Source organism: Arthrobacter sp. Y3223065 (assembly GCF_059090885.1).
The window spans coordinates 282,355-505,513 of the sequence record NZ_JBNHGC010000002.1 but is presented as its reverse complement, the minus strand read 5'-3'; the positions used below and the strand labels follow the sequence as shown (position 1 = coordinate 505,513).

Here is a 223,159-nt window from a genome sequence, read left to right as displayed (position 1 = left end):
ATCTGTTCGGTGAACAGCGCTTCGGCGTACGCGGTGTCGGCGGACAGGGACACGCCGATCAATGAACCGGTCTCGAAGCCCCCGGCACCCCCCGCTTCCGGCCCCCCTCCCGTCTCTTCACCGGTCCGGGTACAGGACGTCAGCAGGAGCGCCGCCGTGACGGCCACCGCCGCCGGCAGTTTCAGTCGTCCAGCTAAAGATCCCATGTCGTGTACCTCCGTCGTTTCCGCCGTCCGACCGGATGGAAGAGTTCCCGAGGAAGGAGCCGGTGTGCCCCGCCATGGTTTCAGCCTAGGTCGCAGCCGCGGATTGTGATAGACGGTTCCGGCCGGGCCCGCGGGCGCGGGCGGGATCGTCCTAGAGGTGCACGCTGGTGACCGGCATCGACGAATCCGGGGCGAATTCGAGGCCGGAGGGCCTGCCGCCGGCCATCACCACCTGGGCGCCGAGCGCCGCGACCATCGCCCCGTTGTCCGTGCACAGGGACACCGGCGGCACCCGCAGGGAGATGCCGTGCTGCGCGCAGCGTTCCTCGGTCAGCGCCCGCAGCCGCGAGTTCGCCGCAACGCCGCCGCCGAGCAGCAGGTTGGTGATGCCGTTTTCGGTGCAGGCCAGCATCGCCTTGGCGGTGATGACGTCCGCCGCCGCTTCCTGGAAGGACGCGGCGATGTCGGCCACCGGCAGGGGCTCCCCCGCGGCTTCGAACTGCTCCACGCACCGGGCCACGGCCGTCTTCAGCCCGGAGAAGGACCAGTCGTAGCGGTGCGGGCCGGGGGCCTCGGCCGAGCCCATGTATTTGGGCTGGCTCAGTCCGCGGGGGAACCGGATGCGCTTCGGGTCGCCCTCCCGCGCCAGTTTGTCGATCGCCGGGCCGCCGGGGTAGCCCAGGCCCAGGATGCGGGCCACCTTGTCGTAGGCTTCGCCCGCCGCGTCGTCGATGGTGGCGCCGAGCAGTTCCACGTCGTCGGTCAGGGAGCGCACGCGCAGGATTTCCGTGTGTCCGCCGGAGACCAGCAGCGCGCCCAGGTTCTCCGGCAGCGCTCCCCCGTCCAGCACGCCGACGCCCACATGGGCGACCAGGTGGTTGATGGCGTACAGCGGCTTGCCGGTGGCCAGCGCCAGGGCCTTGGCCGCGCACACGCCGACCATCAGGGCGCCGGCCAGCCCGGGGCCGGAGGTCACGGCGAGCGCGTCCACTTCCCCGAGGGTGACGCCGGCCGTGTCCAGCGCCTGTTCCAGCGTCGGGATGAAGGCATCGAGGTGGGCGCGCGAGGCGATTTCGGGGATCACTCCGCCGAAGCGCACGTGTTCCTCCATCGAGGAGGACACGGTGTTGGCCAGGAGCGTATCCCCGCGGACGATGCCCACGCCGGTTTCGTCGCAGGAGGACTCGATGCCCACCACCAGCGGTTCGGTGCGGTTCATCGGGTGTCCTCCGTCGTCTCGGGTTCCTGGTCTGTCCGGCCGGTCCTGGCGCCGCCGTCGCTGCCGGTGCGGGCATCCGGGGTATCGGCGCCGCGGCCGGCCTTTGGGGCATCGGTGCCGGGAGCACCGGCCCAGTCCTTGAGGCGCAGCCGCATGATCAGGGCGTCAACGCCGCCCCGGTAGTAGCGCGGCCGCACATGGATTTGCTCGAAGCCGAACCAGCGGTAGAGCCGCTGTGCCCGGGGGTTGTCCGCGCGGACTTCGAGCAGGACGTCGTCGGCCCGCTGTCGCCGTGCCTGGTCGATCAGCAGGGTCAGCAGCGTGGTGCCTATGCCTTGCCCCTCGCGCTCGGGGACCACCGCAATGGTCTGCACGTCGGCGATGGGCCGCACGCACATCAGCCCGGCATAGCCGATCACGTCGCCGAGCGCGTCCTCGGCCACGTAGTAGCTGCGGGTGTCCTGCGCCAGTTCCTCGTAGAACATTTCCGTCGGCCACGCATCGTCCGGGAACAGCTTCCGTTCCAGCGCATCCACAACCGGCACGTCGGCCTCGGTCATCGGCCGGATGCCGCCCGCCGGCCGTGGCGTGCGGGCGGTCACAGCGCGCGCTTCCGCGGTCCGGGAACCTTGGCGTCGGACTCGCGCAGGTACAGCGGCGTGGTGTCCGGCAGGGAAAGTCCCTTGTCCAGCCGGGCGACGGCGGTGCGGCCCAGCGCTTCGGCGGTGGGCTGGGTGCCGCTGTACTCGGTGACGGCCAGCAGTTGCTCCGGGTACAGCCCGGCGCCCATGCCGTAGGCCGGCAGGCGGGGAACGTCCGAGGGCGCGCCGACATGCGGGCCGTCGAGCAGGTCGTGAATGCCGCCGGTACTGCGGTAGCGCGCCCAGTACACTTCCTTGCGCCGGGCGTCGGTGGCCACCACGAATTCGTCCACGCCTGCGCGCCACGCGTCCGGTGCGGCGTCCACGGCGATGGCATCCAGGCTCATCGCCCCGTGCAGCGGCTTGCCCCAGGCGAAGGCCAGTGCCCGTGCGGTGGCGATGCCGGAGCGCAGGCCGGTGAACGGTCCCGGGCCCACGCCCACCACCAAGGCGTCGATGTCGGCGCCGGTGACGTCCGCCGTCGTCATGATCTTGCTGATCCCGAGGGCCAACACCTCGGCGTGGGTGCGCGTGTCCTCGGTGGCGAAGGCGGCCAGGGTCTCTCCTTGTCCGGCCAGCAATGCGGCGCTGGCGATGGCGGAGGTATCAATGGAGAGGATCAGCACGGATCAATTTTACTTGAGGTACGCGGGGTGTCTTTCGTGCGCACCGGGGACGGGTCGGGCCGCGGCCAGGCCCATCCCGCGGCCGCGGCGGGCTGGGCGTGGCGCCGCAGACCGGCCGGTCACGCCGGCGGTGTGCCGGCGATGTTGACCAACCAGTGGATACCGAACTTGTCCGTGCACATGCCGAAGGTGTCGCCCCAGGGCGCTTTTTGCAGCGGCTCGGTGACGTCGGCCCCGTCGATCAGCTTGTCCCAGTAGCCGCGCAGTTCGGCCTCGTTGTCGCCGCTGAGCGAGAGGGAGTGGCTGGACCCGGGGGTGAACTCCATGGTGGCGGGGGTGTCCGCGGCCATGAGTACCAGCCCGCGCTCGGTGGACAGTTGCGAGTGCATGATCTTGTCGATCTCCGCCGGGTCGTCGCTGGCCTGGAAGTCGCCGAAGGTGTTCAGCGTCAGTTCCCCGCCGAACACCGACTGGTAGAACGTCATGGCTTCCTTGGCCTGGTCGCGGAATCCCAGGTACGGGTTCAGCTTGGTCTCCATGGCGGGCCTCCTCGTGGTCTGATGACGCCATCGATTATGGACCTGCGCCGGGAGGCAGTGAAGACCGCGGGCTCCCGCACCGCCCGCGCCCCGCAAAATTGGCCCGCCGCGGCGCCCGGCCCGGCTGCGCGCCAAGCCGGACAGCGCTTCCGACCGGCGCGGCGGGGAGGACTTCCCCTGCGGCTCAGGCAAACATGAAGGCGGCCCAGCGCGGCCCGTAGGCGGCCATGCGGATCAGCCGCGGCTCGCCGTCGTCGGGCTCTTCAAAATCCAGCACGACGCCGGCACTCCGCTGCGCTCCCGCGGCACCCTCCGCGGTGCCCGGCCCGGCTGTGTCGCCCGGCGCCGCACCGTGCGGCCCGCCCGGCGCGGCGCCCCCGGCGGGCCGGTTCGCCAGGTCTGCCCCGGTGGCCCGGACCAGCGAGATGTCCAGCCAGCTGTCGGAGAGGTGCTCCACCCGGCCGCGGCCCCACTCCACCACGGTCACGGCCTGATCCATGGTGTTCTCCAGGTCGATGTCGTCGATCTCGCCGTCGGACTCCAGCCGGTAGGCATCCACGTGGACCAGGTCCGGTCCGCCGTTCATGCTGGGGTGGCTCCGGACGAGCACGAAGGTGGGGGAAATGATGCCGGGTCGGACACCGAGTCCTTCCCCCAGCCCTTGGGTGAAGGTGGTTTTTCCCGCGCCCAACCCGCCGCTGAGCACCACCAGGTCGCCGGCGCGCAGGATCCTGCCCAGCCGGGCGGCCAGCGCCTGCGTTTCCTCGGCCGAGCCCACCTGGAACTCGCGTTCCCACACCGGGGAGGCCGGTTGCTGCTGCGTCATGGAAGGTGCTCCCCCTGTCCGGTCGGCGTCGTCCGTCATGCCAGCACGGCGCCGGGATCCCCGGCGCTGTCGGTGTTCCGGTCGTCGATCGCCGCCAGCGCTGCCCGGACCTGGGCCGCCGCCGCTGCCTGCTCGGCCGCGGACGGCGTGAGTGCGGGTGCCTCGGATGCCGGGGCGTCCTCCTCGCCGCTGTCCGGGGCGTCGGCGGTTCCGGTGTAGTAGCGCGGGACGCGCTGACTGACGCGGGTGACAATCTCGTAGTTGATGGTGCCGGCTCCCGCCGCCCAGTCCTGGGCGTCCGGGACGTCCCGGCCCGGGCCGAAAAGGATCACTTCCTCGCCCACGAGGTCTTCGGCGTCGTTGGTCCTCAGGTCCACCACGAACTGGTCCATGGCCACCCGGCCCACCACGTCATAGCGGCGGCCGCCGATGGACACCTGGACGTTGGCGGCGCTGCGCGGGATGCCGTCCGCGTAGCCCAGCGGCACCAGCACCAGGGTGGTCGGCCCGGAGGTCAGATAGTTCAGCCCGTAGGAGACGCCCTGGCCGCTGGGCACCTGTTTGCAGTTGGCCACCCGCGCGCGCAACGTCATGGCCGGAGCCAGCCCGAGTTCCTCCGGGGTCTGCCCTTCGAAGGGCGAGAGCCCGTAGATGCCCAGGCCCACGCGGACCATGTCGAAGTGCGCGTCCGGGCGGCTGAGCGTACCGGGCGTGTTGGCCAGATGGCGGACCTCCAGGTCAAGCCCGGCGTTCTCGGCCACCGCTACGGCCTCGCGGAAGCGGTCCACCTGCTCGTCGGTCTCCGGCCGGTGCGGTTCGTCGGCGACCGCCAGGTGGGAGAAGACGCCGGCCACCCGCAACAGCCCCTGCTCCTGGTATTCCACGGCCCGGTTGACCAGGTCCTCCCAGAGCGCCGGCGGGCAGCCGTTGCGGCCCAGCCCGGTATCGATCTTCAGGTGCACGCGTGCCGGCCGTTCCAGCTGCCGGGCGGCCTTGACCACCGGCTCCAGCTCCCAGCCGGAAACGCCGACGTCGATCCCCGCCTCGATGCCTGCGGCGAAGTCCGTGTCCGGGGTGTGCAGCCAGGCCAGGATGGGCGCATCGATGCCCGCTTCACGCAGGGCCAGTCCCTCCGTGAAGTGGGCGACGCCCAGCCAGGATGCACCGGCTTCCAGGGCGGCCCGGGCCACCGGGACCGCTCCGTGGCCGTAGGCGTCCGCCTTGACCACGGCCATCACGCGGGCCGGCGCCGCGACCTCGCGCAGGTGCCGCACGTTGGCGCGGATGGCGGCCAGGTTGATCACGGCTTGGCGGTCATAGGGCAGAGGTGACGTTGTAGAGCTCACGGATCCATTCTCCCATCCGAAGCATGCTTCGGGCTGAAGGCCTTCGCCACGGAGCGAAATGCACCGGATCGAACGCACCGGCCACGATTCTCGGGCCGGGGCCGCCGGTTCAGCCGCCAGGGCCTGTGGTTGGCCCTTGCTGGCACAATACAAGCAAGGGCCGCGTCCCGGGCTCCGGGCGGCCGATCGTTATCCAAAGTCAATCGTTCGGGGGAAGCAGTGGCAACACTTGCCATATTGGGCGGCGGCGGGTTTCGGGTGCCGCTGGTCTACCGCGCGCTCGCCAACGGATCCGCGGCCGGCCTGGTGGACCGGCTGGTGCTCCACGATGTAGACCCAGGCCGGCAGCAGGCGATCGTCCGGGTGCTGGAAGATGCGCCCCTGCCCGGGGGCGGCCGCCCGCCGAAGATCGAGTCCGCCCGTGACCTGGATGGTGCGCTGGCCGGCGCCGACGTCGTCTTCTCGGCCATCCGTCCCGGCGGCACGCTGGGCAGGACGCTGGACGAACGCGTGGCAACCCGGCTGAACCTGCTGGGCCAGGAGACCACCGGCGCTGCCGGGATAGCCTCCGGCCTGCGCGCCGTCCCCGCCGCACGGCACATCGCCCGGCGGATGCGCGAGCTCAGCCCCGGCGCGTGGCTGATCAACTTCACCAATCCCGCCGGGCTGGTCACCGAAGCCATGCTGCCGCTGCTGGGCCATCGGGTGGTCGGGATTTGCGACACGCCCATGGGGCTGGTCCGGCGTGCGGCGAAGGCCGCGGGTGCCACGTTGGACCGCGGCTCGTTGGCCGGCGTGGACTATGTGGGCCTCAACCATCTGGGTTGGCTGCGCGGACTGGAGCACCAGGGCCGGGACCGGCTTCCCGGCTTGCTCGACGACCCGGGGCTGCTCCAGTCGTTCGAAGAGGGCCGGATTTTCGGCACGCGGGAGCTGCAGGTGCTCGGCGCCATTCCGAATGCCTACCTGTTTTATTACTACTTCCGCCGGGAGGCCACCCTGGCGTTGGCCGGCGCCGCCCAGACCCGCGGCGAGTCCATCCACGAATTGCAGCAGGAGCTGTACGCGCGCCTGCAGGCTTCCGGGACCCCGTACGCGGACTGGGAGGACGCACTGCGGCGCCGCGAGGAGAACTATTTGTCCGAAGCCCGTGAGATCGGCGTCTCGCGCGATGAACATGATGCGGCGGCCGGCGGCTACGAACACGTGGCCCTGGACGTGATGCGCGCCCTGCTCTCCGGCGAGCGCACCGAGCTGATCCTCAACGTCCGCAACGCCGGCACCATCCCGCAGCTGCCGGACGACGCCGTGGTCGAGGTGCCCTCGGTGGTCGATGCGGACGGCGCCCGCCCCCTGCCGGTGAAGCCGCTGACCCTGCATCAGGCCGGACTGATGACACAGATCAAGGCCGTGGAGCAGGAGGTCATCCGGGGCGGGCAGGGTGACCGCGCGGCGGCCCTCCGGGCCTTCATGATCCACCCGCTGATAACGTCCGGCCACGTGGCCCACCGCCTGCTCGAGGCCTACGAACAGGCCCACGGATACCGCTGGAGCTGAAAGGGGTTTGAAGCATGCCCACCGAGGACGACGTGCGCCGCCTCTGCCTGGACCTGCCCGGTGTTACCGAGCGGCCAAGCTGGGGCCAGCCCGCCTGGTTCGCCAAGTCGCTGATGGCCCGGATCTGGGAGCCGGGCGTGCTGACCGTCAAGTCCGATGAGCGGGAAGCCTTGGCCGCAACTGCCCCGGACGTTTTCTTCTGGACCCCGCACCACGAGCGTTCGCCGCTGCTGGTGCTGATGCGCCTGGAGAAAGTCGAGCCCGGCTATCTCGCAGAATTGCTCGACGAATCGTTCCGGCTCGCCGGAGGCCGGCACCGTCGCTGACCGGCCCAGTCAGCCCGGCGCTGACCGTCGCTGCCGCCCTCCGGCAAGGACCAGGCGCGCCCGGGGCTTAGCGCACTCCGGCGGGCTGCGCCTCGGCCTGCTTGGGCCGGCGGGTGTGCTGCGCCAGCTTGGCGCCTTCCACATCCACGTCCGGGAGGATCCTGTCCAGCCACGTCGGCATCCACCAGGCGGCCTTGCCGAACAGGTGCATCGCCGCCGGGATCAGCGTCATCCGCACCACGAACGCGTCCAGCAGCACACCCAGGGCCAGCGCGAAGCCGATCGGCCGGACCATGGTCAGGTGGGAGAAGATGAACCCGGCGAACACGGAGACCATGATGATCGCCGCGGCCGTGACCACTTTGGCGCCGTGGTTGAAGCCGCTGACCACGGCAGCCCTGGCGTCCTCGCCGTGCGCGTAGGATTCGCGCATGCCAGTCGGCTAAATTGGTGGAGGGTGCCCCTCCCCCGAGAACACCCCTGCCGACGCCAACTAGTCTCCTAGGACCTTCATGTCTCCGCGCACCCTGTTCCGCACCGTCGCTTTCGCCGAAGCCGTGACGTGGACGCTGCTGTTGCTGGCCTTGCTCCTGCGGGCGCTGGTGCCGGAAGCACGCCTGGCGGTCAGTATCGCGGGCGGCCTGCACGGCTTTGTCTTCCTCTGCTACGTCGTCAGCACCTGCTTCACGTGGGTGAACCAACGGTGGTCTGCAGGCCGCGGCATCCTGGCCGTAGTCTCGGCCGCCATCCCGTACGCGACGATTCCCGTGGAGAAGTCGATGGACCGCCACGGCCTGCTCGGCGATGTATGGCGGCTGGGCGCCGGCGGTGAAGCGCCGCACGGTTTCCTCGAGAAGCTGCAGGCGGCCGTGCTCGCCCGCCCGGTGGCGGCCATCGCGGTCGTCGTAGTCGCCGTTGCCGCCGTCTTCGGCTTGCTGCTCTACATGGGTCCGCCGGATACCTGGTTCGCCTAGAACCGGACCGCGACCGGAGCACATCAGCGAGGAGCCGCCAGCGCCGTTTTGGGGCGGGCGGCTCCTCGTTGCCGTTTAAGTGATGCGGTGGCTCAGGACGGTGGGGAGGACGGGAGTTCCCGTCCTCCCCACCGTTGGGGTAACCCCTGCGGGATACCTCTACCTTTAGGGGTTATCTCCTAGTGGTGACCGTTGTCGTTGTCGTCGCACCGGAACTTGACGCGGTCGCTCGACACCCAGCCATCAGCCTTGCTGTAGCTCACAGCTTTGTAGGTCTTGCCGCACTTCAGGTCGTCGCCGTAAATCCTGAAGTCGCCGTCATGGGTTCGGACGTAGAAATGATCCACGACCTTATGCTTGGAGACGTTGATGATCCAGACATGGACGCGTTTCGCCTCGTAGTCCTCGCCCCTTACCCGGTAATCGCCGTCATCATAAATGCGCAGCGTCAGAGTAGCGTCGCCGTCGCCGTGGTCGCCTTTGTCTTCGTGGGAATGCGAAGCAGGCACCGCCACGCTGCCGGCACCTGCCGGTGCCGCTACGCCGATTGACGCGAGAAGTCCCAGGAGTACGCCGGTCACCATCAACCACACGCGCAGTCTTGCTGAAGTTTTCATTACTGAGAGTGCTTCCGTGCTTTTCCGGGAGGCCAGGAACGCGGAAGGCGCGTCCGCCTGTCATCGATGAGCGGCCTGGCGGGCCCCCCGGCTTCCTATCGCCGCTGCCGCTCACTGGTGCCGGAAAAAAAGACGGGACTGCCTCCGGCCCAACAGAAGTTATTTGAGGTTGCCATCCCTCGGGAGGATCCTGCCTCCGGTGCCCCGCACCGTGCCCCAGGGTGCGGTTGGCACTTCTACAGCGTAGTGGAAACAGGTATCTCCGGGTACCCCGTCACGCGGTTTTTCCGCGCTGGATCCTCGGCCGGCCGGACCGTTTACTCATCGCCGCCGACCAGCCGCCCCCTAGCCCTTCGGCTTCCAGATGTTGATGTCGGAGTCCACCGCGAACCGGTTGATCGCGTCGGCTTCCTCGGTCGTGAAGTCCAGTTTGGCCACGGCGGCGAGGCTGTCCTCCAGCTGCTGCACGCTCGAGGCCCCGATCAAGGCCGAGGCGACGGGAGCGCCCTTGGCTTGCCGGCGAAGCACCCAGGCGATGGCCAGCTGCGCCAATGACTGGCCGCGGTCGGCCGCCAGTTGGTTCAGGCCGCGGACGCGGTCCAGATTCTCGTCGGAGAGCATCTGCGGGAACAGCGACTTGTCCTGCGCGGCGCGGGAGTCTTTGGGGACACCGTTCAGGTAGCGGTCCGTGAGCAAGCCTTGGGCCAGCGGCGAGAACGCGATGCAACCCATGCCTTCGTCCGCCAGGACTTCCAGCAGATTCGGGCTGCCGCCTTCCACCCAGCGGTTGAGCATGGAGTACGACGGCTGGTGGATCAGCAGCGGGGTCCCCAGCGCGCGCATGATCCGTGCGGCTTCCCGGGTCTGCTCGGCCGTGTAGGAAGAGATGCCCGCGTACATGGCCTTGCCGGAGCGGACGGCTTGGTCGAGCGCCCCCATCGTCTCTTCAAGGGGGGTGTTCGGATCGGGCCGGTGGCTATAGAAGATGTCCACGTAGTCCAGGCCCATCCGCTTCAGCGAGGCGTCCAGGCTGGAGAGGAGGTATTTGCGCGAACCCCACTCGCCGTACGGGCCAGGCCACATCAGGTAGCCGGCCTTGGTGGAGATCACCAGTTCGTCACGGTAGGGCAGGAAATCCTTGCGCATGTGCCGGCCGAAATTGGTTTCGGCGCTGCCCTCCGGCGGGCCGTAGTTGTTGGCCACATCGAAGTGCGTCACCCCGAGGTCGAAGGCCCGGCGCAGGATGGCGCCCTGCACTTCGAACGGCTTGTCGTCGCCGAAGTTGTGCCAGAGGCCCAGCGAGACGGCAGGCAGCTTCAGTCCGCTGCGGCCCACCCGGCGGTAGGGGATGTTCTGGTACCGGTTCTCGTCAGCCTCATACGCCATCCCTTCATCATGCCATCGTGCGGCTACCGGTTCCGACCGGCGATGATCCTGCCCACAACCGCGGGCAGGACGGCGCTGACATCTGAGGCCGCCAAGGGTGCGCCCGGTGACGACGACGGCGAGGCCCGCCTTCCGGCGCGTCCGCCACTGCTCTCCGTCCCCCGCGGCTGCAGCGGCGCCCCGCTGTCCCGCCCTGCAGTGCCCTGCCCCGAGGCCTCCGTCGCGGCGAGCCCGTGCAGGCAGGCGCCCATGGCAGCCACCACCGCACCGTGCTCGGCCGCGGCGAACCCGGCCGCGTCCAGGTCTTCGGTCCGGATGGTCGCGGCGAGCGCGCCGAGGATCCCGGCCAGCGTGTCGCCCGACCCTGCCGTGGCAAGCCAAACCGGCCCGTCGTCCTGGCTGAACAGGGCGCCGTCCGGTGCGGCGATCACCGTCACGGACCCCTTGAGCAGCACGGTGGCCCCGGTGAGCCCGGCGGCCAGGGCGGCGAACTCTGCGGGTGCCGCTTCGATATGCTCCCGGTCGGTCTCCACCCCCTGGGCTTCGAGGATGCGCACCAGTTCGCCGGCGTGCGGCGTCAGGACCACCCGGGGCCCCGGCTCCGCGGGCAGCACGTCGAAGGCACCGGCATCGGCAATTACCGGCAGCCCGGAAGCCAGGGCATCCCCGGCCCGCCGGCGCTGGTCCGCGTCGCCGTCGGTTCCCGGACCCACCAGCCACGCCTGGACATGGGAATCGGCGACGGCATCCTGCGAGCAGACTGCTTCGGGGGTCAGCGCGTTGATCTGGCGGCAAACCTCGGTCGGGCCGAGATAGCGGATCATGCCCACACCGGTGGCGGCCGCCGCCCGGGTCGCGAGCAGCGCCGCCCCGGGATAGGACGCAGATCCGGCGGCGACGCCGAGCACCCCGCGGGTGTACTTGTGGTCCGTGCGGCGCGGTACGGGCCACAGTCCGGCCAGATCCCGCGCCTGGAGCCGCCGCAGCCGCGGTGCCGGAAGCAGCTGCCCGATACCGATATCCACCGTTTGGACCCGGCCGGAGAGCGCCGCGGCGGGATCCAGCAACAGGCCGGTCTTGGCGCCGCCGAAGGTGACCGTGAGGTCCGCCGGGAGCACGGGTTGGTGCACCTCGCCGGTCTCGGCGTTGACGCCACTGGGCAGGTCGCACGCCACGACGCGCGGGCGGCGACGGTGGCCCTGCCCGGATTCGAGGACCGCCTGGACCAGCTCCCGGGCAAGTCCCCGCAGCGCCCCGGACGCGCCGGTGCCCAGAATCCCATCGACCAGCACGTCTGCGGCGGAACAGGTCTCGACTGCCTCGCGGATTGCCGGCGTCGCCTCGCGCAGCTCCGGACCCTCGGAACCCTCCGGAACCTGACGGACCGGGTCCCCGTCGGCTCCTTCCGCCGCCAGCCGCAGCACCGATCCTCCTGCCTGCTCGAAGGCGGCCAACGCCCCCGCGTGCACCCGCTCCGAGGTGAGCACCGCCGTCGCCATGGCGCCGCGGCGGGCCACCGAAGCCGCGGCGAAGAGGGCGTCGCCGCCGTTGTTGCCGCTGCCGGCCAGCACCACCAGCCGGGCACCATAGACCCCGCCCCGGGCGCGCTTGAGTTCCCGGATGACGGCGGCCGCCAGCCCGGCCGCGGCGCGGGCCATCAGCAGCGGTCCTTGCCCGGCGTCCAGCAGCGGCCGTTCGGCGGCGCGGATGTCCTCCGGAGACCAGGCTCGGATCATGCCATCCTCCCGGTTCAGCGGGCGGGGCCGCTGCGGACTATGGCGGCCGAGTGTGCCGGCAGCACCAGCCGACCGGATGCAGCGGCGTCCCCGGACGCAGTCCCGGCTGTGCCGGCGTTGCCCCCGGCGGCGAGCTTGGCGCCGTCGTCGGTCGCCAGGACCAGGGTGCCCGTCCCGGCTGGGAGCCGCCGTGGCTCGGCGGAGAAGTTGCAGCAGATCGCGAAGGAGCCCCGACGCAGGATCAGCCAGCCTTCCTCCGCGTCTGACTCTACCGACGCGGACGCGAAGTCCGGTTCCGTCAGCTCAGGATGCTGCTTTCGGAGGGCGATCAGCCGGGTGTAGAGCTCGAGGAGCCGGGCATGGTCACCCGTTTGCGGCTCGGCCCAGTCCAGCTTGGAGTTGCGGAACGTCGCCGGGTCCTGCGGATCGGGCACTGCCTCCGGGTCCCAGCCCATCCGCTCGAACTCTTTGAGCCTGCCGGCAGAGGTCGCCTCGCCGAGCTCCGGTTCGGGATGGGAGGTGAAGAATTGCCACGGCGTGGACGCCGCGAACTCCTCGCCCATGAAGACCATCGGCGTAAACGGAGACATCAGGTTCAGCACGGCGGCCAGCGCCAGCTGCCCGTAGCCGAGGGTGCCGGTGAGCCGGTCTCCGGCGGCGCGGTTGCCGATCTGGTCGTGGTTCTGGGTGCAGACCACCAGTTGCCGGGCCGTCACCCGGTCCTTGTTGATGGGCCGGCCGTGGTGCCGTTCCCGGAACGAGGAGTAGCTGCCGTCGTGGAAGAAACCGTCCCGCAGCACCTTTTCCAGCGCTCCCAGGCCGGCAAAGTCGGCGTAGTAGCCGCTGGTTTCGCCGGTGAGGTTCACGTGCACGGCGTGGTGGAAGTCGTCGCTCCACTGGCCGGCCAGGCCGTAGCCGTTTACCTCCCGGGACTCGATCAGCCGCGGATTGTTGAGGTCGGACTCGGCGATCAGGAACAACGGCTTATCCAGCCGGGCGGCGCATTCGTCCGTCGCCTTCGCGATCTCCTCGAGGATGTGCACGGCGCGTTCGTCCCGCAGCGCATGCACCGCATCCAGGCGCAAGCCGTCCACATGGTAGTCGCGGAACCACATCAGCACGTTGTCGGTGATGAAGCGGCGGACCTCATCCGAACCGGGTCCGTCCAGGTTCACGGAGTCGCCCCAGGTGTTGGCGCTGCCGCTGCTCAAATACGGTCCGAACCGCGGCAGGTAGTTTCCGCTGGGACCCAGGTGGTTGTACACTACGTCCTGGATGACGCCGATGCCGTTGGCGTGCGCGGCATCCACAAACCGCTGGTAGGCGGCCGGCCCGCCGTAACTTTCCTGCACGGCGTACCAGAGCACCCCGTCGTAGCCCCAGTTGTGCGTGCCGTTGAACGCGTTGACCGGCAGCAGTTCCACATAATCCACCCCGAGCCCGGCCAGGTAGTCGAGCTTGGCCGCGGCGGAATCCAACGTGCCCTCGGAGGTGAACGTGCCGATGTGCAGTTCGTAGATCACCCCGCCGAGCCCGGGTGAAACCCAGTCCTGGTCCTGCCAGGGGTGGGCCCCGGCGTCGAAGGTCCGGGACATGCCGTGGACCCCGTCCGGCTGGCGGCGCGACCGGGGATCCGGCAGCACCGAGTCCCCGCCGTCCAGCAGATAGCCGTAGTCGGTGTCCCCCTCGGGTACGGCGGCGGGGTCGGCCAGACGCCACCAGCCGGCGTCGTCCGGCCCCTGCATCGGCAGCCGTGCGGCGCCGGCCTGCAGTTCCAGCCTGCCGGCACGGGGTGCCCACACCGCGAAGTCCCGGCTCATGACGACTCCTCCTGTTCGCGCACCAGCAGCGCCACCGGCAGTTCCGCCAGCAACCCGGCCACCGGCAGGACGCCGTCGCAGGCGTGGCTCCGCCCGCTCAGCACATCGCGGTATTCTCCGGCGGGAAGGACGACGGCGGTGTCCCGCCACCCGCCGTCGCGCTGCAGCCGCACCGGCAGCCTGGTGGCCAGCGTGATGGCGCCGCCGCGGTCGAAGCCGAACGCGTGGTCGGCGGCGGGGCCTTGTACCGGAATGGCCTCGTAGCCGGTGAACAGCTCCGGCCGGTCGCGGCGCAACCGGAGGGCCCGGGCGACCACCAGCATCTTGGCCGCCGCGCCTTCGTCCACCGGCGGCGTCCCGTCCCGTTCCAGGTTGTCCAGCGCCTGGAGCCGGGCGTTGAAGTCCACCGGCCGGCGGTTGTCCGGGTCCACGAGCGAATGGTCCCAGAACTCGGTTCCCTGGTAGACATCGGGCACTCCGGGCATGGTCAGCTGGATGAGCTTGGCCGAGAGCGAGTTGCTCCAGCCGAACGGCTTGGTCTTCTCCGCCAGCCCGACCAGCAGCCGGTTCACCTCCGGGTCGTCGAAGGCCGCGTCCACGGCGGCATGGAGTTGTTTTTCGAAGTCGGGGTCCGGGTCGATCCACGAGGTGCTGTTGCCCGCTTCCCGGGCGGCCTTCTCCGCGTACGCATGGGCACGTTCCCGGCTGAACGGCCAGGCCCCCAGCGCTGCCTGCCAGAGCAGGTCCGCGAACGGCAGGTCCCCGAAGGGTGCCAGCCGGTTGAGCTCCGCCAGCCAATCCGGCCACTGGTCCGCCAGTTCGGCGAGCACCGAGATGCGGGCCCGGGTGTCCTCGCTGCGCTTCGTGTCGTGGGTGGACAGGGTGGTCATGGCGAGCGGCAGGTCCTGCTGCCGGCGGATCAACCGGGTGTGGAGCTCGAACGGCTCCACCGCGAAGATCGACGGGTCCGCCCCCACCTCGTTCAGGGACGTCAGGCGCGTATAGCGGTAGAACGCGGTGTCTTCCACTCCCTTGGCCATCACCATGCCGGAGGTCTGCTGGAACCGCACCGCGAGTTTGGTCAGCACCCCCTGCGGATGCAGCAGCGGCAGCAGGATGGTGACGGCTTCGGCCAGGTCCGGGCGGCGGACCTGGGCGGCGATCCCGGCTTCCTCCAGGTACTGCGCGCCGACCGGCAGGTAGCTCCGGTACACCGGGAAGCAGCTGAGCAGTTCGGCGATCGCATCCGCCGCCGTCTCGAAGTCCAGGCCGGCGCCGGCCGGAACCAGCCGGGCCAGGCGCAGCACCTCGGAGCGCAGGATACCGTCGGCGATGCCCCGCTTGGTGCCGTGGATCATGTGCTGGTACGGCTGGACGGGGGCCGCGTCGGTGAGGCGTTCCCGCCCGTCGGGATCGACCAGCAGCCGGTCCACGTCCGCCAGCGCGTCGTACCCGGTGGTACCCGCGCAGGCCCAGTCGGCCGGCAGCTCCTCCCCCGGCTCCAGGATCTTCTCCACCAGGACGTAGGCGCCGCCGGTCAGCTCCTGCAGCCGCTGGAGATAGCCCTTCGGATCCGCCAGCCCGTCCGGATGGTCCACGCGCAGCCCGTCGACCAGGCCTTCGTCAAACCAGCGCTTGATCTCGGCGTGGGATTCATCGAAGACCCACGGCACCTCCACCCGGACTCCGGCCAGGGAGTTGACGCCGAAGAACCGGCGGTAATTAAGTTCGGCGTCGGCCCGCCGCCAGTTCACCAACTGGTAGTGCTGGCGCTCATGGACTTCGCGGGCAGTAGCGCCGTCGTCGCCCGTCCCCTCGGCCAGGGGGAAGCGGTGGTCGTAGTAGCGCAGCTCCCCGCCGGCCAGTTCCAACGCCTCGAGCTCCGCGTCGCCGTCGCCCAGCACGGGAAGCCGGAGCTTGCCGCCGCCGGCGTCCCAGTCGATGTCGAACGCTTCGGCATAGGGCGACCCGCGGCCCTCGGCCAGCAGTGACCACCACCAGCGGTTGTTGGCCGCCGTGGCCACCCCCATGTGGTTCGGGACGATGTCGACCAGGACGCCCATCCCGGCCTTGCGTGCGGCGGCAGAAAGGGTCCGCAGCCCGTCGATCCCGCCCCGGGCAGGATCCACCGCGCCGAAGTCGACCACATCGTAGCCGTGATCGGAACCCGGCTCCGCGGTCAGTAGCGGCGACAAGTACACCCAGTCGATGCCGAGCCGGTGCAGGTAGGGCAGCAGCCCGGCGGCGTCATACAGCGTGAACGATTCCCTGATCTGCAGCCGGTAGGTCGACGCCGGGGCCCTCATCCTTTCGCCTGCCCCTGCTCGCCCCCGGCGACCTGCTGCCCGGGTTCCCCGGGCGGCTCGGGCCGGGCCTGCCCGGACCCGGCCGTCCGATCCGCCTCGGCCATCGCCGCAACGGAGGCTGCGACCGAGTGGTCTGGCTCTTCTTCCGGCGCCCTGTGGGCCTTGAGGACCACCGTCGACTTGGCGGCGACCGGAACCTTCGTTCCGGCCTTCAGCGGGCCGGGCAGGTGTTCGCCGCCGGCCGTGTCGATGATGATGTCCCAGGCGGCCGAATATTCCCCCGGCGGCAACACGAACGGCACCTCGTCGTCGGCGGCGTTGAAGTACACCAGGAAATGCTCATCGGTGATCCGTTGCCCGCGGTCGTCGCGCCCGCGGATGCCCTGGCCGTTGAGGAAGACGCCGATGCAGCGGCCGAGGGCCTCGTCCCAGTCCTCGGGCTCCATCGGTGTTCCCTCAGTGGTGAGCCAGACAACGTCGCTCAACGGCTCGCCCTGGCCCCGGCGGACCGGCTTTCCGTCGAAGAACAACCGCCGCCGGAAGGTCGGGTGCTCGGCCCGCAACCGGTTGATGGTGGCGACGAACTCGAGCAGCGGCTGGTCCATGTTGTTCCAGTCCACCCAGGACAGCTCCGAGTCCTGGCAGTACACGTTGTTGTTGCCCTGCTGGGTGCGTCCCAGCTCATCCCCGTGCGCGATCATCGGCACGCCCTGGCTCAGCAGCAGGGTAGCCAGGAAGTTCCGCTGCTGGCGGGCGCGCAGGGTGAGGACCGCCGGGTCATCGGAGGGCCCCTCTACTCCGCAGTTCCACGAGCGGTTGTGCGATTCGCCGTCGTTATTGTCTTCGCCGTTGGCCTCGTTGTGTTTCTCGTTGTAGGACACCAGGTCCCGCAACGTGAACCCGTCATGGGCGGTGACGAAGTTGATGGAGGCAACCGGGCGCCGCCCCGTGGCCTCGTACAGGTCCGAGGAGCCGGTGATGCGCGAGGCAAATTCGCCCAGAGTGGAGGGTTCGCCCCGCCAAAAATCGCGGACGGTGTCCCGGTACAGGCCGTTCCACTCGGTCCACAGCGGCGGGAAGTTGCCCACCTGGTAGCCGCCAGGACCGATGTCCCAGGGTTCGGCAATGAGTTTGGTTTGGGAAACGATCGGATCCTGCTGCACCATTTCGAAGAAGGTCGACAGCCGGTCCACGTCGTAGAACTCGCGGGCCAGGGTGGAGGCCAGGTCGAAACGGAATCCGTCCACGTGCATCTCGGACGCCCAATAGCGCAGCGAGTCCATCAGCAGCTGCAGCGAATGGGGATGGCGCACGTTCAGCGAATTTCCCGTGCCGGTGTAGTCCATGTAGTACTGCTGCTGGTCCTCGACCAGCCGGTAGTAGGCGGCGTTGTCGAGTCCGCGGAAGGACAGCGTCGGGCCCAGGTGGTTGCCCTCGGCCGTGTGGTTGTAGACGACGTCGAGGATCACCTCGATGCCGGCCAGATGCAGTTCCCGGACCATCGCCTTGAACTCCTGCACCTGCTGGCCGGTATCGCCGGAGGAACAATACGTGTTCTGCGGGGCGAAGAAGCCGATGGTGTTGTAGCCCCAGTAGTTGGAGAGCCCCTTCTCCTGGAGCGTGCTGTCGTTGACGAACTGGTGGACCGGCATCAGCTCGATGGCGGTGACGCCCAGCTTCTGCAGATGCTCGATGACCGCCGGATGCGCGATGCCGGCGTAGGTGCCGCGCTGTTCTTCCGGGATTTCCGGGTGCAGCTGGGTCAGGCCCTTCACGTGCGCTTCGTAAATCACCGAGCGGTGGTAGGGCGTGCGCGGCTTGCGGTCGCCGTCCCAATCGAAGAACGGGTTGACGACGACGCCGAGCATCATGTGCGCCGCCGAGTCCTCGTCGTTGCGGGAATCCTCGTCCCCGAAGTTGTAGCCGAACAGTGGCTGGGCCCAGTCGATCTGGCCGCTGACGGCCTTCGCGTAGGGGTCCAGCAGCAGCTTGTTCACATTGCAGCGCTGCCCCTGGCCCGGGTCGTTAGGCCCGTCCACGCGGAAGCCGTACTTCTGGCCCGGCTGGACTTGCGGAAGGTAGCAGTGCCATACGTAGCCGTCGACGTCCTTGAGCTCGATCCTCGTCTCGGCACCGTCGTCGTCGAACAGGCACAGGAATACGGCCTCCGCTGCTTCGCTGAACACGGCGAAATTGGTGCCGTTGCCGTCATACGTGGCACCCAACGGATAGGCGTCTCCCGGCCAAACTTCCATGTGCAAACTCCTGATGATCGGTTGTGGTCCCTGATCCCTTCATACCTCATGGTCCGGACAATGGATATCCACGGTTGTCCGGCTGACGGGCAAATCGAGGCTGCGCGGCAGGCGGTTCCAGCCATCGGCCCGGTGCTCGTTGCGTTGGACACACGGGCGGTGGTCAACCCTCAACGCCAACCCCGCCCCGGCGGCATCGCCGCGGCTGCCCAATGGTTTCAACCACTGTCGGAGGGACCAACGCGGGCGTATTGTTGAGCTACCATCAGGTTCTCGTGAGGCAGGGCTGGCCATGACTGGCAGCGATTCCGGTTCCAGAGGCGTTGTCTCCCGGCGCCAATTCACGACGGCGACGGCCCTCACCATGCTCGGCGCGGCAGGCCTGTTGGGCGGCAGCCTATCCCGCGCCGCAACCGCCCCCGGTCCCGACGGTCCGCTCGCACTAAGCCTCGCGGCGGCGGTCATCAACAGGGTCTACCGCATCACCGCCCGTGAACGGCCGCGGGTCACGGACGCGCCCAAGCACGAGTTCCGGGGCTTCTGGCTCTCCACCGTGCTGAACATCGACTGGCCCTCGCGCCCCGGCCTGGCGGCGGACGTTCAGCAGGCCGAACTGCGCAACTGGCTGGACCTTGCCCGCAGCCGAAACCTGAACGCCGTGCTGTTGCAGGTCCGTCCCGCAGCAGACGTCTTTTGGCCGTCGACCGCGGGAGAGCCCTGGTCCCGGTATCTGACCGGCACCCAAGGACGGAATCCCGGTTACGATCCGCTGGCCTACGCGGTCAGCCAGGCGCATGCCCGCAACCTGCACCTGCACGCGTGGTTCAACCCGTTCCGCGTGTCCATGACGGGGGACCTGGCGGACCTGATCTCCTGGCATCCGGCGCGGAAGAACCCGAGTTGGACCTTCGCCTACGGTGGCCGGCGCTATTACAACCCCGGCATCCCCGCCGTCCGCAGCTACATCATCAAGGTGATCACCGAGGTGGTGGCCAAGTACGACGTCGACGGCATCCACCTCGACGACTATTTCTATCCCTACCCGGTCGCGGGGCAAAGCATCCCGGACTCCGCCGCCTACAATGCCTACCGGTTGGCCGGCGAGAGCGTGGCGAACTTCCGGCGGCGCAGCGTCAATACTTTCGTCCGCGACCTCAGTGCCGCGATTTATGCGGCCAAGCCGCGGATGCTGTTCGGCATCAGCCCGTTTGGGATCTGGCGCAACCGATCGACCGATAGTTTGGGCTCCGCTACCTCCGGCCTGCAGAGCTACGACGCCACGTTCGCCGACTCCCGGCTCTGGGTGAAGCAAGGCTGGCTGGACTACGTGGTCCCGCAGCTGTACTGGCACCAAGGCAATGCGGCTGCGGACTACAACACGCTGGTGAATTGGTGGGCGGCACAGGTGAACGGCACCGTCTGCAAGCTCTACATCGGGGAGGCGGCCTACAAAGTGGGCGACCCCGCCCAGGGGGCCGACTGGCAGGACCCCCGCGAGCTGTACAACCACACGGCGAAGTGCCGGGCAACGCCGGGGGTGAGGGGCCAGGTCTACTTCTCCGCCAAGTCCGTCCGGGCCAATCGGCTGGGCAGCATCGGCCTCGTCAAGGACAAGTTCTACCGGCGCGTGGCGATGACCCCGGTGATGTCCCATCTGGGCTCCCAGCGTCCCTACGCGCCGCTGATCACCGGCGCCCGGTGGAACGGATCCGGCGTCGAGCTCATTTGGCGGGGTGCAACGAGCGGGACGCTGCCCCGGCACTATGCCATCTACCGCTGGGAGTCCACGGGCGCCGAGGCGGCGTTCATTCCCTCGCAGGCGGGAGCCCTCCGGCGCGTGCACCGCCGCCGCGGCAATCCCGAGAGCTTCGTGGACACGGGCGCCGTTCGCGGACGCACGTATTGGTACGTTGTGGTCGGCATGAGCGATCTCATGGTCGAATCGGCGGCGGCATCCGCCATCTTCATACGAGCCTGATGCTCGGTACGAAGCGATGACGCCTGCCTCCCCATCAGATCGCGAAAAGGACCTTGTCCTGCTGGAAACTCTTGCCGGCCGGTTTTCGGATGACCCGCTGGTCGAAAGCGGCACGATGTTCCGCAGTCCAGGACTGCGGGTGGGTGGAAAGATCTTCGCGTTCCTCGGTCATGACGACCGCCTGATCGTGAAGGTTCCGCGGCAGCGGGCGGAAGAGTTTGTTGCTTCCGGAGCGGCGGAACCGGTCACGATGGGAAAGAGGACCATGAAGGAATGGGTCGCTTTCCCTGCCGTGGCCAACAATTCGGCGGCCACCGAGCGGCTGTGGCTCAGCGTCGTCGACGAGGCGTATGCGTACGTCAAGAGCCTGGGCGGCAACTGACGGCCGGGCACCGTTACTGCATCGCACGCTTTTCCTGGAATGAGCCCGGATCCGGTCCGTCCAACGACGACGACGAACGCGGTGGCGCAGTGAACCGGGACGACCACCCGACCTTCCGCTGATGGGGAAGGTCGGAAACAATGGGCGGACGCTCCCCCGCCGTGCCGAATAGCCCAGGAGTCATCGTGGCAAAGCTGCTGTATTCCGCAATCATGTCTCTCGACGGCTACATTGCCGACCAGGACGGCAACTTCGACTGGAGCGTTCCCGACGAGGAGGTGCACTCCTTCGTCAATGACCTGGAACGACGCGTAGGCACCTATCTCTTCGGGCGCCGCATGTACGAGGTCATGGTCGTCTGGGAAACCGTGCCCACGGGCCCGGAGGTCCCGCCCTTGGAACGGGACTTCGCCGAGTCATGGCTGGGAAAGGACAAGGTGGTCTACTCCCGGACGCTACAAACGACTTCAAGCAGCCGGACACGGATCGAACGGGACTTCGATCCGGAGGCCGTGCGGCGCATGAAGGCCTCGGCATCGGCGGACCTGAGCATCAGCGGGCCCGACCTCGCCAGCCACGCTTTCACGGCAGGCCTGGTGGATGAATGCCTGTTTTTCGTCTCGCCGGTCGTGGTGGGCGGCGGGAAGCGCTTTCTGGCCGAAGACCTGAAAGTGGGCCTCGAACTGCTGGACGAGCATCGCTTCGGCAACGGCGTCGTGTACCTGCACTATCGGGTGGTAGGTTAGCCCGCCCCACAACGGGTGTCCGCCAACTGGCCGCTACTTCTCGGCGACCGCCATGGCTGTTGCCAGATCGCCGTCGTGGCTCATGGACAGGTGCCAGAACTTCACGCCCTTGGCCGCCGAGGCGGCGGCCACCGTGCCGGTAAATTCCGGATACGGGTCTCCGCCGGCGTCGACGCAGATGGTGCAGTCCTGCCAGTTCATGCCGGACGGGGCCCCCAGTGCCTTGGCGATCGCTTCCTTGGCAGCGAAGCGGGCGGCCAGGGACCGGGTGTTGAGTTCCCGCTCGGCCGGCGTGAACAGTCGCTCGAGCAAAGCCGGGGTGCGCTGCAGCTGACGGCGGAACCTGGAAACTTCCACCACGTCCACGCCGATGCCCACGATCATTTTTCGGCTCCCGCCCGAACGGACCACGGCGAGCGGGCACACCGCGGTGCCAGCACCGGCTCCCCCGTGGAGATCAGGGTGCACCGCACGGGCGGCACCGACAGCAGCCGGACGCGCCGCCGCAGCGCCGCCCGGCGGGCGCGGACGCGACGCTTTGGAACCGAGCAGTCCCCGATCCTGTTGTACGGAGATCGGGGCGCTGCAAAGAGTAAGCGGGTGGACATGCCTGCCAAATGCCTGTTACTCGACGGTGACGCTCTTGGCCAGGTTGCGCGGCTGGTCCACGTCGTAGCCCTTGGCCGTCGCCAGCGCGCAGGCGAAGATCTGCAGCGGGACCGTGGTCAGCAGCGGAGCCAGGAGCGTCGGCGTCTCGGGAACGTAGAAGACAAATTCCGCGAAGTCCTTGACGGCGTCGTCGCCTTTCTCGGCGATGACAATGGTCTTGGCGCCGCGGGCGCGGATCTCCTGGATGTTCGAGACGACCTTGGCGTGCAGCGAGTTGCGGCCGCGCGGGGAAGGCACCACCACGAAGACCGGCTGGCCTTCCTCGATCAGGGCGATCGGGCCGTGCTTGAGCTCGCCTGCGGCGAAGCCTTCGGCGTGGATGTAGGCCAGCTCCTTCAGCTTCAGCGCGCCCTCCATGGCCACGGGGAAGCCAACATGCCGGCCCAGGAACAGGACCGACTTGGTCTCGGCCATCCGCACGGCCAGGTCCTTGATGTCCTGGGCGTTGTCCAGCACGCTCTGGATCTTCGCCGGGATCTTGCCCAGGTCGGCCAGGATGTCCTTGATCTCGCCCTGGAACTTGTTGCCGCGCAGCTGAGCCAGGTAGAGGCCCAGCAGGTAGGCGGCGGTGATCTGCGCCAGGAAGGCCTTCGTCGATGCGACGGCGATCTCGGGTCCGGCGTGTGTGTAGAGCACGGCGTCGGCCTCGCGCGGAATGGTGGAACCGTTGGTGTTGCAGATGGCCAGAACCTTGGCGCCCTGCTCCTTGGCGTACCGGACGGCCATCAGGGTGTCCATGGTCTCGCCGGACTGGGAAATTGCCACGATCAGGGTGTTGGCATCCACGATCGGATCCCGGTAACGGAACTCGTGCGAGAGTTCGACCTCCACCGGAATACGGCACCAGTGCTCGATCGCGTACTTCGCCACCTGGCCGGCGTAGGCCGACGTTCCGCAGGCCAGCACAATGATCTTGTTGGCGGTCTTGAGCAGCTCCGGGTCGATCCGCAGCTCATCCAAAGTCAACCGGCCGTGCAGGTCCGAACGGCCCAGCAGGGTCTGGCCGACCGCCTCGGGCTGGTCATTGATTTCCTTCTCCATGAAGGACGGGTAGCCACCCTTCTCCGCGGCGGCGGCATCCCAGTTCACCTCGAATTCGGTGCCCTTGGCGGGATTGCCGAAGAAGTCGGTGATCTCGAAGGAGTCCGGGGTAATGGTGACGATCTGGTCCTGCTCCAGCTCCACGGCGCGGCGGGTGAAGTCGATGAAGCCGGACACGTCGGAGCCCAGGAAGTTCTCGCCCTCGCCCAGTCCGACGACGAGCGGCGAGTTACGGCGCGCGGCGACGACGACGTCGGGCTGGTCCTGGTGGATGGCCAGCAGGGTGAAGGCGCCCTCCAGCCGCTGGCAGGCGAGCTGCATGGCTCTGGACAGGGTGGCGGTGGCGGGATCCTCCGCGACCAGGGAACGGTAGAGGTCCCCGAGCAGCACGGCGGCCACTTCGGTGTCCGTTTCCGAGCGAAGTGTGTAGCCCTTGGCCAGCATGGAGGCACGGATCTCGGCGAAGTTCTCGATGATGCCGTTGTGAATCACGGCGAGCTTGTCGTCATCGGCCAGGTGCGGGTGCGCGTTTTCGTCGGTGGGTCCTCCGTGCGTGGCCCAGCGGGTGTGGCCGATGCCGGTCAGCGACTCGGGCAGCGGGTCGGACTCGAGCTCGCCCAGCAGATTGCTTAGCTTGCCCGACTTCTTCCGCGCCTCGATACCGTCGCTGGAGATGACTGCCACTCCCGCGGAATCGTAACCGCGGTATTCCAGGCGGCGAAGGCCCTCGAGAACGACGTCCAGGGCGCTGTGATCAGCAACGCTGACTCCGGCCCCGCCGTCGCGGCGGCCAACATAACCTACGATTCCACACATGGGGTTAAGGGTACCTGCCCGCGGGACCGTCACAGACAGCGCGTTCCAAACGCCATCCCGGCGGCGCCTGCGGCGGGGGGACGCGGGCACTCCGGCGCGCCGCAGTGATGCGCCTTTTGGGATTTGATTCCCGCAGCAGGCACAATTCATAGGTGACTGATGCGACACCGAAGACGACGGCGTCCAACGGTGAGAGTAACTTCACACCATTCGTTGAGCTGGACCGGCAGACCTGGTCCAGGCTGTCCAACGAGATTGAACAGCCCCTGGACCAGGACGATATCGAGCGCCTCCGGGGACTGGGTGATGCCCTGAACCTGGACGAGGTCCGCGAGGTCTACCTGCCGCTCTCCCGGCTGCTCAACCTGTATGTGGGCGCCGCCGGCGAGCTGCACAAGGCCACCACCACGTTCCTGGGCGAGACCAGCCGACGCACACCCTTCGTGATCGGCGTGGCCGGATCGGTCGCCGTCGGCAAGTCCACCACTGCCCGCGTGCTGCGCGAGATGCTGCGCCGCTGGCCGGACACCCCGAACGTGGAGCTGGTCACCACCGACGGTTTCCTCTACCCCAACGCGGAACTGGCCCGGCGCGGGCTGATGGAGCGCAAGGGCTTCCCCGAGTCCTACGACCAGCGCGCGCTGCTGCGCTTTGTGTCCGAGGTGAAGTCCGGAGCCGAGGAAGTGCATGCCCCTTGGTACTCGCACCTGACCTACGACATCGTGCCGGACAAGGAAGTGGTGGTCCACCGCCCGGATGTGTTGATCGTGGAGGGGCTGAACGTCCTGGCTCCGGCGCGCCCGCGGGCGGACGGACGCACCGGGCTGGCGCTCAGCGATTTCTTTGACTTCTCCATTTATGTGGATGCCAAGACCTCCTATATTGAGCAGTGGTACGTCAACCGCTTCCACAAACTGCGGCGGACGTCCTTCACGGATCCGGAATCCTATTTCCACCGCTACGCCTCGCTCACGGACGACGAGGCGACCGAGACGGCGCTGGGGATCTGGCGCCGGATCAATGAACCGAACCTGAGGGAGAACGTGTTGCCGACACGCGGGCGGGCGCAACTGGTGCTCACCAAGGATGCGGACCACTCGATCCGCAGAATGCTGCTGCGGAAAACCTGACATGGCCGCCTTAAGGGCTCCGGTGCTTGCAGCCGGCGTTGCCGCCGTGCTGGCCCTGCTCACCGGTTGCGCCCCGGCGGGCGAAACCGCGCCCCCTCCCGCCGCTTCCGCCGGGACGACGACGGCCGCACCGGTCCCGTCCGAGGGCACCACGTCCCTGCCGGTCCCCGAACAGAGCCCGAAGGTTCCCCGGAAGGACGGCGACGCCGCCGGCGGCGGGAAGAAGGACGGCGGAAGCAAGGGCGGGGCCCAGGGTGGCGGGAAGAGAAACGGCGGCGCGCCCGGCGCCGGGGAGGACCACAGCGACCCGGCGAGCATCGCCGTCGTCGTCAACAAGGCGCGGCCGCTCAATCCGCTGGACTACTACCCCGCGGACCTGCGCCAGCCGGCGGTGAGCGTGGGTACCGGCGGGGAATCCGCGCTGCTGCGGGACGCCGTGGCGACCGCCACCGAGGACATGTTCAACGCCGCCGCTGCCGACGGCGCGTCCATGATCATGGTCAGCGGTTTCCGGTCCTACGCCACGCAGGTGAGCACCTACAACCACTGGGTGCGTCAACACGGCAGCGAGATTGCCGCGGACATGATCTCGGCGCGGCCCGGTTATTCGGAGCACCAGACCGGGCTGTCCCTGGACATCGGCGACGCCACCGGGGTCTGCAACCTGCAGCAGTGCTTCGCCGACACGGCAGCGGGCAGCTGGGTGGCCAACAACGCCGCGCGCTTCGGGTTCATCATCCGCTACCCGCCCGGCGCCGAGGCCGTGACCGGTTATTCGCCGGAGCCCTGGCACCTGCGCTACGTGGGAAAGAAAGTGGCTGCGGAGATGGCCGAACGGGGCATCGAGACGCTCGAAGAGTACTTCGGATTGCCCGGTGCCGCCCGCTATTCGTGAGCGGTGACGAAGCAACTCCACCTTGCGGCGGCCTGGGTGCACGACCCCGAGGCGCTACATTTGGCCACATGATAAACGGATTCAAAGAGTTCATGATGAAGGGCAACGTCATTGACCTTGCCGTGGCCGTGATCATCGGCGGAGCCTTCGGGAGCGTGGTCAATGCCTTGGTCAAGAGCGTGCTGATGCCGTTCATCGCCGGGCTGGTCGGTTCGCCGAACTTCGACAGCTTCCTGCTGTGGAACTTCAACGGCAACAACGTCGCATTCGGCGTCCTGCTGACCGCCATCGTGAACTTCCTGCTCATCGCCTCCGCGATCTACTTCGTCATCGTGGCACCGATGAACCACATGATCGAGCGGCGCAACCGCCGCCTGGGGATCAACAAGGAAGAAGAGGCCGTCGACCCGCAGGTCGCGCTGCTCACCGAAATTCGGGACGCCCTGCAGGCGCGCAACCAGGCGTAAAAACGGCCTCCGAAGGCCTGCCGCTATGGCGCGCCGGGCCGTTCCCGCGGCGCCGAGGGAAGAGCCTGACGTTTCGGCCCGCTCGGCGTACGCTATGAGGATCACCACCGGGAGCCTGCTGGAGGGAACTCCCGACACCCTCGCGCAAGAATCAGGTGAACCTCCATGCGACCTCATGTCCCCCTTTCCTTGGCGGCAAGATGTGCCGCCGCCCTGCTGACCGCCGTCGCCCTAATGCTGACGGGGCTGCCGGCTTCCGCCGGCCACGTTGCCTTCGACAGCCACGGTTCGTCGTCTGAGTGCACGGACCGAATCATCGACCTGCCGGACGCGACGTCCGCGGAGGGCATCGCCGCCGGGCGGGGCAGCACCTTCTACGCCGGCGATCTGCTGGCGGGCGACATCTTCCGTGGCGACATACGGCGGGGCACCGCCGAGAAGTTCATTGACGCACCGGACGGGCGGTTCGCCGTCGGCATGGCCACCGACACGCGGCGGAACCTGCTCTTCGTGGCCGGCGGACCTACCGGCATGGCCTATGTCTACAACACCCGGACCGGAGAACCGGTGGCCGAGTTCCAACTGAACGACCCCGCCAGTTCCTTCATCAACGATGTAACCCTTGGCCGGGGCGGCGCGTGGTTTACGAACTCACGTGAAGGCGAGCTGTACTTCGTGCCGATCGGCCACCGCGGGCAGCTGGGCAGCCCACGGACGCTGCAACTCAGCGGTCCTGCCGCGGAAACCCCGGACGCGTTCAACCTGAACGGCATCGTGGCGGCCGACCACGGGCGGAAGCTGATCGTGGCCCACTCGGCGAATGCGGCGCTGTACACCGTGAACCCGAGGACCGGTGCCAGCGAGATGATCTCCGGCGTCAGCGTCCCCAACGTCGACGGGTTGGTGCTGAAAGGCCGCTGGCTTTGGGCGGTCCAAAACATGGACAACCAGATCAGCGTGATCAAGCTGGACCGCCGGTTAAACTCCGGGGAGGTCCGGTCCGTGATCACCAGTGACGCCTTCCAAACCCCGACCACCGCCGCGCTGTTCGGCCATCGACTTGCCGTCGTGAACGCGAAGTTCGACACCGGAAACCCGCCGACGGCCGACAGCTACGAGGTTGTGGTGGTGAAGGCCCGGCGCTGAGAGCTACCCTGCCGGCTCGGTTGCAGCGGCCGTCTCCAACGACAGGTGCGCCTTCACGGTCCGGGCCAGTTCCTCGGCGGTAGCCTGGGCGGTCTCCATGTCCGCGGCTTCGACCATCACGCGGACGACGGGCTCGGTGCCGGACGGGCGCAGCAGCACCCGGCCGGTCCCACCCAGCGCGGCGGACGCGGCCGCCACGGCCTGCTGGAGCGGCTGGTTGGTTTCGACCCCCGACTTGTCCACGTCCTTGACGTTGATCAGGACCTGGGGAAGCCGGACCATCCGCTGCGACAGCTGCGAGAGGGGCTTGCCGGACTTGGCCACCTGGGCGGCCAGCTGCAGCCCGGTCAGGACGCCGTCGCCGGTGGTGGCGTAGTCCGAGAAGATGACGTGGCCCGACTGCTCGCCGCCCAGCGAGTAGCCGTGGGCCCGCATGCATTCCAGCACGTACCGGTCGCCCACGGCGGTTTCCTGGATGCGGATGCCGGCGTCCTGCAGGGCAAGCTTCATGCCGAGGTTGCTCATGACCGTGGCGACCAGGACATCGTCCTTGAGCCGGCCGGCTTCACGCAGGGCCAGCGCCAGGATGGTCATGATCTGGTCGCCGTCCACGACTTCGCCGCGCTCGTCCACGGCCAGGCAGCGGTCGGCGTCGCCGTCGTGGGCAATGCCCAGGTCGGCGCCGTGCTCGACGACGGCGGCCTGCAGCTTCTCCAGGTGGGTGGAACCCACGCCGTCGTTGATGTTCAGCCCGTCCGGCTCGGCCCCCATCACCACAATGTCCGCCCCGGCGGCGCGGAACACCTCCGGAGAGCAGCCGCTGGCTGCACCGTGCGCGCAGTCGAGAACGACTTTCAGGCCCTCCAGGCGGACCGGCAGGGTCTGCAGCAGGTGCAGGATGTAGCGGTCTTCCGCGTCCGCGAAACGCTGGATGCGTCCGATCTCCGCGCCCGTGGGCCGGACGCGCGGCTGCGCCATCTCCTGCTCGATCGCGTCCTCGACCTCGTCCGGCAGCTTGTGCCCGCCGCGGGCGAAGAACTTGATGCCGTTATCCGGTGCGGGATTGTGCGAGGCGGAAATCATCACGCCAAAGTCCGCAGCCAGGTCCCCCACCAGGTAGGCGGCCGCAGGGGTGGGCAGTACCCCGGCGTCGTAGACATCGACACCCGCACTGGCGAGGCCGGCCTCCACGGCGGCGCTGATGAACTCGCCGCTGGCGCGCGGGTCGCGGGCGATCACCGCCGTCGGGCGCTTGCCGTCTTCAACTTGCCGGTGGCCAAGGACCACTGCGGCGGCCTGCGCGACCTCGAGCGCGAGCTCTGCAGTGATCAATCCGTTGGCCAGTCCGCGGACTCCGTCGGTACCAAATAATCTAGACATCGCGACCCATTTTACGGCAGGGTGCCAAGGAGTCGGTCCACCTCCGGCCGGCCGCCGCGTGGAAAGCCGTGTTTTAGTGGCTGACCCTGCCCCGGGGCGGGTCTCCGCAGGCGGAGGCGGGGGCGGTCTCCTCAAACGGAAGCGGAGGCGGGAGGGGCGCCGGGGACAACGGCCGCCGACGGCCTTCCACCCCCGAGGCACGTCCCCTTGGTACAGCCGCTAGGCGCGCGCCTCCCGGGCCACGTCCCCCGGGTACGGCCGCTTAAACGCACGCGAGGCCCCGCAGCCATGCTGCGGGGCCTCGCGGTGGAAGCCAAAGCTTCGGAAGCGGTTTAGCGCTTCGAGTACTGCGGCGCCTTGCGGGCCTTCTTGAGACCGGCCTTCTTGCGCTCGATGATGCGCGCGTCGCGGGTGAGGAAACCGGCCTTCTTCAGGGTCGGGCGGTTGTTCTCGCGGTCGATCTCGTTCAGCGCACGGGCAACGCCCAGGCGCAGCGCACCGGCCTGGCCGGAGGGGCCGCCGCCGTGGATGCGGGCGATGACGTCGTATGCGCCTTCCAGATCCAGGATCTTGAACGGATCGTTCACTTCCTGCTGGTGCAGCTTGTTCGGGAAGTAGTTCGCCAGCTCACGGCCGTTGATGGTCCAGTTGCCGGCACCCGGAACCAGACGCACGCGGGCGATAGCCTGCTTGCGGCGACCCACGGCGCCTCCGCCTACGGTGAGGGCGGGGCGTTCCTTCTTGGCGGTCTCGGTGACCTCGGATGATTCCGAGGTGTAGCTGGTGAGGGTTTCGCCCTCAGCAGCAGTGTTCAGCTCTTCAGCCACGATGCTCCTTGAATTAAGTTTCTAGTGGTGGCCGGCGCTACTGGGCGACCTGGGTGATTTCGAAGGTCTTCGGCTGCTGGGCAGCGTGCGGGTGCTCGGCGCCCGTGTAGACCTTCAGCTTGGACAGCTGCTGGGCAGCCAGGGAGTTCTTCGGCAGCATGCCCCTGATGGCCTTCTCAACTGCACGAACCGGGTTCTTCTCCAGCAGTTCGGCGTAGTTGACGGAGGACAGGCCACCCGGGAAACCGGAGTGGCGGTAGGCACGCTTCTGTTCGAGCTTGGCGCCGGTCAGGGCGACCTTCTCAGCGTTGATGATGATGACGAAATCGCCCATGTCCATGTGAGGAGCAAAGGTCGGCTTGTGCTTTCCGCGCAGCAGTGTTGCGGTCTGGCTGGCAAGACGACCCAGGACGACGTCGGTGGCGTCAATGACGTGCCACTGGCGGTTGATATCGCCGGGCTTCGGAGTGTACGTACGCACGGTTTTTGCCTTCGTTTGGTGTTCTAAGGTAGCGGCGCATTCTTCACAGAACACACGCGCAAAGTTGGTGATGCGCTACCGGAACTTCAGGTGAGGACTGAAATGTAACCAGTGGCCCAGAAAGTCTCGGCTATCTCCGTGGACCAGGTTGGCCCTGCAACTGGGCCGCCACACGGACATAGCGTATCGAGGTTGGACACGCACAACGACTACCAAGTTTATCCTGCCGCGACGGGTTAGGTCAAAAAGACCCACAACAGCACGACGACGCCGGTGCCTGGCCCGGGCGCCTGAGGCCCGCGGGTGACGTGCTTTAGCTGCCGTCGCCGCCGGGGCCGCTGCTGCCGGGGAGGCTCAGGCCCAGCAGGGCCTTGATGCGCGCCTCGGCCTCCGGGCCGCTTTGCGCGGCAGCCACGTTGGCTTCGCTGACCGCCTGGACCACTTCATCGCGCTGGATCTTCACGCCGCGCGGGGCCTCAATGCCCAAGCGGACGCCGTCGCGGCGGGCATCCAGCACGGTGATGACAATGTCGTCACCGATCAGGATCCGCTCTCCGGGTTTTCGCGTCAGCACCAGCACGCGTCAACTCTATCGCAGCTGAACTTGGCGCCGGGGCAGGCCGCGCAACCGGCCGCGGGCGTCAGAGCCAGGCGGTCTCGGACGGCTCGCCGTCCACCCACCCCACCGGCACCCCCAGTGTGTTGACCGTCTTCGGCGAGCTGGTGTGCCTCGTCCCGGTGACCGCCAGGCCGTCGGGAACGACGACCCGCTGCACGGCCTGCACCCAGCGGTCGGTGTCCTCGGCCTTTCGTCCGGCGTCCACCGCCAGCCAGATCTGGTCGGCTCCCAGCGCCGGCAGGAGCGCGAGCAGCTCCAAAGACGGCGTGAGCGCCTGGCCCAGGCCAAAGGCCACGAAGACGCTCTGTCCCCGCTCCACGCCTCGGGCACGGGCACCTATCGCGCTGTTGCGGTCCTGCACCGGCCGCCGGACATCGGCAGCATGCGCACCGGCCATCTTCACCATGTTCCCGCCGCCGGAGATCCAATCGGCAGCCTCGGACGGCGCACCGTTGACCGCTGGCGCCGCGGCGGCCATGGAGGTGGCAGCCTCCAAAGCGACATCCCCCTGGCCGATCACCAGCACCAGGTCCCCCGGGCCGTAGAGCGGGACCGGGATGGCCGGCTTGCCGGCCGGGCCCGCGCCCGCAAGCCGCTGTGCCTCCTGCGGCGGCGCCTGCCCATCCTCTGTGACTGTGCCGACGACGACGCCGGTGCCTCCCCCGGCATCCGTCTGGCCTTCGGTGCCGGCTGAGCGATACGGGTCGGCGGTACCAGCCTGCTCCGCCCGCCCGGCCTGCCCGGCCTGGTCCCGCTCAAGAGCCTCGGTTGCAGCGGCTGCTGCCGCCGCGCGCCGTCCCGTTCCGGCCGGCCGGGTCCCGGATCCCGCGGCCTCCAGGGAACTGTCGGCCCGGGAGGCCGCGGGCATGGCCCCAGCTGCCGGAGCCGCGACCGGCGCCGCTGCGGCTGCCGTGGATGGGTCTTCCGTGACTGTGGCCTCCGTGGCTGGGGCCTCCGTGACGGGGGCTTCGATGGCCGCTGCACGGGCCTCCGGTCCCCGCGCGGCTGCGCGGCGGGAATCTGCGCCTGCGTCCTCAGGGGATTTCGGGTCGGTCCGTCTCCGTCCCGAGCCGGGCCCTGCCGCGGCGGTTCCGAAGCCCTCCGCCTGCCCGGCGGCCTCCGGCAGCGGTTCCTCCAGCCGGGCGCCCTGGGGTAGCCGGGTGGGCCGCGCCGTGTTGAAGGTCAGGTTGTCCATGATGACCGCGAACTGGTCGGTATGCGTGGAGACGTGCAGTTCGGGCGCCTTGCCGTGCAGCCTTGATTCGGTGCGCTCGGCATCGGCCAGCAGCGCGGCGATTCCGGCGCGGGCCTGCTGGTCCAGGGCGTGCTGGCCGCGCACGGTCGAGGCCGGCAGTTCCACGGTGACTTCGTAGTGCTCGCGGGCGAAGAAGCCGCGGATGCCGCCGACCGTGACCTTTTCGGCCGCGACGATCTTCGCGTCGGGCCCATGGTCGGCCAGGACCTTGGCCTTGAGTTCCTGGAGGGAAGCGCCTTTAAGCTGCAGCCGTCTGGCCGACACGTACTACCCCCACGGTCTCGATCTTCACGTTGGCGGAGGTGACCTCCTGGTAGGACAGTACCGGAAGTCCCCCGGCCTGCGCCGAGACGAGCCGCCGGATGGCCGGGCGCAGCGCGGGCGCGCACACCAGCACGGCGGTGAGGCCGTTGGCTTCCACCTTCTCCAGCGCGTTCCGAAGCGAGGCCAGCACGGCTTCGGTCCGCTCGACCGAGAGCAGGATCTGCGTACCGTGTTCGGACGGGCGCATGCCCTCCAGCATGGACTGCTCCAGCGTGGGATCGATCATGATCACGCGCAGCAACTGCCCGTCCAGGTACTGCGCGGTCAAGGCCGGGCCCAGCGCCTGCCGGGCGGCCTCGATCAGCCCCTCCGGGTCGGTGGACGACTTGGCCTTCAGGGCCAGCGCCTCGTAGATGCGCGGCAGGTCGTTGATCGGGATCTGCTCCGCCAACAGCCCCTGCAGCACGCGCTGCACCTCGGCCAGCGACAGCAGGGACGGTGTGAGTTCGTCGACGGCGGACGGGTTCACGGCCTTCACGCCCTCGGTCAGCACGCGCACGTCCTCACGGGTCAGCAGCCGCGCGGCGTTGGCGGAGATCAGCGAGGACAGGTGGGTGACCAGCACGGAGACCCGGTCGATCACGGTCGCTCCGGCCATCTCGGCGCTGTGCCGCATCTCCGCCGGGACCCATTTGCCGGCCAGCCCGAACACCGGCTCCACCGTGGCGATACCCGGCAGCGATTCCAGGTTGTCCCCCAGCGCCAGGACCTTGCCCGCCGGTGCGTCGCCGCGGCCGGCCTCCACGCCGGCAATCCGGATCACGTACGTGGACATCGGCAGGTCGATGCTGTCGCGGGTGCGCACCGGCGGCACCACCACGCCCAGCTCCATGGCAATCTTCCGGCGCAGCGCGCGCACCCGGGCCAGCAGGTCGTCGGAGGCGCCGGAGACCAAATCCACCAGGTCCGGGGCCAGCTGGATCTCCAGCGCGTGCACCCGCATCTGTTCGATCAGGTCTTCGGTAGTCTCCGAAGCGGGAGCCGCCTGAGAGGCTTCGGCGGCGGCGGCGGCGTCGTCGTCCTTGGCTTTGGCCGCCTCCGTTGCCTTGAGCCGCTGCGCCATGAAGATCAGGAACGCGCCCACGAGGATGAACGGGATCTTGGGCATGCCCGGGATCAGGGCCAGCAGAACGGCCGCGCCGCCGGCAATCATCAGCGCGTTGCGGGACTGGGTCAGCTGGTCGGAGGCGTCGGAGCCCATTTCGGAGTCGGCGTTGGACCGGGTGACGATCATGCCGGTGGACACGGCCATCAGCAGGGCCGGGATCTGCGTGACCAGGCCGTCGCCGATGGTCAGCAGGGTGTAGGTGCTGACCGCGTCGCCGATCTCCATGCCGCGCTGCAGCATGCCGATGGCGATGCCGCCGACGACGTTGATGATGATAATGATGATGCCGGCGATTGCGTCGCCCTTGACGAACTTGGACGCGCCGTCCATCGCGCCGTAGAAGTCGGCTTCGGCGGACACCGCGGCGCGGCGTTCGCGGGCCTGCGCGTCGGTGATCAGGCCGGCGTTCAGGTCGGCGTCGATCGCCATCTGCTTGCCGGGCATCGCATCCAGCGTGAAGCGCGCGCCCACCTCGGCCACGCGCTCGGCGCCCTTGGTGACCACCACGAACTGGATGACCACCAGGATCAGGAACACCACCGCGCCGATGATGATCGAGCCGCCCACGGCCACGTGGCCGAAGGCCTCGATCACCTGCCCGGCGTAGCCGTCGCCCAGCACCAGCCGGGTGGACGCCACGTTCAGGCCCAGCCGGAACAGCGTGGCCACCAGCAGCAGCGACGGGAACACGGAGAAGTCCAGCGGCTTCTTCACGAACATGGTGGTCAGCAGGATCACCAGCGCCAGCAGGATGTTCACGATGATCAGCACATCCAGCAGTCCCGCCGGAATCGGCACCACCAGCAGCAGGATGATGCCCACCACCCCGATCGGGACGGCGAGCTTGGAGAGGTTGCGGTTCATCAGTCACCTCCGGGTGACGGTAGGGACAAGGCTCGGCGGCCCTGCCGGGTTGACGCGTGGGCGGCGGCATGGGCGGCGGCGTCGGCATCGGTCATGGCTGACTCCGCCATGGTGTGGACGCCGACGGCGGTGCCGCGGGCCTTCAGGCTCATGACGAAGGCCAGCACGCGGGCCACGGCGTTGTAGAGCTCCATGGGGATTTCCTGGCCGATTTCGCAGGCGGCGTGCAACGCCCGGGCCAGCGGGACATCGCGCACCACCGGCACGCGGGTGGTTTCGGCTTCCTCGCGGATGCGGGCGGCAATGTTGCCCGCCCCCTTGGCCACCACGCGCGGCGCCGACTTTCCCGGTTCGTACTTCAGCGCCACCGCGTAGTGGATCGGGTTGACCAGCACGACGTCGGAGCCTCCCACCGCGGCGATCATGCGGTTCCGGCTCATCGCCAACTGCCGCGAGCGCCGCTGCGACTTGATCAGCGGATCGCCCTCGGAGTTCTTGTTCTCGTCGCGGACTTCCTTCTTGGTCATCCGGGTTTTCTTGCGGTTGCGCCGGATCACCACCATCACGTCCAGCACGGCCAGCATCAGGCCGGCGATGATCGCGGTCTGCAGCAGCCCGGCGGTGCCGCCGCCCGCAGCCTCGAGCAGCGAGGCGACCGAGAGCCCGCCGGCGGTCATCAGCACCGGGACCAGCCCCTGGATCACAAAGTACAGGGCCAGTCCCACCACCACGGTCTTCAACAGCGCCTTGGCACCCTGCCAGAGCGCCTGCATGCCGAACACCTTCTTGAGCCCGTTGACCAGGTTGAACTGCTGGGTCTCCGGTTTGAACTTCTTCCAGTGGATGCCGCCCTGCAGCGCCGCACCCGCGATGACCACGGCGACCACGGCCAGGAACATCGGCGTGAGCGTGTACATGATGGTGCCCAGCCCGTCCTCGAGCGCCTTGACCACCAGCCCCGGGTCTGGCGACTGGATCATCCGGGCGACGGTGAACATCTGGTCCGTGCCGGCCTGGGAGGCCCGGTCGATGGTCATCGGCAGCATCACCGCGGCCGCGCCCACGCCCAGCCAGGCGGTGAGGTCCTGGGACTTGGAGAGCTGGCCCTTCTGGCGGACGTCCTTCATCCGCTTGGGCGTGGCTTGCTCTGTCCGTTCCTCGGACGTTTCCTGCGACATCTATCCCACCCCCGTCAGCGCCGTCACGGCCTGCCCGGCGAGCGAGGAGACAATCCGCGGCAGCGCCACGAACACCACGCCGGCCAAGGTCAGGGTGAGGAAGATCTTTAACGGGAAGCCCAGCGCAAACGCGTTCAGCGCCGGGGCCACCCGCGTGAGCAGGCCCAGGCCGGCGTCGGCCAGGAACAGCACCACCAGCAGGGGTCCGGCAATCTGCACCGCCGCCAGGAACATCTGCGTCACGCCGGTGATGATCAGCTGCACGGGCTCGGCCAGGTCGACTCCCCCGCCCAGCGGCAGCGCGGTGAAACTTCGCGCGAGCCCGCCAATGATCAACTGGTAGCCGTCGGAGGCGAACAGCAGCGCCAGCGCGGCCATCTGGAACAGCCGGGTGAACTGGGCGCCGTTGACCATGGACTGCGGGTCGAACGCCTGCGCCATGGAGAAGCCGCCGAACAGGTCGATCAGCGTGCCCGCCGACTGCACCGCGGAGAACACCACCAACACGAGGAACCCCAGCAGCGCGCCCACCAGGATCTCCAGCACGAGCGCGCCGAAGAACCCTGCCGTGCTCATCGGCTCGTACCCGTTGGCCACCCGCGGGGACACCGCCAGGGCCAGTCCGACGCCGAGCATCGCCTTGATGCGGGCCGGGATGGCTCCGTAGGAGAACGGCGGGGCAATCAGCAGGAAAGCCACCATGCGGACACCTGCCAGCATGGTGGCCTCGATCCACGCCTGGTCGAGCGGGATGTTCATTATCCGCCGCCGAGCAGGCTGGGGATTTTCTCGAACATTTCCTGGGTGAAGGAGACCATCTCGGAAATCATCCAGTGTCCGCAGATCAGCAGCGCAACGGCCACCGCCACGGCCTTGGGCACGAAGGACAGCGTGATTTCCTGGATCTGCGTCATGGACTGCACCAGGGAGACTGCGAAGCCCACCACCAGCGCGGTGACCAGCACCGGGGCGGAGAGTTTGGCGGCGACCAGCAGGCCCTGCAGGCCGATGTCGAGGACGGCGTTTGTATCCACGGCTAGGTACCGTAACTTCCGACCAGGGCGGTGATGATCAAGCCCCAGCCATCCACCAGCACGAACAGCAGGATCTTGAACGGCAGCGAAATCATCACCGGCGGGAGCATCATCATGCCCATGGACATCAGCGCCGAGGCCACCACCAGGTCGATCACCAGGAACGGCACGAAGATGACAAACCCGATGATGAACGCGGCGCGCAACTCGGAAATCATGAACGCCGGGATCAGGGTCTGCAGCGGCACGGCCTCCGGATTCTCCGGGTTGGGCAGGTCGGCGGCGCGCATCATCAGCGCCAGGTCTTCCTCGCGCGTGTGCGCCAGCATGAAGTTCTGCAGCGGAGCGACCGCGGCACCCACCGCGTCCGTGAAGTTCGTGGTCCCTTCCATGTACGGCTGCACGCCCAGCTCGTTCACCTGGGTCAGCACCGGCCACATGACGAACAGCGACAGGAACAGTGCCAGCCCGGCCAGCACCTGGTTCGGCGGGATGGAGGGCAGGGACAGCGCGTTCCGGGTCATCGCCAGCACCACGAAGATCTTGGTGAAGGACGTCATCATCAGCAGCAGCGCGGGAGCCACCGACAGCAGCGTGATGCCCAGCAGCGTGATGACGGCGGACGACGGCGTCCCGTTGGGCCCGTTGATTTCCACCGAGAACCCGCCGTCGCCGTCCGGCGACCCCGGTTCGACGGGAGCCAGCGGGTCCACGGGGGGAACCGGGGCGACCGGCGACGCGAAGGCGGAAGGCGCGCTCAGGATGGCCGCGGCGACGGCAAAGACCACTGCCAGCAATAAGGCCAGCAATGCTGCGGTGGCCAGACGCGGCCAGCGGCCCGCCGTCAAGGCCATAATGCCGGTGCTTCTCAACGCGAACGGACCTGCTTCAGGGCTTCGGCGGTCTGCTTCCAGGTCGACGGAGAAAGGATGGAGCCGGCCAGCGGGGAATCCGGCGCCTGCTCCTGCCAGCCGGCCGAACGCGACGCCCGGCGGCCGGTGCGGACAGAACGCCGTCCGCCGTCGATCGGATACAGTCCGGCCTGCCGGATGGGAATGACGTCGTTGTCGTGGTTCGACTCGTCGAACTCCTGCCCGGTGACCGGGTGCTCTTCAATCGCTTTGTCGACGAGCGGCTCGGGCATGGGCGCGGCGGCACGACGGGCCGCGCGGCGCGGGAAGCCGGAGTCGCCGTCGGAGGAAACCGCCGTCCGGGGGGCGGCGGTGGCATCGAACGAGCCGGAGGGGGCCGTAGCCTCCGCAGCGGCCTGGCCGTGACCCGATGGGCGACCGGTGGCAAGCTCCAGCAGCCGGGAGAAACTGTCAGCCGCGGTCTGTGGAGCGCGGTGGGCGGGCTCGGCCGCCTCTTCGACCGGCGCCTCGCGGCTGTCCAGCACGTGCACGGCCTGATCCGTCACGCCCAGCACGAAGCGCTGGCCGTCGGCGTCCACCACCACCACGGCGGCCTTGGGCCCGATGGTCTGGCGTTCCACCACGCGCACCAGCTTGCGGGCGCCGGTGCGGGCGCCGCGGCTGAAGCGGCGCTGCAGCACCCAGAGCAGCCCCAGCACCACGGCCAGCGAGAGCGCTACCCGCACAGCGAGGACCACTGTCTCCATTTAGAGGAGTCCTTCGGGCACGTCGAGGATCTTGGTGATGCGCACGGCGTAGTCCTGGTCGACGACCACGACCTCGCCGTGGGCGATCAGGCGGCCGTTGAGCAGCACGTCGGCGGGGGCGCCGGCGGAGCGGTCCAGTTCGATCACGCCGCCCGGTTCCAGGTTCAGCACATCGCGCACGGACATCCGCGTGCGGCCGATCTCCACCGTCAGCGCCATTTCCACGTTGTTGATGCGGCCCAGCTTGGCCAACACCGAGTCGTCCGCGCCGTGCCCGGCCGGGTTACCGCGCAGCCGGATGGCGAACCAGCCGCCGGCCTCGCCGTCGCCGCCGGTCAGCTTGAACACCGCGGCTTCCGGATCGGAGAACAGCGCCGCGGCGTTGCCGACGCGTGCCTCACCCAGCACACCGGCGCCGAGCACGGCGGTGGCCGCTTCCAGCGCCGGGCGCAGCAGGTCGGCGGCGGAGACCAACCGGGAATCCGTGCCCGCGGCGGCGGCCAGCGCGGCCTGGTCGGCCACCACCAAAGCGACGTCGGCCGAGGTACCGCCCACAAAGGATCCGACGACGGCGGAGGCTACCTGCCCGGGCAGCGGCCCGCCTTCGTCCTGGCGCACCGCATAGAGCGGCGTGTTGGTGGGCAGCAGCCCCAGGAGCGCGTCGGCGGCAGCAGCCTGAAGGGTCTGGGTCTGTGTCATCGGGCGTTCTCCTCGGTTGTAACAATGACTCCGGCCAGGCGGTTGCCGTTGGCGCCCACGGCGGCATGCGCCAGGCGTTCGCCGTTGACGGCAACATCCAGCGGGCGGTGTTGCGGGTGCGGCAGCGGCAGCAGGTCGCCTATGGCCAAGTCGAGGACCTGGCCGGGACGGACGCGCATGGGGGCGAACTGCAGGGCCACGTCCACCGGTATCTGCACCAGCTGGGTCTCCAGCAGCTTCCGTGCGTTGGCCGGGCTGCTCATGGCGAACGAATCACGCAGCTGGGTCAGCAGCACCTCGGCCGGGATCGCTACCGTGGCGGGCGCGGACATGTCGCCGACCCGGATTTCGAAGGTGGCAACGATCATCAGGTCGTTGGTGGCCGCCGCCTGCGCGAACTGCGAGTTGTAATGGATCTGGTCCAGGCTGATGGGCGTGGTGAGCAGGGAACCCAGCGAGTAGCGCAGGTCCTCCAGCGCGTCCTCCATTAGGCGGCTGACCAGGGCCTGTTCAATTTGCGTGAACTTGCGGTCCGGATAGTCGTGGCTGCCGTTGCCGCCCAGCATGTGGTCGACCCACGTCATCGCAGCCTTGGTCGGGAACTGGATCACGGCCTTGCCGGTGATGTCGTCGAGGGCACAGAGGACCATCGCGGTACTGGCCGGCAATGAGGCCGCGTACTCGTCGTAGGTTTGCATCTGGACCTGCTCCGACGTGACTGTGCAGATCACGCGGACCTTGGCGGTCAGCTGAGTGCCCCACTGTCGGGCGAATGTTTCGAAGGCCAACTCCAGCACGCGGGAATGCTCCCGCGCCAGAGTGGTGGGCCGCCGGAAATCGTAGACTTCGACGGCTCTGGCCGGCTTTTCGGGCGCGCTTGAGTGCGCATGTTCCTGGACCGTCACAGCAGGCACTATCGGCAGCGTAATTCGGGATGTTAGGAGTTCGGATAATGCAGGTGAGCCGGTCGCGGCGGCACGTCCGACGTCGGCCGCCCGGTGCCAGAGCCGAGCCCTCAGCGGTCGGAGGAGGTCGCGCCGGGCGCCGGCGCGTAGGTGGCGTCCGGCCCCGGGCCGCCGCTGTGGCCACCGCCGGTGACCACGTCCCTCCCTGAGCTTCCGCCCGGTTCTCCTGCCACGCGCTCGGCAGGTTTGTCCTCAGCGGCTTCAGACTCAGCCGACTCGGCTTCGGCCTTTTCAGCTGCTTCAGCTTCGGCGGCCTTCTTGGCCAATTCCGCCCGTTCCGCGGCGGCCTCTTTGGCAGCGCCGGCAGGATCCTTCATGACTTCGGGAATCAGGTTGCGGATGGCTTCGGGCTGGCCGGAGAGCACCACAATGTCCACGCGGCGGTTCATGGCGAGATCCTCATCGCTCCCGCTGCTGGTCAGCGGCCTGGATTCGCCAAACCCGACGGCGGAGATGCGGTTTGAAACCACGCCGCTGTCTTCCACCAGATGGCGCAGCACGTTCACGGCACGCTCCGAGGAGAGCTCCCAGTCCAGTGCGTTCGGGTCCAGGTGGCGCACCTGCGCCGTGTGGCCTTCCACCTTCAGTTCGTAGCCGACCGGCCTCAGCACAGGACCCACCACGTTCAGGATCCTGATGGTCTGCCGGGTGAGCACCGGTGAGTCCGGCTCGAAGAACGTCTCGCTGCCTATCAGGCGAACGGTCAGGCCGCGTTCGTCAAGCTGGAAGCGGACCGCTTTATCCAGGCCTTCTTCCTGCAGCCCCTTGGTGATCTTCTCCTGGATGTTGCGCAGGTCGTTGACTTCCTTGATGGCCACGTCGAGATCGGTTTTCAGTTCACCCTCGGTGTCCTCTTCGGCGTCGCCGCTGGTAAACCCCTGGCCCTCCTGATCAACGAGTTCCGGCGGGACCACTACCCCTTCCGCCGTATCAACAGCCTGGGTGCGTTCCACGCCGAAACCGGTGGCCAACGAGTTGGCCAACTTTTCGAACTTCGCCGCATCCACGGTGGACATGGCGAAAAGCACGATGAACATACACATCAGCACGGTGACCATGTCCATGTAGGAGGCCATCCACCGCTCGTCCGGGTGCTCGTCTTCTTCCGCGCCTAGCGGCCGGCGCGGGCGCCGCGACTTCATGCTGCCTTGACCGCAGGCTTGTCGTCGGACTTGCCGGATTTGCCTTCCTTGCCCGGCTTCCCCGCGCCCATCTCATGCTCCGGAACCATGGCACGCAGTCGTTCGCCCAACAGCCGAGGCTGGCTGCCAGCCTGGACCGCCAGCATGCCTTCCATTAGCAGGGTCATGCGTTCGGTTTCCAGGTCGGACAAGCGCCTCAGCTTGCCGCCGATCGGCAGCCAAATGAAGTTGGCGGAGAGCAGTCCCCACAGCGTTGCAACGAACGCCGTCGCAATCATCGGTCCCAAGGTATCCGGGGTGGAGAGGTTTTCCAGCACGTGTGTCAGCGATACAACAGTGCCGATGATGCCGATGGTCGGGGCGTAGCCGCCCATGCCCATGAAAAACTTGGAGGATTGACGATCGGTGCGCGCCTTGGTGCTGATCTCGTCTTCGAGGAGGATCCGCAGTTCCTCGCCGTCGGTGCCGTCGGCGATGTTCTGCAGCGCCCGCTGCATGAACGGGTCCTTTTCCTCGGTCGCCTCTGCATCCAGTGCCAGCAGGCCCTCGCTGCGCGCCTTTTCGGCCAGTTCCACCACTCGGTCAATGACCACCTGCGGCTTCGCGACCTTGCCGGTGAAAGCCCTGGGCAGCGCTTTGAAGGCGTGCAGGCCGTCCCTGAGGGTGGTGCTGGCCAGGCCCACGGCGATAGTGGCACCGAAGACCAGGATCATGGGGGCCGGGATGAGGAGCGCCGAGACGTGGGCGCCCTCGAGGGTGATCATGGCGTAGAGCGAGCCGAAGGCCAGCAGGAGGCCGATAAGTGTTGCGGGATCCATTTACGTATTCCTAGGGCGCAGCGGCACAGTGTTGCCGGAGTCCGCGGAGTCGTCTCCGGGGGCCGGCGCGGCGGGTGGCACGAGGCCGAGCTGGGGGTGACCGTGCTGGTGGACTGAAGGCGGCAGCTCACGGGCCAGGTGCAGCACGTATGCGCGGTAGCTGGCGATCATCTCGATGACCTGGCTCATCGTCTCGGTGACGATGTACTTGGCGCCGTCGACCATCACCAAGGTGGTGTCCGGGTTGGCATGGACGCGCTCAATCAGGTCAGGGTTGACCGCAAACTGGCTGTCGTTCAGCCGCGTTACTACGATCATTGGCCCCGTCCCAGGTTTCTCGAGGGCTCCGGTGAGCCGCTACCTACTACCTTCGGCCGCGCGCGCCCCGCGGTTAGCTGCTCAGGCCCCTTGTCGCATGCGTTCCCGGTCACGGCCGGCTGGGCTGGGGGCCTGCTTCCCTTTTCTCTTGCAGCAGGACACGCGCCCAGTGGCGGTAATTGGGAGCCACGCTTGCTGTTGGGCGGTGATTGATCCCGCATCAAGCTTGGACAGCTGTGCCCCGCGCGTCCGCCCGCGCCGGATTGGTCATGGTGCGCCTTGGAGTGGTTGGGGTGGGACGTGGAGTGGTTGGGGTGGGACGTGGGTTTGCCAGTAGGAGTTGCGCAGCGGTTTGCGGCGGGGGTCGATGTAGTCCGGCGGGGTGAACCAGGGGATGCCGTCGACGACGTTGATTTCCCAGTTGCCTTGCTCGATCAGGTCGTGGTGGAGCAGGCAGAGGCACACCCCGTTATCGACAGTGGTGCGGCCGCCGGCCCACCACGGGATGATGTGGTGCGCTCCGGTCCAGAACGCGGGCATGCTGCACCCCGGGAAGGCACACCCCTTGTCCCGGGCGACCAGGGCCCGGCGGATGGCCCGGTTGAAGAACCGTTGCGACCTGCCCAGGTCCAGGATTTCGCCCTCGGATCCGAGGACGGCCGGGATGATCTCGGCGTCGCACGGCGCACCGTGGTGGCCGAGACTGGTCCGGTGAAGACCGCGCTGCCGCCGCCGGAGAGCAGCCCGGCCAGCTGGTCATACCCGGTGGTGACGATCACCTGTGTCCGGGCCCGCCCGAGTCCGGAAGCCTGCCGGTGTTCAACGCGATCCGGCAGGCCCCGACCAGGCCGGCCAGCAGCTTCTGCGCCCGGGTGGCATCGTCCATCGCCTCCACCACGGCCGGATCCACTGCCCCACGGCCATCAGCCCCTGCCGACCCAGCCCCTACAGCCGGAATCATTTCCGGGTCGGCAGCGCATGTGGCGGCTGCGGCGTTTGCCACGCCGGTCCCGGCCGCACCAGCATGATCCGTGCCTGCCGCTGTGCTGCGTGCGTCGGTGTTTCCCGCGCTGCCAGTGCCGGGGCCGGGGCCGGCGGACCCTGCCGTGCCACCTCCACTTCCGCCGTTGGCGGCGGTTTCGATGGCGTCGGGGCGGATCCGCGGGTTCGCGGCGCTGTTCATCACGGTGGCGGAACTCCACGAGCTTCGAAACGTCCTCCACCGCCGCTACGGTATTGGCAAGATCCCGGGTGGACAGGGAAGCAGACTCGACGGGAAAGCAGTCAGCGACATCCTGCAGCAGGACACACGCCTGGGCCAGGGATGTTCCCATCTCCCCGGTGCGGTCCAACGGTGCAAGAGCCATACCACAATTTTATTCGTACACACATTCGATAGCCATCGGAACGGGTAATTGTGTAGGAATAGTCCCACGCGACTAAACCAACTCGTGAACCGAGGTTTGAAACCACTGGCAATGAAAAAGCGGCCGCCTGCGTACGTTCCAGGCGGCCGCTGCAGTTGCCCGCGAACGATCGGGTAGCTGCACTTCGGTGGTGGTTATAACCCTTCGGTTTACCCCTTCTGTCGGAAACCGGGGGTGTCTCCTACACTTTTCGCTGCTGAGGCTGTCTCCTCCCCGCGCGGAGGTCGTATCGGCGAAGCGCTCCAAACTGTCTCCTAGTTGAGTCGGATTAAGTCCTCTTTTGTTGGGATCGTCAGCCCCGGACCTCCCGTTAGGATTTCCCAGCGTCCTGCATGCCGTCACCTCACGACCAGAGGTTTCGAGCACAAGCCCTAAAGCAGCTTCGTCGGGTGCAATGCTCTCCTATCTCCAGTAATTATCTTGGGTCTGCTTGGGCGGGCAGGGAACGGTACCGTACGAGCAGAATACGCAGCAGTCGCTGTCCATAGGGCGGACTCGTCCGTTGCACTTCGGGCATACCCAAAAGAACTGGCACGCATCTGTGGGCATGCCTGCTGAGGTTTCCTCCTTGCACAGCGGGCATTTAAGAATAGATGTCGACTCGACATTCATGACTTCAGTCTTGCATCTGGTACCACAACGCGGATGTCGGCCCGGGGGTCCGGGACGAACACGACTAGTTCGCCCGCTTTCCGTGCCCCGAACGCAAGCGCAAGAAGGGGCCGGGATAAGCAGGGACGACGGACTGAAGGCGTCCCCCAGCTTCCAACGCCGAGCACCGATCAGGGCAATGGCACCTCCGTGGGCCGAGGCGATAACGATCGTGCGGAGCGCTCCGTCGCCCCAGAAATACGGCAGGCTGAGCGCGCCGGCCAGCAGCGGTTCGCCGAGGCCGACCGCCACTATCCGGAAGAGGATCGTCCGGAATGGGCGTACAGTGCCGGGTATGACACAGATCGGAACGGATTGGCGGGTGGTCGACGGCGTTGCCACGGCATGGTTCAACGCGCCTTCAATGATCGAGGGAGCTGCGCTGGCCGCGCGCATCGTGGAGTTGTCGCCCGGGATAATGATCGACCTACGCCCGACGGGCATGCGCGTGCGCCTAGAATCAGACGGTCACGCCGAGGCAGTGTCAGCGGTCGCGCGGGATCTCGGCCTGGCGGCGAACCCTGCCGCCCTACAGCACCTAAGCGTCGTATTCGAATCCGCAAACCCGTCTGGTGTGAGGCGGTTCTGGCAGCACGTGCTCGGCTACGCGCCCGCGGAGGACGGCGGTTTGGCCGATCCGTTGCGGCGCGACCCCGCGATACGGATCCGACAGTCGAGCGAGCCACGGCCGTTGCGAAACCGCATCCACCTCGACGTGGTGCGGCCTGCCGAGGCGGTCGAGCAGGCGAGTCCTGGGGAGGCATCGGGACCGTTCGGGGTCTGTCACACCGACCCAGACGGCAACGAAGTCGACCTGGTACCGGGCGCGGCGCTCGGCGAGAGGAACGGGACAGCCGACTGGCAGGCGGTGTTCAGCGCGATGGCGTGCTACCGCACCACCTCGCCGACCCAGCAGCGTGACCTGGCCGCAGCAGCAGCAGCGCTGGCCGAAGACACTGGCTTCCCGCTGCTGATCGACCTCCGCCCGGGGCTCGTAATCATCGACAGCGGGAAGGACCAGTGGGAAGACACTACCCACGGCCTCGAACTCGACTTCACCGACCTCGCCGAAAACCTCCAGACCGCTGCACGCGAACTCGGTGCCACTGCGGATCCGGGGCTACCCCGCTTCGCTCAGCTCTTCCTCGACGCCGCCGACGTCGCCGCCGTCCGCGCATTCTGGGTTGCCGCACTCGGATACACCCCTGACCAGCGAGTCGGAGCCAGCGACATCCACGATCCGCAGCGGCTGAACCCGTTGCTGGTGTTCCAAGAGCTCGACCCTTCCGAAACGGAGCGGCGCCGGCAGCGCAACCGCATCCACTTCGAGCTCGCTGTGCCGTCGGACCTTGCGCAGACGCGCTTTGCCACGACGATCGCAGCAGGTGGCAGGCTCCTTGACGAGTCGGAGGATCGCTGGCGGGTCGCCGACCCCGAAGGCAACGAGATGGTGATCGTCAGTGGTGTATGAGCTCGCGTTACTCCGATTGATCGAGTCCGACCTGCCGCCCATTCTTGGCAGCGACCTGGGAAAGTTCCGGCTAGGCGGACGTAGATCGTCCGCATGACGTGCTAATGATCGGAGACATGGTGACAAGTGGCTACACGATTCAGCCGTTGACCGCTTACACGTGGAACGCGTTCGCCGACTTGGTGGAGCGGCACAACGGGATCTTCAGTGGGTGCTGGTGCATCTACTTTCACCCCGGCTGTGCCGAGCGGGGGCAGAGCTACGAGGGTAACCGCGCGCTGAAGAAACGGCTGATCGAGACCGGACAGGCTCATGCGGCGCTGGTGATGGTTGGCGATGAGGCGATCGCGTGGGCAGAGTACGGCACTCCGGATGAGCTGCCGACCATCCATCACCGCAAGCAGTACCTCGCCGAGGCCGACGTCATTCCCGACTACCGCATCACATGCATCTTCGTTGACAAGCGTCACCGCGGACAGGGCTACGCCAAGATGGCTCTGGCCGGTGCACTCGATCTGATTGCAGCCCAGGGTGGCGGTGTGGTCGAGGGATACCCACACGAGATCGGTGAGAACAGGATGAACAACTCCTTCGTCTACAACGGCACACGCACGATGTACGAGCAAGCCGGCTTCGAATTCGTCCGCTCCAAAGGGATAAAGAACACCGTCATGCGCCGCACCATCCAGCCTGCCTAAACATGCTTCAGCTGGGCGGCGCGCAGCACTGAATTCCAAGCCACTGAGTTCGCGCCGGTTTCGGAACCCCCTGCACGGCGTGAGCGCCGCCTGTTGCCCAGTCCAGACGGCATCAGCCTGGACTACACCACGACGGATCCATGAGCGTCAGTTCAACTGGTGAAGCGTCCCGGTTGAAACGAGCGTCTTTGCCGTACCTTCAGGGGTGGGTCAGAAGGCAAGCCGCTAGCAGGCTAGGGAGACTCCGGCTTGCCGTCCCACTCCACAGCGGGGGCGAACGCATCGAACGGGCCGGTGTTTGCGGAACGTACAGCCTCGACCATGGCTGTGAAGTTTGCGATCGCACTGGTGACTTTGTCTCGCGACTTGAGGCCCTGATCTGTGGCATCTGATGGTTGCCCCGTGAAAAGTTGCCTCCTGCTTAGAGACCATAGTCGTCGAGTGATCGGTCAAGGCATTTGACGCAAATACGCTGACGTCATCGACGCCGAGACGCAGTTCCGCAACGAAAAGTAGTAGCGCATTAGGGTCGTGGGCGTGGAGGTCTTCGCGAGAGTTGTAGGCAGCGAAAGCTGGTCTTGCAGCCCCCAATTCCATCGACAACACGCTAATCGTGGCTTGGTCCCCCTGTGTAGTCATGCTTCCCGGTATGCCGGAGATGTGAGTGTGCTCGTCTCATCGCGGGTCGGCGTGGTGGCCCGGAACCTTTGGCTCTTGTGCCCCCGGTACGGGCATGTACCTCAGCCAGCCAGGACGTGGGGTCAGGTTCGACCAATCCGTCCACGGTGAGCACTGGCGAGCGGACCGGGAGTATGTCCAGTGGGGGCACCCCCAGCTCGTGCTCGATAATGGAGGCGTCCCACGCGCCGCCTTGCACGATCCTCGATCGCGGCATACGTTTCCCTTTCACCCCGCCAGTAAGTCTCGGGATGAGTGTAATGCTGTAATACAAAGGGAGACACCCCTGTTCCGGACTTAGGTCCGAAGCAGGGGTGTACCTGGGTTCATTTAGGAGACAGGGTCTAGCTTCCGGACCCTTAGCGCTTCAGGTTGGTCAGTTCCTGCAGCACCTCGTCGGAGGTGGTGATGATGCGGGCATTGGCCTGGAAGCCGCGCTGCGCGACGATCAAGTTGGTGAATTCCTGCGACAGGTCCACGTTGGACATTTCCAGCGAGCCGCCGGAGAGCGTACCAAGTCCGCCTGTTCCGGCAGTTCCCAGCTCAACCTGGCCGGAGTTGGCAGTTGCACGGTACGACGACGAACCCGCCTTTTCGAGGCCTCCCGGGTTGGTGAAGTTGGCCAGTGCAACTCGGCCAACGACAGCCTGGTCACCGTTACTAAAGGATCCCATGAGTGTGCCATTCGGGCTCATGGTGAAGGATTCAAGGGTTCCGGCCGCACGACCGTTCTGACTGTCGAAGCCAACGGTAGTCATGCCTGCGTAACCGCTGAGACCCGTCAGATTAACGTTGATGCCGTCAACCGCCATGGGGCCGCTTGGCGTCAGGACGCCGTTCCCGTTGAGCGCAAGCGATGCACCGACAGTCCCGCTGCCGGTCTTGGAGACATCCCAGCCGTTTGCTGTGCGAGTGAAAGTCAGGGAGAGGCTGGCCTTGGTGCCATCCGCCGTAAAGACCTCAACATCGCGGACAAGGGCATCAGCAGTTTTTGCATCAGAAGGAAGATTGCCGGCCAAGACTGCCTCGGAAGTGGCACGGGCCTTTGAAATGGCGTCAGGAGAAAGATCGATGGCGCCAATGGGTCCGCCGACGGGCATGTTTCCGTCGGCATCGGCCATCCAGCCCTGCAGGATGGCCCCGTCCGGGGAGACGAGGCGCCCCATGGAATCGAGTTCGAAGGCGCCGGCGCGGGTGTAAAGCTGTTCGCCGCCCTTGGTGGTGACGAAGAAGCCGTCACCGGAGATCATCATGTCGGTGGCCTTGCCCGTGGCCTGCGAGGAGCCCTGGGTGAAGTTGGTGGAGATGCCGGCCACCTGCACGCCGAGTCCCACCTGTGCCGGGTTGGTGCCGCCGGCCTGGGCCTGCGGGCCGCCTGCGCCCTGGGTCATCTGGGACAGGGTGTCCTGGAACTGGACGGAGGAGGCCTTGAAGCCGGTGGTGTTGACGTTGGCGATGTTGTTGCCGGTGACATCAAGCATGGTCTGGTGGGAGCGGAGTCCGGAAATTCCGGAGTAGAGCGAGCGGAGCATGTTCAGCGCCTTTCGGATCGTGGAACGGACGAGTAATTCAGTGATTGGGAAATTTCGGTGGCGGCACAAGCCGGCTTAGGGGGCAGCATCTCAGGCGGCGGCACCCCCGGTGGTACCGGCGGCGCTGACCGCGGCGTTGGCGCCCGGCGCATCGGTGCCGCTGGCGCCCGAGGAGGCACCGGCGTCGTTAGTGGCTTCACCAGATCCCGACTCCCCCGGCGCGCCGGCGGCGGTGATCCCGGCGACCAGATCCAGCGAGATCTCCCGGCCGTCGACGATCACCTGCGGGACCGGCCCGGCATAGGACACAGAGGTGGCGGTGCCGGTGACCAGGGATCCGTCCGCGCCGTAGTAGCTGACCTCGCGGCCCACCAGCGCCGCGGCGACGCCGCGCATCTGCAGGGAGAAGTTCTCCTCGCTCGTGGTGGTCATGGTGGCGATGCTTTCCATCATGGCCAGCTGCGTGGACTGGGAGATCATCTGGTTGGTATCCATCGGCGAGCTGGGGTCCTGGTTCTGCAGCTGGGTGACCAGCAGGTGCATGAACATCTCGCCGTCCATGGTCTGTTTCGGCGCTCGGACCGGCGGGGTGGTGTACGTCGGGGCGACTGAGCCAACGGGTGGGATGGAGTCGGTGGGCATGGTTCTCCTTGTCTCAGGCCAGCACGTCGAGGTTGGTCGAAATCCCGTAGGGACGTCTCAGGGCGGATGGGTCGGTGGTGTCCGGGGCCGCGTCGGCGGCGGTTCCGGTGGTTGCGCCGGGGCGGCCTTCCTGTCCCTGCGGGCCGCCGGAGGGCCGGCCGTCGGGGCCGAACTGCATGCCCGGGCGCGCATCGTTCGGGCGGTTCTGGTTGGACAGGTCCAGGTTGGCGTTCAGGCCGGTGGCGGCAAGATCGCGCTTCAGGTCCGCCATGACGGCGCGCAAGGCGTCGCGGCCGGCGTCGTTCGGCGCGAAGAGCTCCACGCGGACGCCCTCCCCCGTCACGTGGGCGCGGACGGTGACAGGGCCCAAGTTGTCCGGCGTCACGCTGATGGTCATCACGTGCTCGCCGGGCTTGGCCTGCGCGAGCGTAAAGAGCGGGCGGGCCACCTGGGCGGTGAACGGCAACTGCTGGTGCGTTGGGACGGGAGCAGCGGCTGTGGCGGGAGCGGCGGCCGCCGGCTGGGACGCCGGGACCGGCTGTGCGGCGACCGGCACCTGGATGCCCGGCTGCAACTGTTCGGTCTCGCCGCGCACCGCGCTGGCCGTGGCTGTGGCGGCCGGCGCCGTTGGGGCTCCGCCTTGGGCCGGAGTGCCCGGCGCGGGTTGTCCGGGAAGTACGACGCCGGTGGGCGGCTTCGTGGGGACGGTTGCCTGGGCTGCGGGCTGGGTGGGAACCGGTTGCGCGACCGGGCCAGCCGCCTGGTTCTGCACTGCGTCGCCTGGCCCGGCCGCCGGCGCGACGCCGGCTCCGGTCGAGGGGGTGGCCGCGGCGGCTGCCCCTGTTCCGGCGGCCTGTCCGAGTGCACCCGCTGCGGTTGCGGCAGAGTTCGCCAGTGCAGATGCCGGATTTCCTGCGCCCTGTTCGGCCACGTTCTCTCCGTGAACAGCGCTCACGGCGGACGGGGCATCAGCCAAGGTTGCGGTTGCTCCAGCGCGGGGAGCGGCCAGGCCAACCGGGCTGTGGGCCCCGGCGGATGCTCCGGCGCCGCCTGCGGGACCGGCGACCGAGGCGGGCCAGCCGCCGGCAATGCCGATCGTGCCGGTGCCGCTGGTCGAGCCAATGCCGGTGCCAATCGAAGTGCCCGCTCCGGCGGCCTGCTGGCTTCCGGTCGCGGCGCCACCTGGCACCGGGGACCGGCCAGCCTCGCCATTTTCTTCGGCGATCGCAGTTCCGGCGCTGGTCGCATCTCCGGCGGTGAGGCCCTGGCCGGCAGCGAGCGGCCAGGATGCCGGGGCACCGCCGAGACCAGCAACTGCCGCTGCCGGATCAGTCGCTGCAGCGTCGCGGGAAGGACCGGCTGCGGACTCGGCCGCGCCGGTGCCCGGCTGCGATGCTGCACCCCGGGCGGTTTCGGTCGGGGCGGTTCCGGCCGCCCCGGCGGCGCCCGCGTGAGTCGTCGTGCCCCCGGCGGAGGGAGCGCCGTCGTGCTTGGAGCGCTTGGCGGAAGCAACGGAACCTTGCTGCAGCGCATCCTGCATTGCGGCATCGAAACCGGGAGAGGAGGACCGCGGGGCGGACGGCCCGCCGGAACGGGCGGAGGCCGCCGGGGCGATGGGCTGGGAGTTCACGGGCAGGCTCATGCGGTGCGGCCCTTCGCCATGGCCGCCTGGGCGGTGGCCAGCAGGTCGGTCAACTGTCCGGCACCGTTGGAGCCCTGGCCGCCGGTGAGCGAGGCCAGTCCGGTGTTGCCGGTCTGGCCGGAGAGCATGGCGGTGATCGCGCCGGACGTGCCGTTCTGCCCGGTGAGCATCGAGGTCAGCCCGGTGGACGTGGAGAGCTGCGCGGCGGCGATCAGGTCGGTCAGCGCGGTCTGCTGGTCTGCGCTCAACCCGGCGGGGCCGGCAGCCAAGCCGGAACCGGCGCCGGCAGGCTGGACAGATGACTCCTCGGGCAGGATGCGGCGGATGGTGGTGAGGTTGGAATCGTTCTCCCAGGCGTCGCGGACCTTGATGGTGTCGCCGGGCTGCGGGGCGTCGATGGCCTTGCCGTTGCCCAGGTAGATGGAGACGTGGCCGCCGTCGAACGAGAAGAGCAGGTCGCCGGGCTTGGCGTCGGCCATGGAAGCCACCGGAGTGCCTTCCTTCATCTGGTCCCAGGTGACGCGCGGCAGGTCGATGCCGATGTCCCGGAAGGCGTGCTGCACGAAGGACGAGCAGTCGAGGCCGACGGACGCGTCGTTGCCGCCCCAGACGTAGGGCAGGCCCACGTACTTCTCCGTGGCCTTGATCAGCTCGGCAGCGGTCCCGGTCGCGGCGGCGGTTCCGCCCGCGGCGCCGGCAGCGGGGGTCTGGGCTGCTGCCGTCAGCGCGTCGGCAAACGCGCTTGCCGTGGTGCCGCCCGTGCTGCTGCCCGCGGTCGCACGGGACGCGGCCTCCGCGGCGACGGGAGGCTGGGCGAGCTGGGTCAGCGTGGACTGGATCTGCTGGATCCGCCCGAGGGTATCCGTCATGCTCATCGTCCGTCGCCGCCTCGGGCGCCGGTGGACAGCTCGTCCAGCACCAGCTGCTCGCGCCGCAGTTCTTCGAACGCCTCGGCCGCGAGGTGCCGGGTCTCGAGCTTCTCCAGGCCCACGGACTGCTTGCGCACGGCGAGGAACTCCTGCTGCGCCTGCTGCGCCTCGTTCTGCCGGGCCCGGTCCAGGTTTTCCAGATCGGCCAGCATGCTGCGCGAGGCGGAGCGGGCGGCGGCCACGGCGTGCAGGGTGGCCGCATCGGAAACTTCGCTCATGATCTCGCCCAGCTCGTCGCGGGCCGCCACCACCCGGGCGCCGGACTCGCGGGCACGGTGATTCGCGGCGGCGAGGTTGCCCGCGGCCTGGTCCTGCTGTAGCTGGCGCAGCCGCAGCAGCCCGGCCAGGGGGAAGGATCGTGCCATCTCTACATACCTCCAAGGGTGCGGGCCAGGCGGTTCAGTTGCTCCCACGACTGCGCGGCAGGCGTCTGGTCATCCATCCGCTGCTGCAGGAACAGGTTGATGTCGTCTTCGTGCTGCACGGCCGCGTCCACCAGCGGGTTGGAGCCGGGCTGGTAGGCGCCCACGTCCAGCAGGTCCTGCGCGGCCTTGCGGGCCGCCAGCACCTTGCGCACTGCGCCCGCGGCGCGGGAGTTCTCCGGGCTGTTGACCTTGGATGCCACGCGGGAGATCGAGCCGAGCGGGTCCACGGACGGGTAGTGCCCGGAGACGGCCAGCTTGCGGTCCAGCACCACGTGCCCGTCCAGGATGGAGCGGGCGGAGTCGGCGATCGGTTCGTTGTGGTCGTCGCCGTCCACCAGCACGGTGTACATCCCGGTCACGGAACCGGTTTCGGCGGTGCCGGCGCGTTCCAGCAGCCGGGCCAGCAGGGAGAAGGTCGACGGCGGATAGCCTCGGGTGGCCGGCGGCTCGCCGACGGAGAGGCCGATCTCGCGCTGGGCCATCGCCACGCGGGTCAGCGAGTCCATCATCAGCATCACGTCCGCCCCGCGGTCGCGGAACGATTCGGCAATCCGGGTGGCGGTGAACGCGGCGCGCAGCCGCATCAACGCCGGTTCGTCGGAGGTGGAGACCACCACGATGGACCGGGCCAACCCGGCCTCGCCGAGGTCGTCTTCGAGGAATTCGCGGACTTCACGCCCGCGCTCCCCGACCAGCGCGATCACGGAGACCTCGGCGTCGGTGCCGCGGGCGATCATGGACAGCAGCGAGGACTTGCCCACGCCGGAGCCGGCAAACAGGCCCATGCGCTGGCCCTTGCCCACGGTGGTGAGCGTGTCCAGCACGCGCACGCCCAGCTGCAGGGGCGTGTCGATCCGCGCGCGGTGCATGGCGGACGGGGTGTCGTTGTCCAGCGGGACCAGCGAGTCGAAAACCAGCGGCCCCTTGCCGTCGATCGGCCGGCCCATCCCGTCCAGCACCCGGCCGAACAGCCCGTTGCCGGTGGGCACCAGCACCGGGGCTCCCTTGGCCTTGGCCGGGGTGCCGGTATTGATCCCGGTGAGGCGGCCCAGCGGCATGCAGCGGATGCTGTCCCGGCCGGTGGCCACGACCTCGGCCTCCACGCCCTGGCCGTCGCCGATGAGCACCAGGTCACCGATGGCGCAATCCAGCCCAATGATTTCGACGCCGAGGCCCACCACCGAGGACACCATCCCGTAGCGCTGGGGCCGGGCTGCTGCCAGCGCGTCGGCGAACCGGTCGGCGCGGGGGCGCCAGGCGACGGCGGTCACTGCCGGGCCTCCAGCAGCGCAGCCTTGGCGCGGGCCAGCGCGGTGCCGATTCGCGCGTCCAGGAAGCCGTCGGCAAACTCGGTGACGGCGTCCCCCGGCGCGAGTGACGGATCGGGGCTGAAGCCCACGCCGGCCTGCTCGCGCATTTCCGGCGCGAGCATGGTCAGGTCGGTCGGGTTCATCCGGACGGTGTGCACGCGGGAGGCATCCACCCCGGCCATTGCCCGGGTGAGGGCCGAACGGGCGGAGGCTGCGCCGTCGGACAATTCATGGCCCAGGATGGCTTCCGCCAGTTCCATGGCCGCGGCGGCCAACGTGTCCTGCGCGGCGGCCAGCACGGGTGCCGCGCGTTCTTCCAGCGCACGGGTGGCCGCGCCCAGCGCGGCCACTGCCTGCTGCACGCGGGCGCGGGCGTCCGCCATCGCGGCGGCGTGGTCCTGCTCCATCGCCAGCTGGCGTTCGCGCATCAGCTGAGCGCCTTCGCGCATGCCGGCGGTGTAGCCGGCGGCGTGGCCGCGGACCTTGGCTTGTTCGAGCGCCTTTTCCTGCGAGTCGTCGCTGCGCAGTTCCGTGTAGCGCAGTTTGGCGAAGGCCCCGGCACCGGTGCCCAGCTCGGGGAAACTCATCCTGGAGAACGCGGCGTCAGTAGACATATTCGTCCTCCTCCGCAGCGCGCTGCACCGTGATGATGCCGCTGGCCTCGAGCTCGCGGATCGAGCGGACGATGTCCGCCCGTGCCTCTTCGATCTGCGACATGCGCAGCGGTCCGGTGGCTTTGATCTCGTCGTCGAGGATGTCGCGGTTGCGTTCGGAAACGTTCTTGCGGATCAGCTCGGTGACCGGTTCGCTGGCGCCCTTCATGGCCACCGCGAGCACCGCGATCTCGATGCCGCGCAGCACCTGCTGCACGTCGCGCGGTTCCAGCTTGGTGATGTCTTCGAAGGTGAGCATCCGGGAGCGGACTTCCTCCGCCAGCTCCGGATCGCGTTCCTCCAGGGCCTCCAGCAGCGCGCGTTCGGTGGCAACGTCCGCGCGGTTGATGATGTCCACCAGCGGCCCGACGCCGCCCACCACTTCCACCTGCTGGCGGGGTACGACGGCGCCGGCCCTCACCTTGAGCGTGTCCGCCACAATCGAGACGGCTTCGGGGGTGGCGGTTCCCATGGTGGCGATGCACTGCGCCACCTCCGGCCGCACCGAATCCTCCAGCCCGGCGATCACCGTGGATGCCAGCTCCGGGCGCACATGCGCCAGCACCAGCGCGATGGTCTGCGGGATTTCACCGTTCAGCAGCGTGATCAGCTGGGTGGGGTCGGCGTCATCCAGGAACTCGAAGGGTTTCCCGGCCATGGACGTGGCCAGCCGGTCGAGCACGCCCGCGGCCTTTTCCGCGCCGAAGGAGGCGGCCAGCAATCCGGCGGCGAACTCCTTGCCGCCGCGGGGCCGGCGCCGGCCCTTGACCGTCATGTCGTGGAATTCCTTGAACGCTTCCTCGGCAGCCTCGGGGTCCACCCTGCCCATGCTCACGAGCTCGGCGGTGATCAGTTCGGCCTCGGCCTCGCTGAAGCGCCTCATGACCTCGGCGGCCCGGGCCTGTTCCATCTGCATCAGCACCACCGCCACCTTCTGGGTGCCGGTCAACGTGGTCAGTAACTCGCTCATGCGTTCTGCTTGTCATCCATCAGGGAGCGCAGGAAGTCAGCGGTCTTGTCCGGTTCCTGGGCGGCCAGGGCGTCGATTTCTGCCCGCTTGCGGTTCATTTCCTTCTGCTCGTCGGACAGCTCCGGCGGGCCGGCGAGCTCAAGCGCGGTGGTGTTCGGGCCGGTGACCACGGGGATCGGTTCCGGCACGATGATGGGCTTCGCCGCAAGCTGCAGGTCCTGGGGGGCCTCGATTTCGGGCTGGAAATCCTGCAGCTCGCCCAGGTCCACCGGCTCGCGGTTCTGCCGGCGGGACCAGCGGGCGTAGACCAGCAGCGCGATGATCACCAGCAGGATGATGCCGGCGGTGATGATGGCGGTGCGGATCAGCTCGGCCTGGCGGGCAGCTTCCTCGGCGGCCTGCGCGGCGGCCAGCGCCTCGGCGGCCTCCTGCGCCCCGGCGGTGTTGAACGGCACGAGTTCGACCGTGACCTCGTCCCCGCGGTCGGCGTTGATGCCGGCGGCGGTGGTCACCAGGCCTTCGATGTTGGCGACGTTCAGGGCGCCGGCGGCGTCGGCGTCCAAGGCCACGGATACGGTCTGGCGGTTGATCGCCCCGGCCGGGATCGCGCGAGTCTCGGTCACCTTGTTCAGGGCGTTGTTCTTGGTCTCCGACTCGGAGGTGAAGGTACCGTCGCCGCCGGTGTTGCCCGGTACGGCGATGTTGTCCGGGCCCAGCACGCCGGCCGCTCCCCCGCCGGTTCCCTCGTACTCTTCGGTCTGCGTGGACTCGTTCAGGGCCGGTGCGCCGTCCGGCGTCGTGAAGGTCTCTTCCACGCGCTCGGCGGACTCGTAGTTCATGTCCGCGGCAACCACCACGGAGGAATTGCCGGGCCCGACCACTTGGTCCAGCATGCTCTGGACCGAGGCACGGACACGCTCTTCGTAGTCGGAGGCCTGCTTGTCCGCGGAACCGGTGGCGCCCACGCCCACGGCGGAGAGCACGGTGCCGGCGGCGTCGATGACGGCGACGTTCTCCGGCTTCATGCCGTCGATCGAGGCGGAGGTGAGGTGGACGATGGCCTGGACCTTGTCGGCGGACAGGGTGGTCTTTTGGGTGTCCACGAACACGGAGGCGGTGGCCTCGCCCTTCTCGGCGACGAAGACCGTCTCCTCCGGGATGGCCAGCCGTACGGAAGCGGTCTTGACGCCGTCGAGCGCCTCGATGGTGGACGCCAGTTCGCCTTCCAAGGCCCGCTTGTAGGTGACGGACTGCTGGAACTCGGAGGAGGTCACGCCCATGTCGTCCAGCAGCGAGTAGCCGCCGGTGGACGAGCTCGGCAGGCCGGCCGCGGCGGCCTTGAGCCGCTGGTCGTAGACCTTCTCCTCGGGCACCATGATGGTCCCGCCGCCGTTGGTCAATTCGTACGGCACGCCGTCGGTGCGCAGCTGCTCCACGATGGTGTTGGCGTCGGCCGCGGCCAGCCCGGAGAACAGCGGGGTGTAGGAGGGCTTGGATGCCCATGTCGTCAGGGCGGCAATGCCGAGCACGACGACGGCGATGCCGATGATCGCGATGGTGCGCTGGGCGACGGTGAACTCGCTGACCGTTTTGCCCAGCTTCGAGAACCAGGAGGAGACCTTGCCGGGCATCAGGCCTGCATCCTCATGATCTCGTTGAAGGCGTCAACGCCCTTGTTCCGGACGGCGGCCACGAGTTCTAGCGTCACGGCGGCGCGGGTGGAGGCCAGGGTAGCGTTGTGGATGTCGTTCAGGTCGCCGGTAACGGCCTGGATGGCCAGCTCATTGGACGTGGACTGCAGCTGCTGCAGGTTGTCGATGGCACCGGTCAGGGAGGTGGCGAAGCCGACGCCGTCGGTGGCCTGCGGGGCTTCGGCGGCCGGCAGGTAGCCGGTGCCCTCGACGCCTTGGATCGGGGGGATGGATGACAGCGGCATCAGTTGCGTCCAATCTGGAGGGCGGCCTCGTAGGTCGTCTTCGCCCGGTCCACCACGGCCGCGTTGGCCTGGTAGCCGCGCTGGGCCAGGATCAGGTTGCCCATCTGCTGGGACAGGTCGATGTCCGGGTAGCGGACGTAGCCGTCCTCGTCCGCCAGCGGGTGGTCGGGCTCATGGACCATGCGGCCCTCGGCCTCGCCGAATTCGGCCCCGGCCACGTACACGCCGGAGACGTCTTGGCCTTCCTGGGCGATCACGTAGCGGGCCTGGAAGGCCGCCCCGTCGGTGCTGGTGGCGTTGTTCGCGTTGGCCAGGTTGTCGGAGACTGCGTCCAGCCACTTGCGGTGGACGGTCAGGCCGGTGCCGGCGATTCCAATGGCGTCGAAAGTCATCAGTTGGTCCTCATCGCCGTGCGGACGCCGCTGAAAGGACTTTCCGCGGCACGGGCTGCAAACTGGTAGCGCAGCACTGTTTCAATGTTGGAGAGCGTCTCGGTATCCAGGTTGACGTTGCTGCCGTCCAACCGGGTGGGCTCCAGCGAGCGGTCCATCGTGGCGCTGGCGCTGCCGTTCCCGCGGGCCACCGATGTCGCCAGCGCTTCCTCGAACTGGACGCGCTGTGCGTGGTAGCCGGGGGTATTGACGTTCGCGATGTTGTTGGCGATGGCACGCTGGCGCATGGCGAGACCGTCCAGGGCGCTCTGCATGGCAGCCCCCGTCACAGATTCGAACACAGCAAAGACCCGTCTTACTACTGGCATGTGGGCGGCCGATCCATGGCCTGTTCTGTGAGCGATCCGTGCTCACTATCCAGTTATCGGCATGCAGACGGGGGGCGTTAGTTAAATCTTGAGATTGGTTAACCGTTTACGTCGAGGTAGACGGAACGACCCGAAGTGCCGGGGGTGGGGACGGCGTCCAAGAGCGCCGATTCCTGCCGGTTTTGCCGCATATCGGCGCGCAATTCACGAATGACTTCCTGCTGCGCGGCGGCCAGTTTGGTGGCCCGCTCCACCAGCTCGTCCGGAATCGGTCCCAGCCCCTGCGGGGCCTTCCACTGCGCGACGGCGGTGCGCGGGCTGCTCACTGCCGTTTCATGGGTCTTGTCTCCGGCATCGGCAACGTCGGCGAGCGCACTGCCCTGGCCTTCGCTCTCGGCAGTTTCGGTTAGTCCGCTGCCATGGCCCCCAGCCTCAGCTGCCTCGGTTAGTCCGCTGCCATGGCCCCCACCCTCAGCTGCCTCGGCGAGAGCCAGTTCGAGTTCGTCCAGGACGGCTGTCCAGCGATCCAGCGCGGAAACTTCGCCCTCCGGCATGTCAGGCGATGCCAAGTTCGCCGCCGAGGCCGACGCCACGGGAAGGCTGTGCCGGGAGCTGACCAGCGGCCTCGTGCCAGGCCTCGCGCAGCGGCTCCAGCAGTTCAATGCATTCGCGCGTGCGGGCCGCATCGCGGTGGATGTTCGCGTTCATCATCGCGGTCAGCGCGTAGGTGTAGAGCGCCTTCAGGCCCTCTCCCCCGTCCCACACGTCAGTCTTCAGCGAGGACATCAGCTCGGACACAATGGCCTGCGCATGAATCAAATTCTCGGACGCCACCGACCAGTGCTGGTTCTGCTGCGCGGCCTCCGCCCGGTTCAGGTCCAAGAGCAGCCGGTCATAAAGCATGGTCAGCAGCCGGGCCGGCGTGGCCGACATGATCGCGTCACGCTGGAACTGGTTCCGCTTGGCCTGGGCTCCGAAGCCCGGCCCGTATGTCAGTGTCATTTCTTCGTGCTCCCCCATGATGGCAGGGTGGCCAGCTGCGAGTTGAGCCAGTCCCCCTGCGACTGCAGGCTGTTCAGCGTTACTTCAAGTTGGGCCCAGGTACGTTCGAGTGTGGAGCGGCGCATCGCCAACCGGGTATCCCACTCGGCAACTTGGTCATTCATGCTGCGGACCAAGGATTCTTGCCCTTGGATGCGCTTGGTGATGGCACCGTCGTACTTGTCCGATGCATCCGTTGCAGCAGTGGCCACGCGACCGGCGATTGTCTGGACCACCTTCTCAGCCCACGCGGAGTCTTCCTTCATCGCCTTGCCGAACTTTTCGGCATCAAACTCAATTGAGCCGTCCTTGGTGACGCTGATGCCGATCTCCGACGGCGACCGCCCCTCGATTGGGCTGATCGCAGCGGTCATCATGCGCTGCTGAATATCTCGGACGCTGCTGTCCCCGGTGAAGATTCCACCCTTGGTCGTCGTTGACCCGGTGGACGTGGAGACGTTCACGGATGAGTTCTTGGAGATGAAGGCGAACAGATCCTTCAAGCCGTCAACCAGCGCCTTGGATTTGGCAGTGACGGCTTCGTCGTCGCGAGCTACCGTGATGGTTGACTTATCCCCGGAAACCGCGTCAGCCCCCAAGGTGACACTCACACCTGGCAGCAGGTCGGTAAAGGTGTTCGAGGACGAAGAGATTTCCTGCATCCCGCCCCAAATCGCCACCCGAGCATCTTGCGCGATTTGAACGTCCGTCGTGGAAAACGTCGCGTCCCCAGCGAGCGTCGCAATGAACCCGCCAGCCGCTCCGGTCTCCTTCGAAGCAATCTGGAGTCGGTACTGTGGGTTCGCCGGATCGGTTCCCACCGACACCTTGGTCGCGGTAATCCCGGCGCCGGATTCGTTCACGGCGGTGACGACCTGGTCCAAGGTCATCCCTTGGGTGTTAATTTCTTTTTTTACTTGACTGTCTTTGAGCGCGATGGTGAGCACGGTGGCGCTTTCCGGCCAGTCGCTAAGCAAGGAGGAGACAGATACCTGTGCTTTGGCCAGTTGGACGACTTCCAGGTCGATAGCGCCGGCGGAGGCTCCTTCGGCTGTGGCCACTGAAACCTTCTCAGAGCTGCTCGTGCCTGAGTGAACGTTAAGGGCGTTAGCCTTGCTCGTCTCGGTGGCCGTTTTTCCGAGATCGGCGATGCGTGTGTTGAGTGCTTGGAGCGCACTCACCAGCGTCTGGGTGCTGGAAACCTTGTTCTTCAGAAGTGATTGCGGACGCGCATCCAGCTGCATCAGCTGGTTGATCATGGTGGCGGTGTCCAAACCGCTGACCATGCCGCCAATCGAAAACGCCACGCCAGTTCCTCCTGAAAGAAGCCTGTTTACTAGAAGAAATGCTGACGCCCGGCAGCGAAGAGTGTGAGGTCCAATTCGTTCGCCTCGCTGCCGGGCCGCATTCAGCCGTTAGCTACCCGGTTTAGCCGAGGAGCTGCAGCACACCCTGGTTGATCTGGTTGGCCTGAGCCAGCATCGCGGTGCCGGCCTGGGACATGATCTGGTTCTTGGTGAACTTGGCCATTTCCGAGGCCATGTCGGTGTCGCGGATCCGAGACTCGGACGCGGACAGGTTTTCTGCAGAGATGTTGATGCTCTTGATCGCGGTTTCCATGCGGTTCTGGGAAGCACCCAGATCCGAACGCTGGGCCGAGACCGCCTTGATCGCGTCGTCGATCGAGCCGATCGTCGCCTGCGCATCGATGTGGTTGTCCACCTTGAAGTCGACTGCACCGGCGTCCTTGACGCCGGACAGACCCTTGACCGCGCCGGCCACGTCAGCCAGGTTGATGGTGATGGCGTTGTTCTCGTTGCCGTCAGCGCCGACCTGGAAGCTCAGCGTTGCGCCGGCGTTGCCGCCAGCACCCTTGAGCAGGTCGATGCCATTGAAGTTGGTGGACGCGGTGATGCGGCCAAGCTCTTCGCCCAGCTGATCAGCTTCCGTCTTGATGGCGGCGCGGGCTTCCGGGTTGTTCGAGTCGTTCGAACCCTGGACAGCCAAGTCACGCATGCGCTGCAAGATGGAGTGGACCTCGGTGAGTGCACCTTCAGCGGTCTGGATAACCGAGATGCCGTCCTGGGCGTTGCGGGCGGCAACGTTCAGGCCGTTGACCTGCGAGCGCAGGCCCTCGGAGATGGACAGGCCGGCTGCGTCATCGGCAGCGCGGTTGATGCGCAGGCCGGTGGACAGCTTCTCCAGGGACTTGGAAATGTCGTTCTGGGTGTTCGACAGGTTGCGGTACGAGTTCAGGGCCGCAACGTTGGTGTTAATGGCGAAAGCCATGATGAAACTCCTCCATGAGATGGTACAAATTCACCGGCCCGTCCATGGGCTGGCACTTGTAGCTATCGGAGGACTACGAGGATCCGTTAGGAGAAGTGCAAAGAATTTTTCGCGGTGCGGGCCGCCGTGGCCGGCTGCTGCGAACAGGTCAAGAAACCGCGGCCCTGGGCTGCGTGGCGGCGAAGCGTGTAATACCGCCGATGGTCTGGTCGGCCAGCGCAGTCAGGTACGCCTTTCGGCGGGAGGGAGCGATCCGAGACTCGGGCACATAGCCGGCACCGCCGTCGTCGGAATAGTGGGTGTGCAGACCATCCCGGAGGAGGCGGATAGCTTCGGAGCGCTGCTGGGAGACGGCCGAGTGGGTAGCGCCGAGCTCTTCGGCGATCTCCTTGACGGTGCGGTCCTCGAAGTAGATTTGCTCCACGATGTAGCGCATCTTCGCGGGAAGGTGGTGCACGGCGGCCTTCAGGAAGGCGAGCCGCTCCTCGGTGAGGAGCGAGCCTTCGGGCGACGCCGTCTCGGAGACCAGGAATTCGGCCGTGGTGTCATCCAGAGCGGAGACGGTGCGGGAGGCATCGTCCATGGCGGCTTCCGCGGTCTCGCGGTCAACCCCGAGGGCGGCAGCCAGTTCGTCAACGCTCGGGTAGCGGCCAAGTTCGGCAGTCAGGGTTTCGCGGACGGACAGCGTCTGCTTGATGCGCTTGCGCACGGAGCGGGGAGCCCAGTCGATGGCGCGCATCTCGTCGGCAAAGGCTCCGATGATGCGACGGCGGGCAAAGGCGCCGAAAGGAACGCCGAGATCCGGATTGAAGGCGTCGGCGGCGGTGATGAGGGCTACCGAGCCGGCAGAGGCGAGGTCGTCGCGGGAGAGATGGGTGGCTTTGGCGCACACTTCGGAGACCAGATATCCGACGAGCGGGAGGTTTTCAACCACCAGTGCATTACGGTCAGCACGATTCACTGACATGTCCCCCTCCGTGCCAAAAGATGCTGGACGAATCTCTCTTATGATTCGAGGGGTGCGGCCTCGAAAGAAACGATTCATCTCTTGGTGAAACCTATCATCATTCGCTCCTAACGCAAGGGGTTGTGCGGCCGATAGATAGATATGTAGCCATGCCGTTACTTTTTGTTCATCCAGTGGCGGCTTTTGACGCGGACCCGCGGGGGTTGTGTCCGCAGAATCAACCAGGGGAGGTGCCTGACATGGGAGCCCATGAACTGTCCGCCATGCTGTGGCACGAACGTGAACTTCTTGAATTACTGGTCTTCAAACTCGAGGAGGAGCAGCTGCTCCTGACCGCGGGCAAGTCCCGCTGGCTGCAGCACGCGACCCGCGAGGTGGAACAGGTGCTGGAGCGGCTGCGCGAAGCCAGCCTGGCCCGCACCGTGGAGGTGGCCGCATTGGCCCGGGAGTGGGGTACGCCGGAAGGCGCCACGCTGCGCGAGCTGACCGAACAGGCTCCGGTGGGGCCTTGGGGCGAGATCTTCAAGGGACATCTGCAGGCGCTGACTCAGTTGACCCTGCAGATCCGCGAACTGCGCGACGTGAACGAGAAGTTCCTGCGCGCGGCTGCCCGGTCCACCCAGGAAACGCTCGCTAATTTCAATCCCGATGCCGGGACCTACGACTCTCATGGGACGGCCGGGCTATCGGGCAACCGCTCCCAGCTGTTCGACACAACGATCTGAGGTTTTCGCAGTGAGTACCTTCAGCGGCCTGAACACCGCGTACACCGGTCTGGTGGCCGCCCGTCAAGGTTTGAATGTGGTGGGCCAGAACATCGCCAACGCCAATACCGAGGGCTACACCCGCCAGCGGGTCAGTACGTCGTCCATCGGGGCCCTCGACCGCACCGGACTGCTGACCGGCGGCGTGCAGATCGGCCAGGGCGTTTCGGTGGACGCGATTGCGCGGCTGGGCGACATGCACCTGGATACCCGCGTCCGGTTCTCGGCCGGTGTCGCTGGGTATTCTGCAGTGCGCGCCGATACGATGTCCGGCCTGGAAGCGTCCTTGCGCGAGCCGGGCCAATACGGCATCTCCACGCAGCTTCAGGAGTTCTGGGCCTCTTGGCAGGCCTTGTCCAACCGGCCGGATGACGCCGCTGCCGGCGGGGTGGTGCTGGAAGAGGCGAACATCCTGGCCAACATGATCAAGCGCGGTTACCAAGAGGTTCGAGAGCAGTTTTCCCGCCTGCGCTCCGATGTGGACACCATGACCGCGGAGGTCAACGGCACTGCGTCACAGGTAGCCAATCTGAACGAGAAGATTCGTTTTGCAGTCGCCAACGGCGGTTCCGCCAATGAGCTGATGGACCACCGCAACCTGCTGACCCAACGGCTGGCAACCCTCACCGGAGCCACCGTTCGCCACGGCAGCGACGGGCAGGTGGATGTCCTGATCGGCGGCAACGCACTTGTCACCGGTTCCAGCGCCCAGAGAATCGCCGTTACAGCGGACTCGGATACGGATATTTCCGGCAGCAAAGGCGTTCACCTCAAATGGGACAGCGATAGCCGCGAAAGCATGCCGGTTGTGCTCGGAGGTGGCAAGATCGCCGGGGCGCTTTCGATGCTGGGCGCCGGCACAGACGCCGGACCGCTGCGCCAAGCCGCTGGTCAGTACGACGCCTTCGCCAATACGCTCCGCGAGAGTGTCAACACGGTCTACGCGCAGACCGGCGGGACTCCCACGCCTACGTTCTTCGGTACAGATACGACACTTCCGCCATCACTCGGACTAACTGTTGAAGTCAAAGACGTTCGAGACTTCAAGGTGGGCGCTCCTGACAAGGGAGACCTTGACGGTTCGATCGCCGATCGGATGTCCCAGCTGGGAGTCGGCGCTGGCTCGCCTGACCGCGTTTGGGAGAACATCGTCACCACAATCGGCGTAGCCGCGAAGACGGAACTGCAGCAGTCCAACCTCGCGGACATTGCGTCCCAATCTGCCAAGACCTTGCAACTATCCAACGCGTCGGTGGACATGGACGAAGAGAACGTAAACCTGCTGACATACCAGCACGCCTACCAAGGTGCGGCTCGGGTTATGACGGCAATTGATGAAATGTTGGACACGTTGATCAACCGCACCGGATTGGTCGGAAGGTAGCCATGATTTCGCGAGTCACTAACCAAACGATGAGCAGCTTCGCCCAGCGCAACCTGCAGGACAACATGGCGCGTATCGCCAAGCTGCAGGAGCTGGCCGCTGGCGAGTCGCTGATTGCCCGCCCCTCGGACAATCCGACGGGCGCCGCCGATTCCATGCGGACTCGTGCGGATATCCGTGCCAACGCGCAATACAAGCACAACATCGACGACGCCAATGGCTGGCTCACCACAGCCGACTCTGCGTTGGGCACGGTCACCGATTTGCTGAACAAGGCCCGCGATCTGACGATTCAGGCTTCCAATGGTTCCATCTCGCAGACGGCACGCGAGGCCGTCGCCTTGGAGCTTGGAAGCATCAAGGAAAGCCTTTTGGCTGCGACTCGGACGCAATACCTGGGACGCAATGTGTTTGCGGGGAACTCCGACAAGCCGGACGTATATACCGACTCCCCCACCGGCCCAACCACCCAGTACGCTGTGACGGAACCGAGCGCCACCGGGGTGGAGCGCCGCATCGGACCTGGGGCACACCAGACGGTACGCGTCGATGCCAGCGCTTCGGCGGTCTTCGGCGACGATTCCACGGGCACGGGCCCGTCGGTTTTCGCCCTGCTGGACTCTATGATCTCGAAGCTCAAGGGAACAGGCAGCGTCAGCGAAGACTTGAACGCCATCGACGCCCGGCTGAACACCGTGATCAACGCACGCGCCGAGGTCGGCACCCGCCATGCCCAGATCCTGAAAGCCCAGGAGACGAACTTGGACGAAGCTGTTTCGCTTGAAGCCCGCCGGTCCGGGATCGAGGACCCGGACATCGGAAAGGTAGTCCTGGACCTGAAGATGCAGGAAGTGGCCTATCAGGCCGCGCTGCAGGTCACGGCGCGGGTACTGCAGCCGACGCTGATGGACTTCCTGCGATGAGCGCCGCACTGACCTTCGTCGCGCCTCCCCCTGGACTCGCTCCGCTGGTCGACTTCACGCTGGACGAGATCGCGGGAGCGGCCGGACTGTACTCCTTGCAGCCCGTGGCCGAACCGGGCAAGCGCCTCTTCGTCCTGGACGCCGCGACCTACCTGAACCAGTACACCCCGGTGATTTCCGACGACGATTGTGCGGCCTTAGACCTCAAGGTCTCCGAGGACGCCATGGTGTTGGTGGTGGCCAACCCTGGAGAAGCAGGCACCACCGTGAACCTGATGGCCCCGATCGTGGTCAACGTGCACACCGGCGTCAGCGCCCAGGTGATTCTGGAAGGCCAGGACTGGCCCCTTCGTGCCGAACTGACGCCGCTGGCCGCCTAGCTTCCCTCCAACCGCGTAACACCGCGGTGGGCTGAAGAAGTCAGACGTCTGAAACTATTGAGCTGACGGCAGCTACCGTGCAAGAGTTATGCCCACGGTCCAAGGGACCTGCTGGGGGATCCGGAATCACCGGTTAAATGGCTTCCGGCGGCTTATGGGGGAACCGCCGGAAGCAACCACCCTCAACCCTCGTCCGGGTCCGCGCGTTTGGCTCTGGTCTGCTCCGCCCGGCGCAGCAGTTCGCCGCCGTCGGGATAGAGCACCTCTTCCAGCACCAACGGATGCGGCGGAGCCAGCTTGCTCTTCGAATCCCGTACCTTCGCCAGCATCCGGTCGCGCAGCCACTCCGGCGCCTGCTCGCCGCCGCCAACCATCAACGATGCGCCGATCAGGGCACGCACCATGTTGTGGCAGAATGCATCGGCTTGCACCGTGGCCACCACCACGCCGTCGGCGCCGCGGGCGAAGTCGAACTTCTGCAGTTCCCGGATAGTGGTGGCGCCTTCCCTGGGTTTGCAGAAGGCCAGGAAGTCGCCGATGCCCAGGAGCTTGGCGGCGGCGCGGTTCAGGAGATCGACGTCGACGGCGTGCTTGTGCCACAGCGTGGTGTTGCGTGACAGAGGGTCCCAGAGCTCCGCCCGGTCCGCGATGCGGTAGCTGTAGCGGCGCCAGAGGGCGGAGAACCGGGCGTCGAATCCGTCGGGGGCGACGACGGCCCCCTTAACCTCGATTGCCCCCGCAAGGTCACGATAGGGTACCGGCGCGCCCACGCGGCCGCCGAGCACCTTGGCCAGCACCCCGCGCAATCGCCGGACCAACGCTTCGGCGGGATCGATCTCCCGGCCACGGGCCAGTCCGTGCCACTCCCCCGGTTCCAGGTCGAAATGCACCACCTGCCCCCGGGCGTGCACCCCGGCGTCGGTACGGCCGGCAACCGTCAGCCGGATCGGCCGGCGGAACATGACCGCCAGTGCTTCCTCGAGCGCGCCTTGAACGGTCAGCCTGCCGGGCTGCACCGCCCACCCGCTGAAGGGTCCGCCGTCGTACGCAAGATCCAGGCGGACACGCAAGAGCCCGCCGTCCCGGTCGGGGACGGGAGATGTAGTCGGGGGCATGGATTCCATGCTACCGGGGCCCGGTGAGGGTCCCGGTAGCCGTCGGCGCCCGCGGCTGGTTGTGCGCGGGTCACCGGCCAGGCGCCAGTGGACTGTCGACGCTCGCGGGCATTCGGTCTATGTTGCTGGGACAGCGCCCGAACCGCGGGCGGGGCCGCGAGGTTCGGAGGAGCGATGGCAGGTAGCCCTGGAACCGCAACATCGACGGATCACAACCGCCGGATCGCCCTACCCGGCATCATCCTCGGGGTGGGGCTGGGTGGCTTCGTGGACGGGATCCTGCTGCACCAGATCCTGCAGTGGCACCACATGCTCACCAGCGCGGACACCGCGAACATCGACGTCGGTTCGTATCCGGCAAACACCGTCCACGGCCTGGAGATGAATACGCTGTGGGACGGGCTGTTCCATACGGTGACCTGGCTGGCCGTGCTGATCGGGCTGGGGCTGTTGTACTCGCGGGTGACGTCCTCGCGCGGACGGGTGTGGGCATCCCGGACCCTCTGGGGCTGGATGTTGGTCGGCTGGGGACTCTTCAATCTCGTAGAGGGGATCATCGACCACCACATCCTTGCCATTCACCATGTCATCGGCGGCGAGTACCAGATGCTGGCCGACATTCTCTTCCTGGTCTTCGGGGCGTTGCTGGTGGTCGGCGGCTGGCTGCTGCAACGGTCCGGCCGGATGGTAGATCTGACGACGACGGACGGCCCCGGCAGGTCAACCGACCACGGCAGCCGCCGCCCGGGGAGGGACACGGGCAGGGACCCGGGATGATCGGCGCCCACTCCGCCCACAACCACCAGCCAGCCGCGTTCGACGGCGTGCTGCCGCTGGCCCTCGTTGCGGTGTTGGCCTGTGCCTACGCGGCCCTGGCGTGGCTGCGGAGCCGGGAGGCCCGCGGCTGGAGCCGCTGGCGGACCGTGTCCTTCCTCGCCGGCGCGCTGCTGGTGGCGCTGGGCCTCGCGCCGCAGCTGATGCCCCTGCCGCCGGGCGGGCTGCCGGCCCATATGGTCCAGCATCTGCTGATTGGCATGTATGCGCCGATCGGGCTGGTGCTTGGTGCCCCGGTGACCCTGCTGCTGAGGTCGGTGCCGCCCCGTCACGGCAAAGCGATCGGAAGGGTCCTGCGCTCACGGCCGCTCCATCTGGTGGCCAACCCGGCGACCGCGCTGATGCTCAACCTCGGCGGGCTGGCCGCCTTGTACGTCACGCCGCTGTACAGCCTCGCGGCGGACAACCCGGTGCTGCACCACGCCATCCACCTGCACTTCCTGGCCGCCGGCTGTCTCTTCGCCTGGGTGATCGCCGGGCCCGACCCGGCACCGGGCAGGCCCTCCGTGCCGGCGCGGCTGGTGGTGCTGGGCGTCGCCATCGCCGGCCACGCGGTCCTGTCCCAAATGCTCTACGCGGGGCTGTTCGTCCAGGTCCCGGCGCCCCCAAGTGAGCTGAGGCTCGCCGGCGAACTGATGTACTACGGCGGGGACATCGCCGAGCTGCTGCTGGCCTTCGCGCTGGTGTCGACGTGGCGGCCCCGCCGCAATTCCGGTCCCAGCCGTCATCGCGGGCCCGGCCGCGACGGGCACAAAGCGCGCTCCCCCAAGCCGGGCACCGCCGTCGTTATGTGAGCCTTCCCGGATACGCGAAAAGCCCGCCATCCCCCGAAGGGAACAGCGGGCTTCAAGCAGTGAAGGCGAAGAACTACTTCTTCTCTTCGGCAGCTTCCTCGGCGGACTCCGCCGACGGAGCAGACTCTGCGGACTCGGGCGATTCAGCGGAATCGCCGGACTGCGCGGACTCGGGCGATTCAGCGGACTCGGCCGAAGCGGTCTCTTCCTCGACCGGAGCCGGGGCGGCCTTGGCAGTTGCCTTCTCGGCCTCGTTCACGACGGCCTGCTTCGGGGACACCGGCTCCATCACCAGTTCGATGACGGCCATGGGGGCGTTGTCGCCCTTGCGGTTGCCGATCTTGGTGATACGGGTGTAGCCGCCGTCGCGGTTGGTCATCACCGGCGCGATGTCGGTGAACAGCTCGTGCACGATGCCCTTGTTGCTGATCACGGCCAGCACGCGGCGGCGCGAGGCCAGGTCGCCACGCTTGGCGAAGGTGATCAGGCGCTCGGCGAACGGGCGCAGGCGCTTGGCCTTGGTGACCGTGGTGGTGATCCGCTTGTGCTCGAAGAGCGCGGCGGACAGGTTGGCGAGCATCAGGCGCTCGTGGGCAGGACCGCCTCCGAGGCGCGGACCCTTAGCGGGGGTAGGCATTATGTTTTCTCCTCAATGGTGCCGCTGTGCGCTCCCGAGCGCCGTGGCGGCAGAATTCTTGCGTTTTAGAGTTCGTCCTCGAAGGTTTCGTCCTCGTCGATGGCTGCGGCGCGGGCAGCCAGATCGAACCCAGGGGGCGAATCCTTCAGCGACAGACCCAGTTCCACCAGCTTTGCCTTGACCTCGTCGATGGACTTGGCACCAAAGTTGCGGATGTCCATCAGGTCGGCCTCGGAGCGGGCAACGAGTTCACCCACGGAGTGGATGCCCTCACGCTTAAGGCAGTTGTAGGAACGGACAGTCAGTTCCAGGTCCTCGATCGGCAGGGCCATGTCGGCAGCCAGGGCGGCGTCCGTGGGGCTCGGGCCAATCTCGATGCCTTCGGCGGCGGTGTTCAACTCGCGGGCCAGGCCGAACAGTTCAACCAGGGTGGTTCCGGCAGAGGCGACGGCGTCGCGCGGTGCAATGGAGGCCTTGGTTTCGACGTCGACAATCAGGCGGTCGAAGTCGGTGCGCTGCTCAACACGGGTTGCCTCAACCTTGAAGGTCACCTTCAGCACCGGCGAGTAGATGGAGTCGACCGGGATGCGGCCGATCTCCTGGTCGCCGGACTTGTTCTGGGCTGCCGACACGTAGCCACGGCCGCGTTCGATGGTCAGTTCGAGCTCGAACTTGCCCTTCTCGTTCAGCGTGGCGATGTGCAGGTCCGGGTTGTGGAATTCCACGCCGGCCGGCGGCGCGATGTCCGCGGCAGTGACAACGCCGGGTCCCTGCTTGCGCAGGTAGGCAACCACGGGCTCGTCGTGCTCGGAGGAGACAGCCAGGTTCTTGATGTTCAGGATGATCTCGGTGACATCTTCCTTCACACCCGGCACGGTGGTGAACTCATGCAGCACGCCGTCGATGCGGATGCTGGTTACGGCAGCCCCCGGAATCGAGGACAGCAGCGTGCGGCGGAGGGAGTTTCCGAGGGTGTAGCCAAAACCCGGCTCCAGCGGTTCGATGACGAACCGGGAGCGGTTATCGGCCACTACTTCTTCAGTAAGGGTGGGGCGCTGTGCAATGAGCACTTAGATTTCCTTTCAGCGAGCATCCGCTATATGACGCAGCACGAATTGGTGGAAAAGGGCGGCTGGTCAGCCTCCAGCGTGGAACTTTCGGCCGCCGACAGGCTCTCCCGCAAAAGTGGGAGGAATCTGTGCGGCGGCCAAAAGTATCCTTGGGCTGCTTAGACGCGGCGGCGCTTCGGCGGACGGCAACCGTTGTGGGCGCTGGGGGTGACGTCCTGGATGGAGCCAACCTCGAGGCCAGCGGCCTGCAGCGAACGGATTGCGGTCTCGCGTCCCGACCCCGGGCCCTTCACGAAGACGTCGACCTTCTTCAGGCCGTGCTCCTGGGCGCGCTTGGCAGCCGATTCGGCAGCCATCTGCGCGGCGAACGGGGTGGACTTGCGGGAGCCCTTGAAGCCAACCTCGCCGGCCGAGGCCCACGAGATGACGGCACCGGACGGGTCCGTGATGGACACGATGGTGTTGTTGAAGGTGCTCTTGATGTGCGCCTGGCCCAGCGCGATGTTCTTCTTGTCCTTGCGACGCGGCTTGCGTACCGCTCCACGAGTCTTGGGGGGCATTGCTTCTCCTACAAAGTTGGTTGGTAGCTATCTGACCGGCTGGGAATCAGCGGGTCTTCTTCTTACCGGCGACGGTGCGCTTCGGGCCCTTGCGGGTGCGAGCGTTGGTCTTGGTGCGCTGTCCGCGGACGGGCAGGCCACGGCGGTGGCGAATGCCTTCGTAGCTGCCGATCTCAACCTTGCGGCGGATGTCGGCTGCAACTTCGCGGCGGAGGTCGCCTTCTACCTTGTAGTTGCCCTCGATGAAGTCACGCAGCTGCACGAGCTCAGCGTCGGTGAGGTCCTTGACGCGGGTTTCCGGGCTGATGCCGGTCTCCGCGATAACCTGCTCTGCACGGGTCTTACCCACGCCGTAGATGTAAGTCAGGGCGATAATTACCCGCTTTTCGCGGGGAATATCTACGCCAGCGAGACGAGCCATAGTGGCGGTTCTCCTTGTTGTATCCGGAGGTCTGAAGCAGCGCGTCCCCGTTGTTCGGGTCCCCGGCCTCCGTGCCGGGGGTGTGCAGGTTGCCCTGCTGCGCTGCCTATATTGAGTTACTACGCGTGGGCGTGCTGCCCCTGCTGAAGCAGGAGTCTTAGCCCTGGCGCTGCTTGTGGCGCGGGTTCTCGCAGATCACAATGACGTTGCCCTTGCGACGAATCACCTGGCACTTGTCACAAATCCGCTTGACGCTCGGCTGGACCTTCATGGTTTTCCTTTGCGTTGTTAGCTGATGCTGCCTTGTAACTACTTACGGTTTTCCGCAGTTGCCTGCGGCATAAGTCTTTACTTGTAGCGGTAGACGATACGGCCCCGTGAGAGGTCGTACGGGCTGAGTTCCACCACAACGCGGTCCTCGGGGAGGATCCTGATGTAGTGCTGACGCATCTTTCCCGAGATATGAGCCAGCACAACGTGCCCGTTGGTCAGCTCAACGCGGAACATCGCATTGGGCAGAGCCTCCTGCACAGTGCCTTCAATCTCAATGACACCGTCTTTCTTAGCCATATCCTCCGCTAACGTCAGTAACCATCGCCGAAGCGGTGGCTAGTTTTTGGGTTTTGCTTGCCGCTACACCCCCACTGAGCCGTACGTTCCGGCAGGCTTTCGCGGGCGCCATGCACCCGAAGATGGGCATGAAAGTAGAGACAACCAACAGACAACTGTACTCCGGAAGCCGGATAAAGTTAAATCCGGGTAACGCTTGGGGTCGCCGCGCGCGGCAGACCTCAGCCGGAGTGCGGATACTTCTCCAGTACGACGCCGGCCGCCTCCACCCGTTCGGCACTCACCACGGCGTCCCAAATGGCCGCGGTGACCGCTTCCGCGGCCAGAGTGTGCAGTTCCGCCCGGGGGTCGATGGGCCCGTCCTGCACCAGCTGCTGCGCCCCGGTAGCCAGGGCGAAGACCACGTCCCCGTCCATCAGGGTGTGCGACGGGCTCAACGCACGGGCCAGTCCGGCGTGCGCGGTCGAGGCCGTCCGCTTGGCCTGCGCCGGATCCAACACGGCGTTGGTTGCGACGACGCACAGGGTTGTGTTCAGCGGGGACGCCGGCCGTTGCTCGATTCCACCCGGTTCCGGTTCCCCGGCCCGCCGGCCCGGGCCGGCGGTTGCTGCCGGCACCGCGCCAAGGCCACCGGACCTCATGTCACGGCCCGCCGCGCTGCCGCCATGCCCTGGGAACGCCCCCGTAAACGGCGCGCCGGCGGCATTGGCCACCGCGAGCACGCCGACCACGATTCCGTCGTTGGCGCCGCCCATCCGCAGCGAGGCAGTCCCCACTCCCCCTTTGTACTGCTGGAAGCCCATGGCCGCGCCGGTGCCGGCGCCCACGTTGCCCCGCCGCACCTCGCCAAAGTCCTGCATCGCGCCGGCGGAGGCAGCGGCGTCATAGCCCATCTGTTCATCCGGGCGCGCGGCGATGTCCCCGCCTCGGCCCAGGTCGTAGATGGCCGCGGCCGGAACAATCGGCACCACCGCATTCTGCGTGCGGAAGCCAAGCCCCTGTTCCTCCAGCCAGCGCTGCGCACCGTGCGCGGCCACCAAACCGAAGGCGCTGCCGCCGGCGAGCACCACGGCATCTACTGTGGGCACCAGGGTGGTGGGATCCAGCGCATCGGTCTCGTGCGTGGCCGGCCCGCCCCCGCGGACGTCCACGGCACCTACGGTCCCCGCCGGCGGCAGCACCACGGTGACGCCGGTGAGCCAGCCGTCGCCGGTCTTCTGGACCTGCCCCACGCGGATGCCGGGCACGTCGGTAATGGAAGTAGCCATGGCCTCATCCTCGCCCCGAGGATGAGGATGAGCAAGAATTCGGCACATTGTTGATGCACGGTCAGCCCATCCCCTCCTGGGGCTGCTCGGCTCTTGGGGCTGCTCGGCGGCTCCCTGCAGCAGCTCGGCAAGGCGCTCGGCGGCTCCCCTGGCTCCCCAACTGCCGATCGACACGTCTCCCCTGGCTCTGCAACTTCCGATCACGTCTCCCTGGCGCCCCAACAGCAAATCGACGCGTCCCCCTGACTGCAGGTCGACCACGGGTTTCCGAAACTGTCATACCCGCCTTATAGCCTGTTCTTAGTAGTTCAGCAGCAACGTTGGCCGCCGGGGCGGGGTTCCCGACGGCGTCTGTGGACCTTGTTCCATGACCTCTCGTAGTCGTTGCCGTGCCGCGAGCACGCCGAAGATTGAGACGCCGACATGTTGGATCCGGCAGGGCCCGAATCACCAGAAGTAGCAAAGGCACCCGAAGCAGCCGAGGCAGCTCAGGGAGCGCGGCCGGCGCTTGCCGAAATCGGCGTGCCGGTCGGCACGCCCGCGATCAACGCCTTCGCCGGCGCCTTGGCCCGGGTCGACCTGCTCGGTCCCGAACAGGACCTGGTGGACCGGATCACCGCGCTGGAAAACGCCAAGGACGCGATCGCCGCCGCGCAGGCCAAGCTGCAGGTGGCCCTAGATGAGACCACACGTGCCCGGCGCGCCGCCGCCGGGCTCCCGAAAAACCGGCAGGGCCAGGGCATCGCGAAACAGATCGGGCTGGCGCGGCGGGAATCCCCGCACCGCGCCGCGCTCATGCTCGGCGTCGCGAAGATCCTGGTCACCGAAATGCCGCACACCCTCAACGCCCTGGCCACCGGTCACCTGAATGAGTGGCGCGCAACGACCCTGGTCCGCGAAACCGCGTGCCTGACCAAGGAAGACCGGGCCGCGGTGGACCAGGAACTGGCCGGCAACACGGCCCGCCTGCACGGAATGGGCAACCGCCAACTCGAAGCCGAAGCCAAACGGATCGCCTACCGCTTGGACCCCCTCGCCGTGGTGAACCGGGCCGCGAAAGCCGAAGCCGACCGACACGTCTCCTCCCGCCCCCAACCCGACACCATGGTCGCCGTCCGGACCCTGCTGCCCGTCGTCCAAGGCGTGGCCCTGATGGCCGCGCTGCATCGTGAAGCCGACCGGCTGCGCAACACCGGCGACACCAGGACCCGCGGCCAGGCCATGGCCGACACCATGTTCGAACGCGTCACCGGTGCCTCCACCGCCGACCCGGCCCGCACCGAAATCCAGCTCGTCATGACCGACCGCGCCCTGCTCCAAGGCGACAGCGAACCGGCCTGGCTCACTGGCTACGGCGTCATCCCGGCCCAATACGCCCGCGACCTCATCCGCCTCCCGCAGCACCCGCCTATGACAACCGGCAACGCCAGGTCTGACATCGGTGAGGCAGCGAGCGTGGCCGGCGAGAGGCCACCCGACCAATGCGCGCCGGCACGAATGCTTACCAGCCAGGAGCCGCCGGACGAAGTCCCCCGGCAGAACGCGCCGCCGGCAGGCACCGAACCCGGTTGGAAGACCGCGCGGAAGAACACCCGAGGCACCACAGAGCTAAAACCCGGCGGCGTGGCGGACGTCTGGATCCGCCGCCTCTACACCGCCCCCTGCACCGGACAACTACTCGGCATGGACTCGAAAGCCCGCCGGTTCCCGGCCGGGCTACGCCGGATGGTCATCGCCCGCGACCAGGTCTGCTCCGGCCCCTGGTGCGACGCCCCGATCCGGCACATCGACCACATCGTCGCCTGGTCCGACGGCGGGAAAACCACCATCACCAACGGACAGGGCCTGTGCGAACGCTGCAACCAGGACAAAGAAGCCGAAAGCTGGTCCAACCGAACCGTCGACGGACCCCTGCCCCAAGTCGAAACCACGACCCCCACCGGACACACTTACACCAACACCGCACCACCGCCGCCGGGCACCCCACGGCCCGGAACCAAAGCCGCGTAAGCGGCCGGCCCGTTGCCGGTCGGGAAGGCCCTCAGACTTCTCCCAAGTCCGGCGATGAGCAACTAACCGGCACCAAATGCCACCAGGCTCTGCTGCCCGACGTCGAGGCACGCCCCGAGGAGCAGGACCACCACATAGGCGCTGACCGGCACCAGCAACGCCCACTCGCGCGCCGACCCGGCATTTCCCAGCAGCGGCAAGGCGAAGTATCCGTTCCGACGCCAGATGGCGTTGAGCAGCGGGACCCGCCGCCACACCTTCGGGGGCTTGATCCGCAGGGGCCACAGCAGGTTCACTCCCCCGGTGGTCAGCATGTCGCCGAGCACATGCATGACGACGCCGATGCCCATGGCCAGCGGGAACCAGTTGTGCTGTTCCGGGGCGTACAGGGCGATGAAGGCCGCGACTGACAGGCCCACGGCCCACGGGATTTTCTGTAGCCCGTCGGGCAGGAACTTCAGGGCTTTGGCGGCAAAGGCCACCAGCAACACGCACAGCAGCCCCGCGCCCGGGTAGACCGTGCCGAACCGCTCGGTCTCGGCCGTCCAGAGCCCGGCCACCCACGCGATCCCGACGAACGCCGCCAAGCCGATCAGCGAGTGGGTGCCCCTGCGGTGCCCGCCGGCCACAGCTCCAATGCCCGCGCAGACCACGTTGGAGAGTGGCGGCAGCGAGCGGGCGACGGTGGCGTGGCGGTGGTCGGCATCCGGAACGAGCGCGGCACCGGCGGTCACCATGGCCCCGGTGATCAGGCCCAGCGGCCCGACGTCCAGCAGCCCCCAGCCGAGGGTGAGGCTCTGCCCGCCCCAGCCCAACGGCGTCGTCAGGGCATCCAGCGGCACGTGGACCTGGCTGGTGACTGCGATCCAGGCGGCGGCGCCGGAGAGGGCGTGGTGGGCTCCCATCATGGTGGGCAAGGTCCTTTCGGGGAGTGGGGTGTCCGTGCGCCGGCCTTCCGCTGGCCGCGGCGGGCCGGGATCGGGGGTGCCGTGCGCAGCCGTTCCGCTCGCCGCAGTGGGCCGGGATGGGGGGCGCGGACTCCGGCTTAACCTCGAAAGGCCGGGCCGGCTGGACGATGGATCCAGCGGGTCCGGCCTTTCGATGACGTCGGGCCAAAAAATGGCGGCGGGCGTTTAGTCCAGCGGCACCGGGGTGACCCCCAGCGGAGCCAGCCTGGCCGCGCCCCCGTCTTCGGCCGTCAAAACCCAGATGCCGCCGTCGTGCACTGCCACGGTGTGTTCCCACTGGCAGGACCGCGAGCCGTCCGTGGTCACCACGGTCCAGTCGTCGTCCAGCACCTTGGTCTCGATGTCCCCGCGCACCAGCATGGGTTCAATGGCCAGGCAGAGCCCGGGGCGGATCTTCGGGCCGCGGTGGTTCGTCCGGTAGTTCAGCACGTCCGGGGCCTGATGCATGGCGGTGCCGATGCCGTGGCCCACGTAGTCCTCCAGGATGCCCAACGGCTTGCCCGGCACGGAGGAAACGTAGTCGTCGATCGCGTTGCCGATGTCGCCCACGCGGTGGCCGGTGGCGAGGGCAGCAATGCCGTGCCACATGGCTTCCTCGGTGACGTCGGACAGCCGCTGGTCTTCCGGATCGGCGATGCCCACGATGACGCCGCGGGCGGAGTCACCGTGCCAGCCGTCAACGCTGCAACCCCCGTCGATCGAGATGATGTCCCCGTCCCGGAGCACCTTGCCACCCGGGATGCCATGGACCACTTCCTCGTTGACGGACACGCAGACCGTTGCGGGGAAGCCGTGGTAGCCCTTGAAGTTGCTCTTGGCGCCCGCCTCGTCCAGCACCGCTTCGAAGGCCTCGTCCACATCCGCCGTTGTGGCGCCGGGGACGGCGGCGGCGACCGCAGCGTCCAAGGCGCGGCTGACCACCAGGCCGGCGGTCCGCATTTTCCGGATCTGGTCCTTGGTCTTGTATTCGATGCTGGGCTGGCCGAAGGCCATGGGCTGCCTCTAACTTTCTGGCGGGTATCAGGCCGTGACGGACTTGAGCGCGGACACGATGCGCTCGGTGACCTCGTCGATGTCGCCGATGCCGTCAACGGTCGCGACGATCCCGCGGTCGGCGTAACGGCTCACGACGGCCTCCGTCTGCTCGTGGTACAGGCCCAGCCGGCGCCGGATCACCGTTTCGTTGTCATCGCTGCGGCCTTCCTGCGCGGCGCGGCCGAGCAGGCGCTTGACCAGCTCCTCGTCGTCGGCGGTCAGCTGCAGCACGATGTCCAGCTTCGAGCCGGCCTCGGCCAGGATGTTGTCCAGCTCGTCGACCTGGCCGCTGGTGCGGGGGTAGCCGTCCAGCAGGAAGCCGTCGGCGGCGTCGGGCTGCTTCAACCGGTCGCGCACCATGTTGTTGGTGACGCTGTCCGGCACGAACTCGCCCTTGTCGATGTACTTCTTGGCCTCGATGCCAAGCGGAGTCTCTTCCTTCACGTTGGCGCGGAAGATGTCTCCGGTGGAGATCGCGACGATGCCCAGCCGGTCGGAAATGCGGGAGGCCTGGGTGCCTTTGCCCGATCCGGGCGGGCCAATAATGAGCATTTGGGTCATCGCAAAAGTCCTTCGTAGTGCCGTTGCTGTAGTTGTGCGTTGATTTGTTTGACGGTCTCCAGGCCCACACCGACCATGATGAGGATGGAGACGCCGCCGAACGGGAAGTTTTGGTTGGCGTTGATCAGCACCAGGGCGATCAGCGGGATCAGCGAGACGATGCCCAGATAGAGCGCACCGGGCAGCGTGATCCTGGCCAGCACGTACTGCAGGTACTCCGCCGTCGGGCGGCCGGCCCGGATGCCCGGGATGAAGCCGCCGTACTTCTTCATGTTCTCCGCCACTTCCTCGGGGTTGAAAGTGATGGCCACATAGAAGTAGGTGAAGAAGACGATCAGGGCGAAGTAGACCGCCATGTAGAACGGCGAGTCCCCGCTGACCAGGTAGGTGTTGATCCAGTTGACCCACTCCGGCGGCGCGGTGGTGCCGTCGGCCGGGGTGTTGAACTGGGCGATCAGCGACGGCAGGTACAGCATGGACGACGCGAAGATCACCGGGATGACACCGGCCATGTTCACCTTGATCGGGATGTAGGTGCTGGTGCCGCCGACGGTGCGGCGTCCCACCATGCGCTTGGCGTACTGCACCGGGATGCGGCGCTGCGACTGTTCCACGAAGACCACGGCGGCAACGGTCAGCAGGCCGACGATCAGCACGCCCAAAAACACGTTCACGCCCTGGGTGTTCCAGATCTCGCCCAGCGAGCTCGGGAAGCCGGCGGCGATGGAGATGAAGATCAGCAGGGACATGCCGTTGCCGACGCCCTTCTCGGTGATCAGCTCGCCCATCCACATGATCAGGCCGGTGCCTGCGGTCAGGGTCAGGATGAGAAGCGAAACCGTGACCAGGTTGTCCTCGGGAATGATTGGAACCGGACAGTCCCCCAGGAGGGCGCCGGTCCGCGCCAGCGACACCAGTGTTGTGGCGTTGAGCAGGCCCAGCGCGATGGTCAGGTAGCGGGTGTACTGCGTAAGCTTGGACTGGCCCTGCGGGCCCTCCTGGTGCAGTTCCTGGAACCGGGGGATGACGACGCGCAGCAGCTGCACAATGATGCTGGCGGTGATGTACGGCATGATGCCGAGGGCGAAGATGGACACCTGCAGCAGCGCACCGCCGCTGAAGAGGTTGACGAACTGGTACAGCCCGCCGCTGGTGTTGCCCAGCGCCAGGCACTGCTGCACGTTGCCGTAGTCCACACCGGGGGCGGGGATGAAGACGCCCATGCGGTAGACCGTCATAATGCCGAGCGTGAACAGCAACTTGCGCCGCAGGTCCGGCGTCCGGAATGCCCGGCCAATTGCGCTAAGCAAGCGTCCTCCCAAGAAGTTCTGATGCCGCTGCGCGGCAAGTCACAAGATCCGAGTCTATCGGCTCGGCCCGTTCGCATTAAACGGGTTAAGGATACGGGGTGTGCCTTTAAAGCGGCTGAACTCGTGGCGGCCGGCGTAAACCGGCCACCACGAGTTCAGTCAGAGGCTGCTAAAAGACGCCACCTGTCACGGGCTGCTAGAGCGCCGTCACGGTGCCGCCGGCGGCGGCGATCTTTTCAGCGGCACTGGCGGAGAAGGCGTCAACCTTCACATCGACCTTGACGGTGATGTCGCCGGTGCCCAGGACCTTCACGGGCTGGTTCTTGCGAACCGCGCCCTTGGCCACCAGGGCGTCCACGGTCACTTCGCCGCCCTCGGGGAACAGCTCGCTGAGCTTGTCCAGGTTAACAACCTGGAACTCCACCTTGAACGGGTTCTTGAAGCCGCGCAGCTTCGGCAGGCGCATGTGCAGCGGCAGCTGGCCGCCGGCAAAGCCAGCCTTGACCTGGTAGCGGGCCTTCGTGCCCTTGGTACCGCGACCGGCGGTCTTGCCCTTGGAGCCTTCGCCACGACCAACACGGGTCTTGGCGGTCTTGGCACCGGGGGCAGGACGCAGGTGGTGGACCTTCAGAGTTTTGTTCTCTTCTGCCATCTTTACTTCGCCTCCTCAACCTTCACCAGGTGAGAAACAGTGTTGACCATGCCGACGGTCACTGCATCGGCGCTGCGGACAACGGTGTGTCCGATGCGCTTCAGGCCCAGTGAACGCAGCGTGTCGCGCTGGTTCTGCTTGCCGCCAATGACGGACTTGATCTGCGTGATTTCCAACTGCGCATCCGACGGAGTCAGATTCTTGGGTGTGGTCATTACGCACCTGCCTTCTGCATGTTGCGCAGCAGGATAGCCGGAGCAACCTCGTCCAGCGGCAGGCCACGGCGGGCAGCCACGGAGCGGGGCTCCTCCAGGCGACGCAGCGCATCGACTGTAGCGTGCACAATGTTGATCGCGTTGGCCGAGCCAAGCGACTTGGAAAGCACGTCGTGGATACCGGCGCACTCCAGTACGGCGCGGACCGGACCACCGGCGATCACACCGGTACCGGCAGCAGCCGGACGCAGCATGACAACGCCTGCAGCGGCTTCGCCCTGCACCTGGTGCGGGACGGTGCCGGCGATGATCGGCACGCGGAAGAAGGACTTCTTGGCCTCTTCCACGCCCTTGGCGATCGCTGCCGGAACTTCCTTGGCCTTGCCGTAGCCCACGCCGACCATGCCGTTGCCGTCGCCGACAACTACCAGAGCCGTGAAGCTAAAGCGGCGGCCGCCCTTGACGACCTTGGACACGCGGTTGATGGTGACGACGCGCTCGAGGAACTTGTCCTTCTCGGCATCGCGTGCGTTGTCGCGGCCACGGCCGCGGCCGCCACGGTCGTTGCCACCACGGTCGCTGCCACCGCGTTCGCCACGACGGCCGCCGCGGCGGTCCTCCTGGCCGGAAGCAGCGGTGGTTTCAGCGGATCCCGCGGCAGCGGTCTCAGTTGCTTCAGTCACCTGAGTTTCCTTTTCGTTGTTCTCAGCGGTCACAGTGCCAGCCCACCTTCACGTGCGCCGTCGGCAACCGCTGCGATACGGCCGTGGTACCGGTTGCCGCCGCGGTCGAAGACCACGGCCTCAACACCGGCAGCCTTGGCACGCTCGGCAACGAGCTCACCGACGCGCTTTGCCTTGGCGGACTTGTCGCCGTCAAGCGCCCGCAGGTCGGCTTCCATGGTGGAAGCGGACGCCACGGTGATGCCCTTGCTGTCATCGACAACCTGGACAAAGATGTGGCGTGCGGAGCGGTTGACCACCAGGCGCGGACGGACCGCGGTACCGGTGATGCGCTTGCGGACGCGCAGGTGGCGGCGGCCGCGTGCTGCGGACTTGGACTTCGAGGTCCGCTTCTTATTAATGCTGATCGCCATGGTTTACTTACCAGCCTTTCCGACCTTGCGGCGGATTTGCTCGCCGGCGTAGCGAACGCCCTTGCCCTTGTAGGGGTCGGGCTTGCGCAGCTTGCGGATGTTGGCAGCAACTTCGCCGACCTGCTGCTTGTTGATACCGGAGACGGAGAGCTTGGTGGCGCCCTCCACGGCGAAGGTGATTCCCTCGGGTGCGTTGACGATCACCGGGTGGCTGAAGCCCAGGGCGAACTCGAGGTCCGAGCCCTTGGCCTGCACACGGTAACCGGTGCCGACGATCTCGAGGTCCTTCTTGTAGCCCTCGGTGACGCCGACGATCATGTTGTTGATCAGCGTGCGGGTCAGGCCGTGCAGGGACCGGGATTCGCGCTCGTCGTTCGGGCGGGAGACGGTGATGGTGTTCTCTTCCAGGGAAGCCGTGATGGGCGAAGCCAGAGTGTGGCTCAGCTCGCCCTTGGCGCCCTTGACGGAGACGACGTTGCCGTCGACCTTGACCTCAACGCCTGCGGGAACGGTGATGGGGAGACGTCCAATACGTGACATTTAATCTCTTCCTTTCCGTTACCAGACGTAAGCGAGGACTTCGCCGCCCACGCCCTTCTTGCCGGCCTGACGATCAGTCATCAGTCCGGAAGAGGTGGACAGGATTGCGATGCCCAGGCCACCGAGTACGTGCGGCAGGTTGGTGGACTTCGCGTAAACGCGCAGACCGGGCTTGGAAATGCGGCGGATGCCGGCGATGGAACGCTCGCGGTTCGGACCGAACTTGAGTTCCAGGGTCAGCTTCTTGCCAACCTCGGCCTCTTCTTCCTTCCAGCCGGCGATGTAGCCCTCGGCCTTCAGGATGTCGGCGACGCGAGCCTTGAGCTTGCTGTACGGCATCGACACTGAGTCGTGGTATGCCGAGTTGGCGTTGCGCAGACGCGTGAGCATGTCTGCGACAGGATCTGTCATAGTCATTGTGGGCTCTTGCCCTTCCTCGTAACGGTTTCCTCGCTCCGGTCAGCACTGGGCGCCGGGGCGGGACCTTTCACGTAGCTAATTAATCTTCGGTCTTGAACGGGAAGCCCAGCGCCTTCAGCAGCGCGCGGCCCTCGTCATCGGTCTTTGCAGTGGTCACTACGGTGATGTCCATACCGCGCACGCGGTCGATCTTGTCCTGATCGATCTCGTGGAACATGGACTGTTCGGTCAGACCGAAGGTGTAGTTGCCGTTGCCGTCAAACTGCTTGCCGTTGAGGCCGCGGAAGTCGCGGATACGGGGCAAGGCCAGGGTGACCAGGCGGTCCACGAATTCCCACATGCGATCGCCGCGCAGCGTCGCGTGGGCGCCGATCGGCATGCCTTCGCGCAGCTTGAACTGGGCGATGGACTTGCGGGCCTTGGTGATCTGCGGCTTCTGACCGGTGATCTGGGTCAGGTCGCGCACGGCGCCGTCGATGAGCTTGGAGTCCTTGGCGGCATCTCCGACACCCATGTTGACAACGACCTTGACCAGGCGGGGAACCTGGTTCACGTTCTCGTACTTGAACTCGTCCCGCAGGGCCTGCTTGATCTCGCCGGCGTAGCGAGTCTTCAGACGGGGGACGATCTTGGTGACAGTCTCAGTCATTAGAGGTCCTTCCCGGAGGCCTTGGACACGCGGATACGCACAGTGCGCTCACGGCCATCACGCTCGACGGTTTCGGTGCGGTAGCCAACGCGGGTCGGCTTCTTGGTCTCGGGATCGACGATCGCCACGTTCGAGATGTGGATCGGGGCCTCAACGGTCTCGATGCCACCGGTCTTCGTGCCGCGTTCCGACTGCCCGGCCTTGGTGTGCTTGGTGACGCGGTTGACGCCTTCGACCAGCACACGGTTGGACTCCGTGAACACCTTCAGGACCTTGCCCTGCTTGCCGCGGTCGCCGCCGCGCTCAGCCTTGGCACCGGTGATGACCTGAACGAGGTCACCCTTCTTGATCTTGTACTTAGCCATGGACTACAGCACCTCCGGAGCCAACGAGATGATCTTCATGAACTTCTTGTCGCGAAGCTCACGGCCGACCGGGCCGAAGATACGGGTACCGCGGGGGTCGCCGTCGTTCTTGAGGATCACGGCTGCGTTCTCATCGAACTTGATGTAGGAACCATCCGCACGGCGGCGTTCCTTCTTGGTGCGAACGATGACAGCCTTGACGATGTCACCCTTCTTGACGTTGCCGCCCGGAATTGCATCCTTGACGGTGGCAACAATGGTGTCGCCAATGCCTGCGTAGCGACGGCCGGATCCACCGAGAACGCGGATGGTCAAGATTTCCTTGGCCCCCGTGTTGTCGGCGACCTTCAGTCGCGACTCCTGCTGAATCACTTATTACTCCTGTCGTCGCGCCGGTTCTCATTACTGAGCCTTGCGGAACGGATATGGGTAGCCCGCACCGTAACCCCCCCTGGCCACACGCGTGTGCGGTCCGAAGGCGGTTGCGGGAATTTGCCTATTCTGTCCATGCGGAAGGATGGATGGTCTTTCCAAACGGCACAGGCAAGATTACTAGTTTATGACCAAGACACCCCGGACGTGAAATCACGGCCAGGGGCTTGTACTTTTCAAAGGGTCTGCGGCCGAAACCACAGTCCTTCCAAACCCTTCCGGCTGCTCCGGCGGACCGGGATCCAGTTCGTGCCGGAAGGGAAACTTAAGGGTGCGGGGCCCGCCCGCTCGGCAGGCGGGCCCCGCACGCAGGACGTGAGTCCTACTTGGCCTTTTCGATGATCTCGACCAGGCGCCACCGCTTGGTGGCGGACAGCGGCCGGGTCTCGGCGATCAGAACCAGGTCGCCGATGCCGGCGGCGTTCTGCTCGTCGTGGGCCTTGCGCTTCTCGGTCCGGCGGATCACCTTGCCGTACAGCGCGTGCTTCACGCGGTCCTCAACCTCGACCACGATGGTCTTTTCCATCTTGTCCGAGACGACGTAGCCGCGGGCGGTCTTACGGTAACCGCGAGCCTGAGTGGCTTCTTCCACAGTTGCATCCTTGTTCGTGTTTTCGCTCACTTGGCCTCATCCTCCGAAGCGGGGGTTTCGGTCTCGGCGGTTTCGGCTTCGGCGGCCTTTTCAGACTTCTTAGCCTTCTTGGCCTTCTTCTCCTCGACCGGAGCTTCCGCAGAAGCCTCGACCTCGGGACGAATGCCGAGCTCGCGCTCACGCAGCACGGTGTAGATGCGCGCGATGTCCCGCTTCACGGCCTTCAGGCGGCCGTGGTTTTCCAGCTGACCGGTGGCGGACTGGAAACGGAGGTTGAACAGCTCCTCCTTGGCCTTGCGCAGCTCCTCTGCGAGACGGTCCTTATCGAAAGTCTCGAGCTGATCGGTTGCCAGTTCCTTTGAACCAACTGCCATTTCTATTCACCACCTTCGCGACGCACAATGCGTGCCTTCAACGGCAGCTTGTGGATCGCCAGGCGCAGGGCCTCGCGAGCTACCTCTTCATTGACACCGGACAGTTCGAACAGAACCCGTCCCGGCTTGACGTTGGCGACCCACCATTCCGGCGAACCCTTGCCGGAACCCATGCGGGTTTCGGCCGGCTTCTTGGTCAGCGGGCGGTCCGGATAAATGTTGATCCAAACCTTGCCGCCACGCTTGATGTGGCGGGTCATCGCAATACGGGCCGCTTCGATCTGGCGGTTGGTGACGTATGCCGGCGTCAGAGCCTGGATACCCCACTCGCCGAAGCTGACCTCGGTGCCGCCGGAAGCAGCGCCGGAACGACCCGGGTGGTGCTGCTTACGGAACTTAACTCGACGTGGGATAAGCATTTAAGCTTGTCCTCCTTCTGCTGCCGGCGCTGCTGCCTCAGCGGCAGGTGCCTCGGCCTTGGCTGCGCCCTCGCCTGCGGCGGGAGCGGCAGCACGGTCATTACGACGACGGCGCTCGCCACCGGCAGCGGGGCGGCCCGGACGGTCGCCACGACCACGCGAGGACGGAGCAGCAGCCTGCTGGGCCGCCAGTTCCTTCGCGGTCACGTCGCCCTTGTAGATCCAGACCTTGACGCCGATGCGGCCGAACGTGGTCTTGGCCTCGAAGAAGCCGTAGTCGATGTTCGCCCGCAGGGTGTGCAGGGGCACACGGCCTTCGCGGTAGAACTCCGAACGGCTCATTTCGGCGCCGCCGAGGCGACCGGAGCACTGGACACGGATGCCCTTGGCGCCGGCGCGGGTGGCGGACTGCATGGCCTTCTTCATGGCGCGGCGGAAGGCCACGCGGGAAGTCAGCTGCTCGGCGATGCCCTGGGCAACCAGCTGCGCTTCGATCTCCGGGTTCTTGACCTCGAGGATGTTCAGCTGCACCTGCTTCCCTGTGAGCTTCTCCAGCTCGCCGCGGATGCGGTCTGCTTCGGCGCCGCGGCGGCCGATGACGATGCCGGGGCGGGCGGTGTGGATATCCACACGCACGCGGTCACGAGTACGCTCGATCTCAACCTTCGCGATGCCCGCGCGGTCCATGCCCGTGGACATCAGCTGGCGGATCTTCACGTCCTCGCGGACAAAGTCCTTGTAGCGCTGGCCGGCCTTGTTGCTGTCAGCGAACCAGTGGGAGACATGGTCGGTGGTGATACCGAGTCGGAATCCGTGCGGGTTTACTTTCTGTCCCACTTACTGGTCCTCCTCTTTCTCCGGGGTAGCGACAACAAGCGTGATGTGGCTGGTCCGCTTCTTGATGCGGTAGGCACGCCCTTGGGCGCGCGGCTGGAACCGCTTCATGGTGGGGCCTTCATCTACGAATGCTTCGCTGATGTACAGGTCGCTCTCGTCAAAGGCGACGCCGTCACGGTCCGCGATAACGCGGGCGTTGGCGACTGCCGACGCGAGTACCTTGCTGACCGGCTCCGAAGCTGCCTGCGGGGCAAACTTCAGAATTGCCAGAGCCTCATTCGCCTGCTTGCCACGAACAAGGTTGACGACGCGCCGGGCCTTCATAGGCGTCACGCGAATATGGCGCGCAATAGCCTTGGCTTCCATTGCTTTCCTTCTCTCGTCTTCTGCCGTCAAAGCAGCGCCTAGCGGCGCTTGCCCTTGCGGTCGTCCTTCACATGGCCGCGGAAGGTCCGCGTCGGGGCGAATTCGCCGAGCTTGTGCCCGACCATCGACTCAGTGACAAACACCGGGATGTGCTTGCGTCCGTCGTGTACGGCGATCGTGTGTCCGAGCATGTCGGGCACGATCATCGAACGGCGGGACCACGTCTTGATGACGTTCTTGGTGCCCTTTTCGTTCTCTGCAGCTACCTTCACGAAGAGGTGCTGATCGACGAAGGGGCCTTTCTTCAGGCTGCGTGGCATGTTCCCAGGCTCCTATCGCTTGTTCTTGCCAGTACGACGGCGACGCACAATCAGGCGGTCGCTTTCCTTGTTCGGGCGGCGGGTGCGGCCCTCGGGCTTGCCGTTCGGGTTGACCGGGTGGCGGCCACCGGAGGTCTTGCCCTCGCCACCACCGTGCGGGTGGTCGATCGGGTTCATGGCCACACCGCGGACGGTCGGGCGGACGCCCTTCCAGCGCATGCGGCCGGCCTTGCCCCAGCTGATGTTGGACTGCTCGGCATTGCCCACCTCGCCGATGGTTGCGCGGCAGCGCACATCAACGTTGCGGATTTCGCCGGACGGCAGGCGGAGCTGGCCGTACTTGCCTTCCTTGGCCACCAACTGGACGGAGGCACCGGCGGAGCGGGCCATCTTGGCACCGCCGCCCGGACGCAGCTCCACAGCGTGGATGACCGTACCGACGGGGATGTTGCGCAGCGGCAGGTTGTTGCCCGGCTTGATGTCGGCGCTGGCGCCGGCCTCAACCGTGTCTCCCTGCTTCAGCTTGGCCGGAGCCAGGATGTAGCGCTTGGTGCCATCAACGTAGTGCAGGAGGGCGATCCGCGCGGTGCGGTTCGGGTCGTACTCGATGTGAGCGACCTTGGCGGGCACGCCGTCCTTGTCGTGGCGACGGAAGTCGATCAGACGGTACTGGCGCTTGTGTCCGCCGCCCTTGTGGCGGGTAGTGATCTTGCCGGAGTTGTTACGTCCACCTGACTTGGTCAGCGGGCGCAGCAACGACTTTTCCGGCGTCGATCGCGTGATTTCAGCGAAGTCGGCCACGCTCGAGCCGCGACGGCCCGGTGTAGTCGGCTTGTATTTACGGATTCCCATAGTTCAATTCCTCGTTAAAGTGGTCTCCGCTTAAGAAAGCGGACCGCCGAAGATGTCGATTGTGCCTTCCTTCAGGGTGACAATTGCGCGCTTGGTGTCCTTGCGCTGTCCCCATCCGAACTTGGTCCGCTTGCGCTTACCGGCACGGTTGATGGTGTTGATCGAGTCGACCTTGACGGAGAAAATCTTCTCCACGGCCAGCTTGATCTCGGTCTTGTTCGAGCGGGGGTCGACCAGGAAGGTGTACTTACCTTCGTCGATCAGGCCGTAGCTCTTCTCCGAAACGACGGGAGCAAGGATCACGTCGCGGGGATCTTTTGTGGTGGTCGCGCTCACTTGGCGTCCTCCTTGGCAGTTGCTTTAGCTGCGATGAACGCCTCGTAGGCGGCCTGGGTGAAGACCACGTCGTCGGAAACCAGCACGTCGTAGGTGTTCAGCTGATCCACGTAAATGGTGTGAACACCGTCGATGTTGCGCAGGCTCAGGGCCGCCACATCGTTGGCGCGCTCGATGACTACGAGCAGGTTCTTGCGATCGGAGATGGCGCGCAGGGCCTCGGTAGCGGCCTTGGTGGACGGCTTGTCGCCGGCCACCAGTGCCTCCACGACGTGGATGCGGCCGTTGCGTGCCCGGTCGGAGAGGGCGCCGCGCAGGGCAGCGGCCTTCATCTTCTTGGGGGTGCGCTGGCTGTAGTCGCGCGGGGTCGGACCGTGCACGACGCCGCCGCCGGTCATGTGCGGGGCGCGGATCGAACCCTGGCGGGCGCGGCCGGTGCCCTTCTGCTTGAACGGCTTGCGGCCGGCACCGGAAACCTCGGCGCGGGTCTTGGTCTTGTGGGTTCCCTGCCGGGCAGCAGCGAGCTGTGCGACGACGACCTGGTGCAGCAGCGGCACGTTGGTCTGGACGTCGAAGATCTCTGCAGGCAGGTCAACCTTGAGCGTGTTAGCCATTGAACTAGGCTCCCTTCACAGCGGAACGGACGAGAACGACCGAGCCGCGGGCACCGGGAACGGCACCCTTGATCAAGAGCAGCGAGTTCTCGGTGTCCACAGCGTGAACGGTCAGGTTCAGCGTGGTCTGGCGGACGGCACCCATGCGGCCGGACATGCGCATGCCCTTGAAAACGCGGCCCGGAGTGGACGCGCCACCAATGGAACCGGGCTTGCGGTGGTTCTTGTGCGCGCCGTGCGAGGCGCCCACACCGGCAAAGCCGTGACGCTTCATGACACCGGCGAAGCCCTTGCCCTTGGTGGTTCCGACGACGTCGACCTTCTGGCCGGTCTCGAACAGTTCCACGGAGAGTTCCTGGCCCAGCTCGTAGGAGCCGGCATCGGCGGTGCGCAGCTCAACCACGTGGCGGCGCGGGGTAACCCCGGCCTTTTCGAAGTGGCCGGCCAGCGGCTGGGTCACCTTGCGCGGGTCGATCTGGCCGTAGCCGATCTGGACGGCGGTGTAGCCGTCGACGTCCGCAGAGCGCAGCTGGGTGATGACGTTGGAGTCGGCCTTGACGACGGTGACCGGGATGAGCCGGTTGTTCTCGTCCCAGACCTGGGTCATGCCGAGCTTGGTGCCCAGCAGTCCCTTTACTTGGCGTGTAGTGGTAGACAAATGACTCACTCCCCTACAGCTTGATTTCGATGTTCACGTCCGCCGGCAGGTCGAGCCGCATCAGCGAATCGACGGCCTTGGGCGTGGGATCGATAATGTCGATCAGCCGCTTGTGGGTGCGCATTTCAAAGTGCTCCCGGCTGTCCTTGTACTTGTGCGGCGACCGGATAACGCAGTACACGTTCTTCTCGGTGGGCAGCGGCACGGGGCCCACTACCGTTGCGCCTGCACGCGTGACCGTCTCGACGATCTTCCGTGCTGAAACATCAATGACCTCATGGTCATATGACTTCAGACGGATGCGGATTTTCTGTCCCGCCATGGCGTCTCCGCTCTCTTTCTCAGTGCTGCTCTGTTGACTTTCTCCTGATGCGCCCCGACGGTTGGATCGCTCCTGGCCTGGCGCTCCTCCGGCAGACTGAATCCGGATGAATCCGGGTTCCTCACCCTGCTGAGGCTCCGACCCCCGCGGTCGGGCGTGTCGCGAACATTCTGCGCACTCCGCCCGCTCAAAATGGAGGGTGGGTTATATTTGGGCTTTGAAATCTGTGGAGCCTGACCCTGCCCCGGGCATTATCCCGGGCGGGACCCAGCTTCGCACGAAGACATGCAAAAGCGCTTGAACAACTCATCTAGTGTGGCAGACTTTGGCCGTGATTGCGAATCGGCCCCCGGCCCAGTGCCTCCGGGCCGAAGGATCAGCCGCGGAGCCGCGGCCCTGCCCTCGGCGCTGCACGCCGCCACCGGGCGGCAGGTTCCCCGCCGCCGTTGTCCGCATCTGCACCCCGCCGCCGGGCTCCCGTCCGGACGCGCGGCGGCTGCACCCCGCCGTCGGGCTTCCATCCGGACACGCGGCGGCTGCGCCGCTATGGCGCGGACCTGCCGGCAGTGCGATGCTGGTGCCAGCCCGCTCCAGCGGGCCCCGCAACGCGGGAGGACCAGGTTACGGAGGACGACAGAGAATGGCAATGGACAGCGGGCGCCTGGCGGCTTTGATCCCGTCCGACTTCACCCTGGGCGTGGCGACGGCGGCGTTCCAGATCGAGGGCGCCGTGGCCGAAGACGGGCGCGGACCGTCCGGCTGGGACGCGTTCTCGCATGAGCCCGGGCGGATTGCCGGCGGCGCGACGGCGGATGCTGCCTGCGACCACTACCACCGGATGCCGGAGGACGTCGGGCTGATGGCGGAGCTCGGCGTGGACTCGTACCGGTTCTCGCTGTCCTGGCCGCGGATCCAGCCCGGCGGACAGGGTCCGGTCAACCAACAGGGCATCGATTTCTACGACCGCCTGCTGGATGAGCTGCTGGCGCGGGGCATCTCACCGATGTGCACGCTCTACCACTGGGACACCCCGCTGCCGCTGGAGCATGCGGGTGGTTGGCTGAACCGGGATACGGCCTACCGGCTGGCCGACTTCGCGGCCATTGCCGCGGACAGGTTCGGCGACCGGGTGGACCGCTGGGTAACGATCAACGAGCCGACCACTGTCACCCTTAACGGCTACGGCCTCGGCGTCCATGCGCCCGGCCAGGCCGGGCTGTTCGACGCCCTGCCGGCCGCGCACCATCTCATCCTCGCGCACGGGCTCAGCCTCTCGGCCCTGCGGGCCGGCGGGATCGCGGGCGAGGCCGGCATCACCAACGTCTACTCCCCCGTGGTCGGCGCCAAGGAAGGGCTGGCCCACGATGTGCTGGTGGAACTGTTCGATGTGCTCCACAACGGCATGTTTTCGGACCCTGTCCTGCTGGGCCGCTACCCGACCTTCAACCCGGTGCTCAAACCCGCGCTCCAGTACCTGCGCGAAATTCCGGACGAAGACTTGGCGGTGATGAGCCAGCCGCTGGATTTCTACGGGCTGAACTACTACTTCCCCACCAGGATCGGCATCGGCCCGGGACCGCTGACCGGTCCCGAGGCAATCCCCGAGGGCCTGCCCGAGTTGCTCTGGGAGCAGGGCGGCGACCTGCCGTTCCATCTGGCAGCGTGGCCGGGTTATGAACGGACAGAATTCGGCTGGCCCGTGGCACCAGACTACCTGCAGGTTGCCTTGGCCCAGATGGCGGAGCGCTACCCCAACCTGCCGCCGGTCTACATCACCGAGGGCGGCGCCAGCTTCAAGGATGTGGTGGTCCGCGATGCGCTGACGAAGGAGCCGTCCGTTGCCGACGTGCGGCGGATCGACTACCTGGCCACGCACCTGGAGGCCGCGCTCACCGCGACGGCGCCGGACGGGCCGGCGGCCGGCATCGACCTGCGCGGCTACTACGTCTGGACGCTGATGGACAACTTCGAATGGGCGGCAGGGTACAGCCAGCGCTTCGGCCTGGTGTACGTGGACTTCGGCACCCAGCAGCGGATCCGCAAGGCGTCCTTCCACTGGCTGAAGGATGTGGCAGCGCGCCGTCGCCGTGCCGGCGCAGGCACGGCGTCCGGGCAATCGGCGACGGCCGTGGCCGCACCGAGTCAGGCCTGACGTCCCGCCGGCGCCTTCGATACCGCAGGCGTTTTGGGCTACCGCCCGCCGTTGGCGCGCCGGATCCGGCGGGCACGGTCCAGTTCATGGCGGAAGTACCGCCTGCCCCAGGACACCGCTCCGACCACCGCGGCGACCAGGCCCAGGACGATCCACACGATCAGCCATTCCATGGTCCCGATCCTACTGGTTGCCGGTCAAAATTCGTGCCCGTCCTCCAATTCCCGGGACCCCGGCCACGACTATTCTGGGAGTGTCCACCGCAGACGCTCCCAGGAAGCCGGACAACCATGCTCAGCACCCACACCATGACGACGGTCCTGCCCGTGAAGGACATGGACCGGGCGCGCGCGTTCTACCAAAATTCCCTCGGCTTGCAGCCCGCCGGACCGCTCGGAGAGGACTCGTTCCTGTTCTCCAGCGACGGCTCCACCGCGGTAGAACTCATCGTCCGACCGGACGCCGACACGTCGGACCACACCTCTATCAGCTTCGAGGTTGCCGATTTGGAAACCGAAATGTCCGAACTGGCCAGCCGCGGCGTCGACTTCGCGGACTACGACCTGCCGGGCCTCAAGACCGTCAACCACATCGCGGTCACCGGCCACCAGCGCTGCGCCTGGTTCCCGGACTCGGAGGGCAACATTCTCTGCCTGCACCAAAACATCTGAACCCGGCGGGAACAAGACAGCCGGGGCCCCGGCCCACCCGCACGGTGGTACACGGCCGCGGTTGAGGCGGTGCCAGGCTTCGTACTCGCCCCGCAAAGTTAAAGAGAGAACCCCCGCCGTCCTGAGACGGCGGGGGTTCTCTTGCCTCCGACCGGAGATCTCCGGTCAGCAGATCACAAAGTTACTTGGTGATCTTGGTGACGCGGCCCGAACCAACGGTGCGGCCGCCTTCACGGATAGCGAAGCCGAGGCCCTCTTCCATGGCGATCGGCTGGATGAGCTCAACGGTCATCTCAGTGTTGTCGCCCGGCATGACCATTTCGGTGCCTTCCGGCAGCGTGATAACGCCGGTCACGTCGGTGGTGCGGAAGTAGAACTGCGGACGGTAGTTCGAGTAGAACGGGTTGTGGCGGCCGCCTTCATCCTTGGACAGGATGTAGACGTTGGCCTCGAAGTCGGTGTGCGGGGTGATCGAACCCGGCTTCACGATAACCTGGCCGCGCTCCACGTCTTCGCGCTTGATACCGCGCAGCAGCAGGCCACAGTTCTCGCCCGCCCATGCTTCGTCGAGCTGCTTGTGGAACATCTCGATACCGGTAACGGTGGTCTTCTGCACCGGGCGGATGCCGACGATCTCGACCTCGGAGTTGATGGCGAGGGTACCGCGCTCGGCGCGGCCGGTCACCACGGTGCCGCGGCCGGTGATGGTGAAGACGTCTTCAACCGGCATCAGGAACGGCTTGTCCTTGTCGCGGACCGGGTCCGGGATGTACTCGTCAACGGCGTCCATCAGGTCCTCGACGGACTTGACCCACTGGGCGTCGCCTTCCAGGGCCTTCAGGCCGGAAGTGCGGATGACCGGTGCGTTGTCGCCGTCGAACTCCTGCGAGCTGAGCAGCTCACGGACTTCCATTTCGACCAGGTCGAGCAGTTCCTCGTCCTCAACCATGTCCGACTTGTTCAGGGCCACCAGCAGCGTGGGAACGCCAACCTGGCGGGCCAGCAGAACGTGCTCGCGGGTCTGGGCCATCGGGCCGTCAGTCGCGGCAACCACCAGGATCGCGCCGTCCATCTGGGCGGCACCGGTGATCATGTTCTTGATGTAGTCAGCGTGGCCGGGGGCGTCCACGTGTGCGTAGTGGCGCTTCTCGGTCTGGTACTCGACGTGCGAGATGTTGATGGTGATACCGCGCTGGCGCTCTTCCGGGGCAGAGTCGATAGCTGCGAAGTCACGCTGCTCGTTGAGATCGGGGTACTTGTCAGCAAGCACCTTGGAAATGGCAGCGGTCAACGTGGTCTTACCGTGGTCAACGTGACCGATGGTACCAATGTTGACGTGCGGCTTAGTCCGCTCGAACTTTGCCTTCGCCACGGGTTCCTCCTAGAACGTGTTGAGAAGATTTGCTCTCCGGACGCGATTGTCACGGCCGAAACTTGAACAAGTCTACTTCGGGCTTTTGTGTTTGGTGAAATTACTGGTTCCGTCAGGAACCGGCAAAACTTGCGCGGTTCCGTCAGTGGGTTGTGCTGGCGGCCGGCTGCGTGAACCGGCCGCCTGCACGGCGTGCCGGGTCCTTACGCATAAGGACCCGCCACCTATGGGGTTTTACTCGCCGCGCGTCTTCTGGATGATCTCGTCGGCAACAGCCTTCGGGACCTCAGAGTAGCTTTCGAACTGCATCGAGTACACCGCGCGGCCCTGCGTCTTGGAACGCAGGTCGCCGATGTAGCCGAACATCTCGGAAAGCGGAACGTTAGCGCGCACAACCTTCACGCCGCTAGCGTCCTCCATGGACTGGATCTGTCCACGGCGGGAGTTCAGGTCGCCGATCACGTCGCCCATGTATTCCTCAGGGGTACGTACTTCGACGGCCATCAGCGGCTCGAGCAGGACCGGGTTGGCGCGGCGTGCGCCTTCCTTGAAGACCTGGGAACCAGCGATCTTGAAGGCCATTTCCGAAGAGTCGACGTCGTGGTATGCGCCGTCGAGCAGGATGGCCTTGACGCCGACCAGCGGGTAGCCGGCCAGGATGCCGAGCTGCATGGCATCCTGGATGCCAGCGTCGACCGAGGGGATGTATTCGCGCGGAATACGGCCACCGGTGACCTTGTTCTCGAACTCGTAGAAGGTGCCGTCGGTGGTGTCCAGCGGCTCAAAGGAAACCTGGACCTTCGCGAACTGGCCGGATCCACCCGTCTGCTTCTTGTGGGTGAAGTCGACCTTCTCGACAGCCTTCTTGATGGTTTCACGGTAGGCAACCTGGGGCTTGCCCACGTTGGCCTCGACCTTGAACTCGCGGCGCATGCGGTCCACCAGGATGTCCAGGTGCAGCTCGCCCATGCCGCCGATTTCGGTCTGGCCGGTCTCTTCGTTCAGCGAAACGGTGAACGTCGGGTCCTCGGCGGAGAGCTTCTGGATAGCCGTGGAAAGCTTCTCCTGGTCGCCCTTGGTCTTCGGCTCGATGGCCACGAAGATCACCGGCTCCGGGAAGGACATCGACTCGAGGACGATCGGGGCGTCGACGGCACACAGGGTGTCGCCGGTGGTGGTGTCCTTCAGGCCGATCACCGCGTAGATGTGCCCGGCGTGCATCTCCTCCACCGGGTTCTCCTTGTTGGCGTGCATCTGGAACAGCTTGCCAACGCGTTCCTTCTTGCCCTTGGTGGAGTTCAGCAGCTGGGTGCCGGAGGTGGCCTTGCCCGAGTAGACGCGGATGTAGGTCAACTGGCCGAAGAACGGGTGCGCCGCGATCTTGAACGCCAGCGCGGAGAACGGCTCGTCCTCGTTCGGCTTGCGGGTCAGCTCGACTTCCTCGTTCTTCGGGTCGTGACCGACCATCGAGGGAACGTCGACCGGAGAGGGCAGGTAGTCGATGACGGCGTCCAGCATCGGCTGCACGCCGCGGTTCTTGAAGGCAGAACCACAGAAGACCGGGTAGATCTCCGAGTTGACGACCATCTTGCGGATGCCGGCCTTCAGCTCGTCGATGGAAATCTCTTCGCCTTCGAGGTACTTCTCCATGAGTTCCTCGGAAGCCTCGGCAACGGATTCCACCAGCTGCGCGCGGTATTCCTCGGCCTTGGCCTGCAGGTCCTCGGGGATCTCCCGGGTCTCGTAGGCAGCACCCATGGAAACGTCGCCCTTGGAGTCACCCTCCCAGACCATGGCCTTCATGGTCAGCAGGTCGACGACGCCGATGAAGTCGTTCTCGGAACCGATCGGCAGCTGCATGACCAGCGGCTTGGCGCCGAGGCGCTTGATGATGGTGTCCACCGTGAAGTAGAAGTCGGCGCCCAGCTTGTCCATCTTGTTGACGAAGCAGATGCGCGGAACCTCGTACTTGTCGGCCTGGCGCCACACAGTCTCGGACTGCGGCTCCACGCCTTCCTTGCCGTCGAAGACAGCGACAGCACCGTCGAGGACGCGCAGCGAACGCTCAACCTCCACCGTGAAGTCCACGTGGCCCGGGGTGTCGATGATGTTGATCTGGTTCTGGTTCCAGAAGCAGGTCACCGCGGCGGAGGTGATGGTGATGCCGCGTTCCTTTTCCTGTTCCATCCAGTCGGTCGTCGACGCACCGTCGTGAGTTTCGCCGAGCTTGTGGTTCACACCCGTGTAGAACAGGATGCGTTCCGTAGTGGTGGTCTTGCCGGCATCGATGTGGGCCATGATGCCGATATTGCGGACCTTCGTGAGGTCGGTTAGCACGTCCAGTGCCACAATGTCTCCCTTTGTAGGTGAGGGGTACGACGACGGCGGTTGGCGCCGTCGTCGTACCGGCTCTTTACCAGCGGTAGTGGGCGAAGGCCTTGTTGGACTCGGCCATCTTGTGGGTGTCTTCGCGACGCTTCACAGCGGCACCGAGACCGTTCGACGCATCCAGAATCTCGTTCATGAGACGCTCGGTCATCGTCTTCTCGCGGCGGGCCTTCGAGTAGCCGACCAGCCAGCGCAGGGCCAGGGCCGTGGCACGGCCCGGCTTGACCTCAACCGGAACCTGGTAGGTGGCGCCGCCGACGCGGCGGGAGCGGACCTCCAGGGTCGGGCGGACGTTGTCCATGGCCTTCTTCAGGGCGGCAACGGGATCGCCGCCGGACTTGGCCTTCACACCGTCGAGGGCACCATAAACGATGCGCTCTGCGGTGGACTTCTTGCCGTCAACAAGAACCTTGTTGATCAGCTGGGTCACCAACGGGGAACCGTGGACGGGATCTACAACTAGCGGCCGCTTGGGGGCCGGACCCTTGCGAGGCATATTACTTCTTCTCCATCTTCGCGCCGTAGCGGCTGCGGGCCTGCTTGCGGTTCTTGACACCCTGGGTGTCGAGGGCGCCGCGGACGATCTTGTAGCGGACACCGGGCAGGTCCTTCACACGGCCGCCGCGCACCAGCACGATGGAGTGTTCCTGCAGGTTGTGGCCTACACCGGGGATGTAGGCAGTCACTTCGATGCCGCCGGCGAGCTTGACGCGGGCTACCTTGCGGAGCGCAGAGTTCGGCTTCTTCGGGGTGGTGGTGTAAACGCGGGTGCAAACGCCGCGCTTCATCGGGCTGCCCTTAAGGGCAGGCGCCTTGGTCTTATTGACCTTGGGTGAGCGGCCCTTGCGGACCAGCTGGTTAATCGTAGGCACTTTCGTGTTCTCCGTTTTTCTTGGGCTTTGCCCCGCCTCACTTGCAGGGCCAGGCACTGTCGGTCGTCTTCGCACCCGCTGCCGAATTGAAGCGACCGTAGGCGTGCAAAAGTGTGGCATTCTCCGCGCAAGAACCCCGCGGACCGGAAACAGGCTCCGCCCCGCTGTGAAACGGAACGGCCTTCATCCACTGCCACACAAAACAATCGAAGAAAAGTCTATCAGACAATAACGGACCCGGAGCACACAGGGCCCCGGCGGCTGCCTCTACACCCATCACCGCTCCATGGCCTGCAGCAACGCAGCCTCCAATGCCCCGGCAAGGGTCTTCATGTACGTGCCGCTGACATGGTTGAGGTCCCGGTACACCAGGACGTTGCCGACCACCGCGGGACAGGTCGCCCGGTCACAGAAGTGTGCGGACATGTCGATGACCTGCGTCCGCGGCGCCAGCCTGGCGGCATCTTCGGTGAGGTCCTTGCCGTCGAGCCCGTCGCTCCGGGGCTGGCCGCATTCGGCCGGGTCCTCGTAGTTCACCGCCACGCAGTCCCGGGCGATGGCGCCCTCGCGCGGGCGGGGCGTGTCCTTCAACGCGTACACGTCGACGCCGGCGTCGGCGAGCTCGTTCCAGTACTCGGCGAAGCCCGCCGCGCCGGGCCGCTGGCCCGTTCCGGAGTCGACGAAGGAAGACTCCGCATAGTACGAGGTGAGGACCGCGTCCACGTCGCCGCGGGACGTCAGCCGTTCCATGGTCTGTTCGTTGGGCCCCTGGCAGACGGATTCCCCCTGGGCTTCCAGCTTGCGCTGCTCCGCGCTGAAAGGGCAGGAATTATGGATATACGTCAGCAGGGTCCATCCCCGCTCATGGGCAACAGGCTCCAGGGCCTTGAACCAGTGGCCTGCGTGCGAGTCCCCCACCAGCGCCAAGGTGAAGTCCCCCTCCGGGTCCCCGTACGTGCATTCCTTGGTCTCGGTGGCCATCGACTTGACGGCGCAATCGCCGAGGCCGGACTGGTCGGCTCCGGCCCGGGCCGGATCCGGGACCACCAGCGGGGTCTCGGTGGCGAAGGCGCGGTGGCCCTCCTCCGACATCGAGGCAACCCCGAACCCCTGCGGCGGGGCGGCCAGCAGCGCCGACGTCGCCTCGGCGCGTTGGGCCAGGATGCGTTCCTGCTGGTCGGCCGGCACGAACGCCAGCGTGCCGACGAGCGCGGTGGCCGCGGCACCCGCGGCGAGCGGCCGCCAGGCGCTGGCGCTGAACCAGCCAAAGCGGCGCACCGGTGTTTCCACGAAGTAATAGCTCAGGGCGGCCAGGCCAAAGGAACAGGCCAGCAGCAGCGGGCTGGTGGCCGGCCCGGGTTCTTTATCGGCCAGGACCGTGAAAAACACGATCAGGGGCCAGTGCCAGAGGTAGAGCGAGTAGGAGACGTTCCCCGTCCATTGGACAGGCCGCCAGTCCACCAGGCGGTGCAGGGACAGCGGGCCGCTGGTCCGTCCGGCAGCGATGACGGCGATGGTGCCCAGCACCGGCAGCAGTGCCGCCGCCCCGGGGAACGGCGTGCTGGCGTTGAAGAGGAACGCCGAGGCCACGATGGCGGCCAGGCCGGCAGCCGCCAGGATGCTGCGCAAGTAGGGCCAGCGCCGCGGGTCCTGGTGCAGGGCGGCCAGCAGCCCGCCCAGCCCAAGTTCCCATATCCGGGTGGGCGTGATGAAGTACGCGGCCGGGCTGCCGCCGGCGGTGGCCCAGATGCCGTACGCCAGCGACGCTGCGACGACGACGGCGAAGATCGCGGCGGCCGTCCGTGCCACCCGCTCCTCCCCCCGGCGGCGCCCCGCTCCCCAGCGGCCCTGCCGCCTGCGGCGCGCCGCGAAGACGGCCAGCAAGACCAGCAGCGGCCACAGCAGATAGAACTGTTCCTCGACGGCCAAGGACCAGAAGTGCTGAAGCGGTGTCGGCGTCTCGGTCGCCGCCAGGTAGTCGACGGATCCGGCGGCCAGGACCCAGTTTTGGACATAGAGGGTGGAGGCCAGCGCCTGGCCACCGATGCGCTCCCACTGGCTCATGGGCAGCAGCGCCAGCGTGGCCGCCAGTACGACGGCGATGGTCAGCAGCGCCGCGGGCAGGATGCGCCGGATGCGGGCCGCCCAGAATGACCGCAGCGACAGCGTTCCGGTGGCCGCCGCCTCGCGGAGCATGTGGCCGGTGATCAGGAAGCCGGAGATGACGAAGAAGACATCCACTCCGACGAATCCGCCGGGCAACCAGCGCGGCTCCAGGTGGTAGGCCACCACCAACAGCACCGCAAGGGCGCGCAGGGCTTGGATTTCGGGCAGGAATTTCCGCCGCTGTGTCTCAGAATCCATCGCAGGACATTCATCCATGCCAAGGTCAACGACAGTTGGCGGCCGGGTGAACGTCCGGGGGCAGGACCGGGACGGCTACCTCAGGCGCTTCGGCGCCGCCAGAAGATGAGGGCGGAGCCCAGCAGCAACAGGCCCAGTCCACCCGAGGCCAGCCCGACGGTGCCGGCGGCACCGGTTTCTGCCAGTGCACCGGCCGGGACGGCCACCGGCGGCACGTCCGGCTGTGCTGCCGGCAGGGGCTGCGCGGCCGGAACCACGACCGGGCCGGCCGGGATGACGACTGTTTCCTTGGCCGGTTGACCCGGTGCGGGCTCGTCGACAACCGGCCACTCGCCGAAGTCGCCGGGCCATTCTCCAATGCCTTCGAACAGCTCGTACATCCACAGGATGAGTTCCTCCCCCGCAGCGGGATCGGATGCGCTCATTTCGCGGATCATGGCGGCCAGGCCATCAAGGTCGCCCGCCATGAGGTACTCCAGCATGAGGTCCACCAGGTACGTCATGCCCTCGGACTCGAGCACGAGGTCCATGTTCTCTTCCATCCAGCGCATGACCGTTTCCTCGTCGCTGGCGGCGATGTCATCCGGGATGTTGAAGTCCCTGTGGGTCAGGGTACGTCCGCCCACCACAATCGACTCGACCATAGCGGGAGGAGCGACCGGTGCGGGCGCAACCTCCGTGGCCGGCTCCGCTGCAGGGGCATTCGTGTCGGCGGGAGTATTGGGCATGGTTTCCGGGGCCGGTGTCGGCGTTGATTCCCCGGCCGAGGCATCTTCCGCGGAGGCCGCCGCTTCGCCACCCGCGTGGGAATCGATCGGGGCCGCAGCCCCGGCGGTGCCCTCGGTGCCGTCGGCGCCGTCCGACGGCCCGCCGTCGTTATCCGCTGCGGGGGCCTCGACCAGCAGGGTAACCACGGCGTCAGCCAGGGCCTCTTCCGGCTCCGCCTGAACCGGCTCGGCAGCGGCAGTTTCTTCAACCGGCGCGCCCGCGGCAGCTTCCGACACAACCGTCCCGACGGCAACCGCGTCCGGGCCCGGTGCGGGAGCGGTGTCACCGGGGATCGGGGCCTGCTGTCCGGCCGGATCCTGGCTGTCAGCGTGGGCGGGAACGCTGCCCAGGGCGAGGGCGCCGGCAACGGTGCCGGTGAGCAGTGCAGTGCGCAGTCGTGATGTCACGTGAAAAATCCTGTCCCCAACTCGGCTGTACTGGCAGGGCGGTTATCGCGCCGATCCGATCACTTTCGGCGCCCTGCGTCGGCCGGCGTCTACCGGCCCTGGCAGAAATATAGATGATCCAGGACACATTCTGCTAACCGACACGTCGTGTACGGGTTCCGCCGGCAACCCGCCACGGTTAGCGCCCTGCCCGATCCCAATCCCAATCCCCGTCTTATCCCGGTCCCGGGCTGAGTGTTGCCTCGCCCTCCAGCAGCCCGAGGGAACTGATCCAGGGAAAGACGAACTCCAAGAGCACCAGGACGGCCGCCGCCAGCAGCAACAGAGACAGCAGGAGCCGCACGGCGAGCGGGCCGGGCAGGTTCCGGAAGATCCAGGCGTACACCTCAGGCTCCTGCCTGCGCGGCGACCAGGCCGGCGATTTCGGCAGGGGGCCCGGCGTCGGCGGGGCGCCAGGAGTCCAGCGCGGCGTAGGCGATGTAACGCTCCTGGTCGCCGAACCTCGGATGACAGGTTGTCAGCGTCATCATCGCTCTGACCGGTTCGGCCCCGGGTTGTTCCGGCACGGGCAGCAGCACGTCTGTCCGGTCCGGCGTCACGATGGTGTACTCCTCGAAGACGTAGCTGAAGTACCCGTCGGCGGTACGCACGTGAATGTGGTCCCCGGGCCGGAGCGCGTCGATTCTGTCCAGGACCTTGCCGTACGTCTGCCGATGGCCGGCCACCGAGAAGTTCCCGACCTCCCCCGGCATCGCTGCCCCGGCGTACATGCCCAGGCCCAGCGAATCGAGGACTTCGGGACCCACTCCCCCGGAGACCGGCACGGAGAAGTCGTCGCCGAAGCGCGGGATGTAGACGATGCCGAAGGTCTCCCCGTCCCCGGGCGGCTCGCCTGGCTGCGGCGGCCCGAAGTCCGCGGCAGCGGCGGGCTCGGTGGGACCTGCAAACTGCCGGGACAGGGCGGTGACGGCGCCCTGCTGCGCCGCATGGGCGTCCACGTTGGTCCACCACAGCTGCCAGATGACGTAGAGGAGGAGGATGCCCCCGATGGTCACGAGCAGTTCTCCCGCCAGGCCGGCGGCAGTTCGGAGCGGACCGGCGGTTCGGCGTGTTCCCATGTACGCGATCCTCCCTGGGGGAATTCCTGGTGGCGGCGTGGCCAACGCCCGGGCGCGGGCCTACTGCTGGGCGCGCAGGGCGTCGGTGATCTTGGCGGCGACGGCCTGCAGCTTCGGCAGGGCTTCTGCGACGACGGCATCCACGTCCCGGGTGCCGTCTGCCAGCGACGCCTGCATGGACATGTTCAACGCGGCGGCCACGGAACCGTCCGGATGCAGCACCGGCACCGCAACGGAGCGCAGCCCGATCTCCAGCTCCTGGTCCACCAGCGCCCATCCCTGACGCCGCACCTTGTCCAGCTCCGCCCGGAGCCTGTCCGGGTCGGCGATGGTGCGTGATGTCAGCGGCTTCAGGTCGGCGGAGGCCAGATAGTCCTCCAGCCGATCGGCGGGCAGGCCGGCGAGCAGCACGCGGCCCATCGACGTCGCATAGGCGGGGAAGCGTGTGCCCACCATGATGCCCACGGTCATGATCCGCCGGGTATGGATGCGGGCGATGTAGACGATCTCATCGCCGTCGAGAATCGACGCCGAGGTGGATTCATGCAGCTCCGCGGAAAGCTCTTCCAGCAATGGCTGCACCAGCTGGGGCAGACTCTGCCCGGCAAGGTAGGAATACCCCAGCTGGAGCACCAGAGCGGTGAGTTCGAAGACACGGCCGTCCGTGCGCACATAGCCCAGGTCGACCAGGGTGTGCAGGAACCTCCGCGCCGTGGCACGGGTCAGGCCGGTCCTCTTGGAGACCTCGCTGAGCGTCATGGTGACGTTGTCGGCGTCGAAGGCCCTGATCACGGTCAATCCGCGGGCCAGCGACTGGACGAACTGGTCGCCCGGCGTCTTGGTCTCGGTCATGGTTCCTTTTTGCAGTTACTCGGTGGGCGGAAGCAGCTTGATGTCCATCTTGGACTGCAGTTCTTCAAGCGTGGTTCCGAACGTTTCGCGCACGCGCACGCCTTCCTCGGTAATCAGGAAGACAGCGTCATTAGTGTATATGCGGGTGACGCAGCCCACGCCCGTGAGCGGGTAGGTGCCTTCCGGAACCAGCTTCGGCTTGCCGTCCTTGGTGAACAGGGACATCATCACGTAGACATCCTTGGCCCCGGTCGCCAGGTCCATCGCACCGCCGACGGCGGGGATGGCATCGGGTGCGCCGGTATGCCAGTTCGCCAGGTCGCCGGTGGCGGAGACCTGGAACGCGCCGAGCACGCAGACGTCCAGGTGGCCGCCGCGCATCATGGCGAAGGAGTCGGCGTGGTGGAAGTAGGACGCCCCCGGCACCTCGGTGACCGGGACCTTGCCCGCGTTGATCAGGTCCTGGTCGATCTCGTCGCCCTGCGCCTCCGGGCCCATGCCCAGCATGCCGTTCTCGGTGTGCAGGGTGATGTCCTGTTCGGCGGTCAGGTAATTGGAGACGGACGTCGGCTGGCCGATGCCGAGGTTGACGAAGGAACCGGGCTGGATGTCCCGGGCCACCAGCCTGGCCAGGTCTTCGCGGCTGAGTTTCTCGCTCACTGGTTTGCCTCTCCCTCTGCGGCCTGCTGCGCAATTTCGACGACGGTGTCCACGTAGATGCCCGGAGTCACGATGACCTCGGGATCCAGTTGGCCGGTCTCCACGATGCCGGAGACCTGGACGATGCTCTTCTTGGCGGCGGCGGCCATGATCGGTCCGAAGTTGCGGGCGGTCTTGCGGTAGACCAGGTTGCCCTTCTTGTCGGAGGTCAGCGCCTTGATCAGCGCCACGTCGCCGTGGATCGGGGTCTCGAGCACGTAGCCCTTGCCGTCGATCATGCGGGTTTCCTTGCCCTCGGCCAGCATGGTGCCGTAACCGGTGGGCGTGAAGAAGCCGCCGATCCCGGCGCCGGCGGCGCGGATACGTTCGGCCAGGTTGCCCTGCGGCACCAGCTCCAGTTCGATTTCGCCGGCGCGGTAGGCGGTGTCGAAGTGCCAGGAGTCGGACTGGCGCGGGAAGGAGCAGATGATCTTCTTGACCCTGCGCTCCTTGATCAGCAGCGCCAGGCCGGCGTCCGCCTGCCCGGCGTTGTTGTTCACCACGGTCAGGTCGGTCGCGCCGCAGTCCATGAGCGCGTCGATCAGCTCCATCGGCTGGCCGGCGTTGCCGAAGCCGCCGATCATCACCGTGGCGCCGTCCTGGATGCCGGCCACGGCGTCCTGGGCAGTAGCAGCGAATGTAGCCACTCGCTTACCTCCTTAGTTCTTGGTTGAGTTGACGTTTTCCAGCACGACGGCGAGGCCCTGGCCCACGCCAATGCAGATGGCGGCCACGCCCCAGCGGTCGCCCGATTCCTGCAGGCGGCGGGCGAGCGTACCGAGGATGCGGATCCCCGAGGCGCCCAACGGGTGGCCGATGGCCACGGCACCGCCCCAGGCGTTCACGATCGCCGGGTCGATGTCCCAGTTGTCGATGCAGGCCAGCGACTGCGCGGCGAATGCCTCATTGAGCTCGACGGCGGCGACATCGGACCAGTTGATCCCGGCCCGCTTGACGGCCTGGTTGGCGGCCTCCACCGGCGCGAACCCGAAGAACTGCGGTTCCAGGGCGGAGGTGCCGCGGCCGGCGATCCGGGCCAGCGGCTCGGTCCCCAGCAGCCCGGCGGCGGCCTCGCTGCCCAGCCAGGCCGCGGAAGCGCCGTCGTTCAGCGGCGAAGCGTTGCCGGCCGTGACCGTGCCGCCCTCGGGGCCGTCGCCCACCGGCCGGAAGACGGTCTTCAGCCCCGCCAGGACGTCAACGGTGCTGGTGGGGCGGATGGACTCGTCGCGGGCCAGGTCGGTGCCCGGAACCTGCACCACCATCGAGTCGTACTTGCCCGCGTTCCAGGCCTCGTCGGCCAGCCGGTGCGAGGCGGCGGCGAACTCGTCCTGCCGTTCGCGGGTGATGCCGTGACGCTCGCGCAGCTGTTCGGTGGCCTCGCCCAGGGAAACGGTCCATTCCTGGGGCATCTTCTTGTTCACCAGGCGCCAGCCCAGCGTGGTGGACGCCAGCGTCATGTTGCCGGCCGGGTAGGGCTTCTCGGTCTTCGGCAGCACCCACGGCGCCCGGCTCATCGACTCGACGCCGCCGATCAGCACCAGGTCGCCTTCGCCGGCGTTGATCTGTCGGGAGGCGATGATCGCGGCGTCCAGGCTGGAGCCGCACAGCCGGTTCACGGTAGTGCCCGGGATGGAGGTGGGCAGGCCGGCCAGCAGCGTGGCCATGCGCGCGACGTTCCGGTTCTCTTCGCCGGCGCCGTTGGCGTTGCCGAAGATCACCTCGTCGATGCGTTCCGGGTCCAGGCCGGGGGCCCGGGAAACTTCCGCCTTGACGACTTCGGCCGCCAGGTCGTCCGGGCGGACACCGGCCAGCGCACCGCCGAACTTGCCGAAGGGGGTGCGGACGGCGTCATACAAATATGCCTGGTTCATTCGAGGCTCCTTCGTGGCGCACTTGGGGCGTGCGCTTTTCGGTGACAGCAAACGGTCCGGTCCAGCGCTCAGGCTGGACCGGACCGCTCCGTCGACACGGGGGTCCGCGCAGGAACTTGCCGGTTCGGCGCGGGATCGCCGCGGGGGCGGCTTCCGGTCTTCGCCGAGGCTGTTCGCTTCACGAACGCATGTACGTCATATGAACTATATCGAGCCCTTGTGATCCTCGTCAAGGCTGGCAAAGACGCCCTTGGCCACCTTGAACGCGACGTTGGCGTCCGGAACGCCGCAGTAGATGGCCGACTGCAGCACCACTTCCTTGATCTCGTCCCGGGTCATGCCGTTGGTCAGCGCCGCCCGGACATGCATGGCGAATTCCTCCCAGTGATTCCTGGCGATCATGGCGGTCAGCGTGATGGCGCTGCGCGTGGTGCGGGGCAGCCCCTCCCGGGTCCAGATGGTCCCCCAGGCGTAACGGGTGATCAGTTCCTGGAAGTCCTGGGTGAACTCATCGATCGAGCTGTTCGCGCGGTCCACGTGGGCATCGCCGAGGACCTGCCGGCGCACGGCCATGCCCTCGTCGTAGACCTCCTGCTGTGTCTTGGCAGGATCGAAGGTGCGGTTGTCGCTCACGGCGTGTACTCCTTGGGTAGTTCAGTCATGGGTCCGGCTGCCGTTCAGTCGGCCAGGAAGAAATCGCGCAGCAGGGCCGCGGTTTCCGCGGGTGCTTCGGCGGGTGCCTGGTGGGCCACGCCGTCGACGACGGCGGAGCTACCCTTCTGCACGCCGGCGGCCACTGCTTCGGCGAACCCGGGCGGGCACACTTGGTCCACCGCCCCGGCGATGGCGATCACCGGGGTGCCTATTTCACGGAGCCGTTCGCGGACATCGAAGCCGGCCAGGGCCTCACAGGCGTGGGCGTAGGCGAAGCGGTCGGCGTTCTGCAGCGTGTGCAGCAGCCGGGTGGTGCGCTCGGGGTGCTTCTCGATGAAGCCCGGCGCGAACCAGCGCTGCGCCGAGCCGGTCACCATCGTGGGCGTGCCCGCGGTGCGCACGGTTTCCGCGCGCTCCAGCCACGCCTCCGGCTCGCCGATCTTGGCGCCGGAGCACACCACGCCCAGGCCGGCGAACCGGTCCGGGTAGTCCAGGCCCAGCTGCAGGGCCAGTTCACCGGCCATCGAGACGCCGGCGAAGTACACCTTGGCCCCGGCGTCGATGTCGCCGGCTTCGCGCAGCTTGTCCAGCATCGCCACGACTCCTTGGGCCAGTTCGGCCATGGTGTACGGTTCGGTCGAGGCGGGGCTGGCCCCGTGGCCGGGCAAGTCCACGCCCACTACCTGGAAGTCCTGCAGGTGCTCCACGGCGTCGGACCAGAGAGCCTTGGCGCCGGTACCCAGTCCGGCTCCGGCCAGCAGCACCGGCCTGCCTTTGCCCTCGGACAGCAGGGTGGGGGTGATGTCGGGAACGGTCACGAATGGCTCCATTCTGCGTAGTGGGACGTGATTCGGTCGATCAGGGCGCTGCTTTGGCCGGTGTACCCGGCCGGATCCAGCAGTTCGGCCAGCGCCGGGTCGGACAGGACCTCGCCGGGCACAGCTTCGCGCAGCAGCTGCGCCAGGCTGCCCTGGCCGGCGAGCGACTGGTTCACCAGGCTCTGGACCTTGGACTTGCCGGCGCCGGGGGTCCCGCCGTCCAGCATCGGCGCCACCGTGGCCATGACGCGTTCGCTGACCACCAGCTCGCCGGTGATCTGCAGGTTCCGGCGCATCGTCTCCGGGCGGACCACCAGCCCGTCGGAGAGTTCGGCCAGCTTGGCCGCCGCCCCGCCGGCCAGCCGGAGCAGCTGGCGCAGCGCCTGCCACTCCACGTGCCAGGAACCGTCCGGCCGCTCGTCGACGGCCCCGGCCGCCGCGGCCTGGACCTGGGCCAGGTGCCCGGGAGCGGCGAGGGCGGCGCTGCGGATCAGCACGGACAGCACCGGATTCTGTTTCTGCGGCATGGCCGAGGAGCCGCCGCGGCCGTCTGCGGCGGGCTCGGAGACCTCGCCGAGCTCGGGCCGGCTCAGCAGCAGCACGTCGTTGGCGACCTTCCCGGCGGCCGCCAGCACGTCGGCCAGCGCGGCGGCCAGCGCCGTGACCGGCAGCCGGTTGGTTTGCCACGGCGCCACCGGATCGGCCAGCCCCAGCCGCCCGGCGAGGCGGGCCGCCAGGGCCAGCGCACCGCCGTCGTCGTCCTGCGCGGTGCCCTCCGCCGGAGGGTTGGCGGGCCGGTTGGCCAGGTCGGTGAGCGCCGCCATGGTGCCGGCCGCACCGCCCCACTGCAGCGGCAGTCCGGCGGCCACCTGCTCCAGCCGGATGCCGGCCTGGGCCACGCCGGAGAGCCAGTTGGCGGCCTTGAGCCCGAACGTCGACGGCAGCGAATGCTGGGTGAGCGTGCGGGCCACGGTGACGGTGGCGCGGTGTTCGTCCGCCAACCGTCCGAGGGCCGCGGCGGCCGACTTGAGGTCGGTGACGATTCCGGCCAGCGCGCGGCGGGCCATCAGCATCAGGGCGCTGTCCAGGATGTCCTGGCTGGTGGCGCCCTGGTGGATCGCCGGGACGGAAGCGGGGTCGTGCTTTTTGATCTCCGCCCGCAGGTCGGCCAGCAGCGGGATGACCGGATTGCCGCCGCCCTGTGCCCGCTCGGCCAGCCCCGCGGCGTCGTAGAGGTCCGCATGTGCAGCCTGCTCGACGGCCGGGACGGCTTCCGCCGCCACCGTGCCCGCGTCGGCCAGCACGCGGGTCCATTCGAGCTCGACGTCGAGCATGGCCTGGATGAATTGGTAGTCGCTGGTTAAACGGGACGCTGCTGTCCCGGCCGAAGCCGGAGACAGCAGCCCGAAATCAGCGTGGTCCGCTGGGTTCATGTGTTCCTAAATCCCCGGGTAGCTCAGGAAGACGGTCTCGCCTTCGCCCTGCAGCCGGATGTCGAAGCGGAGGTCGCCGTTGGGCTCGCGCTCGGCGATGAGCGTGTTCCGCCGCTCTTCCGGCAGCGAGGACAGCAGCGGGTCGTTTGCCAGCGCCTCGGTGTCCTCCGGCAGGTAGATCCGGGTGAACAGCCGGTTCAGCAGGCCGCGGGCGAAGACCACCATGGAGATGAACGGGGCCTTGCCCGGCTCGGTGGCACCCGGGTTGACCGTGGTGAAGGTGTAGTGGCCCACGTTGTCCACGGCCACCCGGCCGAAGCCGGTGAAGGTGTGGTTGTCGCGGACCAGGGAACCGGTTTCGCGGGAGATCTTGCCGTGCTCGTCGGCCTGCCAGATCTCCAGCATGGAGTCGGGGATCACGGCGCCGTTGCCGTCGTAGACCACGCCGTGCAGCCGGATGGATCCGGCGTGCGCGCGGTGGACCAGCTGGCCGTCCTTCTCGTAGGGCAGCGCGAAGCCGTAGAACGGGCCGATGGTCTGGCCCGGGGTGGGCACCAGTTTGGTGGTGGACTCGCTCATCAGTGCTCCTCGCCTTCTTCCATCCATGTGCGGTTGCTGCCGGAAAGGACGATGTCCCAACGGTAGCCGGTGTTCCACTCGTGGCTGGTGATCGAGTGGTCGTAGGTGGCGACCAAGCGGTCGCGGGCCGCCGGGTCGGTGATCGACTGGTAGATCGGATCCAGCGGGAACAGCGGGTCGCCCGGGAAGTACATCTGGGTGATCATGCGCTGGGTGAAGTCCGTGCCGAACAGGGAGAAGTGGATGTGGGCCGGGCGCCAGGCGTTGTGGTGGTTCTTCCACGGGTACGGGGCCGGCTTGATGGTGGTGAACTTGTACTCGCCGTTGGGCCCGGTGATGCAGCGGCCCACGCCGGTGAAGTTCGGGTCGATCGGGGCCGGGTGCTGGTCGCGCTTGTGCACGTAGCGGCCGGCGGCGTTGGCCTGCCAGACTTCCACCAGCTGGTTCCGCACCGGGCGGCCGTCGCCGTCCAGGACACGGCCCTGCACGACGATCCGCTCGCCGAGCGGCTCGCCGTTGTGCTGGATGGTCAGGTCCGACTCCAGGATGTGCACGTCCCGCTCGCCGAAGGCCGGGCTCCACAGCTCGATGGTCTCCGGGTCGGCGTGGTGCAGGTCCTTGGTGGGGTGGCGCAGCAGCGAGGAGCGGTACGGCGCAAAGTCGATGCGCGGCTGCGTTTCCTCGGCGCCGCCGGCCTCCACGGCCTTGCGGTACGCCTCGTGGCTGTCGGCGATTTCCTGGCTGATCTTTTCCTGTGAATCCGCGGTGGCGGCGGGATCCAGCAGGTGGCTGTCGTCAAACGTCTCGTCCTCGAAAGCCTCGTCCTGAGCTTTAGCGTCGCTCATCGGGACTCCTTTCCGTTGTGGCTGTGGATGGTTCAGGGTTTGCGCGCCCGGGGGTGGGTGCGGGCGGAGTGGCTACTTGTGCGGCCAGCCCGTGTAGGACTCGGCCAGGTACTGCTGCCCGAAGCGGGAACCGGTCACGGTGGCCAGTTCGCCCAGCGCCCGCTTGGTCTCGAACGGCGAGGCATCCTCGCGGGTGTGCAGCATGCTGGTCATCCAGTAGGAGAAGTTCTGCGCCTTCCAGACCCGCTGCAGCGCCAGGTCGGAGTAGCCCTCCAGCAGCGCGTCGCTGCCGGTGGAGTAGAACGAGTCGATGGCCTCGAAGAGCACCTTGACGTCCGCGAAGGCCAGGTTCAGGCCCTTGGCGCCGGTGGGCGGCACCGTGTGTCCGGCGTCGCCGGCGAGGAACATGCGCCCGTGGGACAGCGGTTCCCGCACGAAGGAGCGGAAGGCCAGCACGGTCTTGTCGAAGATCGGTCCCTGCTTCAGTTGGAAGCCGTCCGGTCCGTCGACCCGCTTCTGCAGTTCCGCCCAGATCCGGTCGTCGCTCCAGTCGTCCACGTTCTCGGCCGGATCGCACTGGAAGTACATCCGCTGGACCGTCTCGCTGCGCTGGGAGATCAACGCGAAGCCGTGCGGCGAGTTCGCGTAGATCAGTTCCGGGGCGCTCTTCGGGGCCTCGGTCAGGATCCCGAACCACGCGAACGGATACTCGATCTTGTAGTCCTGCTCCCCCTTCACCGCGCGGCGGCAGAAGCTGCGGGAGCCATCGGCTCCAACCAGGATGTCACAGTGCACCTCAAAGGCGGCGCCGTCCTTGTCCGTGAACCGGAACTTGGGCGTGGTGGTCTCCAGGTCCAGCACCTCGGTGACCTGCGCCTCGTAGCGCACGTCGCCGCCGTCGCGCCGGCGGGCAGCGGCCAGGTCCAGGAAGACCTCGTTCTGCGCGTACAGCGTCACGGTGGCGTCCACCAGGTCTTTGAAGTCCAGGGGATGCGATTCTCCGTTGAAGCGCAGATCGATGCCGGCGTGCTCGTCGCCCTCGGTCAGCACCCGGCCGTCGACGCCGGTGTCGGTGAGCATCTTGACCGAGCCCGCCTCCAGGATGCCGGCCCGGTGGGTGTTATGGATGGTGTCGTGGTCACGGGATTCCACCACGAGGTTGTCGATTCCCTGCTGGGCCAGCAGGTGGCTGAGCATCAGGCCGGCCGGTCCCCCGCCGACGATTCCAACCTTGGTTTTGATGATCTGCGCTTGCGCCATAGGTGAGTCTCCTGGAGTCAAAGAGGAAGCCATGTCTTCCTCCAGTGTGAGCCCCGCGACACGCGTTCCGCCCAGGCGTTCTTATTGAATGAGAATTACGACGACGGCGGTGGCTGCCGCTGCTCCGCTCACGGCAGCGCCACGCCCATCGCGGAGCTGCCGCGCGCTGCCCGCCGTTTCGGTCACGGCAGCGCCACGCCCATGGCGCGGGAGATGCCGCGTGCCGCAGTCATCAGCGCCGGGACCACGGCGTGGAAGTTCTCGAAGCCCAGCGGCACCACCACGCCGAGGGCAGCCAACGGGCGGCCGGCCGGACCCGCCACCGGGACGGCGATGCCGGTGGTGTCCACGTCGATGCGCCCGTCGAACGCGGCGTAGCCCCGCTTGCGGATGTCGGCCAGGTGCCGGCGCAGGTCAAAGGACACCGGGTCACCCGATGTCACGGCCTCCGGGTGCCGGGTCAGGTAGGACTCCTGGACGTGGTTGGGTGAGTAGGCCAGCAGCACCATGCCCATCGAGGTCCGGTGCACCGGCATGCGGCCGGCTATCTGGGCCTGGTTCACCACCGAGCCGCGGCTGGAGAGCCGTTCGATCACCAGGACTTCGTCATCGCGCAGCACCGCCAGCTGGGTGTGTTGGCGCACCACGGACTGGATATCCTCCATGAACGGCATGGCGGCCTGCCGCAGGTCGACGGCCGGCGAGCTCCGGTTGGCCAGCTCCCAGAGCCGAAGCCCCAGCCGGATCTCGCCGGGGCCTTCTTTCGTCAGCAGCCCGTGGCGGGACAGCTCCTCCACCAGCCGGTAGGTCGTAGCCAGCGGCACATCCGCCCGGCGGGAGAGCGTGGCGACGTTCATCGCCGGCTTGTCCGGCTCGAACGCAGACAGGATGCGCACCAGCCGGTCCAGCATCGAGTCACCGGACGGGGAATTGGCCATGCCCCTAGAATCTCACGTGTGCCTCGTCCGCCGGCGCCTTGGGGCGGAGCGCGCAGGCATGGGGCGGCAGACGGGAGCCTCCGGCGCGTTGCGCTCCCGTCTTCCCTCACCCGGTGACAGACGCAAAAAACCGCCTCCCGCTGCCCCGGAATCGGGGAGCAGGAGGCGGTTCCGTGCTTGCGCCAGGGCGCTGGCCCCGCACCGGTGGGGTGCGGGGCGCAGCGTGCTATTCGCTAGCGGTAGTCGCTGCCCAGGTCGTAGTCATCCAGCGGGATGGCGTGGAACTCGGGCGTCAGCGAACCATCGGCGCCGGCGTAGTCGAAGTCGCCGAAGGCGCTCGGGCCGGTAAACAGGTTGGCCTTCGCTTCCTCCGTGGGCTCCACCGACACCTGGGTGTACCGGTCCAGGCCGGTGCCGGCCGGGATCAGCTTACCGATGATGACGTTCTCCTTCAGGCCCAGCAGCGGGTCGGACTTGCCTTCCATGGCCGCCTGCGTCAGGACGCGGGTGGTCTCCTGGAAGGACGCGGCCGACAGCCACGACTCGGTGGCGAGCGAGGCCTTGGTGATGCCCATCAGCTCGTCACGGCCGTTGGCCGGCTGCTTGCCCTCGGACACCGCCTTGCGGTTCTCCGCCTGGAAGCGGCTCCGCTCGGCCAGCTCGCCCGGCAGCAGGTCGGTCTCGCCGGACTCGATCACGGTGATGCGGCGCAGCATCTGGCGGACGATGACTTCCACGTGCTTGTCGTGGATGCCAACACCCTGGCTGCGGTACACGCTCTGGACCTCGTCCACCAGGAACTTCTGCGCCTGGCGCGGGCCGAGGATACGCAGCACCTGCTTCGGGTCCTTGGCGCCGGTGACGAGCTGCTGGCCGACGTCCACGTGCTGGCCGTCTTCGACCAGCAGGCGTGCACGGCGCAGCACCGGGTAGGCGATCTCTTCCGAGCCGTCATCGGGGGTGACGATGACGCGCATCTGGCGCTCGCCGTCCTCGATGGACACGCGTCCGGCCACTTCGGCCATCGGCGCGACACCCTTGGGGGTACGGGCTTCGAAGAGCTCCTGGATACGGGGCAGACCCTGGGTGATGTCTTCCGCGGAGGCCACGCCACCGGTGTGGAAGGTACGCATGGTCAGCTGGGTACCGGGCTCACCGATCGACTGTGCGGCAATGATGCCTACGGCCTCGCCGATGTCCACGGTCTTGCCGGTGGCCAGCGAGCGGCCGTAGCAAAGCGCACAGGTACCGACGGCGGACTCACAGGTAAGCACGGAGCGCACCTTGATCTCGGTGATGCCGGCGTCGATCAGTTCCTGGATCAGCACGTCGCCGACGTCGGAGCCGCCCGGGGCCACCACGGTGCCCTCGGAGTTCACCACGTCGGTGGCCAGCGTACGGGCGTAAGCGGAGTTCTCCACTTCCTCGGCCCGGCGCAGTTCACCGTTGTGGTCGGCCTCGGCGATGATCGTGTTCAGGCCGCGCTCGGTGCCGCAGTCCATCTCGCGCACGATCACGTCCTGCGACACGTCCACCAGACGACGGGTCAGGTAACCCGAGTTGGCGGTACGCAGCGCGGTATCGGCCAGGCCCTTGCGGGCACCGTGCGTGGCGATGAAGTACTCCAGCACCGACAGGCCCTCGCGGTAGGAGGACTTGATCGGACGCGGGATGATCTCGCCCTTCGGGTTGGCCACCAGGCCGCGGATACCGGCGATCTGCCGGACCTGCAGCCAGTTGCCACGGGCACCGGAGGACACCATGCGGTTGATGGTGTTCTCCTTGGTCAGGTTCTTCCGCATCGCGTCGGCAACCTCGTTGGTCGCCTTGTTCCAGATGTCGATCAGTTCCTGGCGCCGCTCGTCGTCGGCAATCAGGCCCTTGTTGTACTGGGACTCGACGCGCGCGGCCTGGGTCTCGTAGCCCTCCATGATGGCGGCCTTTTCGGCGGGCGCGGCGATGTCGGAGATCGCCACGGTCACACCGGAACGGGTCGCCCAGTAGAACCCGGCGTCCTTGAGGTTATCCAGCGTCGCCGCGGTGACGACCTTCGGGTAGCGCTCGGCCAGATCGTTTACGATCGCCGAGAGCTGGCCCTTGTCCGCCACGCGTGCCACCCAGGGGTAGTCATCGGGCAGGGTGTCGTTGAAGATGACCTGGCCGAGCGAGGTTTCGATCAGCGCTTCCTGGCCCTCTTCCCAGCCCTCCGGTGCCGGCTGGTCCGCGCTGGGCACGAAGCCGGGCACGCGGATCTTGACCACGGAGTTCAGGTGCAGCTCGCCGGCGTCGTGGGCCATGATGGCCTCCGCCGGGCTGGAGAAGACACGGCCTTCGCCGGTTCCGCCTTCGCGCTTGGTGGTCAGGTGGTGCAGGCCGATGATCATGTCCTGGGAGGGCAGGGTCACCGGACGGCCGTCCGACGGCTTGAGGATGTTGTTCGAGGAGAGCATCAGGATGCGCGCCTCGGCCTGGGCCTCGGGGCTCAGCGGCAGGTGCACAGCCATCTGGTCGCCGTCGAAGTCGGCGTTGAACGCGGCGCAGACCAGCGGGTGAAGCTGCAGCGCCTTGCCTTCCACCAGCTGCGGTTCGAACGCCTGGATGCCCAGGCGGTGCAGGGTTGGTGCACGGTTGAGCAGCACCGGGTGTTCGGTGATGATCTCTTCGAGCACGTCCCAGACCTGCGGGCGGAAGCGCTCGACCATCCGCTTGGCGCTCTTGATGTTCTGCGCGTGGTTCAGGTCCACCAGGCGCTTCATGACGAACGGCTTGAACAGCTCCAGCGCCATCTGCTTGGGCAGGCCGCACTGGTGCAGCTTCAGCTGCGGGCCGACCACGATCACGGAACGGCCGGAGTAGTCAACGCGCTTGCCCAGCAGGTTCTGCCGGAAGCGGCCCTGCTTGCCCTTGAGCATGTCGGACAGCGACTTCAGCGGACGGTTGCCCGGTCCGGTGACCGGACGGCCGCGGCGGCCGTTGTCGAACAGCGAGTCCACTGCCTCCTGCAGCATCCGCTTTTCGTTGTTGACGATGATTTCCGGCGCGCCCAGGTCGAGCAGGCGCTTCAGGCGGTTGTTGCGGTTGATCACGCGGCGGTACAGGTCGTTCAGGTCGGAGGTCGCAAAGCGTCCGCCGTCCAGCTGCACCATCGGGCGAAGCTCCGGCGGGATCACCGGAACGGCGTCCAGCACCATGCCCAGCGGCGAGTTGGTGGTGGTCAGGAAAGCGTTGACGACCTTCAACCGCTTCAGGGCGCGGGTCTTGCGCTGGCCCTTGCCGTTCTTGATGATGTCGCGCAGGGACTCGGCCTCCGCGGCCATGTCGAAGTTCTCAAGGCGGTTCTTGATGGCCTCGGCACCCATGGCGCCCTCGAAGTAGAGCCCGTAGCGGTCGCGCAGCTCGCGGTACAGCCCCTCGTCGCCCTCGAGGTCGGCGACCTTGAGGTTCTTGAAGCGGTCCCAGACCATGTCGAGGCGCTCGATCTCGGCGTCGGCACGCTTGCGCACGTTGGCCATCTGGCGGTCGGCGGAGTCGCGGGCCTTCTTCTTCTCGGCGGCCTTGGCGCCCTCGCCCTCCAGGCGGGTCAGCTCGTCCTCGAGGTCCTTGGCGATCGCCGCGATGTCGGAGTCGCGGGTATCGGCCAGCTGCTTCTTCTCCAGGTCGTGCTCGGCCTGCAGGTTGGGCAGTTCCTCGTGGCGGCGCTGCTCGTCCACGCTGGTGATCATGTAGGCGGCGAAGTAGATGACCTTTTCCAGGTCCTTCGGCGCCAGGTCGAGCAGGTAGCCCAGGCGGGAGGGGACACCCTTGAAGTACCAGATGTGGGTGACCGGGGCGGCCAGCTCGATGTGGCCCATCCGCTCGCGGCGGACCTTGGCACGGGTGACCTCGACGCCGCAGCGCTCACAGATGATGCCCTTGAAGCGCACCCGCTTGTACTTGCCGCAGTAGCACTCCCAATCGCGGGAAGGTCCGAAGATCTTCTCGCAGAAGAGGCCGTCCTTCTCGGGCTTCAGGGTGCGGTAGTTGATGGTTTCCGGCTTCTTGACCTCGCCGTAGCTCCAGTCGCGGATGTCGTCCGCGGTGGCAAGGCCGATGCGCATGAGGCCGAAGGAGGATTCGCTGGACATATGGTCCCTGTTCTCTCTTGTTCTCTAAATCTGAAAGTCTGTTGGGTTACGGAAAGAGGACGCCGTGCGGCGGGCCGGCCGCGGTGCGGAAGGCACCCGCGGCCGGCCGGCGCGGCTAGACCTCTTCGACGGAACTCGGCTCGGCCCGGGAAAGGTCGATGCCCAGTTCTTCCGCGGCCCGGAAGACTTCTTCATCCGAGTCACGCATTTCGATCGCGGTGCCGTCGGTGGAGAGTACTTCCACGTTCAGGCAGAGCGACTGCATTTCCTTGATCAACACCTTGAAGGATTCGGGAACGCCCGGCTCCGGGATGTTCTCGCCCTTGACGATCGCCTCGTAGACCTTGACGCGGCCGTGGATGTCGTCGGACTTGATGGTCAGCAGTTCCTGCAGGGTGTACGCGGCACCGTAGGCCTCCAGGGCCCACACTTCCATTTCACCGAAGCGCTGGCCGCCGAACTGCGCCTTACCGCCCAGCGGCTGCTGGGTGATCATCGAGTACGGGCCGGTGGAACGCGCGTGGATCTTGTCGTCCACCAGGTGGTGCAGCTTCAGGATGTACATGTAGCCCACGGACACCGGATCCGGGAACGGCTGGCCGGAGCGGCCGTCGAACAGGCGCGCCTTTCCGGAAGCGCCGATCAGGCGTTCGCCGTCGCGGGTCGGATTCGTTGAATCCAGCAGCCCGGTGATCTCGAACTCGCTGGCACCGTCGAACACCGGCGTGGCCACCGTCGTCGGACCCGTCTGGCGCGGCAGGTTCGGCAGATCCTTGGCCCAGTCCGGGTTGCCCGTGATGTTCCAGCCCTGCTTCGCGGCCCAGCCGAGGTGGACTTCCAGCACCTGGCCCACGTTCATGCGGCCGGGAACACCCAGCGGGTTCAGCACGACGTCGACCGGGGTGCCGTCTTCCAGGAACGGCATGTCCTCGACCGGCAGGATCTTGGAGATGACGCCCTTGTTGCCGTGGCGTCCGGCGAGCTTGTCGCCGTCCGTGATCTTGCGCTTCTGCGCCACGTACACGCGCACCAGCTGGTTCACGCCCGGGGGCAGCTCGTCGTCGTTGTCGCGGTCGAAGATCCGCACGCCGATCACGGTGCCGGACTCGCCGTGCGGGACCTTCAGGGAGGTGTCGCGCACTTCGCGGGACTTCTCGCCGAAGATCGCGCGCAGCAGGCGCTCTTCCGGGGTCAGCTCCGTCTCGCCCTTGGGGGTCACGCGGCCGACGAGGATGTCGCCGGCGTCGACCTCGGCACCGATGTGGATGATGCCGCGCTCGTCCAGCTGGGAGAGCACTTCCTCCGACACGTTCGGGATGTCACGGGTGATTTCCTCGGCACCGAGCTTGGTGTCGCGGGCATCAACCTCGTGCTCCTCGATGTGGATGGAGGTCAGCACGTCGTCGGAGACCACGCGCTGCGAGAGGATGATCGCGTCCTCGAAGTTGTGGCCTTCCCAGGACATGAACGCCACCAGCAGGTTCTTGCCCAGCGCCAGTTCGCCCTGGTCGGTGGACGGGCCGTCGGCGATGATGCTGCCGGTTTCCAGCCGCTGGCCCTCGGAGACGAGGACGCGCTGGTTGTACGCGTTGCCCTGGTTGGAGCGGGCGAACTTCATGATCGGGTACCGGGTCTCGGTGCCGTCGTCGTTCAGGGCGGTGACCAGGTCGGCGGAGACCTCGGTGACCACGCCCGGCTTGGCGGCAACCACGGAGTCGCCGGCGTCGACAGCCGCGTAGCGCTCCATGCCGGTGCCGACCAGCGGGGCTTCCGAACGCAGCAGCGGCACAGCCTGGCGCTGCATGTTCGCGCCCATCAGCGCGCGGTTGGCGTCGTCGTGCTCCAGGAACGGAATCAGGGCGGTCGCCACCGACACCATCTGGCGCGGGGAGACGTCCATGTAGTCGACTTCGGTGGCCGGCACGAGTACCGGCTCGCCGCCGCCGCCGCGCTCACGGCTGAGGACCAGGTCCTCTTCGAAGTGCAGGTCCTCGGTGAGCGGGGCGTTCGCCTGGGCGATCACGCACTCGATTTCGTCGTCGGCCGTCAGGTAGTCGACCTGGTCGGTGACCTGGCCGTTGACGACCTTGCGGTACGGGGTCTCGATGAAACCGAACGCGTTGATCCGGCCGTAGGAGGCCAGCGAGCCGATCAGGCCGATGTTCGGGCCTTCAGGGGTCTCGATCGGGCACATGCGACCGTAGTGCGAGGGGTGCACGTCACGGACTTCCATGCCGGCACGGTCGCGGGACAGGCCGCCCGGGCCCAGCGCGGACAGGCGGCGCTTGTGCGTCAGGCCGGCCAGCGGGTTGTTCTGGTCCATGAACTGGGACAGCTGCGAAGTGCCGAAGAACTCCTTGATCGCTGCCACCACGGGGCGGATGTTGATCAGGGTCTGCGGTGTGATCGCTTCGACGTCCTGGGTGGTCATGCGTTCGCGGACCACGCGCTCCATGCGGGAGAGGCCGGTGCGGACCTGGTTCTCGATCAGTTCCCCGACCGCACGGATGCGGCGGTTGCCGAAGTGGTCGATGTCGTCGATCTCGACGCGGAGGTCGTGGTCGGCGCCGTCGCGCTTGCCCGGGATGGTGGTCTCGCCGGCGTGCAGCGCCACCAGGAACTTGATCATGGCGACGATGTCGTCATTGTTCAGGACCGAGGCGTCCGGATCCGTGAGCGGCTTGTCGATGCCCAGCTTGCGGTTGATCTTGTAGCGGCCAACCTTGGCCAGATCGTAGCGCTTGGGGTTGAAGTACAGGTTGTCCAGCAGGGACTGGGCAGCCTCGACTGTCGGCGGCTCGCCCGGACGGAGCTTGCGGTAGATGTCGAGGAGGGCTTCCTCCTGGGTCTGGGTGGCGTCCTTCTCCAGCGTGGCGCGGATGGAGTCGTACTCGCCGAAGGTCTCCAGGATCTGGCCCTCGGTCCAGCCCAGGGCCTTGAGCAGCACGGTCACGGACTGCTTGCGCTTGCGGTCAAGGCGGACGCCGACCTGGTCGCGCTTGTCGATTTCCAGCTCGAACCAGGCGCCGCGGGACGGGATGATCTTCGCGGTGAAGATGTCCTTGTCGCTGGTCTTGTCGGCGGTCTTCTCGAAGTAGGCGCCCGGCGAGCGGACCAGCTGGGAGACGACGACGCGCTCGGTGCCGTTGATGACGAAGGTGCCCTTGTCCGTCATCAGCGGGAAGTCGCCCATGAACACGGTCTGCTGCTTGATCTCGCCCGTGTTGTTGTTCATGAACTCGGCCTTGACGTACAGCGGCGCGGAGAACGTGGCGTCGCGGTCCTTGCACTCGGCCATGGTGTACTTCGGATCGGCGAACTCCGGCTCCGAGAAGCTCAGGGACATGGTGCCCTGGAAGTCCTCGATCGGGGAGATCTCTTCGAAGATGTCGGCGAGGCCGGAGGTGGTGGCCACGCCCTGGCGGCCTTCTTCCTGGGCCTTGGCTACGCGCGCCTTCCAGCGTTCGTTGCCGACCAGCCAGTCGAAGCTGTCGGTCTGAAGGGCGAGCAGATTGGGAACGTCAAGAGGTTCGTGAATCTTGGCGAATGAGAGCCGCCGGGTTGCTCCGTCGTTCGACGAGGCGTCCAGCAGGCTGTTAGCGGTATCGGTATTAGAGGTGCTCGAGGCGACCAAGAGGGATCCTTCCACAGACCTTCAGGCTTGTCCTGCGCTTCCGCACCGCCGGCACCCCGAATGGGGCCCGGACATCACCTGGATCCGCTATATGATCCTTGCCCGCCGCACGATCTGCAGTTAAACACAGATAGGGCGTGGCGAAGCCCACCGCTATATGAAGGCCAAAGGTTTTGAGGGAAGACGCAAATACCAAGTGTACGGCACCGCGGCGCGGAATGTCCAGCATGCAGGCAGGCGCAGTTCACCGCTGCGCCCGTCCTCGGGCCGGGGCGGCGCACCGGGTGCGCGGTGCAAAAAGCGTCTTCGTGGTTGCCCTCCCCCGGACAACGCCATCAGCATATACCCCGCGCCCGGCTTTTTCCGGCCTGCGCTTCGGGCGAGTTGCCCAAACGCGGGTAATCTGTGAACCAGATCATACCGACGGCAAGCCGGCGGCCCGGTTCAGCCGGGCCAGACGGCACGGAAAGGGCATCGACACCATGGCCGAGAACAACAGCAGCCGAGACGACGTCGTCATCCTGAACGGCGCGCGGACGCCCAATGGACGACTGAACGGCCAGCTCGCATCATTCACCGCGGTCGAGCTCGGCGGCAAAGCCATCGCCGCCGCGCTGGAGCGCTCCGGCGTCGCGGCCGAACAGGTGGACGCGGTCATCATGGGCCACGTCATCCAGGCCGGGGCGGGCCAGAACCCCGCCCGGCAGGCAGCGATCGCCGGCGGGCTCGGCTGGAACGTCCCCACCGTAACGATCAACAAGGTGTGCCTCTCCGGGCTGGCTGCCATCACCGACGCCGCCCGGCTGATCCGGTGCGGCGAGGCGCAGCTGGTGGTGGCCGGCGGGCAGGAGTCGATGACCAACGGCCCGCACCTGCTGCCCGGTTCCCGCCAAGGCTGGACCTACGGCAGCCTGACCGCCCTGGATGCCACGGCCCACGACGGGCTCACCGATGCCTTCGACCACGAGTCCATGGGCGCCTCCACCGAGCGCCGGAACAGCGAGCTGGGCATCGGCCGCGAAGCGCAGGATGCAGTGGCCGCCGCGTCCCACCAGCGCGCCGCCGCGGCCGCGGAAAGCGGGGTCTTCGAGGACGAGATCGTTCCGGTCACCGTGCCGCAGCGCAAGGGCGGGGACCTGGTGGTCGACCGCGACGAGGGCGTCCGGCCGCAGACCACGGTGGACAGCCTGGCCCCGCTGCGCCCGGCCTTTGCCAAGGACGGCACCATCACGGCCGGAAACTCGTCCCCGCTGTCCGACGGCGCGGCCGCCGTCGTGGTGGCGAGCCGCGGTTTCGCCGAGGACAACGGGCTGGACTGGCTCGCCGTCGTCGGCCGCCCCGGGCAGGTGGCGGGACCGGACACCTCGTTGCAGTCCCAGCCGTCCAACGCCATCTCGCAGGCCCTCAAGCGGGCCGGCTGGACCACCGCCGACCTGGATTTCATCGAAATCAACGAAGCCTTCGGCGCCGTCGCCGTGCAGTCGCTGCAGGACCTGGACCTGCCGCTGGAGAAGTGCAACATCCACGGCGGGGCCATCGCCCTCGGCCATCCGATCGGCGCCTCCGGTGCCCGGCTGGCGCTGACGGCCGCCTGCGAGTTGCGCCGGCGCGGAACCGGCAAGGCCGCTGTCTCCCTGTGCGGCGGCGGCGGCCAGGGCGAGGCGCTGCTGCTCTACCGGGACTAGGACCCGGGCGGCCCCCGGCGACCCGGCCGGGAATACCGGCCCGGCGCCGGGGCTTGAACCGGACATGAACCACGAATCCGGTGCCCCCGCCCTGCCGGCCGGCCTGCAACGTTTCCTGGCCGGTGCGGAAGCCCACTCGCTGAAGGTCGACGTCGCCGAACGTTCCGGCGCCCGCAGCCTCGCGGAGGCGGCGCAGCTGTTGGGCATTGCCGAGGCAGACATCGTCAAGACCCTGGTCATCAAGCACAAGGACGGCTCGTTCCTGTTCGCCCTCATCCCCGGGGACCGGCAGATCTCCTGGCCCAAGCTCCGGTCGCTGCTGGGGGTCAACAAACTGTCGTTGCCGCACGCCGATGTGGCGTTTACGGCGACCGGCTACCGGCGCGGCACCATCACCCCGCTGGGCAGCAGCACGGCGTGGCCGGTGTACGCCGACGAGTCCATCCGCGGCCGGAGGATTTCGCTGGGCGCCGGGGAGCACGGTTACTCCGCCTTTGTCGACGCCGATGCGCTGACGTCCGCGCTCGGCGCCACCGTGGCCGACATCTCCGACCCGGCCTGAGCCCGGCGCGGCCCACAGGCCGCGTTCCTCGGGCGCAACCAGCACAAAGCCCCGCCGCCCGGTGAGGGGCGACGGGGCTTTGAAGAAGCTGAAAGAGCTTACTTGAGGGTGACGGTCGCGCCGGCAGCCTCGAGAACTTCCTTGGCCTTGTCGGCAGCTTCCTTGGTGGCGCCTTCGAGGACGGCCTTCGGAGCACTGTCAACCAGGTCCTTGGCTTCCTTCAGACCCAGGGAGGTCAGGGCACGGACTTCCTTGATCACTGCGATCTTCTTGTCGCCGGCAGCTTCGAGGACGACGTCGAATTCGGTCTGCTCCTCGGCAGCGGCTTCGCCGCCGCCGGCGGCGGGGCCTGCAACGGCAACAGCAGCAGCGGTGACCTCGAAGGTCTCCTCGAACAGCTTGACGAACTCGGAGAGCTCGATAATGGTCAGTTCCTTGAAAGCTTCAATGAGCTCTTCGTTGGTGAGCTTCGCCATGGTTGGCGTCCTTCCTGATAGGTGATGCGGCTGGTGTGTCCGCACCAAGAGTTGGTTGGTGAAGAGACTTACTGCTCTTCGGCGGCAGCCTCGGCCGGGGCCTCGGTTGCTTCGGCAGCGGGAGCTTCGGCTTCGGCAGCTTCGGCCGGAGCTTCGGCAGCGGCGCCACCGTTCTCCTCCTGCTTGATGCGCAGCGCATCGAGGGTGCGGGCCAGTGCGGACATCGGCGCCTTGAGGACACCGGCGACGCGGGCCAGCTGGTGCTCGCGGGACTCGAGAGCGGCCAGCGCAGCAACGGCGGTTGCGTCCAGGGCCTTGCCCTCGAAGACACCGGTCTTGATGATGAGCTGCGGGTTGGACTTTGCGAAATCCGTCAGGGACTTGGCGGCTGCAACGGCGTCACCCTTGATGAAGGCGATAGCAGTGGGTCCGGAAAGCTGGCCGTCGAACGCGTCGATGCCGGCTTCCTTGGCTGCAATGCCAGTCAGGGTGTTCTTTACGACCGCGAACTTGGTGTCCTGGCCGAGAGAAACACGCAGCTCCTTGAGCTGTGCAACGGTAAGCCCGCGGTATTCGGTTAGGACTGCAGCGCTGGATTCCTTGAAATCGGTGGTGATTTCTTCAACGGCTGCCACCTTGGTTGGCGTTGCCATAACCCTCCTTCCGGGGAATAGTGCCGGTGGTTCGGGTCACACGCATAAAAAACGCCCCATGCAGATGCACGGGGCTTCGTTCCCGCACCGGCGTTCCGGCAGCGGGGCAATGCTTCGTTCACCTGCGCAGGCCGTCCCAGGCATGGGACTTTCGGTTGAAAACGTGGAGGATTTCAACGACCGACGGTCTTTGGTTCTTCAAGGTTACGGGATCCTGCTGCCGGACTCCAAATCGGCGGCAGGTGAGGGGCGCCAATCGGCCCGCCGGGACGCGTCAGACGGCGGCCGACCGTACGGGAGAGGCTTTCCCCGGGCCCGCGGCACTGCCGTCGAGGTCGTCCTGGACCTGGTTGACGTGGTCCTCCATGGCCTGGCGCGCTCCCGGGGAGTCCCCGCTTTCGACGGCGGCGAGCACCCTGCGGTGCATGGCCAGCGTGCGGGTACGGACGGCCTGCGCCACAAAGGCTTCCCGCCGCGCGTCCGCCAGCACCCGGGCCATCGGCACGAAGACCGCCGGAAAGAGGATGTTGCCGGACGCTTTGAGGATCGCCGTGTGAAACAACCGGTCGGCTTCGACGAAGGCATCCGGGTCATCCGCGGCATCCGCCGCAGCCATCGACTCCAGCTCCCCGCGCAGCAACGCCAGGTCGGCAGCGGTGCGGCGGAGGGCAGCCAGCGCAGCGGCGCCGGATTCGACCAGGCGCCGCACTTCGAGCAATTGCCGTGAGGCGGCGGAGTCGCTCATGCTGTACGCCGCGGCGCGGACGACCGCTTCGACCGAGGTCCACCTCTCGGCAGGGTTGATGAAGGTGCCGCGGCCCCGCTGGATGCTGATCACGTTCATGGCCCGCAGCATGGTGAGGGCCTCCCGGACGGTCAGACGGCTGACCTGCGACCGGGCGGCGATCTCGGCCTCGGTCGGCAGCGCGTCTCCGGGCGCCATCCGGCCGGCGATGATCTGCTCCAGCAGGTCTTCCGCCACCGTGTCCACCAGCGTCCTGCGTTCCATCGGCCCTCCCGTCACACCCGGCGGCATGCCGGTGCGCTGTCATCCTAACCGCCGCTGACGGTTACCGACGCGTAGCATTACGGGCGGGCGCCACACGGCGCCGCCCGGCCGGGTTTCCCGGCCTACTGACCCGGACGCAGCTTCTTCTGCCAGGCGGCCTCGTACCCGGCCGGGGCGAAGCCGAGCGCCGTGTTGATGTCCAGCATGTGGCTGTTTTCGGCGGCGTTCCAGGTGTATAGCCGCCGCCCCTGCGGCCACGTTTCCGCCACCCGCTGCAGGTTGCGGACCTTGATCCACATGCCCAGGTTGTGGCCACGGTGGGCACGCAACACCAGCGTGTCCTCCTGGAAGACCACCTCGGGTTGCTCCGGGAAAAATTCCAGCACGGTATGGCCCACCAGCTGGCCGCTGGGCACATGCCGGGCCGTGACCACCAGGCAGCGGCCGCCCTTGCGCCGCAGCTCTTCCTCATGGTGGCGGACCCGTGCCGCGTCCCACGCTTCTTCCTCGTAGTCCAGTTCGCCCAGCGGGACGTCCGTGCTCATCCGCTGGCGCAGGGCCGCATACTGGTCCACGTGATCCGGCGGGCAGCTGTCGGTCCACTCCACCAGCCGATAGTCCCCGCCGGCCTTCCCGGCAGCTGCTGCCGCCCGGGCCGCCAGCCAGTCCTGGTCGACGGGAAGCGGCATCCTGCTGCAGCGCTCCACCTGTTCGAGCCGGAAGCCTCCGGCCAGCGCAAAGCGCACGGCCGGCGCTGACGCCGGCAGGGCCCCGGACCCGGTCTCCGGCAGGAGCATGTCCGGCCCTTCGGGATCGAAATCGGCCGGCTGCTCGCTCCAGGCCTGCAGCGTGGTCCGGCCCTGGCTGACCGCACAGGCCTCGGCCTCCCCCAGCAGCCTGCTTCCCACACCACGGCGGCGGTACTCGGGGTGGACAGCCACAAAGACGTACCCGTTCCGCTGGTTGTCCCGCAGCGAGAGTTCGAGCAAGGCGCGCCCGACGTGCCGGTCGCCGTCCTTGGCCGCCCAGAGATACGTCACCGAGTAGTCGGTCGCCCGCGATCCCTCGAGCCTGACCGCCGGGCTCACCCAAAAATCGTTGTTGCCCCAAATCAGCCCGTTGACCAGGTTGGCCAGCTCGGCGGATGCGATGAAGTCCGCCCCGCCGGGCCCCTCCAGGGCAGGCGGGATCGGCAGCGGCGCGACCGTGATGGAGGTGGCGGGCATATGTGCTCCTCGGCACTGAGGCCGTGATTGGGCTGAGGCAGTGATTGGGCAGTGCCAATCACTTTACGGCATTCCGCCGGCCCGCACCACAACCCGCTTAAACGGACTATGGCCGCAGCATCATGCTGCGGCCATAGTCTAAGCGGTCGCCGTTGCCGGCGAACGTGAAGTCCTGGCTAGGCCTCCACAGCCACCTTGGTGACGTTCGGGTCCACGGCGATGCCGGGGCCGAAGGTGGTGGTGACGGTCGCCTTCGCGATGTACCGGCCCTTGGAAGCGGACGGCTTCAGGCGCAGCACCTCTTCCAGGGCGGCGGCGTAGTTCTCCACCAGCTTGTTGGCGTCGAAGGACACCTTGCCGATGATGAAGTGGAGGTTGGCGTGCTTGTCGACGCGGAAGTCGATCTTGCCGCCCTTGATGTCGTTGACAGCCTTGGTAACGTCCGGGGTCACCGTGCCGGTCTTCGGGTTCGGCATCAGGTTGCGGGGACCGAGGACCTTGCCCAGGCGGCCGACCTTGCCCATCAGTTCCGGGGTCGCCACGGCGGCGTCGAAGTCGGTCCAGCCGCCCTGGATCTTCTCGATCAGGTCGTCGGAGCCAACGAAGTCGGCACCCGCGGCGATAGCGGCCTCGGCCTTGTCGCCGGTGGCGAAGACCAGCACGCGGGCGGTCTTGCCGGTGCCGTGCGGCAGGTTGACCGTGCCGCGGACCATCTGGTCCGCCTTGCGCGGGTCGACGCTGAGGCGGAAAGCCACCTCGACGGTCGCGTCGAACTTGGACGGGTTGGTTTCCTTGGCGAGAGTGATTGCCTCGACCGGAGCGTAAACCTTGTCCGCCTCGATCTTGGCTACAGCTGCCTCATATGCTTTGCTGCGCTTTGCCATCTGCTTTTTCTCCTTGTGCAGTTGTGGTCTGCGGACCGCGCTCGGCCCTGCCACAACGACGGCGGTGTTCCCACCCCTGGCGAGCTGAGTCGCCGTCGTTTTTCGAATTGTCTTGGTGGGGTCCTGCAGGACGGACGTCCTGGCACGACCACCTGGGGTCGAGGTGCTTAGCCCTCGACCTCGATGCCCATGGAGCGGGCGGTGCCGGCGATGATCTTGGCAGCAGCCTTGATGTCGTTGGCGTTGAGGTCTTCCATCTTGGTGCCGGCGATCTCATCGACCTGCGCCTGGGTCAGCTTCGCAACCTTGTTGGTGTGCGGGGTAGCCGAACCCTTCTGCACGCCTGCGGCCTTCTTGATCAGCTCGGCGGCCGGCGGGGTCTTGGTGATGAAGGTGAAGGAACGGTCTTCGTAGACCGTGATTTCAACCGGGATCACGTTTCCGCGCTGGGATTCCGTGGCGGCGTTGTACGCCTTGCAGAATTCCATGATGTTGACACCGTGCTGACCAAGCGCCGGACCGATCGGCGGGGCCGGGTTGGCGGCGCCTGCCTGGATCTGGAGCTTGATGAGGCCGGTGACCTTTTTCTTGGGGGCCATATCGGGTCCTTCTCTCACATTACGTACCGGCGGCACAGGAGCGTGCCGGCGGTGGTTGGCCGCCATGGCGTGGCGGCCGGCCGTGCGGGTTCGGACAAAGCGGGTCCTGGTCCGCACGAAGTCTTGGTTAGTGGATCTTGGTGACCTGGCTGAAGGAGAGCGTCACCGGGGTTTCGCGCTCGAAGATGGTCACCAGCACCACCAACTGCTGGGATTCCGGCTTGATTTCGGAAATCGTTGCCGGCAGCGTCTCGAACGGCCCGTCGTTGACCGTGACGGACTCGCCGACCTCGAAGTTGACGGTGATCGGCGTGCTCGGGGCAGCCGACTTGCCGGCAGCCTTGCCGCCGGCTTCCGTCTTGGTGCCGGTGATGGTGTGCTCCAGCATGGAAGCAACTTCCTTCAGGCTCAGCGGCACCGGGTTGTGGGCGTTGCCGACGAATCCGGTCACGCCCGGCGTGTGGCGGACGGCGCCCCACGAGGCGTCGGTCAGGTCCATCCGGACCAGCACGTAACCCGGGATGCGTACGCGCTTGACCAGCTTGCGCGTGGTGTTCTTGATCTCCACGACCTCTTCCATCGGGACCTGGATCTCGTAGATGAAGTCTTCCATGTTCAGGGTCTGGATGCGGGTCTCCAGATTAACCTTCACACGGTTTTCGTACCCGGCGTAGGAGTGGATGACGTACCAGTCACCGGGCTGGCGGCGCAGCTTGGCGCGGAATGCTTCGAGGGCTTCCTCTTCGGTCTGCTCGGCCTCTTCGGCCTCTTCCGGGGCCTCGTCGGCTGCCACGGCTTCGCTCATGTCCGCCTCGGCGGCGGCTTCGGCGGCCTCGTCGAGGACGGGGGCGTCTTCGACGGCCTGGTCAAGCTCGCTCGCCAGATCGGTACCGGCAGCCTCGTCTGCGGCGTCAACGCCAGAAGCCGGCACCTCGTCGGTGCCGGTCTCGGTAACCTGCTCGTCGGCTTCCAGCTCCGCGTTCTCTTCGGAGTTCTGGGCTTCGAGTTCCTGGTCGGACACTTAGCTTCCTGCTTTCTTCTTCAGCTCACTTGACTCGCGGCGGCTTTGCGCCGTCGTCGTATCCATCCGTACGGCTGCCGCAACGCGGACGTTACTGTTCGGGTATGCCGTCTCCGAAGACGAAGAACGCGCCCTGACCGAAAACCAGATCCAGTGCCGTGACGATCAACATCATGATGGCCACGAAAGCGATCACCACAAGCGTGTAGTTCAGCAATTCCTTGCGGGTCGGCGTGACGACCTTTTTGAGTTCGGCAATGATCTGGCGGACAAACAGAATGATCCGGGCGAAGAGACCGCGCTTCTCGGTCTTTCGTCCGGTGGGGCGCCCCTGGGGACTGCTGGAAGACGTATCGGTCAACCTGGCCTCACTCATTCTGTCCGGTGTCCGGCCCCCGGACGGCCTCGGCCGGCCTGGACCGCTGCTTCGTGCTGGGATGCTGAACTGCTGCAGTTATGCCTGCGGCGGTTCTGCGCAGGGCAGACAGGACTCGAACCTGCAACCTGCGGTTTTGGAGACCGCTGCGCTACCAATTGCGCCACTACCCTATGGAGCCGAATACTGCCGGATGTTCCCCGCCGTGCGGGCATGGAACATCATGGCGTTTTCAACACCGAAGATCCAGTTTACGTCAGCGATGCGCCGACGTCGAACCGAACCCCGTTTGCCGCCCAAAAGGCGACTGATCCATTATGCAACATTTCCGCCGGCCCGCTGACCAACGGGACCGCCAACAGGTTCCGCGGGCGCCGACCACGGGCGTGCAGAGGGGCCGCGGCGCCGCCGGCAGGACATCCCCGACGGGCTGCACCTAGACTATGGAACAGTCCTACACGCTACTGAAGACGGGAACCCCATGCCTGCCAACGCCCGCGTCTCCCGGCGCATTGCGTCCATCGCCGAATCCGCCACCCTCGCCGTCGATGCCAAGGCGAAGGCGCTGAAGGCCGCCGGGCGTCCGGTGATTGGCTTCGGGGCGGGCGAACCGGACTTTCCGACCCCGGACTACATCGTGGAGGCCGCCATTGAGGCCGCCCGCCAGCCGCGCTTCCACCGCTACTCCCCCGCCGGCGGACTGCCCGAACTGAAGCAGGCCATCGCGGACAAGACGCTGCGCGATTCCGGCTACCGGGTGGATCCCGCCCAGGTGCTGGTGACCAACGGCGGCAAGCAGGCCGTGTACGAATCCTTCGCCACGTTGTTGGATCCGGGCGACGAGGTCCTGGTCCCCACGCCGTTCTGGACCACCTACCCGGAGGCGATCCGGCTGGCCGGCGGCGTCCCGGTGGAGGTCTTCGCCGGGCCGGAGCAGGGCTACCTGGTCACCGTCGACCAGCTCGAAGGCGCGCTGACCGAAAACACCAAGGTGCTGCTCTTCGTCTCCCCGTCCAACCCGACCGGCGCCGTCTACCAGCCGGAACAGGTCGCCGAAATCGGCCGGTGGGCCGCCTCCAAGGGCTTGTGGGTCATCACCGACGAGATCTACGAGCACCTCACGTACGACGGCGTGCCCTTCACCTCCATCGCGACGGCCGCGCCGGAACTGGGCGACAAGGTCATCATCCTCAACGGCGTCGCCAAGACCTACGCCATGACCGGCTGGCGGGTGGGCTGGATGATCGGCCCCAAGGACGTGGTCAAGGCCGCCACCAATATGCAGTCGCACGCCACCTCCAACGTGGCCAACGTGTCCCAGATGGCAGCGCTGGCCGCCGTGTCCGGACCGCTGACCGCGGTGGACGAGATGAAGGTGGCCTTCGACCGCCGCCGCAAGGCCATGGTCGAGGGCCTGAACGCCATCGCCGGCGTCGAATGCCCGACGCCGGAGGGCGCGTTCTACGCCTACGCCGACGTCCGCGGGCTGCTGGGCAAGGAATTCGCGACGGCGGACGGCGCCATCCGACCGGCGACCTCCGCCGAGCTTGCCTCGCTGATCCTCGACGAGGTCGAGGTCGCCGTCGTTCCCGGCGAGGCCTTCGGGCCGTCCGGCTTCGTGCGGCTGTCCTACGCCCTCGGCGACGAAGACCTCGCCACCGGCGTCGGCCGGCTGCAGGACTTCCTGGCGAAGGCCAAGTAGCCGCCGGAAAGAGTGGCGGCCGGGCAGCCAACGGGCGGCCCGGCCGCGGCGTGCCTGCTACTTTTCGGGCTGCGATTGATGGGCCGGATTTCCGTGGAACGGCGGCACCACCTGCGGGCCGGAGGTTTCCGGCCGCGCCGCGGAGCCGCCCTGGCTCCGGCCGACTTCGGGCATGTCCGGCGTGGCGGTGCCGCTCGGCTCTGCCCCGGCGCGCAGTTCCTCGAGCCGGCGCTCGAGGACCTGGACGACCGGGAGCCGGTTCCCGTGCTCACGTTCGTAGGCCAGAAGCTCCGTCATTCCCTGCTCGTCCAGCCCCGTGATCCGGGACGGAAGAGTGCCCAGCGGTATGTGGTCGTAGTCCGGCAGCGGCAGTTCGTCGTGCTGCGGGGAGTCGGTCATGGATCCTCCTGCGCGGTCCGTCCTGACAGTGCCACCAAGCTACCACCGGCGCCTGGGGCACAACAGGGTCCGGCCCCCCGCTACAGGATCCGGCGGTCAACGGCCCAGCGGGTCAGCTCGTGCCGGGAGGACAGCTGGAGCTTGCGCGGCACGGACGAGACGTGCGTTTCGACGGTCTTGATGGAGATGAACAGTTCCTTGGCCACTTCCTTGTACTGGTAGCCGCGGGCGATCAGCCGCATGACCTCCAGTTCACGCGCGGAGAGCTTGTCCAGTTCGTCGTCAACATTGGCAACGGCTGCCGTGCCGAAGGCGTCCAGGACGAACCCGGCCAGCCGCGGCGAGAAGGCCGCGTCGCCGCCGGCCACCCGCTCCACGGCGTCGGAGATTTCGGCGCCGGAGATTGTCTTGGTGACGTACCCGCGGGCGCCGGCCCGGATGACGGTGACTACGTCTTCGGCGGCGTCGGACACGCTCAGCGCCAGGAACTTGGTCTCCCCCAGCAGGTCCCCGCAGCCCGCCACCACCTCGGCCCCGCCGCCGCCCCTGCCTCCGGGCAGGTGCACGTCCAGGAGCACTACCGCGGGCCGCTGCTCGTGGATGGCCGCGATCGCCTGCTCCACGGTCGCGGCCTCGGCGACCACCTCGATCCGCCCGTCCAGGTCTGCTTTCAAGCCGGAACGGAAGATGGCGTGGTCGTCCACAACGACCACGCGGATGGGTTCGGTCACGATGCGGTTCCTTCCTGGGGGTGCTGCAGGCTGAGGTGGACTTCGGTGCCGCTGCCGGTGTTGCGGATTTTTGCCTGGCCGCCGTGGCGCTCCATCCGGCCGATGAGCGATTCGCGCACGCCCATCCGGTCCGGCGGCACGGCGGCGAGCTCGAACCCGGGACCGCGGTCGCGGACGAAAATTTCGCTGCTGCCCGGTGTGCATTCAACGTATACGGAGATGCCGCCGCCCGCATGTTTGGCCGCGTTCTGCACCGCTTCCCGGGTGGCATGCACCAGGACCTCGTGCCGGTCGGTCATCGCGCTGTCGCCCACGGCGACGACGTCCACGGGGTGCCCGTAGGCGTCTTCGATTTCCGCGGCCACCGCCTTCACGCGGTCCACCAGGTTGCCCTCTTCCTGCCGCTGGTCCCGGTAGAGCCATTCGCGCAGTTCCCGTTCTTGGGCGCGGGCCAACCGGGTAACGTCGTGTTCCGAACCGGCGCGGTTTTGGATCAGGGCCAAGGTCTGCAGCACCGAATCGTGCAGGTGCGCGGCGATTTCCGCGCGCTCGGTTTCCCGGATGCGGCCGGAGCGTTCGGTCTCCAGGTCCCGCCAGTACTTCAGCACCCACGGTGCCAAAACCAGCAGGACCCCGGCCAGCACGGCCAGCGAGGCGAACAGCGTGGGCCACATGGCCTCCCAGGTAATCGATCCGGACACCATGGTGACGATGCCGGCCACCACCAGGACCAGCCCGGCCAGCAACCGCACGGCGCCCTGCGCCCCGGTTGCACCGGCGCGGTCCATCAGTCCGCTGCGCCGGGAATCGTCCAGCTGCATCCACGCGATCACCGCGCCGGCCGCGATGGCGAGGACGGGCAGCCAGGTCCCCCACGGCAAATTGATGCCCGCGAGTTGGGCGACGACGGCGCCGCCTGCGAGGACCAGGGCCGCGCCGATCAGGATTTCCTTGCCGCCGCGCTGCATCAGCCGCGGAGCGCCCGTCGCTCCGGGGCCCTGCGGAAGCGCTCCGGGCTGCCCGCCGGGGCGGCCGACGGGCCGGCCGACGGGCTCCTGGCCGGGAGGCGGCGCGCCGAATCCCCGCGCGAAGTTCTCCGCGATGTCGCGGGGATTGAAGGCGCGCTCGGCCGCCAGGGCCTTATCCGCCGCGGTCGGCACCAGCAGCCAGAGCCAGACGTAGAGCAGCACACCCGCTCCCCCGGCGAGCGCCAGGACCACCATGCCGACCCGGACGATCGCGACCGAGGTGTTCAGGTGCCGGGCCAGGCCCGTACACACGCCCGCAATGATGCGGTCCTCGGTGGAGCGGACGAGCGGTTCTCTCATGGGTCAATCCAAGCACGCGCGGGAGTACCCGGCCTACCGTGGGGCGCTGATTCAGGGGAACCCCGGCCCGCCGGTCAGGGAAGGGTCAGGGGGGCACCCGATAGAGGAGACGGCTGCGGGTTGGAATGATCAAACCATGACCTCACACGCACCGATCCCGTCGGATAACGACGGCACCGAACGAACAGACGAACCGGACCAGCTACCGGCAGCACAGGACTCCCGGCAGGAACCGGGCCCGGCAACGGGCCCGGCACCGGCTCCCGGCGAGCGCGAGACCGTCCAGCCGGAGACCGGCGAGGCAGAGGATGCCGGGACCGGCGACCGCGCCGACGACGGCGCTGCCCCGCTGCCCGACGACGCTTCGCGGTATGGCGCCGCGGCACAGCCCGCGGACGCCCCGCTGCCTGACGACGCGGCACGCTACGACGACCGGCCCGCCAATCCGACCGAACCCATCCTTCCGGGCACCAACCCCACCATCCCGCTGGGCGCGGGCTACACCGATGCGGCGCATGCCAACGCGGCCTGGGGCGACGGGCCCGGTTACGCCGGCCGCGCCGGGGGCGGCGGGGGCTTCCCGCCGCCGCCGGACAGCGCCGGCGCTTACCCGCCGCCGCCCGGTGGCGGCTTCCCGGCGCAGAGCAACGCGTTCTTCAGCTGGTTCCGCAACCTGGGCGTTGCCCGCGGGCAGGACCGCTGGATCGGCGGCGTAGCCTCCGGCGTCGCGCACCGGATCGGGCTGGACCCGATCCTGGTCCGCGGCCTGTTCATCCTGCTGGCCGTCTTCGGCGGCATCGGCGTGCTGCTCTACGGCGTGGCGTGGGCCCTGCTGCCCGAGCCGGACGGCCGGATCCATGCGGAAGAAGCCGGCCGCAGCAACTGGACGGCAGGCATGACCGGCGCGGTGATCTTCACGGCCCTGGGCGTGTTCAGCCGCCCGTTCAACTGGATATTCGGGTTCGACAACGACGGCGGCTGGGGCTTCGGCGGCTTCGTCTGGGCCGTCATCTGGCTCGGCGCGGTGGGGTTCTTCATCTACTGGCTCGCCACGCGCAACAAGACCGCCCCCGGCTCCCCCGGCTCCGCCGCCCCCGCGGCACCGGCTCCGGGCAGCCATGCCGGCCCGGCCCACACCGCCGGCGCCCCCTACGGTTCGATGCCGGCGTCCGCGGCCGGGTTCGGCAACGCGGGCCACGGCGGCCCCCCGGGCCCGCCGCGGCAGGCCTACCCGCAGCCGCGCCCCTATCCCCAGCCCGCACCGAGGCCGTACAAGCCCGCCCCCCGCGGTCCCTCTGGCGCGGCCATCGCCCTGACTCTGGGCGCGGCCATGCTGGCCGCCGGCGTGGTCCTGGGACTCAACGCGCTGGAGTTCGTTGACCTGGGCCGGAACGTCGTACCGGTCGCTATCGCCGCGGCGCTGATCGTGATCGGCATCGGCGTCGTCGTGATGGGCGCCGTCGGCCGAACCTCGGGCGTCCTCGGTTTCCTGGCTGCCGTGGGACTGGTCCTGGCGCTGGCCTTCTCCGCGGGAACGCAATGGACCGCCTCCAACTTCGCCATCGCCTCCAGCCGCACCTGGACCTCCGCCGCGGCGCCGGCCCAGGGTGACGGCTACAGCGTAGTGGCCGGCGACGGCACCGTGGACCTGCGGGCCGTCTCCGGTTCCCGTTTTGGCGGCCCCGCCGTCGTCCCGGTCAACGCCGTCGCCTCCTCCGTCACCGTCATCATCCCCGACGACGTCCCGGTGAAGGTGGAAACGCAGATGGCGCTGGGCAACGTCGAATACGTCACCGGCGCGGACAGCGGACGGCAGTCCGGGGTCTGGCAGCCGGGGAGCTACATCATCAACGACGACGGCGGGGAGCCGGAAATCATCCTGGCCGTCCGGGGCGTGGCCAGCAACGTCGACATCATGACCGTCAGCGAACTGGAGGAAATCCGATGAGCAGCCAACTGAACCACGACCAGGATCGCCGTCCCCGCGTAGGCACCATCATCTGGGGCCTGATCGCCGTGGCCGTCGGCCTGCTGGTGCTCGCCGGAACCTGGTGGGACATCAGCTTCAACTGGGCCTACGTCATGATCGCCCTGTTGATCGGCTCCGGCATCGCCCTGGTGGTCGCCGGCGTCCTGAGCGCCACCCGCAACCGGGACCGCTAGCCCAAGGCCGCCGGCCGAGCACCGGCCGAGGATCGACCACCCCGGCGGCCCGCGCCACCCGCGCGGGCCGCCGACGGCGATCTGCCAGTGACAACAGCTCCCGAACACGAAAGCATGGTTCCATGGATACCTTTTACCGAGTGCTCCGCTCCAGTCCCGTCCGCCGCGGCCCCGACCGCTGGGTGGCCGGCATTTGCGGCGGCATTGCCGCCAAATTCGGCTGGGACGTGACATGGGTGCGGATCGCCACCCTGCTGGTCTTCCTGTTCCCCGGCGTCGGAGTCGGCACCTACCTGGTGTTGTGGCTGCTGCTGCCGAAGTACGACGGCAGCATCGCGCTGGAGAAGCTGCTCGCCAGCAAGTCCTGATCTGCTGTCCACCGAACGGAGGACAACGGATTCGGCAGGACGGACGTGCCGGCAACGCACCCGGCCCCGGCATGCTGGAAGCATGAGAACACCCGCCACCGCCCGCGCCGCACGGGACGCCATGGGCGCGCCGGCCTCCGGCCATCCTCCCGAATCCTTTCCTTCCGAGCCGGAAGGCGCCGAACCCGATTCCATCGGCGCCGATCCTGCCGGGCCGGGCATCGCCGTCGTCCTCGACCGGTTGGTGAAGGAGTACCGCCGTCCCGGGGGCGGTACCATCCGCGCCGTGGACGGCATCACGCTGCGGATCCGCACGGGCGAAACGTACGCGCTGCTCGGGCCCAACGGCGCGGGCAAAAGCACGACCATCGAGATGATGGAGGGCCACCGGAAGCCAACCTCTGGCCGCGCCACCGTGCTCGGCGTCGACCCGTACCGGGCGGCGGCGGGGTTCCGTGCCCGCATCGGGGTCGTGCTGCAGGAGGCCACCGATGCCGGTGAGCTGAAGGTGGCCGAATCGCTGCGCGCCCTCGCCGCCTATTACCCCGCCCCGCGCCCGGTCGACGAGGTGATCGCCGCCGTCGGGCTGGAAGAAAAGACCGGCGCACGGATCGGCAGCCTCTCCGGGGGCCAGCGCCGTCGGCTGGACGTGGCCATGGGCCTGGTCGGCAATCCCGAACTGCTGTTCCTGGACGAACCGACCACCGGCTTCGACCCGGAGGCCAGGCGGTCCTTCTGGGAGCTGATCCGCCGCCTGGGTTCCGACGGCACCACCATCGTGCTCACCACCCACTACCTGGACGAAGCCGAGCAGCTGGCGGACCGGCTGGGTGTCATCGCGGCCGGCCGGCTGGTGGCCGAAGGCACGCCCGCAACCATCGGCGGCGCGGCACTGCGCCGGCCCAAGGTCAGCTGGACGGACGAGGCCGGCGACCACGACGAGACCACGGACGAGCCGGCCGCGGTGGTGCACCGCATCAGCGACGGCGGACGGCGGGAGCCAGCCAACCTGCAGGTGCGCGTGCCGCACCTCGAGGACATCTACCTTCGGCTGCTGCAGCAGCACAACACGGACAGGACCGACGCATCATGAACGCCACGGCCCCTTCGAAGACCGGCCCCGCCGGGGCGGTCAGCGCCTGGCGGCCGAACGCCGTGCTGCTGGGCTGGAAGCGGACGCTGCTGGAGGTGCGGATGTTCTCGCGCGACCCGGCCGCCGTGGTGTTCACCCTGCTGTTCCCGCTGATCATGATGGGCCTGTTCAGCACCGTGTTCGGCGACGACGCGTCGATGGGTGATCCGGCGCGGCCGGAGTTGCTGCTGCGCCCGGCCGCGTACTTCCTGCCCGCGATGCTGGCCCTGGGCACCGTCCTGAGCGGCTTCCAGAACCTCAGCGCCTACGTGGCCACCGAACGGTTCAACGGCAGCATCAAGCGTCTGGCCGGAACGCCGCTGCCCAGCCTGTCCTACTTCCTGGGCAAGACCGGAATGACGCTCATCCTGATCATGACGCAAACGGCGCTGCTGCTGCTGGGTGCCCGGTTCCTGTTCAACGTGCCTTTGCCGACGACGGCGGACGCCTGGCTGACGCTCGCGTGGCTGCTGCTGGGGTCCACGGCGGCCTGGTCTGCGGTGGGGATCGCCTTCGCCTGCCTCGCCAGGTCCGGCCCCTCCGCATCCACCATGGCCGCCGTACCGCCGCTGCTGCTGTCCTTCATCTCCGGCGTGTATTTCCCCTTCCCGCAGATCCCGGACTGGCTGCGCGGCATCGCGGACCTGACGCCGCTGCGCTGGACGGCCAGCGGCATGCGCTCGGTGTTCCTTCCGGAGGGCTGGGAGGCGGCGGAGCCCGGCGGGTCCTGGAACCTGGGGATGTCCGCCGTCGTCATCTTCATCTGGCTGGCCGGCGGCCTGGTGCTGACCCGGCTGATGTTCCGTTGGCCCCCACAGAAGTAACCCCGCGCGGAAGAGCACCGCGCAGCAGGGCCCGTCGTAAGGTGATGCCATGAGTGAATCCGCGGTCACGCCTGCGACGGCGCCTCCGTCCGCCGGGGACTCGATCTGGTTCCGCGGTTTGAAGTGGTGGCACCTCGGGTTCTACGCCTCACTGGCGACGGTCGCCGTCATCGTCTGGGTCGGCGCTGACGCGGGGAACCCCGCCAGGACATCGGCGGTGGCGGCCCTCGTCCTCCTCGGGGTCGCCTACCCGTTCCTGACCAGGGCGAACGACTTGGACACCTGGAAGCCGAAGCTGTACGTGGTGCTGCTGATCGCCGTGGTCACCTACCTGGCGTTCCTCTCCGGCGCCGGATCGATCATCCTCTTCATCGCGTTCCCGCAGGTGTGGATGTTCGCCGGATCGGAGCGCAACGGCGTGGTGGCCTCGGCGCTGATCTGCGTGCTGGTGGCGGCCGGCCAGCTGCACCTGTTCGGCACCGGCGCCACCGGGCTGCTGGCCGCCGGGCTGCAGGCGGTGATCTCCTTCCTGGCCAGCACGCTGCTGGGCCTGTGGATCTACAAGATCATCGAACAGAGCGAGCAGCGCGCGGACCTGATCGCGGAGCTCAACGCCGCCCGGGCGGAACTGGCTGCCGCACACGAGCGCCAAGGCGCCATGGCCGAACGGGAGCGGATGGCCCGCGAAATCCACGACACGCTGGCGCAGGGCTTCACCTCGATCGTGATGCTCTCGGAGGCGGCCCAGGCCCGGCTGCGCAAGGCCGGCACCCCGCTGCCGGCCGGGCTCGCGTCCTCCCTGGCCGGAATCCGGGACACCGCACGGGACAACCTGCAGGAAGCGCGGGCCCTGATTGCGGCCTCCGGCCCCACCCAGCTGGCCGGCGGCGACCTGCTCGGCGCGCTGCGGCGGCTCGAGACCACCGGCCTGAACGGCGCCCGGCTGAGCGTGGAACTGCCGCCGGCGCTGCCGGAACTCACGCCGGCGCAGCAGGTGGTGGTGCTGCGGGCCGCCCAGGAGGCCTTGGCCAACGTCCGCCGGCATGCCCGTGCGGGCTCGGCGCGGCTGCGCCTGCACCTCGACGGCGCGTTATTGGTGCTCTCCGTGGACGACGACGGCGCCGGCTTCGTCCCCGGCGCGGGGACCTCGGGCGACAGCTACGGGCTGCGCGCCATGGCCGACCGGCTGTCCGGCATCGGCGGCAGCCTCGACGTGGACTCGGCGCCCGGCGACGGCACCCGGCTGACCATGACCATCCCGCTGCAACTGCACGAAGGAGCCGGCCTTGTCCGCTGAACCCCATCCGGACGGCCCCGGCAACGCCACCGCCGCCGCCCGGATCCGGGTGGTCATCGCCGACGACCACCCCGTGGTCCGCGCCGGGCTGGCCGGCCTGCTGGGCACCGAGGACGGGCTGCAGGTGGTGGCCCAGGCTCCCGACGGCGCCGCGGCGGTGAGTGCCGCGCTGGAACTGGACGCCGACGTCGTCCTCATGGACCTGCGGATGCCCCGGCTGGACGGCGCGGACGCCACCGCGCGAATAGTTGACGCCCGGCCGGACACCAAGGTGTTGATCCTGACCACGTACGACGGCGACACCGACATCGTGCGTGCGGTTGAGGCCGGCGCGGTGGGCTACCTGCTCAAGGACACCCCCGGCGAGGCGCTGATCGCCGCCGTCTTCGGCGCCGCCCGCGGCGAGACCGTCCTGGCGCCGCCGATCGCGGCCAAGCTGGTCTCGCGGATGCGCGCGCCCGCGCCGCCGGCGCTGTCGGCCCGGGAGACCGAGGTGCTGGGGGCGGTGGCGGACGGCCTGAGCAACCCGGCTATTGCGGCTCGGCTGTTCATCGCCGAGACCACGGTGAAGACGCACCTGCTGCGGATCTTCGCCAAGCTCGACGTCGACGACCGCACGCGCGCCGTCGTGGTCGCCATGCAGCACGGCCTGCTGCCCGGCTGAGCTGCCGGCCCGCCGGCCGGGCCTCCCCCGGTCAGGGTCGCCGCTCCCCGCCCGAATGACTCCGGCCGGGGTTCCTGCATAGAATCGAGGCGGGCTCAATGGGGTGCTCGCGCCGACCGGCCAGCAACCGAGAAGGAGTACCCATGAGGATTGGCATCATGACCAGCGGCGGGGATTGCCCCGGCCTGAATGCGGTGATCCGCGGCATCGTGCTCAAGGGCATCACGGTGCACGGGCACGAGTTTGTCGGCTTCCGCGACGGCTGGCGCGGCGTGGTCGAGGGCGACATCATGGACCTGCCGCGGAACCAGGTGCGGGGCATTTCCAAGCAGGGCGGCACGATCCTGGGCACCTCGCGCACCAACCCGTTCGACGGACCGAACGGCGGGCCGGAGAAGATCCAGCAGACGCTGGACCGGCTGGGCGTGGACGCGGTGATCGTGATCGGCGGCGAGGGCACCTTGGCCGGCGCCTACCGGCTCACCCAGGCCGGGCTGAAGATCGTCGGCGTGCCCAAGACCATCGACAACGACCTGGAGGCCACCGACTACACCTTCGGTTTCGACACCGCTGTGCAGATCGCCACCGAGGCGATCGACCGGCTGCGCACCACCGGCGAATCGCACCACCGCTGCATGATCGCCGAGGTGATGGGCCGCAACGTGGGCTGGATCGCCCTGCACGCGGGCATGGCCACCGGCGCACACGCCATCCTGATCCCCGAGCAGCGCGTGACCATGGACCAGGTGTCCGAGTGGGTGCTGCACGCGCAAAAGCGCGGCCGCGCACCGCTGGTGGTGGTGGCCGAAGGCTGGGTGCCCGACGGCGAACTGGGCCCGCACGCCGAGCGCGGGGTGGACAGCTACGGGCGGCCGAGGCTGGGCGGCATCGGCGAACGGCTGGCCCCCGAACTGGAAATGCGCACCGGGATCGAAACCCGCGCCACCACGCTGGGGCACATCCAGCGCGGCGGCGTCCCCTCCGGCTACGACCGCGTGCTGGCCACACGGCTGGGCATGGCGGCGGTGGATTCGGTGGTGGAGAAACGATGGGGCAGCATGGTGGCCCTGAAAGGCACCGACGTTGTGCACGTGGGCTTCGAGTCGGCGCTGAACAACTTAAAAACCGTCCCGCAGCATCGTTACGACGAGGCAAGGGTTCTCTTCGGCTGAGCGTTCAGTAGTGTGGCTGGTATGCGATTGGACGCAGGGACGGCTGACATTGTGCTGCTGGCGTGGGCGCGGTTGCTCGGATTTTCCGACAGCGCCTTCGCCTCTGCCGGCGATCGGCTGACCCGGATTAACGAGGACGCCGGGACGCTCACCTTCGTGCGCTTGTTCGGCCGGTCGGCGCTGGTCGGCCCGGAATGGGCCGTTGCGGCGGCAGCCCGGTACTCGGACGACGACCTGGCCGAACACCAGACGCTGATGCAGTTGAGCCGGGAGCACGGCGGGCACGGGCTGGGCAAGGCCGTGCTGTCCTACGCCGAAGACCTTCCGGTGGTGCAACCCGAACGGGAGGCATTGGTTTCCACCGCCGGCAGCGACGTCGCCCGCCTGGAAGACATGTGCCCGCCCGATGACAAGCACGAAGCGGCGCTGGCCGGCATGGACAAGTCGTTCGTGCTGCTGGACGGGAGCACCCCGATGGCGGGTGCGGGCTACCAGGAGTGGCAGCAGATCCTCGGCCACGTGGGCGTCCTGACCGCCCCCGCCTACCGGCGCCGCGGAGCCGGCGCGTTGATCGCCGCGATCGCGGGCCACGAGGCGCTCTCCTCCGGACTCATTCCGCAATGGCGCTCGCACGAAGAGAACAGGGCCTCCCGCGCGCTGGCCGCGAGCCTGGGATTCTGGGATGCCGGCACCCAGACATCGGTGATCCTGCAAAAGCGGACCTGACCCCGGCGGCGCGGGCCCGGCCGTGGCTCAGCCGGCGGACGCAGGAACCTGGCTCAGCGCGGCGCGGCCGCAACCTGGCTCAGCGCGGCGGGCGCAGGAACCCGGTCTGCCGGCCGACCACCTGGCCTGCGTCGGGAGTGACAATCACTTCCTGGGCGGCGTCGTAGCTCTCGCCGGCGTCCAGCACCGTCAACTGCGCCTGCGGATCGACCGAGCGCTTGACCACGGCCAGCGCAATCGGTCCCATCTCGTAGTGTTGCGCCGCGGAGGTGACCGTGCCGACGAGTTTGTCGCCGAGCATCACGTCGCTGCCCGGGACCGGCAGCGTGTGCTGCGAGCCGTCCAACTGCAGGAACACCAACCGGCGCGGCGGCCGGCCCAGGTTGTGCACGCGGGCGATGGTTTCCTGGCCCTTGTAGCAGCCCTTCTCCAGGTGCACGGCGGTACGGATCAGGTCCAGTTCGTGCGGAATGGTCTTCTCGTCGGTCTCCGCCCCGACGCGCGGCCGCCAGGCGGCGATCCGCAGCGCCTCGGCCGCCCAGACCCCGGCCAACTGCAGCCCGGAGGCGGCCGTTTCCAGTTCGGCCGCCGGCAGCAGGTATTCGTACCAGGACCGTTCCAGGCCGGGGTGCTTTGGTTCCTCGATCCCGGTGTAGGCATAGCCGCCGGCACCGATCTGCGGCCACGGATCCTGCCACACGGTGCGGCCCTCGAAGGCCGGGACGGGCTTGACCGAACCCACTACCGCCCAGTCGGCGGAGACATCGGCAACGTCTACCCGCAGCATGAACTTCATCGAGTCCAGCCATGCGGCCAGCGGCGCCGCCTCGAAGGCTTCGACGATCAGCCAGGTGCGTTCGCCGTCGTCGACGATGCGGGCGTCGTATTCGATCCGGCCCTGCACCGTGAGCAGCAGCGCTTCGCTGGACTGGCCCGGCTTCAGGTTCAACAGCAGCTGCGAGGAGAGCGTGTTCAGCCAGCTCAACCGGTCTTCGCCGGCCACCGTCACTACCCCGCGGTGGGAAAGGTCCGTCACGGCCTCGCCGCGGGCCAGCGCGCGTTGTTCGCGCAGCGGGTCGGAGTAGTGGGCGGCGACGCCGGCGTCGGCCCCGGAGGCTTCGACGGCGCCGGGCTGCAGGAGCAAAGGGCTGCGGTAGGTCATATCGGCGTCAACTCCCGGCGGCCGCGCCAAATTCCCGGCCGGCTAGGCGCGCTTGGCGAGGATCGCCGAAGCGTGCGGGGCCAGGTCCTTGCCCTTCGCCTCGGCCACGTCCCAGCGCCAGTAGAGATCGTTGTTGACCAGGCCGAAGATGCGGGTGGCGGCGCTGTAGTCCTTGGACTGCGATCCGCGCATCACCATGTCGGTGCTCAGCTGCACGCGCGGACCCTTGATCTGCCCGTAGTAAAGCTCGGAGATGCCGCCCGGATGCACGATGGTCGCGGTGATGTCGAAGCCGCCGTCGGCGTTGCGCAGCTCTTCGACCTCGTCCGCGGACCGCAAGGCCGGCACGATTTCGGCGGGGACCAGGCCCGGGCCGACGTCGGCATCGTTGAGCTTGCGGTCCAGCGCCCAGAAGCCGGTTTCCACCGACAGCGGGCGCAACCGGTTGCCATCCTCGTCGGTCAGCCAACTTTCGGCGGTGTACTGCAGGTAGGGCAGGCCGTTCTGCGTGAACGTGGCCTTCTGGACGAAATGTTCGTCCCCCTCCTCGCCCGCGCCCAAGCGGCCGGCACCTTCCCAGGTGCCCAGCAGCCAGGACAGCGGCACCAGCTCCGGGGTCAGCTCCGTCGGGAGTTCAATCGGCATGGTTCAGTGCCGGGCTGTTTACTTCTGGCCCTTGAACAGGCGGACAACCACGAGCGAGGCGAACCCGGCCATCGCCAGGCCTGCCAGTACCAGCAGGGACAGGAAGAAGATTTCAAGACCGAGATAAGACATGGCTCCATAGTAACGGCCCGGACCGGAGGATGCCTGTTCGAGACGCGGCCCGCGCTGTGACCTCGCTCATTCAGCGCAGCAGCATCCGCTCCAGGAAGTAGACCAACGATCCGGCGGCCATGACCGGGGCTGCGCCGACGGCGAGCATCGCCGGCAGGCGGGTGGGACCGCCGTCGGCCAGGACGAGCCGGCGGAAACTGACCAGGATGATGCCGGCGACGGCTCCCACTGCCGCGGCGGGCAGCATCGGGACGGTGGAGAACAAGGGTGCGGCCAACGCCCCCGCCAGCGGGGCCAAAACCACGCCCAGCGGCGCGACGATCCGGTCCGGCCAGGGCAGCAGGCAGACGCCGATGGCCACCAGCATGCTGATCCCGGTCACCAGCATCATGCCGCCATTGTTCGAATTGGCCGAGAGCCGGTCGGCAGCGACCCAGCCGGCGCCCAGCGAGGTGAGCACCAGGCCGGCGCTGGCGCCGAAGGTCGATTCGAGCCGCCGGGGCTGGCCGGTGCCGCGGAGCAGCTGGATCAGGAAGACGGCCATCACGCCCAGCGCGATCACCACCGCCATCCACAGCAGCGGCATGCCTGCGGGCGCGAGGCCGGCAAGCACCGCCGTCGCAATCCCTGCCAAGGAGATGACGGCGGCGAGGGTCTTTTTGGCCGGCACGCCCAGCAGCACCGGCCAGCCGATCCCGATCACCACCGCGGCGACGCACACCACTGCCGTCAGCACCGGGAGGGACAGGTAGGAGGCACCGATGACGGCGCACAGTACGGCGGCAGCGGCTGCGGCGACGATCCACGTTTTCACGCTAGTCATACTGCCCTATGACGCAGGGGCGCGGCGAGAAACCGCGGCGCCGCAGGGCGCGGCGCTATACTTATGCCACCGTCCGGCAGGGTGCGCTGCGTGTGTGAGGACCTACCGGGCCCAGCCCGATGATGTGCGCCGCGAAAACCCCTGGAGGAACCATGCCGCACATTCTGCTGTTGACCAACAGTTCCGGCTCGTCCATCGACGTCCTGCCCGCCCTCGAGCTGTTGAACCACAAGGTCCACATCCTGCCGGCCGAACCGACCGCCCTGCTGGAAGCCGACCCGGCCGACGTGGTCATGGTGGACGCCCGCAAGGACCTGGCCGCGGCGCGCTCGCTCACCCAACTGCTGAAGGCCACCGGGCTCGGGGCACCGCTGATGTTGGTGCTCACCGAAGGCGGCATGGCCGCCGTCAGCGCCAACTGGCTTGCCGACGACGTGGTGCTGGTGACCGCCGGACCGGCCGAAGTCGAGGCGCGGCTGCGGCTGGTGATCGCCCGCGCCCATGCCGGCGAAGAGGACACCGGGACGGAAATCCACGCTTCCGGCGTGGTGATCGACGAGGCCAGCTACAGCGCGCGCGTCGGCGGGCAGCCGCTGAACCTGACCTACAAGGAATTCGAACTGCTCAAGTACCTGGCCCAGCACCCGGGCCGGGTGTTCACCCGCGACCAGCTGCTGCACGAGGTCTGGGGCTACGACTACTATGGCGGCACGCGCACGGTCGACGTGCATGTGCGGCGGCTGCGCGCCAAGCTGGGCCCGGACCACGAGCAACTGATCGGCACGGTCCGCAATGTCGGCTACCGCTTCACCCTGGTCCGCGAGGCGGAAGAAGAACCCAGCGGCGTGAGCGGCTGACGCATCGGGTTAGGCGGGGGAACCAGCACCCGACGGCGGTTCCCCGCAAACCGCCGCGCCCTCCCGCGCCAAGAGGCTGCTCGGATAGTCTGTGCTCATGACTGCATCGGATTCGGACCTCTGGCCCGTGCTGACCATCAAGGGCGCCCCCGACGCCGAGACCCTCGCGGACATCAAGGCGCTGGCCGCCGCCGCCGAGGAGTCCGACGGCAACCCCCCGCTCTCCGAACAGACCTGGGTGAATTTGCGCTCCCCCGAGTCGGCCGACGTGATGGTGCTGGCGACGTATGCCGGCGAGGAGCGCTCGGATCCCGCCACGGCGACCGCGCTGGCTGGCGTCGCCGTCGTCAGCCTGGCCACCGCCCCCGGCGCCGAAAGCGTCCTGGAACTGGTGGTGCACCCTTCCTACCGCGGCGAAGGCGTCGGGACCCGGCTGGTAGAGGCGGTTCAGCACCACACCGGGCTGCCCAACCTGAAGGCCTGGTCGCACGGCGGCCACGAGGCCGCGGGTCGGCTGGCCGCGCGCTTCGGTTTCGCCCCGGTCCGCGAGTTGTGGCGGATGCGCCTGACCCACCCGGCGGGCCTGCCGGCCGCCGAGCTGCCGCCCGGCGTCGCCATCCGTTCCTTCGTGCCCGGCCGGGACGAGGAGGCATGGCTTGCCGCCAACGCCGCAGCCTTCGCCGACCACCCCGAACAGGGCGCCATGACGCTCGCCGACCTGCAGGCCCGGATGGCCGAGGACTGGTTCGATCCGGCCGGCTTCCTGTTGGCCGAGCGCGAGGACGGCGGCGGTTTGCTGGGGTTCCACTGGACCAAGGTGCACCCGCGCTCGGGCAGCCACCCGTCCATCGGCGAAGTCTACGTCGTGGGCGTGACCCCGCAGGCGCAGGGCACAGGGCTGGGCAAGGCGCTGACCATCGCCGGCATCAAGCACCTGCAGGACGCCGGCGAGCACGCCATCATGCTCTACGTCGACGCGGACAACGAGCCCGCCGTGGCGCTTTACCGCAAGCTTGGTTTCACCCGCTGGGATACGGATGTGATGTACGCACCGCAGGGGCAGGCCGGCGCGCAATAGTCGGTAACCTTATAGCTATCTGGCGCCTCTACGATGAGGTATGTCCGGCCCGCCCCAACGCCGCAGGAGAGAGCATGGTCATCGAACCCGAAGCCGCAGCCATTCCCCGCCTAGGGTCCTCCGAGATGGTTCCTGCCCGCGCCACCCAGGACCGCATCGACATTCCGGAATTCGCCCCCTCGCTCGCGCCCGACGGGGACTTCACCCTGGAACGCTTCCTGGACCGGGAAATCAGCTGGCTGGACTTCAACGCACGGGTCTTGGAACTGGCCGAGGACGAAGACCTCTACCTGCTGGAGCGGCTGAACTTCCTGTCCATCTTCGCCTCCAACCTGGACGAGTTCTTCATGGTCCGGGTGGCAGGCTTGAAGCGCCGGATCGCCACCGGGTTGGCGGTGCCGTCCGCCGCAGGGCTCTCCCCGAGCGAGCAGCTGGAGCAGATCAAGATTGCCGCGCACAAGCTGCAGCAGCGCCATGCCCGGATTTTCGCCGAGCAGATCCGCCCGGCGCTGGCCTACGAGCACATCCACATCGTGCGCTGGGATGAGTTGGATGAGGCGGCGCGCACCGAACTCTCCGTGATGTTCCGGGAGCGGGTGTTCCCGATCCTGACGCCGCTGGCGGTGGACCCGGCCCACCCCTTCCCGTACATCTCCGGGCTCTCCCTGAACCTGGCCGTGGTCGTGCGCAACCCGGTGAGCGAGAAGGAGCTCTTTGCCCGCCTCAAGGTGCCGGACCAGCTCTCGCGGCTGATCCCCGTGGACGGCCCCCGCGCCGGCTCGGTCCCCGGCCGCACGGCCCGCTTCATCACGCTGGAAGACGTCATCGCCCAGCACCTGGACCTGCTCTTCCAGGGCATGGAGGTGCTGGAACACCACACCTTCCGGGTCACCCGCAACGAGGACCTGGAAGTCGAAGAGGACGACGCCGAAAACCTGCTTCAGGCGCTGGAAAAGGAACTGCTGCGCCGCCGGTTCGGACCGCCCGTGCGGCTGGAAGTGGCCACGGACATCAACCCCAGCGTGCGCGAGCTGCTGGTGCGCGAGCTCGGCGTCGATGAATCCGAGGTGTACGCACTGCCGGCGCCGCTGGACCTCCGCGGCGTGGAGGCGATCTACCAGATCGACCGGCCGGACATGAAGTACCCCAAGCAGCTGGCGCACACCAGCCGCCACCTGAACGAAAGCGAAACGTCCAAGGCGGCGAACGTCTTCGCGGCCATGCGCCGGCGCGACATTCTGCTGCACCATCCGTACGACTCGTTCTCCACCTCCGTGCAGGCCTTCCTGGAACAGGCCGCCACCGACCCGAAGGTGCAGGCGATCAAGCAGACCCTGTACCGGACCTCGGGCGATTCGCCGATCGTGGACGCGTTGATCGACGCCGCCGAAGCGGGCAAGCAGGTGCTGGCGCTGGTGGAGATCAAGGCCCGGTTCGACGAGCAGGCAAACATCGACTGGGCGCGGAAGCTGGAACAGGCCGGCGTCCACGTGGTCTACGGCATCGTGGGCCTGAAGACCCACTGCAAGCTCTCGCTGGTGGTCCGCCAGGAAGGCGACGGGCTGCGCCGCTACTGCCACATCGGCACCGGCAACTACCACCCGCGCACCGCACGCTATTACGAGGACCTTGGCCTGCTGACGTCGAACTACCAGGTGGGCGAGGACCTGTCCAAGCTGTTCAACCAGCTCTCCGGCTACGCCCCGAAGTCCACGTTCAAGCGCCTGCTGGTGGCCCCGCGGTCGGTGCGCTCCGGACTGATCGACCGGATCGAGAAGGAGATCGCCAACAGCAAGGCCGGCCGTGCCGCCCGCGTGGTGATCAAGGTGAACTCGATGGTGGACGAGGCCGTCATCGACTCGCTCTACCGCGCCTCGCAGGCCGGCGTGAGGGTGGACGTGATTGTCCGGGGGATCTGCGCCGTGCGCCCGGGCGTTCCGGGGTTGAGCGAGAACATCCGGGTCCGTTCCGTCCTCGGCCGGTTCCTGGAACATTCGCGCGTGTTCGGCTTTGCCAACGGCGGCGAGCCGGTGGTCTACATCGGTTCCGCCGACATGATGCACCGCAACCTCGACCGCCGCGTGGAGGCGCTGGTGCAACTGAACTCCCGCGAGGACATCAACGACCTGCTGGCCCTGATGGACCGCTACATGGACCCCGCCACCGCCAGCTGGCACCTGGACAGCGACGGCACGTGGACCAGGCACCACAAGGACGACGACGGCAACCCGCTGTCCGACATCCAGTCCTGGCTGCTCGCCTCCCGCTCCCGCCAGCGCACCGCCACCCGCCGCTGATGACGCAGAGCAAGACCAGCGACGCCGGCGCTCCCCCGGGCGTCAAGATCACCGCCGCCGGGGCTTTGTGCTGGCGCGTCCGCCAGGGCCGGCTGGAAGTGCTGCTGATCCACCGGCCGCGCTATGACGACTGGTCCTGGCCCAAGGGCAAGCTGGACAGGGGCGAAACCACGCCCGAGTGCGCCGTCCGCGAGGTGCACGAGGAGATCGGCGTCCAGGTGCGGCTGGGCATCCCGCTGCCCACCATCCGGTACCGAGTCAGGGCCGGTCTCAAGCAGGTGGTGTATTGGGCCGCCAAGCTGGAGAGACAGGACCCCGTGCCCGACGGCGACGAGGTGGACCGCGTGCTGTGGTGTCCGCCCGACGAGGCCCGCGGACTCCTTTCCAACCGTTCCGACGTGGAACCGCTGGACGCGTTGGAGGCCGCGCACCGGCGGGACGAACTCGATACCTATCCGTTCGTCGTCGTCCGCCATGCCAAGGCCAAACCGCGGTCCGCCTGGTCGCAGGCCGAGGGCGAGCGCCCGCTGGTGGCCACCGGGCGGCGGCAGGCGCTGGCGGTGTGCCGGATGCTGTCCGCGTGGAAACCCAAGCGGATCGTCTCGAGCCCCTGGCTGCGCTGCGTGCAGACCGTCACCCCGTACGTGCTGCACACCCAGACCAAGCTGCGGACCGTCGAGGCCATCACCGAGCACAACAACGAGCGCAACCCGAAGAAGGCCCGGGCCGCCCTCGTCCAGATGCTCGACAAGGGGAAGCCCACCGCCGTCTGCAGCCACCGGCCGGTGTTGCCGAACCTGTTCAACGTGCTGGCCGACCGAATGGATCCCGAACTCGCCGCGCAGCTGCCCACGGACGACCCCTACCTGCGGCCGGGAGCCGTGCTGGTCTGCCACATCGCCAAGCAGCGGCGCGGGCGCATCGTCGCGCTCGAAATCCTCGAGGCCTACGACGACTGAAACCGCCGCCTGCGGGCGCAGCGACAGCCTCTTGACCGCCTGTTTGTTTGTATCAATAGTTGATCCATTGATGCAGCACGAGGGGGAACGTGGGCTCGCTCACCAGCACCATGACCGGCCTGCTGATCGGCGCCGTCATCATCTACGCGGTGTTGCGGTTCATAGCGGGCCACAGCGACGCCGGGCGCGCTCCATCCGCCGCCCCGTCCGCGGCTTCGGGCGCTTCCGATGCTTCCGCGCGCGAGGCGGCCCGGATGCACGCGTTCTGGACCGCGCTCGTCGCGTTCTTCGCCAGTGGCCTGTCCGCGGCGTCGGAGGTCGGGCGCATCCCCGCGTACTACTACGCCCCGGGCCACGCCCCGCAACCGTCCTGGCTGGCCGGGCTGCTGATCCTCCTGGTGCCGCTGGTCAGCCTGGCCGGGATCTACATCATCGGCCAGTACAGCTGGCCGAGGCCCCGAGGCAGCGTCCGCCGGGCCGACATCACCGCCCGGCGCATCCGCGACTACCTCCCGCGGGGGCTGCTCGCGGTGATGGCCGCGACGGCAGCGCTGGCCGTGGCGGCGGCGGCAGCCATCCGCGAGCTGCCGGGCATCGAAGGCGTCAGCGGCACCCGGACCTTCGACGCCGTCGAAATTTCCGGGGACTTCACCGGCCGGCAATCCGGCGGCTACTTCGCTCCGATCCTGCTGATCGGCATCCTCACCCTCGCAGCCGGCGTCGCCGCAGCGACGGCGGTCATCGTGCGCCGGCGCTCCCTGGACTCGCTCAGCCGCGAGGACAACGCCATCCTGCGACGAATCCTGATCAACCGCTTGTTCCGCACCGCTACCTTGCTTTTCGCCTCGCTCGGCACCATGGCGGTCAGCTTCGCCAACGCGCAGGGGCCCCACCTCTTGCCCGACGGGCCCGCGCCCGCGACGGGATGGGAACCCGTCCAGCAGCTTGCCGGCGGAACGACCGTCGCGCTGATGATCGCCATGGCCCTCTGGCGGCCGCCGCCCCTGTCCAGGGCCGACCCACCGGGGGATGCTTCCTCCCCGCCTGTCCCGTACCGCGGCAGCTTCGCCGCGGGCCTGGGAATCACGACGACGGCGCGCACCGCCGGGACCATCGTGACGGTGCTGGCGCTGCTGCTGTTCGGGAGCTGGGCCAGTTTCGCCGCGCCCGTGACCGTGGTCGACGCCGCGCCCGCCGGTGCCCCCGCTTCACCGCTGCCCTTGCTGCCACTCGCGATAGCCGTTCCGGCCGCCCTGTTCCTGGGCGCCATTGCCGCCGGAGAGATCCGGCTGTGGCGCGGCCACACCAGGCCCGCCGCCCCGTCCATCGCCGGGCACGGCCCCGCGGTCCGGCCCGGTCCGGCCGCCAAGCCGTGGCCCGCCCTCGGCCTGGTTGCGCGGCCGATGCTCACCGCCGTGGCCGCCGGGGCGGTGCTGCTGGCGGCGGTTATCGGGTTCAACCTGGCGGCCCCCGGCCGCCTGCCGGACCTGCTGGCCGCCTGCGCCGTCGTCGGGCTGGCGCTGCTCCTGCTCGGTGCCGCCACCCTCCTGCTGGTGCACCGCCGCCCGCCGCTGCTCGAGGCGACTCCGGGGGCGGACAACCTGCTGCGCCGGGTCTCGGCCTTTCGGCTGGCCCGGATGACCGCAGCCGGGCTGATTGCCCTGACCGCCCAGCTGCTCACCTCGCATCCGGCGGCGTGGGGCTGGTTCCTCGACGGCGGTGTCGCACTGCACCTGCACCAGCTCTCCCCCGGCGCGCATACCGCGCTGCGGATCACCGCCGCCGTGCTGTACCTGGCCGCGATCGTGCTGGCGCTGCTGCCCGGCCCGTCGCGCCCGCACCGGTCCGTCGCGGCCCACGTCGGCCACCCGGTGCCGCAGGCCCACGGCCGGCCCGGCAGCGGCCGGAAGGGGCACGGCCTTCGCGGCGACGGCGGGCACGGGCACAGCTTCCCCGGCAACGGACCCTCCAGCCCGCAGGACCCTTCCCGGCCGTGAGTCGCCGCGCCCTGCCGCCGCCCGGCTGAACCAGGCACCTCAACTACACTGGACGCTGTGAACGCGATTCCCACCCCGTACGAGGACCTGCTGCGCGACGTCATGGCCAACGGCACGGCCAAATCCGACCGCACCGGCACCGGCACCCGCAGCGTCTTCGGCCGCCAGCTCCGCTACGACCTGGCCCAGGGTTTCCCGCTGATCACCACCAAGCGCGTGCATTTCAAGTCCGTGGCGCTGGAGCTGCTGTGGTTCCTGCGCGGCGACTCGAACGTGAAATGGCTGCAGGAACGCGGCGTGAAGATCTGGAACGAATGGGCTGACGCCGACGGCGAGCTCGGCCCGGTCTACGGGGTGCAGTGGCGGTCCTGGCCCACGCCCGACGGCGGGCACATCGACCAGATCGCCCAACTGGTCGAGGACCTGAGGAACAATCCGGATTCGCGCCGGCACATCGTGTCCGCGTGGAACGTGGCGGACATCAAGAACATGGCCCTGCCGCCGTGCCACGCGTTCTTCCAGTTCTACGTGGCGGACGGCAAGCTCTCCTGCCAGCTGTACCAGCGCAGCGCCGACATGTTCCTGGGCGTGCCCTTCAACATCGCTTCCTACGCGCTGCTCACCCTGATGCTGGCCCAGCAGGTGGGCCTGGAGCCGGGCGAATTCGTGTGGACCGGCGGAGACGTGCACGTCTACGACGACCACGTGGACCAGGTCCGCGAGCAGCTCTCGCGCGCCCCGTATCCTTACCCCACGCTCAACATCCTGCGGAAGCCGGAGAGCATTTTCGACTACTCGCTGGAGGACTTCGAGGTGGCCGACTACCAGCACCACCCGGCCATCAAGGCACCGGTGGCCGTATGAGCGCCGACCACCTCGCCGCGCGTCCCTACCCGGACAGCGTCGCCGAAGCCGTGCTCGGAGTCGGATGGTCCGGGAAGTTCGCCGCGCCGGTGGTCGGCATGATCTGGGCACAGACCAGCAACGGCGTCATCGGCCGCGACGGCGGCATGCCCTGGCACCTGCCGGAGGACCTGGCGCACTTCAAGCGGACCACCCTGAACCATCCCGTGATCATGGGACGCAAGACCTGGGAGTCCTTCCCGGACAAGTACCGGCCGCTGCCCGGACGCACCAACATCGTGGTCAGCCGGCGGCCCGAACTGCGCGGGCAGCTGGCCGCGGAGGGCGCCGTCGTCGTCGAAACCATCGAAGACGCCCTGGCGGAGGCGGCTGCCAGCCCGGGCAGCGACGAAATCTGGTTCTTGGGCGGCGGCGAGATCTTCAACCTCGCCAAGCAGCATGCCAACGCGGCGTCTGTGACGGTCATCGACATGGAGACGGACGGCGACACGTACGCCCCGCAGCTCGGCCCGGACTGGAAGTTCGACGGCGTCACCCCCACCGAGGACTGGCACACCGCGGCCAACGGCACCCGCTACCGCATCTCGCTCTGGGTCCGCGGCCAGGAGTAAGCCCGCGGCGTGCGGCACCCACGCTGCGCGAAACACCGACGGCGGGCACCGCCGTCGTACGTCTGACGCATGCGATCCGCCCACGCTGTGTAACTCTGCCCACTTTGTGCAACCCGCAGCGCCTAACTCGTGTAACTCAGAGCGCTTAAATTGACCCCGTCCGTAAAATGGAATGCATGACTTCCCCTGCAGCCACTTCATCTGCCCAGTCCGTCGGCCTGATCGGTTGGCGCGGCATGGTCGGCTCCGTCCTCATGCAGCGCATGCAGGATGAAGGCGACTTCGACCTCATCAACCCCGTGTTTTTCTCCACGTCGAACGCTGGCGGCGACGCCCCGGCCTTCGCTGCGGGTGCCGGCAAACTGCAGGACGCGTACGACATCGAGACGCTGGCTAAGCTGCCGATCATCCTGACGGCGCAGGGCGGCGACTACACCGCAGAGGTCTACCCGAAACTGCGCGACGCCGGCTGGGACGGCCTGTGGATTGACGCGGCGTCCACCCTGCGGATGCAGGACAGCTCCATCATTGTGCTGGATCCGGTGAACCGCGACGTGATCGACGCTGGTCTGGCGCGGGGCGTGAAGGAATTCATCGGCGGCAACTGCACCGTCTCCTGCATGCTCATGGGCCTGGGGGGCCTGTTCAAGAACGGCCTCGTCGAGTGGGGCACGTCCATGACCTATCAGGCGGCCTCCGGCGGCGGCGCCCGGCACATGCGCGAGCTGCTGAACCAGTTCGGTACGCTGAACGCCGCGGTGGCCGATGAACTGGCACAGCCCTCCTCCGCCATCTTGGAAATCGACCGCAAGATCCTGGCGCAGCAGCGCAGCCCCGAACTGGATTCCTCCCAGTTCGGCGTGCCGCTGGCCGGTTCCGTTATCCCGTGGATCGACAAGGACCTGGGCAACGGGCAGTCCAAGGAAGAATGGAAAGCCCCGGCCGAGACCAACAAGATCCTGGGGCTGAGCGACGACAAGCGCATACCGTTCGACGGCCTGTGTGTCCGCATCGGCGCCATGCGGTCGCACTCGCAGGCCCTGACGTTGAAGCTCACCGAGGACCTGCCGGTGGCCGAAATCGAGCGGATCATCGACGCCGACAACGAGTGGTCCCGCGTGGTTCCCAATACCAAGGAAGCCACCATGGAGCACCTGACGCCCGTGGCGGCCAGCGGCACGCTCGAGATCCCGGTAGGCCGTATCCGCAAGCTGGAAATGGGGCCCGAGTACATCAGCGCCTTCACTGTGGGCGACCAACTCTTGTGGGGTGCGGCGGAACCGCTGCGCCGCATGCTGCGCATCGCCACCGGCAACCTCTAGGACCTGCAGCCGGCTGAGAGTCCCGGCGGACGCTTTGAGCGCCTGAGCCGCGTGACGTCGTGAACCCGAAGGCGTGAGAAGCCCGGTGCTGGGAAGCCCAACGCCACGTGGAGCCCGTCCCTTTTTGGGGGCGGGCTCCTGCCGTCGGACCGGACGCTCTCCTCCTTCGGCACAGGCTGTCCATGGATCCTGCTACGCCGCACTGTCCCTGATCCACCGCATTACCTACACCGCAGTCGACTTATCCTCCACAGCACTCGACGGCTCCGCGTCGAACTCTTCGCCTGCCGATTTGTCCTCGACAGGCACTGGTGGGGCCGCGAGCAACCGTTCGCCTGCCGACTTTTCCTCCACAGGCAAGGGACGGCGGCACGTTATGCACTTTCGTCGAATGTCCGTTCTACCCCCGGCGTGGGCTGCGTAGCGTTGAAGTATGGCAGCAGAACCGTTGGACGAGGCACAGGAGCCGGAGGAACACTCCGGCACCCCTGCCCTGCCCGACGACGGTGCCGCCGATGACTTCGACAAGCCCCAGGGGCCGCCAGAGAACGCAATCTCCAACCCTCCCGTCGGTGCCCCTGCACCCCGCGGCCCGGGGCCCGGTGCTGCCCCGCACGAGGCCGCCAACGACGTTGAGGAACCCGGCTGCGCGGACACCGGGCGGCCAGCAACGGGCGACGCAGCGCTTACAAACTCTCCGGACGCCTCCGCGGTTTCGGTACCGGCGCGGCAGGGGTGGGCAGAGGACTGGCAGGAACTGGGGCCGGCGGAACTGGCCGGCCTGCTCGCGGGCACCGACCCGGCTACCTTGGACGACTGGTCGACCCTCGACTACCTCCAGGCGGTGCGCAAACACGAGGCCTGGACCCAGTCCCGCCGGCTGCGGGCCGTGCACCGCTTGGCGGTGCTCCGCCCGGCCACCGGCGCCGACGCCGGGGCACCGGACGGGATCTGCCGGCACGCCGCCCACGAGCTCGCGCCCATCCTGGCCGTGCCCCGCCAACGCGCCGCCGCGGAACTGGCCGACGCCCACCAGATCGCCACCTGCCTGCCCGCCACCCTCGCCGCCCTCGACAAAGGCGACCTCGATCTGGACCGCGCCACCGCCATCGCCCGCAAAGGCGCCGGCCTGCCGCCCGAGGCCTTGGCAGGCTACGAAGCCAAGGTTGTTCCCGGCGCCGGGACCATCACCCTGGAATCCGTCCAGGCCCGGGCCCGCACCGCCCGCGACCGGCTGCACCCCGAACCCCTCGAAACCCGGCACAAAGCAGCAATGGAACGCCGCACCGTCCAGTACCAGCCCCAGGACGACGGGATGGCCGAGCTCTACATCCGCACCAGCGCGGACAAAGCCCTGCTCGCCTACAACCTCATGCAGGCCCACGCCCGCAAACTGCAGACCGCCGACGAAACCCGCACCCTGGGCCAACTCCGCGCCGACGTGTTCACCGACATGCTTCTCCGCTACCCCGACCACGCCTACCAGCCCGCCACAGACACCGCCGCCGGCACGGCGACGGCAAGGGCGGAAGCAGCCGCCAACCCAGCGGCAACCGGCCCGGGATTGGCGACTGATTCCGGACTGGCGGCCGGATCGGCAACGGCAGCCGCAGTTGCAGCCGCAGGAACTGTAACGGGCACCACCCAAGAAACCGGCTCAGAGATCCCGGCCGTTGCCGAGACAGGGCCAGGCGCCGCCCAAGGGACCGCAACCACCGGGATGGCAAGGCAAGGGCCCTGTACCTGCGGGGGCGGGAACGTGACCGCCTCCGTCGCCGTCACCGCGCCCCTGCAAACGTTGCTCCGGCTCGCCGAAGCACCCGGCGACCTCACCGGATACGGGCCCATCCCGCCCGACATGACCCGCGACCTTGCCGCGCTGGCCAAATCCTGGCTGACCGTGCTCACCGACGACCACGGCCAAGCCATCGCCGCCGCCAAAGACCTGCGCCACCCGCCCGAATGGCTCAAACGCCTCGTCCGGCTACGCGACCGCCACTGCCGCGACTACGGCTGCACCGTCCCCGCGGACCACTGCGACATCGACCACACCATCGCTTGGGAAGACGGCGGCAAAACCGTCCCCGAAAACCTCAGCGCCCGATGCAAACCCGACCATAAAACCAAACACCACGCCGGCACCACCGTCACTCAGGACCCCGACGGCACCCTCCACTTCACCACCCGCTCCGGCCACACCCACACCACCACCCCCGACGACGGCTGGGCCCTCACCTGCCCCACCGCAGCGGGCCAGGCTGGCAGCACGGAAAGCCCGGACGGGGGAGCCAACAGTTCCCAAGGCAACACCGGCGGCGAGGGAGATGCCACAGAAAGCCCGAACAACGGAGCCAACAGTCCCCGAAGCGACACGGGCGGCGACGGAGTCACGGACGGTTTGTGGGACGACGGCGCACCGCCGTTCTAGAAACCCCGCTATCGATCCAACCGATCGGAAGCGAAACACACATCAAGAGGATCGACAGTGACAAGGTACGCGAGGCCCAAGGCAAGAATTGACGATGCGCTCCAGGATTTCTTCGCCCAACAACGTCAGATAAGACCAATTCGAGCCGACCGTTCACTCCGGTTGGAGGCTCACTTGCGGCGCTTTCTGGAAACCTGCGGTCCTGCCTACCTCTCCGAAGAATGGTGGATGATGCTCCAGTTGGAACAGTGCTTTGAGCCGCAAGGTGCCTTCGCACGGCTACTGCCCGCCGAATATCTGCTGCCACCGATGCATGAGTTCTTGTCGCCCGATTGGCTGATGGACCACGGTACGGACCGTTTGGTTCAGGTGAACCACAGCTACCGCCTGGTCTGCTGGCTTTGCGGCAGCGGTCTGGTCAATCTCCGTGCGCTTCGCCCGAGCATCATCCGGTTCATGATCCGGCATGACGAACTCGCCGCTCGTTCCAAGGGCCGCGTGGAACAACAGCGCACTCCACGGCCAGCAGGAGCACCGGAAGTCGACGTCCGGCAGACTGGTGCGGCGATCACCCGGGAAGACCTGCCCTAGGGGCAGCCGCGCCGGACCGCAACTCCGAATGTTCGAGGCCCTCCCCCACGGCGTGGCCTGGACGCCCGGCGCGGGGTTGTCGCTGTTGATGGTCGATAGGACTGTGGGGCGGTGACAGTTGCCGCTGTGGACCACCAGGGTTCCCGCCCGTACTCTTTTGGTGGGCCGGGCTTTGCAGAGACATCCCGGCCGTTGTCATCGGCAAAGACCCTACGAAAGGTGGTTGCATGCGCACATTCGGTGTCGAAGAGGAGTTACTGCTGGTCGACCCCGCCACCGGCCTGTCCGTGCCGCGCGCGGCCGCCGTGATGGACCGGTACCGCCGCACAGGGGCAGAAGGCCAGGAACCCGGACAAACGGGCTCGGCCGCTGCCGCACCCTCCACCGGCCCGACGCTCGCGACCGAACTCCAACAGGAGCAGATCGAGGTTATCGGCCCGCCGCGCTCCACCTTGTCCGATCTGGCAGCCGAAATTTTGGCCGGAAGAGCTTTGGCCGACGCCTGTGCCCGCGCCTCCGGAGCCAGGGCCGTCGCGCTTGCCACATCACCGTCCCCGGCCGCACCGCATCCAGCGCCTGATGCCCGCGTCCAGGCGCTGAGGGCACAGTTCGGGCTGACCGCCGAAGAATCCTTGACTTCCAGCTGCCACGTCCATGTCGGTGTGGATTCTGAGGAGGAAGGGGTGGCTGTGCTGGACCGCATCCGGATTTGGCTTCCCGTCCTCGCCGCCCTCAGCAGCAACTCCCCGTTCTGGCACGGCCGCGACACGGGGTACGCCGGTTACAGGACGCAGGCCTGGCTGCGCTGGCCGGGCACCGGGCCAACGGAAATATTCGGCTCGGCGGCCGCATATCACCGCTCGCTCAGGCAGGCCCTGGACAGCGGCGTCGTACTCGATCACGCGATGCTTTATCTCGACGCACGGCTGTCCCACAAGCACCCGACGGTCGAGATCCGGGTCGCCGATGTCTGCCTTCAGGCCGGCGATACCGTGTTGATCGCCGGTTTGTCGAGGGCCCTGGTGGAGACGGCAGCGAGAGAGTGGAGGTCCGGGCTGCCCCCTGCACCGGTTCCGGCGTCCATACTCCGGCTGGCCGCTTGGCAAGCCAGCCGCTGGGGCGTCGCCGGTAATCTCCTGCATCCCCTCACCGGCGTTCCTTGCCCGGCCGGCACTGTGATCGCGATGCTCTTGGAGCACACCCGGGAGGCCCTCGCCGACGCCGGGGACGAGACCAGCATCAAGCTCCTGTCCCAGCAGGTCCTGACCCGGGGCACGGGCTCCCAGCTGCAGCGCGAAGCCTTCGAACGCGGAGGCCTGATGGCCTTGGCAGGCACCGCGGCCTACTTCACCCACCTCACGCGGCAGGAACCTGCGGCAGCGGACCACAACCTCATGTCCGAGATGCTCGGGCAGTCATAGGACGCGCGCCTCCTGCCGGCACCGGGCACGCGGTCCGACCCCAGGGCGCTCACAACCCGCCGTGGACTAAACCAGGCAGACAGGAGGCCGGGCGGACAGGAGGCCTGCAGCTACAGACTGCAGCCAATCAAAAGCGGCTCGGGCTGAAGCCGGATCCCGAAGGACCGTTCAACTCCATCACGGACAGCCCGTGCAATCGCCAGAATATCCTCGGCGCTCGCGCCGCCGCGATTGGTGATCGCCAGCGTGTGTTTGGTCGACAGGGAGGCGCGGCCGCCTGCCACCTCGTAGCCGCTGAGGGGACCGTTCGACGTGCCGGAAAGTCCAAAGCCCTTCGAGAAGCCTGCGTGGTCAATCAGCCAGGCAGCACTCAGCTTGGCCTTGTCCTCGGCGGGCCAGCGTGGCGCGTTCGCCGGCAGTTTCTCCGCTATGTCCATGTCGACTATGGGGTTCGTGAAGAACGATCCGGTGCTGAACGTATCCCGGTCGGCTAAATCGTGGACCATGCCCTTGGAGGCGCGGAGCCGAAGCACCTCACGGCGAACGTCGGCGGCTTTGGCCACGCCTCCGACATCAACGCCAAGCACGCGTGCCAACTCGGCGTAACGGACGGGATGGCTCTGGCGGCTGAGGGCTAAGCGGAACTCGACTTCCAGCACGACGAAGCGCGGAGATCCATTGGACGTGCTCTGTTTCAGGATCGAATCCCGGTAGCCGAATTTGAGGTCACGGTTCGCGAATTCCTGGACGGACCCAGTCTTCCGATCCCAGGTGCGGACCCGAACGATGGTCTGCGAGACCTCGGACCCGTAAGCGCCGACGTTCTGAACCGGCGTTGCCCCAGTTAGTCCGGGGATGCCCGAGAGGGCTTCCAGTCCGGCCCATCCGTTGTCGACCGTCAGCGCTACCAGTTCGTCCCATGGCTGGCCCGCCTGTACCGTCAGTCCGACGGCGCCATCATGCTCCCGGACGCTGTAGCCGCTGCTGGCGATGCCCACCACGGTGCCGGGGTAACCGTCGTCGGAAATCACGAGATTGGATCCGCCGCCAATAACGAGCAGGTGGTCTCCGGACTCGTCGGCGGTGCGGACAGCCTCGATGATCTCGGACTCTGTGCCGGCCTCAATGAATCGCGGTGCGGGCCCGCCCACACCGAGCGTAGTCAGCGGCGCAAGAATCGTTTCGGTCACGGTGTGGGCCTCTCCAGCGCCGTGTGCGCGGTGGTATGCGCCGTATGCGCGGTGTGGATTACCAAATCCTGACGACCGCCTGGGCTTTGACCAGTACTTTCACGCCTGCAGCGGTCACGGTCAGGTCGACGCGCGCCGTGCCGTTGTCCTGGTCGACGGCCCCGATGGCACCGCTGACCTCGATCGTGGCGCCGGGTCCGTCAAGGTCCTCCACGAGGACCGGCTTGGTGAAGCGTGTCTGGTAGTCGACGACGGCGGCCGGGTTGCCGATCCAGTCCGTCACCAGCTGCACCGCGGCGCCCATGGTGAACATACCGTGGGCGATGACGCCGGGGAGGCCCACCTGCTCGGCGAAGCGTCCGTTCCAGTGAATTGGATTGAAGTCACCGGACGCTCCGGCGTACCTGACGAGGTCCGCGCGGGAAACCTGAATGCTCCGCGAGCCGATGTCCTGGCCAACAGTCAGTTCGTTCAGTTCAACGCTCACTGGCCTTCCCCTCTCACCAGGATCGACGATGTGGTGGTGGCCGTTTTCTCGCCGGCGAGGGTGCTGATTTCCGCACGGGTGGTAATCATGGCCCCGCCGCCCATGGCGCGCACCTGGTCGACGTGCAGCTCGGCCACCAGTTCGTCGCCGGCGACGATCGGCCGGTGGTGCACGAACCGCTGGTCCGCATGGACCACCCGGGAGAAATCGATGCCGGAGTCAGGGTCCTCGATCAGCCGGGCATCCGCGCGCTGGGCCACGATGATCGCGAAGGTGGGAGGAGCCACCAGGTCGCCGTAGCCCAGTTCCTGTGCGGCTTCGACGTTGAAGTGCGCTGGATGCGTGGCCTTGACCGCCGAAGCGAACTCCCGGATCTTCTCGCGGCCTACGGTATAGGCGGGGCCGGCCGGGTAGGTGCGGCCGGCGAGGTCGGGGTTGACCCCGGCATGCTCGGACATGGATCTCCTTCAGATGGAGTGGATGGGACTATCGACGCTTCGCTGGAGGTGTGCCCCGTGGGCCGGCGGCTGCTTGCCGGGCCCGGGCGTCACGGAACCGGACCAGCAGCCCGGCCAGATGGGTCAGCAGGCCCGTGATGATGGCGGCCAGTGCAGTCCAGATCAGCCAATGGATGCTTGCCGAGGCGGCGATGACGGACAGGAGGATCCCGACGCCGATCAGCACCATGGCAGAGATGACCAGCTTGCGGTAAAGCGGCGAGCCGAGGTCCCAAGGATTCATACCTCAAGGTTACCGGCCACGTCCCCTACCGGCCGAACCGCGAAGCCGCGCGCGCCCAGGCTTCGGACCCGGGTGCGCAACGCCTGCCCTCATTCGCCTAGAACAACTGTTCCTGCAGGAGGGGCTGCTCGGAGACATATTCGCCGACTGCGATCCGGCGGCCCTTCACCCCGCCCAGGTCCACCAGGAAGAGCGGCCCGTCGTCTTGAAGCCGCGCGGCCGCGACACTGCCCAGGAGGCCCTCCACGATGAACCCGTGGTCACCCGAGGCAAAACCGCCGGGGTAGCCCCTTTTGACGCCATGCGCCAAGACCGGCGCCGCCAGCGCCGGAACCTGCCATTGCTCGTCGACGACGTCGAAGCCCTCCAGCTGAACGGCAGGCAGCAGTTCGCGCACCGTCGCTGCGTGGCCGGAGTTGAGCCGGTCCACCTCGGCCACCGGCAGCGGGGTCAGCAGCCCGGCGAACTTGGCGGCGCCGCGGACGGCTTGCGTCAGGGCAGTATTTCCCGAGACCGTGTCCTCGAGTACCCGGACCACCCGTCCGTCCCGCGTCCGGGCGACGTAGCGGGCGGCAACTGCGCCCTGTTCGGCCAACCGTAACGATTTCCGCACGTGGGCAGCCGTTCCCACCTTGCTGGCGCCGTTCGCGAACGTCGCCACATACAGCCAATGGGGTTGGGCGAGGTAGGCCAGCAGCCCCTCGGGTGCCCGGCCGCTGCGGTGGCTGTCATGCATGAAGCGCAGGTCGTCGTTGAGGAAGCAATTCACACATTGGTGGCCCCGCTCCGCCGGAGCCTGCAGGCGGCACGGCACGTGCGTGCGTTCATCGGCAGAAAGTACCCGATGGCTGCCCAGGCAGTAGCGCCGGGGGTCCATCACCCGGAAGCCCAGCCTCGACCCCTGCGTCACGGGCAGGTCTTCCGGCGTGCCGTCCGGAGCTGCGAGGCGCAGCCGGGGGCCCGCGGAGGTCCAGGCGATGCCGTGTGCGAGATACAGGGCAGGCATGGCGTCCACTCTAGTGAAGGAAGTGAGAGCTCCCCTGACCCGCTGCGGCCGCCGGCGGCGTTTCGGGTAAGCGGCGGGCGTCTTAACAGCCGAGGGGCCCGGCCGGAACTGGTGTTCCGATCGGGCCCCTCAGGGTCTTGGTAGCGGTGCCCGGACTCGATCCGGGGACCTCACGATTATGAGTCGTGCGCTCTAACCAGCTGAGCTACACCGCCACGAATGGGAGCGCCCGCGCTGCGTCTCGCGACGCAGACGCGGGCTTTGCCATTCAGAGCCCCCCACCGGAATCGATCCGGTGACCTCGTTCTTACCAAGAACGCGCTCTACCACTGAGCTAGGGGGGCAACGGAGAAATACATTACCAGCAATTTGCCCCTGGATGAAATCGGAATCGTGCCTCGTGGTGAAGGCCACACGCCCGACGGCGGTCTCCTCCGCGGACCGTGCCGGGCAGCTTGTCTCCGGCGGCGTTTCGGGTGCACAAACTGCAGCCAAGGTCACACCGAGGCGGTCACGAGAACGCGGGCGAAAGGGTACTCTGGCGTCATTCGAAAGGACTCCCCCATGCAGGTTTCCCCGCCGTTGGCCCGGGACGACATCGTCTCCCGGCTACGCGCCGCAGGCTGCGTCTTTGCCGAGGAAGAGGCCGCCCTGCTGCTGGCCGAGGGCGGTCCCCTGGAAGCCATTACCGCCAGGGTGGAACAGCGGGAAGCCGGGGCGCCCCTGGAACATGTCCTGGGTTGGGCCGGGTTCTGCGGCTTGCGTATCTACGTGGCCCCCGGGGTTTTCGTCCCCCGGCGGAGGACGGAGTTCCTCGTCCGGCAGGCTGCGGCTTTGGCCCCGGCGGCCACCGGCGTCGTCGTCGATTTGTGCTGTGGCTCGGGCGCCGTGGGGGCGGCGCTGGGTGGATTGCTCGGGCCCGCCGAACTGCACGCCGCAGATGTGGATTCGGCGGCGGTGGCGTGCGCGCGGACAAACCTGCCGGCGGCACAGGTGCACACGGGCGACCTCTACGCGGCGCTGCCCGCGGCCTTGCGGGGCCGCGTCGACGTGCTGACCGCGAACGTCCCCTACGTGCCCACTGGGGAGATCATGTTGCTGCCGCCCGAAGCCCGCCTCCATGAGGCATGGCGGGCGCTCGACGGCGGTCCTGACGGCTTGGCGGTCATGCGGCGGGTCGCGGAGGGGGCACCGGACTGGCTCGCGCCGGGCGGATCCGTCCTGGTGGAGATGAGCGAGCGACAGGCGGAGGCAGCGGCCGGCGTTTTCGAAGCACGCGGACTGGTGCCGGCCATCGCCCGCGCCGAGGAGTACACCTCCACGGTGGTCTCCGGCACCCGGCCCACTGGTTGAACGTAGCGGGGCGGAGCCGTTGGGCGAAAGCGGCGGGCGGGGGCCGTTGCTTGGAAGGTGCGGGTCCGTTGCCTGAAAGCGGCGGGGCCGTTAAATGCCTCCGGGCACCTGTCCATGACAGATGCCCCGGAGGGGGATGACTGGCTGGAAGCCACCGGCCAGGTCAGTCGCGCGTGTGGCGCGGCTTGCGCGCGGCGCCAAACCCACGGTCGCTGCGCTCCCCGCCGAATCCACGGTCGCTGCGGTCGCCGCTGAAGCTGCGTTCGCCGTCGCTCTTGTACGGACGGTCCCCTTCAAACTTCTTCTTGTAGGGGCGCTCGCCGTCGAACTTCTTCTTGAACGGCCGGTCGCTCCGGTCGCTGCGGAAGCCGCCGCGGTGTCCGCTGGCGACGTCGTCGCGGTCCCGGCGCGGCTTGCGGCCGCCATCCAGCTCCAGGTGGATCAGCTCGCCGCCGATGCGGGTCTTGGACAGCGCGCGCAGCTGGTCCTTGCTCAGGTCGGCGGGCAGCTCAACCAGCGAGTGGTCCGAGCGGATGTCGATGCCGCCGATCTGCGCGGCGGACAGGCCGCCCTCGTTGGCGATGGCGCCGACGATGGACCCGGGCATCACGCGGTTCCGGCGCCCCACGGCGATCCGGTACGTAGCATTGCCCTCGGTCAGGGTGCGGGACGGGCCGCGCGAATTCATGCTGTCGCGTCCGCCGCCGGCACGCTCGCGCTGGCCCTTCGGTGCTTCGGGCAGGTCCTGGACCAGCAGCGGACGTCCGCCCTGAGCCATGACGGCCAGCGCGGCCGCAATCTCGGCGGCGGGGACGTCGTGCTCGGTCTCGTAGTTCGCGATCAGGTCGCGGAACATCGAGACGTCCTCGGAAGCCAGCGTTTCGGTGATTTGTTCCGCGAACTTGCTCATGCGCAGGTTGTTGATGGTCTCGGCCGAGGGCAGGTTCATCTGCTCGACGGGCTGGCGGGTGGCCTTCTCAATCGCCCGCAGCAGGTACTTCTCGCGCGGGGTCATGAACAGGATGGCGTCGCCCGAGCGGCCCGCACGGCCGGTGCGGCCGATGCGGTGCACGTAGGACTCGGTGTCGTGCGGGATGTCGTAGTTGACCACAAGGGTGATGCGCTCGACGTCCAGCCCGCGGGCGGCAACGTCCGTGGCGACCAGGATGTCGATCTTGCCGTCGCGCAGGGCCTCGACGGTGCGCTCACGCTGCTGCTGAGGGATGTCGCCGTTGATGGCGGCGGCCCGGTAGCCGCGGGCCTTGAGCTTGTCGGCCAGGTCCTCGGTTGCCATCTTGGTGCGCACGAAGGCGATGACGCCGTCGAAATCTTCGGCTTCCAGGATCCGGGTCATGGCATCCAGCTTGTGCGGGCCCATGACCTGCAGGTAGCGCTGGCGGGTGTTGGTGCCCGTGGTGGTCTTGGCCTTGACCGTGATCTCGGCCGGGTCCTTCAGGTACTTCTTCGCGATCCGGCGGATGGCGGTCGGCATGGTCGCCGAGAACAGGGCAACCTGCTTGCTTTCCGGGGTCTTGGAGAGGATCTGGTCGACCTCTTCGGCGAAGCCCATGCGCAGCATCTCGTCGGCCTCGTCCAGCACCAGGTACTGGAGTTCGGACAGGTCCAGCGAGCCCTTCTCGATGTGGTCGATCACGCGGCCGGGGGTACCGACAACCACTTGGGCGCCGCGGCGCAGGCCGGCCAGCTGGGGGCCGTACGCGGAGCCGCCGTAGACGGGCAGCACGGTGAAGTCGTCCATGTGTGCGGCATAGGAGGAGAAGGCCTCGGCCACCTGCAGGGCCAGTTCGCGGGTGGGGGCCAGCACCAGGATCTGGGTGTTCTTGGTCGGCGGCAGTTCGGCCATCCGGGAGAGGGCGGGAACCGCAAACGCCGCGGTCTTGCCCGTGCCGGTCTGGGCCAGGCCGACGACGTCGCGCCCTTCGAGCAGCACGGGGATGGTGGCGGCCTGGATGGGCGACGGCTTCTCGTAGCCGACGTCGGTCAGTGCTGCCAGGACACGGCCGTCAAGGCCGAAGTCGGTAAAGAGTACGGTGTTCTCGTCTTCGACGGCCGGGGCGGCGTCGGTGTTTTCGGGCAGGGTATTAACAGTGTTTTCAGACACGGGGCAGTTCCTCGTATTCAGCTGGGGACCGGTGGCCGCGGCACATTAATGTCCGCGGTCCTCTGACTCAAAGCCCGGCGCTATTCCAATCCCGTGGCAGGGCTTTTCGCCGCTTCGCTGGCCACCCGCAAGCTGCGGAGAGACCTGGCGGCGTTTTCTTTAGCCGGCGCTCCCAAACATGAAACTGCCCGCCGCTTAGAGGCGGGCCCACACACAATCAGACGCTTCGACAAGACCGTAAACGGCATTATCGCGCAGAACTAAGGGAATACCGACAGTGGGGGATGTATCCAGTGTACGGCACGCTCCGGCTGGCCAAGGACAGGGAGCACGACGACGGGCGGTGACCTTTGGCACAGCAGCCGCCCGGCGCCGTGTGACGGTTCGTGTTCCTACTCCCCTTGCAGTGTCTGCTCGGCCCACTCGATCCAGGCCTCCTCGAACATGATGCCCGCCCGCAGCACGGCCCGCTGCAGCCGGTTGGCGTCGGTCCAGGTGCCCCGCTGGTCGAGTTGGCGGTAGGCCTCGAGCTGCGTGCGGTGCAGGCCCAGATGCCGCTCGATCTCGCCGGCGATCGGGACGTCTCCGAGCACCGAGGAGGCGCGGAGGCGGATCATCAGTTCCTCCCGGACCGGGCGGGGGTTCTGCTGTTCGTCGGTCCAGCGCCGCAATTCCTCCCGGCCCACGGCAAGGACCTGGTACTCCTTGGCACGCCCGCGGCTGGAGTCGCGGCCGGTCGACTCGACCAGGCCGTGCTGTTCCAGCTTGGCGAGCTCGCGGTAAATCTGCTGGTGTGTCGCCGGCCAGAAGAAGCCGAACGACTTGTCGAACCGGCGGGCCAGTTCTGCCCCGGATCCGGGGCGTTCCAGCAAGGCAGTGAGGATGGCGTGCGGCAAGGACATGGCAGCTCGTTCCGTTACAGTGCCGCAGCCAGCCGGGTCGCCTGGTTGATGGCGCGTTTGGCGTCGAGTTCGGCCGCCACGTCGGCGCCTCCGACCAGGTGGACCGGCAGCCCCGCAGCTTCCAGCGCCTGCTGCAACTCCCGCTGGGGTTCCTGGCCGGTGCAGAGCACCACGTTGTCGACGGCGAGCACCGTGTCTGTGCCGTCGACGGTCAGGTGCAGTCCGTCGTCGTCGATCTTGCGGTAGGTAACGGCCGGGATCATCTGCACGCCGCGGCTCTTGAGCTCGGCCCGGTGGATCCATCCGGTCGTCTTGCCCAGTCCGGCTCCGAGCTTGGATTCCTTGCGCTGCAGCAGATAGACGCTCCGGGCGGGGCGTTCGGGCCGGGGCGCGGCCAGGCCGCCGCGCACCGCCGGGTCGTCGTCGACTCCCCAGTGCTCGCGGAACCGGTCCGGCTCCAGGGTGGCGCTGGGGCCGGCCTGGGTGATGTACGTGCTGACGTCGAAGCCGATGCCACCGGCTCCCAGCACTGCCACTGTTTTACCCAGCTGCCGGTGGTCGCGCAGCACGTCCAGGTAGCCGAGCACGCTCGGGTGGTCCACGCCGTCCAGGTCCGGAAGCCGGGGCACCACGCCGGTGGCGAGGACGACCTCGTCAAACCCGCCCTCGGCCAGGGCGGCCGCCGTGGCCCGGGTGTTCAGCCGCACCTCGACCCCGAGCAGCTCCAGTTGGCGGCTGAAGTAGCGGATGGTCTCGTGGAACTCTTCCTTGCCCGGGATCTGCTTGGCCAGGTTGAACTGGCCGCCGATGCCGTCCGCCGCTTCAAAGAGCGTGACCCGGTGGCCGCGCCTGGCCGCGGTGACGGCACAGGCCAGCCCGGCCGGCCCCGCCCCGACCACGGCCAGCGATTTGGGCTCGGGGGCGGGAGCGATCAGCAGTTCTGTCTCGTGGCAGGCCTGCGGATTGACCAGGCAGGAGGTGGTTTTGCCGACGAAGGTGTGGTCCAGGCAGGCCTGGTTGCAGGCGATGCAGGTATTGATCTCGTCAGCCCGTCCGCGCGAGGCCTTGAGCACGAATGCCGGATCGGCGAGCAACGGGCGGGCCATGGACACCATGTCGGCGTATCCGCCGGCCAGCAGCTGTTCGGCGGTATCCGGGTTGTTGATCCGGTTGGTGGTTACCAACGGAATTCCGACGGCGCCCATCAGCCGGCGGGTGACCCAGGAGAAACCGGCACGTGGGACCGAGGTGGCGATGGTGGGCACCCGGGATTCGTGCCAACCGATGCCGGTATTGATGATGGTGGCCCCTGCGGCTTCGACTCCGCGGGCCAGTTCGGCGACTTCCTCGAAGGTGGACCCGCCTTCCACCAGGTCCAGCATGGACAGGCGGTAGATGATGATGAAATCCTCCCCCACCCGCTCGCGGGTCCGGCGGACAACCTCCAGCGGGAAGCGGATCCGGTTGCGGTAGCTGCCGCCCCAGCCGTCGGTCCGCTGGTTGGTGCGGGCGGCGATGAACTCGTTGATCAGGTATCCCTCGGACCCCATGATCTCCACGCCGTCGTAGCCTGCTTCGCGGGCCAGCGCGGCCGCGTTCGCGAAGTCCTCGATGGTTTGCCCGATCTCCGGTTCGCTGAGCCCGCGGGGCGTAAACGGGCCGATCGGAGCCTGCAGCGGGCTGGGCGCTACCGGTGCGGGATGGGCGGCGTAACGTCCGGCGTGCAGCAATTGAAGCGCAATCCGCCCTCCCGCGGCATGGACCGCGCCGGTGATGATCGTGTGGCAGGCGGCGTCCACCGCCGTCGTCATCATGGCACCGCCGGGCTGCAGCCTGCCGTCTTCGTTGGGGGCGAAGCCGCCGGTCACGATCAGCCCGACGCCGCCGCGCGCGCGTTCGGCGTAGAAGGCCGCCATGCGCTCGAAGCCGCCGGGCAGTTCCTCGAGCCCAACGTGCATGGACCCCATCAGAACCCGGTTGGGCAGAACCGTGAAGCCGAGGTCCAGCGGTTCAAACAACTTCGGGTAGGCCACGGCCACGATGCACTCCTTTGCACAACAAGTTGCATAAAGCCTACGGGGCGATGGTTCGGCGGACAACCCCGGCCGCGAGGGGTACAGTCGCTGTCCTCAGTCGTGGACGCGGCCCCGGTCCAGCACCCTCCGGACTGCTTTGCCGACGTTGCCGTGCAGCGAAATCTCGCCGGTTGCCTCGGAAGCCCGCAGCGCCTGCGCCTGCTCAGGGCTGAGCCCCAGCGATGATGCCGCCACGCTGACGCCGTGCGCGGGGCGGAAAAGGACGCGGATGCTGTCACCGGCGGCGAGGGAGCCGGGGGTGACGACCTTGAGATAGGCACCGGGCAGCCCCTTGCGCAGGAAGCGCTTGACCCACTGGGGCTCGCCCATGTGGCGGGCGAAGGTGGCGCAGGGTATCCGCGGCATCGTCACTTCGACGACGACGTCGGGGCCGACCTGCCACCGCTCCCCCACCAGCGCGCCGCTGACTTCCAGGCCCGTGGTCCGCAGGTTTTCGCCGAACAGCCCCGGCGGGATGTCGCGCCCGAGCTCGGCCGACCACGCGTCGGCATCTTCCTGGGCATAGGCGTAGAGGGCCTTGAGCTCTCCGCCGTGGTTTTTGCGGTCCGCCTGGACATCGGCGCGCAGCCCCGTCGGGTGGACCGGCACCCGTTCGTCCACCGGGCGCTTATCGATCCCGGTGATTCCCACCTTGCTGGCATCGGGCTTCAGGGCGTGCAGCCGACAGAGGGCCAGCAGGGATCCGGAATTCATGGGGCAATCATATGTTCGGCCGGATGCCTGCTCAGGCGTGCCCCTCGTAGCTGATGTCCTGTTCCTTGGCCCCGTCGGCCGGCAGCGGTTGGCCGCGGTATTTTCCGATGGCCCAGAGATTTCCGTCCGGGTCGTTGATGCCGAAGCCGCGGTCGCCGTAGTCGGTGTCCTGCAGGTCCCGGATGATCGACGCCCCGGCTGCCTTCATGCGCGCGTACGCGCCGTCCGGGTCCCGGGTGTAGACGTTAAGCTGGGCCGAGCCGGGTTCCCTGGCCCACAGGGTCCCCTCCGCGTGGCTGGAAACCATCACCATGCCGCCTTCGGGCCAGAGCAGCTCGGCGTGCACCACCAGGCCGTGTTCCTCGAACCGTGCGTGCTCGGTGAATCCCATGGTTCCGGTCAGGAACTCGATCAGTTCGTGCGCCCTGCGCGACTGCAGACCGGCGACAACGCTGGCCGGAGGGTACTGCTTGTTCGCATCCATGGACACAGTATTCTCTTCCGGCCCCGGACGCGCCAGAGGCGGCGGCCCGGCCTGCCGGTACCGCCGCCTCTTGCGCGCCTAGAGCTGGCCGAACGCCTTTTCCAGGTCTGCGATCAAGTCGTCGATGTCCTCGATGCCCACCGACAGCCGGATGAGGTTCTCCGGCACCGCCAATTCGGTGCCTTTCACCGAGGCATGGGTCATCTCCGACGGGTAGTTGACCAGCGACTCGATGCCGCCGAGCGATTCCGCCAGCGTAAACACCTCGGTGGACTCGGCCACCTTGCGGGCCGCCGCCTCGCCGCCCGCGAACGAAACGGAGACCATGCCGCCGAAGCCGCGCATCTGTTTCTTGGCCAGCTCGTGGCCGGGGTGCTCGGGCAGGCCCGGGTAGTAGACGGCCTCGACTTCGGCCCGGCCCTGCAGCCATTCGGCCACGGCCTGGGCATTGGCCGAGTGCCGGTCCATCCGCACGCCCAGCGTCTTCAGGCCGCGGGTGGTCAGGAAAGCGTCCAGCGGGGCGGAGACCGCGCCCACCGCGAACTGTACGAAACCGACCTTCTCGGCGAGCGCGTCGTCGTTGAGCACCACGGCGCCCCCGATCACGTCCGAATGTCCGCCGATGTACTTGGTGGTCGAATGCACCACGACGTCGGCGCCGAAGGCCAGCGGGTTCTGCAGGTACGGAGAGGCGAAGGTGTTGTCCACGACCAGCAGCGCGCCGGCGGCGTGCGCCAGCTCGGCCAGCGCGGCAATGTCGGTGACCTTCATCATCGGGTTGGAGGGGGTTTCCACCCAGAGGAACCGGGCCTTGTGCTCGCTGACCGCGGCGGCCACGGCCGACTCGTCGGACATGTCCACCACGGTGTGGCCGATCCCCCAGGCACCGAGCACGCGGCTGATCAGCCGGTAGGTCCCGCCATAGGCGTCGTTGCCCAGCACGATGTGGTCGCCCGGGGCGAGCAGGGCGCGGATCAGCGCATCCTCGGCGGCCAGCCCGGAGGCGAAGGAGAAGGCGTGCTTGCCGCCCTCCACCGCCGCCAGCTGCACCTGCAGCGAGTCCCGGGTCGGGTTGGTGCCGCGGCCGTACTCGTAGCCGTTCCGCAGCCCGCCGATGCCGTCCTGGGCGTAGGTCGAAGACTGGTAGATCGCGGGCACCACCGCGCCGGTGGCCTGGTCCGGCACCTGGCCGGCATGCACGGCGCGGGTGTTAAACCCCTGGTTGTTCTCTGCGCTCATTCTTCTCTCCTTCAGCTCGTCAGGTAGGACAGCAGGTCGTGGCGGGTCAGCACGCCCACCGGGGCACCGGCCAGCGTCACCAGCACGCCGTCGACCGCCTGCAGCTTCTCGCGGGCGGCAGAAACCGGCTCCAGCGCACCGACCAGCGGCATCGCCGCACCCAGGTGGTCGCCGACCTTGTCTGTCAGCTTCGCCTCGTTCTTGAACAGCTTGGCCGTCAGTTCGCGTTCGTTCACGGCTCCGACCACCTCGCCCATGACCACCGGCGGCTCCTGCGAGAGCACGGGCAGGGTCGAGACACCGAACTCGTTCATGATCCCGATGACGTCGCGCACCGTCTCGTAGGGATGGGTGTGGACCAGGTCCGGCAGCACGCCGCTCTTGCCCCGCAGCACCTCGCCCACGGTCGCTTCGTCCCCGCCGGCGATAAAGCCGTAGGACTTCATCCAGTCGTCGTTGAAGATCTTGCCCAGGTAGCCGCGGCCGGAGTCGGGCAGGATCACAACCACGATGTCGTCCGGCCCCAGCCCTTCGGCCACCTTCAGCGCGGCCACCACGGCCATGCCGGAGGAACCGCCGACCAGCAGTCCCTCCTCCTGGGCCAGCCGACGGGTCATCGCGAATGCCTCGGCGTCGTTGACGGCCAGCACCTCGTCCGGAACCGACTTGTCGTAGTTGTCCGGCCACATGTCCTCGCCGACGCCCTCGACGAAGTACGGCCGTCCGCTGCCACCGGAGTAGACCGAGCCCTCGGGGTCGGCGCCAATGATTTTCACGGGACCGCCGGGGCGGTCGGCGGAAATTTCCTTCAGGTAGCGGCCGGTTCCCGTGATGGTTCCGCCGGTGCCGGCGCCGATCACCACGTGGGTGACCCGGCCGTCCGTGTCGCGCCAGATCTCCGGGCCGGTCGACTCGTAATGGCTGGCCGGCGCCGCCGGGTTGTTGAACTGGTCCGGCTTGAAGCCGCCGTCCACCTCGGTCACCAGCCGGTCCGAGACGCCGTAGTAGGACTCCGGGCTGTCGGGAGCCACGGAGGTGGGGGTGACGACGACGTCGGCGCCGTAGGCCTTGAGCACGTCGCGCTTTTCCAGGCCCACCTTGTCCGGGGTCACGAAGATGGACTTGTAGCCCTTCTGCTGGGCCACCAGGGCCAGGCCCACCCCGGTGTTGCCGCTGGTGGGTTCGATGACCGTGCCGCCGGGCTTCAGCCGCCCGTCCTTCTCGGCTTCTTCGATCATCTTCACCGCGATGCGGTCCTTGATCGAACCGCCCGGGTTGAAATACTCCACCTTCGCCAGGACGGTGGCAGCAAGACCTTCGGTCACTTTGTTCAGCTTGACCAACGGGGTGTTGCCGATCAGGTCCAGAACAGAATTGGCATATTTCATGGGCCCAAATCTACCCGCCAGCGTATCCGGGGGCACATCCGGCGTAAGACGGGTTCATGCCCGGGCCCGCGTGCGGCTGCCGTGGCCCGCGCCTGAGCGACGCGCGCCTTGCATGAACCGGTCCAGGGGAAGGAACTGTCCGGAGCGCGTGGGACGATTAATCCATGCTGTCCACCGCCACCGCGCCCGGCACCGGGCTCACTGCACTGGTGGAGTTTCCGGAGCCGTATGACCTGCGCGGAACGCTGTCCATCCTGTCCCGCGGCACGCAGGATCCCACCGCCCGGATTGACGACGCCGGTGCCTGGCTGACGCTGAACACCTCCGCCGGCGCGGCTACCCTGCGCCTCACCCACGGTGCGGGAGGGCACGACGGCAGCCGGGGCACCGCCGTCGTCATGGGACAGGCGTGGGGGCCGGGTGCCGAGGAAGCACTCGCCGGGCTCCCCGCGCTGCTGGGGGCGGACGATGACTGGTCGGGGTTTGACACCCCGGATTTCCACGCGGGCCTGCCCCGCCTGGTGCGTGAGCCGCGCCGGCGGCATCCCGGGCTGCGGCTGCCGGCGACCGGGCGGATGATTGATGCGCTGGTGCCGGTGATCCTGGAGCAGAAGATCACCACGATCGAGGCGCGCTACTCCTACAAATACCTCGTCCACCGGCACGGGACGCCGGCCCCGGGGCCCGCACCGAGCGGGCTCATGGTCCCGCCGACGGCGCAGGGGTGGCGGCGCATCCCGTCCTGGGACTGGCACCGGGCGGGGGTGGACTCGAAGCGCTCGGCCACGATCATGCGGGCATGTTCCTCGGCCGGCGCCCTGGAACGGCTGGCGTCGTTGCCGGCCGGCGAAGAGCTGGCCGGCAAGCTGTGCACCGTTCCGGGGATTGGCCCGTGGACCGCTGCCGAGACCGCGCAGCGCACGCACGGGGACCCGGACTCGGTGTCGGTGGGCGACTTCCATCTGGCTGCGTTCGTCGGCTACGCCCTCACCGGCCGCAAGACGGACGACGCCGGCATGCTCGAGCTCCTGGAACCGTGGAGGGGCCACCGCCAGCGGGTGGTGCGGATGCTGGTGCTGAGCGGTTTCCGCAAGCCCTCGTTCGGACCGCGGCTGGCGCCGCAGGACCACCGCCGGCACTAACGCCGCGAAACCGCCGCCGGCTTTAAAGACCGAGGGAGCAGGGCATGCGCCCCGCTCCCCAGGAGTCCTGACCGCCGTGCGGTTATTCGGAAGCCTGGCCGTCCTGCGCCGCCTGCTGCTGGGCAGCCACCTGGGCGTGGACTTCCTGCATGTCCAGGCCCTTGACTGCGTCCACCAACTGCCCGAACTGGCTGGAGTTCAGGGCGCCGGGCTGGGAGAACACCAGCACCTTCTCGCGGAATGCCATGAGGGTCGGAATCGAGGTGATGCCGGCCGCGGCGGCCAGGCCCTGCTCGGCTTCGGTGTCCACCTTGGCGAAGACGATGTCGCCGTGTTCCTCGGACGCGGCATCGTAGACGGGGGCAAACTGCTTGCACGGGCCGCACCAGTCGGCCCAGAAGTCAACGAACACAATGTCGTTTTCTTCGATGGTCTGCGGAAACTGGGCCTCGGTGAGATCGATGGTTGCCATACCTCCACGCTAACGCGCCGGGCTGCGGCCTGTCGCCCCTGTTCGCTCAGCGCATGAGCTGCCGCCCCCACCGTTATCCACAATCCGCTGCCGGGGCTACCGGCTGCTGTGGCCGGATCCCTAAGGTCGATCCCACCAGAGACCGCGACCGGAGGAAAAGCCATGAACCGCTGCACCGTCCTGATTGTCACCGACGGACTGGAACTCGACGCCGCCATTTCCAAGAGCATCGCCGTGATGGACAAGCTTCAGGAGCATCTGCCGTTTGCCCATGACCCGTCACGGAACGAGCTCTACGCCGTGGGTGAGGGCGCCTCGCTGAAGGACAGAATCGGACTGCCGCATGGCAGGCCCGGCGCCGGCCCGGCGGCCACCTATGTGGGCGACCTGCACTGCATCTGGAGCGATGGAAAGTGGTACACGCCGGCCGACTGCCCGCCCGCTCCGGCGGACCATAACGACGCAACTGCCTGGCAGTGGCTGTACTACAACGTCATGCACAATTCCGGCCGGAAAACGTACTGCTTCCTCTGGGACATCCACCCGCTGCCGCTGGCCGAAGCGGCCTGAGCACGGACTGCCCGGGGCATCCGCCGAGGTCGACGGCGCCGCTCAGTAGAAGGGCTGGTGGCGACGGCGCACGTAGAGGCCGCGGGCAATCTTCTCCCCGGCCGCGGACCACACTTTGTACTTCAACGGGGAGATCACCTGGTCATAGCAGCCGACGAAGTCGGTGATGGTCTTGGTGAAGCTGGTCTTGAACAGGCCCAGCCCGTAGTACTCGTGTTCGGTGTTTTTGAGTTCGGACGACGGCGGAGTTCCGCACAGGTCGTAAGTAGTAATGCCCAGCTCCTTGAGCTGGTTTATGGCCGTCCACTGGATCAGGTGGGAGTCCCCGTACTGCTTGCGGCGCGGCAGCGATCCGCCGTCTTTGTAGGTGCCCTTGCGTCCGTAGTTGACCACGAACGCGCCCACCGACGGCTTGCCGTCTTCGTAGGTGAACAGCAGCCGACCCTGCCCCGCGGCAATGAAGTTGCCCCAGAACGCCTTGAAGTACTCAAAGGAGCGGACCTGTACGTTCTTCTGGCCCTGCTGCACCTGCCCCATCAGGTTGAACATCGCCCTGAAGTTCTCTTCCGTCGGTTCGGCCGTCACCACTTCGGCACCCTCGCGGATGGCGCGCCGTACGGCGTTGCGCCCGCGCGACGAGAAGCTCTTGAGGACGACGTCCGGCTCCGGGGAGATGTCGACGATTGCGGTGTGGTCGTTCGGCTGCAGGTCTGGCATTTTGACCAGGCCTTCGCCCGCCAGCAGCGCGCGCGTGCCGTCGGTAGCCTCGACGTCCGGCTCGATCCGGATCGCGAAGACGCCGCGTGCATGCTCCCGGCAGAAGTTACGGTTGGCCTCGAAGATGCCGGGCAGGTCCTCGGGCGAGGCAACGTCCGGGCCCTTGATCATGTACCAGTATTTGCCCAGCAGCGGGACCTGCTTTTCCAGCACCAGGTTGTAGCTGGTGTAGTCCTCGGTCTCATACGCGAGGTACAGCGGCTTCCACCCGTGGTCCGCCTTGACCAGGGCGTAGGCCTTGGCCTGCAGCATGTTGCCACCGTTGGGATTGGCCGTGACATGGCTGTCCCATGCCTCGATTTCCTCCGGCGTCGCGAAGCGGGCGGTGAATTGTCGCAAGAGAACTCCTCGTCGTGGCAGCTGGTCGCCGCCGGTCACATCCGCGGTCAAGTCTATCGACGCCGGTCCCCGACCCTGTGCCGGGGAGTGAACCAGCGGCGGCCGGCATGGCCGGCAGGTATGGAAAAACCCCGTCCCACCAGTAATTCACCTGGTCAGACGGGGTTTCCCGTTCGGTGGCAGATGAGGGATTCGAACCCCCGTAGGCAATGCCAGCTGATTTACAGTCAGCCCCCTTTGGCCGCTCGGGTAATCTGCCGAACGCCTTCTTCAGAAGAAGACCGCTTCCCCGTGAGGAAGCAAGACAACTTTACACAAAGATCGGTCCAAGAATCGAATCGGGCTCCGCTGGGCCTACAAACCCCGGGAAATCCGCTCCTGCATCTGCCCGACGAACCGCTCTGCCTGCTCCGCGGTGACCAACTGCAGCCGTACCGCCTGATCCATCTCGCGGCGGATGCCGTCCAACCGGGCGGACTGCCCGGAGCCGGACTCGTCGCCCACGGCGCCGGAGGGGCCGCCCAAGCCTGCCGACCCGCCACCGCCGGTGGGGCCATAGCCGGCGGGGCCGTCGTCGAAGAGGGTTCCGCTCGTGACGTCGTGCCGAAGTTCACGCTCTAGCCCGTGGGTGTCCCGACGGAGCAGAGAAGCGGCGCCGGCCGCCGCGGCGGGCGCCTGGACGGACGCCAGGGAGGCAGTGCCCGCCGAGGCCGGCGCGGAGCCCATCACAACCACGGTGGCGACGGCCGTTACGGTCAGGACCGAACCCGCGGCAACCCTCATCGACGTGACTATGTATCGCGGGCGTGCTCCCATGCGTGCTTCTCCTGAAGATTGGTGATTGATGACGGCTTTGTGATTCTCGCGGATCGGGATGAAGGAACGATGGACGGAACCTGCGTCCCAGCTGGGTAAGCCGCGCGTTCGGGTGCGATTCAGTAGGCTGGTGCCAAGACACATACGCCCCGACCCAGGAGGAACCATGGCCAGCGATTCTTCGTTCGACATCGTCAGCAAGGTGGACAAGCAGGAAGTCGCCAATGCGTTGAACCAGGCGCAGAAGGAAATCGCACAGCGCTATGACTTCAAGGGAGTCGGCGCCGAGGTTGATTTCAGCGGCGAGAAAATCCTGATGAAGGCCAACTCCGAGGAACGGGTCAAGGCTGTTCTGGACGTGCTTCAGTCGAAGCTGGTCAAGCGCGGCATTTCGTTGAAGTCCCTGGACGCCGGCGAGCCGTTCGCTTCGGGCAAGGAGTACCGGATCGAGGCCGGCGTCAAGGAGGGCATCGCCCAGGACCAGGCCAAGAAGATCTCGAAAATCATCCGCGACGAGGGCCCCAAGGGTGTGAAGGCCCAGATCCAGGGTGACGAACTCCGCGTCACCTCGAAGTCCCGGGACGACCTGCAGGAAGTCATTTCGCTGCTCAAGGGCTCCGATCTGGACGTCGACCTGCAGTTCATCAACTACCGGTAGCCCAGGACATAACGCTCAGTCAGAGCATGATTACTAGGCGTTAGTCCGCAGAGGGTCCGTAGGAGTGCCAAGGACCGCAGCCATAACACCAGCGGCTGCGGTCCTTGTCTTGTCATCGGCCCTGCCGCCACCCGCACCGCAGCGACTTCCTCTGTTGACGGAATGGCCATGGCAGCCTCAGGCTTCCTGGTGCACGGAAGCTGGAGACCCTTCCGGAGTCCACCTCGAACAAAACTATGCCCACGTCCTCGAATTGGTTAGGCAAGAGCCGTAGAAGGTTCCCGCTATCGCACCCCCCAAGGCTGATCAGCAGTGCGTGCGAGGAATTGACCCGAGCGTCGGAAATCTCTTATAAGAAATAGGCTCCCGATCAGCAAGAGGAATACCATGCCTGCAAAGATCCAGCCGAATGGATCATTCCGTCCGGCACCGTTGATAGCTTGAGCAATGAAAACCAAAGGGTAGAACGGCATTATCAACAGCTGCGTCGCAAGAGCCTTTCGCATCTGCACAGCCGTGCCGCGCGTTACCGTGAGATGCTCCGGAACGACTGCCGCCTTTCCTGCTACCTGCCGGCGGACTTGCTTTCGTTCCTCGCTCGTCAGCGAAAGGGTCACGTCGACGTTTCCATATTCGGCTGCCGGTACGACCTTCTTTGAGTTGAAGATCAGACCTCCGATCAAGGTGCCTAGCCCCGCGAGCATGAAGTCAAACATTAGGTACGATGTCCAGTCGCTATAAGAAGCCCCAAACGCCAGAGCCGCCGCCACGGAACCAACCGCGACCAGGACGATCAAGCCCATTAGCCAGAATCGCGTGTAGTAGACCTTCACGGCGGCGCCCAGTCCGTTGTCCGCCAACCCCTGGGCTCTCTTGGCCGCCTGAGTCCAACGTTCGTTGGACTCAGCCATAAGTTCCTCGATTCCGCCCATGGTTCCATCCTTGGCATAAGGCTCCCAACACCGGTGAAATCTGGTTTTTGTTGTTAGCTTCAGTTACTGCTTCGCAATGTTCATTTCCTCCTATGCTTATTGTTTCCCGGCTAGCGTGAGACAAACGTTGTTACGGCAGAGACGGGGAGACAATGCACACGCTGACCAAACTGAGCGCTGCAGCCGCGGTACTGCTGGCGCTGGCAGGCTGCACCAACCACCAGGCTCCCCGTATGTCAGCACTGTCTTCCCCGTCCAGTACCGAGGAAGAAATACCGGCGGAGCGCTTAGAACACCTGGGCGTAGTCCCGGACAGCGTACGTTTCCTGGCGGAAAAGGACGGCTACGCGTTCTACACCGCCTTGATGGACACCCCCGATCCCCGCGAAATGTGCTTAATCATGGACAACCCGGCATTCGGTGTTTACGCCGCTGGGTGCGGCCGACTCGAGAATACGGGCCCACTTACACTCGAAACGTCCGGAATCAAGGCCAAGCTGATCGCCGATGGATATGACGCGAAAACAGCACTGGCCAAAGGCTGGCTGCAACCGCACCGGAACCTCCTGGTGCACGGACTCTAGCCGCCTAAAGTAACCGTCCGGCTTTGGCACCACCGCATGACGGCTGCCGCCCTCCTGGTTGGAAGGCGGCAGCCGTCAACGCTGTGGCTGGGGGCTACGCTGAGCAGCGGTTGCCCCGCTGCTCTGCGTTAGAGGGATTGTTGTAGCAGGTCTGCCCGGTGCTGCGGATGTCGGTCGTCACGATCGGCGCACCCGGCGCTTCGGTCTCGACGACAAGCGGTTCGATGTCCTCACGGGCCACCGTGACAATCGGCTCTGCGGGCACGGTCGCCGTCGTGACTTCCTGCCGCGTTTCCCCTTCGGTGACCGTTACCACCGGGGCGATCGGCGCGCACTCGGTGTCCGACTCCTCATCGCCGGGCCGGGTCCCGGTCGTCACGATCGGCGTGCCTGGAACCACTGCTTCGGTCACCACCGGAGTCCCCGGAGCCGTTGACTGCGTCACCACCGGTGTGCCTGTAGGGGTGGGAACGTCGGTGCCGCGCGGGAAGTTGAACGTGGTGGTCGTCGTGGTGGTGGTCCGCGTTGTCGGCTGCGTAGTTGTCGCCGTGCGCTCCGTCTGCTGCGTCGTCGCCGTGGCGATCACCGTCTGGTAGGTCGTGGTGGTGCACATTTCCCGCTGCTGGGTGCTGGTGAAGACCTCGGTGAACGGCGTCGTCGTGGTGATCAGCGTCTCCCGCGGCTGGGTCGTCGTGGTGACCCGTTCCTGCGGGGTGGTCGTCGTGGTGACGATCGTTGTGGGCGTCGTCGTCGTGGTCAGGACGGCCCGCTCGCATCTCTCCACGGGCTTTGCTGCCCGCTCGTTGTTTACCCTGCGGCAGTTGGTGGTCGTGGGCGTCTCGGTGCTCGTCGGCGTGCCCCGCTCCGTCCGGGTTGTCGACGTCGGCGTGCCGGGAACAACCACGTCCTCGCTGACAGCCTCGCCGGCATCGCGCTCTTCCTCGGTCACCACCGGCGCGCCGGCGCGCTCGGTCCTTACGACAGTCGCATCGCCGACGTTGCGTTCCTCGGTTGTCACCGTGGGATCCGGCTGGCGGGCTGGAAGCGACGTGTCCACGGTGACCGGATCGCCCACGGGCCGGTCCGCACTGAACGTGGTGGTCGGGGTTCCTGATGGAACATCAGGGCCGACGACGACAGTTGTCACAGTGCAGACCTGATTATTGCCGTTGCCGCTGAGCGTTCCGCCCAGCGCTGCGCAGTTGGCCTGCCGTTCGGCGGGACCGGCGAGCGCCGGACCTGCTGGTGCCAATGCGACGACGAGCCCCAACGCCGTCGCGGCCACCAATGACGAAAAACGCATGATGAACTCTCTTCCCCCAAACGGACCCCGCGCCGGCGCGGATACGGTGACACTAACGGGCCGACCAAACCGCGGGCAACGAAATCGAGGCGGATCCGAAAGAGTCGAGTAGTGGGCCAAATACATCCCCGTATTTGCCCGCCGGAAGCAGGGTAATTGCCCCGCCCCCGCCGGTAACCAGGCCTGCAAAACCGAGTACGCGGTCCCCTCCCTCGGACGCCCTCCGAGCGCTGCGGTTACCGTGCCGCGGCCCTGCGCGGGCCGCGGGGCCAGCTGTACGAACCGCTGCGTCGCAGTTCGCCCCGGAGCCACGACAGCGTCATGCGGCACACCTGTTCCTTGACGAACGCGCCTCCCCGGCGGCTCAGGGCAAACCGTCGCGGGGTGTCGTCCGCATGCACCGGCTGGACCAGCCCGGACCGCCGGCCCAAGCTGATGCATCGCACCATAAAACCGACGGACAACTCCTGAGGGGCCCGCTGCCGGATTTGGGCGATCACGTTCTCTGCGGCGTGGGCGCCCATCGGCAGGGCTACCGCACACCCCATCCGCAGGTGCGAGGCAACCGTGGCCTGCGCGCGAACGGCGTCTCCGGCACCGACAATCTCCGGATAGCCGGGGCAGGACAGCGTCGAGTCTACGAGCAGCCTGCCGTGGGCATCGGTGGCCAGGCCGCTGGCTTCGGCGAGGGTGGAAGCCGTGAAACCGGCCGCCCAGACGGTGCAGTCCGAACCCAAGGCTGTGCCGTCCGAGAGCATCAAGCGCTGCCCGTCCGCCCGGTCCACGCGGGTGCCGTCCATGACCTCGACGCCGATATCCGCCAGTTGTGCCAGCAAGGCCCGGCGGCCGCCGTCGGACAGGTCCGCCCCAACCTGCCCGCGCGAGACCAGCCGCACCTTCAACCGCGGAAGCGCCGCGGCAATTTCGGCAGCTGCCTCGATGCCGGTCAGGCCACCGCCGATAACGGTGACGACGGCGCCCGGAGCCAGCTGCTGCAATGCGCGCCGCAGCCGCTCTGCGGACCGGGCGTCCTGCAGCGTGTGGCCGCCGGATCCCGAAGGTGCGGGCTGGCTGGTGCTGCCGGGAGCGTAGACCAGGAAGTCATAGTCCAGCGCGGGCCGGCCGTCGTCGAAGTGGACGGTGCGCTTCCGAGGATCGATCCGGGAGGCCCGGCCGACCACCAGGGTGGCATCCGGGTGCAGCAGCGATGCCATGGGAACGGAGGCCGATTCCCGGCCGCCCGCCGCGACCTCGTGCAGCCGTATCCGCTCCACGAAGTCGGCCGAGGGGTTGAGGACGCTCACGCCGATCCTGCCCGCCAGCTCCTGGCTGCCGGCCAGCCGGTTTGCGGCCATGACTCCTGCGTAGCCCGCCCCAATGGTGACTATCCGATGCTTAGCGCTCACCGCGAACTCCCTCTGTCGTGTGGTTACAGAGATAGGACACCGCCGCGGGCACATGTGTGACATGGGCGGTCGGCCGCTGCGGGTCCTCGTGGTTTTTTGCTCGTCAGTCCCGGGAGTCGGAGGGGACGCTCCCAGGGCTGATCGGATCGGCGGTGGGACCGTCGGTGAGCGGGTCGGCCAGTTCGGGTCCGCCAACGGCCTGGCCCATCCAGGTGAGCGCCTCCCAACCGTCGGGACCGCCGTCGAGCACGACCACCCCGGTGTTGCTCAACTGGTTCCGGGCCACGAAGGGGACCGTCAGGTTGGACGCGCGCGCGCCGGCCCAGCTGCGGATCATGGCGCCGTGGCTGACCACCGCCAGGGTGCCGATGCCGGAGGTTCGGGCTTCTTCGATAACGGCATCGAAGCGCCCGAAGGTTTCGTGGCCGTCCGGGCCGCCGGGCATCCGGCGCTCCAGGTCTCCCGCCGCCCAGGCGAAGACCGTGGTCATGTAGGCAATGATGGAATCCCGGTCGCCGCGCATTTCCAGCTCGCCGGCCGAGATCTCGCGCAGCCCGTCGCGCACGTCCGTCTCAAGCTTTCGGGCGGCAGCCAGCGGGGACGCCGTGAGCTGCGTGCGCACGAGGGTGGATGCGAGCAGGGCGTCGATCGGCTCGCCGTCGAGGGCCTTCGGCAGCGCCCGTGCCTGTGCGTGTCCCAGGTCGGTCAGCTCAGCCCCGGGGGCACCCGTGTCCAGCAGCCCGCGGACGTTGGAGTGGGTCTGCCCGTGCCGGATCAGCAGCAGCCGCATGCCGGCCTCAGTAGCCCAGCGGGCGTCCGGCCATCCGTTCCAGCCGCGCCACACGGTCGTCCATCGGAGGGTGGGTGCTGAACAGCTTCTTCGCGCCGCCGCCCTTGAACGGGTTGGCAATCATGAGGTGGCTGGTGTTGACCAGCTTCTGGTCCTGCGGCAGCGGCGCCTGCTGCGTGCCGTACTGCAGTTTGCGAAGCGCCGACGCCAGGGCCAGCGGATCGTTGGTCAGCGAGGCGCCGTCCTCGTCCGCGTCGTATTCGCGGGTGCGGCTGACTGCCATCTGGATCAACATGGCCGCAATCGGGGCCAGCAGCGACATGGCGATCAACGCAAGCGGGTTGGCGTTGCGGTCGCGGCCGCCAAAGAACAGCAGGAACTGCGCGACCGAGGTGATCACGCCCGCCACCGCGGCGGCGACGGAGGAGGTCAGGATGTCGCGGTTGTAGACGTGCATCAGTTCGTGGCCCAGCACACCGCGCAGTTCGCGCTCATCCAGCAGGCGCAGGATGCCCTCGGTGCAGCAGACGGCCGAGTTCTGGGGATTGCGGCCGGTGGCGAAGGCATTGGGGGCCATCGTCGGGGACACGTAGAGCCGGGGCATCGGCTGGTTGGCCCGCGCGGACAGTTCACGAACGATCCGGTACATGCCCGGCTGGTCGGCTTCGGTCACGGGGTAGGCCTGCATGCTGCGGATGGCGAGCTTGTCGCTGTTCCAGTAGCTGTAGGCGGTTGTGCCCACGCCGATCAGGGCCATGATCCAGATCCAGTTGGCGCTGCCGGTCCCGCTGGCCAGCAGAGCGCCGATTGCCAGCAGGAGGGCGAAGAGTCCGCCGAGCAGGCCGGCCGTTTTCAGTCCATTGAAGTGGTTGTGCACCGCGTATGAGTCCTCTCCCGCGCCGATCCGCTCCGTGCCGATCCAGGCGCGGAGCTCCGTATGTCAGTGTATCCACCGGTCACTTATTCCAACGCCGGAGTCCGGCGCCATGTTCCGCGGCCCGTATTGGACGGGCCCGAACGGCAGGAGGCGGCGGGGCGCCTCCCGGCAGGCCCCCACCCGCCTCCCGGCAGGCTCCCACCCCGGCTCCCGGCAGGCTCCCGCCCTCCTCCCGGCAGCCCCTAGGGCTCGGGGTGCCTGTCGTTGTAGCGGGAGAACCGCGGCTGGAACTTGTGCAGCAGCCCGACGGCGCACACACAGGCGACACCGCCGGCGAGCGCGGCAAAACCTTCGCCCAGCCATTGGCCGCCACCGCCGGCGACGGCATCGCCGAGCCGCGGGCCGCCGGCCACCACCACTATGAAGATCCCCTGCAGCCGTCCGCGCATGGCGTCCGGCGTCGCCGACTGCAGGATGGTGTTGCGGAAGACGCCGCTCACTGTATCGGCCGCACCAGCAGCGGCGAGGCAGAGGGCCGCGGGCAAAAGCCATCCGCTCACGTCGCCGGCGGCCGCGGCGTTTGTACGCCCGGCCATGACGACGACGGCGCCGAACCCTGCGACGGCGATCCCCCACACCACCACGCACCACAGCACCGCCAGCCCCTGCCGGCGGACGCCTCCCAGCGGCCCCGACAGCACCGCGGCGATGAACGACCCGGCAGCGACAGCGGCCAGCAAGATGCCTGCCGTCGCCTCGCCGCCGCCGATGATGACCGCACCGATGGCGGGCATCAGGGCGCGCGGCTGGGCCAGGACCATCGCGGCCATGTCCACCAGGAACGTCATGCGTATGTTGGGACGCGTGCGCAGGAACCGGAAGCCTTCGGCCACCGACCGCAGGCCGGCCTTCCGGACGTCGCCTTCCGGCGGGATCGGCGGCAGCTTGACCACCGCCCAGATGGCCGCGGTGAACGTGAGGACGTCCAGGGTGTAGGTCCAGCCGAAGCCGACCCCCGCCACCAGCACCCCGGCCGCCAGCGGACCGATGGTCATGCCCAGTCCGAACGTCATCATGGTCAGGGCATTGGCCGCCGGTAGCATCTCGCGCCGGACCAGCCGCGGCACGATGGCGCTGCGGGCCGGCTGGTTGAGCCCGGCCGCGGCCGAATGCACCGCGATCACCAGGTACAGCAGCCACACCTGTTCCAACCGGAACCACGCCTGCAGGGCGAACACGGCAGTGCAAGCCCACAACACCAGGCCGGAATAGAGCGCCACCTTGCGGCGGTCGTACGCATCCACCACGGAACCGCCATAGAGTCCGGCCAGCACCAGCGGGATCAGCCCGACGACGCCGACGCCGCCCACGGCCAGGGTCGACCCGGTGAGCTGGTAGACCTCCAGGCTGACCGCCACTGCCGTCAGTTGTGCACCGATCGCGGAGAGCGACGTCCCGATCCACAACCGGCGGAAATCCGGGCTCTCCTTGAGCGGCGCCGTATCGGCGAACAACTTGGGCATGGCGGAGATTCTAGTTGCCCGCAGCACCTTTCTCGGGCGGGTGGGGCCTCGGCAGTCGGCGTGGCGCCCCGGCACGCCACGCGGGGCGACGTAGCCGCCGGACGGGCGGCGGGCGGGTATGGCGACGTACCCGCTGGCGGCGGGCGACGGGCGAGGTATCCGCCAGCGTAGTGCGGCGGGCAACGTACCCATCGGAGGCGAGCAGCGCCGTCGTGCTCTCTGGACCGAGTCCAGATCATTTTCTGGACTCAGTCCAAAAAAGGTGAGAGAATCGTTTCATGGTCGAGATGAGGGATCCGGAGGACTTGTTACGCGAGGCGTCGCTGCGCGTAACCCGTCCGCGGGCGGCGGTGCTGGAAGCAGTCCGCGCGCACCCGCATGCCGACGCCGACACCATCACCGGTGTGGTGCGGGACGAACTGGGCGGCGTGTCCAAGCAAGCCGTCTACGACGTGCTGGCGGCGCTGACGGACGCCCGGCTGCTGCGCCGGATCGAGCCCTCGGGGTCCCCGGCGCGCTATGAGGCCCGGGTTGGCGACAACCACCACCACGTGGTGTGCCGGTCGTGCGGCAATATTGCCGACGTCGACTGCACCGTGGGCGAGGCACCGTGCCTGACGGCGGCCGACAACCACGGTTTCGCGATCGACGAAGCCGAGGTCACCTTTTGGGGTACCTGCCCCGCCTGCACTGCCACGAAAGACCTTCAATTGGAAGATCCGACAAGGAGCGATAACTAGATGGCTGATAACACCATGCCGTTGACAACCGTTGCGGGCGCGCCCGTAGCCGATAACCAGGACAGCCTGACCGCGGGTCCCCGCGGACCGATGCTGCTGCAGGACGTGTGGTTCCTGGAGAAGATGGCCCACTTCGACCGCGAGGTCATCCCCGAGCGCCGCATGCACGCCAAGGGCTCCGGTGCTTTCGGCACGTTCACGGTGACCAACGACATCACCAAGTACACCAAGGCCAAGATCTTCTCCGAGGTCGGCAAGAAGACCGAGCTGTTCGCCCGCTTCTCCACCGTCGCCGGCGAGCGTGGCGCGGCCGACGCCGAGCGTGACATCCGCGGCTTCTCGGTCAAGTTCTACACCGAAGAGGGCAACTGGGACCTGGTCGGCAACAACACCCCGGTGTTCTTCTTCCGCGACCCGCTGAAGTTTCCGGACCTGAACCACGCAGTGAAGCGTGATCCGCGCACCAACCTGCGCAGCGCGGAGAACAACTGGGACTTCTGGACCAACCTGCCGGAGGCCCTGCACCAGGTCACCATCGTCATGTCCGACCGCGGCATCCCGGCGTCCTACCGCCACATGCACGGCTTCGGCTCGCACACCTACAGCTTCATCAACGACGCCGGCGAGCGCTACTGGGTGAAGTTCCACCACCGCACGCAGCAGGGCATCAAGAACCTCACCGACGCCGAGGCCGCAGCGCTGGTCGGCGAGGACCGCGAGTCGCACCAGCGCGACCTGCTTGAGTCGATCGACCGCGGCGACTTCCCGAAGTGGAAGCTGATGGTCCAGATCATGCCCGAGGCTGACGCGGAGACCTACAAGTACCACCCGTTCGACCTGACCAAGGTCTGGTCCAAGAAGGACTACCCGCTGATCGAGGTTGGCGAGTGGGAGCTGAACCGCAACCCGGAGAACTACTTCGCCGACGTCGAGCAGGCCGCCTTCACCCCGGCCAACGTGGTTCCGGGCATCAGCTTCTCGCCGGACCGCATGCTGCAGGGACGCCTGTTCTCCTACGGCGACGCGCAGCGCTACCGCCTGGGCGTCAACCACCACCAGATCCCGGTGAACTACCCGCGCGGTGCCGGGCTGGTCAACTCCTTCCACCGTGACGGCGCCATGCGCGTTGACGGCAACCAGGGCGCAACCCCGGGCATCAATCCGAACGGCTACGGCCGCTGGCAGGAACAGCCGGCCTACCGCGACCCGGCCCAGGCCGTGGGCGCCGTCGCCGACCGGTTCAACTTCCGCGAGGACGACGACAACTACTACGAGCAGCCCGGCATCCTCTTCCGCGAGAAGATGACCGCCGAGCAGCGGCAGGTGCTCTTCGAGAACACCGCACGTGCCATCGACGGCGCTTCCCAGGCGACCATCGAACGCCACATCGCCAACTGCACCAAGGCCGACCCGGCCTACGGCGAAGGCGTGCGCAAGGCCATCGAGGCCCTGCAGGCGGGCAAGATCTCCCCGGTCGACGTGAACACCGACTCGGCGTAACACCCCAGTCTCACCCGACGGCATGAAGCTGCCCGGGACCGCCTCATTGGCCGGTCCCGGGCAGTTCTTTGTTGCGGGCCCTACTTCTCCAGGAGGTGCTCCCGGCCAAACATTTTGGCGGCATCGCGCGCGCTCGGAGTGCCGGCATCCAGATCCGCCCCGGCCGCCAGCAGCCTGGACACCACGGCGTCCTCGCCCTTGAACAGGGCGCCGGCGATCGGCGACTGGTCGCGCACGTTGCGGATATCGGGGTTGGCCCCGCGTTCCAGCAGCATGCCCACGGTCTCTTCCTGCCCGTGGTAGGCGGCCAGCATCAGCAGGGTGTTGTGGTCGGAATCCAGCGCATCCACGGGCAGCCCGTGGTCGAGGAACTCCACCAGCTCGCCGGTCTTGCCCTCGCGGGCCAGGTCCATGGCGAGGGCAACCACGCGTCGGGTCTGTTCTTCATTCAGCGGTATATCGTTCGTCACTCCCCCAGAGTATGCGAGCCTCTCCCGAATCACGACGGCGGAGCGCCCCGTCCGCCTGCGACGGAGTCTGCACGGCGCCTCGGCACGGCACCGCAGCACGGTGCCTTAGCAGGACGCCAGTGCGGCGCCGTGAGACTTCTCAGGCTGCGGCCGCCAGGAAACGTTCCAGCAGCAGGTTGAACGCCGCTGCCGGCTCTCCGGCCTGGTCGGCAACCACCTGCCCGAACCACAGCCCGCACACGCCGGCGGCGAAGAGCGTGCCTTCGGCCGCTGCCGTCTGCTCCCCAGTCCCGCGGGCTCGGAGCCACCCGGTGGCGGCGTCGCGCCACCGGACAAAACCGGGCGGCCGCAGGGGCGGAGCCGAATGGGTGGTGTGCCTGGCGGCCGCCTGCTGGATGGCCGCTTCGAACCCCAGGCGCTGCAGGGCGCGGCTGTGCGGGGTCTGCGAGTGCTCCCACACCTGGAGAAGCAGCTGCCGCAGTTCCGGAACCGCCAGGTCGGTTAACTGCTCCGGCGACGGCGCGGAGAGATCGGCCTCTACCCGTTGCACAATCTCCTCAAGCAGCTGTTCCCGGTGTCCGAAGTGATAGACCAGCATGTAGCTGCTGATGCCCAGGGCTTCGGCCAGCGGGCGGAAGGACAGGTCCGCCAGGTTCTTGTCCTGCAGGTAGGCCAGGATGTCCTCGAGCAGCTGCGGCTTGCGCTGCGGATTCTGCGGTCTGGCCATGCGGGTGCCCTGCCTCCTTCTGCTTGTGACCTGAAGCGCCCCGAAACGGATCGGGGGCACGGGTGGACGCGGCCGGCCATCGGCTCGGCTTCAGCATAGTCGTTGGGGCCGGGGATGGCCCGTGTGGCCGGACGGTCCCCGGGACCGGCATTGTCCCGGGTGGTCGATGGTCCCGGGGATGAAGGGGCGCAACACACGTGCTTCCGCGACTTGCCGGAACGCCTCGCAGATTAAGGGCCGGCGGCTCCCATACTGGGTGAAAGGGCAGAAACGCGGAATTGGACCGGCCGGCCGCCGGCAGTGAAGCGAGCGAGGATGGCGATGGTGGCTCCAGTACAGTCCATGCTGCAGCGGTGCGGAGGCCGCTTCCGGGCGTGGCTCCACCGCCCGGCACCGGGAAGCCGGCCCGGACCGGATGCGTCGCCTCCGGATCCGTACCAGGCGCTGCTCAGCAGCCTGCGTTCCGCCTATCCCGAAGCCCGCCTCAGCACGCCCGGCGAGGACAAGGTCCGCGTGGAACTCCCCGGCGGCGACATCCTGCGCTTTTACGTCAAGCGCTAGCGGGACCGTACCGGCGCGCCCGGCCGACACGTTCCGTCGGCCTGTTACCGACGGCAGGGCCAGGCAGGGTCGGGCGGGCTCCCCGGACGGCCGGGGAACCCGGTCCCGTGGATCAGGGCTGCGAGATCTTCACCATGTCTTCGCGCGGGACCACCTTGACGCGCTCGCGCTCGACGGCGGGTGCATCGCCGTCGTTGTTTTCGGGGACGAAGGAGGCTCCGAGCTCACGCTCATGGGCATCCAGCTTCAGCCAGCCTTCCCACGTGGTGTAGGCGACGCCTCGTTCCTCGAGCAGCTTGATGATGGCGTCCTCGGCGGGGTCGGAGGCCGCGGGCAGGTCCAGCCGGTCCTCGAGCAGGAAGCCGATGGTCTCCAGCGCATCGCCCTTGGTGTGGCCGATCAGGCCCACCGGTCCGCGCTTGATCCAGCCGGTGGCATAGATGCCCGGCACCGGGTTGCCGTCCTCGTCCAGGACGCGTCCGCCCTCGTTGGGGATCACGCCGCGGCGGGCATCGTAGCCGACCTCGGGCAGCTCGGAGCCGAAGTAGCCGATGGCCCGGTAGACCGCCTGCACGGGGTACTCCAGGATTTCGCCGGTGCCGCGGACGTTGCCGGTGCCGTCCAGTTCGTTGCGCTCGAACTTGATCGCCGCCACGTGTCCGGCGCCGTCGCCGGTGCCTTCCACAATCTCCACCGGAGTGTGCAGGAAGTGCAGGTGCAGGCGGCGGGAGGCGCCGGTGTCCTGTTCTTCCACCAGCCAGTTGGTGAGGGTGTTGACCATGGTCTTGGTCTGGTTGTTGGAGCGGATCGCCTCGTCGGAGCCTTCGTCGAAGTCGAAGTCCTCCGGGTAGAGCACGATGTCCACGTCGCGCGAGTGCGATAGCTCGCGCAGCTCCAGCGGGGTGAATTTCACCTGGGCCGGGCCGCGCCGGCCGAAGACGTGCACGTCGGTGACGGGCGAGTTCTTCAGGCCGCGGTACACGTTGTCCGGGATCTCGGTGCTGAGCAGGTCGTCGGCGTGCTTGGAGAGCATGCGTGCCACGTCAAGGGCCACGTTGCCGTTGCCGATGACCGCGATTTCCTTGGCCTCCAGCGGCCAGTCGCGGGGCACATCCGGATGGCCGTCGTACCAGGACACGAAGTCGGCGGCGCCGTAGGATCCTTCGAGCTCAACGCCGGGGATGTCCAGCGCGGCATCCTGGATGGCGCCGGTGGCGAAGATCACCGCGTCGTAGAAGTGCCGGAAGTCGCTCAGGGTCAGGTCCCGGCCGTAGTCGACGTTGCCCAGGAAGCGGATGTCGCCGCGGTCCAGCACCTTGTGCAGGGCGTTGACGATGCCCTTGATCCGGGGGTGGTCGGGGGCCACGCCGTAGCGGATCAGGCCGTAGGGCGCGGGGTAGCGGTCGAAGAGGTCGATGCTTACCTCGAAATCCCGCTCGGCCTTGGTGAGGATGTCGGCGGCGTAAACGCCGGCTGGTCCGGCGCCGACAATAGCCACCCTCAGGGGACGCTGGGTGATGGCCTCGGCAGGGTTAGACACTGGCAGTCCTTCTTCTTCGGGAATCCTCCTGCGCAATAAGCGCACAGTTTCCTATTCTAAATGCCCGCCCGTTTCCCTCCTAACAGTGTGCCGCGCATCTCACTGGCTCCCGCCGCCGGCGGTTTCCAGCCGGGCCGGACCGAACAGCGGCGAGCCGTCGTCCGACTCGATCGACGCCAGCAGCTCATCGAACGGCGCCCCGGAGTAATAGGTCAGATGGCGCGCCCCGGTGCCGGTCGGGAAGAAGGCCCGAAACTCCCCTTGCTCACTGGTCCCGGTGAGGGTGACGGGGTAGGCCTGGTCAGGATCCTCGACCCGGCAACCGTATCGGTCGGTGTAGGGCAGGAATCCGTCCCCGGCGTCCGCTGCTTCCAGGAACCGGTTCGCCCGGCCGCTGAGGAACATCAGGCAGCGGGTGAGTATGTCAGGGTCGTCGGTGCGCACGTAGGACCTCTTCCGGTCCGCATTGTCATGCGGCATTTCAAAGTCCAGGATGTACCCGTCGGCGGTCGCGCTGACGGTCGTGCGCTCTCCGGCCGCGTTCATGAAGGCCCATTGATCTTCACGGACCAGCGGTTCGGCTATGGCTGCGTACTGTACGGCCTTGTCCATCCTTTCGGGCCGCAGGCCCGCCAACCGGCCAGGCAGTTCGGAAAGCATGTGGCCGGGCCTGCCCGGCCCAAAGAGCGGGGCACCGTCCGCAGCGACGAGTGACACCACGAGGGACTCCAGCGGAAGTGCCGCATACCGGGTGAAGATCCGCGCATCCCGTGCCACCGGAAAGCCAGCGGTGACGGTGCCGCTCGGCCCCGTACGCTCGAGCACCGCAGGCGACTTGTAGGCCTTGGTGCGCAACGCCCAGCCGCTGGAGTCATCCGTCCCGTCGTCGGACAGGGCCAGAAAGCGCAGGCCGCCGCGTTTGCGATGCCAGAACGCCGCCCGGAACAGCAGGCAGCGCAGCAGGACCTCCGGGTCCGTGGTGCGGACGTATTCCCGTCGCCCGGGCCAGTAACGCGCAATGATGTCCCGAAAGATGAACCCGTCGGCCTCGGCCGCGATGGACATCCGGACGCCGTGTTCGTTCCGCACGGTCCAGGCGCCGTCCTCGATGGAGCTGGCGCCCCCGAACCACTGCGCGGCCGTGGCCAGCAGGGCGTCGTCCAGCTGCTCCAGGTGGGCGGCCATGTCAGAAGTCCGAGGCGCGGAGCAGCGCTTCGGGGCCGGCGGGATCCACTACCATCGACAGCTCGGGCCTCTGGCGCAGCATGTCGATGGCCCAGGTTGCCGGCACTTCCCTGAACCGCGCCGACGGCTTGAAGGCGGCGACTTCCGGCCCGGTTGAGAACACGGGAAGAATCGGCCCGCCGTCCTGCCCCTTGAGCAGGATCGGGCCTCCGTCCGATCCGCCCTCATCGGCACGATCGGCCGCCAACACGACGGCGCCGGGCCGCTTGAGCTGTTCCGCGACGGCGTTGGTGCCGCCCTGTCCGGCGACTGCCCGCTTCAGGCCGACATTGGCCAGGCTCCCGACGGCGAAGCCGATCTCCTCGCGTCCGAGGGCGCAGGTCGGGCCCGCAGGATTGATGTAGAAGTAGGCAATGTCCCGGTGGCTGTCCACGAACTTCAACAGTTCTTCGCCGGGCTGGGCCCAGGACACGGGCGCTCCCGGCCGGCCCGTGGAGGCTCGGAACTCGGCCAGTTTCTCCTGGGAGGTGAAGGCGAGCACGGACGGTGAACCGTGGACTTCGACGACGCTGATCCCGGGACGCCCGGGGTTATCGGTGGCATCGAGCAACAGGTCGCTGCCAATCAGGTGGCGCAACACATTGACTGCCGCCGGCTTGCCCGGATTCTCGCTGAATCTGGCCACCGCGGCGCCGACCAGGCGGTTGTCCACGCCGTGGCGGCCGGGTTGTTCATGCTCGACTTCTGATGCGGATGCCTGGCCGGCCGGTTCCCCCAGACCGAAATCGGGCGCGGGCTGGTCGAAATTGAAGTAGGTGTCCAGTGAGTATTTCGGTTCGGGCCAGTCGCGTGCGGAGAGGTTCACGGCCGCCGAGCGCCAGGATTCACCGTTGTCCCCCACGCCGAGGCTGTGCAGTTCGGTGGCGGCGTCGAAGGGCGCGGTTCCGGGCTGCAGGACCCCGGCATTGGCCGCGGCCCTTCCGCCGCGCTCTTGGGTGATGCGCATGAGCATGGCATCGGCGGCGGGCTTCAACTCCAGCACCATCCGGTCCCATCCGGGCTCGCTGTTGCCTGCCTGCAGCATCCAGCCGGCGAGTATCTCTGCCAGCTGCTGTTGGCGGAGCAGAGCAGGCGTCTGTTCGGACATGCGGTGTTTCCTTCTTCCGGGAGGGTGCGGGGGAGCTACTGGGCGGGATCCTGGAAAGGAGCCCGTTCACTGCCAAGCACTAACTCTTCGGTTGCCGGGTCAAGATACGGCACGTCCAAACCGCTGCTTTCGAGGATGTCGCGCATCCATCCGGGAATCCATTCCTGCTCGCGCGGGAACAAGGCCAGCTCGGCCTGGACCGCAGCGGGCGATACCGGCATTTGGAGGGCGCCCGGGGTCGGTTCCAACGGCTCCGTGTCGAACCGTTCGAACCGCGGTTCTTCGTCCGGGACCAGGGTCAGCCGAGCGGCGAACCAGGTGCCCTTGCCCTTCGTGTAGCTGGCGGCCTTGTCCGATTTCAGCGCCCTGCGGTCCAGGGGTGCGGCGTCGGAAAAATCGATGCTGCCCCATGCGCCTTCGGCAGTACGTGCCATCTCCGTCCAAGAGACGGTTGCACCGTAGATCTCGAACTCCAGCCGGATCTCCTGATAGGTCCGGAACCGCGAAGAGGCCGCGGTCGCCATGGCCGACAAGAACTCGTCGGAGAGCAGCTGTGATGTCACGGGGAGTTCATTCCTTAGTTTTCGAAGTCGAAGCGCCGGGTTTGGCCGTTGACCGTTACTTTGAGTTCCACCATATGTGGAACACGGTTTCCCTCACCAGCATCGTAGATCGGGCGGGCGCCCCACGTGACCGAGGCCTTGATACCCCCGGGTGGCAAGTTACGAAGTTGGTTGCGGATCGAAAGTTCTGCGTCGTACCAAGTGCCGGCGGTTTCGATGAGCTTCAGCCGCCGTCGGCCTGCTCCTTGGGGAAGTACTCCAGGTCGTGGACGTGCAGTGCCGTGGGCCGCCCGAACCCGTCGGTGTGGACCACGATGTTGCCGTCGATGTGGTACCTGATGTTGGGCCTCGGGTTGTTCAACTCGGGATTCCAGTTGCCCTTGGATCCGCTGGGAGCCTCGATCTGCTGGATATGGCCGGCGGAGTTCGTGTAGAACTTGCCGCGGCCGTGCACCTCGTAGACGGTGGTGCGTTCCAACGTGATGCCCCGCTCTTCGACGGCGTCAATGACGGACTTCCCTGCAGACAAGTCAAGTTCGTGCTCGGCCAGCAGGTCCACAGGGTCGTCGGCGTTGCGCGCCCACGGCGGGTCGAACTGGCGCGGTCCGGTCTCGCGGAGGCCTTCCCTGCGGATAAGTTCGTCGACGCCGATGGCTTTGGGTTCCGGACCCTGGGTGGTGTCGAGGAACCGCAGTTGGGTTCCGCCGCCCGGGCGCCCGAAAGCCGGGGCGATTTCGGAGACCTCGATCTTGACGCCCTCGGGCAACCGGTCAAGTTCGAAGTGGTGCAGCGGCTTGCCGAGGGTATCGACCGGCAGGCCGCGCATGTGCCACGGGGTTCCCTCGATGGCCAGGTAGTCTCCGCCGTTGGGACCGATCCGGTCCAACTTGACCTGTCCGAAGTCTGCCTGCAGGTCGTCGTAAGACGAGTACGTCCGGATGGTTCCCTCGGCCGCTCCGGCGTTGTCCGGATAGGCCGCCCGGTACTCGTCAGGACTGAACTCGTCCAACAGGCTGTACCGGTTGGCGTACTCGGCTCTCTCCAAGGGGTTTCCGAGCTCATCAGTGCCGTAGGCGGGCTGGGAGCGGTCGACGATGGCGTCGAGGTCGCTGTTGATGTCCAGGCGGCCGTGCTGGTCCTTGGGCAGGTCCGCCCAGTCCGGCATCTCGACGTCCTGGTAGAGGTCATCGGCCCGGTGCTGGCCGTATCTGGCGTGTGCCTCCGGATTCTGGATCGCGTCGGGTACAGCAGTGCCGTGCTGCGGTTCCTGCGGATGGCGGAAGTTGTCGTCGACGCGCTGTCCGTTCACGTCATAGCCGTTGACACCGTCGCCGGACCCCGTAGCGGGCGCCTTGGACGTGGTGGGATCGGGTTCCGGAGCCTTGGAGCCCGCAGCATCGGCATCCGGAGCACTGCGGGGCGCCTCGGCATCCGGAGCACTGCGGGGCGCCTCGGCATCCGGAGCATTGCGGGACGCCTCGGCCTCCGGAGCCTTGCGGGGCGCCTCGGCGTCCGGAGTATTGCGGGGCGCCTCGGCGTCGGGAGTGCGTGCCGGCGCCGGGTTGGTCTCCGGCGTCTCGACCCGCTGGCCATACTGCGGCGGGCCGGAACGTTCCGGTACTGTGTAGCCGCTCTTGCCCGACGACGGCTTGGGCCCGTCCGCGTCGAAGTTCATGATGGTGCTGGCGTTCCGGCCGGACGGCATGTCCACGTCGAACCGGTGGACACTGGTGTAGCCACCGCCGGCGGTGGCCAGGCGCGGGCCGCCCAGCGCATTGGCCAGGTTGTCCGCGCCGGTCCGCACCGACGTCGTGAAGTTGTCCGCGCCGGCGCGCAGGCCGAAGGAGGCGTTGCGCAGCCCGTCGGTGAAAAAGTGGCCGGCGGTGCTGACGTAGGGGCGGACCGTGCCGGTGACCGTCTTAAAGCCGGTGGTCGTGACGTCGATGGCCGTGAATTTGAAGTTGGTGGAGAAGTCGATGGCCCGGGTGGTCAGGCCCGCGGTCTTGGACAGGCCGGAGAAGTCCAGCACCTTGGACGCTGCCCCGCCGGCGCGGCTCACCGCGGTGATCTTGTTGGCCACGCCGCCGGCCTTGGCCACGGCGCCGCCGCCGGCGGTCAGGAGGATGGCCGACAGATCGAACGCCGTCGCGCCGGCGGCATAGGCCGGGTCGCGCTGCCAGTCGTCCCAGTGGATGGCTGCCTTGCCGACGGCCAGCAGTTCCTCGCCCGCCTTCTTGACCGTTCCCGGGCCGCCGATCGATTCGGCGACGGCGGCGGTGATCGGGCTGGAGACGATGGCTACGTTCAGGGCGATCTGGCCGATGCCCTTCCAGGTGGCGGCGAAGGTCTCGCCGTCGGTGAAGTTGACCATGTTCCACAGGCCGGTCACCGTGCCGGTGATGCCGCTCCAGACGCCCTTGCCGAAGGACACCATGCCGTCCCAGACGTCCGCGTACCAGGGCTTGTCCCACTCGGTCGGCTTGCCCCAGGGAATGTGGCCCTCGCCGGTCGCCGAATCAAGCTGTTCTGCCGAGTAGCCGTACGCCTGCTCGCCCGTGCCCGGGCCGTCCTGCGTGGTTTCGACCAGCGTGATACCGCCGTAGAGCGCAGCAATCGCGTTGGCGCAGGCGCGCTCGGTTGCCATGTGCTCGGCCGCCAACGCGTTGGCGTCCCTGAGGATCCGGTTGTCGTCATTGACCAGGTCCTCGTCCTTGCGCCAGTCGCTGCCCTCGTCCGCGATCCGGGCCCGCACGCCGTGCCAGCGGGCCACCAGCGCGTCGTAGCGCGACTTGAAGGTGTCCGCCCAGTCGGCGAACGCCTCGATGGCCGCCTTGATGGCCGCGGTGTCGGCCTTGATGTCCTCGGTGGTGGTCTTGACCGGTTGCACCGCGGCGTAGACCTGCGGGGCTTCCGGCGACTTGTAGACCGCTTCCAGCCCGCTCCAGTCGCTCTCGATCAGTTCGACGGCGTCGTCAATGTCTTCGGCCTTGTCATCCAGCGCCTTGGCATGGGTGCGCAGCAGCTCCGCGTCGGGACGCTGCGGGTATTCCTCGGCATAGGGATCCCAGGCCGTCATTGATTCCCCTTATTCGGTGCGTGAGACCAGATGTTCCTGAAAATGGCGGGACCGGTTGGTCAGAGCGCCAACGGAGTTGGTCCGTGCGGTCGGTGCGGACGCGACGTGTCCTCCTCCACGGGCAGGGTCCCGATCAGGTTTTGGGCGTCTCCGGCCATCTGCGCGTCCCCCATGACGTAGGAGTTCACCGCGTCCATAGTGCCCTGGAAGGTGGTCTGCAGCCGTCCGGCAACACTGTTCAGTCCGGGTTGGACGGTCTTCTCCGCCCACCCGTTGAGCGCATCCATCACCGGGCCGGACTTGGCGGCAGCGATGATGTCGCCGACCGCGGTACCCAAGGCCGGGAAATCCCTCTCAAAGCTGTCGGCCCGCCCGCTGGCGGTGGTGACGATTGTTTGGACTTTGGTGGGTTCGATGTCCCAGCCGTCGAGTGCCACTGCTGTTTGCCTTCCGTGCCGGATGTTGGCGGTCTAGATGTTGGCGATCTTCCCGCCGGCCGTCTTGATGGTGTTGCCGGCGGTGCTCTTGGCGTCCTCCAGCAGCTTGTGGACGTCCGCCATGATGCCCGCAAACGCGAAGCCGGCGTCTGCCCATGCCTGCTCCACGCGGTCGTACTGCTCCGCGATGTCCGTGGCCTGGAACTTGGCCTGCAGGTCCGCGGCGTCCTTCTTGCGGGTCTCCACCAGCGCGTTGAGCTTCTTCTTCACCCGGTCCAGGTTGTCCTGGGCCTGCGATGCGCCGCCGTCGGAGAAGGCGTATGAATTCTGGTCTGCCATGATGTTTCCTCCCTCATGCCCGGCCTCGGCCGGAAAAATCGTCTGTGAGTCAGTGCCGCTCTAAGGTGTCTGCCGCTCTAGGGTCGCTTTAGGGGCCAGGGCCGCTTTAAGTGAGTGCCGTTGGGCCGTCTCGGCCCTGTGCCCGTGTCTGCGGACAGGCTAGCCGCGGTTGCGGAAGACGGCGTCGTCCCAAGCTGCCTTGCCCTCGGTGGCATCGGCGTCGTCGGCCTGCTGCTGCTCGCCCAGCTGCATGGTGGTGTTGACCTCGGACTGGCCCTGCTGAATGGAGACCAGGGATTTCTGCAGCCCCGACGCCACCATGTTGGCCCGGCCCATGATGCCCTTGAACTTCTCCCAGAAGTCGCCGGCGGTGTTGCCGCGCATGGGCTCGGGGACTGCCTCAAGTTCCTTCATCAGTGCCTGGAGTTCGGTATCGGCCGCCGCGCTGGCCTTCCCGGCGTCGACAAACGCGCTCTTTTCCATCTTGATGAACTGGTTGCCGCTCATTGCTCCACCTCCGTGCCCCGTCACGGGGCTGTAGCTGCCGCTTGCGCCGGCGGACGCCTGCTGCGTCCGCGGTGCGCCGGGTTGCCGCCCGGCCGGTTGTCCTCGAGCGGTTCCCCGCCTTTACCATAGAACGCGCCGGCCCGCATTGCGTCAATCAAAGTTAATGGGTACATCTCCCCATCCTGCGCGGGACACGCAGGAATTAATCCATCACTTGGAGCGATAAGCTCGGTAGGCGACGCACCGCTTGGGAGGAGAGACGTGGCCCACGATTACGACAACCAGCTCATTGAGTCCGTGGCTGTCCGGCGTGCCCGGCTGACCACGGCGCTGCTGTACGGCGCGAACCCGCTGCAGCGGCGCTGGAAGTCCAGCGTGCGCACCTTCTTCTTCAGCATCGCCATGGCGGCGGTCATTGCCGCCGTCTGCGTGGGCTATTCATTCGTGACCAATTTGCTGGAAGACCTGCGGCAGGAACGGCAGCAGCGGGCGCAGTCCGCCGTCGTCCTCCACCTCAGTGGCGATCCAGCGGACGACGGCGGCGTCCGCCTGCCGCCCGTCCCCCACCGAGGAGCCGCTTGAGCATGGCCGAAACCTTTACCCGCGTCACCGTGGCCGGATCGCAGCGCCATGTGGACGTCCTGCTCCCGTCGCGGACGCCGGTCGGCCTGTTGCTGCCCCAGGTCCTGGAGCTGCTCGATGACCAGCCGGCCGCCGCCGTCGCCGTCAAGACGCTGATCACCCCCGCCGGCGATCCGGTCCGCGAGGACGCGTCGCTGACGGACGCGGGCATCGCCGACGGCGCCATGCTCCGGCTGGTGAATGTGTCCGAGGCCCCGCCCGCACCGGTGGTGTACGACATTACCGACGCCGTGGTGGAACAGACCGAGGACATCGGCGGCCGCTGGACCGAGCGGGTCCGCCGCGGGACGGGGGCCGTCTTCGCCGCCATCGGACTCTATCTGGGCGTGCATCTGCTGCTCGACGGCACCGCCACCGCCATGGCCGCCGCTGTCTTCTTCGCGCTGGCCGCGGTGCTGCTGGGCGCCGGCATCTACCTGGGCCGGGCGACCGCCACGGTACTGGGCCCGTTGCTGGTTGGCACCGGTTGGCTGCTGGCCGTGGGCGGCGTGCTGCGCCTGCCGGCCGATCCCGGGACGCACGTGCTGCTGGCCGCCGCGGCGAGCGCCGTGGCACTGGTCTGTGCGGGCCTGATCTCGCAGCGTCCGCGCGCGCTGGTGTCGGCCGCGGGCCTGCTGGCCCTGCTCACCGTTTTCTGGGCCGCCTCGCTGGCTCTCTTCAGCGACCCGGTGCGGGCTGCCGCCGTCGCCGCGCTGCTCAGCTGCGCGACCCTTGGCCTGCTGCCGCAGATCGCCCTCTCCACGTCCGGGCTGGCCACGCTGGACGACCGGCGGGCCAAGGGCGGCCGCATCGGACGCACCGACGTCCACGTGGCCATCGGCTCGGCGCACCGCGGGCTCAGCTTCGGCACCGCGCTGGCGGCGCTCTCCGTGGCCGCCGGATTGTGGATCCTGGGCACGGACACCGCGTCGCAGGTCTGGACGATGCCGCTGGTCGGCTGCCTGGCCCTGGCCACCGGGCTGCGCGCGCGTGCCTTTCCGCTGGCCACCGATCGGATCGCGCTGTACCTGGCGGCCGCCGTCGGCACGCTCGCCCTGGCGCGTTCGGTGCTGGCCTTCGCTCCCGGGCACGGCTGGTTCGTGGCAACCGGCCTGCTGGTGCTGGCCATCGCCGTCGTGATCTCGCTGACCGCCACGCTCGCCGACCATTCCGCGGCGAAACTGCGCCTGCTGGCCAACCGACTGGAGACGCTGGCCATCCTGGCCGCTGTCCCGCTGGTCATCGGCCTGTTCGGCGTCTTCGCCTCGCTGCTGACCACCTTCGACTGAGACAGGTTGGAACCGACTCCATGGAACCGATTTCGCGCCGTGACCTGATCGCCCGGGAGAATACCGCCACCGGCCACGTCCCAGCGGGCCCGCCCCCTCAAAGTTCCATGACCCCGGCCGCCCCATCCGGTGCAGGCCGCTCCGCCCGGACGCAGGTGGCCGATCCGTGGAGCACGCCGGCTCCGTCCGCCGGACCCGCCGGGCCGGGTCCGTTCGAGTCCGACGCCGAACAGCGCCGCCGCCGCCTGCGCAGCCGGCGCGGCGAGCCCTGGCTGGTCCGCACCTTCCGCGCGGCGAAGGGCCTGGTCTCCTCCGACGACTACCCGCAGCGGCTGGTCGCCGCTACGGCCGGCGCGCAGGCCGCCGTCAGCACGGGGCGCCGGATCGCGGTGATCGGCAGCCGGGGCGGGGCCGGGAAGACCACGACGGCGGCGCTGCTGGCATCGCTGTACGCGGCGGCCCGGCAGGACACGATTGCTGCCGTGGACCTGGCACCCGCCGGCGGCACCCTGGCGCTGCGCCTCGGGGTGCCGGACGCGCCGGCGATCGACGACGCCGCCTCGGTCCTGCAATACTCCCCCGCCGCGGGTGCCGACGACCTGCGCCGGCGGCTGGCCGCCGCCGGGCCCAACCTCTGGGTGGCCGGAGCACGTGCCCTCGGCGGGCATGCCGGGAACACCGCGCTCTCCGCGGCAGGCCAGAACATCTCCCGGTACTGCCCGGTGGCGGTCTACGACTGCGCCACCGGCCCGGGCGAGAACCCGGACACCAACTGGGCCATCGGCGCCGCGCAGGTGGCCGTGCTGGTGGCCCCCGCCTCGGTGGCCGGCGTCCAGGACGTACGCCGGACGGCGGCCGCGTGGGCCGCCACCCCGGAGCTGGCCGGAACCGGCCTGCTGGCCGTGCTGACGCAGACCGATGCCGATGCCCCGCTGGATCCGATGGCCGAAGCCAAGCTGCTGGCCCGGGACGGGATCCCCGTGCTGCCCCTGGGGTACGACCGGCACCTGGCCAGCGGGGTGGAGATCGACCCCGGCCTGATGTCCCGTGCGGTCCGGCTGCAGGCGGCGGAGCTCGCCGCCACGGCGCTGGCCTTGGCGATGGAGCACACCGGCCGATGAGCGTGAAGATCTTCCACCGGCCGGCCCGGACCACCGCCCCGGCCCGTGAGGCCGCTCCCTTCAGCCTGGAGGCCCCGCCGCCGATGGGCGAGAAGTCCGGCAGGATGAACGCCATGGCGCTGATCCCGCTGCTGGGCGCCGGATTGTCCATGACCGTGATGATGCTCTTCCGCGGCAACAGCCTGGCCGCCGTTGGCGCCATCGCGATGATCGTGACCGTCGTCGCGTCCATCGTCATGATGTTGGGCCAGCGCGGCCGTGCGGCCCGCACCCGGGCCGAGGAACGCGACCGCTACCTGGAATACCTGGAGGAGTCCCGGGCCACGCTGCGCGCCGACGAGCAGCGCACCATCACCACGGCGCGCACCAGCAACCCGGAACCCACCGCCCTCTTCGACATCGTCCGCAACACCGAGCGGCTGTGGGAGCGGCGCCGCGGCAACGAGGACTTCCTGCACGTGCGGATCGGCTCCGGGGAACGGATCAGCCGGCAGATCGCCATCACCGAGCAGGGCCCGGCCACGGCCCAGCGCGACACCTTCATGGACAACGAGGTCCGGATCCTGCAGCGTCGGTATGAGAGGTCGCCGGATTTGCCGCTGACCCTGCCGCTGGACTCGGCCGGCAACGTCAGCATCATCGGCTCCCGCGGATTCGTGCTCAATGCCGCCCGCAACCTGCTCGCCGAGGCCTGCGCCTTTCACTCGCCCGAAGACCTGCATGTGGGCATCGCGGCCGGCGAAGACCGGCTGGGCGACTGGGACTGGGCCCTGTGGCTGCCGCACCTGGCAGACCAGAAACAGGCCCACGCCACCGGCCCGGTCCGCCGGATGGCCCGTTCCCTGGACGAACTCGGGGCCGTGGTGGCCGACGAGCTGAACCGCCGCGCGGTGGTGGCGGCCGAGTCCTCCAAAAACCTCAGGGGCGCCAGCCAGCACCTGCCGCGCCTGCTGGTGCTCGCCGACTGCTACGGCGGACTGCCCGAAGAACTCGTGCTGCCGGACCGGCACGCCGGACTTGCCCACCTGGGGATCACCGTGGTGTACCTGGTGGCCGACCGCGGCCAGGAGCCCGGCGAAGTCAGCGTTCGCGTCACCCAGGACGGTGCGGCCGCGAACGCCGCTCCGTCCGGTGCGCGGGCGGCCCTCCCCCGGGCGGGCCGCGCGGCAGGCGCCGCCGCCCCGGAAGCCGGTGCCCCGCCGTCGGACTCGGGATTCATGATCCAGAACTACCGCGAGGATCCGGTCGAGCCGGTCCTAGAACAGGGAACCCTGGACCCCCTGGCCGTGGCGACCGCCGAGGCGCTGGCCCGGGAACTGGCGCCGATGCGGCTCTCGGCGGACTCGCTGGAACACAACACCGCCGCCAGTTCCGACAGCTTCCTGGACATGCTCGGCCTGAGCCCGGCACTGGACGAGGCGGACATCAGGCGGCTCTGGAAGCCGCGCAGCGAAGTGGACTTCCTGCGGATCCCGCTGGGCCCCGACGACCGCGGCCGGCCCGCACTGCTGGATCTGAAGGAATCGGCACAGTTCGGCATGGGCCCGCACGGGCTCTGCGTCGGCGCCACCGGCTCGGGCAAGTCGGAAATGCTGCGGTCGCTGGTGCTGGGCCTGCTGGCCACCCATCCGCCGGAATTGCTGTCCATGGTGCTGGTGGACTTCAAGGGCGGCGCCACGTTCGCTCCCTTCGCCGACGCGCCGCAGGTCTCCGGCGTGATCACCAACCTGGCCGACGACGCGAGCCTGATTGAACGCATCTATGCCAGCCTCAACGGCGAAGTGGTCCGCCGGCAGGAAGTGCTCAAGGCCGCCGGCAACATCGCCAACATCACCGACTACCAGCTGCATCGGCAGGAACGGCTGGCCCGCGGCGAGGCCATGGAGCCGCTGCCGCATTTGGTGGTGATCATCGACGAGTTCGGCGAACTGCTCACCGCCCGGCCGGACTTCATCGACCTGTTCCTCTCCATCGGCCGGATTGGCCGGTCCATCGGCGTGCACCTGCTGTTGAGCAGTCAGCGGATCGAGTCCGGCAAGCTGCGCGGACTGGAGACCTACCTGTCCTACCGGATCGGCCTGCGCACGCTCTCCGAATCGGAGTCCCGCACCGTGCTGGACACGCCGGACGCCTTCCACCTGCCGCCGGTCCCCGGGTACGGCTACCTGAAGGTGGATACCACCGTCTACACCCGGTTCAAGGCCGGCTACGTGTCGGGCCCGCTGGAGGATGTCCAGGCCCGGGAGGCGGACGAAACCGCCGGCGACGACGGCCCCCGGGTGCTGCCGATGCCCACCTATGCGGCCAGCCTGGAGCGGGCGGACGACGCCGGCACGGCCGCCGCCAAGCCTGCCCGCACCGGGGCGTCCAAGCGCACCACCGGCCCGACCGTCTTGTCCGCGCTGATGGCCACCCTGGCCAGGTTCCCGCGCGCGTTGGATCCCATCTGGCTGCCGCCGCTGCCGGCGGCGCTGGCATTGGACACCGCCGCCGGTTCGGTGACCACGACCAGCCAGGGCATCCGGCTCGCCTCCGGCGGCGGGCTGAAGGTCCCGATCGGCCTGCTGGATGACCCGGCCAAACAGTGGCAGGGTGTCTGGGAACTGGACCTGAAGTCGGCGGGCGGCAACGTGGCCATCATCGGCGGACCGCAGTCGGGCAAGAGCACCGCGCTGCGCACCATCGCGGCCTCGCTGGCCCTGACCCACAGCCCGCAGGAAGTGGGCATCTACTGCGTGGACCTGCTGGGGAACTCGCTGATCCCGCTGGAGGGCCTGCCGCATGTGGGCGGCGTGGCCGTGCGGACCAACCGAGAAGTGGTCCGCCGCACGGTCGAAGAACTGCTGGCCATGCTGGGCGAACGTGAGATCGTCTTCGAAAAGTACCAGGTGGACTCGCTGGCCACCTTGCGCAGGTTGTGCGCCCAGGGCAAGATTCCCGAACTGCCCAGCGCCGACGTCGTGCTGGTCCTGGACGGCTACGGCCTGCTGACCGATGAATTCGAGGACATCGAGCCGGCCGTGCATGCGCTGATCGCCCGCGGCGGCGGCTATGGCATCCACGTGGTCACCACCGCCAACCGGCAGAATGAGATCCGGCTGGCCCAGCAGTCCTTCTTCGGCACCAAGATCGAGCTGCGCTTGGCCGATCCGGCAGATTCCTCCTACGGCCGCAAGCTGGCCGAGACCATGCCGGCCGACCGCCCGGGCCGCGCGCTGACCGACGCCAAGCTTTTCGGCCACTTTGCGCTCCCCCGCATCGACGGCGTGGCCGACGCGGACACGGCCACGCAGGGCACCCGGGACATGGTGGCCGCCGTCGCCGCCTCCACCGATGCCCGCGCCATGCAGGTGCGCATCCTGCCGCAGGTGGTGGAGGCCGCCCAGCTCGAAGTCCCGGCGCTCCAGGGCCTGCTGCCGCTCGGCCTGCGCGAGACCGATCTGGGCCCCGAAATGCTGGACGTCGTCCGCGGCGAGCACCATCTGATCGTGATGGGCGACGAACAGTCCGGCAAGACCAACCTGGTCCGTTCCCTGGTGGCCTCGCTGGTGGCGCAGTACCCGTCCCGGGACCTGGTCTTCGCCGTCTTCGACCCCCGCCGGGCGCTGGCCGACGTGGTCCCGGATGCCTACCTGGGCGGCTACGCGCCGAGCGCCGCCCAGGCCGAGCCGCTGGCCAACGCCATCGCCTCGGAGCTGTCCAAGCGAGCCGTCGGCGGCGACGCGATGCAGGACAGCATCGGCGAGGCGGACAGCATCCCGCGGATAGTGCTGCTGGCCGATGACTACGACATCCTCACGGCCGGCGGCGCCGGCCCGCTCCGCTCGCTGATCGAGTACCTGCCGATGGGCCCGGAGCTGCAGCTGAACGTGATCCTCACCCGACGGGTACGCGGGGCCGGCCGCGGCATGTACGAACAGTTCTTCGCCGCACTGCGGGACTCCGGCAGCACCGGGCTGATCCTCTCCGGCGACCGCTCCGAAGGCGGCCTGCTCAACAACGTGCGCGCCCGCCGGTTGCCGCCCGGCCGCGGCCTGCTGGTCCGCTCCGGCGGCCCGGTGCAGACCGTGCAGACCCTGTGGACCCCGATGGAGGCAACCGCCAATGTCTAACACCGTCACCGTCGTCGCGCTGGATGAACCGGACCAGGACGTGGTCATGGTTTCGCTGCTGGCCGTGGTGCCGCAGGAGTACGTCCGCCAGACTGCCGGCAACGCCCTGCTGGAAGTGGAAGACGGCAACGGCACCACCATGCTGGCCGTCGAACTGCCGCGACTGGTCCGGGTCCCCGGCGAGGTGTCCCGGCTGCTCGCCGGCGCCACCGTGAACGCCATCGAGGGCACCCCGATCCCGTCGATCTTCTCCGACGACCCGGACTTCGCCGAGCCGGAGCACCAGGACCTGTGGTGGCAGGAGATCACCATCCGCAACGGCATCCCCGACGGCGACTCGCTCGGCTACCGGGTGGCGCAAAACATCGCCGTGCGGTGCCGCGGCGCCGTCGTCGCCCACAAACTGCCCGGGTACGGTGAATAGGGATGGACATGCACGCTTCCGCCTTCGATTTCCACACCGGGCGGACCGCCGTCGTCTTCCAGGACAGGCCGCTGGCTTTCCTCTCCCCCGCCCTCACCCGCGCCTATGTGGCCGCCCGCGCATCGGAGCGCCAGTTCGTGGTGATGACGCCCAGCACCAGCAACCTGACGCTGCCGCTGTACCAACTGCTGCAGCGCGAGGGCTGCATCTGGATGGCCAGCGCCGCGGACGGCACGTTCTACAACGGCTTCACCGGCCAGCAGTACCGCTGGAGCGGGGACGTTTTCGCCGCCGAGGAACAGTTGGCACCGGACTACCTCCAGGCACCGGCCGGATCCGACGGCGTGATCCAGGCCCGCGGCGAGATCCTGCATCCGGCCAGCGAGTCCACCCGGATCGGCGGCTTCACCGCCGCACTGTTCACCGAGCTGACCGGCGCCGGGCCGGTGGGGTGGGGCATCCACGAACCGGTCAGCGAACCGTGGGACGCGGCCGAACTCACCAGCTACTGCTTTCGCCTCGCGCCGATGACCAGCAACATCGTCGTGGTCGGCCGTCCCCGTCCCGGCACGGATGTGCCATCCATCGGCGTGCTCACCGTGACGCGCTCGTCGACGGGTGTGCACGAGTCGGTGGAGCTGTTCTGCGAATCGGTGGATCCGCTCAGCGACGACGAGCTGGCCTCCTTCGGTTCGGCCATGCACCGCGCACACGCCCGCACCGCGCTGGCCGGGCACACCATGCTGCTGGACCGGCTGGCCTTCCCCGCCCGCTTCACCGGCGTCAGCGTCCCCGCGTGCTCGTTCTTCGGGCCGGAGGCGCTGGCGCAGTTCGGTCCGCAGCAGGCCCTGGCCGCCGCCGGCGAGCGCGCGCGGCTGGTGGGCGTCCCGCCGCTGCAGTCGCTCGCCGTCACGTACCACCGCGATCCCTCCGGCGGCCGTCAACATCCGCTCGATGAGTTCAGCGAACTGGTGGGAAAGCTGGCCGGCGGGAAGTTCTGACCCCGCGGCTGCACCGGAGTACGGTGGGTGGAATAGAACCCACCGACCGGAGGTTGTCGCCAGCGTGTCCATGAACGACGGAGGTGCCTCCTCGGAGCCCTCTTCCCCCGCCCGCGTGGCCGGGAGCCCGGATGGCGGCGTCAGCTCGCCGGCACGGGGGCGGCGGACCACCGAGACCCGGGCCGGCATGGGTTACGGCCTGGCGGCCTACGGGCTCTGGGGCATCCTGCCCCTGTACTTCACCGCCCTGATACCCGCCGGGCCGCTGGAGATCGTGGCCAACCGGATTGTTTGGTCGCTGCTGTTCTGTTTCCTGCTGATCACGGCGCTGCGCGGTTGGCGCACCTTCCGCGCCGCGCTGGGCAACGGGCGCACCTTTGCCACCTTGTCCCTGGCCGCGGTCCTTATTGCGGTCAACTGGTTCACCTACACGTTCGCGGTGCTGAATGAACACGCCATCGAAGCGGCGCTGGGGTACTTCATCAACCCGCTGGTGTCCGTGCTGCTGGGGGTCATCCTGCTTAAGGAACGGCTCCGCCCAGCCCAGTGGGCCGCGATGGGCGTGGCGTTCGCAGCGGTGCTGGTGCTCGCGTTCGGGTACGGCAACGTCCCCTGGATTGCACTGATTCTGGCGCTCAGCTTCGGGTTCTACGGCCTGGTCAAGAAAAACATTGGCGGCCGGGTCGATGCCGTCACCAGCCTCAGCGTGGAAACGTTGGTGCTGGCCCCGGTCTCGGTGGTCATCATGCTCATCCTGATGGCCGGCGGCCAGGCCACGGTGCTGTCCGAAGGCACCAGCCACTTCTGGCTGATGGCGGCCAGCGGACTAATCACCGCGCTGCCGCTCCTGTTCTTCGGCGCCGCCGCCCGCCGCCTGCCGCTGAGCACCGTCGGCATGCTGCAGTATCTGGCCCCCATCCTGCAGTTCATCATCGCGCTCGTCTTCCTGCACGAGCCCATGCCGTTGGAACGCTGGATCGGTTTCGGCCTGGTCTGGTTCTCCCTGGCCATCCTGACCACCGACATGGCCGTTGCCCTCAAGCGGGCGCCCAAGGCCGGGGACGAACCCGCGGCCGCCCAGGCACGCTAGGCGCCTGCGGCGGCTTGGATCACCTCCGGAGCGGCATTTCGGTTCCTCGCAATTTTTTAGGAAACAAATTTGGCCGATTTAAAGGTCGGCCAGCCCGTCGTACGTTGACCAGAATTCGGACATGGATCGTGGCCGGCCCATGGTTAAGTCTTCCAAGTAGAGAAGATGCGCGTGCCAACCGGGCAGGTAATTGACCGCTTCGCTCCCCAGGCCGTCGTGCGCCAAGACTAAGTTGGTAGTACTGCCAACCGGGGTGAGAGTGATCCGCACATCTGAAGGCGGCTCGTCCGGAAAGTCCCACGTCATGTGCAGCAGTTTTTCCGGTTCACATTCCAGAATCCGGCTGGTGCAGAGATAGTTTTCCGCGTGCTGAACGGTCACCACATCGCCGCTAACGAATCGCCCAGAGGTTAATGTCCCTAGCCAATGAGGTAAAGCCTCCGGGTCTGTAAGGCCCCACCAAAGACGGTCTGCGGGAACTTTCATGGACCACCTATGGGACACGCGTCCGCTCGCCGCTTGAATAGTACGACTTATGAGAGGCATAACCGGAGGCTAACGCACCTTCTGACACTTCGGCACCGCATCTCAGGTCCGGTTCACAGGCAGGGCGGCAAACTAGTAGCGGATCGCGTCGATGACCTTGACCCGCACGGCAACCACTGCCGGGATCAGGCCGGCCAGCGCGCCGACGGCCGTGGCGGCGGCGATGCCAAGCAGTGCCGCTTCCACCGGGAACGGCGGCAGTTCGCTGATGCCCTGGGCGATCAGGTCCTGGACCCACGGGCTCTTCACCACGGCGACGGCGAGCATCACCCCCACCACGCCGGCCACGAACGTCGCGACCACCGACTCGAGCATGACGCCGAAGAAGATCCGGCCGGAGGTCGCTCCGAAACTGCGCCGGATGCCGATTTCCCGCACCCGGTACCTGACCGTGACCATCGAGATGTTCAGCAGTCCCACGGCGCCGAGCAGCAGCACGAGTCCGGCGATGCCGCCCACCGCCCACTGGATGCCCTCGAACGGGTCGCCCCAGGCGGCATAGTCGCTGCGGTACACATGCGCCTGGGCATCGGGAAACTGGGCCTGGAGGTCACCGGCGATCGCCGCGCTCAGGCCCGGCTCGAGTTCGACCGGGAGCCACATTTCCAAGACGGGAGGAGGACCTGCCGCCCCGCCCAGGCCCCAACGCTCGTACTGGCTGGTGAGCATCATGGCCTGGGCCATGGCACCCTGGTAGAAGTCCGGCATCACTCCCACCACGGTGGCCGCGATCGGCCGCTGCTGGAAAATCTGCACGACCGGATTCCGCGCCAGATCGGGTTCGCCCAGCTGCCGGTGGAATGCTTCGTTGATGATCACCGCCGGTGCAAGCGCCGCGGCGTCCGCTTCCGTGAACCAGCGGCCGGTCACCAGGTTGACCCGCCGCATCTCGCCATAGCTGCGGTCCACCACCGTGGTCTCGGCGGTCATGACTCCGTGGGGGAATTGGAACGGGACCTGGGCGAAGGCCCGGCGGCTCGCGTATTCCACGCCGTAGCGTTCCACGAGCCCCTCGAAGGCGGCCTGCAGGACCGCCGAATCCTCGGTTCCCGTCGGCGTGTGGACCTCAACCGTCACCGTCGCTGCGCGGCCTCCGGATTGCTCCTGCCCCTGCACCAGGCCTTCCCTGGCCATGTTGCCGAGCCCGACGACGGTGGTCAGGGCAGCGACGGACAGCGCCACGCCGATCAGGGCCAGCAGGATCCGGGTCTTGTGGATGCGCAGCTCGGCCCATGCCTCGACCAGGAGGGCAACGGCGCCGGTCATGCCGCAAACTCCGAAGCGTGCAGAATCCCGTCGCCCAGCCGGTAGTGACGCTGGGCCAAGACCGCCACATTCGCATCGTGCGTGATGGTCACCAGGGCCGCACCCGACTCCTGAACCACCTCATCCAGCAGGGCCATCACGCTTTGCCCGGTTTCTATGTCCAGGGCACCGGTAGGCTCATCCGCGAGGATCAGCTTGGGCGACCGCACCAGCGCCCGCGCGATGGCGATCCGCTGCTGCTCGCCGCCGGAGAGCTTGTGCGGCTTCTCCCCCAGCCGGTCGCCCAGGCCGACCCGATCGAGCATTCGGGTGGCCAGCCGCTCACGCTGCCAGAATTGCCTACCGCCGGCATAGAGCAGCGGCGTCATGACGTTTTCCAGTGCGGTCCGGCCCGGCAACAGGTTGAACTGCTGGAAGATGAATCCCACGCGCGCACCGCGGGCCACGGCGCGCTGCTTCTCCCCCATGGTAGAAACCGCCCGCCCCTCAAAAAACATCTCGCCGGTGCTGGGCACGTCCAGCAGGCCCAGGATGTTCAGCAGCGTGGACTTTCCCGACCCGGACCGGCCGACTATCGACACATGCTCTCCGGTACTGACGCTCAGCTCGATGCCCTGCAGGATGTGCAGCGGGCCGCGCTCCGGGATGTGCACGCTCCGCGTCACTCCCCGCAACTCCAGCAGCGGGGCCCCGGTCGCCGCAGCGCTCATCCGCCCACCATGCCGAAATCGGCTTCCATGCCGGGCATCATCTGGTCCCCGGGCGCGCCGGGAATGAACTGCAGGACCACGTCGCCCTCTTCCAGCCCCTCTACGATCTCCACCTGCATCCCGTCGTTCAGTCCCAGGGCGACCGGGCGCTCAACCGGCGCCCCGCCGTCGTCCTCCACCACCCACACCAGGCCGGTGTCCACGGATCCCTGGACCGCCGTGGTGGGTACCACGATCACGTTTTGGGCGGTTCCGGCGGTGATGTCGATCGTTGCGCCCAGCCCGGCGAAAACCTTGACGTCGGCTGGGACGGCGCAGCTGACAGTGCCCGTCGCCGCAGCCGGGGCTGCCGGACCGAACGGATCCCCGGGCTGCTCCTGAACCGGGCCCGCGGCGCCGACTGCCGGGCTTTCCCCGACCGTCACTGCCTTGCATTCGAAGGGAGCCGGACCGCCGGTGACCGTCACGGTGGCGGAACTGGGCCGGTCGAGCAGCCGGAACTGCTGGTCAGCGGTCAGTGTTCCCGTCACCGAAAACGTGCCCGGGGAAATAACGGCTGCTTCGGCACCGACCGAGACCTGCTGGTCCACCAGCACGGACAGATCGGTGAGCTTGCCCGCAGCGGGGGCCACCACGTTCACGTAGGTGTACGCAGGAGCAGCCGGTGGAGCCGGCTCGTCCTCCGAATCCGGCTCCAGGGAGACCTGCTGCACGGCGTCGGGCTCCAAGAGCTTCTGCACTTGGAAGAGCGCATCTCCCTTGGCCACGTTCGCGCCGGCCCCTACGAACAAGTAGTTCACCGTGCCTTCCGCCGTGCTGCGCACGGTCACGGCCGGGTCGCTGGCAACCGAGCCCTCGAGCTGCACCACATTGTTCACGGTGCCCATGGCCGCCGGGATGCTGGGCGTGACCAGTTGGGCTGAAGGCTGCCCGGTGACCGCCTCCGCGCGCATGCCGTCCACGAAGGCGAGCTTGAAGAGCGCGGCAGCTATGACGGCGAAAATCGCCAGCCAAACCACCGGCAGAACATAGCGGCGCACAACACTCATGCGGGATCCCCCTCGTCGACGTGGCGCTAAAGCGCGTGACGGCGGGAAGTTGACACATGATGTGAGACATACACCCGCTTGTGACGGAGGTTACCAGTGCCGGATCGCGGCGACCGGCCAAGACACGGTTGGACCGGACAGCAGGACCGGTTCTGGCAACTGGTGCACGTCGGCAAATGGGGCTCGTGGGCGCTGGTCAGCCTCAGCTTCGTGCTGGTGGCCGCCGTGAAGGCGCAAGAGGGCCGCTTTTACGGCGGGACGGACGTGGTTCCTGCCGTGAGTACGGTCCCGCCGCCTCCCCAGGAAGGTGCGCAGCCGCGGTCAGCGGCCGGCTCGCCGGATTAGTCGCGCACCCCGTCCACTTCCTGCGGAACCACCACCATGGGTACCGGCAGCGAGCGCAGGACCTTGTACGCCGTGGCGCCAAGGAACAGGCGGTTGTGCTGGGCCAGCCGGCTGGATCCCATGACCACCAGTTCGCCCTCGTCCCAGTCCAGGGAATCGATGGCCTCTTCGATGTTGCGCCCATGGGCCACGGTCACCGTGGCGTTCCCGGCCGGCAGTTCGGTGGCGGCTTGGGCCAGCACGGAGTTCGCGTGCAGGTGGGCGCTGTGGATGGCCTCGCCGCTGTCCGAGTCTTCACGGGTATCCAGGGAGACCAGGGAAACCAGGCGCAGCTGCAGGCCGCGGCGCGAGGCCGCGTTCAGGGCAACATCTCGAGCCGCCTGCGCGCCCTGCCGCTCCCCGATGAATGCGGTCAACCGGGTCAGCGGCTCTGTCCGCTGGTAGCCGCGGGGCGCCAACGCCACCGGAATCGGCGAGGCGTGCAGGAGGGCATTGGCCACGCTGCCCACCGTGAAGCGCTTGAACAGGCTGTTGCTGCTGGCGCCGATGACAATCAACCTGGCGCCGGCTTCTTCGCCCGCCGCGATCAGCCCTTCGGCGAACGACTCGGCGGACCGCACCTTGAATTCGGCATTGACGTCTGCCGGGACCAGCTTCAAAGCCTCGCGACGGGCGGTGAGGACTTCCTGCTCGCTGGCGCTGACGCGGCTTCCTTCGGGGTTCAACGCCACGTAGGGAGCGCTGTCCGCCACCACGTAGACGATATCCAGCCCCGTCCCCTGGGTCCGGGCGATTGCCACGGCCAATGCCACGGCATCGGCTCCCCGCTCGTCCGGCTGGTAACCCACCACATAACGCATGCAAACTACCCCTGTCCCTGTCCGTAAAGCAGCGGATGCGACGCTGCCGGCAACATCCGCACCCCATGAGGCGATGATGGTTCCGACTCTAGCCGGAGACTGCCGGCCGCGACAGGCTGGAAGCAGGGGCCAGGCCGGGCGGCGGCAGCGGCCTGAAACGACCGCGGGCGGCCGCCGGGCCCCGCCGCTGATGGCGGGGGATCCGGCAGCCGCCCGTTCGGACGGTGCCCGTGTACTAGGCCGCTGCCACCTTGCGGATGGCCGCTTCCAGCACGTCCAAGGCATCGGCCAGCAGTTCGTCGCCGATCACCAGCGGCGGCAGCAGGCGCACCACGTTGCCGTAGGTACCGCAGGTCAGGATGATGACGCCTTCCTGCAGGCAGGCTGCGGCGATCTCCTTGGTGGCCTCGGCGTTGGGTTCCTTGGTGGTCTGGCCGGTGCCCGGCTTGACGAACTCCATGGCCAGCATGGCGCCGCGGCCGCGCAGCTCGCCGATGATGTCCACTTCCTCGGCCAGCTGCCGCAGCCGGCCCATGACCTGCTCTTCGATGTGGCGGGCCCGGGCGTTGAGGTCCTGGGTCTGCATGGTTTCGATGGCAGCCAGCGCGGCGGCACAGGCCACCGGGTTGCCGCCGTAGGTACCACCCAGTCCGCCCGGGTGCACGGCGTCCATCAGCTCGGCGCGGCCGGTGATTGCGGAGAGCGGCATGCCGCCGGCAATGCCCTTGGCCATCGTGATGATGTCGGGCACCACGCCGTCGTGCTCCGAGGCAAACCAGGCACCGGTGCGCGAGAACCCGGACTGGACTTCGTCCGCGATGAACACCACGCCCTTGTCCTTGGCCCACTCGGCCAGTGCGGGCAGGAAGCCCTCGGCCGGGACAATGAAGCCGCCCTCTCCCTGGATCGGCTCGATCAGGATGGCGGCCACGTTCTCGGCGCCGATCTGCTTCTCGATCATGGTGATGGCGCGGCGTGCCGCGTCCTCACCCTTAATGTCGGTTTCCTCGCGGTACGGGTAGCTCATCGGCACCCGGTAGATCTCCGGCGCGAAGGGGCCGAAGCTGCCGGCCGGGCTGGACTTGTACGGGGTTGCCTTGGCGGTCAGGCCCATCGTCAGGTTGGTGCGGCCGTGGTAGGCGTGGTCAAAAGCGACGACGGCGGTGCGGCCGGTGGCGATGCGGGCCACCTTCACGGCGTTCTCCACGGCTTCGGCCCCGGAGTTGAACAGCACGGAACGCTTCTCGTGGTCGCCCGGGGTCAGCTCGGCCAGCTTCTCGGCGACGGCGATGTAGCCCTCGTAGGGGCTGACCATGAAGCAGGTGTGGGTGAACTTGGCGACCTGCTCCTGCACCGCGGCGACGACGGCGGGGTCGGAGGCGCCGACGCTGGTCACGGCGATGCCGGATCCCAGGTCGATGAACGAGTTGCCGTCCACGTCGGTGATGATGCCCCCGTCGGCGTCGGCCACGTAGACCGGAACGCTGGAGGCGACGCCGCCTGCAACCACGGCGCTGCGGCGGGCGGCCAGTTCGGCGGACTTCGGGCCGGGGAAGCCTGCGGAAACATCCCGCTTCTGCTCCAGCCGGAACTGGGGCTGGGTCGACTGAGTGGTCATGATGTGCCTTTCACGTTGAGGGTGGGAATGCCGCGGACAGCCCGAAGGACCCGCACACTCGCATCGCAGCGGCAGCTTCGCGGGAGCCGGCGGGCAGGCGGGCCACGGCGAAGCCGCGCTCTACAGCGAGATTACGGTTCCCGGCCCGAAGCTGCCTATGGCGGCCCGCACAGCAAAGGCGCCACCTTGCCGTGCAATTGGCCAGAAGGGAGAGCCGGCAACCGAGCGGTGTGCCGAGGCACCGAGGGGCCGCCCCGCCCGCCGTTTCGCGCCCCGGGGCGCAGCCGGGCGGGCGGAGCCAGGTCAGAGCTCGGGTGCGTGGTCCGTCGGCAGGGCACCCTCGTCTTCGGGGTGGCGGCTGAGGTTGACCAGGGCCAACGCCAGGCCTCCCCAGACCGTCAGGATGGAAATGATCAGCATGACAATCGCTGCGGTACTCATGGCTGTGTCTCCTTCAGGGTGTGGGCATCCAGCTCCGGGTCGTTGGCCGCCGACTTCTTGCTCCAGGGAATCAGCGACAGGATGAAGCCGACCACGATCAGGGACCCCGCCATGCCCCAGCCGAAGACGTTCACGAACCAGTCGGGCATGGGCGGGTCGCCGTAGCCTTCCTGGATTCTCTTGATCAGTTCGCTGATCAGGATGTAGCCCAGCACGATCGGCGCGATGATGCCCACCATGATGCGCCACCACAGGCCCAGCTTGATGGACGAAACCTCGCTGACGTGTCCGCCGAGGAGCGGCAGCTTGCGGAATCCGTAGGTCACCAGCAGCACGGTCGCCAGGGCACACGCCATGATGCCGAAGCTGTTGACGAACGCGTCGGTGACGTCCAGCAGGTTCAGGCCGGTGGTCGTCGGGAACAGCAGGATGGAAATCAACGCCAGCGGGATGCCGACCCACCAGGTGGTCTTGACGCGGCTCATGCCGAGCTTGTCTTGGACCGCGGAGATGATGACTTCAATGATGCTGATCAGCGAGGTGAACCCGGCGAACACCAGCGAGCCGAAGAAGAGCACCCCGAGCAGTCCGCCCAGCGGGGCCTCGGAAATGATGGTGGGGAACGCGATGAACGCCAGCCCGATCCCACCGGCGGCAACGTCGCCGACCTCGGCACCGGCGCTGAAGGCCATGAAGCCGACCGCCGCGAAGACGCCGATGCCGGCAAGGATCTCAAAACCCGAGTTCGCGAAGCCCACCACGAACCCGGACCCGGTCAGGTCCGTCCGGTGCTTGAGGTAGGACGCGTAGGTGACCATGATGCCGAAGGCAACGGACAGCGAGAAGAATATCTGGCCATAGGCCGCAGCCCATACCGTCGTATTGGTGAGCGCACCCCAGTCGGGAGTGAACAGAGCGTTCAGCCCGTCGGCGGCGCCCGGGAGGAACAGCGACTGGATCACCAGGAGCAGGAACATGACCAGCAGCAGCGGCAGGAACACGATGTTCGCCCGTCCGATGCCCTTTTGCACGCCGGCGGCGAGCACCAGCAGCACCACCGCCCAGACCACCACCAGCGGGATGAGGACCGTCGGCACGAAGTCGAAGCCGATGTTCACGTCCTCGCTCACCTGCAGGAACGACCCCAGGAAGAATCCGGCGGGGTCGTCGCCCCACGCCTCGGTAAAGGAGTAGATCATGTACATCGCGGCCCACGCGATGATGACGGCGTAGTAGACGCAGATGACGAAGCAGATGGCCACCTGCCACCAGCCCAGGCTTTCTGCGCCGCGCGCCAGCCGGCGGAAGGCCAGCGGGGCGGACCCGCGGTGGCGGTGGCCGACGGCGTAATCCAGGAACAGCAGCGGGATGCCGGCCGTCAGCAGAGCGACCAGGTAAGGAATGATGAAGGCGCCGCCGCCGTTTTCGTAGGCAACATACGGGAAGCGCCAGATGTTGCCCAGGCCGACGGCGGAGCCGATCGCCGCGAGGATGAACACCTTGCGGGTGGACCACATCTCGCGTTTGGGCTTGGCGCCCGACGCTGCCTGCGGTGAAGGGGTACTCATGAAGGGACCTCACGGTGTAGGGCTGGCAGGGGTGTGACGCGTGTGACGCCGCGGACCATCCTAGCGCCGTGGCGGCTGCCCCGAAAACCGTGACCGGCGCCGACGCCACGCAAAAGCGCGAAGGTTTGGACCGGCGCCCGGTCCGCCCCTCCGCGAGCGCGCCCTGACGCCTAGCCACCCGTAGTGCAGCTGCACAACAGCTGCCCGTATAGTGAAGGCATGGCTGTCACTCTCGCCAAACTACTGGCCTCCCCCGCGCTGCACCTGAAGCTTGTCGGTACCGCGCAGGGCGACCCTGACGCGCCCATTACCTGGGTGGCTTCGACGGAACTCGAAGACCCGGCGCCCTTCCTGACCGGTGGAGAAGTGGTGCTGACCACGGGCCTGCGCCAGAAGACCGTGGCCGCGCAGCGCAGATTCGTGGAGCGGGTGCACGAAGCCGGTGCGGTCGGCATGGGCTTCGCGCTCGGGCTCACGCACCGCCGGGTCCCGCCGGGCGTGCTCGCGGCTGCCAACGAACTTGAGCTTCCGGTCTTTGAAGTTCCCTACGAGACCCCGTTCGTGGCGATCAGCAAGATGGTCGCCGACGCCATTTCCGCCGACCACTACAACCGCCTGGAGCACCTGCTCAAGGACCACCAGGCGCTGGCCGCCTCGCTGTTGGGCGGCGGCGGCCTCCCCGCGCTCCTGCGCACCCTGGCAGCAATGGTGGGCACGGACGTCGTGCTCTCCCAATACGGCACCCGGCTGTACGGGACCGGTGGCGGCGAGGGAACCAGCTGGCACGAGGTTCCGATCGCCACCGGCCTGAAGGACCGCTGCACGCTGGCCTTGGGCAAGCCGTACGAGCGCAACGCCATCGTGGACTACGCGCAGAGCCTTATTAGCCTGGAGCTGAGCAACCAGGCGCACCGCCGCGCGGCCGACCGCAGCTCCGTGGGCCAGGTGCTGCTGGATGTGGTGCGCGGCGTGCTGCAGGGCGGCGACGCCTCACTGCGGCTGAGCAACGTGGGGATCGACGCCGGACGCCGGCAACTGGTGGTCATGGTGCAGGTGGGAGCAGCCCAACGCCGCGCGCTGCCCACGTTGCCGCTGCCGGCCGCGTTCGACGGCGTGGTCACCGGCCTGGTCGACGAGCGGCTGGTGCTGGTGGTGCAGGGCGCCGAGTCGGGTGACGCGCTGGGCCGAGAGCTCAGTGCTTACCTGCAGAACGCCGGCCTCTCGGCAACGGTCGGGGTGGGCGGCAGCTATGCGCAGGCGAACGGGCTGCGCTGGAGCTACTTCGAGGCCAAGGAGGCCGTGGGCCGGGGTGAGCGGCTGAACGTGCCGCAGCGGCTGTCCCTGACTTCCTTGCTGCTGGCATCGGAAGACGTGCCGCTGGCCGATCTTGCGGCCGAGGCGCTCGACCCGCTGGCCGAGTTCGACGCGGCCCACGACGCGGCGCTGCTGCCCACGCTGCAGACCTATTTGGAGTTGAACGGCTCGGTGGCGGCCGTGGCCGAGGAACTGGGCCTGCACCGGAACTCCGTGCGCTACCGGCTGTCCCAGATCGTGGAGCTGACCGGCTACGATCCCGCCCTCACCGCGGACCGCGTGCACCTGTGGCTGGCCCTGACGGTACGGCGGCTGGGTTCGGACTCGCGGACGAAAGGCTAGGCGGCTGCCATCCCTTGCCAAGGCAGCGCACAGACACAAGGCTGGGGGCATGGGACACGAGACGCACGAAAGCCGGACGGTCACCTGGGTGGGAACCGACGATCCGCAGCGCGCGGACACGGCGACCCTGAATCTGGAACCGGAACGGCTTAGCGCACACGGCGCCTCCCGCACCGCCAGCTACGCCGCCAGCTGGTCCCTCACGACCACCGGCAACTGGTTCACCGAAAACCTCACGGTTTCCGTCCACGGACGGGGCTGGAGCCGGCACCTGGTGCTGGACCGCGCGCCCGACGGCACCTGGAGCTCCGCGACCAGAGTGTCCGGCGACAGCGACCTGCCGGAGCCGGGCATCGCCGATCCGGAATCCCTGGTCGGGGCGGTGGACTGCGACCTGGGTTTGTGCCCGGCCACCAACACCATGCCGATCCTGCGGCTGGGCCTGGTTCACGACGCCGAAGCCGCCGCGGAGGTGACGGTCGCGTGGGTGGAGATGCCGAGCCTGCGCGTGCTCGGCCGACAGCAGATCTACAGCGGCTCCCGCGCCTACGACGACGGCACCGGCACCGCCGCGGTCACCTACACCTCCGGGGACTTCAGCGCCGAGATCGTGGTGGATTCGGACGGCATCGTGATCGACTACCCCGGCCTGGCCACCCGCCGCCGCGACTGACGGCAGGCGCGTCGGAAGGCACCCGGCGTCCAGGGCCGCCGGGTGCCGCCGTCGCCGCACCGCCGTCTGGTGCCGCCGCCGGCCGCCGTTCAGCACAGTCGGTGCCGCCGCATAGGATGGAACCCAAGCCCTCCAATCAACCGTTCCAGGGAGAAACCATGCCCGAAATGTTCGTGGACAAATTCCGTGCCCTCGTGCCCAAATACCTGGACCGGAAGTGGACCGAGGACGACGGCATCTCCTACGACGAACTCGAGGGGCTGCTGGGCGGTCACAAGTTCCAGGTCCCGCAGGCGTTGGTGGAGTTCTACCACGCGCTCGGCGGCTGCGAAGACCTGATGGAGGCGCACGACTTCTTCTTCGACCCGGACGAACTGGAGATCGAAGACGGCTACCTGCTGTTCCTGGACGAGATGGACGAAGAAGCGAACTGGGGCTTCAGGACGGAACATCTGGATGTACCGGACCCCATCGTCTGGATCCGTACGAACGGCCCGAAGCCGCAGTGGCAGAGCGAGGAGGCGACCTTCAGCGAGTTCGTCTTCGACATGTTCGAGTGGGTCTTCGACGACGACGAGGAAGACTGAGAAAGCCTGGCTCAGCGGCCTTCGACTGCCAGCCCGACGCCGAAACCGACCAGCACGGTGCCCGTGATCCGGTCGATGGAGCGCGTCACGGCCGGGGTGCGCAGCCACTTCCGGGCCAGGTGCGTGCCCCAGATGATGGCCGAAAAGAACACCAGCCCCTCCAGATTGTGCACCAGGGCCAGCGCCGTGCCCATCAGCGCCGGGGAAACGTCCGGCGGGATGAACTGCGGGATCATCGCCACATAGAAGACGCCGACCTTAGGGTTTAACAGGTTCGTCCCGACGCCGGTGAGCCACGCCCTGACGTACGACGACGCAGCGGCCGGCGCGCCGGCGTCCGGAAGGTACGGGGCCGGTTTCCGGAACGACCGGATCAACAGCCGGGTGCCCAGCCACACCATGTAAGCGGCGCCGGCCAACTTCAGCACCGTAAAGGCTGTTTCGGAGGCAGCCAGCAGGGCCGACGCCCCGACTGCGGCCGCGATGCCCCAGACCAGGGCTCCGGTGTTAATGCCCAACGCCGTAGCGTATGCCTTGCCCCGGCCCTCGCTGACGGCTGAGCGCAACACCAATGCGGTATCCATCCCGGGAACCAGGGTCAGCAGGCCGGCCACCAGGGCGAAGGACAAAAGTGCTTGTTCTACGGTCACTCGTTATCCCTCGAAAGACGGCGCAGGCACGGCAGGTCAGACCTCGCGGTCCACCACGGCCTCGGCGAAGGCTGTCAGCGCGGCCTTGACCGTGCTCTCGGGCAGCGGGGCCAGCGACACCTTGGCGGCTTCGGCCCATTCACCCGCGATGGCCCAGGCCTTGGCGGTGACCGGGTGCCCGCGCAGCGCGGAGACCGCGTCGGCCAGTGCCTCGTCGGACGTCAGGTCGGCGTCCACCAGTTCCAGCACCGCGGCGGCTGACGCGTCGCCGTCGGCCGCGGCCTGGCGCAGCAACAGGACCGGCAGGGTGGGGACGCCCTCACGCAGGTCGGTGCCGGGGGTCTTGCCGGACTTGGCCTTGAGGCCGGTCACGTCGATCACGTCGTCGGCCAGCTGGAAGGCCACGCCCACCTTCTCGCCGTATTCCAGCATCACGTTCACGGCCTGCTCGCCGGCGCCGGAGAACATGGCGCCGAGCTGGCCGGAGGTGGCGATCAGCGAGGCGGTCTTGTCCGCAATCACGGAGAGGTAGTGCTCCACCGGATCCTCGTCCTCGCGCGGGCCGACGGTCTCGTGCAGCTGGCCCAGGCAGAGCCGCTCGAAGGTGCGCGCCTGGATGCCCACTGCTTCGGGCCCCAGCTCGGACACCAGCAGCGACGCGCGGGCAAAGATCAGGTCGCCGGCCAGGATGGCCACCTGGTTGCCCCACACCTCGTGGGCGGTCGGAGCGCCCCGGCGGTACGGCGCGGAGTCCATCACGTCGTCGTGATAGAGCGTGGCCAGGTGCGTCAGTTCGACGACGACGGCGGCCTGCACCACGTCGGGAACCGAACCGTTCCCCAGCTGCGCGGCCAGGATGGTCAGCAGCGGACGGATCCGCTTCCCGCCGGCTTCCACGAGATGGCGGCTGGTGGCATCGGCGAACGGATCGGAATGTGCAATGGCAGCACGCAACTGCTTCTCCACCCGCGCCAAGGCGGTGGAAACCGCGGGACCGAGCACGGCGTCCTGGGCCACCGGGGCGAATCCATCCGGCAGGTTCAAGCTGGTGGCAAGGGCGGCAGTCGCGGTATCCAGCTCCGGCGACTCCGGCGGGTTCTGGCCGGCGGGAGTCCAACTCGGTTTGGCGTCAGTCACTGTTCAACACTAACTAATCGTGGGGGCGGTATGGCCGGCCGGCTTGTGGCTGCCGGCCTGGTTGGATGCCGGCGGCGTCAGTTGCTCCAGCAGATGAATAACTCTATCCTCAAATCCCCGGCCGCCCGAGTCGGTCAGATTGGCCAGCATCCGCACCACGAAGCGCATCAACGGCGGGACCGGCATTCCGGTCCGCAGGGCCAGTTTCATGATGGCCGGTTTGCCGATCAGCTGGGCAAAAATCCGGCCCAGGGTGAAGTGGCTGCCCCAGTGCCCGCGGATGATTCCCGGGTAGCGGGCCATCGCGGCGTCGAAGCCGGCCATGCTGAGCAGCTGCCCGCCGGTCCCGGACAAGCGGCCATGCGCGTCGGCAATCAGCTCCGCCGCGTAGCGGGCCGACTCCATGGCGTAGGAGATGCCTTCTCCGTTAAACGGGCTGACCATGCCGCCGGCGTCGCCGAGCAGCAGCAGGCCGGGGCTGTAGTGCGGCGTGCGGTTGAACCCCATCGGCAGGGCCGCACCGCGGATCTGCCCCACCTGGTTCTCCTCGGTGAAGCCCCAGTCCGCCGGCATGCCGGCGGTCCACTCGCGGAGCACCTGCCGGTAGTCCAGCTTGCCGAAGGACTTGGACGAGTTCAGGATGCCCAGGCCCACGTTGGACGTGCCGTCGCCGACACCGAAGACCCAGCCGTAGCCGGGCAGCGGGTTGCCGGCCGCATCCGGAAGCTCCAGCCAGCCTTCCATCCAGTCGTCGTCGTGCCGGGGGGAGGTGAAGTACGTGCGCACGGCCACGCCCAGCGGCCGGTCGTCGCGCTTCTCGATGCCCAGGCTCAGGGCCGTGCGGGTGGAGTTGCCGTCGGCGGCCAGCACCACGTCGGCGAAGAAGTCCTTGGTCTCACCGGTCTTGCGCCCGCGCCCGTCCAGCACGTTGGCGCGCACCCCGGCGACCCGTCCGGCCTCGTCCCGGAGGGCGGTGGAGACGGAGTGGCTTTCCAGCACGACGGCGCCGGCGGCCGCCGCATGGCGGGCCAATTCCTCGTCAAAGCCGAGCCGGGTGCGGATCAGCCCGTAGTCCGGGAAGTCGCTCAGTTCCGGCCAGGGCAGCTCGAGCTGCCGGCCGCCGGCGATCAGCCGCAGCCCCCGGTTTCGGCGCCAGCCGGCGGATTCCTCGTGCGGCAGTCCCAGCAGCTGAACTTCGCGCACGGCACGGGGCGTCAGGCCGTCGCCGCAGACCTTTTCGCGCGGGAACGCCGTCTTTTCCAGCACCGTCACGTCCACGCCGGCGCGGGCAAGGTAGTACGCGGCCGTGGATCCGGCCGGGCCTGCCCCAACAATGAGAACTGACATGGCTACAGGGTGTGCCTGCTGCTCTGGCGCCGCAGCGCGGCCTGCGCGTCGGCGTTGGCCGCATCGTCGCGGCCCGGCTTGATGGCGCGGTGGACGGCGACGATGCCGCCGGACAGGTTCCGGTACGCCACGTCCTGCCAGCCTTCGCCGGTGATCCATTCGGCCAGCTGGTCCTGGTTGGGCCAGGCGCGGATGGACTCGGCCAGGTAGACGTAGGAGTCGGGGTTGGACGAAATTTTGGACGCGATCGCCGGCAGCGCGCGCATCAGGTACTCGGTGTAGACCGTGCGCCAGACCGGGAGGGTCGGGTGCGAGAACTCGGCGATCACGAGCCGGCCACCGGGCTTGGCCACGCGCAGCATCTCGCGCAGCGCCAGTTTCGGATCGCTGACGTTGCGCAGGCCGAAGGAGATGGTCACCGCGTCGAAGGAGTTGTCCGCGAAGGGCAAATTGGTCGCGTCTCCGGCCACGAAATCGATGTCCGGGCGGCGGCGCTTGCCCACGCGCAGCATCCCCAGGGAGAAATCGCACGCCACCACATGGATGCCGGCATCGGCATACGGTTCGCTGGAGGTGCCCGTTCCGGCGGCCAGGTCCAGGACCTTCTGGCCACGCTGGGCATCCACCGCGTCCACCACGATCCGGCGCCACCGGCGGGTCTGGCCCATCGACAGCACATCGTTGACCAGGTCGTACTTCGGCGCCACGTCATCGAACATGGCGGCTACTTCATCCGGGCGCTTCTCCAGCGATGCACGATTCACTGGCCCATTGTCTCAAAGACCGGCGCCCGCCCGCGAACCCGGGCGATCGAGGGCGGTGACCTTCGCGCGGGCAGAGTAGGCTTAATGACCATGACCTCCCCCCTGTCCCCCTCGTCCGGCCTGCCCGGAACCGGGCCGGCCGCACCGGCCGGCCGCTCGGTACCGGAGGCTGCGGACCAAGTGCCCGGCGGTACGCTGCGCGGCATCACGGTCGAGTGGCCCGCGGTGCCCGACACCCAAGGGCTGCTGGAGTATCTGGTGCGCGACGACGTGCTCTGCTGGGTGCGGCGCGAGGGCGGGCTCGCCGGTTTCGGCGAGATTGCGCGGTTCACGGCCAGCGGACCGGACCGCTTCCAACAGGCAACCGCGTGGTGGCGCGGGATCCAGGCCACCGCCGACATCGACAACCGGGTGGGCGGCCCCGGCACCGGGCCGGTCGCCTTCGGCTCCTTCGCGTTCTCCTTCACGTCGACCCACAACTCCCGCCTGGTGGTGCCGGAGGTGCTGGTGGGCCTGGACGGCGACCGCGCCTGGCTCACCTATCTGACGTACGACGGCGATGCCCACCTCAGCGCCGAGACAGCCGAGGCCGTGCTCGCGGGCTGGCTGGAAGAGATCTCGGTAGAGCGCAGCCCCGATCCGGCGGACTCCCTCGTTCCGGGACAGGTGTCGGAGCAGGCGTACATGGATGCCGTCGCTGCCGGGGTTAAGCGCATCCAGGCCGGGAACCTCAGCAAGCTCGTCGTGGCCCGGGATGTGGTGGCCAACCTTGCCTCGCCCATTGCCACCGCCCAGGTGCTGCGCGAACTGGCCGCACGGTACAAGGACTGCTGGACGTACTCCGTGGATGGGCTGATCGGCTCCACCCCGGAGATGCTGATCAAGGTGGAAAATAATGTGGCCCGCGCCCGGGTGCTGGCCGGCACGCTCGACCGCTCCCGCACCCACGGCCACGCCGGCGAATCGGACACCGACTACGCCCAGCGCGTGTTGGCCGGCTCGGAGAAGCAGCTGCACGAGCACCGGATCGCCATCGACTCGCTCACCCGGAAACTCGAGCCCTTCACCACCGCGATGAGCTCGCACAGCGAGCCGTTCGTGCTGGAGCTGCCCAACGTATGGCACCTGGCATCCGACGTCTCGGCCGAGCTGGCGCACGACGGCGGGCAGCCGCCGTCGTCGTTGGAACTGGCCGAAGCGGTGCACCCCACCGCAGCCGTGTGCGGCACCCCCACCGAGGTTGCCGGCGCCCTGATCCGCGAGCTGGAACAGATGGACCGCGGGCCGTACGCCGGCCCGGTGGGCTGGACGGACGGCGCCGGCAACGGCGAATGGGGCATCGCGCTGCGCGGCGCCGTGGTGGAGAGCCCGCAGCGGGTCCGGCTTTATGCCGGCTGCGGCATCGTGGACGGCTCCGACCCGGAGGCCGAACTGGCGGAGACCTGGGCCAAGTTCCGGCCGATGATCGAGGCGCTCGGCCTGCGCCGCAGATAACTATTCACCGACAATCGGGGCAGGCGGGAGCAAACCAGCCTCCCGCCGACTACGCTGTTTCCCAATAGGCAATGGCTGTAGCCTGTGGTGCATATCACCCGTGGCGGGCATTCCCGCTACACTTAAGCCGGATTTCCAACGAGACAAAGGTAGTAACTATGCGCAAAAACGCATCCAAGGCGGTCCAGGGGTTCTCCCTCCTGGCCGTGGCGGCACTCGCTTTGACCGCGTGCGGTGGTTCGGACGACGCCGGCGGCAACGGCAGCACCGGCAGCCCCGGCGCGGGATCCGAACTCCCCCTGGTCCAGCCGGGAACGCTGACCGTCTGCTCCGACATCCCCTACCCCCCGTTCGAGTTCGAAGAGGGCGGCGAATACACCGGCTTCGACATCGACCTGATCACGGAAATCTCCTCGGAGATGGGCCTTGAAGTCGCCATCCAGGACGTCGGTTTCGACGCCCTGCAGTCGGGTGTCACGCTCGCCGCCGGCCAGTGCGACCTCGGCGCCAGCGCAATGACCATCACCGAGGACCGCAAGAAGAACCTCGCCTTCTCCGACCCCTACTACGACTCGCTGCAGTCGCTGCTGGTCCCGAAGGACTCCGACATCAAGGCTGTGGGCGACCTCTCCGGCAAGAAGGTCGGCGTCCAGCAGGGCACCACCGGCGAGGCCTACACCCGGGAGAACGCACCGGAGGACGCCGAAATCGTCGCCTTCCCGTCCGATGCCGAGATGTACCAGGCCATCCAGGCCGGCCAGGTCGATGCGTTGCTGCAGGACCTGCCCGTGAACATCGGCCACACCGAGGACGGCAAGTTCACCATCGTCGAGGAGTACAAGACCGACGAATCCTACGGCTTCGCGGCGAAGAAGGAAGGGTCCGAGGCGCTGATCTCGGCCGTCAACGATGCCCTCTCGACGCTGCGCGACAACGGCAAGTACCAGGAAATCTACGACAAGTACTTCACCGAGTAGCAGGCCCTCCGGCCCCCGTTCCCGTGCGTCAGCAGCGGGAACGGGGGCCGCCGACTTACAGCTGGAAGGCATCACCAGTGAAACCTTCGACCCGCCGCCGGCTTTTCCGCGGGGTCCTTTACGCGATCTTCATCGCCGCCGTCGCCGCCGTCATTCTGGCGGCC

Annotated in this window: 228 protein-coding genes, 4 tRNA genes and 1 pseudogene (2 of these 233 running past the window's edge); 66 read left to right on the top strand and 167 right to left on the bottom strand. The window is 67.6% G+C overall.

The genetic code is table 11. The features are described from left to right. From AC5RUK_RS07370 to alr, 7 genes are all read right to left on the bottom strand, one after another. Nucleotides 1–206: the start of a substrate-binding domain-containing protein gene (locus AC5RUK_RS07370; RefSeq protein ID WP_494151769.1), read on the bottom strand. 880 nt of this gene lie to the left of the window's left edge; the window shows 206 of its 1,086 coding nt (coding positions 1–206); its start codon is at nt 204–206; its stop codon lies beyond the left edge, outside the window. 151 nt (nt 207–357) lie between these two features. Then, on the bottom strand, nt 358–1,425 hold the full coding sequence (gene tsaD / locus AC5RUK_RS07365) for a tRNA (adenosine(37)-N6)-threonylcarbamoyltransferase complex transferase subunit TsaD (RefSeq protein WP_494151768.1): 1,068 nt from the start codon (nt 1,423–1,425) through the stop codon (nt 358–360). Further along, nucleotides 1,422–1,985: a ribosomal protein S18-alanine N-acetyltransferase gene (rimI, locus tag AC5RUK_RS07360; RefSeq protein WP_494151920.1), complete on the bottom strand. Its 564-nt coding sequence runs from the start codon at nt 1,983–1,985 to the stop codon at nt 1,422–1,424. The genes tsaD and rimI overlap by 4 nt, the downstream gene beginning before the upstream one ends. Before the next feature lie 38 nt (nt 1,986–2,023). Further along, nucleotides 2,024–2,692 carry a tRNA (adenosine(37)-N6)-threonylcarbamoyltransferase complex dimerization subunit type 1 TsaB gene (tsaB, locus tag AC5RUK_RS07355; protein ID WP_494151767.1) on the bottom strand — a complete coding sequence of 223 codons (669 nt, stop codon included), beginning with the start codon at nt 2,690–2,692 and terminating at the stop codon, nt 2,024–2,026. Nucleotides 2,693–2,811: 119 nt separating this feature from the next. After that, nucleotides 2,812–3,231, bottom strand: a complete 420-nt coding sequence (locus tag AC5RUK_RS07350; RefSeq protein WP_494151766.1) for a VOC family protein — start codon at nt 3,229–3,231, stop codon at nt 2,812–2,814. 184 nt (nt 3,232–3,415) lie between these two features. Further along, on the bottom strand, nt 3,416–4,057 hold the full coding sequence (tsaE, locus tag AC5RUK_RS07345) for a tRNA (adenosine(37)-N6)-threonylcarbamoyltransferase complex ATPase subunit type 1 TsaE (protein ID WP_493988958.1): 642 nt from the start codon (nt 4,055–4,057) through the stop codon (nt 3,416–3,418). Nucleotides 4,058–4,092: 35 nt separating this feature from the next. Further along, nucleotides 4,093–5,403 (bottom strand): alanine racemase, encoded by a 1,311-nt coding sequence (gene alr, locus AC5RUK_RS07340; protein WP_494151765.1) that lies wholly within the window; start codon nt 5,401–5,403, stop codon nt 4,093–4,095. 219 nt (nt 5,404–5,622) lie between these two features. Between alr and AC5RUK_RS07335 the strand changes: the two genes are divergently transcribed. Together AC5RUK_RS07335 and AC5RUK_RS07330 are read left to right on the top strand one after the other, a co-directional pair. Continuing rightward, nucleotides 5,623–6,960 (top strand): family 4 glycosyl hydrolase, encoded by a 1,338-nt coding sequence (locus tag AC5RUK_RS07335; protein WP_494151764.1) that lies wholly within the window; start codon nt 5,623–5,625, stop codon nt 6,958–6,960. A 14-nt stretch (nt 6,961–6,974) separates the two neighbouring features. Further along, on the top strand, nt 6,975–7,286 hold the full coding sequence (locus AC5RUK_RS07330; protein WP_494151763.1) for an MmcQ/YjbR family DNA-binding protein: 312 nt from the start codon (nt 6,975–6,977) through the stop codon (nt 7,284–7,286). Between the two features lie 67 nt (nt 7,287–7,353). Here the strand turns inward: AC5RUK_RS07330 and AC5RUK_RS07325 are convergent. Then, nucleotides 7,354–7,725 (bottom strand): annotated as a pseudogene (locus tag AC5RUK_RS07325) (MMPL family transporter); the annotation flags it as partial. Between the two features lie 73 nt (nt 7,726–7,798). On the opposite strand from AC5RUK_RS07325, the gene AC5RUK_RS07320 reads away from it, so the two are divergent. Continuing rightward, nucleotides 7,799–8,260: a DUF3817 domain-containing protein gene (locus tag AC5RUK_RS07320; RefSeq protein WP_494107681.1), complete on the top strand. Its 462-nt coding sequence runs from the start codon at nt 7,799–7,801 to the stop codon at nt 8,258–8,260. Between the two features lie 179 nt (nt 8,261–8,439). Here AC5RUK_RS07320 and AC5RUK_RS07315 read toward each other — a convergent pair whose 3' ends face one another. From AC5RUK_RS07315 to glgX, 6 genes are all read right to left on the bottom strand, one after another. Then, entirely contained in the window at nt 8,440–8,877 is a 438-nt protein-coding gene (locus AC5RUK_RS07315; protein WP_494107680.1) for a hypothetical protein, read from the bottom strand. A 345-nt stretch (nt 8,878–9,222) separates the two neighbouring features. Further along, on the bottom strand, nt 9,223–10,263 hold the full coding sequence (gene mgrA, locus AC5RUK_RS07310; RefSeq protein WP_494151762.1) for an L-glyceraldehyde 3-phosphate reductase: 1,041 nt from the start codon (nt 10,261–10,263) through the stop codon (nt 9,223–9,225). 23 nt (nt 10,264–10,286) lie between these two features. Continuing rightward, entirely contained in the window at nt 10,287–11,999 is a 1,713-nt protein-coding gene (locus tag AC5RUK_RS07305; protein ID WP_494151761.1) for a bifunctional ADP-dependent NAD(P)H-hydrate dehydratase/NAD(P)H-hydrate epimerase, read from the bottom strand. A 14-nt stretch (nt 12,000–12,013) separates the two neighbouring features. Then, a complete protein-coding gene (treZ, locus tag AC5RUK_RS07300; RefSeq protein WP_494151760.1) occupies nt 12,014–13,819 on the bottom strand; it encodes a malto-oligosyltrehalose trehalohydrolase in 1,806 nt (601 codons plus the stop codon). Next, nucleotides 13,816–16,125 carry a malto-oligosyltrehalose synthase gene (gene treY, locus AC5RUK_RS07295; protein WP_494151759.1) on the bottom strand — a complete coding sequence of 770 codons (2,310 nt, stop codon included), beginning with the start codon at nt 16,123–16,125 and terminating at the stop codon, nt 13,816–13,818. Before treY ends, treZ begins: the two co-directional genes overlap by 4 nt. After that, complete coding sequence (glgX, locus tag AC5RUK_RS07290) at nt 16,122–18,380, bottom strand: glycogen debranching protein GlgX (protein ID WP_494107676.1); 2,259 nt, start codon at nt 18,378–18,380, stop codon at nt 16,122–16,124. The genes treY and glgX overlap by 4 nt, the downstream gene beginning before the upstream one ends. A 292-nt stretch (nt 18,381–18,672) precedes the next feature. Between glgX and AC5RUK_RS07285 the strand changes: the two genes are divergently transcribed. The 3 genes from AC5RUK_RS07285 (at nt 18,673) to AC5RUK_RS07275 (ending at nt 21,486) form a co-directional block, all read left to right on the top strand. Beyond that, nucleotides 18,673–20,358, top strand: coding sequence for a glycoside hydrolase family 10-like protein (locus tag AC5RUK_RS07285; protein ID WP_494151758.1), 1,686 nt, complete (start codon nt 18,673–18,675; stop codon nt 20,356–20,358). Nucleotides 20,359–20,374: 16 nt separating this feature from the next. Continuing rightward, nucleotides 20,375–20,740: a TfoX/Sxy family protein gene (locus tag AC5RUK_RS07280; RefSeq protein ID WP_494151757.1), complete on the top strand. Its 366-nt coding sequence runs from the start codon at nt 20,375–20,377 to the stop codon at nt 20,738–20,740. Between the two features lie 185 nt (nt 20,741–20,925). Beyond that, complete coding sequence (locus tag AC5RUK_RS07275) at nt 20,926–21,486, top strand: dihydrofolate reductase family protein (RefSeq protein WP_494151756.1); 561 nt, start codon at nt 20,926–20,928, stop codon at nt 21,484–21,486. Between the two features lie 33 nt (nt 21,487–21,519). Here the strand turns inward: AC5RUK_RS07275 and AC5RUK_RS07270 are convergent, their stop codons facing one another. Continuing rightward, nucleotides 21,520–21,870, bottom strand: coding sequence for a holo-ACP synthase (locus tag AC5RUK_RS07270; RefSeq protein WP_493988942.1), 351 nt, complete (start codon nt 21,868–21,870; stop codon nt 21,520–21,522). A 240-nt stretch (nt 21,871–22,110) separates the two neighbouring features. After that, nucleotides 22,111–24,012 (bottom strand): glutamine--fructose-6-phosphate transaminase (isomerizing), encoded by a 1,902-nt coding sequence (glmS, locus tag AC5RUK_RS07265; RefSeq protein WP_494151755.1) that lies wholly within the window; start codon nt 24,010–24,012, stop codon nt 22,111–22,113. A gap of 152 nt (nt 24,013–24,164) precedes the next feature. Between glmS and coaA the strand changes: the two genes are divergently transcribed. The 4 genes from coaA to AC5RUK_RS07245 all read left to right on the top strand — a co-directional run bounded on the left by coaA (nt 24,165) and on the right by AC5RUK_RS07245 (nt 27,650). Continuing rightward, a complete protein-coding gene (gene coaA / locus AC5RUK_RS07260) occupies nt 24,165–25,142 on the top strand; it encodes a type I pantothenate kinase (protein WP_493988940.1) in 978 nt (325 codons plus the stop codon). Nucleotide 25,143: 1 nt separating this feature from the next. Beyond that, nucleotides 25,144–26,037, top strand: coding sequence for a M15 family metallopeptidase (locus AC5RUK_RS07255; protein WP_494151754.1), 894 nt, complete (start codon nt 25,144–25,146; stop codon nt 26,035–26,037). Nucleotides 26,038–26,105: 68 nt separating this feature from the next. Further along, entirely contained in the window at nt 26,106–26,504 is a 399-nt protein-coding gene (gene mscL / locus AC5RUK_RS07250; RefSeq protein ID WP_493988938.1) for a large conductance mechanosensitive channel protein MscL, read from the top strand. A gap of 165 nt (nt 26,505–26,669) precedes the next feature. Further along, nucleotides 26,670–27,650, top strand: coding sequence for an SMP-30/gluconolactonase/LRE family protein (locus AC5RUK_RS07245; RefSeq protein ID WP_494151753.1), 981 nt, complete (start codon nt 26,670–26,672; stop codon nt 27,648–27,650). Between the two features lie 3 nt (nt 27,651–27,653). On the opposite strand, the gene glmM is transcribed toward AC5RUK_RS07245, so the two are convergent. The 19 genes from glmM to AC5RUK_RS07150 form a co-directional block, all read right to left on the bottom strand. Continuing rightward, complete coding sequence (gene glmM, locus AC5RUK_RS07240) at nt 27,654–29,030, bottom strand: phosphoglucosamine mutase (RefSeq protein WP_493988936.1); 1,377 nt, start codon at nt 29,028–29,030, stop codon at nt 27,654–27,656. Nucleotides 29,031–29,362: 332 nt separating this feature from the next. Further along, nucleotides 29,363–29,857 carry a 30S ribosomal protein S9 gene (gene rpsI / locus AC5RUK_RS07235; protein WP_493979144.1) on the bottom strand — a complete coding sequence of 165 codons (495 nt, stop codon included), beginning with the start codon at nt 29,855–29,857 and terminating at the stop codon, nt 29,363–29,365. A gap of 37 nt (nt 29,858–29,894) precedes the next feature. Then, nucleotides 29,895–30,338 (bottom strand): 50S ribosomal protein L13, encoded by a 444-nt coding sequence (rplM, locus tag AC5RUK_RS07230; RefSeq protein WP_493979145.1) that lies wholly within the window; start codon nt 30,336–30,338, stop codon nt 29,895–29,897. 313 nt (nt 30,339–30,651) lie between these two features. Continuing rightward, the gene (locus AC5RUK_RS07225) at nt 30,652–30,918 is read right to left on the bottom strand and encodes a carbon storage regulator (RefSeq protein ID WP_494151752.1); all 267 of its coding nucleotides are present in this window, start codon (nt 30,916–30,918) and stop codon (nt 30,652–30,654) included. 61 nt (nt 30,919–30,979) lie between these two features. Next, nucleotides 30,980–32,476: a hypothetical protein gene (locus tag AC5RUK_RS07220; RefSeq protein WP_494151751.1), complete on the bottom strand. Its 1,497-nt coding sequence runs from the start codon at nt 32,474–32,476 to the stop codon at nt 30,980–30,982. Further along, complete coding sequence (gene flhA, locus AC5RUK_RS07215) at nt 32,451–34,508, bottom strand: flagellar biosynthesis protein FlhA (protein ID WP_494151750.1); 2,058 nt, start codon at nt 34,506–34,508, stop codon at nt 32,451–32,453. Before flhA ends, AC5RUK_RS07220 begins: the two co-directional genes overlap by 26 nt. Beyond that, nucleotides 34,508–35,686 (bottom strand): EscU/YscU/HrcU family type III secretion system export apparatus switch protein, encoded by a 1,179-nt coding sequence (locus AC5RUK_RS07210; protein WP_494151749.1) that lies wholly within the window; start codon nt 35,684–35,686, stop codon nt 34,508–34,510. Before AC5RUK_RS07210 ends, flhA begins: the two co-directional genes overlap by 1 nt. Beyond that, complete coding sequence (locus AC5RUK_RS07205) at nt 35,687–36,445, bottom strand: flagellar biosynthetic protein FliR (RefSeq protein WP_493988931.1); 759 nt, start codon at nt 36,443–36,445, stop codon at nt 35,687–35,689. Next, nucleotides 36,445–36,720: a flagellar biosynthesis protein FliQ gene (gene fliQ / locus AC5RUK_RS07200; protein WP_493988930.1), complete on the bottom strand. Its 276-nt coding sequence runs from the start codon at nt 36,718–36,720 to the stop codon at nt 36,445–36,447. The genes AC5RUK_RS07205 and fliQ overlap by 1 nt, the downstream gene beginning before the upstream one ends. A 2-nt stretch (nt 36,721–36,722) precedes the next feature. Further along, nucleotides 36,723–37,574 carry a flagellar type III secretion system pore protein FliP gene (gene fliP, locus AC5RUK_RS07195; protein WP_493988929.1) on the bottom strand — a complete coding sequence of 284 codons (852 nt, stop codon included), beginning with the start codon at nt 37,572–37,574 and terminating at the stop codon, nt 36,723–36,725. A gap of 14 nt (nt 37,575–37,588) precedes the next feature. Then, nucleotides 37,589–38,338 carry a FliO/MopB family protein gene (locus AC5RUK_RS07190; protein ID WP_494151748.1) on the bottom strand — a complete coding sequence of 250 codons (750 nt, stop codon included), beginning with the start codon at nt 38,336–38,338 and terminating at the stop codon, nt 37,589–37,591. Further along, complete coding sequence (fliN, locus tag AC5RUK_RS07185; protein ID WP_494151747.1) at nt 38,339–39,037, bottom strand: flagellar motor switch protein FliN; 699 nt, start codon at nt 39,035–39,037, stop codon at nt 38,339–38,341. It lies immediately after the preceding gene. Continuing rightward, nucleotides 39,034–39,951 (bottom strand): flagellar motor switch protein FliM, encoded by a 918-nt coding sequence (locus AC5RUK_RS07180; RefSeq protein ID WP_494107663.1) that lies wholly within the window; start codon nt 39,949–39,951, stop codon nt 39,034–39,036. The genes fliN and AC5RUK_RS07180 overlap by 4 nt, the downstream gene beginning before the upstream one ends. Before the next feature lie 101 nt (nt 39,952–40,052). Beyond that, nucleotides 40,053–41,144, bottom strand: a complete 1,092-nt coding sequence (locus tag AC5RUK_RS07175) for an OmpA/MotB family protein (protein ID WP_494151746.1) — start codon at nt 41,142–41,144, stop codon at nt 40,053–40,055. Further along, complete coding sequence (locus AC5RUK_RS07170; protein ID WP_493988924.1) at nt 41,141–41,962, bottom strand: motility protein A; 822 nt, start codon at nt 41,960–41,962, stop codon at nt 41,141–41,143. Before AC5RUK_RS07170 ends, AC5RUK_RS07175 begins: the two co-directional genes overlap by 4 nt. Further along, nucleotides 41,963–42,280, bottom strand: coding sequence for a flagellar FlbD family protein (locus AC5RUK_RS07165; protein WP_493988923.1), 318 nt, complete (start codon nt 42,278–42,280; stop codon nt 41,963–41,965). 267 nt (nt 42,281–42,547) lie between these two features. Beyond that, the gene (locus AC5RUK_RS07160; protein ID WP_494151919.1) at nt 42,548–42,862 is read right to left on the bottom strand and encodes an HNH endonuclease; all 315 of its coding nucleotides are present in this window, start codon (nt 42,860–42,862) and stop codon (nt 42,548–42,550) included. Nucleotides 42,863–43,055: 193 nt separating this feature from the next. Next, nucleotides 43,056–43,466, bottom strand: a complete 411-nt coding sequence (locus AC5RUK_RS07155; RefSeq protein ID WP_494151745.1) for a hypothetical protein — start codon at nt 43,464–43,466, stop codon at nt 43,056–43,058. A gap of 643 nt (nt 43,467–44,109) precedes the next feature. Further along, on the bottom strand, nt 44,110–44,319 hold the full coding sequence (locus AC5RUK_RS07150) for a GDCCVxC domain-containing (seleno)protein (RefSeq protein WP_494107660.1): 210 nt from the start codon (nt 44,317–44,319) through the stop codon (nt 44,110–44,112). 334 nt (nt 44,320–44,653) lie between these two features. Between AC5RUK_RS07150 and AC5RUK_RS07145 the strand changes: the two genes are divergently transcribed. Together AC5RUK_RS07145 and AC5RUK_RS07140 are read left to right on the top strand one after the other, a co-directional pair. Next, nucleotides 44,654–45,829, top strand: coding sequence for a VOC family protein (locus tag AC5RUK_RS07145; RefSeq protein WP_494151744.1), 1,176 nt, complete (start codon nt 44,654–44,656; stop codon nt 45,827–45,829). Between the two features lie 104 nt (nt 45,830–45,933). Further along, complete coding sequence (locus AC5RUK_RS07140) at nt 45,934–46,527, top strand: GNAT family N-acetyltransferase (protein ID WP_494151743.1); 594 nt, start codon at nt 45,934–45,936, stop codon at nt 46,525–46,527. Nucleotides 46,528–47,564: 1,037 nt separating this feature from the next. Here AC5RUK_RS07140 and AC5RUK_RS07135 read toward each other — a convergent pair. The 17 genes from AC5RUK_RS07135 to AC5RUK_RS07055 form a co-directional block, all read right to left on the bottom strand. Next, nucleotides 47,565–48,737 (bottom strand): flagellar hook protein FlgE, encoded by a 1,173-nt coding sequence (locus AC5RUK_RS07135; protein ID WP_493989315.1) that lies wholly within the window; start codon nt 48,735–48,737, stop codon nt 47,565–47,567. Nucleotides 48,738–48,827: 90 nt separating this feature from the next. Then, on the bottom strand, nt 48,828–49,379 hold the full coding sequence (locus AC5RUK_RS07130; RefSeq protein ID WP_494151742.1) for a flagellar hook assembly protein FlgD: 552 nt from the start codon (nt 49,377–49,379) through the stop codon (nt 48,828–48,830). Between the two features lie 13 nt (nt 49,380–49,392). Then, nucleotides 49,393–51,021, bottom strand: coding sequence for a flagellar hook-length control protein FliK (locus AC5RUK_RS07125; protein WP_494151741.1), 1,629 nt, complete (start codon nt 51,019–51,021; stop codon nt 49,393–49,395). Further along, a complete protein-coding gene (locus tag AC5RUK_RS07120; RefSeq protein ID WP_493989318.1) occupies nt 51,018–51,896 on the bottom strand; it encodes a C40 family peptidase in 879 nt (292 codons plus the stop codon). The genes AC5RUK_RS07125 and AC5RUK_RS07120 overlap by 4 nt, the downstream gene beginning before the upstream one ends. After that, a complete protein-coding gene (locus AC5RUK_RS07115; protein ID WP_493989319.1) occupies nt 51,893–52,315 on the bottom strand; it encodes a flagellar FliJ family protein in 423 nt (140 codons plus the stop codon). The genes AC5RUK_RS07120 and AC5RUK_RS07115 overlap by 4 nt, the downstream gene beginning before the upstream one ends. Before the next feature lie 2 nt (nt 52,316–52,317). Beyond that, a complete protein-coding gene (locus tag AC5RUK_RS07110; RefSeq protein ID WP_493989320.1) occupies nt 52,318–53,646 on the bottom strand; it encodes a FliI/YscN family ATPase in 1,329 nt (442 codons plus the stop codon). Next, complete coding sequence (locus AC5RUK_RS07105; protein WP_494151740.1) at nt 53,643–54,299, bottom strand: FliH/SctL family protein; 657 nt, start codon at nt 54,297–54,299, stop codon at nt 53,643–53,645. The genes AC5RUK_RS07110 and AC5RUK_RS07105 overlap by 4 nt, the downstream gene beginning before the upstream one ends. After that, a complete protein-coding gene (fliG, locus tag AC5RUK_RS07100) occupies nt 54,289–55,308 on the bottom strand; it encodes a flagellar motor switch protein FliG (RefSeq protein ID WP_493989322.1) in 1,020 nt (339 codons plus the stop codon). The genes AC5RUK_RS07105 and fliG overlap by 11 nt, the downstream gene beginning before the upstream one ends. Further along, the gene (fliF, locus tag AC5RUK_RS07095) at nt 55,305–56,939 is read right to left on the bottom strand and encodes a flagellar basal-body MS-ring/collar protein FliF (protein ID WP_494151739.1); all 1,635 of its coding nucleotides are present in this window, start codon (nt 56,937–56,939) and stop codon (nt 55,305–55,307) included. The genes fliG and fliF overlap by 4 nt, the downstream gene beginning before the upstream one ends. Continuing rightward, nucleotides 56,939–57,244 carry a flagellar hook-basal body complex protein FliE gene (gene fliE / locus AC5RUK_RS07090; protein ID WP_494151738.1) on the bottom strand — a complete coding sequence of 102 codons (306 nt, stop codon included), beginning with the start codon at nt 57,242–57,244 and terminating at the stop codon, nt 56,939–56,941. The genes fliF and fliE overlap by 1 nt, the downstream gene beginning before the upstream one ends. Further along, entirely contained in the window at nt 57,244–57,636 is a 393-nt protein-coding gene (locus AC5RUK_RS07085; RefSeq protein ID WP_493989325.1) for a flagellar basal body rod protein FlgC, read from the bottom strand. The genes fliE and AC5RUK_RS07085 overlap by 1 nt, the downstream gene beginning before the upstream one ends. Next, complete coding sequence (gene flgB / locus AC5RUK_RS07080) at nt 57,636–57,977, bottom strand: flagellar basal body rod protein FlgB (RefSeq protein ID WP_493989326.1); 342 nt, start codon at nt 57,975–57,977, stop codon at nt 57,636–57,638. The genes AC5RUK_RS07085 and flgB overlap by 1 nt, the downstream gene beginning before the upstream one ends. A gap of 125 nt (nt 57,978–58,102) precedes the next feature. After that, nucleotides 58,103–58,573, bottom strand: a complete 471-nt coding sequence (locus tag AC5RUK_RS07075) for a hypothetical protein (protein WP_494151737.1) — start codon at nt 58,571–58,573, stop codon at nt 58,103–58,105. Further along, on the bottom strand, nt 58,560–59,006 hold the full coding sequence (fliS, locus tag AC5RUK_RS07070; RefSeq protein WP_494151736.1) for a flagellar export chaperone FliS: 447 nt from the start codon (nt 59,004–59,006) through the stop codon (nt 58,560–58,562). The genes AC5RUK_RS07075 and fliS overlap by 14 nt, the downstream gene beginning before the upstream one ends. Next, nucleotides 59,003–60,352 (bottom strand): flagellar filament capping protein FliD, encoded by a 1,350-nt coding sequence (gene fliD, locus AC5RUK_RS07065; RefSeq protein ID WP_494151735.1) that lies wholly within the window; start codon nt 60,350–60,352, stop codon nt 59,003–59,005. The genes fliS and fliD overlap by 4 nt, the downstream gene beginning before the upstream one ends. Nucleotides 60,353–60,473: 121 nt before the next feature. Then, nucleotides 60,474–61,334 carry a flagellin N-terminal helical domain-containing protein gene (locus AC5RUK_RS07060; protein ID WP_493989330.1) on the bottom strand — a complete coding sequence of 287 codons (861 nt, stop codon included), beginning with the start codon at nt 61,332–61,334 and terminating at the stop codon, nt 60,474–60,476. Nucleotides 61,335–61,482: 148 nt separating this feature from the next. Then, nucleotides 61,483–62,295, bottom strand: coding sequence for a sigma-70 family RNA polymerase sigma factor (locus tag AC5RUK_RS07055; protein WP_494107873.1), 813 nt, complete (start codon nt 62,293–62,295; stop codon nt 61,483–61,485). A gap of 245 nt (nt 62,296–62,540) precedes the next feature. On the opposite strand from AC5RUK_RS07055, the gene AC5RUK_RS07050 reads away from it, so the two are divergent. From AC5RUK_RS07050 to fliW, 4 genes are read left to right on the top strand one after another with little or no spacing between them, the layout of a single operon-like run. Continuing rightward, nucleotides 62,541–63,026, top strand: coding sequence for a flagellar protein FlgN (locus AC5RUK_RS07050; RefSeq protein ID WP_494151734.1), 486 nt, complete (start codon nt 62,541–62,543; stop codon nt 63,024–63,026). Between the two features lie 10 nt (nt 63,027–63,036). Beyond that, entirely contained in the window at nt 63,037–64,449 is a 1,413-nt protein-coding gene (gene flgK / locus AC5RUK_RS07045; protein ID WP_494107646.1) for a flagellar hook-associated protein FlgK, read from the top strand. A 29-nt stretch (nt 64,450–64,478) separates the two neighbouring features. Further along, nucleotides 64,479–65,372 (top strand): flagellin N-terminal helical domain-containing protein, encoded by an 894-nt coding sequence (locus AC5RUK_RS07040; RefSeq protein ID WP_494107645.1) that lies wholly within the window; start codon nt 64,479–64,481, stop codon nt 65,370–65,372. Then, nucleotides 65,369–65,752: a flagellar assembly protein FliW gene (gene fliW / locus AC5RUK_RS07035; protein ID WP_494107644.1), complete on the top strand. Its 384-nt coding sequence runs from the start codon at nt 65,369–65,371 to the stop codon at nt 65,750–65,752. The genes AC5RUK_RS07040 and fliW overlap by 4 nt, the downstream gene beginning before the upstream one ends. A 182-nt stretch (nt 65,753–65,934) precedes the next feature. On the opposite strand, the gene AC5RUK_RS07030 is transcribed toward fliW, so the two are convergent. Beyond that, the gene (locus AC5RUK_RS07030) at nt 65,935–66,867 is read right to left on the bottom strand and encodes a tRNA pseudouridine synthase A (protein ID WP_494107643.1); all 933 of its coding nucleotides are present in this window, start codon (nt 66,865–66,867) and stop codon (nt 65,935–65,937) included. Nucleotides 66,868–67,041: 174 nt separating this feature from the next. Between AC5RUK_RS07030 and AC5RUK_RS07025 the strand changes: the two genes are divergently transcribed. Together AC5RUK_RS07025 and AC5RUK_RS07020 are read left to right on the top strand one after the other, a co-directional pair. Continuing rightward, nucleotides 67,042–67,644 carry a DUF2243 domain-containing protein gene (locus AC5RUK_RS07025; protein WP_494151733.1) on the top strand — a complete coding sequence of 201 codons (603 nt, stop codon included), beginning with the start codon at nt 67,042–67,044 and terminating at the stop codon, nt 67,642–67,644. Then, entirely contained in the window at nt 67,641–68,495 is an 855-nt protein-coding gene (locus AC5RUK_RS07020; RefSeq protein WP_494151732.1) for a cytochrome c oxidase assembly protein, read from the top strand. Before AC5RUK_RS07025 ends, AC5RUK_RS07020 begins: the two co-directional genes overlap by 4 nt. A 73-nt stretch (nt 68,496–68,568) precedes the next feature. Here the strand turns inward: AC5RUK_RS07020 and rplQ are convergent, their stop codons facing one another. From rplQ to AC5RUK_RS06985, 7 genes are all read right to left on the bottom strand, one after another. Continuing rightward, on the bottom strand, nt 68,569–69,132 hold the full coding sequence (gene rplQ, locus AC5RUK_RS07015) for a 50S ribosomal protein L17 (protein ID WP_494107641.1): 564 nt from the start codon (nt 69,130–69,132) through the stop codon (nt 68,569–68,571). Between the two features lie 65 nt (nt 69,133–69,197). Next, the gene (locus tag AC5RUK_RS07010) at nt 69,198–70,202 is read right to left on the bottom strand and encodes a DNA-directed RNA polymerase subunit alpha (protein WP_493989339.1); all 1,005 of its coding nucleotides are present in this window, start codon (nt 70,200–70,202) and stop codon (nt 69,198–69,200) included. A 158-nt stretch (nt 70,203–70,360) separates the two neighbouring features. Then, nucleotides 70,361–70,762: a 30S ribosomal protein S11 gene (gene rpsK, locus AC5RUK_RS07005; RefSeq protein ID WP_429594060.1), complete on the bottom strand. Its 402-nt coding sequence runs from the start codon at nt 70,760–70,762 to the stop codon at nt 70,361–70,363. 46 nt (nt 70,763–70,808) lie between these two features. After that, the gene (gene rpsM / locus AC5RUK_RS07000) at nt 70,809–71,183 is read right to left on the bottom strand and encodes a 30S ribosomal protein S13 (RefSeq protein ID WP_493979201.1); all 375 of its coding nucleotides are present in this window, start codon (nt 71,181–71,183) and stop codon (nt 70,809–70,811) included. A gap of 157 nt (nt 71,184–71,340) precedes the next feature. Next, on the bottom strand, nt 71,341–71,454 hold the full coding sequence (gene rpmJ / locus AC5RUK_RS06995) for a 50S ribosomal protein L36 (protein ID WP_005267758.1): 114 nt from the start codon (nt 71,452–71,454) through the stop codon (nt 71,341–71,343). A 77-nt stretch (nt 71,455–71,531) separates the two neighbouring features. Beyond that, nucleotides 71,532–71,753, bottom strand: coding sequence for a translation initiation factor IF-1 (gene infA / locus AC5RUK_RS06990; protein WP_005267757.1), 222 nt, complete (start codon nt 71,751–71,753; stop codon nt 71,532–71,534). A 221-nt stretch (nt 71,754–71,974) separates the two neighbouring features. Beyond that, on the bottom strand, nt 71,975–73,021 hold the full coding sequence (locus tag AC5RUK_RS06985) for a P1 family peptidase (RefSeq protein ID WP_494151731.1): 1,047 nt from the start codon (nt 73,019–73,021) through the stop codon (nt 71,975–71,977). 423 nt (nt 73,022–73,444) lie between these two features. Between AC5RUK_RS06985 and AC5RUK_RS06980 the strand changes: the two genes are divergently transcribed. After that, nucleotides 73,445–75,031, top strand: a complete 1,587-nt coding sequence (locus tag AC5RUK_RS06980) for an HNH endonuclease (protein ID WP_494151730.1) — start codon at nt 73,445–73,447, stop codon at nt 75,029–75,031. Between the two features lie 62 nt (nt 75,032–75,093). On the opposite strand, the gene AC5RUK_RS06975 is transcribed toward AC5RUK_RS06980, so the two are convergent. From AC5RUK_RS06975 to rpsJ, 24 genes are all read right to left on the bottom strand, one after another. Continuing rightward, a complete protein-coding gene (locus AC5RUK_RS06975; RefSeq protein WP_494151729.1) occupies nt 75,094–75,939 on the bottom strand; it encodes a metal-dependent hydrolase in 846 nt (281 codons plus the stop codon). Between the two features lie 225 nt (nt 75,940–76,164). Further along, nucleotides 76,165–76,992: a type I methionyl aminopeptidase gene (gene map / locus AC5RUK_RS06970; protein WP_494151728.1), complete on the bottom strand. Its 828-nt coding sequence runs from the start codon at nt 76,990–76,992 to the stop codon at nt 76,165–76,167. Between the two features lie 27 nt (nt 76,993–77,019). Further along, nucleotides 77,020–77,595, bottom strand: a complete 576-nt coding sequence (locus tag AC5RUK_RS06965) for an adenylate kinase (protein ID WP_493989344.1) — start codon at nt 77,593–77,595, stop codon at nt 77,020–77,022. Beyond that, nucleotides 77,592–78,905 carry a preprotein translocase subunit SecY gene (gene secY / locus AC5RUK_RS06960; RefSeq protein WP_494151727.1) on the bottom strand — a complete coding sequence of 438 codons (1,314 nt, stop codon included), beginning with the start codon at nt 78,903–78,905 and terminating at the stop codon, nt 77,592–77,594. Before secY ends, AC5RUK_RS06965 begins: the two co-directional genes overlap by 4 nt. Nucleotides 78,906–79,101: 196 nt before the next feature. After that, nucleotides 79,102–79,557 (bottom strand): 50S ribosomal protein L15, encoded by a 456-nt coding sequence (rplO, locus tag AC5RUK_RS06955; RefSeq protein ID WP_494151726.1) that lies wholly within the window; start codon nt 79,555–79,557, stop codon nt 79,102–79,104. Nucleotides 79,558–79,559: 2 nt separating this feature from the next. Beyond that, nucleotides 79,560–79,772, bottom strand: coding sequence for a 50S ribosomal protein L30 (rpmD, locus tag AC5RUK_RS06950; protein ID WP_127511076.1), 213 nt, complete (start codon nt 79,770–79,772; stop codon nt 79,560–79,562). Next, a complete protein-coding gene (gene rpsE / locus AC5RUK_RS06945) occupies nt 79,772–80,488 on the bottom strand; it encodes a 30S ribosomal protein S5 (RefSeq protein ID WP_493989347.1) in 717 nt (238 codons plus the stop codon). The genes rpmD and rpsE overlap by 1 nt, the downstream gene beginning before the upstream one ends. Continuing rightward, a complete protein-coding gene (gene rplR / locus AC5RUK_RS06940; protein ID WP_127511074.1) occupies nt 80,485–80,868 on the bottom strand; it encodes a 50S ribosomal protein L18 in 384 nt (127 codons plus the stop codon). Before rplR ends, rpsE begins: the two co-directional genes overlap by 4 nt. A 3-nt stretch (nt 80,869–80,871) precedes the next feature. After that, the gene (rplF, locus tag AC5RUK_RS06935; RefSeq protein ID WP_493979210.1) at nt 80,872–81,408 is read right to left on the bottom strand and encodes a 50S ribosomal protein L6; all 537 of its coding nucleotides are present in this window, start codon (nt 81,406–81,408) and stop codon (nt 80,872–80,874) included. A gap of 18 nt (nt 81,409–81,426) precedes the next feature. Beyond that, nucleotides 81,427–81,825 carry a 30S ribosomal protein S8 gene (gene rpsH / locus AC5RUK_RS06930; protein ID WP_136784914.1) on the bottom strand — a complete coding sequence of 133 codons (399 nt, stop codon included), beginning with the start codon at nt 81,823–81,825 and terminating at the stop codon, nt 81,427–81,429. Nucleotides 81,826–81,907: 82 nt separating this feature from the next. Then, a complete protein-coding gene (rplE, locus tag AC5RUK_RS06925; protein WP_493989348.1) occupies nt 81,908–82,477 on the bottom strand; it encodes a 50S ribosomal protein L5 in 570 nt (189 codons plus the stop codon). Next, nucleotides 82,477–82,842: a 50S ribosomal protein L24 gene (rplX, locus tag AC5RUK_RS06920; protein ID WP_493979212.1), complete on the bottom strand. Its 366-nt coding sequence runs from the start codon at nt 82,840–82,842 to the stop codon at nt 82,477–82,479. The genes rplE and rplX overlap by 1 nt, the downstream gene beginning before the upstream one ends. A 3-nt stretch (nt 82,843–82,845) precedes the next feature. After that, nucleotides 82,846–83,214: a 50S ribosomal protein L14 gene (gene rplN, locus AC5RUK_RS06915; RefSeq protein WP_127511069.1), complete on the bottom strand. Its 369-nt coding sequence runs from the start codon at nt 83,212–83,214 to the stop codon at nt 82,846–82,848. A gap of 382 nt (nt 83,215–83,596) precedes the next feature. Beyond that, on the bottom strand, nt 83,597–83,896 hold the full coding sequence (gene rpsQ, locus AC5RUK_RS06910; RefSeq protein ID WP_493989349.1) for a 30S ribosomal protein S17: 300 nt from the start codon (nt 83,894–83,896) through the stop codon (nt 83,597–83,599). Then, on the bottom strand, nt 83,893–84,240 hold the full coding sequence (gene rpmC / locus AC5RUK_RS06905) for a 50S ribosomal protein L29 (RefSeq protein ID WP_493989350.1): 348 nt from the start codon (nt 84,238–84,240) through the stop codon (nt 83,893–83,895). The genes rpsQ and rpmC overlap by 4 nt, the downstream gene beginning before the upstream one ends. A 2-nt stretch (nt 84,241–84,242) precedes the next feature. Beyond that, on the bottom strand, nt 84,243–84,659 hold the full coding sequence (gene rplP, locus AC5RUK_RS06900) for a 50S ribosomal protein L16 (RefSeq protein ID WP_493979215.1): 417 nt from the start codon (nt 84,657–84,659) through the stop codon (nt 84,243–84,245). Further along, complete coding sequence (gene rpsC, locus AC5RUK_RS06895) at nt 84,660–85,496, bottom strand: 30S ribosomal protein S3 (RefSeq protein WP_493989351.1); 837 nt, start codon at nt 85,494–85,496, stop codon at nt 84,660–84,662. Beyond that, nucleotides 85,497–85,862 (bottom strand): 50S ribosomal protein L22, encoded by a 366-nt coding sequence (gene rplV / locus AC5RUK_RS06890; RefSeq protein ID WP_136784918.1) that lies wholly within the window; start codon nt 85,860–85,862, stop codon nt 85,497–85,499. Between the two features lie 38 nt (nt 85,863–85,900). Next, nucleotides 85,901–86,182 (bottom strand): 30S ribosomal protein S19, encoded by a 282-nt coding sequence (gene rpsS, locus AC5RUK_RS06885; protein ID WP_074701289.1) that lies wholly within the window; start codon nt 86,180–86,182, stop codon nt 85,901–85,903. Nucleotides 86,183–86,194: 12 nt separating this feature from the next. After that, the gene (gene rplB / locus AC5RUK_RS06880) at nt 86,195–87,034 is read right to left on the bottom strand and encodes a 50S ribosomal protein L2 (RefSeq protein WP_493979217.1); all 840 of its coding nucleotides are present in this window, start codon (nt 87,032–87,034) and stop codon (nt 86,195–86,197) included. Nucleotides 87,035–87,064: 30 nt separating this feature from the next. Then, nucleotides 87,065–87,370 (bottom strand): 50S ribosomal protein L23, encoded by a 306-nt coding sequence (rplW, locus tag AC5RUK_RS06875; protein ID WP_493941555.1) that lies wholly within the window; start codon nt 87,368–87,370, stop codon nt 87,065–87,067. Next, nucleotides 87,367–87,984, bottom strand: coding sequence for a 50S ribosomal protein L4 (gene rplD / locus AC5RUK_RS06870; RefSeq protein WP_494151725.1), 618 nt, complete (start codon nt 87,982–87,984; stop codon nt 87,367–87,369). Before rplD ends, rplW begins: the two co-directional genes overlap by 4 nt. Before the next feature lie 4 nt (nt 87,985–87,988). Beyond that, nucleotides 87,989–88,642 carry a 50S ribosomal protein L3 gene (rplC, locus tag AC5RUK_RS06865; protein WP_494151724.1) on the bottom strand — a complete coding sequence of 218 codons (654 nt, stop codon included), beginning with the start codon at nt 88,640–88,642 and terminating at the stop codon, nt 87,989–87,991. 13 nt (nt 88,643–88,655) lie between these two features. Further along, complete coding sequence (gene rpsJ, locus AC5RUK_RS06860; RefSeq protein WP_003803825.1) at nt 88,656–88,964, bottom strand: 30S ribosomal protein S10; 309 nt, start codon at nt 88,962–88,964, stop codon at nt 88,656–88,658. Between the two features lie 640 nt (nt 88,965–89,604). Between rpsJ and AC5RUK_RS06855 the strand changes: the two genes are divergently transcribed. After that, complete coding sequence (locus AC5RUK_RS06855) at nt 89,605–91,116, top strand: GH1 family beta-glucosidase (protein WP_494151723.1); 1,512 nt, start codon at nt 89,605–89,607, stop codon at nt 91,114–91,116. Between the two features lie 38 nt (nt 91,117–91,154). Here AC5RUK_RS06855 and AC5RUK_RS06850 read toward each other — a convergent pair whose 3' ends face one another. Further along, nucleotides 91,155–91,289: a hypothetical protein gene (locus AC5RUK_RS06850; RefSeq protein ID WP_493989355.1), complete on the bottom strand. Its 135-nt coding sequence runs from the start codon at nt 91,287–91,289 to the stop codon at nt 91,155–91,157. 117 nt (nt 91,290–91,406) lie between these two features. On the opposite strand from AC5RUK_RS06850, the gene AC5RUK_RS06845 reads away from it, so the two are divergent. Next, nucleotides 91,407–91,787 (top strand): VOC family protein, encoded by a 381-nt coding sequence (locus tag AC5RUK_RS06845; RefSeq protein WP_494123062.1) that lies wholly within the window; start codon nt 91,407–91,409, stop codon nt 91,785–91,787. Between the two features lie 181 nt (nt 91,788–91,968). On the opposite strand, the gene tuf is transcribed toward AC5RUK_RS06845, so the two are convergent. The 21 genes from tuf to rpoB form a co-directional block, all read right to left on the bottom strand. Next, nucleotides 91,969–93,159, bottom strand: coding sequence for an elongation factor Tu (gene tuf / locus AC5RUK_RS06840; RefSeq protein ID WP_493940539.1), 1,191 nt, complete (start codon nt 93,157–93,159; stop codon nt 91,969–91,971). Between the two features lie 234 nt (nt 93,160–93,393). Then, nucleotides 93,394–95,508: an elongation factor G gene (gene fusA, locus AC5RUK_RS06835; protein ID WP_493989357.1), complete on the bottom strand. Its 2,115-nt coding sequence runs from the start codon at nt 95,506–95,508 to the stop codon at nt 93,394–93,396. Between the two features lie 64 nt (nt 95,509–95,572). Continuing rightward, entirely contained in the window at nt 95,573–96,043 is a 471-nt protein-coding gene (gene rpsG / locus AC5RUK_RS06830) for a 30S ribosomal protein S7 (protein WP_127511056.1), read from the bottom strand. 1 nt (nt 96,044) lies between these two features. Further along, on the bottom strand, nt 96,045–96,419 hold the full coding sequence (gene rpsL / locus AC5RUK_RS06825; protein ID WP_127511055.1) for a 30S ribosomal protein S12: 375 nt from the start codon (nt 96,417–96,419) through the stop codon (nt 96,045–96,047). A 276-nt stretch (nt 96,420–96,695) separates the two neighbouring features. Then, nucleotides 96,696–98,783 (bottom strand): acyltransferase family protein, encoded by a 2,088-nt coding sequence (locus tag AC5RUK_RS06820; RefSeq protein ID WP_494151722.1) that lies wholly within the window; start codon nt 98,781–98,783, stop codon nt 96,696–96,698. 80 nt (nt 98,784–98,863) lie between these two features. After that, nucleotides 98,864–99,958, bottom strand: coding sequence for an LPXTG cell wall anchor domain-containing protein (locus AC5RUK_RS06815; protein WP_494151721.1), 1,095 nt, complete (start codon nt 99,956–99,958; stop codon nt 98,864–98,866). A 214-nt stretch (nt 99,959–100,172) separates the two neighbouring features. Then, complete coding sequence (locus AC5RUK_RS06810) at nt 100,173–100,343, bottom strand: hypothetical protein (protein WP_493989360.1); 171 nt, start codon at nt 100,341–100,343, stop codon at nt 100,173–100,175. 1 nt (nt 100,344) lies between these two features. Next, nucleotides 100,345–101,076, bottom strand: a complete 732-nt coding sequence (locus AC5RUK_RS06805) for a class E sortase (RefSeq protein ID WP_494151720.1) — start codon at nt 101,074–101,076, stop codon at nt 100,345–100,347. A gap of 60 nt (nt 101,077–101,136) precedes the next feature. Next, nucleotides 101,137–101,928, bottom strand: a complete 792-nt coding sequence (locus tag AC5RUK_RS06800) for an IclR family transcriptional regulator domain-containing protein (protein ID WP_493989362.1) — start codon at nt 101,926–101,928, stop codon at nt 101,137–101,139. 15 nt (nt 101,929–101,943) lie between these two features. After that, nucleotides 101,944–102,588 carry a 3-oxoacid CoA-transferase subunit B gene (locus tag AC5RUK_RS06795; RefSeq protein ID WP_494151719.1) on the bottom strand — a complete coding sequence of 215 codons (645 nt, stop codon included), beginning with the start codon at nt 102,586–102,588 and terminating at the stop codon, nt 101,944–101,946. Continuing rightward, on the bottom strand, nt 102,585–103,274 hold the full coding sequence (locus tag AC5RUK_RS06790; protein WP_493989364.1) for a 3-oxoacid CoA-transferase subunit A: 690 nt from the start codon (nt 103,272–103,274) through the stop codon (nt 102,585–102,587). The genes AC5RUK_RS06795 and AC5RUK_RS06790 overlap by 4 nt, the downstream gene beginning before the upstream one ends. Before the next feature lie 12 nt (nt 103,275–103,286). Then, nucleotides 103,287–104,498, bottom strand: a complete 1,212-nt coding sequence (locus AC5RUK_RS06785) for a thiolase family protein (RefSeq protein ID WP_493989365.1) — start codon at nt 104,496–104,498, stop codon at nt 103,287–103,289. Nucleotides 104,499–104,702: 204 nt separating this feature from the next. After that, entirely contained in the window at nt 104,703–105,131 is a 429-nt protein-coding gene (gene pcaC / locus AC5RUK_RS06780) for a 4-carboxymuconolactone decarboxylase (RefSeq protein WP_493989366.1), read from the bottom strand. Nucleotides 105,132–105,175: 44 nt separating this feature from the next. Next, complete coding sequence (locus AC5RUK_RS06775; RefSeq protein ID WP_494151718.1) at nt 105,176–105,970, bottom strand: alpha/beta fold hydrolase; 795 nt, start codon at nt 105,968–105,970, stop codon at nt 105,176–105,178. Next, entirely contained in the window at nt 105,967–107,403 is a 1,437-nt protein-coding gene (locus AC5RUK_RS06770; RefSeq protein ID WP_494151717.1) for a lyase family protein, read from the bottom strand. The genes AC5RUK_RS06775 and AC5RUK_RS06770 overlap by 4 nt, the downstream gene beginning before the upstream one ends. Before the next feature lie 6 nt (nt 107,404–107,409). Further along, nucleotides 107,410–107,982 carry a protocatechuate 3,4-dioxygenase subunit alpha gene (gene pcaG / locus AC5RUK_RS06765; protein ID WP_494151716.1) on the bottom strand — a complete coding sequence of 191 codons (573 nt, stop codon included), beginning with the start codon at nt 107,980–107,982 and terminating at the stop codon, nt 107,410–107,412. Next, on the bottom strand, nt 107,982–108,827 hold the full coding sequence (gene pcaH, locus AC5RUK_RS06760) for a protocatechuate 3,4-dioxygenase subunit beta (RefSeq protein WP_493989370.1): 846 nt from the start codon (nt 108,825–108,827) through the stop codon (nt 107,982–107,984). Before pcaH ends, pcaG begins: the two co-directional genes overlap by 1 nt. A gap of 72 nt (nt 108,828–108,899) precedes the next feature. Further along, nucleotides 108,900–110,087, bottom strand: a complete 1,188-nt coding sequence (locus AC5RUK_RS06755) for a 4-hydroxybenzoate 3-monooxygenase (RefSeq protein WP_493989371.1) — start codon at nt 110,085–110,087, stop codon at nt 108,900–108,902. 182 nt (nt 110,088–110,269) lie between these two features. Beyond that, the gene (locus tag AC5RUK_RS06750; protein WP_494107632.1) at nt 110,270–111,025 is read right to left on the bottom strand and encodes an IclR family transcriptional regulator; all 756 of its coding nucleotides are present in this window, start codon (nt 111,023–111,025) and stop codon (nt 110,270–110,272) included. Nucleotides 111,026–111,258: 233 nt separating this feature from the next. Beyond that, nucleotides 111,259–115,149 carry a DNA-directed RNA polymerase subunit beta' gene (locus tag AC5RUK_RS06745; protein WP_494151715.1) on the bottom strand — a complete coding sequence of 1,297 codons (3,891 nt, stop codon included), beginning with the start codon at nt 115,147–115,149 and terminating at the stop codon, nt 111,259–111,261. 115 nt (nt 115,150–115,264) lie between these two features. Beyond that, the gene (gene rpoB / locus AC5RUK_RS06740) at nt 115,265–118,783 is read right to left on the bottom strand and encodes a DNA-directed RNA polymerase subunit beta (protein WP_494151714.1); all 3,519 of its coding nucleotides are present in this window, start codon (nt 118,781–118,783) and stop codon (nt 115,265–115,267) included. A 482-nt stretch (nt 118,784–119,265) separates the two neighbouring features. Here rpoB and AC5RUK_RS06735 point away from each other — a divergent pair, with 482 nt between their 5' ends. Further along, entirely contained in the window at nt 119,266–120,468 is a 1,203-nt protein-coding gene (locus AC5RUK_RS06735; protein WP_493989375.1) for an acetyl-CoA C-acetyltransferase, read from the top strand. A 64-nt stretch (nt 120,469–120,532) separates the two neighbouring features. Further along, nucleotides 120,533–121,030: an aminoacyl-tRNA deacylase gene (locus tag AC5RUK_RS06730; RefSeq protein WP_494151713.1), complete on the top strand. Its 498-nt coding sequence runs from the start codon at nt 120,533–120,535 to the stop codon at nt 121,028–121,030. A gap of 98 nt (nt 121,031–121,128) precedes the next feature. On the opposite strand, the gene rplL is transcribed toward AC5RUK_RS06730, so the two are convergent. The 9 genes from rplL to AC5RUK_RS06685 form a co-directional block, all read right to left on the bottom strand. Beyond that, the gene (gene rplL / locus AC5RUK_RS06725) at nt 121,129–121,506 is read right to left on the bottom strand and encodes a 50S ribosomal protein L7/L12 (RefSeq protein ID WP_493989377.1); all 378 of its coding nucleotides are present in this window, start codon (nt 121,504–121,506) and stop codon (nt 121,129–121,131) included. 68 nt (nt 121,507–121,574) lie between these two features. Beyond that, the gene (rplJ, locus tag AC5RUK_RS06720) at nt 121,575–122,159 is read right to left on the bottom strand and encodes a 50S ribosomal protein L10 (RefSeq protein ID WP_493989378.1); all 585 of its coding nucleotides are present in this window, start codon (nt 122,157–122,159) and stop codon (nt 121,575–121,577) included. A 274-nt stretch (nt 122,160–122,433) separates the two neighbouring features. Further along, on the bottom strand, nt 122,434–123,168 hold the full coding sequence (locus AC5RUK_RS06715; RefSeq protein ID WP_493989379.1) for a FadR/GntR family transcriptional regulator: 735 nt from the start codon (nt 123,166–123,168) through the stop codon (nt 122,434–122,436). A 122-nt stretch (nt 123,169–123,290) separates the two neighbouring features. Further along, nucleotides 123,291–124,394: a GNAT family N-acetyltransferase gene (locus AC5RUK_RS06710; protein WP_494151712.1), complete on the bottom strand. Its 1,104-nt coding sequence runs from the start codon at nt 124,392–124,394 to the stop codon at nt 123,291–123,293. A 176-nt stretch (nt 124,395–124,570) separates the two neighbouring features. Next, nucleotides 124,571–125,278, bottom strand: coding sequence for a 50S ribosomal protein L1 (gene rplA, locus AC5RUK_RS06705; protein ID WP_493989381.1), 708 nt, complete (start codon nt 125,276–125,278; stop codon nt 124,571–124,573). A 167-nt stretch (nt 125,279–125,445) separates the two neighbouring features. Next, the gene (rplK, locus tag AC5RUK_RS06700) at nt 125,446–125,877 is read right to left on the bottom strand and encodes a 50S ribosomal protein L11 (RefSeq protein WP_493989382.1); all 432 of its coding nucleotides are present in this window, start codon (nt 125,875–125,877) and stop codon (nt 125,446–125,448) included. 127 nt (nt 125,878–126,004) lie between these two features. Beyond that, nucleotides 126,005–126,898, bottom strand: a complete 894-nt coding sequence (gene nusG / locus AC5RUK_RS06695) for a transcription termination/antitermination protein NusG (protein WP_494151711.1) — start codon at nt 126,896–126,898, stop codon at nt 126,005–126,007. 91 nt (nt 126,899–126,989) lie between these two features. Then, nucleotides 126,990–127,274, bottom strand: a complete 285-nt coding sequence (gene secE, locus AC5RUK_RS06690) for a preprotein translocase subunit SecE (protein WP_493989384.1) — start codon at nt 127,272–127,274, stop codon at nt 126,990–126,992. A gap of 100 nt (nt 127,275–127,374) precedes the next feature. Continuing rightward, nucleotides 127,375–127,447: transfer RNA gene (locus AC5RUK_RS06685), tRNA-Trp, on the bottom strand. A gap of 308 nt (nt 127,448–127,755) precedes the next feature. On the opposite strand from AC5RUK_RS06685, the gene AC5RUK_RS06680 reads away from it, so the two are divergent. Then, nucleotides 127,756–128,976 (top strand): pyridoxal phosphate-dependent aminotransferase, encoded by a 1,221-nt coding sequence (locus AC5RUK_RS06680; RefSeq protein ID WP_494151710.1) that lies wholly within the window; start codon nt 127,756–127,758, stop codon nt 128,974–128,976. A 57-nt stretch (nt 128,977–129,033) separates the two neighbouring features. Here AC5RUK_RS06680 and AC5RUK_RS06675 read toward each other — a convergent pair whose 3' ends face one another. The 3 genes from AC5RUK_RS06675 to AC5RUK_RS06665 form a co-directional block, all read right to left on the bottom strand. Further along, nucleotides 129,034–129,375: a DUF8129 domain-containing protein gene (locus tag AC5RUK_RS06675; RefSeq protein WP_493989386.1), complete on the bottom strand. Its 342-nt coding sequence runs from the start codon at nt 129,373–129,375 to the stop codon at nt 129,034–129,036. A gap of 80 nt (nt 129,376–129,455) precedes the next feature. After that, a complete protein-coding gene (locus AC5RUK_RS06670) occupies nt 129,456–130,106 on the bottom strand; it encodes a LuxR C-terminal-related transcriptional regulator (RefSeq protein ID WP_494151709.1) in 651 nt (216 codons plus the stop codon). Beyond that, nucleotides 130,103–131,434, bottom strand: a complete 1,332-nt coding sequence (locus AC5RUK_RS06665; RefSeq protein WP_494151708.1) for an ATP-binding protein — start codon at nt 131,432–131,434, stop codon at nt 130,103–130,105. The genes AC5RUK_RS06670 and AC5RUK_RS06665 overlap by 4 nt, the downstream gene beginning before the upstream one ends. A gap of 136 nt (nt 131,435–131,570) precedes the next feature. Here AC5RUK_RS06665 and AC5RUK_RS06660 point away from each other — a divergent pair, with 136 nt between their 5' ends. The 9 genes from AC5RUK_RS06660 (at nt 131,571) to AC5RUK_RS06620 (ending at nt 139,780) form a co-directional block, all read left to right on the top strand. Further along, nucleotides 131,571–133,382, top strand: coding sequence for a PspC domain-containing protein (locus AC5RUK_RS06660; protein ID WP_494151707.1), 1,812 nt, complete (start codon nt 131,571–131,573; stop codon nt 133,380–133,382). Beyond that, entirely contained in the window at nt 133,379–133,597 is a 219-nt protein-coding gene (locus tag AC5RUK_RS06655) for a hypothetical protein (RefSeq protein WP_493989390.1), read from the top strand. Before AC5RUK_RS06660 ends, AC5RUK_RS06655 begins: the two co-directional genes overlap by 4 nt. A 122-nt stretch (nt 133,598–133,719) precedes the next feature. After that, nucleotides 133,720–133,965 carry a PspC domain-containing protein gene (locus AC5RUK_RS06650; RefSeq protein WP_493989391.1) on the top strand — a complete coding sequence of 82 codons (246 nt, stop codon included), beginning with the start codon at nt 133,720–133,722 and terminating at the stop codon, nt 133,963–133,965. A gap of 82 nt (nt 133,966–134,047) precedes the next feature. Beyond that, nucleotides 134,048–135,058, top strand: a complete 1,011-nt coding sequence (locus tag AC5RUK_RS06645; protein ID WP_494151706.1) for an ABC transporter ATP-binding protein — start codon at nt 134,048–134,050, stop codon at nt 135,056–135,058. Next, complete coding sequence (locus AC5RUK_RS06640; protein WP_494151705.1) at nt 135,055–135,921, top strand: ABC transporter permease; 867 nt, start codon at nt 135,055–135,057, stop codon at nt 135,919–135,921. The genes AC5RUK_RS06645 and AC5RUK_RS06640 overlap by 4 nt, the downstream gene beginning before the upstream one ends. Nucleotides 135,922–135,970: 49 nt before the next feature. Continuing rightward, nucleotides 135,971–137,218: a sensor histidine kinase gene (locus tag AC5RUK_RS06635; RefSeq protein ID WP_494151704.1), complete on the top strand. Its 1,248-nt coding sequence runs from the start codon at nt 135,971–135,973 to the stop codon at nt 137,216–137,218. Next, entirely contained in the window at nt 137,208–137,882 is a 675-nt protein-coding gene (locus AC5RUK_RS06630; RefSeq protein ID WP_494151703.1) for a response regulator, read from the top strand. Before AC5RUK_RS06635 ends, AC5RUK_RS06630 begins: the two co-directional genes overlap by 11 nt. Before the next feature lie 143 nt (nt 137,883–138,025). Beyond that, nucleotides 138,026–139,054 (top strand): 6-phosphofructokinase, encoded by a 1,029-nt coding sequence (locus tag AC5RUK_RS06625; RefSeq protein ID WP_493989396.1) that lies wholly within the window; start codon nt 138,026–138,028, stop codon nt 139,052–139,054. Nucleotides 139,055–139,075: 21 nt separating this feature from the next. Continuing rightward, entirely contained in the window at nt 139,076–139,780 is a 705-nt protein-coding gene (locus AC5RUK_RS06620) for a GNAT family N-acetyltransferase (protein ID WP_494107622.1), read from the top strand. A 79-nt stretch (nt 139,781–139,859) separates the two neighbouring features. Here the strand turns inward: AC5RUK_RS06620 and ygfZ are convergent, their stop codons facing one another. The 3 genes from ygfZ to AC5RUK_RS06605 all read right to left on the bottom strand — a co-directional run bounded on the left by ygfZ (nt 139,860) and on the right by AC5RUK_RS06605 (nt 142,542). Continuing rightward, complete coding sequence (ygfZ, locus tag AC5RUK_RS06615) at nt 139,860–140,942, bottom strand: CAF17-like 4Fe-4S cluster assembly/insertion protein YgfZ (RefSeq protein WP_494151702.1); 1,083 nt, start codon at nt 140,940–140,942, stop codon at nt 139,860–139,862. Between the two features lie 42 nt (nt 140,943–140,984). Further along, nucleotides 140,985–141,587, bottom strand: coding sequence for a nitrobindin family protein (locus AC5RUK_RS06610; protein ID WP_493980177.1), 603 nt, complete (start codon nt 141,585–141,587; stop codon nt 140,985–140,987). Between the two features lie 202 nt (nt 141,588–141,789). Then, nucleotides 141,790–142,542, bottom strand: coding sequence for a hypothetical protein (locus AC5RUK_RS06605; protein ID WP_493989399.1), 753 nt, complete (start codon nt 142,540–142,542; stop codon nt 141,790–141,792). A 152-nt stretch (nt 142,543–142,694) separates the two neighbouring features. On the opposite strand from AC5RUK_RS06605, the gene AC5RUK_RS06600 reads away from it, so the two are divergent. The 11 genes from AC5RUK_RS06600 to AC5RUK_RS06550 all read left to right on the top strand — a co-directional run bounded on the left by AC5RUK_RS06600 (nt 142,695) and on the right by AC5RUK_RS06550 (nt 156,967). After that, entirely contained in the window at nt 142,695–143,399 is a 705-nt protein-coding gene (locus tag AC5RUK_RS06600; protein WP_493989400.1) for a winged helix-turn-helix transcriptional regulator, read from the top strand. A gap of 97 nt (nt 143,400–143,496) precedes the next feature. Further along, nucleotides 143,497–144,477: a mycothiol synthase gene (gene mshD, locus AC5RUK_RS06595; protein ID WP_493989401.1), complete on the top strand. Its 981-nt coding sequence runs from the start codon at nt 143,497–143,499 to the stop codon at nt 144,475–144,477. Between the two features lie 74 nt (nt 144,478–144,551). Beyond that, nucleotides 144,552–146,774 (top strand): RNA degradosome polyphosphate kinase, encoded by a 2,223-nt coding sequence (locus tag AC5RUK_RS06590; RefSeq protein ID WP_493989402.1) that lies wholly within the window; start codon nt 144,552–144,554, stop codon nt 146,772–146,774. Further along, nucleotides 146,774–147,733, top strand: a complete 960-nt coding sequence (locus AC5RUK_RS06585) for an NUDIX hydrolase (protein WP_494151701.1) — start codon at nt 146,774–146,776, stop codon at nt 147,731–147,733. Before AC5RUK_RS06590 ends, AC5RUK_RS06585 begins: the two co-directional genes overlap by 1 nt. Before the next feature lie 89 nt (nt 147,734–147,822). Continuing rightward, complete coding sequence (locus AC5RUK_RS06580) at nt 147,823–149,730, top strand: hypothetical protein (RefSeq protein WP_494151700.1); 1,908 nt, start codon at nt 147,823–147,825, stop codon at nt 149,728–149,730. Between the two features lie 102 nt (nt 149,731–149,832). Continuing rightward, nucleotides 149,833–150,594, top strand: a complete 762-nt coding sequence (locus AC5RUK_RS06575; RefSeq protein WP_494151918.1) for a thymidylate synthase — start codon at nt 149,833–149,835, stop codon at nt 150,592–150,594. Continuing rightward, nucleotides 150,591–151,205, top strand: coding sequence for a dihydrofolate reductase (locus tag AC5RUK_RS06570; RefSeq protein ID WP_494151699.1), 615 nt, complete (start codon nt 150,591–150,593; stop codon nt 151,203–151,205). The genes AC5RUK_RS06575 and AC5RUK_RS06570 overlap by 4 nt, the downstream gene beginning before the upstream one ends. Nucleotides 151,206–151,381: 176 nt before the next feature. Further along, nucleotides 151,382–152,527, top strand: coding sequence for an aspartate-semialdehyde dehydrogenase (gene asd / locus AC5RUK_RS06565; protein ID WP_494107617.1), 1,146 nt, complete (start codon nt 151,382–151,384; stop codon nt 152,525–152,527). A gap of 433 nt (nt 152,528–152,960) precedes the next feature. Continuing rightward, nucleotides 152,961–154,955: an HNH endonuclease signature motif containing protein gene (locus AC5RUK_RS06560; RefSeq protein ID WP_494151698.1), complete on the top strand. Its 1,995-nt coding sequence runs from the start codon at nt 152,961–152,963 to the stop codon at nt 154,953–154,955. Nucleotides 154,956–155,129: 174 nt separating this feature from the next. Beyond that, a complete protein-coding gene (locus tag AC5RUK_RS06555) occupies nt 155,130–155,546 on the top strand; it encodes a hypothetical protein (protein WP_494151697.1) in 417 nt (138 codons plus the stop codon). A gap of 227 nt (nt 155,547–155,773) precedes the next feature. Continuing rightward, nucleotides 155,774–156,967: a carboxylate-amine ligase gene (locus AC5RUK_RS06550; protein ID WP_494151696.1), complete on the top strand. Its 1,194-nt coding sequence runs from the start codon at nt 155,774–155,776 to the stop codon at nt 156,965–156,967. A 110-nt stretch (nt 156,968–157,077) separates the two neighbouring features. Here AC5RUK_RS06550 and AC5RUK_RS06545 read toward each other — a convergent pair whose 3' ends face one another. From AC5RUK_RS06545 to AC5RUK_RS06515, 7 genes are all read right to left on the bottom strand, one after another. Further along, nucleotides 157,078–158,157, bottom strand: coding sequence for a UDP-N-acetylmuramate dehydrogenase (locus AC5RUK_RS06545; RefSeq protein WP_494151695.1), 1,080 nt, complete (start codon nt 158,155–158,157; stop codon nt 157,078–157,080). A 58-nt stretch (nt 158,158–158,215) separates the two neighbouring features. Then, nucleotides 158,216–158,644 (bottom strand): MaoC family dehydratase, encoded by a 429-nt coding sequence (locus AC5RUK_RS06540; RefSeq protein ID WP_493989411.1) that lies wholly within the window; start codon nt 158,642–158,644, stop codon nt 158,216–158,218. Continuing rightward, nucleotides 158,641–159,102, bottom strand: a complete 462-nt coding sequence (locus AC5RUK_RS06535; protein WP_493989412.1) for an FAS1-like dehydratase domain-containing protein — start codon at nt 159,100–159,102, stop codon at nt 158,641–158,643. The genes AC5RUK_RS06540 and AC5RUK_RS06535 overlap by 4 nt, the downstream gene beginning before the upstream one ends. A 28-nt stretch (nt 159,103–159,130) precedes the next feature. Further along, the gene (locus tag AC5RUK_RS06530; RefSeq protein ID WP_493989413.1) at nt 159,131–159,385 is read right to left on the bottom strand and encodes a hypothetical protein; all 255 of its coding nucleotides are present in this window, start codon (nt 159,383–159,385) and stop codon (nt 159,131–159,133) included. A 97-nt stretch (nt 159,386–159,482) separates the two neighbouring features. After that, nucleotides 159,483–160,391, bottom strand: coding sequence for a DUF2797 domain-containing protein (locus tag AC5RUK_RS06525; RefSeq protein WP_494151694.1), 909 nt, complete (start codon nt 160,389–160,391; stop codon nt 159,483–159,485). A 138-nt stretch (nt 160,392–160,529) separates the two neighbouring features. Beyond that, nucleotides 160,530–160,606: transfer RNA gene (locus AC5RUK_RS06520), tRNA-Met, on the bottom strand. Between the two features lie 57 nt (nt 160,607–160,663). Continuing rightward, nucleotides 160,664–160,735, bottom strand: a tRNA-Thr gene (locus AC5RUK_RS06515). A 220-nt stretch (nt 160,736–160,955) separates the two neighbouring features. On the opposite strand from AC5RUK_RS06515, the gene AC5RUK_RS06510 reads away from it, so the two are divergent. Beyond that, entirely contained in the window at nt 160,956–161,744 is a 789-nt protein-coding gene (locus AC5RUK_RS06510; RefSeq protein WP_494151693.1) for a putative protein N(5)-glutamine methyltransferase, read from the top strand. A gap of 163 nt (nt 161,745–161,907) precedes the next feature. Here the strand turns inward: AC5RUK_RS06510 and AC5RUK_RS06505 are convergent, their stop codons facing one another. From AC5RUK_RS06505 to AC5RUK_RS06475, 7 genes are all read right to left on the bottom strand, one after another. Beyond that, nucleotides 161,908–163,866 carry a DEAD/DEAH box helicase gene (locus tag AC5RUK_RS06505; protein WP_494107609.1) on the bottom strand — a complete coding sequence of 653 codons (1,959 nt, stop codon included), beginning with the start codon at nt 163,864–163,866 and terminating at the stop codon, nt 161,908–161,910. Between the two features lie 392 nt (nt 163,867–164,258). Then, on the bottom strand, nt 164,259–164,768 hold the full coding sequence (locus AC5RUK_RS06500) for a PadR family transcriptional regulator (RefSeq protein ID WP_493989417.1): 510 nt from the start codon (nt 164,766–164,768) through the stop codon (nt 164,259–164,261). Between the two features lie 14 nt (nt 164,769–164,782). After that, complete coding sequence (locus AC5RUK_RS06495; protein ID WP_494151692.1) at nt 164,783–166,807, bottom strand: FAD-dependent oxidoreductase; 2,025 nt, start codon at nt 166,805–166,807, stop codon at nt 164,783–164,785. A 90-nt stretch (nt 166,808–166,897) separates the two neighbouring features. Further along, on the bottom strand, nt 166,898–167,557 hold the full coding sequence (locus AC5RUK_RS06490; protein WP_494151691.1) for an MOSC domain-containing protein: 660 nt from the start codon (nt 167,555–167,557) through the stop codon (nt 166,898–166,900). Between the two features lie 31 nt (nt 167,558–167,588). Further along, on the bottom strand, nt 167,589–168,041 hold the full coding sequence (locus AC5RUK_RS06485; protein ID WP_494112486.1) for a VOC family protein: 453 nt from the start codon (nt 168,039–168,041) through the stop codon (nt 167,589–167,591). A 78-nt stretch (nt 168,042–168,119) separates the two neighbouring features. After that, the gene (locus AC5RUK_RS06480; protein ID WP_494151690.1) at nt 168,120–169,280 is read right to left on the bottom strand and encodes a cystathionine gamma-synthase; all 1,161 of its coding nucleotides are present in this window, start codon (nt 169,278–169,280) and stop codon (nt 168,120–168,122) included. 11 nt (nt 169,281–169,291) lie between these two features. Beyond that, entirely contained in the window at nt 169,292–170,668 is a 1,377-nt protein-coding gene (locus AC5RUK_RS06475) for a cystathionine beta-synthase (RefSeq protein ID WP_494151689.1), read from the bottom strand. A gap of 164 nt (nt 170,669–170,832) precedes the next feature. Here AC5RUK_RS06475 and AC5RUK_RS06470 point away from each other — a divergent pair, with 164 nt between their 5' ends. Next, nucleotides 170,833–171,810, top strand: coding sequence for a DNA-3-methyladenine glycosylase family protein (locus AC5RUK_RS06470; RefSeq protein ID WP_494151688.1), 978 nt, complete (start codon nt 170,833–170,835; stop codon nt 171,808–171,810). Nucleotides 171,811–171,892: 82 nt separating this feature from the next. On the opposite strand, the gene AC5RUK_RS06465 is transcribed toward AC5RUK_RS06470, so the two are convergent. After that, nucleotides 171,893–172,282 (bottom strand): thioredoxin family protein, encoded by a 390-nt coding sequence (locus tag AC5RUK_RS06465; protein ID WP_493989424.1) that lies wholly within the window; start codon nt 172,280–172,282, stop codon nt 171,893–171,895. Nucleotides 172,283–172,444: 162 nt separating this feature from the next. On the opposite strand from AC5RUK_RS06465, the gene AC5RUK_RS06460 reads away from it, so the two are divergent. After that, entirely contained in the window at nt 172,445–172,852 is a 408-nt protein-coding gene (locus AC5RUK_RS06460; protein ID WP_494151687.1) for a hypothetical protein, read from the top strand. Between the two features lie 42 nt (nt 172,853–172,894). On the opposite strand, the gene AC5RUK_RS06455 is transcribed toward AC5RUK_RS06460, so the two are convergent. From AC5RUK_RS06455 to AC5RUK_RS06445, 3 genes are all read right to left on the bottom strand, one after another. After that, nucleotides 172,895–173,968, bottom strand: a complete 1,074-nt coding sequence (locus AC5RUK_RS06455) for a lipid II:glycine glycyltransferase FemX (protein WP_494151686.1) — start codon at nt 173,966–173,968, stop codon at nt 172,895–172,897. Nucleotides 173,969–174,145: 177 nt separating this feature from the next. Beyond that, a tRNA-Tyr gene (locus tag AC5RUK_RS06450) sits at nt 174,146–174,227 on the bottom strand. 95 nt (nt 174,228–174,322) lie between these two features. Continuing rightward, on the bottom strand, nt 174,323–174,751 hold the full coding sequence (locus AC5RUK_RS06445; RefSeq protein ID WP_494151685.1) for a hypothetical protein: 429 nt from the start codon (nt 174,749–174,751) through the stop codon (nt 174,323–174,325). Between the two features lie 199 nt (nt 174,752–174,950). Here AC5RUK_RS06445 and AC5RUK_RS06440 point away from each other — a divergent pair, with 199 nt between their 5' ends. Beyond that, nucleotides 174,951–175,442, top strand: coding sequence for a YajQ family cyclic di-GMP-binding protein (locus AC5RUK_RS06440; RefSeq protein WP_494000553.1), 492 nt, complete (start codon nt 174,951–174,953; stop codon nt 175,440–175,442). 284 nt (nt 175,443–175,726) lie between these two features. Here the strand turns inward: AC5RUK_RS06440 and AC5RUK_RS06435 are convergent, their stop codons facing one another. Then, entirely contained in the window at nt 175,727–176,374 is a 648-nt protein-coding gene (locus tag AC5RUK_RS06435) for a hypothetical protein (RefSeq protein ID WP_494151684.1), read from the bottom strand. Between the two features lie 152 nt (nt 176,375–176,526). On the opposite strand from AC5RUK_RS06435, the gene AC5RUK_RS06430 reads away from it, so the two are divergent. Beyond that, nucleotides 176,527–176,958 carry a hypothetical protein gene (locus AC5RUK_RS06430; protein ID WP_494151683.1) on the top strand — a complete coding sequence of 144 codons (432 nt, stop codon included), beginning with the start codon at nt 176,527–176,529 and terminating at the stop codon, nt 176,956–176,958. A gap of 94 nt (nt 176,959–177,052) precedes the next feature. Here the strand turns inward: AC5RUK_RS06430 and AC5RUK_RS06425 are convergent, their stop codons facing one another. From AC5RUK_RS06425 to AC5RUK_RS06405, 5 genes are all read right to left on the bottom strand, one after another. Then, on the bottom strand, nt 177,053–178,261 hold the full coding sequence (locus tag AC5RUK_RS06425) for a hypothetical protein (RefSeq protein WP_494151682.1): 1,209 nt from the start codon (nt 178,259–178,261) through the stop codon (nt 177,053–177,055). 236 nt (nt 178,262–178,497) lie between these two features. After that, nucleotides 178,498–179,667, bottom strand: a complete 1,170-nt coding sequence (locus AC5RUK_RS06420) for an NAD(P)/FAD-dependent oxidoreductase (RefSeq protein WP_494151681.1) — start codon at nt 179,665–179,667, stop codon at nt 178,498–178,500. A gap of 103 nt (nt 179,668–179,770) precedes the next feature. Further along, nucleotides 179,771–180,457, bottom strand: coding sequence for a histidine phosphatase family protein (locus AC5RUK_RS06415; protein ID WP_494151680.1), 687 nt, complete (start codon nt 180,455–180,457; stop codon nt 179,771–179,773). Between the two features lie 7 nt (nt 180,458–180,464). Beyond that, nucleotides 180,465–181,334, bottom strand: a complete 870-nt coding sequence (htpX, locus tag AC5RUK_RS06410; RefSeq protein WP_493989434.1) for a zinc metalloprotease HtpX — start codon at nt 181,332–181,334, stop codon at nt 180,465–180,467. Between the two features lie 242 nt (nt 181,335–181,576). Next, nucleotides 181,577–182,857 (bottom strand): MFS transporter, encoded by a 1,281-nt coding sequence (locus tag AC5RUK_RS06405; protein WP_494151679.1) that lies wholly within the window; start codon nt 182,855–182,857, stop codon nt 181,577–181,579. Nucleotides 182,858–183,135: 278 nt separating this feature from the next. On the opposite strand from AC5RUK_RS06405, the gene AC5RUK_RS06400 reads away from it, so the two are divergent. Beyond that, a complete protein-coding gene (locus tag AC5RUK_RS06400) occupies nt 183,136–183,597 on the top strand; it encodes a Fur family transcriptional regulator (RefSeq protein ID WP_493989436.1) in 462 nt (153 codons plus the stop codon). Beyond that, entirely contained in the window at nt 183,598–185,097 is a 1,500-nt protein-coding gene (locus tag AC5RUK_RS06395) for a catalase (RefSeq protein ID WP_493989437.1), read from the top strand. Between the two features lie 80 nt (nt 185,098–185,177). Here the strand turns inward: AC5RUK_RS06395 and AC5RUK_RS06390 are convergent, their stop codons facing one another. Next, nucleotides 185,178–185,510 (bottom strand): ankyrin repeat domain-containing protein, encoded by a 333-nt coding sequence (locus AC5RUK_RS06390; protein WP_493989642.1) that lies wholly within the window; start codon nt 185,508–185,510, stop codon nt 185,178–185,180. A gap of 196 nt (nt 185,511–185,706) precedes the next feature. Next, on the bottom strand, nt 185,707–186,294 hold the full coding sequence (locus AC5RUK_RS06385; protein ID WP_493989438.1) for a TetR/AcrR family transcriptional regulator: 588 nt from the start codon (nt 186,292–186,294) through the stop codon (nt 185,707–185,709). Between the two features lie 321 nt (nt 186,295–186,615). On the opposite strand from AC5RUK_RS06385, the gene AC5RUK_RS06380 reads away from it, so the two are divergent. Further along, nucleotides 186,616–186,855 (top strand): hypothetical protein, encoded by a 240-nt coding sequence (locus tag AC5RUK_RS06380; protein ID WP_493989439.1) that lies wholly within the window; start codon nt 186,616–186,618, stop codon nt 186,853–186,855. Nucleotides 186,856–186,967: 112 nt separating this feature from the next. On the opposite strand, the gene AC5RUK_RS06375 is transcribed toward AC5RUK_RS06380, so the two are convergent. The 8 genes from AC5RUK_RS06375 to AC5RUK_RS06340 form a co-directional block, all read right to left on the bottom strand. Continuing rightward, on the bottom strand, nt 186,968–188,395 hold the full coding sequence (locus tag AC5RUK_RS06375) for an FAD-dependent oxidoreductase (protein WP_493989440.1): 1,428 nt from the start codon (nt 188,393–188,395) through the stop codon (nt 186,968–186,970). A gap of 99 nt (nt 188,396–188,494) precedes the next feature. After that, nucleotides 188,495–189,580: an Imm61 family immunity protein gene (locus AC5RUK_RS06370; protein WP_494151678.1), complete on the bottom strand. Its 1,086-nt coding sequence runs from the start codon at nt 189,578–189,580 to the stop codon at nt 188,495–188,497. A gap of 1 nt (nt 189,581) precedes the next feature. Beyond that, the gene (locus AC5RUK_RS06365; protein ID WP_494151677.1) at nt 189,582–190,727 is read right to left on the bottom strand and encodes an SseB family protein; all 1,146 of its coding nucleotides are present in this window, start codon (nt 190,725–190,727) and stop codon (nt 189,582–189,584) included. 35 nt (nt 190,728–190,762) lie between these two features. Continuing rightward, a complete protein-coding gene (locus AC5RUK_RS06360; RefSeq protein ID WP_494151676.1) occupies nt 190,763–191,290 on the bottom strand; it encodes a hypothetical protein in 528 nt (175 codons plus the stop codon). A 223-nt stretch (nt 191,291–191,513) separates the two neighbouring features. After that, a complete protein-coding gene (locus tag AC5RUK_RS06355) occupies nt 191,514–194,366 on the bottom strand; it encodes a TNT domain-containing protein (protein ID WP_494151675.1) in 2,853 nt (950 codons plus the stop codon). Between the two features lie 59 nt (nt 194,367–194,425). Next, nucleotides 194,426–194,803 carry a DUF6507 family protein gene (locus AC5RUK_RS06350; protein ID WP_494151674.1) on the bottom strand — a complete coding sequence of 126 codons (378 nt, stop codon included), beginning with the start codon at nt 194,801–194,803 and terminating at the stop codon, nt 194,426–194,428. Nucleotides 194,804–194,836: 33 nt separating this feature from the next. After that, nucleotides 194,837–195,142 (bottom strand): hypothetical protein, encoded by a 306-nt coding sequence (locus AC5RUK_RS06345; protein ID WP_493989446.1) that lies wholly within the window; start codon nt 195,140–195,142, stop codon nt 194,837–194,839. A gap of 159 nt (nt 195,143–195,301) precedes the next feature. Then, nucleotides 195,302–195,649 (bottom strand): hypothetical protein, encoded by a 348-nt coding sequence (locus AC5RUK_RS06340; RefSeq protein WP_493939538.1) that lies wholly within the window; start codon nt 195,647–195,649, stop codon nt 195,302–195,304. Nucleotides 195,650–195,910: 261 nt separating this feature from the next. On the opposite strand from AC5RUK_RS06340, the gene AC5RUK_RS06335 reads away from it, so the two are divergent. The 7 genes from AC5RUK_RS06335 to rarD all read left to right on the top strand — a co-directional run bounded on the left by AC5RUK_RS06335 (nt 195,911) and on the right by rarD (nt 205,307). Continuing rightward, nucleotides 195,911–196,231 (top strand): hypothetical protein, encoded by a 321-nt coding sequence (locus AC5RUK_RS06335; RefSeq protein ID WP_494151673.1) that lies wholly within the window; start codon nt 195,911–195,913, stop codon nt 196,229–196,231. Between the two features lie 2 nt (nt 196,232–196,233). After that, entirely contained in the window at nt 196,234–197,559 is a 1,326-nt protein-coding gene (gene eccD / locus AC5RUK_RS06330) for a type VII secretion integral membrane protein EccD (protein ID WP_494151672.1), read from the top strand. A gap of 20 nt (nt 197,560–197,579) precedes the next feature. Further along, nucleotides 197,580–198,680: a nucleotide-binding protein gene (locus AC5RUK_RS06325; protein ID WP_494151671.1), complete on the top strand. Its 1,101-nt coding sequence runs from the start codon at nt 197,580–197,582 to the stop codon at nt 198,678–198,680. Beyond that, nucleotides 198,677–202,792: a type VII secretion protein EccCa gene (eccCa, locus tag AC5RUK_RS06320; RefSeq protein WP_494151670.1), complete on the top strand. Its 4,116-nt coding sequence runs from the start codon at nt 198,677–198,679 to the stop codon at nt 202,790–202,792. The genes AC5RUK_RS06325 and eccCa overlap by 4 nt, the downstream gene beginning before the upstream one ends. Beyond that, on the top strand, nt 202,785–203,216 hold the full coding sequence (locus tag AC5RUK_RS06315) for a hypothetical protein (protein WP_494151669.1): 432 nt from the start codon (nt 202,785–202,787) through the stop codon (nt 203,214–203,216). The genes eccCa and AC5RUK_RS06315 overlap by 8 nt, the downstream gene beginning before the upstream one ends. Nucleotides 203,217–203,224: 8 nt before the next feature. Further along, entirely contained in the window at nt 203,225–204,217 is a 993-nt protein-coding gene (locus AC5RUK_RS06310) for a DUF6177 family protein (protein WP_494151668.1), read from the top strand. Nucleotides 204,218–204,287: 70 nt separating this feature from the next. Next, a complete protein-coding gene (gene rarD, locus AC5RUK_RS06305) occupies nt 204,288–205,307 on the top strand; it encodes an EamA family transporter RarD (RefSeq protein ID WP_494107872.1) in 1,020 nt (339 codons plus the stop codon). Nucleotides 205,308–205,385: 78 nt separating this feature from the next. Here the strand turns inward: rarD and AC5RUK_RS06300 are convergent, their stop codons facing one another. The 4 genes from AC5RUK_RS06300 to AC5RUK_RS06285 form a co-directional block, all read right to left on the bottom strand. Then, nucleotides 205,386–205,793, bottom strand: a complete 408-nt coding sequence (locus AC5RUK_RS06300) for an SRPBCC domain-containing protein (RefSeq protein WP_494107585.1) — start codon at nt 205,791–205,793, stop codon at nt 205,386–205,388. Nucleotides 205,794–205,925: 132 nt separating this feature from the next. After that, nucleotides 205,926–207,119 carry an ABC transporter permease gene (locus tag AC5RUK_RS06295; RefSeq protein ID WP_493989453.1) on the bottom strand — a complete coding sequence of 398 codons (1,194 nt, stop codon included), beginning with the start codon at nt 207,117–207,119 and terminating at the stop codon, nt 205,926–205,928. Further along, on the bottom strand, nt 207,116–207,829 hold the full coding sequence (locus tag AC5RUK_RS06290) for an ABC transporter ATP-binding protein (protein ID WP_494151667.1): 714 nt from the start codon (nt 207,827–207,829) through the stop codon (nt 207,116–207,118). The genes AC5RUK_RS06295 and AC5RUK_RS06290 overlap by 4 nt, the downstream gene beginning before the upstream one ends. After that, the gene (locus AC5RUK_RS06285) at nt 207,826–208,878 is read right to left on the bottom strand and encodes a permuted SH3 domain-containing protein (RefSeq protein WP_494107583.1); all 1,053 of its coding nucleotides are present in this window, start codon (nt 208,876–208,878) and stop codon (nt 207,826–207,828) included. Before AC5RUK_RS06285 ends, AC5RUK_RS06290 begins: the two co-directional genes overlap by 4 nt. Before the next feature lie 96 nt (nt 208,879–208,974). Here AC5RUK_RS06285 and AC5RUK_RS06280 point away from each other — a divergent pair, with 96 nt between their 5' ends. Beyond that, entirely contained in the window at nt 208,975–209,223 is a 249-nt protein-coding gene (locus AC5RUK_RS06280; protein WP_493989456.1) for a hypothetical protein, read from the top strand. Here AC5RUK_RS06280 and AC5RUK_RS06275 read toward each other — a convergent pair. The 4 genes from AC5RUK_RS06275 to AC5RUK_RS06260 all read right to left on the bottom strand — a co-directional run bounded on the left by AC5RUK_RS06275 (nt 209,220) and on the right by AC5RUK_RS06260 (nt 213,710). Next, nucleotides 209,220–210,083: a universal stress protein gene (locus AC5RUK_RS06275; protein ID WP_493989457.1), complete on the bottom strand. Its 864-nt coding sequence runs from the start codon at nt 210,081–210,083 to the stop codon at nt 209,220–209,222. The genes AC5RUK_RS06280 and AC5RUK_RS06275 overlap by 4 nt on opposite strands. Nucleotides 210,084–210,318: 235 nt before the next feature. Then, nucleotides 210,319–211,701 carry a 4-aminobutyrate--2-oxoglutarate transaminase gene (gabT, locus tag AC5RUK_RS06270; RefSeq protein WP_493989458.1) on the bottom strand — a complete coding sequence of 461 codons (1,383 nt, stop codon included), beginning with the start codon at nt 211,699–211,701 and terminating at the stop codon, nt 210,319–210,321. A 303-nt stretch (nt 211,702–212,004) separates the two neighbouring features. Continuing rightward, nucleotides 212,005–212,142, bottom strand: a complete 138-nt coding sequence (locus AC5RUK_RS06265) for a methionine/alanine import family NSS transporter small subunit (RefSeq protein ID WP_493989459.1) — start codon at nt 212,140–212,142, stop codon at nt 212,005–212,007. Next, complete coding sequence (locus AC5RUK_RS06260) at nt 212,139–213,710, bottom strand: sodium-dependent transporter (protein ID WP_494151666.1); 1,572 nt, start codon at nt 213,708–213,710, stop codon at nt 212,139–212,141. The genes AC5RUK_RS06265 and AC5RUK_RS06260 overlap by 4 nt, the downstream gene beginning before the upstream one ends. 219 nt (nt 213,711–213,929) lie before the next feature. On the opposite strand from AC5RUK_RS06260, the gene AC5RUK_RS06255 reads away from it, so the two are divergent. From AC5RUK_RS06255 to AC5RUK_RS06245, 3 genes are all read left to right on the top strand, one after another. Beyond that, nucleotides 213,930–215,366, top strand: a complete 1,437-nt coding sequence (locus AC5RUK_RS06255) for a PucR family transcriptional regulator (protein WP_493989461.1) — start codon at nt 213,930–213,932, stop codon at nt 215,364–215,366. A 49-nt stretch (nt 215,367–215,415) separates the two neighbouring features. Further along, a complete protein-coding gene (locus AC5RUK_RS06250; protein WP_494151665.1) occupies nt 215,416–216,039 on the top strand; it encodes a putative glycolipid-binding domain-containing protein in 624 nt (207 codons plus the stop codon). Between the two features lie 158 nt (nt 216,040–216,197). Beyond that, on the top strand, nt 216,198–216,626 hold the full coding sequence (locus tag AC5RUK_RS06245; RefSeq protein WP_493989463.1) for a hypothetical protein: 429 nt from the start codon (nt 216,198–216,200) through the stop codon (nt 216,624–216,626). A gap of 11 nt (nt 216,627–216,637) precedes the next feature. Here AC5RUK_RS06245 and AC5RUK_RS06240 read toward each other — a convergent pair whose 3' ends face one another. The 4 genes from AC5RUK_RS06240 to AC5RUK_RS06225 are packed head-to-tail and all read right to left on the bottom strand — an operon-like array spanning nt 216,638 to nt 220,524. Then, a complete protein-coding gene (locus AC5RUK_RS06240; protein ID WP_494151664.1) occupies nt 216,638–217,276 on the bottom strand; it encodes a LysE family translocator in 639 nt (212 codons plus the stop codon). Between the two features lie 36 nt (nt 217,277–217,312). Continuing rightward, nucleotides 217,313–218,413, bottom strand: a complete 1,101-nt coding sequence (locus AC5RUK_RS06235) for a polyprenyl synthetase family protein (RefSeq protein ID WP_493989465.1) — start codon at nt 218,411–218,413, stop codon at nt 217,313–217,315. A gap of 9 nt (nt 218,414–218,422) precedes the next feature. Then, a complete protein-coding gene (locus tag AC5RUK_RS06230) occupies nt 218,423–219,760 on the bottom strand; it encodes a geranylgeranyl reductase family protein (protein ID WP_494151663.1) in 1,338 nt (445 codons plus the stop codon). A 2-nt stretch (nt 219,761–219,762) separates the two neighbouring features. Beyond that, nucleotides 219,763–220,524: a demethylmenaquinone methyltransferase gene (locus AC5RUK_RS06225; RefSeq protein ID WP_493989467.1), complete on the bottom strand. Its 762-nt coding sequence runs from the start codon at nt 220,522–220,524 to the stop codon at nt 219,763–219,765. 90 nt (nt 220,525–220,614) lie between these two features. Between AC5RUK_RS06225 and AC5RUK_RS06220 the strand changes: the two genes are divergently transcribed. From AC5RUK_RS06220 to AC5RUK_RS06210, 3 genes are all read left to right on the top strand, one after another. Beyond that, complete coding sequence (locus AC5RUK_RS06220) at nt 220,615–222,018, top strand: isochorismate synthase (protein ID WP_494151917.1); 1,404 nt, start codon at nt 220,615–220,617, stop codon at nt 222,016–222,018. Nucleotides 222,019–222,176: 158 nt separating this feature from the next. After that, nucleotides 222,177–222,995 carry a basic amino acid ABC transporter substrate-binding protein gene (locus AC5RUK_RS06215; protein WP_494151662.1) on the top strand — a complete coding sequence of 273 codons (819 nt, stop codon included), beginning with the start codon at nt 222,177–222,179 and terminating at the stop codon, nt 222,993–222,995. A 77-nt stretch (nt 222,996–223,072) separates the two neighbouring features. Further along, nucleotides 223,073–223,159, top strand: the beginning of a protein-coding gene (locus AC5RUK_RS06210) for an amino acid ABC transporter permease (RefSeq protein WP_493989469.1). 699 nt of this gene lie beyond the right edge of the window; the window shows 87 of its 786 coding nt (coding positions 1–87); its start codon is at nt 223,073–223,075; the stop codon falls past the right edge of the window.

Bases quoted from the DNA above. Each gene is read 5' to 3' on its own strand.
- asd (WP_494107617.1), top strand. From the start codon at position 151,382: ATGACTTCCCCTGCAGCCACTTCATCTGCCCAGTCCGTCGGCCTGATC.
- AC5RUK_RS06560 (WP_494151698.1), top strand. From the start codon at position 152,961: ATGGCAGCAGAACCGTTGGACGAGGCACAGGAGCCGGAGGAACACTCC.
- AC5RUK_RS07270 (WP_493988942.1), bottom strand. From the start codon at position 21,870: ATGATCGTGGGCATCGGCGTGGACGTGGTGGAAGTTTCCAGGTTCCGC.
- mshD (WP_493989401.1), top strand. From the start codon at position 143,497: ATGACTGCATCGGATTCGGACCTCTGGCCCGTGCTGACCATCAAGGGC.
- tsaE (WP_493988958.1), bottom strand. From the start codon at position 4,057: ATGACGCAGCAGCAACCGGCCTCCCCGGTGTGGGAACGCGAGTTCCAG.
- AC5RUK_RS06275 (WP_493989457.1), bottom strand. From the start codon at position 210,083: ATGCGTTATGTGGTGGGTTACCAGCCGGACGAGCGGGGAGCCGATGCC.
- fliW (WP_494107644.1), top strand. From the start codon at position 65,369: ATGAGCGCCGCACTGACCTTCGTCGCGCCTCCCCCTGGACTCGCTCCG.
- AC5RUK_RS06340 (WP_493939538.1), bottom strand. From the start codon at position 195,649: ATGAGCGGCAACCAGTTCATCAAGATGGAAAAGAGCGCGTTTGTCGAC.
- rimI (WP_494151920.1), bottom strand. From the start codon at position 1,985: ATGACCGAGGCCGACGTGCCGGTTGTGGATGCGCTGGAACGGAAGCTG.
- AC5RUK_RS06395 (WP_493989437.1), top strand. From the start codon at position 183,598: ATGGCTGATAACACCATGCCGTTGACAACCGTTGCGGGCGCGCCCGTA.
- AC5RUK_RS06390 (WP_493989642.1), bottom strand. From the start codon at position 185,510: ATGGACCTGGCCCGCGAGGGCAAGACCGGCGAGCTGGTGGAGTTCCTC.
- AC5RUK_RS06215 (WP_494151662.1), top strand. From the start codon at position 222,177: ATGCGCAAAAACGCATCCAAGGCGGTCCAGGGGTTCTCCCTCCTGGCC.
- AC5RUK_RS06255 (WP_493989461.1), top strand. From the start codon at position 213,930: ATGGCTGTCACTCTCGCCAAACTACTGGCCTCCCCCGCGCTGCACCTG.
- rarD (WP_494107872.1), top strand. From the start codon at position 204,288: ATGAACGACGGAGGTGCCTCCTCGGAGCCCTCTTCCCCCGCCCGCGTG.
- fliS (WP_494151736.1), bottom strand. From the start codon at position 59,006: ATGACACTGACATACGGGCCGGGCTTCGGAGCCCAGGCCAAGCGGAAC.
- rpsM (WP_493979201.1), bottom strand. From the start codon at position 71,183: ATGGCTCGTCTCGCTGGCGTAGATATTCCCCGCGAAAAGCGGGTAATT.
- AC5RUK_RS06770 (WP_494151717.1), bottom strand. From the start codon at position 107,403: ATGAACCCAGCGGACCACGCTGATTTCGGGCTGCTGTCTCCGGCTTCG.
- rplB (WP_493979217.1), bottom strand. From the start codon at position 87,034: ATGGGAATCCGTAAATACAAGCCGACTACACCGGGCCGTCGCGGCTCG.
- AC5RUK_RS07025 (WP_494151733.1), top strand. From the start codon at position 67,042: ATGGCAGGTAGCCCTGGAACCGCAACATCGACGGATCACAACCGCCGG.
- AC5RUK_RS06465 (WP_493989424.1), bottom strand. From the start codon at position 172,282: ATGGCAACCATCGATCTCACCGAGGCCCAGTTTCCGCAGACCATCGAA.
- glmM (WP_493988936.1), bottom strand. From the start codon at position 29,030: ATGTCTAGATTATTTGGTACCGACGGAGTCCGCGGACTGGCCAACGGA.
- fliN (WP_494151747.1), bottom strand. From the start codon at position 39,037: ATGACACAGACCCAGACCCTTCAGGCTGCTGCCGCCGACGCGCTCCTG.
- AC5RUK_RS07050 (WP_494151734.1), top strand. From the start codon at position 62,541: ATGGGAGCCCATGAACTGTCCGCCATGCTGTGGCACGAACGTGAACTT.
- rplQ (WP_494107641.1), bottom strand. From the start codon at position 69,132: ATGCCTACCCCCGCTAAGGGTCCGCGCCTCGGAGGCGGTCCTGCCCAC.
- AC5RUK_RS06550 (WP_494151696.1), top strand. From the start codon at position 155,774: ATGCGCACATTCGGTGTCGAAGAGGAGTTACTGCTGGTCGACCCCGCC.
- AC5RUK_RS07350 (WP_494151766.1), bottom strand. From the start codon at position 3,231: ATGGAGACCAAGCTGAACCCGTACCTGGGATTCCGCGACCAGGCCAAG.
- pcaG (WP_494151716.1), bottom strand. From the start codon at position 107,982: ATGAGCGAGTCCACCACCAAACTGGTGCCCACCCCGGGCCAGACCATC.
- AC5RUK_RS06975 (WP_494151729.1), bottom strand. From the start codon at position 75,939: ATGATGGGAGCCCACCACGCCCTCTCCGGCGCCGCCGCCTGGATCGCA.
- AC5RUK_RS06590 (WP_493989402.1), top strand. From the start codon at position 144,552: ATGGTCATCGAACCCGAAGCCGCAGCCATTCCCCGCCTAGGGTCCTCC.
- AC5RUK_RS06845 (WP_494123062.1), top strand. From the start codon at position 91,407: ATGCTCAGCACCCACACCATGACGACGGTCCTGCCCGTGAAGGACATG.
- AC5RUK_RS07130 (WP_494151742.1), bottom strand. From the start codon at position 49,379: ATGCCCACCGACTCCATCCCACCCGTTGGCTCAGTCGCCCCGACGTAC.
- secE (WP_493989384.1), bottom strand. From the start codon at position 127,274: ATGAGTGAGGCCAGGTTGACCGATACGTCTTCCAGCAGTCCCCAGGGG.
- AC5RUK_RS06650 (WP_493989391.1), top strand. From the start codon at position 133,720: ATGGATACCTTTTACCGAGTGCTCCGCTCCAGTCCCGTCCGCCGCGGC.
- AC5RUK_RS06445 (WP_494151685.1), bottom strand. From the start codon at position 174,751: ATGAGGGTTGCCGCGGGTTCGGTCCTGACCGTAACGGCCGTCGCCACC.
- AC5RUK_RS06605 (WP_493989399.1), bottom strand. From the start codon at position 142,542: ATGACTAGCGTGAAAACGTGGATCGTCGCCGCAGCCGCTGCCGCCGTA.
- AC5RUK_RS06220 (WP_494151917.1), top strand. From the start codon at position 220,615: ATGACCTCCCCCCTGTCCCCCTCGTCCGGCCTGCCCGGAACCGGGCCG.
- AC5RUK_RS06635 (WP_494151704.1), top strand. From the start codon at position 135,971: ATGAGTGAATCCGCGGTCACGCCTGCGACGGCGCCTCCGTCCGCCGGG.
- map (WP_494151728.1), bottom strand. From the start codon at position 76,992: ATGGCCTTCGGCCAGCCCAGCATCGAATACAAGACCAAGGACCAGATC.
- AC5RUK_RS06660 (WP_494151707.1), top strand. From the start codon at position 131,571: ATGACCTCACACGCACCGATCCCGTCGGATAACGACGGCACCGAACGA.
- AC5RUK_RS07305 (WP_494151761.1), bottom strand. From the start codon at position 11,999: ATGATCCGAGCCTGGTCTCCGGAGGACATCCGCGCCGCCGAACGGCCG.
- AC5RUK_RS06640 (WP_494151705.1), top strand. From the start codon at position 135,055: ATGAACGCCACGGCCCCTTCGAAGACCGGCCCCGCCGGGGCGGTCAGC.
- rplK (WP_493989382.1), bottom strand. From the start codon at position 125,877: ATGGCCCCCAAGAAAAAGGTCACCGGCCTCATCAAGCTCCAGATCCAG.
- AC5RUK_RS06755 (WP_493989371.1), bottom strand. From the start codon at position 110,087: ATGGCGCAAGCGCAGATCATCAAAACCAAGGTTGGAATCGTCGGCGGG.
- rplA (WP_493989381.1), bottom strand. From the start codon at position 125,278: ATGGCAAAGCGCAGCAAAGCATATGAGGCAGCTGTAGCCAAGATCGAG.
- AC5RUK_RS07210 (WP_494151749.1), bottom strand. From the start codon at position 35,686: ATGTCGCAGGAAACGTCCGAGGAACGGACAGAGCAAGCCACGCCCAAG.
- AC5RUK_RS06315 (WP_494151669.1), top strand. From the start codon at position 202,785: ATGTCTAACACCGTCACCGTCGTCGCGCTGGATGAACCGGACCAGGAC.
- AC5RUK_RS06440 (WP_494000553.1), top strand. From the start codon at position 174,951: ATGGCCAGCGATTCTTCGTTCGACATCGTCAGCAAGGTGGACAAGCAG.
- AC5RUK_RS06230 (WP_494151663.1), bottom strand. From the start codon at position 219,760: ATGTCAGTTCTCATTGTTGGGGCAGGCCCGGCCGGATCCACGGCCGCG.
- AC5RUK_RS06570 (WP_494151699.1), top strand. From the start codon at position 150,591: ATGAGCGCCGACCACCTCGCCGCGCGTCCCTACCCGGACAGCGTCGCC.
- AC5RUK_RS06805 (WP_494151720.1), bottom strand. From the start codon at position 101,076: ATGGGAACACGCCGAACCGCCGGTCCGCTCCGAACTGCCGCCGGCCTG.
- rpsS (WP_074701289.1), bottom strand. From the start codon at position 86,182: ATGCCACGCAGCCTGAAGAAAGGCCCCTTCGTCGATCAGCACCTCTTC.
- AC5RUK_RS06295 (WP_493989453.1), bottom strand. From the start codon at position 207,119: ATGACCGGCGCCGTTGCCCTCCTGGTCGAGGCATGGGCCGAGCTGCGC.
- AC5RUK_RS06490 (WP_494151691.1), bottom strand. From the start codon at position 167,557: ATGAATTCCGGATCCCTGCTGGCCCTCTGTCGGCTGCACGCCCTGAAG.
- AC5RUK_RS07125 (WP_494151741.1), bottom strand. From the start codon at position 51,021: ATGAGCCTGCCCGTGAACTCCCAGCCCATCGCCCCGGCGGCCTCCGCC.
- AC5RUK_RS06460 (WP_494151687.1), top strand. From the start codon at position 172,445: ATGAACCGCTGCACCGTCCTGATTGTCACCGACGGACTGGAACTCGAC.
- AC5RUK_RS06480 (WP_494151690.1), bottom strand. From the start codon at position 169,280: ATGAGCGCAGAGAACAACCAGGGGTTTAACACCCGCGCCGTGCATGCC.
- rplV (WP_136784918.1), bottom strand. From the start codon at position 85,862: ATGGAAGCCAAGGCTATTGCGCGCCATATTCGCGTGACGCCTATGAAG.
- AC5RUK_RS06365 (WP_494151677.1), bottom strand. From the start codon at position 190,727: ATGTCCGAACAGACGCCTGCTCTGCTCCGCCAACAGCAGCTGGCAGAG.
- AC5RUK_RS07060 (WP_493989330.1), bottom strand. From the start codon at position 61,334: ATGGCTTTCGCCATTAACACCAACGTTGCGGCCCTGAACTCGTACCGC.
- rpsG (WP_127511056.1), bottom strand. From the start codon at position 96,043: ATGCCTCGCAAGGGTCCGGCCCCCAAGCGGCCGCTAGTTGTAGATCCC.
- AC5RUK_RS06625 (WP_493989396.1), top strand. From the start codon at position 138,026: ATGAGGATTGGCATCATGACCAGCGGCGGGGATTGCCCCGGCCTGAAT.
- glmS (WP_494151755.1), bottom strand. From the start codon at position 24,012: ATGTGTGGAATCGTAGGTTATGTTGGCCGCCGCGACGGCGGGGCCGGA.
- AC5RUK_RS07255 (WP_494151754.1), top strand. From the start codon at position 25,144: ATGGCCGCCTTAAGGGCTCCGGTGCTTGCAGCCGGCGTTGCCGCCGTG.
- AC5RUK_RS06575 (WP_494151918.1), top strand. From the start codon at position 149,833: ATGGCCAACGGCACGGCCAAATCCGACCGCACCGGCACCGGCACCCGC.
- AC5RUK_RS06785 (WP_493989365.1), bottom strand. From the start codon at position 104,498: ATGAACCAGGCATATTTGTATGACGCCGTCCGCACCCCCTTCGGCAAG.
- AC5RUK_RS07245 (WP_494151753.1), top strand. From the start codon at position 26,670: ATGCGACCTCATGTCCCCCTTTCCTTGGCGGCAAGATGTGCCGCCGCC.
- AC5RUK_RS07205 (WP_493988931.1), bottom strand. From the start codon at position 36,445: ATGAACATCCCGCTCGACCAGGCGTGGATCGAGGCCACCATGCTGGCA.
- AC5RUK_RS06300 (WP_494107585.1), bottom strand. From the start codon at position 205,793: ATGAAAGTTCCCGCAGACCGTCTTTGGTGGGGCCTTACAGACCCGGAG.
- AC5RUK_RS07085 (WP_493989325.1), bottom strand. From the start codon at position 57,636: ATGACTTTCGACGCCATTGGAATCGCCGGCACCGGCCTGACCGTCCAC.
- AC5RUK_RS06855 (WP_494151723.1), top strand. From the start codon at position 89,605: ATGGCAATGGACAGCGGGCGCCTGGCGGCTTTGATCCCGTCCGACTTC.
- rplD (WP_494151725.1), bottom strand. From the start codon at position 87,984: ATGGCTAACACGCTCAAGGTTGACCTGCCTGCAGAGATCTTCGACGTC.
- gabT (WP_493989458.1), bottom strand. From the start codon at position 211,701: ATGACCACTCAGTCGACCCAGCCCCAGTTCCGGCTGGAGCAGAAGCGG.
- rpsJ (WP_003803825.1), bottom strand. From the start codon at position 88,964: ATGGCGGGACAGAAAATCCGCATCCGTCTGAAGTCATATGACCATGAG.
- AC5RUK_RS07315 (WP_494107680.1), bottom strand. From the start codon at position 8,877: ATGAAAACTTCAGCAAGACTGCGCGTGTGGTTGATGGTGACCGGCGTA.
- AC5RUK_RS07175 (WP_494151746.1), bottom strand. From the start codon at position 41,144: ATGAAGTCGCGGCGCCCGCGCCGGCCGCTAGGCGCGGAAGAAGACGAG.
- AC5RUK_RS06985 (WP_494151731.1), bottom strand. From the start codon at position 73,021: ATGGCTACTTCCATTACCGACGTGCCCGGCATCCGCGTGGGGCAGGTC.
- eccCa (WP_494151670.1), top strand. From the start codon at position 198,677: ATGAGCGTGAAGATCTTCCACCGGCCGGCCCGGACCACCGCCCCGGCC.
- rplX (WP_493979212.1), bottom strand. From the start codon at position 82,842: ATGGCTAAGTACAAGATCAAGAAGGGTGACCTCGTTCAGGTCATCACC.
- AC5RUK_RS06655 (WP_493989390.1), top strand. From the start codon at position 133,379: ATGAGCAGCCAACTGAACCACGACCAGGATCGCCGTCCCCGCGTAGGC.
- AC5RUK_RS07285 (WP_494151758.1), top strand. From the start codon at position 18,673: ATGACTGGCAGCGATTCCGGTTCCAGAGGCGTTGTCTCCCGGCGCCAA.
- AC5RUK_RS06680 (WP_494151710.1), top strand. From the start codon at position 127,756: ATGCCTGCCAACGCCCGCGTCTCCCGGCGCATTGCGTCCATCGCCGAA.
- AC5RUK_RS06380 (WP_493989439.1), top strand. From the start codon at position 186,616: ATGGTGGCTCCAGTACAGTCCATGCTGCAGCGGTGCGGAGGCCGCTTC.
- AC5RUK_RS06710 (WP_494151712.1), bottom strand. From the start codon at position 124,394: ATGCCCGCCACCTCCATCACGGTCGCGCCGCTGCCGATCCCGCCTGCC.
- treZ (WP_494151760.1), bottom strand. From the start codon at position 13,819: ATGAGCCGGGACTTCGCGGTGTGGGCACCCCGTGCCGGCAGGCTGGAA.
- rplR (WP_127511074.1), bottom strand. From the start codon at position 80,868: ATGGCGATCAGCATTAATAAGAAGCGGACCTCGAAGTCCAAGTCCGCA.
- rplP (WP_493979215.1), bottom strand. From the start codon at position 84,659: ATGCTTATCCCACGTCGAGTTAAGTTCCGTAAGCAGCACCACCCGGGT.
- rpsH (WP_136784914.1), bottom strand. From the start codon at position 81,825: ATGACTATGACAGATCCTGTCGCAGACATGCTCACGCGTCTGCGCAAC.
- AC5RUK_RS07165 (WP_493988923.1), bottom strand. From the start codon at position 42,280: ATGATCGTAGTAACGCGGCTGAACGACAGCCAGTTTGCGGTCAACCCT.
- AC5RUK_RS06665 (WP_494151708.1), bottom strand. From the start codon at position 131,434: ATGAGAGAACCGCTCGTCCGCTCCACCGAGGACCGCATCATTGCGGGC.
- AC5RUK_RS07020 (WP_494151732.1), top strand. From the start codon at position 67,641: ATGATCGGCGCCCACTCCGCCCACAACCACCAGCCAGCCGCGTTCGAC.
- fliF (WP_494151739.1), bottom strand. From the start codon at position 56,939: ATGCCCGGCAAGGTCTCCTCCTGGTTCTCGAAGCTGGGCAAAACGGTC.
- AC5RUK_RS07150 (WP_494107660.1), bottom strand. From the start codon at position 44,319: ATGAATGTCGAGTCGACATCTATTCTTAAATGCCCGCTGTGCAAGGAG.
- pcaH (WP_493989370.1), bottom strand. From the start codon at position 108,827: ATGAGCGACGCTAAAGCTCAGGACGAGGCTTTCGAGGACGAGACGTTT.
- AC5RUK_RS06510 (WP_494151693.1), top strand. From the start codon at position 160,956: ATGCAGGTTTCCCCGCCGTTGGCCCGGGACGACATCGTCTCCCGGCTA.
- AC5RUK_RS07145 (WP_494151744.1), top strand. From the start codon at position 44,654: ATGACACAGATCGGAACGGATTGGCGGGTGGTCGACGGCGTTGCCACG.
- treY (WP_494151759.1), bottom strand. From the start codon at position 16,125: ATGAGGGCCCCGGCGTCGACCTACCGGCTGCAGATCAGGGAATCGTTC.
- AC5RUK_RS07190 (WP_494151748.1), bottom strand. From the start codon at position 38,338: ATGGAGACAGTGGTCCTCGCTGTGCGGGTAGCGCTCTCGCTGGCCGTG.
- AC5RUK_RS06820 (WP_494151722.1), bottom strand. From the start codon at position 98,783: ATGGATTCTGAGACACAGCGGCGGAAATTCCTGCCCGAAATCCAAGCC.
- fliP (WP_493988929.1), bottom strand. From the start codon at position 37,574: ATGGCCTTGACGGCGGGCCGCTGGCCGCGTCTGGCCACCGCAGCATTG.
- AC5RUK_RS07330 (WP_494151763.1), top strand. From the start codon at position 6,975: ATGCCCACCGAGGACGACGTGCGCCGCCTCTGCCTGGACCTGCCCGGT.
- AC5RUK_RS07115 (WP_493989319.1), bottom strand. From the start codon at position 52,315: ATGGCACGATCCTTCCCCCTGGCCGGGCTGCTGCGGCTGCGCCAGCTA.
- AC5RUK_RS07105 (WP_494151740.1), bottom strand. From the start codon at position 54,299: ATGTCTACTGACGCCGCGTTCTCCAGGATGAGTTTCCCCGAGCTGGGC.
- AC5RUK_RS06610 (WP_493980177.1), bottom strand. From the start codon at position 141,587: ATGCCGATTGAACTCCCGACGGAGCTGACCCCGGAGCTGGTGCCGCTG.
- AC5RUK_RS06750 (WP_494107632.1), bottom strand. From the start codon at position 111,025: ATGGCCAATTCCCCGTCCGGTGACTCGATGCTGGACCGGCTGGTGCGC.
- AC5RUK_RS06250 (WP_494151665.1), top strand. From the start codon at position 215,416: ATGGGACACGAGACGCACGAAAGCCGGACGGTCACCTGGGTGGGAACC.
- AC5RUK_RS06585 (WP_494151701.1), top strand. From the start codon at position 146,774: ATGACGCAGAGCAAGACCAGCGACGCCGGCGCTCCCCCGGGCGTCAAG.
- AC5RUK_RS07140 (WP_494151743.1), top strand. From the start codon at position 45,934: ATGATCGGAGACATGGTGACAAGTGGCTACACGATTCAGCCGTTGACC.
- rpmD (WP_127511076.1), bottom strand. From the start codon at position 79,772: ATGACCACACCCAAGAATCTGACTCCGTCGGATGCGCAGTTGGAAATC.
- AC5RUK_RS06645 (WP_494151706.1), top strand. From the start codon at position 134,048: ATGAGAACACCCGCCACCGCCCGCGCCGCACGGGACGCCATGGGCGCG.
- AC5RUK_RS06290 (WP_494151667.1), bottom strand. From the start codon at position 207,829: ATGAGCGCTGCGGCGACCGGGGCCCCGCTGCTGGAGTTGCGGGGAGTG.
- rpmC (WP_493989350.1), bottom strand. From the start codon at position 84,240: ATGGCAGTTGGTTCAAAGGAACTGGCAACCGATCAGCTCGAGACTTTC.
- rplL (WP_493989377.1), bottom strand. From the start codon at position 121,506: ATGGCGAAGCTCACCAACGAAGAGCTCATTGAAGCTTTCAAGGAACTG.
- AC5RUK_RS07040 (WP_494107645.1), top strand. From the start codon at position 64,479: ATGAGCAGCTTCGCCCAGCGCAACCTGCAGGACAACATGGCGCGTATC.
- AC5RUK_RS07320 (WP_494107681.1), top strand. From the start codon at position 7,799: ATGTCTCCGCGCACCCTGTTCCGCACCGTCGCTTTCGCCGAAGCCGTG.
- AC5RUK_RS07170 (WP_493988924.1), bottom strand. From the start codon at position 41,962: ATGGATCCCGCAACACTTATCGGCCTCCTGCTGGCCTTCGGCTCGCTC.
- ygfZ (WP_494151702.1), bottom strand. From the start codon at position 140,942: ATGACCTACCGCAGCCCTTTGCTCCTGCAGCCCGGCGCCGTCGAAGCC.
- rpmJ (WP_005267758.1), bottom strand. From the start codon at position 71,454: ATGAAGGTCCAGCCGAGCGTCAAGCGGATTTGTGACAAGTGCCAGGTG.
- AC5RUK_RS06730 (WP_494151713.1), top strand. From the start codon at position 120,533: ATGAACCACGAATCCGGTGCCCCCGCCCTGCCGGCCGGCCTGCAACGT.
- AC5RUK_RS06675 (WP_493989386.1), bottom strand. From the start codon at position 129,375: ATGACCGACTCCCCGCAGCACGACGAACTGCCGCTGCCGGACTACGAC.
- AC5RUK_RS06965 (WP_493989344.1), bottom strand. From the start codon at position 77,595: ATGACCCAAATGCTCATTATTGGCCCGCCCGGATCGGGCAAAGGCACC.
- AC5RUK_RS06600 (WP_493989400.1), top strand. From the start codon at position 142,695: ATGCCGCACATTCTGCTGTTGACCAACAGTTCCGGCTCGTCCATCGAC.
- AC5RUK_RS06385 (WP_493989438.1), bottom strand. From the start codon at position 186,294: ATGGCCAGACCGCAGAATCCGCAGCGCAAGCCGCAGCTGCTCGAGGAC.
- AC5RUK_RS06285 (WP_494107583.1), bottom strand. From the start codon at position 208,878: ATGAGTGTTGTGCGCCGCTATGTTCTGCCGGTGGTTTGGCTGGCGATT.
- AC5RUK_RS06535 (WP_493989412.1), bottom strand. From the start codon at position 159,102: ATGTCCGAGCATGCCGGGGTCAACCCCGACCTCGCCGGCCGCACCTAC.
- AC5RUK_RS06620 (WP_494107622.1), top strand. From the start codon at position 139,076: ATGCGATTGGACGCAGGGACGGCTGACATTGTGCTGCTGGCGTGGGCG.
- AC5RUK_RS06530 (WP_493989413.1), bottom strand. From the start codon at position 159,385: ATGAATCCTTGGGACCTCGGCTCGCCGCTTTACCGCAAGCTGGTCATC.
- AC5RUK_RS06745 (WP_494151715.1), bottom strand. From the start codon at position 115,149: ATGTCCAGCGAATCCTCCTTCGGCCTCATGCGCATCGGCCTTGCCACC.
- AC5RUK_RS06310 (WP_494151668.1), top strand. From the start codon at position 203,225: ATGCACGCTTCCGCCTTCGATTTCCACACCGGGCGGACCGCCGTCGTC.
- AC5RUK_RS06800 (WP_493989362.1), bottom strand. From the start codon at position 101,928: ATGACCGAGACCAAGACGCCGGGCGACCAGTTCGTCCAGTCGCTGGCC.
- AC5RUK_RS06405 (WP_494151679.1), bottom strand. From the start codon at position 182,857: ATGCCCAAGTTGTTCGCCGATACGGCGCCGCTCAAGGAGAGCCCGGAT.
- flhA (WP_494151750.1), bottom strand. From the start codon at position 34,508: ATGAACCGCAACCTCTCCAAGCTCGCCGTCCCGATCGGGGTGGTGGGC.
- AC5RUK_RS06345 (WP_493989446.1), bottom strand. From the start codon at position 195,142: ATGGCAGACCAGAATTCATACGCCTTCTCCGACGGCGGCGCATCGCAG.
- AC5RUK_RS06260 (WP_494151666.1), bottom strand. From the start codon at position 213,710: ATGAGTACCCCTTCACCGCAGGCAGCGTCGGGCGCCAAGCCCAAACGC.
- glgX (WP_494107676.1), bottom strand. From the start codon at position 18,380: ATGGAAGTTTGGCCGGGAGACGCCTATCCGTTGGGTGCCACGTATGAC.
- AC5RUK_RS06370 (WP_494151678.1), bottom strand. From the start codon at position 189,580: ATGGCCGCCCACCTGGAGCAGCTGGACGACGCCCTGCTGGCCACGGCC.
- infA (WP_005267757.1), bottom strand. From the start codon at position 71,753: ATGGCTAAGAAAGACGGTGTCATTGAGATTGAAGGCACTGTGCAGGAG.
- AC5RUK_RS06715 (WP_493989379.1), bottom strand. From the start codon at position 123,168: ATGGAACGCAGGACGCTGGTGGACACGGTGGCGGAAGACCTGCTGGAG.
- eccD (WP_494151672.1), top strand. From the start codon at position 196,234: ATGGCCGAAACCTTTACCCGCGTCACCGTGGCCGGATCGCAGCGCCAT.
- mgrA (WP_494151762.1), bottom strand. From the start codon at position 10,263: ATGGCGTATGAGGCTGACGAGAACCGGTACCAGAACATCCCCTACCGC.
- rplF (WP_493979210.1), bottom strand. From the start codon at position 81,408: ATGTCACGTATTGGACGTCTCCCCATCACCGTTCCCGCAGGCGTTGAG.
- rpsK (WP_429594060.1), bottom strand. From the start codon at position 70,762: ATGCCCCCCAAGACTCGTGGAGCGGTACGCAAGCCGCGTCGCAAGGAC.
- AC5RUK_RS06355 (WP_494151675.1), bottom strand. From the start codon at position 194,366: ATGACGGCCTGGGATCCCTATGCCGAGGAATACCCGCAGCGTCCCGAC.
- rplJ (WP_493989378.1), bottom strand. From the start codon at position 122,159: ATGGCAACGCCAACCAAGGTGGCAGCCGTTGAAGAAATCACCACCGAT.
- AC5RUK_RS07135 (WP_493989315.1), bottom strand. From the start codon at position 48,737: ATGCTCCGCTCGCTCTACTCCGGAATTTCCGGACTCCGCTCCCACCAG.
- AC5RUK_RS06850 (WP_493989355.1), bottom strand. From the start codon at position 91,289: ATGGAATGGCTGATCGTGTGGATCGTCCTGGGCCTGGTCGCCGCGGTG.
- AC5RUK_RS06475 (WP_494151689.1), bottom strand. From the start codon at position 170,668: ATGAAATATGCCAATTCTGTTCTGGACCTGATCGGCAACACCCCGTTG.
- AC5RUK_RS06265 (WP_493989459.1), bottom strand. From the start codon at position 212,142: ATGAGTACCGCAGCGATTGTCATGCTGATCATTTCCATCCTGACGGTC.
- AC5RUK_RS06400 (WP_493989436.1), top strand. From the start codon at position 183,136: ATGGTCGAGATGAGGGATCCGGAGGACTTGTTACGCGAGGCGTCGCTG.
- AC5RUK_RS06735 (WP_493989375.1), top strand. From the start codon at position 119,266: ATGGCCGAGAACAACAGCAGCCGAGACGACGTCGTCATCCTGAACGGC.
- AC5RUK_RS07030 (WP_494107643.1), bottom strand. From the start codon at position 66,867: ATGCCCCCGACTACATCTCCCGTCCCCGACCGGGACGGCGGGCTCTTG.
- AC5RUK_RS06470 (WP_494151688.1), top strand. From the start codon at position 170,833: ATGCTGTCCACCGCCACCGCGCCCGGCACCGGGCTCACTGCACTGGTG.
- AC5RUK_RS06245 (WP_493989463.1), top strand. From the start codon at position 216,198: ATGCCCGAAATGTTCGTGGACAAATTCCGTGCCCTCGTGCCCAAATAC.
- AC5RUK_RS06425 (WP_494151682.1), bottom strand. From the start codon at position 178,261: ATGCGTTTTTCGTCATTGGTGGCCGCGACGGCGTTGGGGCTCGTCGTC.
- rplE (WP_493989348.1), bottom strand. From the start codon at position 82,477: ATGACTGAGACTGTCACCAAGATCGTCCCCCGTCTGAAGACTCGCTAC.
- AC5RUK_RS06485 (WP_494112486.1), bottom strand. From the start codon at position 168,041: ATGGATGCGAACAAGCAGTACCCTCCGGCCAGCGTTGTCGCCGGTCTG.
- AC5RUK_RS06525 (WP_494151694.1), bottom strand. From the start codon at position 160,391: ATGCCTGCCCTGTATCTCGCACACGGCATCGCCTGGACCTCCGCGGGC.
- fliE (WP_494151738.1), bottom strand. From the start codon at position 57,244: ATGCCGCTGTCATCCATCCCCCCGATCCAAGGCGTCGAGGGCACCGGC.
- mscL (WP_493988938.1), top strand. From the start codon at position 26,106: ATGATAAACGGATTCAAAGAGTTCATGATGAAGGGCAACGTCATTGAC.
- AC5RUK_RS06500 (WP_493989417.1), bottom strand. From the start codon at position 164,768: ATGTCCTTGCCGCACGCCATCCTCACTGCCTTGCTGGAACGCCCCGGA.
- AC5RUK_RS07120 (WP_493989318.1), bottom strand. From the start codon at position 51,896: ATGAGCATGACGGATACCCTCGGGCGGATCCAGCAGATCCAGTCCACG.
- tsaD (WP_494151768.1), bottom strand. From the start codon at position 1,425: ATGAACCGCACCGAACCGCTGGTGGTGGGCATCGAGTCCTCCTGCGAC.
- rplO (WP_494151726.1), bottom strand. From the start codon at position 79,557: ATGGCAGAAGAGAACAAAACTCTGAAGGTCCACCACCTGCGTCCTGCC.
- AC5RUK_RS06325 (WP_494151671.1), top strand. From the start codon at position 197,580: ATGGAACCGATTTCGCGCCGTGACCTGATCGCCCGGGAGAATACCGCC.
- AC5RUK_RS06435 (WP_494151684.1), bottom strand. From the start codon at position 176,374: ATGGGCGGAATCGAGGAACTTATGGCTGAGTCCAACGAACGTTGGACT.
- AC5RUK_RS07280 (WP_494151757.1), top strand. From the start codon at position 20,375: ATGACGCCTGCCTCCCCATCAGATCGCGAAAAGGACCTTGTCCTGCTG.
- AC5RUK_RS06415 (WP_494151680.1), bottom strand. From the start codon at position 180,457: ATGCGGCTGCTGCTGATCCGGCACGGGCAGACCCACTCCAACGTCCGC.
- AC5RUK_RS06430 (WP_494151683.1), top strand. From the start codon at position 176,527: ATGCACACGCTGACCAAACTGAGCGCTGCAGCCGCGGTACTGCTGGCG.
- fliG (WP_493989322.1), bottom strand. From the start codon at position 55,308: ATGAGCGAGTTACTGACCACGTTGACCGGCACCCAGAAGGTGGCGGTG.
- AC5RUK_RS06980 (WP_494151730.1), top strand. From the start codon at position 73,445: ATGTTGGATCCGGCAGGGCCCGAATCACCAGAAGTAGCAAAGGCACCC.